Below are 230,686 nucleotides of genomic sequence, written 5' to 3' on the forward strand. Positions count from 1 at the left end.
CAGCCATTGGGTCGGGCGCACGAACTCTTCCTTGCGCGCGGCCCAGCGCATGCGCTTGGGGATCGGCAAGTCATTGAGGGAATCTTCGACGATGGTCGGCAACAGGCTGGCGGTCGGCTTGCCCTTGATGCTCTGGCTGTAGCGCAGCTTCGGGCCGCTCTGGTCGATTTCGCTCAGGTCCACGCCGCACTTCTTGGCGAAGCCCAGGGCAGCCTGGGTCGGGTTGCCGTCGGCATCGAACGCGGCCTGGCGTGGCGGGCCGTCGAGATTGATGCTGCGGTCTGGCTGCTGGGTCGCCAGGGCGGTGATCAGCACGGCCAGGCGGCGCGGCGCGGCGTACACCTGTTTGGCTTCGTAGCCCAGGCCGGCGGCTTGCAGGCCTTTGTCGATACCGGCCAGGAACGCATCGGCCAGGGTGTTCAGGGCTTTGGGTGGCAGTTCTTCGGTGCCCAGTTCAACCAGAAAATCTTGAGCACTCATTGTGCAGCCTCCAGCTTAGCCAACACTTCATCACGCAGGTCCGGGGTCGCCATCGGGAAGCCCAGCTTGGCACGGGCCAGCAGGTAGGCTTGCGCAACGGAACGCGCCAGGGTGCGCACACGCAGGATGTATTGCTGGCGCGCGGTCACGGAAATCGCCCGGCGTGCGTCCAGCAGGTTGAAGGTATGGGACGCCTTCAACACCATTTCATAGCTCGGCAACGGCAGCGGCTGGTCCAGCTCGATCAGGCGCTTGGCTTCGCTTTCATAGAAATCGAACAGTTCGAACAGCTTCTCGACGTTGGCGTGTTCGAAGTTGTAGGTCGACTGCTCCACTTCGTTCTGGTGGAACACATCGCCGTAGGTCACTTTGCCGAACGGGCCGTCGGCCCACACCAGGTCGTAGACCGAATCCACGCCCTGCAGATACATGGCCAGGCGTTCCAGGCCGTAGGTGATTTCGCCGGTGACCGGGTAGCACTCGATGCCGCCCGCTTGCTGGAAGTAGGTGAACTGGGTCACTTCCATGCCGTTGAGCCAGACTTCCCAGCCCAGGCCCCAGGCGCCCAGGGTTGGCGATTCCCAGTTGTCTTCGACGAAACGAATGTCGTGCACCAGCGGGTCGAGGCCCACGTGCTTGAGCGAGCCCAGGTACAGCTCCTGGAAGTTTTCCGGGTTCGGCTTCAGGACGACCTGGAACTGGTAGTAGTGCTGCAGACGGTTCGGGTTTTCGCCGTAGCGGCCGTCAGTCGGGCGGCGGCTGGGCTGCACATAAGCGGCGTTCCAGGTTTCCGGGCCGATGGCACGCAGAAACGTGGCAGTGTGGAAAGTGCCGGCGCCTACTTCCATATCGTAGGGCTGAAGTACCACGCAACCTTGCTCGGCCCAGTATTGCTGGAGGGCGAGGATCAAGTCTTGGAAGGTACGCACGGCTGGCGTAGGCTGGCTCACGAAATTCACCTGTTTCTTGGGCTGCGATTTAAAGAGCGGGAGTATACCCGATTCGTTCGTGCGCACGCCCCCTGGAGCCTTATGCCACGCTGCTTTTGGTGTTCTGACGATCCGTTGTACATGGCTTATCACGATCAGGAGTGGGGCACGCCGCTGCGCGATGCGCAGGGTTTGTTCGAGTTGCTTTTGCTCGAAGGGTTCCAGGCCGGGTTGTCCTGGATCACCGTTTTGCGCAAACGCGAGCGCTACCGGGAGGTGCTGTACGGCTTCGATGTGCAGCGGGTGGCACAGATGAGCGACGCCGAAATCGATGAGCTGATGCTCGACCCCGGCATCATCCGCAACCGTCTCAAGCTCAAGGCCGCCCGCCGTAACGCCCAGGCCTGGCTGGCGCTGGAAGACCCGGTGGCGTTTCTCTGGTCGTTCGTGGGCGACAAACCCATCATCAACCATTTCAAGGACCGCACCGAAGTGCCGGCCATCACGCCCGAGGCACTGGCGATGAGCAAAGGCTTGAAAAAAGCCGGGTTCACCTTCGTCGGGCCGACCATTTGCTATGCCTTGATGCAAGCCTCGGGCATGGTCATGGACCACACTCAGGATTGCGACCGCTACGCCGAGTTGGTAAACGGCGGTTAGAATAGCCGGCTCGCAACACGGCCCATACATTCAGGAGTGACCTGTGGATAAGTTGAAAGGCGCCTTGCTGGTTGGCGCTCTGCGGTTGTTTGCGCTGCTGCCCTGGGGCGCGGTGCAGGCGGTGGGCTCGGCCATTGGCTGGCTCATGTGGAAATTTCCCAACCGTTCCCGCGACGTGGTGCGGATCAACCTCGCCAAATGTTTTCCCGAGATGGACCCGGCCGAGCGCGAACGCCTGGTGGGCCAGAGCCTCAAGGACATCGGCAAATCCCTGACCGAAAGCGCCTGCGCCTGGATCTGGCCGGCCCAACGTTCCATCGAGCTGGTGCGCGAAGTCGAAGGCCTGGAGGTGCTGAAAGAAGCACTGGCCTCCGGCAAAGGCGTCGTCGGCATCACCAGCCACCTGGGCAACTGGGAAGTGCTCAACCACTTCTATTGCAGCCAGTGCAAACCGATCATTTTCTACCGTCCGCCCAAGCTCAAGGCGGTGGATGAATTGCTGCAAAAGCAACGCGTGCAGTTGGGCAACAAGGTCGCGGCGTCGACCAAGGAAGGCATCCTCAGCGTCATCAAGGAAGTGCGCAAGGGCGGCCAGGTGGGCATCCCCGCCGACCCGGAGCCGTCTGAATCCGCTGGCATCTTCGTGCCCTTCTTCGCCACCCAGGCCCTGACCAGCAAGTTCGTACCGAACATGCTCGCCGGCGGCAAAGCGGTCGGCGTCTTCCTCCACGCCCTGCGCCTGCCGGACGGCTCCGGCTACAAAGTCATCCTCGAAGCCGCCCCGGAGGCCATGTACAGCACCGACACCGAAACGGCCTGCGCCGCCATGAGCCAAGTGGTGGAGCGCTACGTGCGGGCCTACCCGAGCCAGTACATGTGGAGCATGAAACGCTTCAAGAAACGCCCGCCGGGTGAGGCGCGGTGGTACTGAAGGCCTGTTGCTTGGGTGTGATGAATGCTTGATCTTGAACACCCAAGAACCCCTGTGGGAGCAGAGCAAGCTCAGCTCCCACAGTTTTCGGGTTTGTTCACAGACATCGCATCCATCCCCAATCCCTGTGGGAGCGAGCTTGAACGCGATAGCGCCCTGACAGCCACAGCCGAACTAACTGACCCGATCCTCCAGTGGCGAGGGAGCTTGCTCCCGCTGGGCTGCGCAGCAGCCCCAACCGAGCTAACGTATTCCCCCCAGGCAAACCCAACGGAGACCGAATGGATAACGCTCCCGGCAAACGCGTCATCGTCATCGGTGCCGGCATCGTAGGCGCATCCCTGGCCTACCATCTTGCGACCAAAGGCGCGAATGTCACGGTGGTCGAGGCCGAAGGCATCGCGTCAGGCGTGACCGGCAGCTCATTCGCCTGGATCAACACCTCCCATGGCGAACCCGACCCCATTGCGCCATTGCGCGGTGCTGCCATCCAGGAATACCGCCGACTCGAAACACAGCTGCCCGGCCTGAAGATCCAATGGACTGGTGCCCTCTCTTACGGCCCGAGTTCAACAGCGTCGGCAAGCCGGATATCCCAATCACAGATCCGTGAACTTGAGCCAAACCTCAAGAATCCTCCTCAACACGCTTCGTATGCGGCGGAAGAAGGAGCGCTGGACGCCGTAGCAGCAACCCATGCGTTGATTGCCGGTGCTCAAGCGAATGGCGTGAAAGTGCTCATTCAAACGCCGGTTCTCGGCTTTAAAACCCAGGGTTCCACCGTGCGGGGCGTTGAAACCGCCGGGGGCGTCATTGAAGCCGATATCGTCGTATTGGCAGCCGGTACAGGCATCACGAAGCTGACCAACCTGCTTGACGTCCGCCTGCCCATAGAAGCCTCCCCGGCAATTTTCATCCGCTACAACTCGCCACCCAACCTGGTGCGCACCCTCATCTCCAGCCCTGAAATGGAAGTGAGGCAAACCCCGGAGGGTGCGTTGCTGGCGGCCGAAGACTACCTGGACGACGCCTTGGAAAACCAACCATCGGAGATCGCGCAGCGCACCGCCAACGCCATCAAAAGCGAACTCCACGGCGTTGTCTCCCTGGATCTGCAATCGGCTCGTGTCGGATACAGACCCATGCCTGCCGATGACCTCCCCATCATTGGTTATCTTCCGCAGGTTGGTGGCGTATACGTGTGCGTCATGCACCCCGGCGTAACCCTGGCGGCGATTGTGGGTCGTCTTGCCAGTGAGGAAATCCTCGGCGACAAGGCTTGCTCTGCCTTCAACCCCTGCCGTCCGGATCGATTTTTCCAAGCTCGGTGAGGGGTAAATGGCCTAAGCTCGCTTACTCCCAAATCAGCCAAGGAAGCGTCAATGGGCATTCAAGGTAAAGACCGTCAGATCGATAACATCGAGTTCAATGTCAGCGACATCGACCGCAGCAAAGCCTTCTATGCGAGCGTATTTGGCTGGAGTTTCGTCGACTACGGCCCGACCTATACCGAATTTAGCGACGGTCGCCTGACCGGTGGCTTCACGACCGGCGAACCGGTGCGCCCGGGCGGCCCGTTGATCATCCTGTACGCGGATGACCTTGAAGGCACCCAACTCAGGCTCGAAGCCGCCGGGGCGACCATCAGCCGTGAAGTGTTCGCGTTCCCGGGTGGAAGGCGTTTCCACTTCATCGACCCGGATGGCTATGAGCTGGCGGTGTGGTCGGCTTCCTGATGGTTGATTGATCACGAGGAGGCGCAAAGCCTCAATCGTGTCCATGATTAAGGGCCTGCGATATCGGCGACGTTGGGATGGCAAAGCCATCCCTAGATCCGTCGGATTACCGTCCAGTCAGAAATATCGCACTTCCTCTGGCTCATTAATCAAGGAGTCCCCCTCATGAACATCGACTTCACCGGACGCCACGTCTTAGTCACCGGCTCCACCAGCGGTATCGGTTTTGCAACCGCCAAAGGCTTCCTGGAAGCCGGCGCCCACGTGGTTATCAACGGTCGCAGCGGGAGCAGCGTGGAGGACGCGTTGCAGCGCTTGGGCGCCCTCGCTTCAAGGGCCGATGGCTTTGTTGGCGATCTGAGCAACGCGCCGGGCTGCCAGGCACTGATCGCCAAATACCCACGCTTCGATATCGTCATCAACAACCTGGGCATTTTCAAACTGGAAGACTTTTTCGAGACGCCGGACAGCGAATGGCAGCGCTTCTTCGAAACCAATGTGATGTCCGGCGTGCGTGTTTCCAGGGCCTACGCGCCGGGCATGGTCGAGCGCGGTTGGGGGCGGATTGTGTTTGTCTCGTCGGAATCGGGTGTGAACATTCCCGCCGACATGATCCACTACGGCTTCACCAAAACCGCCCAACTCTCGATCGCTCGCGGCCTGGCCAAGCGCCTCGCCGGCACCGGCGTGACGGTGAACTCGGTGCTGCCTGGGCCGACGCTTTCCGAAGGCGTTGCCCAGATGCTCCAGGCAGACGTCGAGCGCACCGGGGACAGCCTGGAAAAGGTCGCGGCAGATTTCGTCAACCAGCACCGCAGCACCTCGATCATCCAGCGCGCGGCACGCGTCGAGGAAGTCGCCAACATGATCATCTACGCCAGCTCGGAACAGGCCTCGGCCACCACCGGAGCGGCGCTTCGTGTTGATGGTGGGGTGGTGGATAGCATCGTTTAGGATCCTGGGACACGTTGCAAAAAAACGCCGCTTCCTCATGAGAGATAAGCGGCGTTTTTTCTTTTGGAAGCAACATGGGTTGATTCGACCGGTTTTCGGAGCGGTGAAGGGATTGTTCAGCCCACTCTGTTTTCCATCAGGCGATCCGAGCCGCCTTCAGCTACGCGGTTTTCGATGAGTCGATCGGAGCCGCCTTCGGCCACGCGGTTTTCGATGAGTCGATCGGAGCCGCCTTCAGCCACACGGCTTTCGATCAGGCGATCCGAACCACCCTCGGCGAACGTAGGTTGAACAGAAGAAGTCGCGAACGCATTGCCGAGGGACAGTGCCAGAAGCGAGCCAATGAGAGTTTTGTTGAGCGTTTTCATGTCCTGATCCTTTTTATTCGTAGATGAAGTGAGTTAGACGGTGACGTGCAAACGGACATCGACGTTGCCGCGTGTCGCGTTGGAGTACGGGCAAACCTGGTGAGCGGCGTCGACCAGCGCTTGAGCATCGGCTTGATCCAGACCTGGCAGGTTGATGTGCAGGTCGATGTCCAGACCGAAACCGCCAGGGATCTGGCCGATACCGACATGTGCCGTGATCGAGGCGTCAGCAGGAATGCTGCGTTTGCTTTGGCTGGCGACAAACTTCAATGCGCCAATGAAGCAGGCGGAGTAGCCGGCAGCGAACAACTGCTCAGGGTTGGTGGCTTCACCACCGGCACCGCCCAAGGCTTTTGGAGTGGCCAGTTTCACGTCGAGAATCTTGTCGCTGGAAACAGCACGGCCATCACGGCCACCGGTGGAGGTTGCGACTGCGGTGTAGAGAACGTTCATGGTGTTTCCTCTATTGCTGATTGGTCTGATCAAAGTCCTTTGGCTTGCGCTAAATGTTTGCGCGCTAACCAGTTGCGATAAAATTAACGGATGAATAATTAGCGCGCAAGACAAATTTTGAGAAATTTACCAATTCATAATTAACTAATTGATATAAAAGGAAATTTATTTTTAGCCTCTGCACTGTCGCCAGCCCGGGTGAGCTGCGAGGTGAGCCAAGGGGAAGGAGGTGCTAGGGGGGATCAGCAGGACCAGCGCAATTGCAGGCCTTCAAAGAGAGGGAAATTCATAAGCAGAATGATAGGTTTCGATCGTCCCCACGCAGAGCGTGGGCACGATCAAACGCGGGATCAGGGAAAAGTACAAAAAAACCGCCGAATTGGCGGTTTTTTGGTTTCGCGCTGGGCAAAGCCAACCCGGCTAAGCAACAGCCACTCGATTACGCCCCAACGCCTTCGCCCGATACAGGGCTTTATCCGCATCGTTCATCAAGCTGTGAAGATCCTTATTGCAGGCTTCTGTCGACGCGACGCCGAGGCTGGCTGATATATGGTGAACAGGCTCGATCATCAAACCCGCGATCGTATCGATGAGCCGTTCTGCAATCTGGGTGGCAACCTCAATGGAAGTGTCCGGGAGCAGAATGGCGAACTCTTCGCCCCCGAGCCGACCGTGGATATCGGTTGCCCGAAACGACGAACTGATGACCGTCCCCATCTGGCGCAAAACCTGATCGCCGACCTGATGGCCGTAGGTGTCGTTGATGTGCTTGAAGTGATCCATGTCCAACATGACCGCGCACAACCCTTGCCGCTTGGCCTTGCATTCGTTGTAAAGCTGCTGGGCATGCTCGAAAAATGCCCGTCGACTCTTCAGGCCGGTCAGTTCATCGGTTTGTGCGGCGCGGGTGGAAATACTGTTGGCCTGTTCCATTTCACGGGTGAGTCGAAAGGCGATTTCCAGTGCCTGGGACATTTTGTGCGTGGCGCGGGCCGCAAATGCCGTGAATACCAGAATCGAAAGGGCCATGCCGACTTGAATCGGGGACGGCTGAAACAGCAGCCAGATCGTGCACGGCAACAACACCACGCCAATGGAGACCAGTGTCATGTCGCGGTAAGCTGAGTAGCAGGACACCGCGCTGACCGACATGCCGACCGTAAAGAGCATGACCAACGCCTGCGATAAAAGATCGTCCGCCGGCATGATCACAAACGCGCCGCCGCCCCAGATGCTGGCGGATAACACCAGCGTGACCCAGTATTTGCGCTCCCAACGTTCAGGCGTTCGCTGATTTTCGTCGCTGCGGAAATAGGCAACAAACATCGCGATACGCAACAGCGTCGATGCGGTCAGGATGCCCAGCCACCAAAGAATGACACCGTGCTCAAACCGACCCCAGCACAGCCAGCTCAGCATGATGGCAGCCAGGTAACTACCAAAAACCGCAGAAACGGATTGGCGAAACAGTTGCTGCAATCGGTCAGTTCGCACTTGCTCGGCTATTACAAAATCCTGGCCATTGCGCAATCTTGGGCCATACATTTGAACCACCTGGTTATGACGCAACAAAAAAACGATTGTGGCACCCTGCCATTACCGTAAACAACTGAATTACTGTGACGAGGGGATTTATTCCCAAACGCGATGCAGGAACACAAACCCTCCGTGGCGAGGGAGCTTGCTCCCGCTGGGCTGCGAAGCGTCGAGCCGCGGTAGCGGGTGAACCCGCCAAAGAAAAACCCGACGCTTTACGTCGGGTTTTTCAGCGAGAGCAAGCCCGACGTCGTTTACGGGTTACTCGACTTGCGACAGCTTGGCGTCGTCGCAACCGGCAGCACGGCACTCGCGCTCGACAGCTTTGAGTATGACGATACGCGCCTCGGTCTTCTCGTTGGCACAGTCCAGGTAGAGCAGGCCATCGTTGGAACAGGCGCTGTCACGATTTTTGATCCACTGGATTTGAGCGGCTTTCACTTTTTTCTTTTGCTCCGGGTTCAGCGCACTCATCGTCTTCTTGTATTGATCATTGATGTCCTGATCCGACTGAACCATTTTCAGCGACGCGCAATAGGTTCTGTCATAGGCGTTTCTAGGGTTATCGCAACTCATCGCAGATGCCGATGCGGATGCCATTGCCAACAATGTCCCAACCAACAAAGACTTGATCACTTACTTCTCTCCCTGAATACCCTCTATTGATTAGAGGTCGTGGCGGGGAATTTATCATGGGGGTTGTAGAACAATGAAGCAGATCCTAGGGTTCATTCGGCCCGAACAAGGGGCAAATGCTGATAGGGGTTCGGGAGCAAGTGATCGCTGAAAAAGGCTGGGTCGTTCCCGCCGCCCTCGCCGAATCCCCAAGCCGGTCAAACGTGGCGAGGGAGCCCCCCCGGTCTTCGACGCTGCGCTGTCGCGCAGCAAACAATTATTCGGCCTAAGATAGGAGGTGCGCGCAGGACAGAGGCCGCAGTTATCACTGGCGTGTTCGCACCCGAGAGGGAGAGCGGCCCACACGGTATCGGCGTGGAGTCGTTGTTGGCATAGCATGCTGTGACCACGTATAGGAGAGTGAACCCTTTCGCCACTGTGTAGCCTGCGCCTTGGAATCTATTTAGAAGATCAGATACCTGAGTTTTTGAATAGGAGCTTGCGCACGAAGTCAGTCTGACAGCTGGCCAGGATTATGGCCGAGTACATATCCATCGCTGCGGTAACGGCCACTTAGGGTTCCGCCCTGACGGCGGGTCACTTTTGGAAGAGCGCCAAAAGTAACCAAAAGCGCTTTGCCCCACCACTTGGTGCCTCGCTTAGGCTCGGCATGCCCTCACTCCGGCATTGCTCCGTGGGCCGCCGCGAAGGGCCATCCATGGCCCAGCGCGGCTACCTCGGCATCCATGCCGAGGTGCCCACTGCGCAATGCCTGCGTTCGGCCATCGTGGTTAACGGGGCGCCGAGATCAACGTCCACGCCGAGGCGGCCTAGTAGCCGACCTGGCTCTTCCGGTCGTACTTCGGTCCAATTGTGGGAGCGAGCCTGCTCGCGAAGGCGGTCTGATAGTTGGCCATAGATTCTGGGCAACCACATTTTCAGTGGAAATTGAACATTCTCGCTACCGTGCAGCCTTGACCTGGAATTTGTTATAGAAAATCAAGTGCTTGCGTTTTGTTTGATAGGAGCTTGCTCCCGCTGGGCTGCAAAGCAGCCCCATCGCATCATCTGCATTACAGCGCCTCCCGCCGAGTAAAAACAGGCCCTTTAGCTCCGAATTCCTAGGCAATACAAAGCTCTGTTTATTCCCTCTCCGCCAGGCTTCTACCAAGCTACGAATCCTTGCGCCTTTGCCTACAACTACGCCAGAATCCGCCCGCTTGTGCGCCTTGCCCCCGGGCTCTATCGTTCTCCTGCCACTGCTCATCAGTGGTCGGGTTTAGTAGCCCGAGGTATTTAGTAAGGTGCAAAGCTCTATCAGTCAGGTATCTCCATGCCTGTATTTGATGGCGGCTGTGCGCAGGGCGCCCTCGGGCGCGCCGGCTTTGCTGAGTCCCCGGTCTACTAACCTGCGTACAGCTGCCACCCCTTGTTTAGTAGCTAGAGGGTTGCGGCTTCACCTATAGGACTTAAGCACATGATTAAACCTACACCGAATCCGCCAGAGGCGGACCAAGCTTCCCCGCGAACCAAATCCAAAGCCAAAAAGCACGACGAAGCCACCAATCGCGCCTTGGATTACTACCTGCTACCAAAACCGGAAAAGTCCGAAGATACGTCCCAACCGGGCCAGCTCTTCACCGTCGCAAAAAACGCCGACAACGAATCCCTCCTCGCCAACCTCAGCGAAACCCTGGCGGCAGCCGACGCGATGGTCAGCAACCTGGCCTTCGACCTGGAAGGTCCTCGCCGTCACATCCTCCTCGGCATCCAGCAGTTGATTGAATTGAGTTCATTGCTGGCGAATCGGGTGTTGGATAACGTCGATCCGCGATAGCAGATAAACATCCTTCCCAAAAGCGAACCCGACATCTTGTGTCGGGTTCGCTTTATTAACGCTATAGAAACACGAAAGCCCGCAGAGATTTCTCTCAAGCGGGCCTCGGAAGGTAGGCACGAGAGTCACCCCTCATGCGTTGGGATAAGTATTGTTGCGGGACAATCACTAGGTCAATCAAATTTGATGAATGCCCGTGATCTGCGGGCCTTTGCGCGACGCGCACATTTCCGAGCATAAAAAAAACGGGCCTGCATTCCCACGCAGCCCCGTTTTTTTACCACCTGATCAGATCAAAACGCCGGCAAAACCGCGCCTTTGTACTTCTCAAGAATAAACGCCTTCACCTCCGGCGTATGCAGCGCCGCAACCAGCTTCTTCATTGCCTCACTGTCCTTATCATCCTCACGAGCCACCAAGATGTTCACATAAGGCGAGTCGTTACCTTCGATAACCAGCGCATCCTTGGAAGGATCAAGCTTGGCTTCCAACGCATAGTTGGTATTGATCAACGCCAGGTCCACCTGGGTCAGCACCCGCGGAATGGTCGCCGCTTCCAGCTCACGGAATTTCAGATCCTTTGGATTCTCGGTGATGTCCTTGGTCGTCGACAGGATGTTGTTCGAGTCCTTCAACTTGATCACCCCAGCCTTAGCCAGCAGCAACAGCGCACGGCCGCCGTTGGTGGCGTCGTTCGGGATCACCACGTTGCCACCACCTGGCAATTCGGCGAGTGTCTTGTACTTACTGGAATACGCGCCCAGTGGTTCCAGGTGCACACCGGCCACACTCACCAGGTTCGTGCCCTTGGCCTTGTTGAACTCATCCAGGTACGGCTGGTGCTGGAAGAAGTTGGCGTCCAGGCGCTTTTCGGCGACTTGTACGTTCGGCTGGATGTAGTCGGTGAAGACCTTGACCTTGAGGTCCACGCCTTCTTTGGCCAGGGCCGGTTTGACGAATTCGAGGATTTCCGCGTGCGGGACCGGGGTGGCCGCGACGGTCAGGGTGTCGGCGGCGTGGGCGGAAAACGCTGCGGCGGCAGCGAAGGCAACCAGTAGTTTCTTCATTCAGCTAACTCCTTTTGAGGCGCCTGCTCTCGGCGCCTGCCAGCGAATGGCCGGCTCATGGTTTATTGGCCGCGAGGCCTTATTTTCTAGAAAAATGCACAACCAGTTTGTCGCCCACGGTTTGCAGGACCTGCACCAGCACCAGCAGCAACACCACCGTGACCACCATCACATCGGTCTGGAAACGCTGGTAACCGAACCGGATTGCCAGGTCGCCCAAACCACCGGCGCCGACCACACCGGCCATGGCCGTGTAGGACACTAGCGTAATCGCTGTCACCGTAATCGCTGCAAAAATGCCTGGGCGGGCTTCCGGCAGCAAGGCGTTGACGATGATTTGCCGCGTCGTTGCGCCCATGGCCTGGGTCGCTTCGATGATGCCGCGGTCGACTTCGCGCAGGGCGGTTTCCACCAGGCGGGCGAAGAACGGTGTGGCGCCGACCACCAGCGGTGGGATCGCGCCGGCCACGCCCAGGGAGGTGCCGGTGATCAATACCGTGAACGGGATCATCACGATCAACAGGATGATGAACGGCAACGAACGCAGGATGTTCACGATCAGCGACAGCAGCGCATAAACGCCACGGGCTTCGAGCAGCTGGCGCGGGCTGCACAGGAACAGCAGCACGCCCAGCGGCAGGCCGAGCAGGACGGTGAACAGCAGCGAACCGAACAGCATCAGGAAGGTGTCGCCCGTCGCCAGCCAGATTTCCAGCCAGTCGATGTTGGAGAAGAACGAACTCAACAGTTCCATTAGCGCAGCACCTCCATGTGGACATCGGCCGCGGTGAAGCGGGCAAACGCCGCCTCCATGTCACCGCCGGTGATGGCGAGGGTCAGTTGCCCGTAGGGGGTGTCTTTGATGCGGTCGATACGACCGGCCAGGATGCTGTAGTCCACGCCGGTTTCCCGGGCGATGGTGCCGAGCAATGGCGCGTAGGTCGCTTCGCCCTGGAACGTCAGGCGCACGATGCGCCCTGGGACGTGAGCGAAATCGTCGCGCTGTTCGCTTTCGTCGATCTGCTCGTCTTCCTGGACGAAACGCTTGGTGGTCGGGTGCTTGGGGTGCAGGAACACCTGGGCCACCGGGCCTTGCTCGACGATCACGCCGGCGTCCATCACCGCCACTTGATCGCAAACGCGGCGGATCACGTCCATTTCATGGGTGATCAGCACGATGGTCAGCTTCAGCTCGCGGTTGATCTCCGCCAATAGTTGCAGCACCGAGGCGGTGGTCTGTGGGTCGAGGGCGCTGGTGGCCTCGTCGCACAGCAAAATCTTGGGTTTGGTCGCCAGGGCGCGGGCGATGCCGACGCGCTGCTTCTGGCCGCCGGACAGTTGCGCCGGGTATTTGCGGGCGTGGTCGGACAGGCCCACCCGCGCCAGCAACTCGGCGACGCGCTGGTCGATTTCGCTGCGGGACAACTCGCCCGCCAGCGTCAGTGGCAGCGCCACGTTGTCGGCCACGGTCTTGGACGCCAGCAGGTTGAAGTGCTGGAAGATCATCCCGACTTGCTGGCGGAAGCGGCGCAGGCCGCTGGCGTCCAGGGCGGTGACTTCCTCGCCGTCGACGATGATCTTGCCGCCAGTGGAATCTTCCAGGCGATTGATCAGGCGCAGCAGGGTACTTTTTCCCGCACCGGAATGGCCAATCAGGCCGAAGACCTGACCGTTCTCAATCGTCAGACTGGTCGGATGCAGGGCGGGGATATCCCTACCAGCGACTCGGTAGGTTTTATGGACGTCTTGAAACTCGATCACGTAGCGAACCTTGTGGGGCGCGTTGGAAAAGGATCAGCGGTTAGCCGGGCGCGCATTTTAGCCTGTCCGTATAGAGGTTCTTAGCATTTATTTGCGATCAGACCTGTCATTTGGCAATAACGCGATCAAAGGCCATAAAAAAGGAACACGGCCAAACGGCGTCGGTCACTCATTAAGCCACTTGAAATGCCGGGGTCATGCACCTGCGGCATTGAACTCAGATTCCTGGCCATGGCGAGGAACGCAAAGAGGAGTCATGCCTGATGAGTACCAAAAAGCCCACGGTCAACAAGAGCCAACTGGCCGGGACCGACACGCTGGATCGCGGCAACACCAACGCCAAGCTCGAGAGCCTGGAACAGTTTCGCTCCGACGCCACGGAACAGGCGTTGCGCACCAACCAGGGCGTGAAGATCGCCGATAACCAGAACACCCTGCGCGCCGGCCCCCGCGGCCCTTCGTTGCTGGAAGACTTCATCATGCGTGAAAAAATCACGCACTTTGACCATGAGCGTATCCCGGAGCGCATCGTCCACGCCCGTGGGACCGGCGCCCATGGTTATTTTCAGAGCTATGACGCGCATTCGGCATTGACCAAGGCCGGTTTCCTACAAGATCCGAGCAAGAAAACCCCGGTATTCGTGCGTTTTTCCACTGTGCAAGGCCCACGCGGCTCCGGCGATACCGTGCGGGACGTGCGTGGCTTTGCGGTGAAGTTCTTCACCGACGAAGGCAACTTCGATCTGGTGGGCAACAACATGCCGGTGTTTTTCATTCAGGACGCGGTGAAGTTTCCGGACTTTGTCCACGCGGTAAAACCCGAGCCCCATAACGAAATTCCTACAGGCGGCTCGGCCCACGACACGTTCTGGGATTTCGTCTCGCTGGTGCCGGAGTCGGCCCACATGGTGATCTGGGCGATGTCTGACCGTGCCATTCCAAAAAGCCTACGCATGATGCAGGGTTTTGGTGTGCACACCTTCCGCATGATCAATGCGGAAGGCAAAAGCAGCTTCGTCAAATTCCACTGGCGACCCAAGGCTGGGACCTGTTCATTGGTGTGGGACGAAGCCCAGAAGCTGGCGGGTAAAGATACGGACTACCACCGTCGCGATCTCTGGGAATCGATCGAGATGGGCGACTACCCGGAATGGGAGTTCGGCGTGCAGATTGTCGCCGAGGAAGACGAGCACAAATTCGACTTCGACCTGCTCGACCCGACCAAGATCATCCCTGAAGAGCTGGTGCCCATTACGCCCCTGGGCAAGATGGTGCTGAACCGCAACCCGGACAATTTCTTCGCCGAAGTCGAGCAAGTTGCGTTCTGCCCCGGGCACATCGTGCCGGGCATCGACTTTTCCAATGACCCGTTGCTGCAAGGGCGGCTGTTTTCCTACACCGATACGCAGATCAGCCGACTCGGTGGACCGAATTTTCATGAGCTGCCGATCAACCGGGCGATCACGCCGGTACACAACGGCCAGCGCGATGCGATGCACCGCACCACCATCGACAAGGGGCGTGCTTCCTACGAGCCGAACTCCATCGACGGCGGCTGGCCGAAGGAAACCCCGCCTGGACCGGAAGACGGCGGCTTTGAAAGTTATCCAGAGCGCATCGACGCCTACAAGATCCGCCAACGCAGCGATTCGTTCGGTGATCATTTCTCCCAGGCGCGGTTGTTCTACAAGAGCATGAGTCCTCATGAGCAGGAGCACATCATCGCTGCCTACAGCTTCGAGCTGGGCAAGGTGGAGCGTGAGTTCATCCGGGCGCGGCAGGTCAATGAGATCCTCGCCAATATCGACCTGGAACTGGCCGGGCGAGTGGCGAAAAACCTTGGGCTGCCGGTGCCTACCGCTGGCACCGTCGATGTGCCAACGCCATCGCTGGAGCAGTCTCCGGCCTTGAGCCAGGCGAACCTGCTGTCCGGCGACATCAAGACGCGAAAAGTGGCGGTGTTGGTGGCTAACGGTGTCGATGGCGCGATCATTGATGCGCTCAAGAAGGCCCTGAAGGCCGAGGGCGCCCACGCCAAAGTGCTGGGGCCGACCTCCGCGCCGGTGACCACGGCCGATGGGAAAACGCTGGCGGTGGATGCGTCCATGGAAGGGTTGCCGTCGATTGCCTTTGACGCGGTGTTCGTGCCCGGTGGGGCGGAGTCGATCAAGGCCTTGAGTCGCGACGGCGTGGCCTTGCATTACGTGCTGGAGGCCTACAAGCATCTGAAAGCCATTGGGCTTCATGGTGAGGCCCGGCAGTTGTTGGTGGAGTTGAAGCTGGAGGTGGATGCGGGGTTGATCGAAGATGCGGATGCGAGCGGTTTTTCGCGGTTTTTCGCGGCGATTGCTCAGCATCGGGTTTGGGCGCGGGAGCCGAAGGCTAAGGCGGTTCCAGCCTAGAGAGATTTGTTGTCTGGTAGGGCGCTATCGCGAGCAAGCTCGCTCCCACATGGGGTGTTGTAATCGACACAAAACCCCTGTGGGAGCGAGCTTGCTCGCGATGCTTTTAGGGTTTGCGAGGTGTCAGCACCATCTGCGCCGGCACGCTGCGCAAAATCTGCTTCTGCAGTTTCAAATCGAACCCCGGGTCCAGTTTCTTGACCCGCTTGCTCAGCAACGTCGCCAACCAAGGATAATCATCGGTGCGCGGCGCCTGGATGCTGACGTCACACTGATAATTCACCACGTCGGCGGCGATGGCATCCAGTTGCCGACGCATTTGCTGTATATCGGCGAGGTTGAGCGCAACCGTGGTGCTGGGGGCGCTCGGGTCGATCACTTTGGCGACCGGTTTGGCTTCGGCGGCCTTGAGGTCGGCCTCGGCTTTATCCAGGTCGGCCTTGCGGGCTTCGGCAATGGCGCTGTTGACCTCGCCGGTGAGGGCTGGGGCCTTGGGCATCAAGGCTCGGGCACGGCTCAGGGCGGTGGCAGCGGCGTTGACATCGCCTTTTTGCAGGTCGATCTGGCTGCGGCGCAAATACGCCTCGGCCAGTTGCCGCTGGTAGGGTTCCAGCGAGCGGTCTTCGGGCGACTGGGCTTGCAAGGCGGCCAACTGGTCTTCAGCGGTGGCCAGCTCATTGCTGGCCAGGCTTTGCTCGAGCTGCGCGATGGCCGGGCCCCGCGTATCGGGGGCCTGGGTGACCGGCGGCGTACTCTGGCAGGCGCCCAGCAGCAGGGAAAATGCGACAAGGAGCAGATAACGGGAGGCGAACGGCTTCATTCCTGCGACTCTCTATTTGCGCAAAAAGCGAGCAAGTCTACACCCCTCGACGAGGCAGGACAAAACTCAGCAGAAACAGCGCGGCGGCGCTGACCACGATCGACGGGCCGGCCGGGGTGTCCTTGAACCAGGAAAGTGCCAGGCCGCCACACACCGCGAGCATGCCCAGCAGGCTCGCGCCCAGGGCCATCTGCTCGGGTGAGCGAGCGTGACGCTGTGCCGCAGCCGCCGGGATGATCAGCAATGAAGTGATCAGCAACACCCCGACGATTTTCATCGCCACCGCGATGACCACCGCAATCAGCAGCATCAGCGCCAGGCGCAAACCCAGTACGGGCAGGCCTTCGACCCGGGCCAGTTCCTCGTGCACGGTGACGGCCAGCAACGGACGCCAGAGTGCCACCAGCAACAGCAGCACTGCGGCGCTACCGCCGAGGATCCACGACAGGTCCGTCGGACTGATCGCCAACAGGTCGCCGAACAGATAGGCCATCAGGTCAATCCGCACGTCATGCATGAAGCTTAGTACCACCAGCCCGAGGGACAGGGTGCTCGGCGCCAGAATACCCAGCAGTGTGTCGGACGCCAGCGGTTGGCGGTGTTGCAAGGTCACCAGCACCACCGCCAGCAACAGGCAGCCAACGGTCACCGCCACCGCGGGGCTGACGTCCAGCAGGAACCCCAAGGCCACGCCGAGCAACGCTGCGTGGGACAAGGTGTCGCCGAAATAGGCCATGCGCCGCCAGACCACGAACGAACCCAGGGGGCCGGCTACCAGGGCGAGTGCCAAGCCTGCGAGCAGGGCGTACAACAGAAAATCAGCCATGCTTGCAGCCATCTCCATGAACATGATTGGAAGCAGAAGGGGCGCTGACCACCGAACCATGCAGGTCATGGGCGTGGTCATGGTGATGGTGATAAATCGCCAGGCTTTGTGCGTTTTTTCCGAACAGCTCGACGAAGGCCGGATCGCCGCTGACTTGCTCGGGATGCCCGGAACAGCAGACATGGCGGTTGAGGCAGACCACCTGGTCGGTGGTGCTCATCACCAGGTGCAAATCGTGGGAGACCATCAGCACGCCGCAACCGTGGCGGTCGCGAAGGCGCGTGATCAGGCTGTACAGCTCGGCCTGCCCCGCCACATCGACCCCTTGCACCGGCTCGTCGAGCACCAGCAGCTCAGGCTCACGCAGCAGGGCGCGGGCCAGCAATACGCGCTGCATCTCGCCCCCGGACACGCTTTGCACCGGGCTGTCGATCACCTGTTCGGCGCCGACTTCGTTGAGCGCGGCCAAGGCGCGTGCGCGGTCCACGCCTGGCACCAGGCGCAGGAAGCGCAGCACCGACAGCGGCAGCGTCGGGTCGACGTGGAGTTTTTGCGGCATGTAGCCGACGCGCAACCTGGGCTTGCGCCAGACGCTGCCGCTGTCGGGCTTGAGCAAACCCAGCACAGCGCGCACCAGGGTGGTCTTGCCGGCGCCGTTGGGGCCGATCAAGGTCACGATCTGCCCCGGCTCGACGCTCAGGTGGATGTTGTCCAGCACGCTCTGCCCGGCGAACGTCACGGCCACCTGTTCGAGGCGGATCAACGCATTGCTCATCAGGCCCCCTGGCAGCCGGAGCAGAGACCGACCACTTCGACGGTCTGGCTCTCGACCACGAAGCCGACGTCCTTGGCGCTGGCGATGATGGCATCGCTGATGGACTTCTGTTCCAGCTCGATGGCGGCGTGGCATTCGCGGCAGATCAGGAACTGACCTTGGTGGGCGTGCTCCGGGTGGTTGCAGCCGACAAAGGCGTTCAGCGACGAAATGCGATGCACCAGGCCGTTTTCCAAGAGGAAATCCAGCGCCCGGTAGACCGTCGGCGGCGCGGCGCGGCGGCCGTCCTGCTCGCTGAGCACGGCGAGGATGTCGTAGGCGCCCAGTGGCTTGTGGCTTTGCCAGACCAATTCCAGCACGCGCCGACGCAGGGCGGTCAGGCGCAACCCTTGGCGCGCGCAGATGGCGTCGGCCTCGGACAGCGCGCTGTGCACGCAGTGGGAGTGATCGTGAGGACGACTGGCAAGGGGGGTAATAGGCATGGGCAGCGACGAGTTTAGTGAGAGACGTTATTATGTTACCCGTTCTCGCCTCTACGAGTGGTCATCGTGTCCCGATTTTTTTCGCTCTTTGTCGCTTTTGTCGCAAGTTTTCTACTGATCGCCCCGGCCCAGGCCGACGTCAAGGTGCTCACCAGCATCAAGCCGCTGCAATTGATTGCCGCCGCTGTGCAGGACGGCGTGGCCGTTCCAGAGGTGTTGCTGCCGCCAGGGGCTTCGCCGCATCACTATGCGTTGCGGCCATCGGATGTACGCAAGGTGCAGTCGGTGGACCTGCTTTATTGGATCGGCCCCGATATGGAAGGCTTTCTGCCGCGGGTGCTCAACGGTCGCACGCTGCCCTCCGTCGCTATCCAGGATTTGCCTGGGCTCAAGTTGCGTCACTTCGCCCAGGACAGCGCGTCCCACGAAGATGATGACCATGACGCCGATGAACACGATCACGACCATCGCCCCGGCACCGTGGATGCTCACCTGTGGCTCTCGCCGCTCAATGCGCGAGTGATCGCCGCGAAAATGGCGGCGGACCTGAGCGCGGCGGATCCGGCCAACGCGGCCCGCTATCAAAGCAACCTCAAGGGTTTCAACCAGCGTCTTGATGCCTTGGACACACGCCTCAAGGCACGTCTGGCCGGGGTCGCGGGCAAGCCGTATTTCGTCTTCCACGAGGCGTTCGACTATTTCGAAGACAACTACGGCCTCAAGCACGCCGGGGTGTTCGCCGTGGCCGCCGAAGTCCAGCCCGGTGCCCAGCATGTGGCGGCAATGCGCACGCGCTTGCAGGCGGTGGGCAAGACCTGCGTCTTCAGCGAACCGCCCCTGCGCCCGCGCCTGGCCGAAACCCTAGTGGCCGGATTGCCGGTGAAGCTGGCGGAGCTCGATGCGCTGGGCGGCTATACCCCGGCGACGGCGCAGGGCTATGAGCAGTTGTTGGAGAAGTTGGGGAATGATCTGGCGGGGTGCCTGGAGTCGCTATAGCCTGCCAACGCAGTACCTGTGGCGAGGGAGCTTGCTCCCGCTGGGCTGCGAAGCGGCCCTAAAAATCTTGCGGTCGCTGCGCAACCGAGCGGGAGCAAGCTCCCTCGCCACAAAAGCCTTGCGCTTGTCGGTTGTTACAGGGCAAAAGGCAACACCGTGTGAACCGTCTGCCGCTGTGCCAAGCGCTGCTGGAACTCCATCGGATCGTGAATCAACACATCCTGCCCGGCAAACGACTCGGCGGCGATCAACCGCGACAGCCAGAACCGCACGCACGCCACGCGCAGCATGGTCGGCCACAGTTGCGCCTCAGCGGCGGTAAACGGTCGCAGCGCCGCATAGGCGCCCAGCAACGCTCGCGCCCTGGGGCCATCGAGCACGCCGTCGTCGTCCGAGCACCAGTCGTTCAAGGCAATGGCGACGTCATACAGCATCGGCCCGGAGCAGGCGTTGTAGAAGTCGATCAGCCCGGTCAGGTGCGTGCCTTCGAACATCGCATTGTCGCGGAACAGATCGGCATGGATGTTGGCGCGCGGCAGCGCCAGGATGCCGACTTTCTGCAACGAGATTTCATCCAGCGCCGCCTCAAGCAGCCGACGTGGCTCGGCGTCGAGGTGCGAAAGCAGCTTGGCGCCCTCCTCCTGCATCCAGTCCAGGCCGCGATCGGTCTTGCGTTTGATCATGTTGTCGCGGGTTGCGAGGTGTAGATGCGCCAGCAACTCGCCTACCTGGGCGCAGTGCTGGGCATTGGCCTGCTTGATGTGCTTGCCGGCCAGGCGCGGTTGCAGCAGCGCCGGCTTGCCCGCCAGTTCCCGCAGCGCGACGCCGTCGGTGGTGCGCAAGGCGTAAGGCACCGGCAAGTCGGCGTCATGCAGCACGTCCAGCAGTTCGATGAAGAACGGCATTTCCTGCACCGGACCGCGCTCGACCAGGGTCAGGACGAATTCGCCCTGCTCCAGGCTGATAAAGAAATTGGTGTTTTCGCTGCCGGCGGCAATCCCCTGAAAATCAAGCAGGCGGCCAAGCCCATAAGGGGCGAGAAAGGTTTCCAGCTCGGGCCGAGCCAGGGGCGTGAACACAGACATGGTTAAAACTGCCAGTACGGGCGCCCTTCAGCGGGCGCCGGTTGAAGTGCAGAGCGGTATTACCACTCAAAGATTTTCCACGATGGAATCAGCATATCCGGCTGGTCCGAGCGGATGAAGTTTGCATCAGTGCCGTCGGCACGCACCAGGAAATAAGGCTTGCCGTTCTTGGGCGTGACCTTGATCGCGTACAGAAAGCCGTTTTGCCGATACTCCTGAATGGTTCTGTCACCTTCGGTGCGGATAGTGACGTCCGGGTCTGCCGAAGGTGCGTCGTCCGCCGCCATGACGGCCAGCGGGGTGATTGCAAACAAGCCAGCCAGTAACAGGCGATTGAGTGTACGCATGATAACCTTGTCCCTTTGTCGTCAACGGTCCCGCTATTCTAGCCCCGGACCCGCCGAAAAGGTTGATCCTGCTCATGAGCCAAGCTCCCCTCGTCCTGGTGGACGGTTCTTCTTATCTGTACCGCGCCTTTCATGCGCTGCCACCGCTGACCACGTCCAAGGGCCTGCCGACCGGTGCGGTCAAGGGCGTGCTGAACATGCTCAAGAGCCTGCGCAAGCAGTATCCGGACAGTCCGTTCGCCGTGGTCTTCGACGCCAAGGGTGGGACGTTTCGCGATGAGCTGTACGCCGAATACAAGGCCAACCGCCCGAGCATGCCCGACGACATGCGCGTGCAGATCGAGCCGCTGCATGCCAGCGTCAAGGCCCTGGGGTTCCCGCTGCTGTGCGTGGACAACGTCGAGGCCGATGACGTGATCGGCACCCTGGCCCGCAGCAGCGCGGCAGCCGACCGTCCGGTGGTGATCTCCACTGGCGACAAGGACATGGCGCAGTTGGTCGACGGGCACATTACCTTGGTCAATACCATGACCGGTAGCGCCCTGGACGTGGCTGGCGTGAAGGAGAAGTTTGGCGTCGCTCCCGAGCAGATCATCGATTACCTGGCGTTGATGGGCGATTCTTCCGACAACATCCCGGGCGTCCCAGGGATCGGACCGAAGACCGCTTCCGGCCTGCTGGTGGGCGTCAATGGCGGCCTGACCGAGCTGTATGCGCAACTGGACATCGTCGCCACCTTGCCGATCCGTGGCGCCAAGACCCTGGCCGCCAAGCTCGAAGAGCACAAGGAAATGGCGTTGCTTTCCTACGAGCTGGCGACCATCAAGACCGACGTACCGCTGGATGTCGGCCTCGACGACCTGCAAATGGGCACGCCCGATCACGAGAAACTCGCCGAGCTGTACACGCTGCTGGAATTCAAGAGCTGGTTCGAAGAGAACCAGCGGGACGCCAAGCGTGCCGGCCAGGAGATCGTCGAAGTTGCCGAAGAACAGCCCGGCGCTGCCGAGGCCAAGTACGAGGTCATCCTCGATCAGGCGCGCTTCGACGCGTGGCTGGCCAAACTGGACAAAGCGCCGCTGTTTGCCTTCGTCACCGAAACCAACGGCGGTGATGCCCAGCATTCGCAACTCGTCGGCTTGTCGTTCGCCGTGGCCCCTTTCGAGGCGGCCTACATTCCGCTGACCCATTCCTACATGGGCGTGCCGGAGCAACTGGACCGCGACACGGTGCTCAAGGCCCTCAAGCCGCTGCTGGAAAACCCGAACAAGCTCAAGGTCGGCCAGCACGCCAAGTTCGAAACCAACATCCTGGCCAACTGCGCCATCGGTGGTGATCAGAACAACGGCATCCTGGTCCAGGGCATCGCCTTCGACACCATGCTTGAATCCTACGTGCTGGACTCCACCGCGACCCGCCACGACATGGACAGCCTGGCGCTCAAGTACCTGGGCCAGAGCAAGACCGATTTCCAGGACATCGCGGGCAAAGGGGTCAAGCAACTGACCTTCGACCAGATCTCCCTGGAACTGGCCGGCCCTTACGCCGCCGAAGACGCCGACGTGACCTTCCGCCTGCATCAGGCTTTGCAGGAAAAACTGGCCGCCACGCCAAGCCTGGGCACCGTGCTCAACGACATCGAAATGCCGCTGATGCCGGTCCTGGCGCGCATCGAGCGCCAGGGTGCGCTGGTCGATGCCAACCTGCTGGGTGTGCAGAGTGTCGAGTTGGGCGAGAAACTGGTGGCGCTGGAGCGTGAGGCGTTCGCCATCGCCGGCGAGGAATTCAACCTGGGCTCGCCGAAGCAATTAGGCGTGATCCTGTACGAAAAACTCGGCTTGCCGGTGCTCAGCAAAACCGCCAAGGGCCAGGCGTCCACCGCCGAAGCGGTGCTCGCCGAGCTGGCGGAGCAGGATTACCCGCTGCCCAAGGTGCTGATGCAGTACCGCTCGCTGAGCAAGCTCAAGAGCACCTACACCGATCGCCTGCCGGAACAGATCAACAGCCGCACGGGTCGCGTCCATACCAATTATCAACAGGCCGTCGCCGCGACGGGGCGCCTGTCGTCCATCGACCCGAACCTGCAGAACATTCCGATCCGCACGGCCGAAGGCCGACGCATCCGCCAGGCGTTCGTTGCGCCGAAAGGCTACAAGCTGCTGGCGGCGGACTACTCGCAGATCGAACTGCGGATCATGGCGCACCTGGCCAAGGACGAAGGCCTGCTCTATGCGTTTCGCCATAACCTGGATGTGCACCGGGCCACTGCTGCCGAGGTGTTCGGCATTGAGCTGGAAGCCGTCACCCAGGACCAGCGCCGCAGCGCCAAGGCGATCAACTTCGGCTTGATCTACGGCATGAGTGCGTTCGGCCTGGCCAAGCAGATCGGCGTCGATCGCAAACAATCCCAGGCTTATATCGACCGCTACTTTGCCCGCTACCCGGGTGTGTTGGCGTACATGGAGCGCACCCGCGCCCAGGCGGCCGAGCAAGGTTTTGTCGAAACCATTTTCGGTCGCCGGCTGTACCTGCCGGACATCAACGCGAAAAACCCGGCCCTGCGCAAAGGCGCCGAGCGCACCGCCATCAACGCGCCGATGCAGGGCACGGCGGCCGACATCATCAAGAAAGCCATGGTGGCTGTGGACCGCTGGCTGACGGCGTCCGGGCTGGATGCGAAGGTCATCCTGCAGGTACACGACGAACTGGTGCTGGAAGTGCGTGAAGACCTGGTCGACCAGGTACGCGAGGAAATCCGCCAGCACATGAGCGCCGCCGCCACCCTGGACGTGCCGCTGCTGGTGGAAGTGGGCGTGGGCAACAACTGGGACGAGGCGCACTGATCCTTTCGCCCTGAGGCTTCGGGCTTTTGTGGCGAGGGAGCAAGCTCCCTCGCCACAGGGGGTGGTGTTGGCTGGTAGAGCTGCGGGGAATGGAGGATTGTCATCGCGAGCTTGCTCGCGATGGCGTCAGCCCAGCCAACCCATGCCACATCGACTCACAGAAAAACCCAGGCGCGGCTGCATTAGCTCTGAAGATTCCTACAGTTATTTCCAAAAATAATCTGAACTAAACCCGTGAATTGCCACTCAGAGATTTTGAATGGCTGGTGAAGCCCTTCAATGCTCCTATGTTGTGTTAAGTGTTGGCAGATATCTGGACCCCGCCCTAGCGGTCCGGAACTTGGACCCCGAACTTCCCCCTCCCCATAAGAAGTCCGGGGTTTTTTTTGCCTGCGATTTGGCTTACTCGGCCTCTTCGCTGCCCTTGTCCGCCAATTCCATCCAGTCGGCCAGCACCGTGTAGGCTTCTTCCAGGCCCATGCGCTTGGGCGCGGAGAACAGCTGGATGGTGATCGCGTCGCCCCAGCCTTTGCGAATTTCCGACTGCACTTTGAGCAGGGTATTTTTGGCCGCGCCGTAGGTGAGCTTGTCGGCCTTGGTCAACAGGATGTGCATCGGCATGCCGCTGGCGACCGCCCAATCGAGCATCAACAGGTCGAAGTCGGTCATCGGATGGCGGATGTCCATCATCAGGATCAGGCCTTTCAAACTCTCGCGGCTGCCCAGGTAGGCTTCCAAGTGGCGTTGCCAGTGTTGCTTGAGCGGGATCGGTACCTTGGCGTAGCCGTAGCCGGGCAGGTCGACCAAACGCCGTTCATCGTCTAGCTTGAAGAAGTTCAAGAGCTGTGTGCGACCCGGGGTTTTCGAGGTGCGTGCCAGGCTTGCATGGGTCAAGGTGTTCAGCGCGCTGGATTTGCCGGCATTGGAACGCCCGGCAAAAGCCACTTCGAAGCCTTCGTCGTCGGGGCATTGATCGACTTTGGCGGCGCTGAGCATGAAGGTGGACTGTTGGCACAGGCCAAGGATGGGGTTCTTCAGTTGCATGGGATTTCCGATGTGGGCGGCGTCGGGAATGGACGCGGCAAGCTGTGTCGTTTCCGTTTCAGTGACGCCAGTATATAATGCCGCAGATTTTGTGTGCGCTTTGTCCCAGCGTAGGATGAAGCTCACGGGAGCGACCGACCGAAATTGCGCATTAGAACGCAGCTCGTTCCCAACCCTGAAAAGGTCGTTTTATGACGAAATGGCTGCTAGCTGCCGGTGTCTTGATGCCGCTTTACAGCGCTCAGGCTACACAGGATCCGGAAGCTGTGTACAACCGTGTTTGTGGTGCCTGTCATTCCGGCCAACTCCCCATGGCGCCCCGCAAGGGTGATCAGGAAGCTTGGACGCCGAGGTTGGCGAAAGGTATGGAGACGCTGGTGCAACACGTGACCCAGGGTTTCAAGGCGATGCCGCCGCGTGGTTTGTGCATGGACTGCAGTGCCGAGGATTACCGAGCCATCATCCAGTGGATGAGCGAGTGAACCCGGTCCATAACTCTTTAACCCTTAGCCGTAGTTGGATTAGCTGATGAACAAACTGATCGTGAGTCTGCTGTTGACCTTGGGGATATCCGGCGTAGCCCACGCCGCTGGCGATGCCGCTGCCGGTCAGGCGAAAGCGGCCGTATGCGGGGCCTGCCACGGCCCGGATGGCAATAGCATGGCGCCCAACTTTCCGAAACTGGCGGGCCAGGGCGAGCGTTACCTGAACAAGCAACTGCAAGACATCAAGTCCGGCAAGCGCACGGTGCTGGAAATGACCGGCCTGCTGACCAACCTGAGCGATCAGGACCTGGCGGACATCTCGGCGTATTTCGCCAGCCAGAAAGGCAGTGTCGGCGCCGCCGATCCGAAACTCGTGGCCCGCGGTGAAGCGCTGTTCCGTGGGGGTGACCTGGCCAAGGGCCTGCCATCCTGCACCGGTTGCCATTCGCCTGACGGCAAGGGCAACGCCGCTGCCGGTTTCCCTCACCTGGGCGGCCAGCATGCCCAGTACGTCGGCAAGCAACTGACCGACTTCCGCAAGGAAGAAGGCGGCCGGACCAATGATGGCGACACCAAGCCGATGCAGAGCATCGCCAAAAAGCTGAGCGACGAAGATATTGCGGCAGTCTCGAGCTACATCCAGGGCCTGCACTAAGGCCGTTGGGCGGGCGTTGCAAGGGGATACACCGCTTGCAACGTTAACGCTCGATTAATCTGTCGATGCGAGCATCAAAAGGGTGGCTTTGGCCGCCCTTTTTTGTGGCCGCTGCCGTTACACTAGAGAACTTGAACCCGCCACGGCCTGTCTTAGAAACAGGTCTCGCGAGGCCCCCTCATTGTCCAGGAGTAAAGCATGCGTAATCTGATCATCAGCGCCGCGCTCGTCGCCGCCAGCCTGTTCGGCGTAACTGCCCAAGCCGCTGAAAAGCCCGCCGCACCCTATGTCGAATTGACCAACCCCGTTCCGGTGGCGGCGCCTGGCAAGATCGAAGTCGTGGAGCTGTTCTGGTACGGCTGCCCGCATTGCTACGCTTTCGAGCCGGTCATCAACCCATGGGTCGAGAAACTGCCTTCGGACGTTAACTTCGTGCGCATCCCCGCCATGTTCGGCGGCCCATGGGACGCCCACGGCCAGATGTTCCTGACCCTCGAAGCCATGGGCGTCGAGCACAAGGTTCACGCGGCGGTATTCAACGCGATCCAGAAAGAAGGCAAGAAGCTGGTCAAGAAAGATGAGATGGCGGACTTCCTCGCCACCCAGGGCGTCGATAAGGACAAGTTCCTCGCTACCTTCGATTCCTTCGCCATCCAGGGCCAGATCAAGAAGGCCCGCGAGCTGGCGAAAAAATACGAAATCACTGGCGTACCGACCATGATCGTCAACGGCAAATATCGCTTTGATATCGGTTCTGCCGGTGGCGCAAATGAAGCGCTGCAACTGGCCGACCAGCTGATCGCCAAAGAGCGAGCGGCCACCAAGGCTGCTGCCAACTAAGCGCGGCCTCCGCCCATGGCCCGCTGGAGCACCGAACGCATCGTTGGCCTGCATGAACCGCGGGTCAACGAGCATCATGTCACGTCCACGGGCCTGCCTGGCGACAGCCGCTTGCGGCTGCTCAGCTTCAATATCCAGGTGGGCATCAGCACCGAGCGCTACCGGCATTACCTGACCCGCGGCTGGCAACATTTGCTGCCGCACACCGGGCGTGCCGGTAACCTGCAGAAAATCGGCGACCTGCTCAAGGACTTCGACCTGGTGGCCCTGCAAGAGGCCGACGGCGGGAGCTTGCGCTCAGGCTACGTCAATCAGGTGGAACACCTGGCCCAACTGGGCGCCTTTCCCTACTGGTACCAGCAACTCAATCGCAACCTAGGACGCCTCGGCCAGCACAGCAATGGTGTGTTGAGTCGCCTGCGACCCTGGGCGATCGAAGACCATCCGCTGCCCGGACCGAAGGGGCGCGGGGCGATCCTCGCGCGTTTCGGCGAAGGTCCCGAGGCGCTGGTCGTGGTCATGATGCACCTGGCGCTCGGGGCGCGTACCCGGACGATGCAGCTGGCGTACATTCGCGAGTTGATCGGCGGCTACAAGCACCAGGTGCTGATGGGCGACATGAACACCCACGCCACCGATTTGCTGCAGACTTCGCCCCTGCGCGATCTCGGCCTGCTCGCTCCACAACTGGAAGCGACATTCCCCAGCTGGCGCCCCCAGCGCTGCCTGGACCATATTTTGTTGAGCCCGACCCTGACCCTCGAACGCGTCGAGGTGCTGGCCCAACCCATTTCCGATCACCTGCCGGTCGCGGTAGAAATTCGTTTGCCTGGTTCGCTCACGGCCGATGCATTCCCCGCGCTGAGTACTGCCCTTCGCGGATCCGATGAATGAGCGACGACGCCGAACGCTGGAGAGAGAAGTACCTCAAGAGTATCGAACAGCAGGAAAAGCTTGAGCGCCGTTGGGCGGCTCGGCTCGACTTGCTGCGGCGTGGCCTGGTGCGCAGCACCCTGGCCGCCGAGGGCACTGACCGGGCTGTCGATCAATGCATGAAAGAGATGCGCGAGGTGGTGCGCACCGATGACATGGATGCTGGCCTCGCCGCCCTGCTGCCGCGCCTGGAGAAAGCCGTACTCGATTCCGAGCAGCGTCGCGAAACCCGGGTGGAGCAGACGAGCGCCGCGTTGACGGCCCTGGTTGCCCAGTTGCAGAGCCTGCCGCTGCCCAAAGAAGTCAGCCGGTCGCTGAAGAAGTTCGCCAAGCAACTGGAGGATCGGGCCAATCAGTCCCGGGAGATTCCGCTGTTGCTCAGCGAATTGAGCGGTTTGCAAGGCAAGGCACTGAGTGCCCTGGACGCCCCTGTCGAACCGAATCGCCCCAGCCTGCTGCAACGGCTGTTCGGCGGCCAAGGCCATGAGGAAGCGACGCCCCAGCTCCCCGAACCTGCCCAGGCCGGCGTGGCGCCTGCCTCAGAAACGGCCCTGCCCCTAGCCGTGGAGCCGGCAACGGACGCAGAATCTGTCGCACCAGCACCAGCACCAGCACCAGCACCAGCACCAGCACCAGCACCAGCACCAGCACCAGCACCGCAGCCATCGGTCGCGGAGCAAGCACCAACGTTGGAGATGACGCCCGAACCGGTTGCCATGACTGCGCCGAAGATCGAGCCAGACCCGACGCCCGCTCCAACACCTGTAGCCGAAGTGGTTCAACCGATCAGCGAACCGGACGAAGCCACTGATCCCGCGCCGCTGCAAGTCTTGGTCGCGGACGAACTCCCGGTAGCGGCACCCCCGCTCGAGAATCCCGACGAACTGATGCCCGAGGAGCCTGCACAGGCCCTGCCCGATCCCTCGCTGCCCCCAGCGGAGCCCGCCGAGCCTCTGGAAGCCATTGATGTGGCTGACGCCCAGTACGCCCTGCCCGACTCGCCGGAGCCGTCGTACAGCTCGGTCGCCAAGCATATCGAAGACACGTTGTTGGGCCTGTTGGGCGATCTGACCTTGCCCGAGCGCCATCGGCCACAAGCCGAAGCCATGCGTGAGCGGTTGCGAAATGGCTTGAACTGGTACGAATTGCTGCCGATCCTCGATGATCTGGCGGTACTGATGCTGGCCATCACCGACACCGGCCAGCATGAGTTCGAAGCGTACCTGCAGCGCCTCAACGATCGGCTTGAGTCATTCCAGAGCAGCCTGCAGGCCGCCAGTGAAGACCACGCCGATAACCTGTCGGCCTCCCGGGAAATGGACACCCAGATTCGCGAACAGGTGGACGGCCTGCAAAGCAGCGTGCAACAAGCCGATGACCTGGAAGGCCTCAAACAGGTGCTCGAGAATCATCTCGAAGGCTTGCTCGGCACGATGGACCAACACCGCCAGCAACGTGATCAACGCGAGCAGGAAGTCTCGGCTCGCCTGAAAAGCCTGGCCGATCGCGTCGCGTTGATGGAACAGGACGCCCAGGTCGTGCGGGAGAACCTTGAGGAGCAGCGGCAAAAGGCATTGGTCGATCCGCTCACCGGGCTGCCCAACCGCGCCGCCTGGTCTGAACGTCTCGAGCATGAAGTCGTCCAGTGGCAACGGCACGGCAACAGCTTGCTGCTGGCCATGCTCGATCTTGATCATTTCAAGCGCATCAATGACAACTACGGCCATCTGGCCGGTGACCGGGTGTTGAAACTGATCGCCTCGGTCCTGCGTAAACGCCTGCGTGGCGGCGATTTCATTGCGCGTTTTGGCGGCGAGGAATTTATCCTGCTGGTGCCCGATACACCCCTGGCTGCCGGCGCCAAGCTGGCCGAAGCGCTGCGCCTGGCCATTGAAGCCTGTCCCTTCCATTTCAAGGGCGAACCGGTGACGGTGACGGTATCCATTGGCCTGACGGCCTTCAAACCGGGCGAACACAGCGATTCGGTGCTTAAAAGGGCCGATCAGGCGCTTTACCGCGCGAAAAATGCCGGGCGCAACCGCATAGAATTGGGCTGAGGGCTAATTGTTCCAATTTGTTTAATATCGTCGCGCGCACCGGATCATCGCGAGGCGATACGTTACACTGTTGCATTACTTCCTGCGTGTAATGCCTTCCGCCATGAAATTTTTTTCGCTCATTGTTGCTTTATTTATCCTGGCCGGCTGCACCAGCGGCCCGCGGCTCGACACCAGCCACCCTTCCGTCAACCATGACAACCGCATCCAATTCGTGGTGGTGCATTACACCTCGGCTTCCCTGGAGCACTCACTGGCGCTGCTGACCCATGGCGAAGTCAGTGCCCATTACCTGATCGGCGATGATAAAGACGCGACCATCTATAAGCTGGTGGATGAAGGTCGACGCGCCTGGCACGCCGGGGAAAGTGAATGGGAAGGCCGGACCTGGCTCAATTCCAGTTCCATCGGCATCGAAATCGTCAATCCGGGATTTGTCGACACGCCCACCGGACGCCTCTGGTATCCCTACAGCGAAGCCCAGGTCCAGGCTCTGACCGTCTTGCTCAAGGACATCATCCAGCGCAACGGGATCAACCCGCGCAGCATCATTGGCCACAGCGATATCGCGCCCCTGCGCAAGCTCGATCCGGGCCCGCTGTTCCCCTGGAAGCGCCTGGCGCAAGCCGGCTTGGGGGTGTGGCCGGATGAACAGGCCGTCGCCCGCCAACAGGCCGTCTTCGCGCCACAGTTGCCACCTGCCAGTTGGTTCCAGGCCGAGCTGGCCCGCCTCGGTTACCCGACGCCCCAGACTGGCGAATGGGACGTGGCCACCCACCATGTGCTGGCCGCCTTCCAGATGCACTACCGGCCGACCCGCTTCGATGGCACGCCGGACGCGCAAAGCGCGGCGATCCTGCAGGTGCTCAACCAGACAAAATAATGACGCCCGTCCGACTAATCGGGCCAAATCCAAATCAGAAGCTATAACTCATTGGTAACTTTCGGATTACCCATGATGACGGCTGCCCGCGAAACCCTGCAGAGCTGGCTCCATCGCCCCCTGTTCCTGGCGATGATGGCGGCTGCCCTGAGTACCGTCCTGCTGCTGGCGGGGAGTCTGTTCGTGGTCGTGCAGCAGATCCAGCAGCGTGAAAGCGACCAGATGAATGCCCAGGGCGAGCGCTTCCTGCAACGGCTGGAACAACTTTTCGGGCAATTGCGTGAAAGCCTCGACGACCTGCAAAACCAGCCGCTGCGCGGGTGCGACGATGATATGATCGCGACCTTGCGCGAGGTCAGCTTCAATTACCGTTTCGTTTATGAAGCGGTGTATATCGATGGCAGTGGTGTCTGTTCCAATCGCCCGCGCCAGACTGGCTTGTCGGTGACCCGCCCGCCCGACCTCCGAGGGCCGACCTACAGTTACTGGCTCAATACCACCACCGAACCCAACGAAGACCGCGCGGCGTTAATGCTGGGGCGCGGCAACTTTCGAGTCGCCACCTCCCGCGGGCATTTGGCCGACGTGGTCGATCTGCCCCCGGGCAGCAGCCTGCTGGTGGTCCTGGACCACGGTGAACGAGCCATTCCCGTGTTGGGCACGGATCAACATTGGCCGCCCGCGGAGCCTTGGCCACCGAAAAGCCAGAATGCCCTGCAAGTGACGCCGACCCGGCTGATCTATCGGATGCCCACCGACAGCCCGGAATATCAACTGGTGCTGATCGCTCGGCGCAACGTTTTTGATATTCCGGCCAATGCCTGGTGGATGCTGCCCGTCAGCCTGGTGCTGGGCCTGGGAATTGGTTTCCAGGTGTTTTTGCTGGCACGCCACCGCCAGTCCATGGATGCCGAACTGCACGGGGCCATCCGGCGCGGTGAGTTGCAGGTGCTGTACCAGCCGATTTTCGACCTGAGCAGCCGCAACTGCGTCGGTGCCGAGGCCTTGCTGCGCTGGCGACGACCGGACGGCACCCTGACCAGCCCGGACTTGTTTATCCCGATGGCCGAGAACACCGGGCAGATCCGCCAGATCACCGATTTCGTGCTGCAGCGGCTGTTCGATCAATTGGGCCAGCTGTTGCGGGCCAATCCGCAGCTGTATATCTCGGTGAATCTGGCGGCCTGCGACGTGATGGTGCCGCGCATTGGCGAAGTGATCGCCCGCCTGCTGGCGCTGCATCGCGTGTCGGCGCACCAGATTGCCTTCGAAGTGACCGAGCGTGGGCTGGTCGATGTATTGGTCGCCCGGGACAACCTGCAATCGCTGCGCGACGTCGGGCATCAGGTGTTGATCGACGACTTCGGCACCGGTTATTGCAGCCTGGCCTACCTGCAAACCCTGCCGGTGGACTGCCTGAAAATCGACAAGGCCTTCATCGACGCCTTGGGCCACGATGCCGCCAGCAGCGGCGTGGCCCCGCACATCATTCGCATGGCCCACGCCCTGCAACTCAAGGTGATCGCCGAAGGCATCGAGCATGAAGCCCAGGCTTCCTATTTGAGCAGCGAAGGGGTGAAGTTCGGCCAGGGCTGGCTGTTCGCCCATGCCCTCAGCGCGGTGCAGCTCATTGAATTGATTACCCGTGGTCGGCGCCTGCGTGGACGCCGCCTCGATGACGAAGCCTGAGTCCGCTAAGGCCGTGAGCTCAGACCGCCAGCGCCATGTAGAACTGCGTGCCCTGCCCCGGCCTTGAATAAACGCCCATGCGCCCGCCGTGGAGCTGGACGATCTCCTTGCACAGCGCCAGGCCGAGGCCGGCGCCCCCTTTCTTGCGTCCGACCTGGACGAAAGGTTCGAAGATCCGTCCCTGCTGGCCGTAGGCAATGCCTTCACCGTTGTCTTCGACGCTGATGATCACCCGCTCGCCATGGCGCCGGGCCTGCAGGCGAATCTGGCCGTTCTCGCCGGTGTGACGCATGGCGTTGTCGATCAGGTTATCGAGCACGCGATCCAGTTGCGCCGCGTCGGCATGCAGTCGCGGGAGCGGGCCCTGGATCGCCACGAGCAGCTCGATATCCTTGGCTTGGGCCTGTTCGGCGAACCGCAGCCGGGCCGCTTCCAATAGCTCGTCGATGGAGCAAGGTGCCAGGGTCAGCTTCTGCAGGCCGTTCTGGTAGCGAGAGAAGTTCAGCAGGTCATTGATGAGCTGCATCAGCCGCTGCATTTCTTCCGTGACGGTGTTGAGCAGGTCAGCCTCGCGCGACTCCTCTGGAAAATGCAGGCGCTCCTGCAACAGGCCGAACGCCATGTGCATGCCCGTCACGGGCGTGCGCAGTTCATGGGAGGCACGCAAGACGAACTCGCTGCGCACCCGTTCGAAGGCGCGTTGTTCGGTGACGTCATGCAGCACCATGACCGCGCCGAGAATGTGGCCCTGGGTATGGCTGACGGGGGTGAGGCTGTAGGTGAGCACCCGCGACTCGCCATCCACTTCGATGCTCAGGTCTTCCGGCGCACGCTCCAGGGTTCCGCCGCGCAGCACCAGGTGCAGCTCTTCATCCAGCTCAAGGCGTCCCAGCGCCTCGCCGAGCCCTTGGCCCAGGCGTTCCTCATCCCAGCCTAATTGACGCTGGGCCACCGGGTTGAGGTGCTCCAGCCGGCCTTGGCGGTCGATCATCAGCAAGCCGTCGTCGATGCTGTCGAGCACGGCTTGCAAACGTTGCTGGCCGGCGAGCAGTTCATCGATGTTGGTGGCCTGATGTTCGCGCAAGGCCTCGGCCATGACCCCGAAGCGACGGGTCAGGAGATTCAACTCGGCGGCCGAGGAAACGGGTAGCGTGACCTCGAAATTGCCTTGGCCGATGTCGTCCGCCGCTGCGGCCAGTGCCTCGATCGGCGCGCCGAAACGCCGGGCAAGGCCATGGGCCGTGATGAAACCGATGATCAGCACCGCCAACCCCACCAGCCCCAGCAGCCCGGAAATCAACATCGCCCGTTCACGGGCGCGGTCCTGGGTTTCACTGATGTTGGTCAGGGCCTGGCGATAGCCCTCGATCAGCCCATTGCGCAGCACGTTGAATTTTTCGGTGAGGTCCTTGATGCCCGTGAGCTGGCTCGGCTGCTGGCGAGACGCGCTGAAGGCCTCAAGAAACTCCATGTAGTCGGCCTTGGCCCGGCTGAAGCTGACCGCTGAATCGTCCAATTGCCGTTCGTGGGCGATGCCCTCGTCGATCAACGCCAGGTATTGCTGCTTGGACGCCTCCAGCGCAGCCAGGTCGGGCTTGTCATCGAGCATGATGATCAACTGATCGCCGAGGGTCTGGCGCAGCTTGAGGCCCAGGTCCAGCAGGATGAAGTTGTCGCGTACCGATTGTTCCTGGGTATTGGCCATCTGCATCACGCTGACCAGGCCAAGCACCAGTCCCAGCAAGGCCACGGTGATCAGGGCTGAGATGCTGAGAAACAGTCTTGTACGCAGCTTCATCGCCAGTTTCATAAGGTGTCGCTCACAGGTTGTACTGCTTGCGTTTGCGATACAGCGTGGAAGCATCGATACCCAGGGTCTTGGCCGCCTGGTCGAGGGTGTCGGCCGTGGCCAGCACCGCGCCGATGTGGGCTTTTTCCAATTCGTCGAGGCTCAGTGCGGCGCCGATGCGCGGCGCATTGTTGACCGGTTGCTCGGCCATGCCCAAGTGACTGATTTCGACTTTTTCCTGAGGGCAGATGATGCTGGCGCGCTCGACCACGTTGCGCAGTTCCCGGATGTTGCCTGGCCAGCGATAGCCTAGCAGCGCTTCGCGCGCTTCGTCGCTGAAGCCCCGGGCCGGGCGCGCGTATTCCTTGACGAAGCGGGCCAGGAAGCGGTCGGCCAGGGTCAGGATGTCTTCGGCGCGCTCACGCAGTGGCGGCAGGTGCAGGGTGATGACGTTCAGGCGATACAGCAGGTCTTCGCGAAAGCGTCCGTCGCGCACCATGTCTTCGAGGTTGAGGTTGGTCGCGGCGAGAATCCGCACATCGGCGCGGCGCGTGACCGGGTCCCCTACCCGCTCGTATTCCTTGTCCTGGATGAAACGCAATAACTTTGGTTGCAACGTCAGGGGAAAATCGCCGATCTCGTCGAGAAAAAGCGTTCCGCCGTCAGCCTGGTTGACGCGCCCCAACGTACTCTCGCTGGCGCCGGTGAAGGCCCCCCGGCTATGGCCGAACAATTCGCTTTCCATCAGTTCAGCGGTCAGTGACGGGCAATTGATGGTGACGCAGGACTTTTTCGCCCGCTTGCTCCAGGCATGGATCGCACGGGCCAACTCGCCTTTACCGGTGCCGGACTCGCCGAGGATCAGGATGTTGGCATCGGTGCTGGCGACCTGGCGCGCGGTTTCCAGGACGACTTTCATCGCCGGGCTGTGGGAGTCCAGGCCATCCTTGGGCTTGCGCACCTCCCCTTCAAGGGCTTCAAGCCTTGCCGACAGTTGGCGTACTTCCAATTGCTTGGCGGTCGCCAGGCGCAATTGATCGGGGCTGCACGGCTTGACCAGGTAGTCGGCGGCCCCGGCCTGGATCGCATCGACCGCGGTATCGACCGCCGAGTGGGCGGTGACGATGACCACCCGCATCCAGGGGGCCTGGATACGCATTTGCGCCAGGACATCCAGGCCGTTGTCTTCGCCCAGGCGCAGGTCGAGAAAACACAGGTCGAACACCTGGCGTTGCAGCAGTGCGTCGGCCTGCGCGGCGCTGTTGGCGGTGGCAACGCTATAGCCTTCGTCTTCCAGGCAGTATCGGAACGTACGCAGGATGGCGGACTCGTCGTCTACCAGCAGAATGCGGCCTTGATGCTCAGTGGCGGATTCCATTTTTCCTACGCTCCTTTAATGAATGATGTTGGTTAGTGTCAGAAAAATCGGGCAAGTTGCATGGTCGATTCTGAGGGGATATTACCCACCGAGAATGGCCCTGTGGACGTCTGACTCCTAAAAGCCTGATTTGAGTTCCTTTTTTTATGATTCGTCTGGTTCGGACGGTTCGCATCGCTCATTCCGACAGCTGTGTCTGACAGGCAATTCAAAAACAATCTAACGCCTTTTCTCCTTCATTCGTGCAATACGCACGACCCGCATGTGAGCCATCGTGCAGGATGCGCTCCCAGTGTTGTGCGGTTATTTATTAACCTACTGATTTTAAAGGTATTTTTCTGACAAAAAATCCTGGCACGCAGGCTGCAATGCTCTGGACAACGTGGCGTTCGCGCGCCTCAACCAGATCACCGCACCCGGGTGGGGAGGAATTCCAGGATGAATCGTCAAAGTGCCGCTCAATTTGGCGCCGCCCACTTTAAAAGTGCCGCCCAATTGCGCCTCTCTTCCCTGCACATCCAGCAGGGCCTATGGGCTGCCTTGGCGCTGCTGGTCACCCTCGTAACGGGCCAGCAATGGTTGCTCTGGCACGAGCGTCAACAACCGGAAGCGCCACAGGTGTCGATTCAGCGTGCTCCGCAAACTCATTTCAGCGCTGTCAGCAGCCTCAAAGAAGCATCCGCTTCAATGCGCATGATGGATGTCGATCAGGCTCAGCCCGTGACCGACATGCCGCGTGAAGAGCGCTGGGTGTTTTAACCCGATGAACCGGTCGTCCATCGTGCCGGAACCATCACCGCCACACCCTCACTAAGTAGAAAAGCGTAAGGAGAATCACCATGTTGAGCTGGGCAATTACCTTCCTGATCATTGCCATCATCGCCGCCGTACTGGGCTTCGGTGGTATCGCAGGCACCGCCACGGGCATCGCCAAGATTCTCTTTGTCGTGTTTCTGGTGATGTTCATTGCTTCCTTCTTCTTTGGCCGTCGTGGCCGAGGCTGACCATGAGCGTTTCATTTAAAGGACTGGCCGCCGCCCTATTGCTGGGCGGCAGTGCCATGGCAATGGCTGCCAATGATGGACAGATGCGCGTCAACCAGTTGCTGGAATCCGACCCGCAATATCGCGAGACCTGGCAGCACGTCGTTAAAAAAGAAGAGCGCCTGCCCGAATGGGTGATGAACCTGTCAGGCGATTCGCAGCAGATGAATGCTGTGGAGGAAGATGGCGACAAGTACCTGGTGGGACCGTTGTGCGAAACCCAGGCGACGTGTCGCAGCGCACGCCTGTTCGTCGCCTTCAGTTTCGACAAGGACGAGGCCTATGCCCTGTTGGTGGAAGTCCCTGCGGGGCTGCCGGCCGACAAGTCCCCGACCCGTCATGCCAACTACCGGTTCCTCGGCAAGCCCGATGAAGGTATGCAGAAACTGTTAATGGAACAACTCAAGAAAGATCCGAACTGGTACTGATTCTGAAAAAGGGGAAAAGCAGCCCTGCTTTTCCTTCTGCACAGCCCGAGGAGGGCCGGTGCATGACCAGGGGGCCGGGACGTTCTGACGGATGAGCGTCGGAGTGACCTACGGGCACAAGGGGTGCCTGCGAAAGGGCCGGGTCAGGTAAAAGCTGCGACGCAGGTTCGCAAAGCCACCATGGCTTGGCGAACTTGCGTAGAGCTTTATGTCGGCAGATGTCTGCGCCAGAGCGGTTGGCTGATTGGGCGCCGCGAGCCACCCGGCGATGCGGCATATTGTCTCCTCCCGCCTATTTATCCCCCTTTTCCTGACCGTATATCGGAGAATGCCGGCGCAATTTCTCCCATGGGCCGCGTCTCGATTCGCGGTCGTTTCATCGGTCCCCCACCGTTGCGAGAGAAAGCCCAGCTACGCTGAAATGGCCGGTTCACGGCACTTATGCCTGCATAAATGTCGTGTTCGAACTGCTTGGGAGGCGGGTTTCGTTTGCAAATTCTCATGCCGATTCGGCATAGGGTAGGCGTTTACGGCATTAGACGAGCCCCCCCTGCATCGCAATAGTTGCGCCTTTTTTCGCCTGCCAGTAAGCCGCTAACGCGCTCGGGGTGACCTTATACGGGGGCAGGGGCGCGAATGTTTTTCGTCATCGACGATCTGTTCGCGCCACTGCCCGAGTCCAACTGAAGTAAGGGTAACGATATGAAGAAGGCACGACTAAGCCTCGCCTGGCAGATCCTCATCGGTCTGGTGCTCGGGATTGCATTGGGCGCGCTGCTCAACCATTTCAGTGCCGAGAAGGCCTGGTGGATCAGCAACGTGCTGCAACCGGCGGGCGATATCTTTATCCGTCTGATCAAGATGATCGTGATCCCGATCGTGATTTCCTCGCTGATCGTCGGCATTGCCGGGGTCGGTGATGCCAAGAAGCTCGGGCGCATCGGTCTCAAGACCATCCTTTACTTCGAAATCGTCACCACCATCGCCATCGTCGTCGGCCTGCTGCTGGCCAACTTCTTCCAGCCGGGCAGCGGCATCGACATGAGCACCCTGGGCACGGTGGATATTTCCAAGTACCAGGCCACAGCGGCGGAAGTCCAGCATGAGCATGCGTTCATCCAGACCATCCTCAACCTGATCCCGTCGAACATCTTCGCAGCCGTTGCGCGTGGCGAGATGCTGCCGATCATTTTCTTCTCCGTATTGTTCGGCCTGGGTCTGTCCAGCCTGCAATCGGACCTGCGCGAGCCGCTGGTGAAAATGTTCCAGGGCGTGTCGGAAAGCATGTTCAAGGTCACCCACATGATCATGCAATACGCCCCGATCGGCGTGTTCGCCCTGATCGCGGTGACAGTCGCCAACTTCGGCTTCGCATCCCTGCTGCCCCTGGCAAAACTGGTGATCCTGGTTTACGTCGCCATCGCCTTCTTCGCCTTTGTGGTGCTGGGCCTGATCGCCCGCCTGTTCGGCTTCTCGGTGCTCAAGCTGATGCGCATCTTCAAGGATGAGCTGGTGCTGGCCTACTCCACCGCCAGTTCCGAAACCGTGCTGCCGCGCGTGATCGAGAAGATGGAAGCCTACGGCGCGCCGAAAGCCATCTGCAGCTTCGTGGTGCCCACCGGCTATTCGTTCAACCTCGACGGTTCGACCCTGTACCAGAGCATCGCGGCGATTTTCATCGCCCAGCTGTACGGCATCGACCTGTCCATCAGCCAGCAATTGCTGCTGGTGCTGACCTTGATGGTCACCTCCAAAGGCATCGCCGGTGTGCCGGGCGTGTCGTTCGTGGTGCTGCTGGCCACTTTGGGCAGCGTGGGCATTCCGCTGGAAGGCCTGGCCTTCATCGCCGGCGTCGACCGCATCATGGACATGGCCCGTACCGCGCTGAACGTCATCGGCAACGCTCTGGCCGTGCTGGTCATCGCTCGCTGGGAAGGCATGTACGACGATGCCAAGGGCCAGCGCTACTGGAACTCCCTGCCGCACTGGCGCAGCAAGGAGCCGCTGCCGGCGGGGGAAACTTCCAGTAATTGAGATCCATTGTGGGAGCTGAGCTTGCTCGCGATGGCGTCGGATCAGTTGGCATTGATGTTGGCTGATCCACCGCCATCGCGAGCAAGCTTAGCTCCCACAGGGTCTTCCACAGGGGGTTCGTTAATCACCTGCGCAATGCCAAGCAAACCCCGGAGAAATCCGGGGTTTGTCGTTTCTGCCAGCCCCGCTATCATTCGCGGCATCTTCCGGGGGATTTAACTGATGCTCAATGGCCTGTGGCTTGGCTTCTTTATCGTGGCTGCCGTGTCGGCGCTGGCGCAGTGGTTGATCGGCGGCAACGCCGGGATCTTCGCGGCCATGGTGGAAAGCATTTTTGCCATGGCCAAGCTGTCGGTGGAGGTGATGATCCTGCTGTTCGGCACCTTGACCCTGTGGCTGGGCTTCCTGCGCATCGCCGAAAAGGCCGGCATCGTCGACTGGCTGGCCAAGGCCCTCGGCCCGCTGTTCTTGCGCTTGATGCCGGAAGTGCCCGCCGGCCACCCGGCGGTCGGCCTGATCACCCTCAACTTCGCCGCCAATGGCCTGGGCCTGGACAACGCCGCCACGCCCATCGGCCTCAAGGCCATGCGCGCGCTGCAGGATCTGAACCCCAGCCCGACCATCGCCAGCAATGCGCAGATTCTATTCCTGGTGCTCAACGCCTCGTCGCTGACGCTGTTGCCGGTGACGATCTTCATGTACCGCGCCCAGCAAGGCGCGCCGGACCCGACCCTGGTGTTCCTGCCGATCCTGCTCGCCACCAGCGCCTCGACCTTGATGGGGCTGCTGTCGGTGGCGTTCATGCAGCGCCTGCGCTTGTGGGACCCGGTGGTGCTGGCTTATCTGATTCCGGGTGCGTTGGTGCTGGGCGGTTTCATGGCGCTCCTGGCAACGCTCTCGGCCACGGCGCTGGCGGGGCTGTCGTCGATTCTCGGCAACCTGACGCTGTTTGGCCTGATCATCCTGTTCCTGGTGGTGGGCGCGCTGCGTAAGGTCAAGGTGTATGAAGCCTTCATCGAGGGCGCCAAGGAAGGCTTCGACGTCGCCAAGACGTTGCTGCCGTACTTGGTGGCGATGCTTTGCGCGGTAGGCGTGCTGCGGGCTTCGGGGGCACTGGATTTTGGCCTCGACGGTATCCGGCACCTGGTGCAGTGGGCCGGCTGGGACACACGCTTCGTCGATGCCTTGCCGACTGCGATGGTCAAGCCGTTCTCCGGCAGCGCCGCCCGGGCCATGTTGATCGAGACCATGAAGACCTCCGGCGTGGACAGCTTCCCGGCCCTGGTGGCGGCGACCATCCAGGGCAGCACCGAGACCACGTTCTACGTGCTGGCGGTCTATTTCGGCGCCGTGGGCATCCAGCGGGCGCGCCACGCCGTGGGGTGTGCGCTGCTGGCCGAATTCTCCGGGGTGGTGGCGGCCATCGGCGTTTGCTACTGGTTCTTCGGTTGACCTGAGTCGCCCGGCGACCCCTAGGGTTGGGTCGGCGTTGCTAAACGCTGGCCTTGCTCCAATGTCCAGGCCACCACTTCGGCCGTCAACCGGTCGCCGGCCCGGCCAAAGCCGTCCACCACCGCCGGCACTTTCACATCGCTCAACGGCTGGCGCACTTCAAACCGGTGACTGGCCAGGATGCGCTGGTCGAACCCGCGCACCAGCAGCGCGTCCAGGCGAATCACCACGCTGGCCGCTGTGCCCTGGTATTCGGTCTGGAACGCCTGCAATTGCCCGCCCAGCTCCAGGTCCGCTTGCAGGTTGCTGTCGGCGACGCTCAATAGCCTGACGCGTCCATCCTGGGCGAAGCCATCGAGCAGGCGATTGCGCAACAGCACCGGGGCCGGGTCGCTCCAGCGCGAGGCGGCGTAGCTGCTGAACAGATTGCCTTGAGGAATGACCGCGATTTTCGGGCTGTTGAGCACTTCGCTGGCTTGCGGGCTGGCCAGGCGCAACGACCAGTTCACCGCTGTGCCCGCAGATGCCGGGGCCTGGGTGGCGGGCAAGCGATACACATCCGCAGGATCGGCCTTGGGCAAAATCGAGCAACCGCCCACCAGGACAAATCCTGCCAGCAGGAGAAGAGGGCGGATAAACCGATTGGACGGCTTCATGGCGTGAACTCCTTGTCCTTGTCGTTGCCCAGCAAATAGCCGCTGGGGTTGGCATCCAGGCGCCGGGAGATCCCCCGCAGGGCGCTCAGGGTCTCGCGCAGCTCACGCACGGCGGGCGCCAGGGCATTGAGGCCCTGCATGCCGTTATTCAGCGAGTCGCGGTTGTCGTTCAGCAGCTTGTCGAACGTTGCCGTGCTGTGGGCCAGCGATTGCATGGCTTGTCCGGCGCTGCCGAACGCCTGTTTGCCCTGGTCGTTGAGCAAACCATTGGCGTTGCGCATCAACGCCGTGGTCTGTTCCAGCGTGGCGCTGGCCTGTTTGCCGATGGAAGCCAGTTGCTGCATGGCCTGGCGAATATCGCCGCGTTGCTCGGCAATGACCCCGGTGGTTTGTTCCAGATGCTCGAGGGTCTTGCCCAGGCTTTGGACGTTCTCCGAGGAAAACACCTCATTGGCGTTGTGCAGCAGCAGGTTGATGCTGGTCATCAAGTCATCGCTGTTGTTGAGCAGGCGGGCGATAGGCGAGGGCGCGGCGATGATCACTGGCGGTTCGCCGTCGTGCCCCGTCAGCGCCGGGCTCTGGGGCGTGCCGCCACTGAGCTGGATAATCGAGGTGCCGGTGATGCCGGTCAGGGCCAGCTTGGCCTGGGTGTCTTGCTTGATCGGTGTTTCTGCGCTCAAGCGCACCCGCGCCAGCACCCGGCGTGGGTCGTTCGGGTCCAGGCGCAGGTTGACGACGTCGCCGACCTTGATCCCGCTGTACTCCACCGAGCTGCCCCGGGACAACCCGCTGACCGCCTCGTTGAACACCACTTCGTAATCCTTGAACTCGCTGTCCACGCTGGACTTGGCCAGCCATAGGCCAAACAGCAGGGCGCCGGCCACCACAATGACGGTGAACAGGCCGATCAGCACATGATGGGCTCGGGTTTCCATGTCAAACCTCGTTGGATTGTGTAGCGGCCGATAACGCCGCGCGGCCGCGAGGGCCATGGAAGTATTCGTGAATCCAGGCGTCGTCGGTTTCCGACACCTTGTCGATGACATCGGCCACCAGCACTTTTTTCTGCGCCAGCACCGCCACCCGGTCGGTGATGGTGTAGAGGGTGTCCAGGTCGTGGGTGACCAGGAACACGCTCAGGCCCAGGGCATCGCGCAGCGTCAGGATCAACTGGTCGAACGCCGCCGCCCCGATGGGGTCGAGGCCGGCGGTGGGTTCGTCGAGAAACAGGATGTCCGGGTCCAGGGCCAGCGCACGGGCCAGGGCGGCGCGCTTGATCATGCCGCCGGACAGCGAGGCGGGGTACTTGTCTGCGGCCGAGAGTGGCAGCCCGGCCAAGGCCAGCTTCACCGCTGCCAGGTGCTCGGCGTCGGCCCGGCTGAGCCCGGCGTGCTCGATCAGCGGCAGGGCGACGTTTTCTGTCACGGTCAGTGACGAAAACAGCGCGCCTTTCTGGAACAGCACGCCAAAGCGCCGTTCCACCCGCGAACGTTGCTCCGCAGGCAGGCTCGGCAAGTCCTGGCCGAACACCCGCACGGAACCCTCGCTGGGCCGGTTCAGGCCGACAATGCTGCGCAGCAGCACCGATTTGCCGCTGCCGGAGCCGCCGACCACGGCGAGAATCTCGCCCTTGTACACGTCCAGGTCGAGGTTCTCATGCACGCTCTGGCGGCCGAAGCGATTGCACAGGCCGCGCACTTGAATCACCGCCTCGGTGGGCGGCCGCAGGGGTTGGCTCACCAGCTCATCTCCATGAAAAACAGCGCGGCCACGGCATCGAGCACAATCACCACGAAAATCGACTGCACCACGCTGGACGTGGTGTGGGCCCCGACCGACTCGGCGCTGCCACTGACCTTGAAACCTTCCAGGCAGCCCACGGCGGCGATCAGGAAGGCAAAGATCGGCGCCTTGACCATCCCCACCAGGAAATGCTGCACGCCAATGTCCGACTGCAACAGCGACAGGAACATGGCCGGGGAAATACCCAGCGACAGGGCACACACGACACCGCCACCGATAATGCCCGAGAGCATGGCCAGGAAGGTCAGCATCGGCAGCGCCACCAATAGCGCCAGTACCCGTGGCACCACCAGCAACTCGACCGGATCAAGGCCCAGGGTGCGGATCGCGTCGATTTCTTCGTTGGCCTTCATCGAGCCGATCTGCGCGGTGAACGCGCTGGCGGTGCGGCCCGCCATGAGGATCGCCGTGAGCAACACGCCGAATTCACGCAGGAACGAGAATGCCACCAGGTCCACGGTAAAGATGCTGGCGCCAAAGTCGGCCAGCACCGTCGCGCCGAGGAACGCCACCACCGCGCCGACCAGGAACGTCAGCAGGGCGACGATGGGAGCGGCGTCCAGGCCCGTCTGTTCGATGTGAACGACCATCGCTGTCATGCGCCAGCGCTTGGGGCGAAACAGGTTGCGGGCCAGGGTTTCCAGAATCAGGCCAACGAAACCCAGCAGTTGCAGGGTGTCTTGCCAGACTTTTTCCACCGCGCGGCCGATACGCGTCAGCAGCTGGGTCAGCACGCTGACCTGCGGCTCTTTCACCGGCACACAGAAGTCCGTCAGCGAGCAATAGACTGTCTGCAACAGCGCCCGCTCGGCGGCCGGCAAGCTGCAATCGGGGTGCTCGGCGGTCTTGCCCAGCCGTTCGGAGCCCAGCAGTTCCACCAGCAACGAAGCCCCGGCGGTGTCGAGGGCGCCGAGGCCGTTGAGGTCGATCAGGGTGTTCTCGTCGTATTGGCCGCGCAAGGATTCGCTCAAGCGCTTGAGCTGCGCGTAGTGGGCCAGCGTCCAGTCGCCGCTGACCCATAGCTGCGCCGGGGCGCGAGACGTGTCCAGCCGGGCAGTGCCAGTGGGGGATCCGGGGGTCATAAGCTCCATGCTCGTTCGACTTGAACAGCGCTACCTAATAGCACGACCACCGTTATTTTGCTTCGGGTGTGGCGGCGTTCACAGTGAAACGCAGCACACCGATCATCTGGCCATTTTCCGTCAGCACCCGCACTTGCCATTTGCCCGTCGGGTCTTGCGGGAAGTTCTGCTTGTGGGTCCAGGCGCGATAGCCTTCCTTGCGTCCGCCATGGATGTCCAGGGCGATGCGGTCGACTTCTTTGCCGTTGAACTGCCAGACGTGATAAATCCGCTCATCGAGCCCTCGCGGCGCGTTGATGGCGGTGTAGGCGTACAGGCCGCTGCCGCGGATCTGGGCCGCGCTGACCTCCTTGAGGCTGGCGCCCGGCGTGCGGTCCTCCAGTTGGGTGCTGATCGCCACTTCGGTCATCCACAGCGTGGCCGGCGGCACCCAGGAGCGCAGCACCCAGCCGGTGGCGCCAATCCCCACCGTGATGCAGAGGATCGCCAAGGCATTGCGCACGGTGCGGATCGGGAAGATCGAGGCCAGGCTGGGGAACGACAGCAGCATGGCAATGCCCAGCGCCAGCTTGAAGCTCTGGTCGGTGGTCAGGTGCAGGATGACCGGCAAAGAGGTGAGCAGGGCGGCGAACAGCGTCAGCGTGTGCAACGCCAGGAACGCCCAGCGCCGGGGCGCCAGCCATTTGTAGTACAGCGGGTCGGTGATCGAGATCAGCGCCGCGATCGCCAGCAGGCCGGTGAAAATCAGCTGGCTGCTGTTCCAGGTGGTGGTGATGAAGAAAAACGGCAGGACGAAAAACAGGCTCTCCTGGTGAATCATCTGCGTGGCGTAGCGCAGCAGCGGCTGGGGGATTTCCCGTTTGAAAATCCGCGTGAACAGCCGGGTCATGCTGTTTTCGACCATCAGCCAGAGCCAGCTCACCAGCATCATGATGGCGATCCAGGTCGCCAGGCCCTGCTGGCGGTCCACCAGCATGAAACTGCCGACCCCGGAAATGAAACCACCGAGTGCAATGACCCCTGGATAGCGCTTCATCAGTTCAAGGAGGCGCTGGATGTAGAGAGTCAGGTTTTGCATTCGGTCTTTTCACAGTAAGTCGTAGGAAATATCCCTGACAGAGTATCGTCAGGACATCGATGTGACGAGTGCTCTATGTGGTGAGGGATCTTCTGTGGGAGCAAGGCAGATGCCCTCGCCACAACAGTGTGTGCCGCCACAAAATCATTCTTCGTTCGGTCGGGCCCGCCGGCGCACCTGCCACACCACCAACCCGAGCAACAACAACCCCAGCAAACCAGCCATCCCCCAAACCAGCTCATCGTCACTGAGCAACGGCTTCTCGATGCGCAGGTAACCCGGGTCCTTGAGCAGTTCGCGCAGGGCCACGTTGGCTTGTTCCAGGCTCACCCCCTGCAGGCGCAGGGCCGGGTTGGCGAAGCGGCCGTCTTCATAGTCACCCAGGGCCCCCCAGTAATAATCGGCCAGTGCGCTGTTGCCTTGAACCGCCCAGGACTGATGGGCAATGGCCGCGCGCTTGATGCGCACGAAATCGGCGGGGTCCAGGCCATCCTTGAGCAATCTCTTGCGCAGTTCTTCCAGCGCCTGTTCGGCTTCGGGCAAGTCTTCGCGGGACAGGTCGGCGTTCAGGCTGAAGAAGCCGACGCCGCCGAGCACCTCGCGTTCGGTCCACGGCCCGTAGGACAGGCCATGGGCCAGGCGCAATTGGCGATAGAGCGCCCAGTCCAGGTAGTCCTTGAGCAGGTCGAAGGTTTCGTCATGCTGCTCGTCCAGCACCGGTTCCGGGAACAGCCAATGAAGCTTGGCGCTGTCGCCGGCCAGGCCACGGATCAGGTTGCGCTTGGTGACCGCCTTGTAGCGGATCTGCGGCAACGCCTCGTGCGCGCTGGGCTCCACCGGCTCGAGCTCGCCAAAGGCGCGTTCCAGATAGGCCGGCAGCAGTCGGTCGAGATCGCCGACCACGATCAGCGTCATGTTGTTCGGCGCATACCAGGCCTTGCGCACTTGTTCGAGACGGGCGAGGGTATGGCGCTCGACCTCGGCCCGTTCCGCGCAGCGCAGGCCCAACTCAACCGCCAACTGGTTGCTGGCCTTGTGGCCCAGGTCCTGGTGATCGAGCCAGCGTTGCAGGTGGGTGTAGTGGCCACCGTCCTCGCGTTCCACCACCCGCTTGGCCGCCTCCAGGGCTTTTTCATCGATGCGGGTGCGGGTCAACAGCGCCAGCAGCAGATCCAGGACCTTGCGTTGATTGCGTGCCGGCGCCTCGATGACGAACGTGGTGTCGGCATTGCTCGTGAAGGCATTCCACTCGCCACCCAAGGCCTGCATGCGCTCCTCCAGGCCGCCTTCACCGCTCTCATCGACGCCGCTGAACAGCAGGTGTTCGAGCAAGTGCGGCAGTTCCTTGTCGGCGCAACTGAAGTCGTCCAGGCCCACGCCGACCACCAAGCGGATCGCCACATGCCCGCGCTCGGAGCCGGGCTTGAGCAGCAGTTGCATGCCGTTGGGCAACATATAGCCTTCGACCTGGAACCGGTCCAGGGCGGCCACGGGCAGTGAGCCGAGCAAAAGAAAGGCGAGCAACAGACAACGCATATGGGCTTCCTGGCGACTGAGTGGGGTCCATGGTGCCGGGCAGGCCGTCATCGGCGGATCGCCGCCCGGAGTCGGCTCGCTCCCCTATCGAATCTATGCGTTTTTCATGACAACGGGAGCAGGCGGGCCGGCGAACGCTTTCAGGCCCGAGCCATTGTTACTGACTGACCAATGCGCCAGTCGTTCACGGCGAATGGGTAATGTCGCTAATTTCATCCGCCGCCAGCGCGCCGATCTCGGCCGTCTCCAGGACCACATAGGCGCTGCCGCAAAACAGTGAATTGAGACGCCTCATGTCGGCGATCAGCTCCAGGTGCAGGGAGCTGGTCTCCAGGCTTTGCACGACCTTGCGCTGCAAGCGGCTGACATGGGCATGGGCCATGCGCCGTTCCTGCGCCCGAAAGCGACGTTTCTCACGCAGCAACTGACGGGCGCTTTCCCGGTCGGCACTGAGGAATACCGACAGCCCCAGCCGCAGGTTGGCGATCAGGTGGCTGTGCAGCCCCGCCAACTCTTCCAGGCCTACTTCGGAAAAGGAGCGACGTTGCGAGGTCTTCTGCTGCTGGACCTTGCGCAACATGCGCTCGATCAGGTCGCTGGCCAGTTTCAGGTTGATCGCCAGTTCGATGATCTCCGCCCAGCGGCGGCTGTCCTGCTCACTGAGGTCCTCACGGGGCATTTGCGCCATGTACAACTTGATTGCACTGCACAACGCTTCGACGTCGTCATTCATGCGCCGTACGTCCTGGGTCACCGCCGTTTGCGCACCGCGCAGCACGTCCAGCATGGCTTCGAGCATGTTTTCGATCAGGTCGCCAATGCGCAAGGTTTCCCGGGCTGCGTTCGCCAGCGCCAGGCTCGGGGTGGCGAGGGCCGCGGGGTCCAGGTGGCGGGGCTTGGCCGTGCCGTTGGTATCGGGCCGCTCCGGCAGCAGCCAGGCACAGAGCCTGGCCATCGGGCCGACGCTGGGCAGCAGCACCAGGCACCGCACGGTGTTATAGAGCAGATGAAAACCGATCACCGTTTCCTGGGGGCTGAAATCCAGGCTGTCCAGCCAGCCCACCAGCGGGTCGAGCACTGGAATGATCAACAACAGCCCGATCAGCTTGTACAGCAGGCTGCCCAGCGCCACCTGGCGCCCGGCGGTGTTCTGCATGCTGGTGCTGAGGAACGCCAGCACGCCGCTGCCAATGTTGGCGCCGATCACCAGGCCGATGGCTACTGGCAGGCTGATCACCGCGGCACCGGCCAGGGTCGCGGTCAGCAGCACGGCGGCCAGGCTGGAATAGGAGATCATCGCGAACAGCGCGCCGACCAACGCATCGAGCAGGATGTCGCCGGTCAGCGAGGCGAAGATCACTTTCACGCCCTGGGCATGGGTGATGGGCGCCGCAGCTTCGACGATCAATTGCAGGGCCAGGATGATCAGGCCCAGGCCGATGCCGACCCGGCCCATTTGCCCGGCGCGCGTCTGTTTGCGCGAGAGGAAGAAAATCACCCCGAGGAAAATCAGCAGCGGCGACAGCCACGACAGGTCGAGGGTCAGCACCCGTGCCATCAGCGCGGTGCCGACATCGGCGCCGAGCATGGTCGCCAGGGCCGGGGTCAGCGCCATCAGGCCCTGGCCGACGAACGAGGTGACGAGCATGGCCGTGGCATTGCTGCTCTGGACCATGGCCGTGACCATGATGCCCGCGATAAACGCCAGCCAGCGCTTGGACATGTTCTGGCCGATGACATGGCGCAGGTTCGAGCCATAGACCCGCAAGATGCCGGTACGCACGATATGCGTGCCCCAGATCAGCAGGGCGACGGCGGAGAGCAAATTCAGCAGGGTCAGCATGAGAAGCCCCCTGTTAGCGTCCCAAAGGAACAAATTGACGATGCCACATTCTTCGTTCTTGTACTTAAGCTGTAGTTGGCGAACGGTTCGGGCGCCAGCATTGCACAGCTAAAGAATCGTTTGAAACAAAACCGTCATAAAAATACATTCCTCGAAAACGCCCAAACCCCCTGTGGGAGCGAGCTTGCTCGCGATAGCGGCCTGACAGCCAAAGAAGATGTTGGATGTCATGGCCTCATCGCGAGCAAGCTCGCTCCCACAGGTATTGCATGCGACCGCTTTCCTACGGGCATGAAAAAGGGGCTCCAAGAGCCCCTTCATTCATCGCCCTATACCGTTACTGCCCCGGCATATCCTTGCGCAGTTTCACCGGATCCTGCTGCTTGCGCTTGCGCGCCATGGCAGTACGCATCTTGATGTTGAACGCTTCGACCGCCAGGGAGAACGCCATGGCGAAGTAGACGTAGCCTTTTGGCACATGCACGTCCAGCGACTCGGCGATCAGTACCGTACCGACCACCAGCAGGAACGACAGCGCCAGCATCTTCAGCGACGGGTGCTTGTCGATGAACGTGCTGATAGTGCCCGCTGCCAGCATCATCACCAGCACCGCCACGATAATCGCCGCCACCATGACCGGTACATGGGAGACCATGCCCACGGCGGTGATGACCGAGTCCAGGGAGAACACGATGTCGATGATCGCGATCTGGACGATGGTGTAGATGAAGCTGCCGCCCTTGCCCGTAGGCGTCTCGCCGGTTTCGTCTTCGCCTTCCAGCGCGTGGTACATCTCCTGGGAGCTTTTCCACAGCAGGAACAGGCCACCGAAGAACAGGATCAGGTCACGACCGGAGATGCCCTGGCCGAACACTTCGAACAAGTCGGCCGTCAGGCGCATGACCCAGGTGATGGACAGCAGCAACAGGATCCGCGTGACCATGGCCAGCGCCAGGCCGAAGATCCGGGTGCGCGCCTGCATGTGCTTGGGCATGCGGCTGACCAGGATCGAGATCATGATGATGTTGTCGATGCCCAGGACAATTTCCAGGGCGGTCAGGGTAAAGAAGGCAACCCAGATTTCCGGGTTGGTCAGCCATTCCATGTGAGTTCCTTTGAGCGAGTGTTAGGCCGCGCCGCCGAGGCGACGCAGCGGGCGTTGCTTTTATAGAGTGCTGAACAGCGGAAAAATCCCCATCAGCAAGGCGGCGAACATTATGCACAGGCAAACCAGTACTGCCCACTTCAAGGTGAAGCGCTGGTGATCGCCGAACTCGATCCCGGCCAAGGCTACCAGCAGGTAGGTCGACGGAACCAGTGGGCTCAACAGGTGGACGGGCTGGCCGACGATGGAGGCACGGGCCATTTCAACGGCGGTGATGCCGTAATGGCTGGCTGCCTCGGCGAGGACCGGTAACACCCCGTAATAAAATGCATCGTTAGACATGAAGAACGTGAACGGCATGCTCACCAGCGCGGTGATGACCGCCAGGTAAGGACCGAGGAACTCCGGGATGACCGCCAGCAGGCTCTTGGACATGGCGTCGACCATGCCGGTGCCGGACAGGATGCCGGTAAAGATACCAGCCGCGAAAATCAGCCCGACCACCGCCAACACGCTGCCGGCGTGGGCCGCAACGCGGTCCTTCTGCTGTTGCAGGCACGGGTAGTTGACGATCATCGCAATACTGAACGCCACCATGAACAGCACCGGCAGCGGCAACAGGCCGGCGATCAGGGTGCACATCAGGCCCAGGGTCAATGCGCCGTTGAACCAGATCAGCTTTGGACGACGGGCGTCCGGGAACTGGGAAACGCTGATTTCGCTGTGGTCGATTTCATCTCCGACCAGGTGCAGTTCACCCAGGCGCGCACGCTCGCGCTTACCGTACATGTAGGAAATCGCCAGGATCGCCACCACACCGGCCAGCATCGCGGGAATCATCGGCACGAAAATGTCGGACGGGTCCACATGCAGCGCACTGGCCGCACGGGCCGTCGGACCGCCCCATGGGGTCATGTTCATCACGCCGCCAGCGAGGATGATCAGGCCGGCCATGATGCGCGGGCTCATGCCGATGCGGCTGTAGAGCGGCAGCATCGCGGCCACGCAGATCATGTAAGTGGTCGCGCCGTCACCATCAAGGGAAACGACGAGCGCCAGAACGGCGGTACCGACCGAAACTTTCAACGGGTCGCCCTTGACCAGCTTGAGGATCTTGCGCACGGCCGGGTCGAACAGGCCGGAGTCGATCATCAGGGCAAAATACAGAATCGCGAACATCAGCATCACCCCGGTCGGGGCGAGCTTGGTGATGCCTTCGAGCATCATCGGGCCGATTTTCGGTGCAAAGCCACCGAACAGGGCGAACAGGATAGGGATGATGATCAAGGCGATCAGCGCGGACAGGCGCTTGGTCATGATCAGGAACATGAACGTGATGACCATGGCGAAGCCAAGGAAAGTCAGCATGGGAAATACTCCAGGCGTGGCGCGGCTATGAAATGCGGACCGGACAGGTCAGCGCAGGATGCAGAGCACGAGGGGAACGGATGGAGTGGGTGCAGCGGGACGGGTAGCAGCGGACATCAGAATCACCATTGTTGTTGTTAAAAGGGCCGAACGAGCCTTGAAAACTCGCTTTTGGCCGACCGGTCTTTTGCCGGAAGTGAGGTGATCCTAATCGCGCAAGCTTTCAGTCAGCTTTCGTTGCAGACAATGGAGTTTTTCTGTGAGGCAAGGCTCGCCTGTGGGAGCAAAATTTATCTGTGGGGTAAAGCTCGCCTGTGGGAGCAAAGCTTGCTCGCGATGAAGTTGACACATTCCTGCTTGAGAGCCGCGGCGTCTTTATCGCGAGCAAGCTTTGCTCCCACAGAAAATCGGTGCGCCACCGGTCAATCAAAACGCCGAAAGATTCAACGGCCGCACCGCCCCCATCCAGATCGCATGCTCGGTGTGGTCGATCAGGTCATCGCCGGTCTCCGGGTGCAGGAAAATCACCAGGCCTTTGCGATTGAGCGCCAGCCACGGCAAGACCACGCCGATGTACTGCGGGTCGAAGGCCAGCTGACAGCTCCAGTCCGGGTGCGGGCCGACCGGGCGTTGATGAACGCGGCCCATTTTCAGCGGGAACAGTTGCGCCGCTTCCTCGCACAAGGCCCGCGCCTGGTCCAGGGTGCTGGCGTCGAAATACACGTGGGCGTGGTAGCCCTTGATCCGCTGCATCTGTCACTCCTTGAAAAGAGGCGAACCCTCGCCGTTTTCCGCGGGTCAGAGCCTTTACACGCGGGATAAAGAGGAAAGCAGCCATGAAAAACGCCGAAACCCCGGTCACCAAAGTGGTGCTCTATGGTGCCATGAGCAGCCTCGGCAGTGCGTTGATGGCTGAAATGCTGCGGCGCCAGCACGAAGTCATCGCCATTCTCGACGATCTTACCGCCCTGGCTCCACGCCCGGGCCTGCGGACCAAGACTGGTGATCTTTTCGATCCCGAGCGGGTCAAGCAAAGTGTTGCCGGTGCCAGCGCCGTGGTGTGTCTGCTCAACGCCCCGGGGTTGCCGATGAACAGCGAACAAGTGGAGCGGACACTGATTCCCGGCCCTGTAGAGCAAGTATTGGCCGTGGACGCACTGATCGCCGGCATGCAGGCAGTGAATGTGCCCCGGCTGTTTCTGGTGGGCGACTTTGCGATGCTCGACGAAGAGCAGGCCGACGACGACTTGCAGCGCCATGCCGCCGAAGAAGTCCTCGATGCCCTGAAGAACAGCACCTTGCAGTGGACCTTGATCAACGCCCCCTATGCCGCGCCTGGCCTGGGCATCGAACATTTCATCCAGGTCAGTACCAGCCTCGAACCCGGCATGGCCGAATCCCTGGAGCGGCTCATCCGGGTGGCGGTCGGCATCGCCGATGAGCTGCGCCTGAACCTGCACGTGGGTGAGCACGTCAGTTTTGTCGCCGCCAACTAGCTGTGGACACACATTCCCGTGGCGAGGGAGCTTGCTCCCGCTGGGCTGCGAAGCAGCCCCAAAAAAACGGCCACATACTCAAACAGCAATCGACGGCAACGGCAGCCCCGTGAGCGATTCGCCGCTGTTGGCCTGTTCTTCCATCAGCCAGTCGACGAATTGCCGGATCAACACACCACGCCGTTTACGCTGGGGCAAGACCACGTAATACCCCAGCCGCGACAGCACCGTTTCCGCGATCGGACGACACAGCAGGCCCTGGGCCAATAAGTTATCCACAAGGTGACGCCAGCCGATGGCAACGCCCTGGCCGCCAATCGCCGCTTGGATGAGCAAGGTGTAGTTGTCGAAGCGCAACTGTCCGGGCGCCGGTGGTGACGTGATGCCCAGCTCGCGAAATACGCCGCTCCAGTCGAACCAGCTGTTGCTGTTGCCCGCGCGCAGGTGCAGCAATGGAAACTCCGCCAAGGCCTGGGCGGACAAGGGCAGGGGACGTTCCTTGAGCAGCAGCGGGCTGCACACCGGAAAGACTTCTTCGCTGAACAGCCAGCGACTTTCGCCTTGTTTGAAGCGACCGTCGCCGAACAGCACGGCAACGTCGATATCGGTGCGCAGCATGTTGTGGTTGCGTTCGCTGGTCACCAGGCTCACGTCCACCTGCGGGTTGGCCGCGTGGAAACGATGCAGGCGCGGCATCAGCCAGTAGGCGGCGAAGGCGAAGTCCGTGGCCACTTGCAGCACCTCATGCTGATGCTGGGCGGTGATCGCGCTCAGCCCGGCGTCGATGCTCTGCAAGCCAGCCTGCACCTGCTCGAACAGGATCGTCCCGGCCTCGGTCAGTTCGATGCCGCGATAGATGCGGTCGAACAACCGCGTACCCAGTTGCTCTTCCAGGCGCTTGATCTGCTGGCTGATGGCCGGTTGCGTGGTGCCCAGCTCAATCGCCGCCGCCGTAAAGCTTTGTTGGCGGGCCGCGGCTTCAAAGGCACGGAACAGTTCCAGGGACAGGTTACCCAGGGCGTCATACATAAGCTGTGCTTATCCTAGTCATTATCCTGCATGGGCTTTACCCCAAAACCCGGGGGCTACATGCTCAATCGCAGCAATATCGCATAACTGCCTACTATGGAATGCCGCGAATACATGAAGCGCAAGAACATTCTTTTCATCATGGCCGATCAAATGGCCGCGCCAATGTTGCCGATCTACGGTCCTTCGCCGATCAAGCTGCCGAACCTGTCGCGCCTGGCCGCCGAGGGCGTGGTGTTCGATGCCGCCTATTGCAACAGCCCGCTGTGCGCGCCGTCGCGTTTCACTTTGGTGAGCGGCCAGTTGCCGAGCAAGATCGGCGCCTACGACAACGCGGCGGATTTTCCCGCGGACGTGCCGACCTACGCCCATTACCTGCGCCGCCTCGGCTACCGCACGGCGTTGTCCGGCAAGATGCACTTTTGCGGGCCGGACCAACTGCACGGCTACGAAGAGCGCCTGACCAGTGACATTTACCCGGCCGACTACGGCTGGTCGGTGAACTGGGACGAGCCGGACGTGCGGCCGAGTTGGTACCACAACATGTCGTCGGTGTTGCAGGCCGGGCCGTGCGTGCGCACCAACCAGCTGGATTTCGATGAAGAAGTGGTGTTCAAGGCCCAGCAGTACCTGTTCGACCACATTCGCGAGGACGGTGACCAGCCGTTTTGCCTCACCGTATCGATGACCCACCCACACGATCCGTACACGATTCCCAAGGCGTTCTGGGATTTGTATGACGACAACGACATCCCTTTGCCGCAGACCCCGGCGCAAACGGCGCTCGATCCACATTCCCAGCGGCTGCTGAAGGTCTATGACCTGTGGGACAAGCCACTGCCTGTGGATAAGATTCGGGATGCCCGCCGCGCCTATTTCGGCGCGTGCAGCTACATCGACAGCAACGTCGGCAAGCTGCTGCAGACCCTGGAAGACACTGGGCTACTGGACGACACGATCATCGTGTTCTCCGGCGATCATGGGGACATGCTCGGCGAAAAAGGTCTCTGGTACAAAATGCACTGGTACGAAATGGCCGCCCGCGTCCCATTGCTCATCAGCGCACCGGGGCAGTTCGCCAGCGGCCGGGTGGGCGCGGCCGTATCCACCGCCGACTTGCTGCCGACCCTGGTCGAGCTGGCCGGTGGCACGCTGGAACCGGGCCTGCCGCTGGATGGCCGTTCGCTGGTGCCGCATCTGCAAGGGCAGGGCGGGCATGACGAAGTCTTCGGTGAATACATGGCCGAAGGCACCATCAGCCCCTTGATGATGATCCGTCGCGGCCCGTGGAAATTCATCTACAGCGAAGATGACCCGTGCCTGCTGTTCGACGTACCCAACGATCCCAAGGAACTGGAAAATCTCAGCCAATCCCCTGAGCATCAATCCCTGTTCGCCGATTTTCTCGCCGAGGCGCGTGCCAAGTGGGACATCCCGACGATTCATCAACAGGTGCTCGCCAGCCAGCGGCGCCGCCGTTTCGTCGCCCAGGCGCTGACCCTGGGCAAACTCAAGAGCTGGGATCACCAGCCGCTGGTGGACGCCAGCCAGCAGTACATGCGTAACCACATCGACCTCGACGATCTGGAGCGCAAGGCCCGTTATCCACAACCCTGCCAAAACCAATAACGTAAGGGGCAAGCCATGCAAAAGTTATCCACAGTACTGACCGCTGGGCTGTTGGCGTTGAGCAGTGTTTCGGCCTGGGCCGAGCAAAGCTGCGAAACGGTGAAGATGGCCGATCCGGGCTGGAGCGATATCGCCGCCACCAATGCCATCACCGGTTTCCTGCTGGACGGGATGGGCTACAAGGCCAAGGTCGACACCCTCGCGGTGCCGATCACCTTCGGTGGCCTCAAGGATGGCCAGGTGGATGTGTTTTTGGGTAACTGGATGCCGGCGCAGCAGGGCTTTTATGACAAGTTCGTGGCCAATGGCGACGTCACGCAACTGGCCAAGAACCTCGACGGTACCGAATTCACCCTGGCGGTCCCGGACTACGTCTGGGACGCCGGTGTGCATAACTTTGCCGACCTGAACAAATTCGCCGACAAGTTCGACAAGAAGATCTACGGCATTGGCTCCGGCGCTCCGGCCAACCTCTCCCTGAAAGAAATCATCAAGACCAATGATTTCGGCATGGGCGAGTGGAAACTGGTGGAATCCAGCGAGCAGGCGATGCTGGCAGAAGTCTCCCGGGCGGTGAAGAAACAGAAATTCGTGACCTTCCTCGGCTGGACCCCGCACCCGATGAACGTGCAGTTGAAAATGCACTACCTCAAGGGCGGCGAGAAGTACTTCGGCGACACCGGCAGTGTCTATACCCTGACCCGCAAGGGTTATGCACAGGCCTGTCCGAACGTAGGCAAGCTGCTGACCAACCTGAGCTTCACCCAGGAAATGGAAAACAGCATCATGTCTGAGGTGGTGAACAACAAGGTCAGCAACGCCGATGCGGCCAAGGCCTGGATCAAGGCCAACCCGGCGGTCCTGGATAAATGGCTGGACGGTGTGAAGACCCTGGATGGCAAGGATGCGCTGGCGGCGGTGAAGGCCAAGCTCTAGGCATAATGGCGAGCCGCTTTTGTGGCGAGGGAGCTTGCTCCCGCTGGACTGCGCAGCGGTCCCAATTTTTGCGGCCGCTGCGCGACCGAGCGGGAGCAAGCTCCCTCGCCACATGGGTTCACCTGATACTCTTGCGCCAAACCCCATTCCTTGAGGCCCCATGGCAATCCCCACGCGCCGTTCACTCTTGCCTTTCCTGAACTGGCTGCCCCGGCAGACCCGCGCCAGTGTCGGCCGTGACCTGATCGTCGGCCTGAGCGGCGCGATTCTCGCGTTGCCGCAGTCCATTGCCTACGCCCTGATTGCCGGTTTGCCGCCGGAATACGGCTTGTACGCGGCGATCGTACCGGTGCTGATCGCCTGCCTGTGGGGTTCGTCGTGGCACTTGATCTGCGGTCCTACAGCGGCGATTTCCATCGTCTTGTACGCCACCGTCAGTCCGCTGGCCTTTCCCGCCAGCCAGGACTACATCACCTTGATCCTGCTGCTGACGGTGTTGGCAGGCATTTTCCAATGGTTGCTGGGGTTGTTGCGTTTCGGTGCGCTGGTGAATTTCGTCTCGCATTCGGTGGTGCTGGGTTTCACCCTGGGCGCGGCGGTGGTCATCGCCCTGGGGCAGTTGCCGAACCTGCTGGGCCTCGACCTGCCGAACGAAGCCACGGCGTTGAGGGGGCTGCTGATGCTGGTCGAGCACATCGGGGCTGTGGATAAGCCGTCGCTGCTGCTGGGGTTGGGGACCCTGGTCCTGGGCGTGGTGCTCAAGCGCTTGCTGCCGCGCTGGCCGAGCCTGTTGATAACTTTAGTCATCAGCAGCCTGGTGGTCTGGTTGTGGCCGGCGATGTTCGGGCATGTGGCGCTGGTCAGTGCCTTTGCCGGGCGCCTGCCGCCGCTGACGCTGTTGCCGTTGGACCTGGAGCTGATCCTGCGCCTGCTGCCCGGGGCTGTTGCGGTGGGCATGCTCGGGCTGGTCACCAGCCTGTCCATCGCCCGCTCGTTGTCGGTACGTTCCGGGCAATTGCTCGATGCGAACCAGGAGGTGAGGGCGCAGGGGCTTTCCAACATCGTTGGCGGATTTTTCTCCGGATCATTGTCGGCCGGTTCCTTTACCCGCTCCGGCCTCAGCTATGAAGCCGGGGCCTGCTCGCCCCTGGCCGGTGTGTTCTCGGCCTTGTGGGTGGCGTTGTTTGCGGTCGCCGGGGCGAACCTGATCGCGCACATCCCGATTCCAGCCATGGCCGGCAGCATTTTGCTGATCGCCTGGGGGCTGGTGGACCACCGTGGTCTCCGGGCGTTGTACCGCGTGAGCCGCGCCGAATTCGTGGTGATGAGCCTGACCTGCCTGGCCACGTTGCTGCTGGAACTGCAAACCGCCATCTACGCCGGTGTACTGGCTTCGCTGTTCTTTTACCTCAAGCGCACCTCACAGCCGCGGGTGCAGCATTTTCGCGAAGGGGAGGCGGAGATCCTGCGGGTCGGCGGTTCGATCTTTTTCGGCGCCAGCCATTACCTGCAAGCGCGCCTGCAACGGCTGCAGGCGCAGCGGGTGGTCATCGATGCCCAGCAGATCAACTTCATCGATTATTCCGGGGTGGAAATGCTCCACCAGGAAGCCCGGCGCCTGCGCAGCCAGGGACGTAGCCTGACCTTGCGCATGGCCCGGCCGCAGGTGGTGGAGGAGTTGTTGAAGCTGGAGGGGGCGCAGAAGTGTCCGATTCACTTCGAAGACTAGGGATCGAGGCAGGCATACCCTGTGGCGAGGGAGCTTGCTCCCGCTGGGCTGCGCAGCAGCCCTAGAGGGCCTGCCAACCTTTAGTGCCGTGTGGTCAGATAGGCGGGCGCTTCGCACCCGAGCGGGAGCAAGCTCCCTCGCCACAGTTCACAGTTCACAGTTCACAGCGCCAACTGGCGGCGCAGCTCGGCCAGCACTGGCGCGGTGTCCGGGCGTACCCCGCGCCACAGGTAGAACGCTTCGCCCGCCTGTTCGGCGAGCATGCCCAGGCCATCCATGGCCACCGCCGCGCCGCGTTCCTTGGCCCAACGGCAGAATGAGGTCGGTTCCTTGCCATACATCATGTCGTAGCAAACCGTCTTGCCGTGCTCGATCAGGCTGGCGGCAATCGGCGGTACATCCCCCGACAGGCTCGCGGAAGTGGCGTTGATGATCAGGTCCACCGGCTCTTGCAACCAGTCGAACCCGCTGGCGGAAACCGGGCCCAGGTCGGCGAACAACTCGGCCAGCAATTCGGCCTTTTCCACCGTGCGATTGGCGATGATCACCGAGGCCGGCGCTTCGGCCAGCAGCGGTTCCAGGGCACCGCGCACCGCGCCGCCGGCCCCGAGCAACAGGATGCGCTTGCCCTTGAGGCTGAAGCCGGCATTGACGGTCAGGTCCCGGACCAGCCCGGCGCCGTCGGTGTTGTCACCCAGCAGTCGACCGTCGGCCAGTTTGCTCAACGTATTGACCGCCCCGGCCCGCTGGGCCCGCTCGGTCAGGCTGTCGGCCAGGCGGAAGGCGTCTTCCTTGAACGGCACCGTGACGTTTGCCCCACGTCCCTCGCGGAAAAATTCTCGGGCGCAACCGGCGAAATCCTCCAGGGGCGCCAGCAGCGTGCTGTAGTCCAGGGTTTGCCCGGTCTGCTCGGCAAACAGGCGATGGATCAACGGCGACTTGCTGTGGCCGATCGGGTTACCCATTACAACGTAGCGGTCCATGGACAATCCTCGTTCAGGCCGTCGCCAGCCAATCGCGATCCTGCAGGAAGTACTCGGTCAGCCGCGCTTCTTCGCTGCCCGGTTCGGCTTTCCAGTCGTAGCCCCAGCGCACTTGCGGTGGCAGGGACATCAGGATCGATTCGGTACGTCCACCCGATTGCAGCCCGAACAGGGTGCCGCGGTCGTAGACCAGGTTGAATTCCACGTAGCGCCCACGACGGTATTCCTGGAATTCCCGCTGTTTGGCGGTGAACGCGTCGTGCTTGCGGCGGCGCACGATCGGCAGGTAGGCATCGATATAGGCGTCGCCGATGGCGCGGATGAAGGCGAAGCAGGTGTCGAAATCCCACGCGTTCAGGTCGTCGAAAAACAGGCCGCCAATGCCCCGGGGCTCGTTGCGATGCTTGAGGTGGAAATAGCTGTCGCACCAGGCCTTGTAGCGCGGATACACCTCGGGGCCGAACGGCGCGCAGGCCTGCTCGGCGACACGGTGCCAATGGACGCAGTCTTCCTCGACGCCGTAGTAAGGCGTCAGGTCGAAGCCGCCGCCAAACCACCAGACCGGCTCTTCGCCTTCCTTTTCGGCGATGAAGAAGCGCACGTTGGCGTGGGAGGTCGGCACGTGCGGGTTGTGCGGATGGATCACCAGCGACACGCCCAAGGCTTCGAAGCCGCGCCCGGCCAGTTCTGGCCGATGGGCACTGGCTGAGGGTGGGAGACCGCTGCCGAAGACGTGGGAAAAGTTGACGCCGCCCTTTTCGATCACTGTGCCGTTCTCGATCACCCGCGTGCGACCGCCACCACCGGCCGGCCGGGTCCAGGCATCTTCGACGAAGCGAGTGCCGCCGTCTTCGGTTTCCAGGGCGGTGCAGATACGGTCTTGCAGGTCGAGCAGGTAGGCTTTCACGGCCTCGGTGCGAGTGGACATGACATCACCTTGATCAGGGCTACGCTACGCGGCGTATGGCGGGCCGGTGGCAAATGGGCGCACAGGATACCACCGCACTTGCCCACACCACAGTTGACGACGGTCAAGCTTAGGAGTCCGATAGCAGGCTTGGTAAAAGTCCTGCGACAAGGAGAAAGTGAAGATGGCCAAACGTATCCAGTTCAGTTCCCACGGCGGTCCCGAAGTGCTCGAGTACGTCGATTACTCGCCTGCCGAGCCCGGCCCGCAGCAGGTGCGCGTCAGCAACAAGGCGATCGGCCTGAACTTCATCGACACCTACTACCGCAGCGGCCTTTATCCGCCACCGGCGTTGCCATCGGGCCTGGGTGCCGAAGGTGCAGGCGTGGTCGAGGCGATCGGCTCGGACGTCACGCGGTTCAAGGTCGGCGACCGGGTGGCGTATGGCAGCGGCCCGCTGGGGGCCTACAGCGATGTGCATGTGTTGCCTGAGGCCAACCTGGTGCATCTGCCCGAATCCATCAGTTTCGAACAGGCGGCCGGCGTGATGCTCAAGGGCCTGACCGTGCAGTATCTGCTGCGTCAGACCTATGAACTCAAGGGCGGCGAAACCATCCTGTTCCACGCCGCTGCTGGTGGCGTGGGTTCCCTGGCCTGCCAGTGGGCCAAGGCCTTGGGCGTGAAGCTGATCGGCACCGTGAGCTTGCCGGAAAAGGCCGCCATCGCCAAGTCCCACGGCGCGTGGGAAACCATCGACTACAGCAAGGAAAACGTCGCACAGCGGGTGCTGGAATTGACTGACGGCAAGAAGGTGCCCGTGGTGTACGACGGGGTTGGCAAGGACACTTGGTTGACGTCGCTGGACAGCGTCGCTCCCCGTGGCCTGGTGGTGAGCTTCGGCAATGCCTCGGGTGCGGTGGAAGGGGTGAACCTGGGAATTCTTGCGGCCAAGGGCTCGCTCTACGTCACCCGCCCGACCCTGGCGACGTACGCCAACAATGCCGAAAACCTGCAGCGCATGGCCGATGAACTGTTCGGGATGATCGCCAGCGGCAAGCTCAAGGTGGACATCAACCAGCGTTATCCACTGGCGGAAGCGGCCAAGGCCCAGGCCGAGCTGTCGGCGCGGCGCACGACGGGGTCGACCGTTCTCCTGCCGTGACTAAAAGGTCGCTGAAGAACCTGTGGGAGCGAGCTTGCTCGCGATAGCGGTGTATCAGTCAGCATCAAAGCCAACTGACCCGACGCCATCGCGAGCAAGCTCGCTCCCACATTCGGTCCATGATGTTCATAAACACTGTGTGCAACACAAAACCTTGTGGGAGCGAGCTTGCTCGCGATAGCGGTGTGTCAGTCAACATCAAAGTTAACTGACCCGACGCCATCGCGAGCAAGCTCGCTCCCACAGTGAGTTGTGCACGGGCAAAAAGTCAGTCCGGGCGCACGACCTTGCCAGTAGCCAGGTCGCGAATCACGCTGGGGTTTCTGCGCCCGCCCAGGTTGCCGCCCAGCACCAGGTCGATCTGCCCGCGGAAATACTGCTCGACGCGAATCCGCGTGCGCGCCGCCGGGCGTCCTTGGGGGTTGGCCGAGGTGGACACCAGCGGCCCGACCAGCGAGCACAAGTCGCGCACGGTGGGGTGGTCGCTGACCCGCAGCGCGACGGTGTCGTGTACCCCGGTGATCCATTCCGGCAGCAGGTTCTGGTGCGGCACCAGCCAGGTGTTGGGCCCCGGCCAGGTGCTGGCCATGCGGTCCATCCAGGTTTCGGGGAAGTCTTCGAACAGGAAGTCGAACTGGTGGATGTTGTCAGCCACCAGGATCAGGCCTTTGTCGGGCAGCCGCGACTTGATCGCCAGCAGGCGTTCCACCGCCTCCTCATTCCACGGGTCACAACCCAGGCCCCAGACCGCTTCGGTTGGATAGGCAATCACCGCCCCGGCGCGAATTTCTCGCGCGGCTTGTTGCACACGCCAACTGTTGACCATGAAAGATTCTCCCGCAACGCAAATAAGGCTGTGGGCAGTTTACCGATCTTCCCCATAAAACCTAGCGCGCAAACCAGCGTCCGTTGTTGCAGGTGGCGCGTCCTTCCATCTCCAGTTCGGTCAACGCCGCCAGCACTTTGGGCAAGCCCCAGCCACTGGCGTCGGCCAACGCCTCGCTGCTCAGCGGTGCGGCATGCAGCAGGCGCAGCAGCGGATGGGTCACGGGCACGGGCTCCGAGGCCGGCGACAACCGCTGCCAGCCGCGCAGCGCTTCGAGGATGTGCTCGACGGTTTCCACCAACGCCGCACCGTCGCGGATCAACTGATGGCAGCCCCGGGCCCCGGGGTGATGGATCGATCCAGGAATGGCATACACCTCGCGGCCCTGTTCCGCCGCCAGTCGCGCGGTGATCAGCGAACCGCTGGCGACACTGGCCTCCACCACCAGCACGCCCAGGGACAAACCGCTGATGATCCGGTTGCGGCGTGGAAAGTTGCTGGCATGGGGCGGTGCGTCCAACGGGAACTCCGACAGCACCGAGCTGCCCTGGGCAATCATCGCGTCCGCCAGCCGACGATTGCGCTGTGGATAAAAATTTTCCAGACCGGTGCCCAATACGCCGACGGTGCGCCCGCCAACATCCAACGCCGCCTGATGGGCCGCCGCATCGATGCCCAGGGCCAAGCCGCTGGTGATGACAAAACCGGCCCCGGCCAGGCTGCGGGAAAACGCCGCCGCCGTGTCCATGCCCGGCCGCGATGCCCGCCGACTGCCGACCATCGCCAGCTGGGGTTTTTCCAGGATCGAGGGGTCGCCAGCGACGAACAGCAGCGGCGGCGCGTCGCTGATCTGCGCCAGCAGCGCGGGGTAGTCGGGTTGGTCCCACATCAGTAAATGCTGGGCCGGGCCCTTTAGCCAGGCCAATGCATGGGCGGCGCCGTCACGCACATCCGGGTTGCGCCGCGCCTCGGCACAGGCCAGCGGCAAGCCCAGCGCGCGCCAGGCGCTGGCCGGTGCACTGATGGCCTTGGAGGCCGAGCCGAAGGCCTCCATCAGGGTCATGAAACGTTTGGGTCCCAGCTCCGGCAAGCAGTGAAGGCGTAGCCGGGCCTCCAGTTCCGCAGGGGACACCGGCGTAGATTCAGGTAATGGCATGCGATCAATCCTTGATCGTTATGAGCCCCGTTCAAACGGGAACAAGCTGTGGATAACTCTGTTGGTAACTTGTGAAACCCGTTATGGATTACGGACCTTGTCGAGCACCGCCAACGAGCGCGATGCGTATAGCACCAGGCCATAGCTGAGCTTGTCGTAGGTGCGGAAAACCATCAGCAGGCCGGCGCGCTCATCGGGGATCTTCACCCGCTCGCCCGTGATGCGGTCGCGTACGGTTTCACCGGTCTTCATCACCGCCAGCACATTGCCTTCGGCCAGCCCATCGCGGCGGCCCTTGTTCAGGGTGACCACGTCCAGCGCGCCGATCTGGGTCACGCCCCGGGGCACGTCCAGGATCAACCCGTGGATGTCTGATTTTGGCGCGCTTGGCATGAAGGTCGAGTTGATCGAGCGTTCTTCGCCACTGAACAGGCGATCACCCAGGCGCACTTCCTGGGTGGTGCGTTGCAGGGCCAGGGTGGTGACATCGCCTTCGGTGGCGACCACCTCGCCGCCGCCGATGTCGTCGGCGTTGATGCCCAGGAATTCCTTGGTCTCCGGGTCGGTGTAGACCTTGCCCTGGCGGAAGATGCCGTACGCCGACTGGCTGGCATCGAACGAGCCACGGGCAAAGACCCGATCCCCCATGCCGCTGAGCACCCGTTCGGCATTGCCGGCGACGACGTAGGGGGCCTTGTTGAAATCTTCAGGCGTGTCGACGATGCGGTTGCTCAGCAGGAAGCTGTTGATGGCTTGCAGCGGAATGCTCGGGATGGCGTCGGCCACTGGCGAACTGCGAATGCGCGGCGACAGCTTGATGGTGCCGCGCGAGGTGCCGCGGTTGAGGGTCAGGCGCGGCTGGCCGTTGACGTAGACCAGCGACAGGGTGTCGCCCGGATAGATCAGGTTGGGGTTTTCGATCTGCGGGTTGGCCTGCCACAGCTCCGGCCATTTCCACGGCTCGCGCAGGTATTTGCCGGAAATGTCCCACAGTGTGTCTCCCGTCACCACCGTGTATTGCTGGGGAAAACCTTCCCGAAGTTGCACTTGCCCGTGCGCGATACCTGCCGAGGCCAGGAGCAGCAGGGCGAGTAGTGATTTCCTCATGCGGTGAATCCCTTTATTATGTGCGTTCGCGTAAAACGCCAGAGCCCCCGTGGCTCGCTGCTTAAGGAGCTATTCTCCACAAGCGCATCGTTTTACAACGGTAGCCTGCATCCCAAGACACGCCAGGCCAGCCACCCGACTTTACCTCACACGTGCATTTATCAAGCTTATGGCCATTTTGAACATTCTCGAATTTCCGGACCCGCGCCTGCGCACTATCGCCAAACCAGTGGCCGTAGTGGACGACGAAGTGCGTCAGTTGGTCGATGACATGTTTGAAACAATGTATGAAGCGCCAGGCATCGGCCTCGCCGCGACCCAGGTCAACGTGCACAAGCGTATCGTCGTCATGGACCTCTCCGAAGACCGCAGCGAGCCGCGGGTGTTCATCAACCCCGAGTTCGAAACCCTGACCGACGAGATGGACCAATACCAGGAAGGCTGCCTCTCGGTGCCGGGCTTCTACGAAAACGTCGACCGCCCACAGAAGGTCAAGATCAAGGCCCTGGACCGTGACGGCCAGCCTTATGAACTGATCGCCGAAGGTTTGCTGGCGGTGTGCATCCAGCACGAGTGTGACCACCTCAACGGCAAGTTGTTCGTGGATTACCTGTCTACCCTCAAGCGTGACCGCATCAAGAAAAAACTGGAAAAACTTCATCGCCAGAATGCTTGATGCCCCCCTTCAAAGGCTTGCCGCGGCAAGCCTTTTTCTTTTTGCGACTGCTTTGTAATTGAGAGCTACCCATGACTGAGCCACTGCGCATCGTCTTTGCCGGCACTCCCGAATTTGCCGCCGAACACCTCAAGGCCCTGCTGGCCAGCCCCCACGAAATCGTCGCGGTCTACACCCAGCCTGACCGGCCAGCCGGTCGCGGGCAAAAACTGATGCCCAGCCCGGTCAAGCAACTGGCCCTGGAGCACGGCATCGAAGTGTTGCAGCCGCCGACCTTGCGCGATGCGCAAGCCCAGGCCGAACTGGCGGCGCTCAAGCCGGACTTGATGGTGGTGGTCGCCTACGGCCTGATCCTGCCCCAAGTGGTGCTGGATATCCCGCGCCTGGGTTGCATCAACAGCCACGCCTCGCTGCTGCCGCGCTGGCGCGGTGCCGCGCCGATCCAGCGCGCCGTGGAAGCGGGCGATGCCGAGAGCGGCGTGACCGTGATGCGCATGGAAGCCGGCCTGGACACCGGGCCGATGCTGCTCAAGGTCAGCACCCCCATCAGCGCCGAAGATACCGGTGGCAGCCTGCACGACCGCCTCGCGCTCATCGGCCCACCAGCCGTGGTCCAGGCGATCGCCGGCCTGGCCGCTGGCACCTTGCAAGGCGAAGTACAGGATGACAGCCTCGCCACCTACGCGCACAAACTGAACAAGGACGAAGCCCGCATTGACTGGAGCCGCCCAGCCGTTGAGCTGGAGCGCCTGGTGCGGGCCTTCAATCCTTGGCCGATCTGCCACAGCACCTTGAACGGCGAAGCGCTGAAAGTGCTGGCGGCCAGTTACGCCGAAGGGAAGGGCGCACCGGGTGAAATCCTCAGCGCCAGCAAGGATGGCCTGGTCGTGGCCTGCGGTGAACAGGCGTTGTGCCTGACACGCCTGCAACTGCCCGGTGGCAAGGCGCTGAACTTCAGCGATCTGTTCAACAGTCGCCGTGAGAAATTTGCCGTTGGCACTGTGCTCGGCCAAGCGACGGACGCCTCATGAACCCGCGTCTGGCCGCCGCCAAGGCACTTGCCGCCGTCCTCAGCGGAAAAGCCTCCCTCAACAGCTCCCTGCCGACCCAACTGGACAAGGTGGAAGACCGTGATCGCGGTTTCACCCAGGACCTGGCGTTCGGCACCGCCCGTTGGCAGCCGCGGCTGTCGGCCCTCGCGGCGAAGTTGTTGCAGAAGCCGTTCAAGGCCGCCGATGCCGACGTCGAGGCGCTGCTGCTGGTGGGGCTCTATCAATTGCTCTACACCCGCGTCCCGGCCCACGCCGCCATCGGCGAAACCGTGGGCTGCGCCGACAAGCTGAAGAAGCCCTGGGCCAAGGCCCTGATCAATGCCGTGTTGCGCCGCGCCCAGCGGGAAAGCGAAACCTTGTTGGCCGAACTGGAGCACGACCCGGTGGTCCGCACGGCGCACCCGCGCTGGTTGCAGAAATCCCTGAAGGCGTTCTGGCCCGAACAATGGGAAGCCATCTGCGCGGCCAACAATGCCCACCCGCCGATGATCCTGCGGGTCAACCGTCGCCACCATAGCCGCGACGCCTACCTGGCGTTGCTGGGCGAGGCGGGTATCCCGGCCATCCCGTGCCAGTACAGCCGCGACGGCATCGTCCTGGAAACCCCCGGCGATGTGCGTGCCTTGCCGGGCTTTGCCGAGGGCTGGATCAGCGTCCAGGACGAAGCCGCCCAACTGGCCGCCGACTTGCTGGACCTGGCGCCCGGCCAACGGGTGCTGGACGCCTGCTGCGCGCCGGGTGGCAAGACCTGTCACATCCTTGAGGTCGAGCCGAAGCTGGCTGGCGTGGTGGCGGTGGACCTGGAAGCCAAGCGCCTGGTGCGGGTGAAGGAAAACCTCGAGCGTCTGGGCCTGGAGGCCGAGCTGATCGCCGCCGACGGCCGCGACACCGCGACCTGGTGGGACGGCAAGCCGTTCCAGCGCATTCTCCTGGACGCGCCATGCTCGGCCACCGGCGTGATCCGCCGCCATCCGGACATCAAGCTCACCCGCCAGCCGGACGACATTGCGGCGCTGGCCGTGTTGCAGGGCGAACTGCTCGATGCCCTGTGGCCAACCCTGGAAGTGGGCGGCATGCTGCTCTACGCCACCTGCTCGACCTTGCCGACCGAGAACACCGACGTGATCGAAGCCTTCCTCGCCCGCACCCCAGGCGCCCGGGAGCTGGACATTGCCAGCCAGGCCGGCCTCAAGCAGCCCCATGGCCGCCAGTTGCTGGCCCAAGAGGGCGGACATGATGGGTTCTATTACGCCAAGCTGATCAAGATCGCCGCCGCACGCGGTTAAGACCGATTCGATAGGAGTGACTGGATGAAAATCATCATCCTCGGCGCAGGACAAGTCGGCGGTTCGCTGGCGGAACACCTGGCCAGCGAGGCCAACGACATCACCGTGGTCGACACCGACGGCGAACGCCTGCGTGACTTGGGTGACCGTCTCGATATCCGCACCGTACAAGGTCGCGGATCGTTGCCCACGGTGCTGCGCCAGGCCGGCGCCGACGACGCCGACATGCTCGTGGCCGTGACCAACAGCGACGAAACCAACATGGTCGCCTGCCAGGTCGCCCACACGTTGTTCCACACCCCGACCAAGATCGCCCGGGTGCGCGAAGCGTCCTACCTGACCCGCGCCGACCTGTTCGACAACGAAGCGATCCCGGTGGACGTGCTGATCAGCCCCGAGCAGGTGGTGACCAACTACATCAAGCGCCTGATCGAGCACCCCGGCGCCTTGCAGGTGATCGACTTTGCCGAAGGCAAGGCACAACTGGTGGCGGTCAAGGCCTACTACGGCGGGCCGCTGGTGGGCCAGCAACTGCGCCAGTTGCGCGAGCACATGCCGAATGTGGATACCCGCGTTGCGGCGATTTTCCGCCGTGACCGGCCGATCCTGCCCCAGGGCGACACGGTGATCGAAGCCGACGACGAAGTCTTCTTCATCGCCGCCAAAGCGAATATTCGCGCGGTCATGAGCGAAATGCGCCGCCTGGACGAGAACTACAAGCGCATCGTCATTGCTGGCGGCGGGCAGATCGGCGAACGCCTGGCCGAAGCCATCGAAAGCCGCTACCAGGTCAAGATCATCGAGATGAACCCGGCACGCTGCCGCTACCTCTCCGACACCCTCGACAGCACCGTGGTGCTGCAAGGCAGTGCCTCGGACCGCGACCTGCTGCTGGAAGAAAACATCGCCGATGCTGACATCTTCCTGGCCCTGACCAACGACGACGAAGCCAACATCATGTCGTCGCTATTGGCCAAGCGCCTGGGGGCGAAGAAGGTCATGACCATCATCAACAACCCGGCCTACGTCGACCTGATCCAGGGCGGCGACATCGACATCGCCATCAGCCCGCAACTGGCAACCATCGGCACCTTGCTGGCCCACGTGCGCCGCGGCGACATCGTCAGCGTCCACTCCCTGCGCCGCGGCGCGGCCGAAGCCATCGAGGCGATTGCCCACGGCGATGCCAAGTCCAGCAAAGTGATCGGCAAGGCTATCCGCGACATCGGCCTGCCACCGGGCACCACCATCGGCGCGATCATCCGCGACGAAGAAGTCCTGATCGCCCACGACGACACCACCATCCAGACCGGCGACCATGTAATCCTGTTCCTGGTGGACAAGAAGCACATTCGCGATGTCGAGAAGCTGTTCCATGTGGGGTTGAGTTTCTTCTGACCAGAAACAACCCTGTGGCGAGGGGATTTATCCCCGCTGGGTTGCACAGCAGCCCCCAAAACCAGGCAACTCGGTGTGCCAAGAAGATTGAGTTAACTGCTTTAGGGCCGCTGCGCAGCCCAACGGGGATAAATCCCCTCGCCACAGGAACAGAACGCAGGAGACTTAAAGATGCTCGACTCCCTGGAAAAAATGCTCGCCAAGGGTGTGGACAACGCCCTGCTGCGCTTCGGCCTGGGCAAGGGCTACCTGGACCTCGGCGAATTCCCCCGCGCCGCCGAACACTTCCAACGCTGCGTCGAACTCGACCCCAAGTACTCGGCAGCCTGGAAACTCCTAGGCAAGGCCCACCAAGGCCAAGGCGACCTACCGGCAGCCCGCCAAGCCTGGGAGCAAGGCCTGGAAGCCGCCCGCGCCCATGGCGACAAACAGGCCGAAAAAGAAATGACCGTGTTCCTCAAAAAACTGGATCGCCACCCCTGAACTCACACAAAACAAGACTATCAGGCACCCGCTGTTACCGGGCTCGTGTGCCCCTGGGCAAAGCGAGTCGCCGATGTCTGCAGCAATAGGACAATGGACAAGGTAATCATCAGAAACGGTATCAACCACGCGCTCTCGATCAATGCCAGCTGCAGGCTGAGGATTAACAGCAGGACCGGCGTTGCGAGGGCATTCGCCCGGCTAACACACGCACCAACGGCAGCCTCGCTGTAGCGGTAGGCAATGGCTGCTCGGATATGCACCCGCGCACCGCCAAAGGCCATGCCAAGGATAAGCAGGCTCAGCGCCTTGAGCACCAGGGTATCTGGCACCATAAACCATACCGCTGCGGAAATGACGGCCAGCCCGATCAGCCCCGAGAGAAATACCGATAGATTGCGACCGGTATTACTCAGAATGATCAGCACTCCCACCAACGCCATCCCCATGCCAAACACTGCATCCAGCACACCAAGCTCAAATAGCGCCCAGCCATGGCTCGACACATACACGGGAAGCATGAAGTTGAAGGCACCGAGGATTGGCCAGATCAGTACCATCGGCACAAACAGGGTGAGTGGAAGCTTGGCTGGCGCAACTGTCTCGCTAGCCTCTTGTGCCACCACCGAGAGACCATGGCGGATGTAACAAATCGCTGATACCAGCAGGAATCCTGCGCCCAGAAAAATGAAGAACCCCATACCCGGCAGGATCGGCATCAAGCCGGCTGCCAACAACGGCCCAATCATCAGGGCCGCTTGACCGGTTGCAGTGGTTGCACCACTGATTCGCCTGACAGAGGCTTGATCCATACCGCGCTGAACCTGGGTGAACCACATATCCAAACTGGCTTCGAGCAGCATGAAAACCAGCCAGACAAAGAGGTTGGCGGCTAGTAGAGCGATGGTGATGTCTCGGCTTGCCCCTACCACCAGGCTGAGACCGGCCAGACAAAACGTAAACCAGCTGCTCATTTTTCGCCCGTTCATTCGCGCCGACAGCCGCTTGATAATCACCGGCGTGATGAAGGCCGGAATGAAGGAGCAAAAAATCGCCAAGGCCAAAGGCAAATAACCACCTTCGTTCTGGTTGAGGATGGTCCACGTCAGGGAGACCACCAATGCCCCGGAACATAGGCGGTAAGCCGTTGAGCAGACTAAAAAAATGACCAATTCTTTTGAAAAGTTCTTCATGAAGATTTCCCTATCGTGAGCGTTTCGGCATGACGGAAGCGAACGGCATCCTTGAGCGTTGTGAACGACCGCTTGGACCATGATCAATACTGGCCATAGCGTTTTTGTGCACGCTAAAACCCCGTTTTTAAGACACTTTGAAAGTTAAACTAACGAGCAAAAAATGCATTCCAGAATGACCAGTGGAACGCACTTTTTTTTTGGGCGGTTTGGCCGAAGCGGCATTGAAGTGGTGCATGCGTTCCTGCGGCCAATTTTAAACCTGAGCAAGGTCGTGTCATCTTTGTATGGCGGTCTTGTTAGACAACTGCTCAATGCTGTGTCTTAGGTTGAACAAGATCACGCCGCAGAAAACCAAGCCTATCGATAGAATGACTGTTCCGTTTATCGGGTAGCTGAAAAACAGGTAGGAAATGATGATGGCGAAAAACGGAACCAGCAAACCAATGGGGGCCACGGTGGAGCCGGAATATTTTCTGATGTTGTAGTTCCATATCCAGTACCCCAGCAGAGTCGTCACGTAAGACTGTGAGATCAGCGACACTATGACTTTGTAGTTTATCGCATCCTTCAGACTATAGAATGACTCGGCACCTTCAAAGTACAAGGCAAGAACAAATAGAACTGGAAGGCTAAATAAGAAGCTCCAAACCATAAAGGGTAGCAGGTCTTTAGGCTTGTATTTTTGAATAATGAAAGTACACAGGCTAAAGCAAAAAGCTGCGAGCAAGCAGATAGCAATACCCAGCGGATCTGAACCCTCATTGTTATTAATTAGCATCAAGAAAAGACCAGAGAGTGATATCGCGAGGGCGATAATGCTGATGTTGGAAGCTCTTTCCTTAAAGGCAATCAGGCCAATGATAAATGTAATGAATGCGCTGAGCTGAATGATCAGGGATACAGTGCCGGGAGAGGTGCCAGTATAGATGGCAATGTTGGCGCACCCCCATATTCCGCCACCAAACAATATTCCATAGGCGGCGAGCACATAAGCTGGAATCTTAGGTCTTGGCATGAAAAATACAAACGGGAAGACGCAAAGCGAAAACCTGATGAAGGTCATCACGAAGGGTTTGATTTGTTCAAGCCCTACTTTAATCAAGGCGAAGTTTCCCCCCCAGATCAGCGCCACTAGCAATAAGAATGCGTAATCATGTGGGGCGATTTTTTTAAAACTGTTCATTGCTCAGAATCCACTTTTCAGCATGTCATCATAGACATTACGAAAAGGTGATATTTTGGTCATTTCCTGCAAGCACTCATCGAAAATCTGTTGTCCCATGGGCGTCAACACACCGTCCCGCTTGATCTGCGCTGCGGTCGCGAAAAATCTCTTCTCAGCCACCCGCCCTTTCTCAAGCGCCTCCTCTGCGAGTTTTCCAGGCGCTATTTTCCCCAAGCCAGCCATCGCCAGTGCAATTCTAGCCAGTACGAAAAGTGCGTGAAATATACCGAGCATGGGACGTGCATCAGGCCTGAATGGCGCTGTGTATAATTCACTCTCTGGATTCAAAACAAACTTATCATCTGTGCTTTTTAAAAACAGTCTTAAATGGGCGGCCTCATGGACTACCTGTTGTGCGTAATAGATGGGGCTATGGACTTCATCGGCCCATATCAAAACCAGCCCTAATAAATTGTAACTGCTGGCCGATCTGACATGGTATTCATCACCAGGGCCGGTCAAGACTATTTCATCTATTAGGATCTCAGCTTCATTGTAGAGGTCTATCGATTGGGCCTTGAGAAGTTCTATGCCTGCGATTAATTTGGCTTTCTCTATCTCAGCAACATCAGCGCCGATGAAACCAATGCTGATTTTGCCAGACGCCTCTTCTCGTACTTCATCGGCAACCAAGTCGATTTCTTCTTTTCGGTTGTTTTCAGAGAAGCCAGAAACCCTGAATCCTTCTGATCCATGCCTTTCGTTTTGCTTGGCTTCTTGAAAAAACTGTAAGCCTGAATCTGCATCGTTGGCTTGCAAGCTTTTGATGCACTTATTGTAGAATGCGAAAGACTTCCAAGACAGCTTGGTCACAGAGTCGGATTTTTGATAGTCATCATTAAACACGCTTGCCAAGTAGCTCATCGACTCTTTGTATTGATTGAGCAATGCGTAGGAATCTTGGCGATACTCTTCATTTGTGATTAAGATGCTCACTTGATTTCTCCTTGAAAGCGGACTCTCCATAAAAAGAAGGACCGCCATAGCGATATGGCAGTCCTTCTAATAAATCACCGTCGAAATTTATTCGCCGATAGATTTGTTTACGCTCGACAGCGCAACCATTGCAGTCAGGCTCAGTGCGGATTGAGATACGATCAGTTTGGACATATCGAGTTTCATAAAAAGCTCCATTTTTTTGAAAGATTATGCCGTTCGCATTTCATTGCAAGGCAGAGCGAAACTAACATAACCATTTTGATAAACGACACTATTATTTCTTTGCGTCATATACCCATTTGCTATATTGGATCCAATTTTCAAGAATATAGGTTGTCGCTTGGTCGTTGAAGGCAAAATGGCAACCTGACTGAGCCGTGTCTATAGTTTTTGGCGCCAAATCTATCGGAGGCTTGGACATGAGCCAGAGCATTTCGCCCGCCGCTTCAACTGCGCAAAAAACAGGCATGGTCGCCACGACCTTATGGGGCTCGGACAAAATCGCAGGTATCGCGGTCGATCCGGACGGTGCTATCTGGCTTGGCGCTTATAGTCGCCTGGGGCTGGGAGGCGAAGAGGATTCAAGCTTCACCGGCAGCCTGGTCCGGTTCAATGCCAACGGTAGCCTGGACCGCAACTTCAGTGGCGACGGTAGATCCCTGCTCCCTGTGTCGCTCGATATCGAGGACGGCGGTAATGCCGCCGTGCAGCCGGAAGGGGGCTACCTGGTGGCGCGCTACGTGAACGTAGACAATGTCTGGGTGTCGGGCATCAGTCGTAACTTGGCCGACGGCAGCCTCGATACGAGTTTCGGGAACGGCGGCACCGTGACAGTGCCTTTCTATTGGAATGAAGATCTAGGCCAGCAAGCGTCGTTCTCCGTGCAACGCGACGGCAGCTTCTTCGCAAGCGCTGGGTATCCGTCCGGGGAGATCTATATCGCCCGCTTCGACGCAACGGGGACCTTGGTCTCGTCTTTTGGAGAGGCTGGGGTCCTGCACCTACCCGCGTCCGTCGGCATTCACCCCAGTGGCACGTTCGACGTTTCGCTGCAGGGAGACGGGAAGGTATTGGTCACCGGGCAAGATACCCTGACCCGCCTCAACCCCGACGGTACTCTGGATAGCAGCTTTGCGAACGGGGGCAGCCTGGCCCTGGATGTTCAAGCAGACGCCCTCGTCATCCAGGATGACGGCAAAATCCTGCTGGCGGGCGCCTCGGGCGCCTCGGGCGCCTCGGGCGGCGTGGCGACCGTCGTCCGACTCAATGCCGACGGCTCGCTCGACACCGGTTTCGGCGATCAGGGGCGGGTCAGTTGGGGCTCGGAAAGCGCTCCTTTCGCAGTCGCCGACATGATCGTACTGGCCGACGGCAAGCTATTGATTGGTGGAAGCCAAGGTACAAGCGCGGACGGCTATCTGGCCGCCTTGGTTCAGTTGACCCCCGACGGTCGCCTGGACCACAGCTTTGGCAATCCCGACGACGGCTATTACCACCTTGACGGTGGCGGCGATGCTGACTTCTTGCTCGGTACCGACTCGTTCGACGATGCGATCCTTGGCGGGGCCGGTAACGATCTGCTCGACGGCCAGCAAGGTCGTGACCTGCTGACGGGCGGTGCCGGGGCCGATACCTTCCGTTACCAGTCAGTCACAGACAGTTATCGAACCGCCACCGCGGCCCATAGCGACCGAATCACCGACTTCGACCCCAGCACCGATACGCTCGACCTTTCCTCCCTGGGCTTCCTCGGGCTGGGCAACGGACAGGACGGAACGCTGGCGATACGCGTCAATGAAAGCGGGACGCGGACTTACCTCAAAAGCTTCGAGGCCAACGCCGATGGGGAACGCTTCGAAGTGGTCTTCGACGGTAACTTGGGCCAAGCGCTGAATGAAGCCAACCTCGTGTTTCAGCAAGCCAGGTTGACGGGCACCCAGGGGGCCGATCGTTTACAAGGCAACGCTCGCGGCGAAATCATCGAAGGGTTGGCGGGCGATGATCGCCTTTATGGAGCGCTAGGCAATGATGTATTGGTTGGCGCAGAGGGCCGGGACCTATTAGCGGGTGGTGGTAACAACGATGTGTTCCGCTTCGACGCACTGAGCGACAGCTACCGTACCGCCACCGAAAACCACACTGATCGCCTGATTGACTACACCGTGGGTGAAGACACGATCGACTTGTCCGCCTTGGGCTTTACCCGGCTGGGGAATGGTTACAACGGCACGTTGGACGTGATTTTCAATGAAGCTAAGGACCTGACTTACTTGAAGAGCTATGAAGCTGATGCCTCTGGGGCTCGATTCGAGTTGAGCTTGGTGGGGGACCACTCTGGTTACGGTAACTTGAACATCACCTTCGCCGAGCCTTCGGAAGAGGAGGCTATTCGGTTGGTCGGAGTGGCTGACGACGTCTGGGTGTAGAACGCAAACTTGACCAGTTGAGATCGCCACTCCTGACTTCGCATAGGACCGCTTTTGTGGCGAGGGAGCTTGCTCCCGCTTGAGTGCGCAGCACTCACAAAAAAGCCCACCCCCAATCCACTGCCAATCCGCTAAAAGCTCAGCCGACGCAAAATCTGTGGGAGCAAAGCTTGCTCGCGATGGCGGTAGACCAGCCAAACCCGTTGTCGACAGACTTGCCCCAATCGCGAGCAAGCTTTGCTCCCACAGGTTTGTGGCTTAACGGATCTGCATTTCCTGCTCCCCGGTCCAGTAAAAATGAAATGATTTGAACCCAATCCGCTCGTTGTAGAGAATCGCCACCTTTACCCCAAAAGGACCCCAGGTATTCGGCAGCATGGAAACTACTGGGCAGGCCCACCAAGGCCAAGGCGACCTACCGGCAGCCCGCCAAGCCTGGGAGCAAGGCCTTGAAGCCGCCCGGGCCCACGGCGACAAACAAGCCGCAAAAGAAATGACCGTGTTCCTCAAAAAACTGGATCGCCACCCCTGAACGCCACGCACCTGTGGCGAGGGAGCTTGCTCCCGCTTGAGTGCGCAGCACTCACAAAAAAGCCCACCCCCAATCCACTGCCAATCCGCTAAAAGCTCAGCCGACGCAAAATCTGTGGGAGCAAAGCTTGCCCGCGATTGCTATCGAACTCCCAACCAATCAATCACTGACACAACGGATAAGGATGCCCGCCATGCTCGACTCTCTGGGGAAAATGCTCGCCAAGGGTGTGGATAACTCCCTGCTGCGCTTCGGCCTGGGCAAGGGCTACCTCGACCTCGGCGAATTCGCCCGCGCCGCCGAACACTTCCAACGCTGCGTAGAATTCGACCCCAGGTATTCGGCAGCATGGAAACTACTGGGCAAGACCCACCAAGGCCAAGGCGACCTACCGGCAGCCCGCCAAGCCTGGGGACTAGGCCTTGAAGCCGCCCGGGCCCACGGCGACAAACAAGCCGAAAAAGAAATGACCGTGCTCCTCAAAAAACTGGATCGCCACCCCTGAACGCCACGCACCTGTGGCGAGGGAGCTTGCTCCCGCTTGACCGGGCTGGCGCTCCAGTGCGCAGCACTCACAAAAAAGCCCACCCCCAATCCACTGCCAATTCGCTAAAAGCTCAGCCGACGCAAAATCTGTGGGAGCAAAGCTTGCTCGCGATAGCGGTAGACCAGCCAAACCAGATGTCGACAGACCTGCCCCAATCGCGAGCAAGCTTTGCTCCCACAGGTTTGTGGCTTAACTGACCGGCATTCCCCGCCCCCCGGTCCAGCAAGATGAAATGATTTGAATCCAATCCGCTCGTTGTAGAGAATCGCCACCTTTTACCTCGAAAGGAAACGAGCGATGAAGTTCGAAGGGACTTTCCAATACATGGGCAATCACGGGGTCGTCTTCAACGTCTCGCAGATCACCCTCACCGACAGCGAACGCGGACGCTTGCGCGAGCTGCATTTTGGCGAAGCGAAAAGTGCCCACTATGAAGTCAACAGCAAGGTCGTCGAGGTGTACGACAAGATGCTGGCCAAAAACCTGCCGTGCGTGATGATGATCGGCATCTCCAAACCGCTCACCCGGCAACAGGGCGATGCCCTCAACGCCCAGCGCACCACGATCGCCAACCTTGCAACCACGGCCTTCACTGCCGCCGCCAAGGCCGTGGCCCCCTATTACGTGGCGGCATCTGTAGGGGCCGGTGTGCGCACGTATGCCAATGAAATCCTGCCCACCTACCATGCGGGTGACGTACTGGTCAGCATCGAGGCGCAGGTCAACGGCGGCATCGGCCCGCAACGCACTCTCTCGACATTGATCATCAAGACCTGACTGGAGACGTACATGTCCGTAATTACTCAATTGGTCATTGCCTTGGTGGTGTCCTTTCTGCTCGATCGATTCCTCAAACCCTATCTGCTACGCAAGTGGCTAGGCGTGGTGTTGGTGGCGACGGGTGCGGTTGGCTGCGTTTTGGCCGGTGAGACCCGCGTGTTGGGGTTTGATCTGGGGTTGCTGTCGGCTTTTGCCGTGGCGATAGGGATGGGGTTGTTCATGAAGCGGCGGCGGTTTGAGGAGGTTGGCTGAGCGGGAAAGGCGGATGGATTAATATCAGAAAATAAATCCGTCCTCTTAAGTGGTCCCCTTAAGTGAGCGAGCCCTTGTATATGCGCATTGTAATGCTAGCCCTGGTCCTCACGCTGTTCGGCTGCGCTACCGCGTCGGACCCGCCGAGGGGCGAGGGTGGCGATTGGCGGTCCTTCTATGTAGTGAATCATGGCCTGCATGCTGGGTTGGCAATTGCGCGCCCCGATCTGCTTCAGGTGCTTCCCGCACTGGCCGAAGAATTCAGCGACGGCGACTTCGTCGAGTTCGGCTGGGGTGACGAGGATTTTTACCGAGCCCCAGAGGCCACCTTGAGCCTGGCCCTGCGAGCCTTGTTCGGGTCGACGGCAACCGTGCTGCATGCGGTCAAGATCGACGGGGACCCCAGGCGGCGCTTCGCCGCAAGCGAGGTCATCGAGGTGCGGGTGACGGAGGATGGCTACCGACGACTGCTCGCGTTCGTGGCCGGGACCGTCACCCACTCAGCGACGGGCGCTTTGGTGGTGCTCGGGCCCGGCCTGTATGGAGAGAGCCGGTTCTACCAGGCCGAGGGTAGCTATTCGCTGTTCTATACCTGCAATACCTGGGTCGCAGAGGCGCTGGCCGCGAGCAACTGCCCAATGTCGCCTACAGCGGTGATTACGGCGGGGAACGTCATGTCGCAGTTACGCCGGGCGACAGCGGTCGGTGCATCCTGCCTGGCTACCCGCTAACCCGTGCCTTGACTGAAAAAGGGACAGAATTATTTGGCTGGAAATAAATCTGTCCCCTTTTTGTTTAGAGATACCTTTGATGTTAACAATACCTCCAAAAACTTAAGCGTCCGTCTCCGCTATATATGCCTCGATATCATTATAAAGTTGTGCCGTATCTGGCTCATTAGAGATTTTTTGCAGCAACTGAGGTCTTTTGACATGGTAAAAATACGATGGACGCCCTGACGCGACACGTTCTTCCTTTCGAAGGAAATCATGTTTTAAGAGTAACTCTGACAAAACTGGCCATAGCGCGTCGTCAGTGATTTTTTTTGCCAAGACATCATCACCATCTTCTCGAAACCAATAACCACGATATCGTATAGCTCTATCGAGAAGCTTAAAAATCGAATGATCTAATGTTTTTGGAGGCTCGTTATCTTCTTGTGTTTCCCCTCCTACATTGGCCGAGAAGCTTTTCAAAAGTTTAACTATTTCTTCAGGGTCAGAAATTAACGATACGCCGTTGCCGCTCTCGTTCTCCATCTGAACATACGATGGCTGCAATGACATGTTAATCTGCGATCTATCGTCAAGAACTACCCCTCCAATCATACACTCATCGAAAATTACATTGGTAACATCCGCCTCCCTCACATCTAATTGATTTATGCTACAGTTTTTCAGGGTAAAGCCACTTGCTATACCACGAATAAGAGCATCGTCAATTTGCTGCCCCTTCAATCCGAAATTCGGTATCAAATCACCAAAGGGCGCACAGCACAGCAAGAGAGCCGATAGATTCCTCGCCCCACGATCTGTGCCTAAATAGGTATTCAGGAGAATGAAAGCAGACTCCATGAAATCAACAAGCTCTATTTTATCTTTTGTGGCGAGCTCATCCAGCACATTAGAAAAAGTAACAAGAAAGTCAGCGCTCAATAAATTCCTGCGGAGGAATTTAGGGACTTCTTTGTTTTTAATTAATGATATCGTTTCAAGCCCAAGGAAATAATTTTGCAGTTGCGAATGGGAGAAACGTCTGTAGCGAGGCCGTTCATCGGAGGTTAAAAACGCCATAACTAAAGCGCGATTTTGGAGAAGCCGGTTTATATCTTCAGGAACACTATCATTCAACGCAGCTTCGGCAGCCCATTTAATGGTTGTTTCATCTGCCGACTCCGTTTGATTGTCTGCCATATCCCTCGCTATTTCACCAAGAAAACTCAAGACGAATTTTTGTCGTTGCGCTTCCGTCAATACAGCCTCTACTGGCTGACCAAATTTACTGGTTTCTCGCATAATCATTAAATTGATCAGATTTGAGAGTGAACCTTCCGTCTCGGATAGCCCACCAACGAGCCCATTTTCCCCCAGATGCCTTAGGAATATTGGCCTTAAAGCAAACGAACCAGGCTGGAGCAACTCATCCAAATCATTTAATCTGTCATCCGTCCACCCTTGGTGTTTTAACCAAGCAAATGCAGCCTCTGTGCTAGGAGATTGTAATGTCACGGAGTCAATAATATCGGTTGTTTTGAGAGCCTTGATATCACGTACAAGCCTATCGCGACCGATGAATGTTTCACGTCCTGCGAGAATTAAACTCCCTTCTCCTCTTATTTGATTGATAAGATCTCCCACCTGTGCCCAGGCAGTCTCATAACCCGAAGGATCACCCAACTCATCAAAGCCATCGATCGCTATAGTTACTAAACCATTCCTCACGAGTATAGGCACTTGGTCGTAAGTCACACGAAGCCGTAAAGTTTGCAAGCTGAAAGCAATTAGATCCTGAAGGAATGTCAGTACTCTGCCACGACTTTGAACATGTAAAACCAATGGCTTTTGGGTTCGTTTAAAGCTGGCTGCTCTTTTTAATGAAAGTTGCTTTATGAATTCAGTTTTACCTATCCCCGCAGGCCCATCAATTAGAAGTATTCGAGCTGTATCATTAGAGTGACTTTTATCAAGCTCATCCTCTACTCCAGAGAAGTCCATTACCGTATTTGCTGAGTGTAAAAAGCCAAGCACAGGAATTGATCGTGGCTGAGAAGCTGATTCTTCGGTTAGAACGCTTAGTTGAACTGATGCCCAATCTCTAAGGTTGCCAAATCTATCCGAAGCAAGTAGAGCTTTATAATTTATGTGCTTGGTTTCAGGCTCATCATTGATCCGCTCACATATATTTCCGTTAGCGAGAAACCGGAGATTTATGTTGTCACCATATCGTATGAGGCGGGCTACAATTTCTTCGCCTTCGACCGCCAATTTGGGGGGGGGAACTCCCAAGTCAGAAAAGGACGCTAGGTCATCCAGCAGCAGCTCTTGATCAATCATTCCAACCTCCTTCCAACATTAACCCGTCCAAAAGCACTTTGCTTTTTACTACGCTTCTCTTTCGCAGTAGATATACCTTTCCACCATGACGGTCTTTCCAAGCTTCCGCAGTAAAAATTGGTGGAACTAAGTCATCATCTTCCGCTAAAACGATTGACCAATCCTTCGGCTCGCTGAAAGCCAGACTTAGTAGATCAGCAGCCAATGCCGTATCGACCATTTTTTCTCCAACGTTATCTCCACCTCTATCTCTTAACGTCCCTGGCAGATGGATATTGTGTGATCTTAGAACCCTGTGTGAAAGGCCCGCTACTAATAAATCCCCATAAGCAACGTCCGGGCTTATAACTACGTTCGGATACCTAGAGATAGTGGAAAAGTCCGCTTTGGCTATGGCCGTCACAACGGCACTTTTGTTGGGAGTCCATTGATACCCCTTACTCCAGCCATGATACAGCCTTAATGTAACCTTGTATCTCAACTTGCTATCAAGTTTGTTTAGAGCCTTGCTTAACGCAGCCACTGTTTTTTGAAGCGTCCGAGTTGCTTGCTCCATCTTGTCGCTTAATTTATCCGCGCCACAGTTATGCATCTGTGACTTCCAATCAATCAGTGCTGTAACCGATATACCACTGGGCATCATCTAATTCCATTTGGCCATAAATGATTTTTATATTGATACCTTACGTATAAAATATAAAAACTTCATATCCTTCCAGCTCAACCACCTAGGTCCGATACGCTAAAAACCCGTTGGTAGTAACTACTCAGCATAGGGAGCTTGGCGTCTAGCAGCAAGCGTAGGTTTGCCTGCGTACCAAAGGATATATTTCAGTGTTTTCCAGATGAGACTCGCGCTGGTTGTAATCTGCTCGTTGCCTGAGCCAGCTGCCCGCGTACTGACTGCCAAAACGCCTTTCTTGCGCGCTGCTACGTGAAATCTGAGCCCGAAACTCTCTGCTCAAAATAAAGACTTCAATCTCTGGCGCGTACTTTTCTGCCGTGGAAACGGTGGTCATTTTTCAACAGAATCGGCCGTTTGCAGCCTATCGCTAGGAAGGACAATGGCGGGATATACGGGAAAAGAATTTGAGAATATTTAGAGCTTATTCGTCCGCGTCTACGGATGGAAAAACCAAAACCCGACGCAAAACGTCGGGTTTTTTCATTGGCGAAAAAGTGCTACTGCCGCGGCTCCACGTTATCCAACACCCGATTCGCCAGCAACGAACTCAGCTCAATCAATTGCTGGATACCCTGCGCCACATGACGCCTCGATCCATCCAGATCAAACGCCAGGTCACTCACCATGGCATCAGCCGAAGCCAGGGTTTCGCTGAGGTTGGCGAGCAGGCATTCGTTATCGAGGCCTTTCACGACGGTGTATAGCTGCCCTGGTTTGGGGGCGTCTTGGGATTTGTCCGGTTTCGGTAGCAGGTAGTGATCGAGCACCCGTTTGGTGGTTTCGTCTTGCTGCTTGGCTTTGGATTTTGCGGATTGTGGGGTGGGGTCTGCATCTGGGGGATTTGGAGTTGCTTTGAACATTTGAATATTTCCATTTAGTAGGGCCGCAACCGCCTCGCTACTAAACGAAATGGTGGCAGCTGTGCGCAAGTTAGTAGACCGGTGAAATACACAAAGCCCGGCGCGCCCGAGGGCGCCATGCGCACAGCTACCATCGAGTGCAGGCAAATGCCCGACTGATGAGACCTGTGCAACCGCCGTGTATTTCCTGGGCTACTAAACCCGACCACTGATGGGCAGTGGCAGGAAGACAATAGAACCCGGGGACAAGGCGCACAAGCGGGCGGATTCTGGCGTAGTTGTAGGCAAAGGCGCAAGGATGCGTAGCTTGATAGAGGTGTGTAGGTCGGGGCTGTAGGAGGGAGACTTTTTGGTGATGCGGGCGGGTTGTTTGGCTCTGGGACCGTGTCGTTTTCATCGCGAGCAGGCTCGCTCCCACAGGGGGATTGGGGCTGTTGCAGATACTGTGTTCACCGCCGCCCAGTGTGTGCGAGCTTGCTCGCGAAGAGGGTGGCACATTCAATATTGATGCAAGCTGACCCGCCGCTTTCGCGAGCAAGCCCGCTCCCACAGGGGAGTTGGGTTGAATGCAGTATTTGTGAACACCCCAGGTTGGATGTGGGGGGCTTGCCCGCGGGGATACATTCAGTACTGATGCAAGCTGACCCGCCGCTTTCGCGAGCAAGCTCGCTCCCACAGTGGGTGGCGTTGGGCTGGATATTCGGCTCGACACTAACCCCTGTGGTGAGGGGGGCTTACTCCCGCTGGTCTGAGTAGCAGGCCTCTGCATTTTTCCAGGCCAACTGCATTGTCTGGTTTTGCGGCTGCTGCGCAGCCGAGCGGGAGCAAGCTCCCTCGCCACGGGGGTGTCTGGGCGGGTGTCATCGCGAGCAGGCTCGCTCCCACAGGGGGATTGGGGGTGTTGTAGATATTGTGTTCACCACCGTCCGGGGTGGGAGGGGGCTTGCTCGCGATAGCTATCTAGAGCGGAAATGACGGTGTTCCTGAAACAACTGGATTGGTAGGAGTTGGTAGGGGCTGGTAGGAGCTGTCGAGTGAAACGAGGCTGCGATCTTGCCCCAGACAATTGAGTCATGAGTGAAAGATCAAAATCAAAAGATCGCAGCCTCGTTTCACTCGACAGCTCCTACACAGCTCCTACAGGTGGGGCGAGTCCCCGCGCTATAAAGGTTGCGCCGTTATTTACGCTTGAGCATCTCCGGCAACTGCGCCACCAACTTCTGGTTATTCAACGGCGCGCGAATGAACCCACGCTGGGTGCCGTCCGGGCCAATCACGGCGAGGTTGCCGCTGTGATCAACCGTGTAGTTGGGTTTGCTGGTGTCCGCCGGGATGAACGGAATGCTCACTGCATTGGCGAGTTTCTGCAGGTCTTCCACTGAGGCGGCGGTCAGCCCGATGAACTGCGGATCGAAGTACCCCAGGTACTGCTTGAGTTGCTTGGGCGTGTCGCGGTTGGGGTCGACGCTGACCAGTACGATCTGCAACTTATCCACAGCCTCGGGCGGCAGTTCGCTTTTGATCTGGCGCAGTTGGGCGAGGGTGGTCGGGCAGATGTCCGGGCAGAAGGTGTAGCCGAAGAACAGCAGGCTCCATTTGCCTTTCAACCCGTCCATCGCCACCGGTTGGCCGTCCTGGTCGGTCATTTTCACGTCCGGCAGGTTGCGGCTCTGGGGCAGCAGGATGATGCCGGCGTCGATCAGCGCGGTCGGGTCGCCCTGGCCTTTGCCGGACAGCACCTTGTTGATGGTCAGGCCGAGGATCACTGCGATCACGGCCGCGAGGATGAAGACGGTTTTCTGGGTTCGAGTCATAGGCTCAACAGTAAGTAGTGATCTACAAGCAGGGCGATGAACAGCAGGAACAAGTACCAGATAGAGTACTTGAAGGTGTTGATCGCCGCGTGCGGCCGACTGCCACGGTACAACACCACGGCCCATTGCAGGAACCTGCCGCCCAGCACCAGGGCACAAATCAGGTACAGCATCCCGCTCATCTGGATCACGAACGGCATCAGGCTCACCGCCAGCAGCACCAGGGTGTACAGCAGGATATGGATCTTGGTGTAGTGCTCGCCGTGGGTCACCGGCAGCATCGGGATGTCAGCCTTGGCGTATTCCTCCTTGCGGTGAATCGCCAGGGCCCAGAAATGCGGCGGGGTCCAGGCGAAGATGATCAGCACCAGCAGCAGTGGTTCGGCGCTGACATGACCGGTGGCCGCGACCCAGCCCAGCAGCGGTGGTGCCGCGCCAGCCAGGCCGCCGATGACGATGTTCTGCGGCGTCGCCCGTTTCAGGAAACCGGTATAGATCACCGCATAGCCCAGCAACGAGGCCAGGGTCAGCCAGGCGGTCAGCGGGTTGGTGAAGGCCAGCAGCATGGCCTGGCCGGCCACGGCCAGTGCCACGGCGAAGGTCAGTGCGGCGGTGGGTGAGATTCGCCCTTCGGCCAGTGGTCGTTTGTGGGTGCGGGCCATCACCGCGTCGATGCGCCGGTCCACCACATGGTTGACCGCCGCCGCGCCACCGGCACACAGGGCGATGCCCAGGTTGCCGAACACCAGGACCGTCCACGGCACCCCGGCGCGGGTGGCGAGGAACATGCCGACCAGCGAGGTGATCAGCATCAGCACCACCACTTTGGGCTTGGTCAGCTCCAGGTAATCGCGCCAGATCGCTTGGCTGTGGCGTTCACCGGTCAAGGTTGCCATGGCATCTCTCCTTTTATTGTTATGGGGCTGGCGCCGTGTTTAGGCGGGTTGAACCGCCAGCGCAGCGGGACTTGATGCTTGACCCGGACCAGGCTGGTACGGGCGTGATAGTTGACCAGCACCAAGGTCAGCAGCAGTGCGGCGCCCCCGGCGTTGTGGGCGACGGCCACCGGCAACGGCAGATGGAACAGCACGTTGCTGATGCCCAGGGTGATCTGCGCCGCCAGCGCGGCCAGCACCAGCCCGGCCAAGCGGGTCATGCCGACGGTTTTCAATTGCCAGGCCAGCCCCAGCAGCACCACGGTCACCAGCAAGGCGCCGATGCGGTGGGTCAGGTGGATGGCGGTGCGGGCGTCGCTGTCCAGTTGCCCGCCCAGGTAGTTCGGGCCGATGTGCTGGGTCAGGTGGAAGCCGTTGGCAAAATCGGCCGGTGGCAGCCATTGGCCGTGGCAAGTGGGGAAATCGATGCAGGCCACCGCCGCGTAATTGGAGCTGACCCAACCGCCCAGGGCGATCTGGCCGATCACCAGCAGCAGCCCGGCGGTGGCCCAATGTTGCAGGCGCTTGGGCACGGTCAGCGCCGGCAACACGCCGGACAAGCGCAAGGTGAGCAGGAACAGCAGGCTCAACGTCGCGAAGCCGCCGAGCAAATGCCCGGTGACCACCTGTGGCCATAGCTTCAGCGTGACGGTCCACATGCCGAACGCCGCTTGCGCGAAGACCACGGCCAGTAGGAACAGCGGCAACTTCACAGGCTGGCCGGGGCGGCTACGGTTCATCCAGGCCCGGGCGGCTAGCACGGTAATCATCAACCCCAGGGCACCGGCGAAATAACGATGGACCATCTCGTTCCAGCCTTTATGGGCCTCCACCGGAGTGTCGGGGAAATGCAACTCGGCATGGGCCAGTTGGGCTTCGCTCTTGGGCACGCTGATGAACCCGTAGCAACCGGGCCAGTCCGGGCAGCCGAGGCCGGCGTGGGTCAGCCGGGTGTAGGCGCCCAACAATACGACGATCAGTGCCAGCAACGTGGCAAACAGCGCGAGGCGAAATCCAGGTTTGGCCATGTCGATGCCCTCATCCGATGTTCGACAGTTTCAGCAAGTGGCGCAGGTCGTTGAGCAGGTCCTTGCCCTTGACCCGGGCGTCGTAGCGCAGCACCAGGTTGCTGTGGGGATCGATGATCCACAGTTGCGCGCCGCCGGAACCTTGGGCGCCTTTCTGATAGGCCGGCAGGTCCAGTGGGTAGCGTTGCAGTTGTGGGTATTCACGCTGCAGTTGGGCGTCGTACTCGGCATCGAGCGGTTGTGCGATCGCCAGGGCATGACTGGCGCGGCCGGCTTCACGGCCGAGGCCGATCTGCACCTGCCGGGCCAGGTACACCAGTTGCCGGCAATCCACCGAACATTCCTGCGGCGCCGTGACGAGGATCTGCCAGCGCTGTTCATCGGCCTGCACGCCAATCTCGGCGCGGGTCTGGCCGGTGCCGATCAGTTCGCCGTGGTAGCTGCGGCTGTCGGGCACCCAGAACTGGAATTTGTACATGCCGGTGGCGAGGATCATCGGCCCGATCACGCCGAGCACGATCAGCAGCAATTGCACGCGGCCCTTGCGACGGTTGGGCGCCACGGGCGCCTCAGACGTGTTGGTTGGATTCATGGTGCTTCCCATGGTGTCTCCCTGCGTTGTGCCATCCGAGATAAAGGAACAGGCCGAACAGTGCCGCCGCCATGGCGAACCACTGCACGGCATAGCCGAGGTGTTTTTCCGGGCCCATGGCGACCACCGGCCAATCGGTCCGGTAGGCGCCGGGGCCGCTTTGTTGGCGCAATTGATAGGCGAAGCCGTTGCGGCCTAGATCAGTCCACAGCTTGTCCGGCTCAATGGTGGTGACCAGTCGCGGCCAGGGCGCATCGGCCGGGTCGGCGTGGAGCTGGAAGGTGGCGCCGGGTGCGACGTAGACCCAGGCCTGGAGGCTCACCGGTTGCTCCGGCGTGTTGAAGGCCGGCGGGGTGCGCCGGTCCGGCCAGGGTAGCCAGCCGCGATTGACCAGCAGCCACAGCCCGGTGCGGTGGTCGAGGAACGGTTGCAGCAACTCGACGCCTACCTTGCCGTCGTGTTGGCGGTTATCCAGCAGGATGCTGTGCTCGGCGTCGAACTGGCCCTGCAGCGTGACCGGGCGAAAGGCCGGGTCGGCGGTGTGCGTAAGCTCAGTGCTGTCCATCGGCGGTGCCACGCGGCGCTCGGCGTAAGTGTCCATGAGCACGCGCTTCTGTTCGCCCCGGCTCAATTGCCAGAACCCCAGGCACACCATCACCGGCACCAGCACGGCCACCACCAATGACGGCACTAGGCCTGGCCGGAAGCCTTTCATGGCGCCGTCCGAAAGCCGTCGAACGGGATAGCTATACTCACGTGCATCGCGTCCCCCCGGAGTGTCCCTAATGCTCAAAGCAGCCATCGTCCTGATGCTGATTGCCACGATTGCCAGCCTGTTCAGCGGCCTGTTTTTTCTGGTCAAGGACGACAGCAGTTCCAATCGCCTGGTCATCGCCCTGGCGATCCGAGTCAGCCTGGCCGCCGCCACCGTCGGCTTGATTGCCTGGGGTTTCTTCAGCGGCCAGTTGGTGTCGCATGCTCCTTGGTAAAGAGCCGCCCTGATAACGGTTGCGTCAGAGGATGTAGACGAAGACGAACAAGCCGATCCACACCACATCGACGAAGTGCCAGTACCAGCTCGCCGCCTCGAAGCCGAACTGATGCTCGTTGTCGAAGTGCCCACGCATGATGCGCATCAGCATCACGAACAGGATGATCGTGCCCATGGTGACGTGGGCGCCGTGGAACCCGGTGAGCATGAAGAAGGTTGCCCCATAGATCCCCGAGCCCAACGTCAGGCCCAGCTCTTTATAGGCGTGGATGTATTCCTCGGCCTGGAAGCCCAGGAAGGCGCAACCCAGCAGCACGGTGATCGCCAGCCAGATTTTCAGCGCGCCGCGATGGCCTTTTTTCAGGGCATGGTGGGCGATGGTCACGGTGACGCTGGAACTGACCAGCAGGATGGTATTGAGCAGCGGTAAGCCCCAGGGGCTGATGACGTCTTTGGGCGGCGGGAAGAGTTTAGGATCGGGGTTGTTCAGCAACGGCCAGACATATTCGAAGTTCGGCCACAGCATCTCCGACAGGCCCTTGGTGCCTTCCCCCGCCAGGCCTGGCGCCGAAATCACGCGCACATAGAACAGGGCCCCGAAGAAGGCGATGAAGAACATCACTTCGGAAAAGATGAACCAGCTCATGCCCCAGCGGAACGAGCGGTCGAGCTGCGCGCTGTACAACCCGGCGCGGCTTTCCTTGATCACCGCGCCGAACCAGCCGAACAGCATGTAGGCCAGCAGAAGCCCGCCGACGAAAAAGATCAGCGGGCCGTGGGAATCCGGGCGCGCCGCCTTCATGTCGTTGAACCAGGTTGCCAGGCCATACACCGTGACGAACATGCCAACCGTGGCGATGATCGGCCATTTGCTCTGGGCCGGAACGTAATAGTGTTCGTGAGTTGCCATTTATTGTTCTCCTTATCGGGCACGCTATCGGTCAGTGTTTAGAGCCACCGGTGGATGACGAGCGGTGATGTCGAACAGCGTGTAGGACAGCGTCAGGTGCTTCACTTCCTTGGGCATGTCCCGGTCGACGATGAAGCGCATGGGCATTTCGATGCGTTCGCCGGGTTGCAGCACTTGCTGGGTAAAACAAAAACATTCGGTCTTGTGGAAATACGCCGCCGCGTTGCTCGGCGAGATACTCGGCACCGCCTGGGCGCTCATCGGCCGGTCGGTGGGGTTGTGGGCGACGAACACCATCTCGTTGACCGCCCCGGGCTTGACCACCAGCTCATCGCCCTTGGGGTAGAAGTCCCAGACCATGTCCACCGAATTGGTCGACAGGAACTGCACGCGCACCTGCCGTGATTCATCGACGACCTGCTCGCCTTCGTACTGCCCGCCGGTCTTGCCGTTGATGCCGAACGCCTTGCACATCACGTCGTAGATCGGCACCAGGGCAAACCCGAAGATGAACATGGCCACCACCACCAGCAGCAGGCGGGTGACCAGTTTCTTCATCGAAATCGAATCAGCCATGGTTCCTGCTCCGTGCACCGAGCCCTGTGGGAGCGAGCCTGCTCGCGATGCAGGCGACGCGGTGTGCCTGGTCTACCGCTATCGCGAGCAGGCTCGCTCCCACAGAAGCTTGCGTGTTCATTTCACTTCCGGCGGCGTAGTGAAGGTGTGATACGGCGCCGGCGAAGGCACGCTCCACTCCAGCCCTTCGGCCCCATCCCACGGCTTGGCCGGTGCCGGCTCGCCGCCACGGATGGTCTTGATCACGATGAACAGGAAGAAGATCTGCGTGGTGCCGAACATGAATGCGCCGATGGACGAGACCATGTTGAAGTCGGCGAACTGCAGGTTGTAGTCGGGAATCCGCCGGGGCATGCCCGCCAGGCCGACGAAGTGCATGGGGAAGAACGCCAGGTTCATCCCCACGAACGACAGCCAGAAGTGCAGTTTGCCGAGGGTTTCGTCGTACATGTGGCCGGTCCACTTCGGCAGCCAGTAGTAGGCCGAGGCGAATATCCCGAAGATCGCGCCGGGCACCAGCACGTAGTGGAAGTGCGCGACCACGAAGTAGGTGTCCTGGTACTGGAAGTCCGCCGGGGCGATGGCCAGCATCAGCCCGGAGAAACCGCCGATGGAAAACAGGATCACGAACGCCACGGCAAACAGCATCGGTGTCTCGAAGGTCAGCGAGCCTTGCCACATGGTGCTGGCCCAGTTGAACACCTTCACCCCGGTGGGCACGGCGATCAGCAGGGTGGCGTACATGAAGAACAGTTCGCCCACCAGCGGAATGCCAACCACGAACATGTGGTGCGCCCAGACGATGAACGACAGGAACGCAATGGCGGCGGTGGCGTAGACCATCGAGGTGTAGCCAAACAACGGCTTGCGCGAGAACGCCGGGATGATCGAGCTGACGGCACCGAAGGCCGGCAGGATCATGATGTACACCTCGGGGTGGCCGAAGAACCAGAACACGTGCTGGAACAGCACCGGGTCACCGCCGCCGGCGGCACTGAAGAAGCTGGTGCCGAAGTGGATGTCCATCAGCATCATCGTCACGCAGCCGGCCAGCACCGGCATCACTGCGATCAGCAGGAACGCGGTGATCAGCCAGGTCCAGACGAACAGCGGCATTTTCATCAGGGTCATGCCGGGGGCGCGCAGGTTGAGGATGGTGGCGATCACGTTGATCGCGCCCATGATCGAGCTGATGCCCATCAGGTGGATGGCAAAGATGAAGAACGTCACGCTTTCTGGCGCATAGGTGGTGGACAGCGGCGCATAGAAGGTCCAACCGAAGTTCGGCCCGCCTCCAGGGGTGAACAGCGTCGAGACCAGCAGCAGGAACGCCGCCGGCAACAGCCAGAAGCTGAAGTTGTTCATGCGCGGCAGGGCCATGTCCGGCGCGCCGATCATCAACGGGATCATCCAGTTGGCAAGGCCGACGAACGCCGGCATGACTGCGCCGAAGACCATCACCAGGCCATGCATGGTGGTCATCTGGTTGAAGAATTCCGGTTGCACGATCTGCAGGCCGGGCTGGAACAGCTCGGCGCGGATCACCATGGCGAACGAGCCGCCCAACAGGAACATGGAGAAGGCGAACCACAGGTACAGCGTGCCGATATCCTTGTGGTTGGTGGTCAGTACCCAGCGCATCAGGCCCTTGGCGGGGCCGTGGGCGTGGTCGGCATGACCGTGGTCATCGATCACAGCACTCATGTCCTGTCTCCTTCGAACGAGTGGGCTGGGCGGCCCGGGGCGGTGAGCCCGGAACGGTTGCGGGAACGATCGTCAGGCCGGCTCATTGGCTTTCCGCCTGTTTGAGTTCCAGCACTTCTTTAGGCGTCACCATGTCGCCCTTGTTGTTGCCCCAGGCGTTGCGTTCATAGGTCACGACCGCGGCGATATCGACTTCCGACAACTGTTTGCCGAACGCGGCCATGGAGGTGCCGGGTTTGCCGTGGAAGACAATGCCCAGGTGATCCTTGATCGGCCCGGTGGCGATTTTCGAGCCCTTGAGTGCCGGGAACATCGGTGGCAAACCCTGGCCTTCGGCCTGGTGACAGGCCACGCATGTGGTGTGGTAGACCTTGTCGCCACGCTCGATGAGTTCTTCGCGCGTCCATTCCTTGCTGGTCAGCTCCTTGAGCTGCGCGGCTTCGGCCTTGCGTTCGCCCAGCCATTTTTCGTAGTCGGGCTTGCTCTTGACCTCCACCACGATCGGCATGAAGCCGTGGTCCTTGCCGCACAGCTCGGCGCACTGGCCACGGTACAGGCCGGGCTTGTCGACACGGGTCCAGGCTTCGTTGACGAAGCCTGGGATCGCATCGCGCTTGACCGCGAAGGCCGGCACCCACCAGGAGTGGATCACGTCGGCGGAGGTCACCAGGAAGCGCACCTTGGCATCGACCGGCAGCACCAGCGGCTTGTCGACCTCCAGCAGGTAATGCTCGCCCTTGGCGCTCTGGTTATGGATTTGTTCGGCGGGGGTCGCCAGGTTGCTGAAGAACTCGACGTCCTGGCCCAGGTACTTGTAGTGCCACTTCCATTGATAGCCGGTGACCTGGATATCGATGTCCGACTCGCTGGAGTCGTACATCTTGATCAGGGTGGCGGTGGCAGGAATCGCCATCAGCACCAGGATCAGCAAGGGCACGATGGTCCAGAGGATTTCGACGCGGGTGTTTTCGTGGAAATGCGCGGCATTCTGGCCGGTTGAGCGGCGGTGCATGATCATCGACCAGAACATGGCGCCGAAGACGATGATGCCGATGACCACACAGATCCAGAAGATGGTCATGTGCAGGTCGAACACTGCGTTGCTGATCTGTGTCGCTCCCGGCGCCATATTCACAGTCCAGGCCGCTTGCGCCTGGCTGAAAATCGACCACAACAGGAGGCCCATCCATACGTGTGGATGTCGCGTCATTGCGGGTTCCCCTTATCGTTCTTGTTATCCCGTAGGCGTAAAGCCTGCGGCAAGGGATCGGCTATTCAGACTGCTTAATTGACTCGCCGCGCCTTGCTGCACATGCAATCGGGTGTCATCAGCTAACTCCATTCCAACCCGAGTATAGACAGCACCTGCAACCTCGCAACGCGATGGCGTAAATCGTTTGAAACAGCCGGGGCTTGCGCTAGAGCCCACGAATGGAGAAGGATGCGAACCTGAGTGATGGCAAACCGATATAACTGTGCTGTAGCAAGGAAGGGACGGTTATGAAAAATAGGTCTTAGGAGTGTTTTTGCGCCAGCTAAGTTATGTCTTCCCTATTTCTTTGCCTTGTTTCCTGGAGTTTTCATGAACACCGCCGCATTGCGCGAGCAGATCCAAAAAGCCCAACAACACGAAGCCGAGACCGGCCAATTGACCCGCCAGCTGGAGGCCCAGTTACCGCATCTGCATGCCGCGATCCAGTTGCCAGACATCGACGCAAAGGGCGTCATGACCCGTTTTGTCACCGCCTACATCGAGCAAGTGCCGGACCTGCTGGACGCCGCCAACGAGGTGGCCCGCGAAGCCGGTATCGAATCGCAGATCAAGCCGGTACTGAAAATCGCCGAACAGTTTTTCCTCCAGCCACCGAAGTTGATGGAAGGCCACGTTGGCCTGGACAGCCTGTTGGACGAAGCCTATCTGGCCCATCGGTTGGTGGAGGAGGTCAACGATTTGTACATCAAGCACTTCAGCCAGCCGCTGATCCCGCTGGACATGACGGTTGCCAACCTGATCGCTCACCATCTGATCGGCGAACCGTTCGCCAACCAGTTGGATGAAGCCGTGCACCACGCCGTGGACGAAATGCTCGACGAAGACAGCTTTGCGCTGGAGTCGGTGGAGTCTTACCGGGAGAAACTCGGCAGCCCGGACACAGGCGCTGCCTGGAAGCGCTGGCCGTGCCTGTCGCGCCAGCTGGGCGTTGGGCTGGAGCTGGATCAGCCAGCGGCTTGATCCAGCTGAAACACACAACCCCTGTGGGTGTTCACAATCATTGTGCTCACCGCAAAATCCTGTGGGAGCGAGCCTGCTCGCGATAGCGGTTGGACATTCAACATTTATGTCGACTGATCCACCGCAATCGCGAGCAGGCTCGCTCCCACAGGGGCAGGGTTAACCGGTCGCTGCGCCAACCCCTACGGTGGTACGCAACCGCCCTTCCAACCGGCGCTTGAGCCCGCGGGATTCGATCAGCAGCTTCGAACCCTTGCTGGCATTCGCCCGGCCCCATTCTTCCAGTAGCTCCAGGCACGAGTGATCGATGTAGCTCAGGTTATTGAGCGGCACATGCACGGTCGCGCCTGTCGGTATGCTGCCCAGCACCTGGGTCAGCGCCGGCACCTTGAGGAAGGTGGCTGCCCCGACCAGTCGCAGTTCCATCTCGCCTTCCTGGGGCAGGTCGATCAGGCTGATTTTCAGTCGCGAGGCTTTCCAGGCCAGTTTCGCCAGGGTCAGGCCGAAGCCGATCAGCACACCGGTCAGCAGGTCGGTAAAGATGATCGCCAGCGCCGTGGCGGCGTAGGTGAACATCGGCATACGGCCGTAGCGGCCCAGGCTGCGAAACGCCTTGAGGTCCACCAGCTTGAAGCCGGTGTACACCAACACCCCCGCCAGGCTCGCCACCGGGATGCTTTGCAGCACGCTGGACAGCAACAGCACGAAGAGCAACAACCACAGGCCGTGGAAAATCGTCGACATCCGCGTGGTGGCCCCGGCCTGGACGTTGGCCGAGCTGCGCACGATCACCCCAGTCATCGGCAGGGCGCCGAGCAGGCCGCAGAGCATGTTGCCGATCCCTTGCGCCGACAGTTCGCGGTCGAAGTCCGCACGCTCGCCGCTGTGCATGCGGTCCACGGCGGCCGCCGACAGCAGGGTTTCGGCGCTGGCAATGAAGGCCACGGCGAATGCGGCGATCAGCAGCGTCGGGTCGGCCAGGTTCAGCAGGTCCGCCGGGCGCAGCCAATCAATGGCTTCGGCGAGGTTCTCCGGGACTTCCACGCGTTTGACCTGCAAGGCCAGCAGCAGGCTGGCGACGGTCGCCAGGCCTACACCGAGCAAGGCGCCGGGAACGAAGCGCAGGCTGTGGGGGCGAAACTTTTCCCACAGCCACATCACCGCAATCGTCGATAAACCAAGCAGGCCGGCCTGCCAGCCGAAGGACGGCAAGGCCTGGGCCACGGCCGCCGGGAATGCCGCCAGGTTATCCAGCCCTGACGGCTTGGGCGTCGCGTCGAGCATCACATGGACCTGGGACAGCACGATCAGCACGCCGATACCCGCCAGCATCCCGTACACCACCGCAGGTGCGGTGACCCGGAACCAGCAGCCGAGGCGAAAGCGCCCGGCCAACAATTGCAGCAGACCGGCCAGCAGCAGGATCGGCCCGAGCATGGCCACGCCATGCTGGCGCACCAATTCGAAGACCAACACCGCCAACCCGGCGGCCGGGCCACTGACTTGCAGCTTGGAACCGGCCAGGAAACCCACCACCAGGCCACCAATGATGCCGGTGATCAGGCCTTTGGCCGGTGGCAGGCCGGAGGCGATGGCAATGCCCATGCACAAGGGCAGCGCCACCAGGAACACCACCACCGAAGCCAATAGCTCCCGTGGCAGAACAGCTTTTAATTGAGCACGCATGGCGACTCTCCCGAAGTTTTCTTCAGGCATGGCGAGGCCCTACCGCGCAAATGGCGGCAAGGCTTGAACCACACAAGTTTAGGAGTGGTTAGAAGCGCGCTTTGGGCGTCGCCACCGGTATCGGATGGCTGCCATCGAGCGGCAGGAAACGTCCCTGGTCCGCGTCATAGGCTTTGATCTCGCTGGTCTCGATGTTGTACACCCAGCCATGGATGAACAACTGACCATTGGCCATGCGCGATGCGACCGAGGGATGCGTTCGCAAATGCTGCAACTGCGCGATCACGTTCTCTTCGGTGAGGATCGACATGGTCTGTTTTTCGTCGCCACACGGACAGTTGTCGTGGACCATGGTCTTGGCCACTTCGGCGTGGCGCAGCCAGGCTTTTACCGTGGGCATTTTTTCCAGGGTGTCGGGGTTGAGCACCGCACGCATGGCGCCGCAATCGGAATGGCCGCAGACAATGATGTGTTGCACACCGAGGGCCAGCACGGCGTATTCGATGGCGGTGGAGACGCCGCCGTTCATCTGCCCATAAGGTGGCACGACGTTGCCGACGTTACGGGTCACGAACAGGTCGCCGGGGGAGCTATGGGTGATCAACTCGGGCACGATGCGCGAATCGGCGCAGGTGATGAACATCGCCCGGGGCGCCTGGGCGGTGGCGAGTTTCTTGAAGAGCTCTTCCTGTTGCGGAAAGATCTCGTGATGGAAATGCAAAAAGCCGTCAACAATATGCTGCAGCGCTGCATCGGCGGTTTCCGCCTGGGGTTGGGCTGAAGCCGACGCAGCCAACGGCTGTTTATCCTTGTCACTCATGATTCATCCTCTTTGACGTTGACGCCAGTGGCTGGTTAAAAAACATCCAGATCGAGGTGTTCGACCCGTCAGTCACTCGCTGAACAAGGTAGCGGCCGAAACTTAACTCAAACTGAAATCCAAGGCTCTAGAACAACGATTCCAGGGGTGGCAAAACGCTGGCGCAGCTCATGCCCGGCGCTGTTTCAAGGTCAACTTTAATCAAATCAAAGACATCTGTCGGCCCGGCGGACAGAAGGCATCGCAATCAAGATTGTATCCGTCGCGACGCTCAAGCCCCAAGCGCTTGAGGGCCTTGGCGAAACGCTGGGCCAGCAGGTCGGCGAACGGGCCTTCGCCGCGCATCCGCGCACCGAAACGGCTGTCATACAGTTCGCCACCGCGACTCTGGCGCACCAGGCTCAGCACGTGGGCGGCGCGTTGCGGGTAGTGCGCCTGCAACCACTCCTCGAACAGCGGCGCAACCTCCAGCGGCAGGCGCAGCATGACGTAGGCGGCATTCTGCGCGCCGGCGGCGTGGGCTTCGGCCAGCAGGCTTTCGATCTCGCTGTCATTGATCATCGGGATCATCGGCGCACACAGCACCCCCACGGCGATGCCTGCCTCGCGCATGACCTTGATCGCCCGCAACCGCGCCTTGGGCGCCGCAGCGCGGGGTTCGAGAATGCGCTTGAGCTCATCGTCCAGGGTGGTGAGGCTGATCATCACGTGCACCAGGCGTTGTTGCGCCAGCTCGGTCAGCAGGTCCAGGTCGCGCAGGATCAGCGAACCCTTGGTGACGATGGTCACCGGATGCCGATAGCGCAGCAGCACCTCGAGAATCCGGCGGGTTATCCGTTGCTCGCGTTCGATAGGCTGGTAGGGATCGGTGTTGGACCCCAGCGCGATTGGCGCGCATTGATAGCCGCGCCGGGACAATTGCTCTTCCAGCACATCGGCGGCATTGGTCTTGGCGATCAGCTTCGTTTCGAAATCCAGCCCCGGCGACAGGTCCCAGTAGGCATGGCTGGGCCGCGCATAGCAGTAGATGCAGCCGTGTTCGCAGCCTCGGTACGGGTTGATCGAGCGGTCGAAGGGAATATCGGACGAGGTGTTGCGGGTAATGATGGTCTTGGCCATTTCGATGCGCACTTCGGTGCCCTGGGTCGGCGGGACTTCCTGGCACCAGCCGTCATCTTCGGCCACCGAACGACTCGGGGCGAAGCGGTTGTGCGGGTTGGTCGCGGTGCCGCGGCCGCGAGGCGGAAGAGAAGCTGACATGGGAGCACTCCGAAAAGCTGTATGTGCATACAGTATTCGTTGCATTCGATTTAGACCAGTGCCATTCAGCAGCCCGAACCCCCGATCATCGTTCACAACGCTTTGACGTTCTCCTCACGGGCTTTTAACCGCAGCGAGCCGAAACTGCTGATCTCGCATTCCTTCGTTTTCGGTCATCTGTGCATGCTCAAGCTCTGTTCCCGTTCACTGCTGTGCCTGGCCTTGCTCATCGGGCTGGCCGAGATCCCCGCCCAAGCGGCCGACTCCACGCAGGTGAGGCCCGTTGAATGGGCGCAGCCGGTGGAAAAGGCCTACAACCTCTACCAGATGTCTCCGACGCTCTACCGCAGCTCCCTGCCGGACGGCGCAGCGCAGCCCTTGCTGAGCAAGCTGAGGATCGGCACGGTCATCAACTTCCTGCCGGAGTCGGACAATCGCTGGCTGTCCACCCCCGGCATCGAGCAAGTGCAGTTGCCCTATCGCACCAATCATGTCGATGACAGCGACATACTCATGGTTTTGCGCGCTGTCCAGGCGGCCGAAGCCAAGGGGCCGGTGCTGATGCACTGCAAGCACGGCTCGGACCGCACCGGGCTGGTCGCCGCCATGTACCGAGTGGTGGTGCAGGGTTGGAGCAAAGAGGACGCCTTGAACGAAATGACCGAAGGGGGCTTCGGTGACAGTCATCACTTCAAGGACGGCGTGCGCTACATGATGCAGGCCGATGTCGACAAACTCCGCGTGGCGCTGGCGAATGGCGATTGCAGCACCAGCGTCTTTGCCCTTTGCTCCCTGGCAAGCTGGGTCAACTCAACCACGACGACGCGTCACCTTGACACTCAGGTTGTGCTTCCCGAGCGATGATCGCTACGTGCCCAGAAACGCCGTGACCGACTCAGACAGCGGACGCGAATCGCCCGACCCGAAAATCGTCTCGCGCAACGCCTGCCCGGTTTCCCGGTTGAACAGCCCGTCGCGCTTGAACCTCTGGAACACGGTTTTTGCCAATTCCTTCGACCAGGCATAGGCATAGATGCCGGCCCCATAGCCGGTCACCATATAGTCCAGGCCATTGGGCCAGCGTTCGGTGGCAGACACCGGCAGATGCCCGACCTGTGCGCTGACTTGATCGAATACTTGTTGGGCGGTGCGTCCGTCGCCGTGGCTGCGGTGCAACTCCATGTCGAACAGCGCATCGCGCAAGAACGCGGCGCTGTCCCAACTGGTCTGGGTATGGAGGTAGACCAGCCATTGATCGGCGAGGGTGTCCGGCAAGGGCGCTCCGGTTTGGTGATGTTTCGAGACACGCATCAGGCAGGGCTTGGCGAAGCACCATTGCTCGAACAACACCCCGGCGAATTCGGCCGTTCCCCTGGACAGTTCCGTGATGCCCGAAATTTCGCGGTATTCAGCCCGGGTCAAGACGTGATGCAAGCAATGGCCGAACTCATGAAAGAGGATGCGTAACTGCCGATGATCCAGCAACGCCGGGTTCGTGCCTGAGCCACGCGGCAACCAGCCATGCAAGACCGCGATGGGGAGCCGAGGGCGGCCTTCGGCAGTGATGCGGCGATTGCGCAGGGTGGTGGTATTGGGAAAACCGTCCTGGTTCGCCTCTGCAAACGGGTCGAAATAGAGGTAGCCCACGGTCTCGTCCGCCTCGCGGACTTCAAAAAGGCGCACGTCCGGATGCCAGGTCGCCACGTCCTGGCGTTCAACGATGTTCACGCCGAACAGGTCCCTGGCGATCAGCAACAGCTGTGCAAAAGTCGACTCCAGTTCAAACCAGGCACTGGCGGCTTGCTCCGAAACCCCAGCCGTTTGCCGCCGAAGCTTTTCGGCCAGGTAGTGGTAATCCCAAGGCTGGAGGCTGCTGAAATCTTGCGTTGCGGCAAATTTTTCCAGTTGTTCAGTGTCCCGGGCAAATACGCTGCGCTGCTGTGCGAGCCGTTCCTGCAAGAACGCCAGGACCTGTTCAGGCGACTCGGCCTGCTCTGGTTCGAGCGCCATTTGAGCGTAATTCGAATAGCCCAGTAACGTGGCGTGCTCGTGGCGATCCCTGAGCAACTGCGCGAGGACTTCGCCGTTGTCGAACACGCCGGCATGGGGCCCCTGATCCGATGCGCGCGTGCTGAAGGCGACGTACATTTGCTGGCGCAAACCGTGATTGTCAGCGTAACGGGTGACGATACGAAACGACTCCTCATTGAGCGTCAGCAACCAGCCCTTGCGTCCAGCCACCCGCGCCTGGTCGGCCATGCGTTGTTTGAAGGACGACGGCAGGCCGCTCAACTGGGCCTCGTCGTCAAACGTTCGGCTCCAGGCTTTATGGGCCTCGTGCAAGTGTTCCAGGAACAAGTCCCGGGCGCCTTGGATACGCAGTTGCAGGTCTTTCAAGTCTGCCTGTGCGGTGTTCGCCAAGCCGTTCTGGCGAAACTGCCGGAGGATCTTTGCCAGGGTTCTTTTTCTCGCCGGCGTGAAATGTCGGGCTATCGGGCTGTTCGCCAAGCGCTGATACAGCTGGAACAGGTCGGGATGGTGTTGGAGCGACCGCTGGAAATCCTGCAGCCGTTCGCTGCAGTCCGACCAAGCCTGGACCCAGGCGCCACCGATCCTGTTCCAGCTCAGTCGCTCCAGCACATAGCCGAAGCTCTTCAAGCGGGCGTGGATCTCGTCCATCGCCAGCACGAGGTCGTCCCAGGTGGGGAACGGTGTCTGGGTCTTGATGATGTCGGCGACTTGAGCGCGGCTCTCGGCAAGAATCCGGTCAAGGGCCGGTGAGAAATGTTCGGCTTGGATCAGCGAAAAAGGCGGCAGGTCATGGGCCTGCAACAGCGGATTGGCATCGTCGGGCATGGAAACCTTCCTCTCAGTCTGGACGTGATGAACAGTCTGCAAAGGACGGTGTGGGGGCGGGCGGTATATATGTATCGCTTCCGGGCCCTGGGGCCCGGAAGATGATACCGGATCATTCCGTCGGTTTTTTCTTCAACTTGGGGTTGGGGAAAAACTGCACTGCCTGGACCTTGGCGTCCGGCACCTTGACCGCCGAGGTATTGACCCGGGTGCCCAATTCCTTGGGCACTGACAGGCCTTGCTCGTTGAGTGTGTCGGAATAACCGCAGGCCACACATTCACGGTGCGGCACGCCGTCTTCGTTCCACATCATCAACTTGTCCGGCTCGCTGCAGGCCGGGCAGACCGCCCCGGCGATAAAGCGTCGCTTGGTAATCACAGGTCCCTCGCTCATGCTGCCGCGTCCTCGGTCAGGCCGCTGTGGCGCAAGAGTGCGTCAATCGACGGCTCACGGCCACGGAAGTCGACGAACAGCACCATCGGCTCCTGCGAGCCGCCACGGGCCAGGATCGCCTCACGGAAGGCTCGCCCGGTGTCGGCGTTGAGCACGCCGTCCTCTTCGAACTTGGAGAACGCGTCGGCCGACAACACTTCCGCCCATTTGTAGCTGTAGTAGCCCGCCGCATAACCGCCGGCGAAGATGTGGGCGAAGCTGTTGGGGAAGCGGTTGTAGGCCGGTGGACGCATCACCGAGACTTCGTCGCGCACGCCTTCGAGCACTTGCAGCACGCTGCGGCCATCGCCGTGGGTGGCGTGCAGCTCGAAGTCGAACAGCGAGAACTCCAACTGGCGGACCATCATCAGGCCGGACTGGAAGTTTTTCGCCGCGAGCATTTTCTCCAGCAGGTCCTGGGGCAGTGGTTCGCCGGTTTCGTAGTGGCCGGAAATCAGCGCCAGGCCTTCAGGCTCCCAGCACCAGTTTTCCATGAACTGGCTCGGCAGCTCCACGGCATCCCAGGCCACGCCGTTGATGCCGGACACGCCAGCGTGTTCGACGCGGGTCAGCAGGTGGTGCAGGCCATGGCCGAATTCGTGGAACAGGGTGGTGACTTCATCGTGGGTCAGCAGCGCCGGTTTGCCGCTGTCGGCCGGGGTGAAGTTGCACACCAGGTTGGCGACCGGGCTCTGCAGGACGCCTTCGAAGGTGCGACGACGGTCGCGGGCGCCGTCCATCCAGGCACCGCCACGCTTGTTGGCGCGGGCGTAGAGGTCGAAGAAGAAGCGGCCGACGTGCTGGCCGTTCTCCTTGATTTCGAACAGGCGCACGTCCGGGTGCCAGGTATCGAAGCCTTTCAGTTCGGCGATCTCGATGCCGTAGAGGCGTTGCACGATGGCGAACAGGCCGCCCAGTACCTTGTCGATCGGGAAGTACGCACGCAGGGCTTCCTGGGCCACGCTGTAACGCTGCTGGCGCAGTTTTTCACCGTAGAAACCGCTGTCCCAGCTTTGCAGGTCGGGGCAGCCCTGTTCGGCGGCGAAGGCTTTGAGCTGTTCCAGGTCCAGGGCGGCGAATGGTTTGCTGCGCTTGGCAAGGTCCCGCAGGAAACTGAGGACCTGATCGCTGGATTCGGCCATCTTGGTCGCCAGGCTCAACTCGGCGAAGTTGGCGAAACCGAGCAATTGGGCCAGTTCCTGACGCAGGTCGAGGATCTGTTCCATCACCGGGCCGTTATCGTTCTGGCCGGCATTCGGGCCTTGGTCCGAGGCGCGGGTGCAGTACGCAGCGTAGACTTCTTCACGCAGGGCGCGGTCTTCGGCGTAGGTCATCACCGCGTAATAGCTGGGGAATTCCAGGTTGATCAGCCAGCCGTCCAGCTCCTTGGCTTGGGCGGCCGCGGCCATTTGCGCCTTGGCCGAGTCGGTCAGGCCGGCGAGGGCGGCTTCGTCTGTGACGTGCTTGGTCCAGGCCTGGGTCGCGTCCAGCAGTTGATTGGAGAAGCGGCTGCCCAGCTCGGACAGTTTGCTCTGCACTTCGGCGTAGCGCTTCTGCTGCTCCGGCGGCAGGTCGATGCCCGACAGGCGGAAGTCACGCAGGGAATGTTCCAGGATGGTTTTCTGCGCCACGTCGAAACCCGCGGCTTCAGGGCTGCTCGCCAGGGCTTCGAACGCCTGGAACAGCTCGCGGTTCTGGCCCAGCTCGGTGGAGTAGGCACTCAGCGCCGGCAGGCAGGCCTCGTAGGCTTCGCGCAGTTCAGGGCTGTTGCGCACGGCATTCAGATGACTGACCGGGCTCCAGGCCGCGCCCAGGCGATCATTGAGCTCGTCCATCGCCAACACCAGGCCGGCCCAGGTAGGCTGCTGGACTTGGGTCTTGAGGAGCTCGGCGATGGCGGCACGGTTGTCAGCCAGGATCTGCTCGATGGCCGGTTGCACGTGCTCGGCACGGATCGCCGAGAATGGCGGCAGGTCATAGGGCTGCAAAAGAGGGTTGTTCACGCTCACGGTCGACACCTTGGCTGGAAGAAACATGGGCCCATCTTAATTACAATCGACGCTCACCGCAGCTAGCAGCGCCTATCACCGGATAAGAGAGAGCCTATCGTGACCCTTCGCACGTACCAGAACCACAGCCCGCGGCTAGCCCGTGGCGCTTTTGTCGACAGCACTGCGGTGGTGATCGGCGACGTCGAAATCGGCGAAGACAGCTCCGTCTGGCCGCTGACGGTCATTCGCGGCGACATGCACCGCATCCGAATCGGTGCGCGTACCAGCGTCCAGGATGGTTGCGTGCTGCACATCACCCACGCCGGTCCGTTCAATCCCGAGGGTTTCCCGTTGCTGATCGGCGACGACGTGACCATCGCCCACAAGGTCATGCTCCATGGTTGCTCCGTGGGCAGCCGGATCCTGATCGGCATGGGCAGCATCGTCATGGACGGCGCGGTGGTCGAAGATGATGTGATCATCGGTGCCGGCAGCTTGGTACCGCCGGGCAAGCACCTGGAAAGCGGCTTTTTATATGTGGGCAGCCCGGTGAAGCAGGCCCGGCCGCTGACGGACAAGGAGCGCGCATTTTTCACCTACAGCGCGGCGAACTACGTGAAGCTCAAGGACCTGCACCTGGCCGAAGGCTACGACCAGGCCTGATGAGGTTCATCGTGGCGAGGGAGCTTGCTCCCGCTGGGCCGGTCCGACGCTTCGGGCGCAGCAGCCCCATTACTCCCAGGAACTGCAATGCATTACCAGACTGTACTCTTCGACCTCGACGGCACCCTCACCGACCCCCGCGAGGGCATCACCCGTTCGATCCAGTTCGCCTTGAGCAAACTGGGCATCGACGAACCCGACCTGACCCGCCTCGAGCCTTTCATCGGCCCACCGCTGTTGCAGGCGTTCATGCAGTTTTACGACTTCGAGGAAGCGAAGGCCTGGGAGGCGGTGAATTTCTATCGCGAGCGGTTCAAGGTCACCGGCCTTTATGAGAACCGTGTATTCGACGGCGTGATGCCGTTGCTGGAGACCTTGGGTGGCCAAGGGCGCCAGTTGTACATCGCCACCTCCAAACCCTGGGTGTTCGCCCGGGAAATCGCCCGCCACTTCGACTTCGCCCGGCATTTCAAAGTGATCTACGGCAGCGAACTGGACGGCACCCGCACCAACAAAGTCGAGCTGATCGCCCACCTGCTGGCCGAAGAAGGCCTCGACCCGGCTAGCACCCTGATGATCGGCGACCGCAAACACGACCTGATCGGCGCCCGCAGCAACGGCCTGGATGCGGCGGCGGTGGGGTATGGATTTGGTAGCCACGAAGAACTCAGCGCCGAGGGCCCGGCGTATCACTTCGAGACGGTGGATGCGTTGCATCAGGCGTTTTTGCGGGGTTAGTCATATTGCCATCGCGGGCAAGCCTTGCTCCCACAGGGGTCAAGCCCTGAACTGGCTTGGCGCCACGCCGCTCCAGCGCACGAAGGCATGGCGGAAGCTGGCGGTTTCGCTGAAGCCCAGTCGTTCGGCGATTCGGTAGATCGGCAATTGGTCCTCGCAGAGCATCTGCTTGGCCCGTTCGAAGCGCAGTTCGTCCAGCAGTTCCTGATAGCTGCAGCCCAGGTCCTTGAGGTGCCGGCGCAAGGTGCGCGCCGAGCAGTTCATCTGTTCGGCCAGGCCTTCCAGTCCGGGGGCGGCGTCCAGTTGGGCGTCGAGCAACTGGCGGATCCGTCCCAGCCAGGCCTGGCGTCCGGTGAACTCGGTGTTCTGCCGGCGGCAACGTTCGGCCATGGCGTGATGGGTGATAGGGTCGGCCAGGGGCAAGGGCTGTTCGAGCCAGTGGCGGTCGAAGGCGAACGCATTATCGACGCTGTCGAAGCGCACCGGGCAGTCGAAGGGCGCGGTGTAGCGTACCTGGTAGTCGGGCGCCGGATGTTCGAAGCGTGCTGCACGCAACGGCAGTGCGTGGCCGAGGAGGTCGTTGCAGATGACCTTCAGCGAAACCATGCAGAACTCGGCATTGAACACCGCCAGGGCCGGGTTCTCCCGATAATCGCTGGCGCTGAACCAGATGTACTGGCCGTCATCGTCCAGGTTCAGTTCGAAGAGTGTTCCCAATAGCGCCGGATAGCGCAGCGCCAGGCGCAAGGCGTCACCTAAGGTGGCACTGGTGAGCAGGGCATAACCGAGCATGCCGTAGGACGAAACGTGCATGCGCCGGCCCAGTTCCAGGCCGATGTCGCGCTTGAGGGCCACGGCGTTGGCGCAGACTTGCATCTCCTGGTTGGTGGTGATGCGCGTATCGGCCCGGCTCAGGTCCGCCGCGCTGATGCCGCTGCCGGCCAGCAATGCCTCACTGGACAGCCCTTCATTCTTGAAGGTGCTCAGAACCAGGGAGACGGCGTTGAGGGTGGTGAGGTGGGAATGAAGCATGTCCGTTTCCAGCCTGGGGAAGCTTGGAAACGGAGCAAGTTATATGCCGGGTGAAAATCGAAGGTTCAACACAACCTCTAATGTGGGAGTAAACCTGTGGGAGCAAAGCTTGCTCGCGAAGAACGATGACGCGACCTTACAGTTGATCTGTGTCGCCTGCATCGCGAGCAAGCTTTGCTCCCACAAGTGCCCCCTCCCACAGGGTTTGCCGGGTGTCAGCTCAGCTCGCCACACAGGTCCAGCTCTACCAGCCGCCGAACCTCGTCCACCGGCAGCCCGGCGCCAATCAAGGCCTGCAACTTGCCGAACGCGGCCTCGCGGGTCATGCCGCCGCCGGACAGCACGCCGACGCCGCGCAAGCGGCTGCCAGCCTCATACACGTCCAGCTCGACGCCACCTTCATGGCATTGGGTCACCGCCACGACCACCACGCCGCTGTCCCGCGCCCGCTCGAGGCTGGCGAGGAAGGCCGGGTTGTCGCTCGGCCCGGTGCCGCTGCCGTAGCATTCCAGCACCAGGCCCTGGATGCCGCTGCCCAGCAGGCCATCGAGGACCTGCGCGCTGATGCCGGGAAACAGCGGCAACACCGCGATGTTCGCCAATTGCTTGGGCTGGTTGTAATTCAACTGCGCTGGCAGCGAGGAGGCTTTGACGCCGCCACCCTGGCGTTCCAGGCGCTTGAACGGGTGGCGACCGAAGCTGCGCACTTTCGCGCAACGGGTTGGCGCCAGCAGCTCACCGTGGAAGTACAGGTGCACGCCCGGCGCCAGACCCTGGCCAAGGGCGACCAGTGCGCCGCTGAGGTTTTCCCAGGCGTCGCTGTCGGTCACGCCGGCGGGCAGCATCGAGCCGGTGAAGCAGACCCGCGCATGCAGGCCCAGCAGTTGGAAGCTCATCGCCGCGGCGCTGTAGGCCAGGGTGTCGGTGCCGTGCAGGATCAGTACGCTGTCGCAGCCCTGCACATCCACGGCATCGACCACCGCTTCGCGCAGTTGCTGCCAGTAGGTGGGGGTCATGTTGGCGCTGTCGATCAGCGGCGACATTTCCCGGAAGCGCCATTGCGGCACGACGAGTTCGGGTTGGCTGTGCAGGTAATCACGCATACGCGCTTCGAAACCGGATGCCGGGGCCAGGCCGTGGGCGCTGGCCTGCATGCCGATGGTGCCGCCGGTGTAGAGCACCATGACGTGCTGGGCGGCAGGGTAGGTCGAGCCATTCATGGGGTTGTTCTCCGAGGACGAAAACGGCAGCTTGGGTCAGCTGCCACAACATAAGGTCGAGCATGACGCCGACCTTACGCTGTGTCACGCCGGGCGCAGGGGATGCGCCCGGTTTTTTACCATCAGCCTGCCGATCAGCGTTGCGCTGCGGTCACGCCCGCCGGGGCGTTTTCAGGCTTGGCAGCCGGTACCGACGGGGTGGCTGGCCATGCATTGCGGTCCAGGTCCAGGTCCGGGAACTTGCTGGAGTCGAAAACTGGCACCTTGATGCCGGCCGCACGCTGGTCATCGTAGTCACGCAGGATGCGCATGCCGACCTTGAACAGCAGGAACAGCGCGATCAGGTTCACGAACGCCAGCAGGGTCATGGTGATGTCGGCGAAAGCGAACACGGTGCCGAGGTTTTCGATGGCACCCCAGAAAATCAGGACCAGGACCAGCGCGCGGTAGCCGATCAGGACCTTGCGATTGTCACCGATCATGAAGCGCAGGTTGTTCTCGCCCAGATAGTAGTTGTAGAGGATCGAGGTGAACACGAACAAGGACAGGGCCACGGAGATGAATATCCGGCCCCAGTCACCCACGACGGCCGCCAGGGAGTTCTGGGTCAGGGCAATGCCGTCGCCTTCGAAACCCGGGGTGTAGAAGCCCGACAGCAGGATCAACAGCGCGGTGCAAGTGCAGATCAGGAACGTGTCGAGGAACACGCTGAACGCTTGAACAACACCCTGAGCTACTGGGTGCTCGACCGACGCGACGGCGGCGACGTTAGGCGCACTGCCCAGGCCGGCTTCGTTGGCGAATACGCCACGCTTGACGCCCATGACGATGGCGCTGCCGATCAGGCCGCCAAAGGCCTGATCCAGGCCGAACGCACTTCTGACGATAGTCGCCAGCATGTCCGGTACGTGTTCGAACTGCAGCACGATGACGTAGAGGGTCACGCCGATGTACGCCAGGGTCTTGACCGGTACCAGCAGGTCGGCCACCTTGGCGATACGCTTGATCCCGCCGATGAATACCAGGCCCAGCAGCACCGCCAGGCCCAGGCCGGTGTAGGTGGTGTCGAAGCCGAAGGCGTTGTTCAGGGAATGGGTGACCGCGTGGGCTTGCAGGCCGTTGAAGGCGAAGCCGAAGGTAACCAGCAGCAGGAACGCCATGATCATGCCCAACCAGCGCTTCTGCAGGCCGTGCTGGATGTAATAGGACGGGCCGCCACGGTACTGGCCTTCGGAATCGCAGCGCTTGTAGAGCTGGCCGAGGGAGCATTCGAAGAAGCTGCTGGACATGCCGACCAGCGCGGTCACCCACATCCAGAACACCGCACCAGGACCACCCAGGGTCACGGCGATGCCGACACCGGCGATGTTGCCCGCGCCGACACGGCCGGCCAGGCTGAGCATCAGGGCCTGGAACGAGCTGAGCTGTTCAGTGCTGCTTTTCAGGCTTTCACGGAATACCGTGAACATATGAAAGAAATGACGGAACTGGACGAAACGCGAGCGGATCGTGAAGTAGCTCCCGAGCCCGACAATGAGCACGATCAGCACTTTCCCTGAGAGGAAGTCGTTGATGACTTCAAGCATGAGTATTCCTCGCTGTTTTTTGTTTAAGCAAATGCTGGCCATTTGGAAATATCGCGTTACATCGGTCGGCGCGCGGCCCAACAGGTGAGGCGATGTTTCGTCCCGGTCCATTTTCGCGGGTTTGTTATTAGTTCGGTTTTCGCATGTTTAAGGATCTCGCTGCAGACGACCGCTCATGCGAAGAGGGGCGGCACTATACCTATCAGCGCGGTGCCCGTCTGCACAGTTGTGGTGCGTCCGACGAAACGAATCCTTTGAAACACCTGGCCTTTCGGTCAGGTTATTGTGGGGGCGAGCCTGCTCGCGTTGGCTGGCGACGCGGTTTACAACGGGCAGCGCGTCGTCGTTTATCACGAGCAGGTTCCTTCCCACAGGTTCAGTCATCCTTGGCTGCTATCAATTAAAAAAAGGGCTTGGGGAAGATCCCCAAGCCCTCAAAAGGTGAGAGGTGTCTAGTCCCTCGACCTGGTGAGCGGTGGTCGTGTCGATCACGCTTTGAGCGGGACCAGACGCGGAGCAATCATGTTTTCCGGGCGCAGGATGTCGTCGAGCATGGCGTCGTCGAGCAAGCCTTCTTCGCGCACCAGTTCCAGCACGCCGCGGCCACTTTCCAGGGCTACACGGGCGATGCGGGTGGCGTTTTCATAGCCGATGTACGGGTTCAGGGCGGTGACCAGGCCGATCGAGTGCTCGACCAGTTCACGGCACCGCGCTTCGTTGGCGGTGATGCCGACGATGCAGTGCTCGCGCAGCATGTCCATGGCCCGTTGCAGCAGGCGGATCGAGTCGAAGATCTTGAAGGCGATCAGCGGTTCCATCACGTTCAGCTGCAGTTGGCCGCCTTCGGCCGCGATGGTCAGGGCCAGGTCGTTGCCGATGATCTGGAACGCCACCTGGTTGACCGCTTCCGGGATTACCGGGTTGACCTTGCCGGGCATGATCGAGCTGCCTGGCTGGCGGGCCGGCAGGTTGATTTCGTTGATGCCGGTGCGTGGGCCGCTGGACAGCAGGCGCAGGTCGTTGCAGATCTTCGACAGCTTGACCGCGGTGCGCTTGAGCATGCCGGAGAACAGCACGAAGGCGCCCATGTCGGAGGTGGCTTCGATCAGGTCGGCGGCCGGAACCAGCGGCTGGCCGCTGATGGTTGCCAGGCGCTGTACGGCCAGGGCCTGGTAGCGCGGGTCGGCGTTGATGCCGGTGCCGATGGCGGTGCCGCCCAGGTTCACTTCAGTGAGCAGTTCAGGCGCCAGGGTTTTCAGGCGCGCCAGGTCTTCGCTCAGGGTGGTGGCGAAGGCGCGGAATTCCTGGCCGAGGGTCATCGGCACGGCGTCTTGCAGCTGGGTGCGACCCATTTTCAGGACGTGGCTGAATTCTTCACCTTTGGCCGCGAACGCCTGGATCAGGCTGTCGAGGCTGGCCAGCAACGCATCGTGGCCCAGCAGCAGACCCAGGCGGATCGCGGTTGGGTAGGCGTCGTTGGTGGACTGCGCCATGTTCACGTCGTTGTTGGGGTGCAGGTACTGGTACTCGCCTTTCTGGTGGCCCATGGCCTCCAGCGCGATGTTGGCGATGACTTCGTTGGCATTCATGTTGGTCGACGTGCCGGCGCCGCCCTGGATCATGTCCACCACGAATTCTTCGTGGAAATCGCCGCGGATCAATCGTGCACAGGCTTCACTGATGGCGGCGTGCTTGGCTTCGCTGAGCTGGCCCAGTTCGCGGTTGGCGTCAGCGGCGGCCTGTTTGACCATTGCCAGACCGACCACCAGTTTAGGGTAATGCGAGATCGGGACGCCCGAGAGACGGAAGTTGTTTACCGCTCGTAGGGTCTGGATGCCGTAATACGCTTGCGCCGGTACTTCGAGTACGCCAAGCAGGTCTTTTTCTGTGCGGAATGATGCAGCGGAGGACATGATAGAAATCATCTCGATAAGGACCCGGTCTGAGCCGGAACGCTGCGAATCCTAGGCTCTGGAAAAAAATAGGGCCAATGCTGTTAAGCACTGGCCTATGCATATTCGGCATAATGTCGGTGTGACGTCGGCGGTGCGACGGACGTGTGACCTGTTTTGGTGCGTGTAAGGGAGGACGTGATGAATCTTGAAAGCAAATGGCTTGAGGACTTCAGTGCCCTGGCCGCTACCCGCAGTTTCTCCCAGGCGGCCGAGCGGCGTTTCGTGACGCAACCGGCATTCAGCCGGCGAATCCGCAGCCTCGAGGCGGCGCTGGGGCTGACCCTGGTCAACCGTTCGCGCACGCCCGTCGAGCTGACGGCGGCGGGGCAGTTGTTCCTGGTGACGGCGCGCACGGTGGTCGAGCAACTGGGTGAAGTGTTGCGTCATTTGCATCACCTGGAAGGCGGGCAGGGCGAAGTCATCCAAGTGGCCGCTGCCCACTCCCTGGCGCTGGGCTTTTTCCCGCGCTGGATTGCGCAATTGCGCAACGAAGGGATGAACATCGCCACGCGGCTGGTGGCGACCAACGTCGGCGATGCCGTCCACGCCTTGCGTGAAGGGGGCTGCGACCTGATGTTGGCCTTCTACGACCCGGATTCGGCCATGCAGATGGACCCGGAGATCTTCCCGTCGCTGCACCTGGGCCAGACCGAGATGCTCCCGGTGTGCGCCGCCGATGCCGATGGCAAGCCGCTGTTCGACCTTGAAGGCGAGGCCAGCGTGCCGCTGCTGGCCTACAGCGCCGGGGCGTTCCTCGGGCGTTCGGTCAACCAGTTGTTGCGCCAGCGGGCACTGCGGTTCACCACGATCTACGAGACGGCCATGGCCGACAGCCTGAAAAGCATGGCCCTGGAAGGCCTGGGCATCGCCTGGGTGCCGCACCTGAGCGTACGCGCCGAACTGGCCCGGGGTGAGCTGGTGATCTGCGGCGGGACGCAATGGCACGTGCCGTTGGAGATTCGCCTGTACCGCTGCGCCTTGGTGCGCAAGGCCAATGTGCGGTTGTTGTGGCGCAAGCTTGAAGGTGGCGTGGCGCAGGGTGCTATTGGATCTTGAATCCAACGCAGTCCCCTTTGTGGGATGTCACTGATATCAGGGGCATTACCGAGCCCTTGTGGGAGCGAGCTTGCTCGCGATGACGGACTGATATTCACAGTTGCATTGACTGACCTATCGCTATCGCGAGCAAGCTCGCTCCCACAAGGGATTTGTGTCGTTGTTCTGCTGACCTGCGAGTCAATAAAACCGCCACTTCACCGCAAATGACAGATGGTCGGCGAAAGTGCGTTTAACGCACCATTTTCGGTATACTGCCCGGCCTTCGGTCGGCTTGCCCGGCCATAATTCGTACAACAAGCCACGCCGGTTTCCTGCGTGGCTTGTTGTTTTTTGACGCGCCTGCGGGCGCCCAGAGAGAAGAGGCACGACGATGAGTGCACTGGTTGGCGTGATCATGGGCTCCAAGTCCGATTGGTCCACCCTTAGCCACACCGCCGATATGCTGGAAAAGCTCGGCATCCCTTACGAGGTGAAAGTGGTCTCCGCCCACCGTACCCCGGACCTGCTGTTCCAGTACGCCGAAGAGGCCGAGGCGCGTGGCATCGAGGTGATCATCGCCGGTGCCGGTGGCGCCGCCCATTTGCCAGGCATGTGTGCGGCCAAGACCCACCTGCCGGTGCTGGGCGTGCCGGTCCAGTCTGCGATGCTCTCGGGTGTCGATTCGCTGCTGTCGATCGTGCAGATGCCGGCCGGTATCCCGGTCGCGACCCTGGCCATCGGCAAGGCCGGCGCGATCAACGCGGCCCTGCTGTCGGCGAGCATCCTGGGCGCCAAGCACCCACAATTTCATACCGTGCTGAAAAAATTCCGCGCTGAGCAGACAGACAGCGTCCTGGACAATCCAGACCCACGCATTGCCTGAGGTTGTTGACGAATGAAGATCGGTGTAATCGGTGGCGGCCAGTTGGGTCGCATGTTGGCCCTGGCAGGTACACCGCTGGGGATGAACTTCGCTTTCCTGGATCCGGCGCCGGACGCCTGCGCCGCGGCACTGGGTGAACACCTGCGGGCCGACTACGGCGACCAGGATCACCTGCGCCAATTGGCCGATGAAGTTGACCTGGTGACCTTCGAGTTCGAAAGCGTCCCGGCCGAAACCGTGGCCTTCCTGTCCCAGTTCGTCCCGGTCTACCCGAGCGCCGAAGCCTTGCGGATCGCCCGTGACCGCTGGTTCGAAAAGAACATGTTCAAGGACCTGGGCATCCCCACGCCAGCCTTCGCCGACATTCAGTCCCAGGCCGACCTGGACGCTGCCGTCGCTGCCATCGGCCTGCCCGCCGTGCTCAAGACCCGCACCCTGGGTTACGACGGCAAGGGCCAGAAAGTCTTGCGCAAGCCTGAAGACGTGGTCGGCACGTTCGCCGAGCTCGGCAGCGTGGCCTGCTTGCTGGAAGGCTTCGTGCCGTTCACCGGGGAAGTTTCGCTGATCGCCGTGCGTGCCCGCGACGGTGAGATCCGCTTCTACCCGCTGGTGCACAACACTCACAAGGACGGCATCCTCAAGCTGTCCGTGGCCAGCACCGATCATCCGTTGCAGGCCCTGGCCGAGGACTATTCCAGCCGGGTGCTCAAGCAGCTCGACTATGTCGGCGTGATGGCGTTCGAGTTCTTTGAAGTGGACGGTGGCCTCAAGGCCAACGAAATCGCCCCTCGGGTCCACAACTCCGGGCACTGGACCACCGAAGGCGCCGAGTGCAGCCAGTTCGAAAACCACCTGCGGGCGGTGGCGGGGCTGCCGCTGGGGTCGACCGCCAAGGTCGGCGAGAGCGCGATGCTCAACTTCATCGGCAAGGTGCCGGACAGCGAGAAAGTCCTGTCGATCGCTGACTGCCATTTGCATCACTATGGCAAGGCGTTCAAGGTCGGGCGCAAGGTCGGTCATGCCAACCTGCGCTGTGCTGACCGGGCGACGCTGGCCCAGCAGATCATCAAGGTCGAGACACTGATCGCCGAGCAATAATCTGCAGCATTGGTGGAACCATTCGTCGGCTAATCTCTCTCATGGCTAAGTGCCAAATCCTGTCCAGGCTTTGGCTTAGCGTTTTAACCAGAGGGTAATGCCATGGGAATCATCGGAACCATTTTTATCGGCTTGATCGTTGGCCTGCTGGCACGCTTCCTGAAGCCGGGCGATGACAGCATGGGCTGGATCATGACCATCCTGCTCGGTATCGGCGGTTCGTTGGCGGCCACGTACGGCGGCCAGGCCCTGGGCATCTACCAGGCCGGCCAAGGTGCTGGTTTCATCGGTGCCCTGGTGGGCGCAGTGGTATTGCTGGTGATCTACGGCCTGATCAAAAGAAACTGATTCAAATGCGATAAAGCCCTCTCTGCCTGGCGCGCAGAGGGGGCTAGAATGCTCGGCGGTTCACTTTCCACTCATTGCCGAGCCCTTTCATGCGCCGTCTAGTGTTGACCCTTCTTCTGCTGGGCAGTGGCCTGGCCCATGCTGCCGAACTGCCGGAAACCGACTGGCTCGAACTGATGCCCAAGTCGGACCAGAAAGCCCTCGAGGCCATGCCCGATATCGACCACAACTCCCCGGAAGCCAATGGCACCTTCACCGAAAAAGGTGGCCTGAAGCAAAGCAAAGGCTTGCCGGCGGTGATGTATTCGACCAAGACCGTGGCGGCGATGAATGACAAACACATCCGCATCGGCGGTTACCCGGTACCGCTGGAAACCGACGCCAAGGGCCGCAGCACGCTGTTTTTCCTGGTGCCCTACCCCGGCGCCTGCATCCACGTCCCGCCACCGCCGCCTAACCAGTTGGTGCTGGTGCGCTTTCCCAAGGGCCTGAAGCTGGACGACATCTATACACCGCTGTGGGTGACCGGCACGTTGAAGATCGAAAAGGTCGACAATGATCTGGCGAGTGCGGCGTATGCACTGGAGGCGCAGAAGGTGCGGGTGGTGCAGGAGGCGGATTTGTAGGTCTGGTACGAGTCCACTGTGGGAGCGAGCCTGCTCGCGATAGCGGACTGACAGTCAATATTTGCATTGACTGATACACCGCTATCGCGAGCAGGCTCGCTCCCACATGGGGATTTTCAGTGTGGCTTAGAGCGGCTTGCTGCCGATGCTCACGCCCAGGGTATGGCTGGCCTGTGGCAACAACGTCACCACATCGTCCATCACATTGGCTGTCTCGATGCACAGCATGCGCTGCCAGCCGTCGTCGGCCATGTCGCTGAAGGCCTTGGCGCGTTCGGTCCAGGGGTTCCAGATCACCGCCGAGCGCGAACCGTTGCTGGTCAGCTCGATCCGGCGTTCCCACTGCGGGTCAATGATGCTCAGCTTTGGCGGGGTATCGAGGTAGATGCGGTCGGTCTCGCCAGTAAAGTGCAGGTTGCCGGCCTGGGTAACGGTTTTCCAGTCGTCCAGGGTCTCGATATAGCTCAAGCCATCCACCCCTTCGACCTGCACGTTGCACACGTCGCTCACGGCAAAGTAGCTGTGCAGCGCCTGGCTGAGGCTGACGGTGTCGCTGCCACGGTTATGGCTGGTGAGGCGGATGTGCAGTTGCTCGTCCATCACGATGGTCAGCGTCAGGTCGACCTGATGAGGCCAGCCAGGGAGGCCGTTCTCGGGGTAGGGCAGCACGAATTCCACCTTGAGGCTTTCGCCTTCGGCTTCGATGCCCTTCAACGACCAATCCATCGCCCGCACCAGGCCGTGGGCGGTGGCCGGGTCGTTGCTCACGCGCATGGCCTGTACGCTGTCGGGGTTGCGCGTCAGGTTGCCGAACCACGGCCAGCACACCGGCACGCCGGCGCGGATGCTTTTGCCGGCCTTGAACGTGGCCTGGTCGTTGAGCCAGATCAGCGGCGGCTGGCCGTCCACTTGATAGCTGAGGATATGCGCGCCTTGTTGGGCCACCAGCAACTCGGCCTGACCGTGGCGGATACGCCAGGCGTTCAGTTCATCCAGTTTGACGGCTTCGACGTTGGGCGTAGGCATGTTGCAAATCTCGCTCGGGAACAGGGACTGCAATGGACCGCAAAACGGTCGCCGTGTTTAACGGGCGCGCGGCGGAACCGAGCGGGTGCGACCGCTGCCGTCGATGGCGACGAAGACAAATACCGCCTCGGTCACCTTGCGCCATTCACTGGACAGCGGGTCGTCGCTCCAGACCTCGACCATCATCTGGATCGAGCTGCGGCCGATTTCCAGCGCCTGGGTATAAAAGGAAAGCTGCGCCCCCACCGCCACCGGCACGAGGAACGCCATGCGATCGATCGCCACGGTAGCCACGCGTCCGCCCGCCACTTTGCTGGCCATGGCCGTGCCGGCCAGGTCCATCTGGGACACCAGCCAGCCGCCGAAAATATCGCCGAAACCGTTGGTCTCGCGAGGGAGCGCGGTGATTTGCAGGGCCAGGTCGCCTTGCGGGATTGGATCTTCTTGTTCGAGCTCTATCATGCCGGGGGTGCCTCTGACCCGTAACGCTGTCTTGTACTTCAGGTGAATAGCCGTCTTTGTAAAAAACGATTCAGCCCGAACATACTGCGTTCGTCACGTTTTTCGTAAAGGCGTGCCAAAGGGAAACTCTGCGAAACCGGCTGGTTCTGGTACTACGCCACCAACGACGTTTTCGCACAGCAACCCCTTACAGAGTACTGCAAGGTTGCGAGTATATCGGGCGATAGACGTCGAGACGACCACTCGGTTCTGATTTTGACTATCAAATACGCACCTCTATGTGCTTTTTCGAACAATTTGCTATCGTGCCGGACCTGCCCAGGCCCCCAACCCGTGTTAACAGGGTTGCAGAACCAACTATAAGAGAAGTCCTTGCCATGACCACTGCGCCTTCGAGCACGGCGACGCCCGCACAACCGGCACGTCCACTGACCCGCAACGATTACAAGACCCTGTCGCTTTCTGCTTTGGGCGGTGCGCTGGAGTTCTACGATTTCATCATTTTCGTGTTCTTTGCCACCGTGGTCGGCAAATTGTTCTTCCCTGCCGAAATGCCCGAGTGGCTGCGCTTGATGCAGACGTTCGGCATTTTTGCCGCCGGTTACCTGGCCCGGCCGCTGGGCGGGATCGTCATGGCCCATTTCGGCGACCTGCTGGGGCGCAAGAAGATGTTCACCCTGAGCATTTTCATGATGGCCGTGCCGACCCTGATCATGGGGCTGCTGCCCACTTATGCGCAGATCGGCATGTGGGCGCCTATCCTGCTGTTGCTGATGCGGGTGATCCAGGGCGCGGCCATCGGCGGGGAAGTGCCGGGTGCCTGGGTATTCGTTTCCGAACACGTTCCGGCGCGCCACATCGGCTATGCCTGCGGCACGCTGACCTGCGGCCTGACGGCGGGAATTTTGTTGGGTTCGCTGGTCGCCACGGCGATCAACAGCATTTATACACCCGTGGAAGTGGCCGATTACGCCTGGCGGATCCCGTTCCTGCTGGGTGGCGTGTTCGGGCTGTTTTCGGTGTATCTGCGCCGCTGGTTGCACGAAACCCCGGTGTTCGCCGAGCTGCAACTGCGCAAGGCCCTGGCCGAGGAAGTGCCGCTGCGGGCCGTGCTGCGTGATCATCGCGGCGCCATCGCCATTTCCATGCTGTTGACCTGGCTGCTGTCGGCCGGCGTCATTGTGGTCATCCTGATGACACCGACCGTGCTGCAGACGGTGTACCACTTCAGTCCGACCATCGCGTTGCAGGCCAACAGCCTGGCGATCGTGTTCCTGAGTTTCGGTTGCATCGGTGCGGGTGTGCTGGCCGACCGTTTTGGCGCCGGCCGGGTGTTTGTCTTCGGCAGCGGTTTGCTGTTGATCACCTTCTGGACCTTCTACCACTGCCTGTTCGATCACCCCGAGTGGCTGTTCCCGCTGTATGCCTTGAGTGGCCTGCTGGTGGGCACCATCGGCGCGGTGCCCTATGTGATGGTCAATGCCTTCCCGGCCGTGGTGCGCTTCAGCGGCTTGTCGTTCTCCTACAACCTGGCCTATGCAATTTTCGGCGGGTTGACGCCGATGATCGTGACTCTGCTGTTGAAAGAGAGCTCGATGGGGCCGGCGTATTACGTGGCGGCCATTTGCGGGATCGGGATTGTGGTGGGCGGGTATCTCTGGAAGAAGGGGCGCTAGGACCGAATCTTTCACTGACTGCACTGGCCTCATCGCGAGCAAGCTCGCTCCCACAAGGGTTCTGCGTTCACCGCAAAGCCCCTGTGGGAGCGAGCTTGCTCGCGATTGGGGCTGCATGAATCATCTTGTAAAACTCGATACTGGCCTTTCATCCAATTGTCATATTTCAGCCATAGAGTGTTCACACGGCTTACCGATACTTGGCCGACTTAACACACCCTATCTGCTAGGAGTAAGGCATGAAACTGAAGCGTTTGATGGCGGCAATGACGTTTGTCGCTGCTGGCGTTGCGACTGCCAGCGCGGTTGCCGCTGGTGTTGACCCGGCAATTCCGTCTTACACCAAGACCACTGGTGTATCGGGCAACCTGTCCAGCGTCGGCTCCGATACCCTGGCTAACCTGATGACCTTGTGGGCCGAGAACTACAAGAAAGAATACCCGAACGTAAACATCCAGATTCAGGCTGCCGGTTCTTCCACCGCGCCACCCGCGCTCACCGAAGGCACCTCCAACCTGGGCCCGATGAGCCGCAAGATGAAGGACAACGAGCTGCAGGCTTTCGAAACCAAATACGGTTACAAGCCTACCGCCATCCCGGTTGCCGTGGACGCCCTGGCGGTATTCGTACACAAGGACAACCCGATCAAAGGCCTGACCATGGCTCAGGTTGATGCGATTTTCTCCTCCACTCGTCTGTGCGGCGCCAAGGCTGACGTCAAGACCTGGGGCGACCTGGGCGTGACCGGTGACCTGGCCAACAAGCCAGTCCAGTTGTTCGGTCGTAACTCGGTATCCGGCACCTACGGCTACTTCAAAGAAGAAGCCCTGTGCAAAGGCGACTACAAGTCCAACGTCAATGAACAGCCTGGCTCGGCCTCGGTTGTACAGTCGATCAGCAGCTCGCTCAACGGCGTTGGCTACTCGGGTATCGGCTACAAGACCGCCAGCGTGAAAACCGTTGCCCTGGCCAAGAAAGAAGGCGGCGAGTTCATCGAAGACACCGAAGAAAACGCCCTGAACGGCAAGTACCCGCTGTCGCGCTTCCTCTACGTTTACGTCAACAAGGCACCGAACAAGCCTCTGGCCCCGCTGGAAGCCGAGTTCGTGAAGCTGATCCTGTCCAAGCAAGGCCAGGAAGTTGTAGTCAAGGACGGCTACATCCCGCTGCCAGCCAAAGTAGCCGCCAAGGCACTGGCTGACCTGGGTCTGCAAGAAGGCGGCAGCGTCGCCAAGAAGTAATACCTGAGCCCGGGCCTACGCCCGGACTCCTGTGGGAGTGAAGGTTGCTCCCACAACCCAAATTCCTGTCCGCTGCCGCTTTCTGTCGGCGGCGGATTTGTTGCGTCACTGCATTGTCATCTTTCTGTCATACAGGATCGCTAGGGTGTGCGCATGAATGATCTGGCCAATTCCACAATGACTACGACTTCCCCTCCCAAGCGCATTGACTTCAATACGCCTGAGCTGCAACGCAAGCGCCGCATTCGCGCGCTCAAGGATCGCCTGACCCGCTGGTACGTGCTGGTCGGCGGCCTCGCCGTCCTCGCCGCCATTACGTTGATCTTCTTCTTCCTGGCCTACGTCGTGCTGCCCCTGTTCCAGGGCGCGGACCTGACGGCCAAGGACTCGATCACCCCGGCCTGGATGCAAGACGCCGGCAAACCGCTGATGATCGCCATCGAAGAACAGAACCAAGTGGCCATGCGGGTTTCCGACAAGGGCCAGGCGCTGTTCTACGACCTCGACAGCGGTGCCGAACTGCGCCGCGTCGACCTGCCGATTCCGGCTGGCGCCAGCGTGACTGCCATTGGCGAAGACCAGCCCGGCAGCCCATTGGTGGCGATCGGTCTGTCCAACGGCCAGGCCTTGGTATTCCGTCACACCTATAAGGTCAGCTACCCGGACGGCAAGAAAACCATCTCGCCCGCCGTCGAATATCCTTACGGCGAGACGCCGATCGCGTTGAACGAACAGGGCATGGCCCTGGAACATGTCAGCCTCAACGCCACCGATTCGACCCTGCTGCTGGCCGGTTCCAGCGGTGCCCAGCTGCAAGTGCTGTCGCTCACCAGCGAAGAAAACATGATGACCGGTGAGGTTACCAGCGAGCAGACGCGCATCGACCTGCCACAAATGACTGAGCCGGTGAAGAACATTTTCGTCGACCCGCGCCAGCAATGGCTGTATGTGATCAACGGACGTGCCCAGGCCGATGTGTTCAGCCTGCGGGACAAGAGCCTCAATGGCCGCTACAAACTGCTCGAGAACGCCGACGCCCAAGTCACCGCCGCCACCCAGCTGGTGGGCGGGATCTCGCTGATCGTCGGCGACTCCAAGGGCGGCCTGGCCCAGTGGTTCATGGCCCGCGATCCGGACGGCGAGTTGCGCTTCAAACAGATTCGCACCTTCCAGATGGGCAGCACGCCCATCGTCGAGATCAGCGCCGAAGAACGTCGCAAAGGCTTTGTTGCGCTCGACGCCGCCGGCAAGCTGGGCGTGTTCCACAGCACCGCCCACCGTACTCTGCTGGTGGACCAGGTGGTCGACGGCCAGGGCCTGTTCGGCATGTCGCCACGGGCCAACCGCCTGATCGTTGAACAGGGCGGCAAGCTGCAACCCTTGACGCTGGACAATCCGCACCCGGAAGTGTCGTGGAGCGCGTTGTGGAGCAAGGTCTGGTACGAAAACTACGACGAACCCAAGTACGTCTGGCAATCGACCGCCGCCAACACCGACTTCGAACCCAAGATGAGCCTTTCGCCGCTGACCTTCGGCACCTTGAAAGCGGCGTTCTACGCGATGTTGCTGGCTGCGCCGCTGGCCATTGCCGCCGCGATCTACACCGCCTACTTCATGGCCCCGGGCATGCGCCGCAAGGTCAAGCCGGTGATCGAACTGATGGAAGCGATGCCGACGGTGATCCTCGGGTTCTTCGCCGGCCTGTTCCTGGCGCCGTACGTCGAAGGGCACCTGCCGGGTATTTTCAGCCTGCTGATGTTGCTGCCAATTGGCATCCTGGTCGCCGGTTTCGTCTTCAGCCGGCTGCCGGAATCCATTCGCCTGAGAGTGCCGGACGGCTGGGAAAGCGCCCTGCTGATCCCGGTGATCCTGTTCGTGGGCTGGCTCTCGCTGTACATGAGCCCGTACATGGAAGCGTGGTTCTTTGGCGGCGACATGCGCATGTGGATCTCCCATGACCTGGGCATCACCTACGACCAGCGCAACGCCCTGGTGGTCGGTCTGGCGATGGGCTTCGCGGTGATCCCGAACATCTATTCCATCGCCGAAGACGCCGTGTTCAGCGTGCCGCGCGGCTTGACCCTGGGCTCCCTGGCCCTCGGTGCCACGCCATGGCAGACCATGACCCGCGTGGTGATCCTCACCGCCAGCCCCGGCATCTTCTCGGCGCTGATGATCGGCATGGGCCGTGCGGTGGGCGAGACCATGATCGTGCTGATGGCCACCGGTAACACGCCGGTCATGGAAATGAACCTGTTCGAGGGCCTGCGCACCCTGGCGGCCAACGTGGCGGTGGAGATGCCTGAGTCGGAAGTCGGCGGCAGCCATTATCGCGTGCTGTTCCTGTCGGCCCTGGTGCTGCTGTTGTTCACCTTCGTCATGAACACCCTCGCCGAGCTGATCCGTCAGCGTCTGCGCAAGAAATATTCGTCGCTTTAAGAAAGGTAGAAGTCTGTGAAACAGAACTCCCTGAAAGGATGGTTCAAGAGCGGCGCCCCCGGCGTCTGGATCAGCGGCGGCGCGGTGTCCATCGCGGTCATCATGACCATTGGCCTGCTGGCGGTGATCGCCGTACGCGGCCTGGGTCACTTCTGGCCGGCGGACCTGATCCACGCCAGCTACAACGTGCCGGGCATGCCTGCGCACCTGGTGGTCGGCGAAGTCGTGCAGAAGGAACAAGTGCCTCGTGAGCGCCTGAAAAGCGCTGGTCTGCCGGTGCCCGACGAAGGCCCCGAGTTCATGACCCGCGAACTGATCAAGGTTGGCAACCGGGACCTGAATGGCACCGACTTCACCTGGATCGTCGGCGACTGGCTGACCAACCAGACCACGCCGCCGGAGCTGATGGCCATCGAGCGTCGTGAGTGGGGCAACTTCTACGGCTACCTGGTCAACGTCAAGGAAGACGGCAAGGTCATCGCCGAAGGCGAGGCCGCCTGGCCGCAACTGCAGGCTCGCGTAGAGCGCGTCAACCAGTTGGCCTCCGAGCTCAAGACCCTGGAAAAAGTCGACATCGGTGCAATCAACGCCGGCCTGGAACGCATCCGTCTGCACGGCCGCAAACTGGAACTGGACGGCAAGCTCGATGCCGCCGCCCAAGCCGACCTGGAAAGCGAGCGCGCCGAGCTCAATGCCCGCTACAAGGACATCGAAGCGCGCCTGGCCGACCTGCATGCGCAGTTCAATCGCGACAGCCTGACCGCCCGCGATGCCAACGGCAAGGAAGTGGAAATCGAAATCGGCAAAGTGGTGCACGCCTACCAGCCAAACGGCATGGGGACGTTCACCAAGATGGGTTTCTACGTCAGCAAGGTCTGGGAATTCCTCAGCGACGACCCGCGTGAAGCCAACACTGAAGGTGGCATCTTCCCGGCGATTTTCGGCACGGTGATGATGACCCTGATCATGGCGATGATCGTGACGCCGTTCGGCGTGCTGGCGGCGGTCTACCTGCGTGAATACGCCCGCCAAGGCCCGATGACCCGCCTGATCCGCATCGCGGTGAACAACCTGGCGGGTGTTCCGGCCATCGTCTACGGTGTGTTTGGCTTGGGCTTCTTCGTCTACGTGCTGGGTGGTTCGGTCGACCGCCTGTTCTTCCCCGAGGCCTTGCCGGCGCCGACCTTCGGCACCCCGGGCCTGCTCTGGGCATCCCTGACCCTGGCACTGCTGGCGGTGCCGGTGGTGATCGTGGCCACCGAGGAAGGCCTGGCGCGGATCCCGCGGACGGTGCGCGAAGGCTCCCTGGCCCTCGGCGCGACCAAGGCCGAGACCCTGTGGAAAATCGTCCTGCCCATGGCGAGCCCGGCGATGATGACCGGCATGATCCTCGCCGTGGCCCGTGCTGCCGGTGAAGTGGCGCCGTTGATGCTGGTGGGCGTGGTGAAACTGGCGCCGTCGCTACCGCTGGATGGCAACTACCCGTACCTGCACTTGGACCAGAAGATCATGCACCTGGGCTTCCATATCTATGACGTGGGCTTCCAAAGCCCGAACGTCGAAGCGGCGCGACCGCTGGTGTACGCCACGGCACTGCTGCTGGTGCTGGTGATCGCCACGCTCAACCTGTCGGCGGTGTGGATCCGTAACCACCTGCGCGAGAAGTACAAGGCACTGGATAGTTGATTGTCTGTGGGAGCGGGCTTGCTCGCGAAGCTTCTGGCGGCCTCGAGGGCCCCTTCGCGAGCAAGCTCGCTCCCACACTGATCGGCGTTCACCGAAATTTTATGGGGCCGCCACAAAGGCGTTCCGAACCGAATTTGTTAGCACAGGGAGCCTCCCATGCAACACGAAGCACATACACACGGCATCAACATGTCGGCCCTGGGCCGCGACAAGCAGAGCCTGGACCTGGCTCAGGAAACCGTCGCCATCGAAGTGCCCGGCCTGAACCTGTTCTACGGCGACAAGCAGGCGCTGTATGACGTCAGCCTGAATATCCCGAAACAGCGCGTCACCGCGTTCATCGGCCCGTCGGGCTGCGGCAAATCAACCTTGCTGCGTACCTTCAACCGCATGAACGACCTGGTGGACGGCTGCCGTGTCGAAGGGGAAATCAACCTCTACGGCAACAACATCTACCGCAAGGGCGAAGACGTGGCCGAGTTGCGTCGTCGCGTGGGCATGGTGTTCCAGAAGCCCAACCCGTTCCCGAAAACCATCTACGAGAACGTGGTCTACGGCTTGCGCATCCAAGGCATCAACAAGAAGCGCATCCTCGACGAAGCCGTGGAATGGGCCCTCAAGGGCGCGGCGCTGTGGGATGAGGTCAAGGACCGTCTGCATGAGTCGGCCCTGGGCCTGTCCGGCGGTCAACAGCAGCGTCTGGTGATCGCCCGCACCATCGCCGTGGAGCCGGAAGTGCTGCTGCTCGACGAACCTTGCTCGGCCCTGGATCCGATCTCGACGCTGAAAGTCGAAGAACTGATCTACGAGCTCAAGTCCAAGTTCACCATCGTCATCGTGACCCACAACATGCAACAGGCGGCGCGGGTTTCCGACTACACGGCGTTCATGTACATGGGCAAACTGGTGGAATTCGGCGATACCGATACCCTGTTCACCAATCCGGCCAAGAAACAGACCGAGGACTACATCACCGGTCGTTACGGCTAGTCGGGGCTGCTGCATAGCCGCACTGCGCTATCAGGATCAACATTTAACTGCTTGAAGCTTGCAGCTTGAAGCTTGCAACTTTCGCGGAGCGAACAAGATGATTTCGAAGGAAGGCCTTACTCACCACATTTCCGCACAGTTCAACGCTGAGCTTGAGGAAGTGCGCAGTCACTTGCTGGCCATGGGCGGGCTGGTGGAAAAGCAGGTCAACGATGCGGTGACCGCGCTGATCGAGGCCGACTCCGGCCTGGCCCAGCAGGTGCGCGAAATCGATGACCAGATCAACCAGATGGAGCGCAACATCGACGAGGAGTGCCTGCGTATCCTGGCCCGTCGACAGCCGGCGGCTTCTGACCTGCGCCTGATCATCAGCATCTCCAAGTCGGTGATCGATCTCGAGCGAATCGGCGACGAAGCTACCAAGATCGCCCGTCGTGCCATTCAGTTGTGCGAAGAAGGCGAGGCGCCGCGCGGTTACGTCGAGGTTCGCCACATTGGCGACCAGGTGCGCAACATGGTCCGCGATGCACTGGACGCCTTTGCCCGCTTCGACGCCGACCTGGCACTGTCGGTGGCCCAGTACGACAAGATCATCGACCGCGAATACAAGACCGCCCTGCGCGAGCTGGCGACTTACATGATGGAAGACCCGCGCTCCATCTCCCGGGTGTTGAGCATCATCTGGGTGCTGCGTTCTCTGGAGCGTATCGGCGATCATGCGCGCAACATCTCGGAACTTGTCATCTATCTGGTGCGCGGCACCGATGTGCGGCATCTGGGGCTCAAGCGCATGAAGGAAGAAGTTGAGGGCACCCCGTCCGAAACTGCTAATGTTCCGGGCGAAACTGACGATAAGTAAGATTGCCAAGAAAAGCGCCCGGCCTTCTGGTCGGGCTTTTTTTTGGGTTTTTTTTAATCGAAAGCAGCACCCCGCGAACGAAAAGTCCCGGCGTGACTGAAGGTTTTTGGCAATGTGCCATCAGTAAAAGCGGTATGCTTGCCGGGATTTTTTAGAGGTGTATCTGGATGAGTAAGGTCAGTGTGTTGGTCGTGGACGATGCTTCGTTCATTCGTGACCTGGTGAAGAAGTGCCTGCGCAACTACTTCCCGGGCGTGCGCATCGAAGACGCGGTGAACGGCAAAAAAGCCCAGGCCCTGCTGGCTCGCGAAGCGTTCGACCTGGTGCTGTGCGATTGGGAAATGCCGGAAATGTCCGGCCTGGAACTGCTGACCTGGTGCCGCCAGCAGGACAACCTCAAGGGCATGCCGTTCGTGATGGTCACCAGCCGCGGCGACAAGGAAAACGTGGTCCAGGCGATCCAGGCCGGCGTCTCCGGTTATGTCAGCAAGCCGTTCACCAACGAGCAGCTACTGACCAAGGTCAAGCAAGCCCTGCATAAGGTCGGCAAGCTTGACACGCTGATGAACAGTGCCCCGACCAAGATGAACTCGGCGTTCGGCAATGACTCCCTAAGCGCCCTGACGGGCGGCAAGGCTGCGGTGGCGGCGGTCGCTTCGGCGCCTGTGGCGAATCCTTTTGCCAAGCCGGCTGCCGCCCCCGCCCCCGCCGCTGCTGCCCCGGCCCGTGGCCTGCTCAACAGTCCACCCGTCAAGGCACCGGTAGCCGCCGCTTCGACGACCAACCGTGGCCAAGGCCAGTTGCGCCTGTCCAGCGGCACCCAGCAATGTGTGATCAAGGCCCTGAGCCTCAAGGAAGCGCTGCTGGTGGTCAAGCGCAGCGAGACCCTGCCGCAAGTGCTCGAAAGCGCAGTGCTGGACATGGAGCAGGGCGACAACGCCGAAACCGCTCGTCTCAACGGCTACCTGCACGCCATCGTCGCCCATGAGCAGACGCCTGACAGCGAGTGGCTGCAATTGACGTTCCGCTTCGTCGACAAAGACCCGCAGAAACTCGACTACATCTCCCGCCTGATCGCCCGCGGCACTGCCCAGAAGCACTTCGTACCAGGCGCTTGATGCGGCGGCGCCCTTGAGTCCGCTATCGCGAGCAAGCTCGCTCCCACAGGGGATCTTCAGTGTTCACTGGATCGAGTGTGGGAGCGAGCTTGCTCGCGATGGGGCCATAAGATCCAACACCGATCGCTGATCCAATTTTGAAACATCCGTCGACTACGCTGGTCCATCCCAGCTGCTAGGCTGCTGTGCAGGCCTTCATTTTTTCGACAGAACCCTTACCCATGCTCGCACCCCTGCTGTTTGCCTGTGGTCTTGTCCTGGCCTCCACCTCGGCCGTGGCCATGACGATCTACAAATCCACCGATGCCAATGGCGTGGTGTCCTATAGCGACCGCCCCAGCAAGGGCGCCCAGGTGTTCGTGTTCCGCGACCGCATGGTCGAGCGCCTGGAGCGGCAGGTATTCCTCGATATCAAGAAACAGAACGGCGCGGATGCGGTGTTCGTGCGCAACGATTTGTATGCGCCGGTGGAGATCGAGTTGAGTTTTGCCGGGCTGCGCAACGTCAGCGGGGCGCCGAGCCGGCCGATTCGTCGGGTACTGCCGGCACGCAGCAACCTGCGCCTGGCGCTGCTCACGGCCACTCGGCCCGGCAGGCCGCTGGTGTATACCCCAAGGTTCGAATACTCCCTGGGCGACCCCACCGGCGCGGCACAGGCCTATCAGTACCCGTTGCCGTGGCGTGGCGGGCCGTTCCGGCTGAGCCAGGGCGCCAACGGCCAGTACAGCCATTACGGCCCGAAGAACCGCTACGCCATGGACATTGCCATGCCCGTGGGCACGCCGATCATCGCGGCGCGGGGCGGCGTGGTCATCAAGACTGAAAACGAGCAGACCGGCCGTGGGGACGACCCTTCGGGCAACTTCGTGCGGGTGCTGCACGATGACGGGACCATGGGCGTCTACCTGCACTTGCAGAAAGGTTCGGTGAGCGTACGGGAAGGGCAGCGGGTCGGGGTGGGCGCGCCGTTGGCGTTGTCGGGCAATACCGGCAACAGCTCAGGCCCGCACCTGCATTTCGTGGTGCAGCGCAATACCGGCCTGGGGCTGGTGTCGATTCCCTACCAGTTCAATCAACCGGTGGGCGACTTGCCCAACTTTGCGGTGGGCAAGCAATAGCTTCTGCAGATGCGAAGGCGCTTTTTGTGGTGGAGGGATTCATCTGTGGGAGCAAGGCTTGCCCGCGATGAGGGCGACGCGGTCTTCCAGAAACTGAGTTGCCTGTATCGCGAGCAAGCTTTGCTCCCACCGTTTTGCCACCGGCTTGCCAGAGCAGGTTGACACTCAATCGAGCATCAACACCTTCGCCAGAATGATCTTCGGCCCTTTCATCTTCTTGATGATGATCCGCAGGCCTTCGACCTCCAGTACTTCTTCCTCTTCCGGTACGCGCTTGAGGGTTTCATAGACCAGCCCGGCCAGGGTTTCGGCTTCGATGTGGTCCAGGTCGATCCCCAGCAGGCGCTCGACCTTGAACAATGGTGTGTCGCCGCGCACCAGCAGCTTGCCCGGCTGGTAGGCCAGGATGCCGCGTTCGGCCTTGCGGTGTTCGTCCTGGATGTCGCCCACCAGCACTTCCAGCACGTCTTCCATGGTCAGGTAGCCGATGATGTTGCCGTCGGCTTCCTCGACCAGGGCGAAGTGCGAGCCGCCCTTGCGGAACTGCTCCAGCAATTGCGACAGCGGCATGTGCCGCGACACGCGCTCCAGCGGCCGGGTCAGTTCGGCCAGGTTGAACGACTCGGGAATGTGATCCAGGGCCGCCAGCTCCAGCAGCAGGTCCTTGATGTGCAGCAGGCCGACGAACTCCTGGCGTTCGCTGTCATACACCGGATAACGGCTGAACTTGTGGCGACGGAACATCGCCAGGATTTCCTTGAGCGGCGCGTTGAACTCCAGCGTCACCAGGTCTTCCCGGGAGTTGGCCCAGTCCACCACTTCCAGCTCGCCCATTTCCACGGCCGAGGCCAGCACACGCATGCCTTGGTCGCTCGGGTCCTGGCCTCGGCTGGAGTGCAGGATCAGCTTCAGTTCTTCGCGGCTGTAATGGTGTTCGTGATGCGGGCCGGGCTCGCCTTGGCCGGCGATGCGCAAAATGGCGTTGGCGCTGGCGTTGAGCAGGTAGATCGCCGGGTACATGGCCCAGTAGAACAGGTACAGCGGCACGGCGGTCCACAGCGACAGCAGCTCGGGTTTGCGAATGGCCCAGGATTTGGGCGCCAGTTCACCGACCACGATGTGCAGGTACGAAATGATGAAGAACGCGGTGAAGAACGACACGCCCTTGATCACTTCCGGCGACTGTACGCCGACCGCGCCCAGCAGCGGCTCGAGGATGTGGGCGAACGCCGGCTCACCGACCCAGCCCAGTCCCAGGGACGCCAGGGTGATACCCAACTGGCACGCCGACAGGTAAGCGTCGAGCTGGCTGTGGACGGTGCGCAGGATGTGCCCGCGCCAGCCGTTCTGCTCGGCAATGGCCTCGACCCGGGTCGAACGCAGCTTGACCATGGCGAATTCGGCCGCAACGAAAAAACCGTTGAGCAAAACCAGGATCAGCGCAAAAAGAATCATGCCGAATTCGGCGAAGAGTGTGACGAGGGACAAGCCAGGGGAAGGGTCCATGATGGGGTTTTGCGGGTTCCGTAAAGTCGTAGGAATTAAAAATGAGCGCCTGAAAAGGCAGGCGCAAGTCAGCCAATGTAGCGGCTGACTCGGCGATTGCCTAGGGGGGGCGTTTAATCAGCGGGGCGGGCGAGGCGTGCGCGAACCACCTGGGCCGGGGCGAAATGGCAGGTAAAGGTGCTGCCATGGCCGGGTACGCTGCTGATTTCCATGCGGGCGCGGTGGCGCAGCAGGACGTGTTTGACGATGGCCAGGCCCAGCCCGGTACCCCCGGTGTTGGAGTTGCGGCTGGAGTCGACACGGTAGAAACGTTCGGTCAGGCGCGGCAGGTGCTTGCTGTCGATGCCAATGCCCGAATCGCGCACGCTCAGGTGCGCGCCTTGCTCATCGCCCCACCAGCGCACATGGATCCGGCCTTGCTCCGGCGTGTACTTGACCGCGTTGAACACCAGGTTGGAAAACGCACTGCGCAGTTCCGCCTCGCTGCCTTTGAGCTGCACGGCCGGGTCGGCCTCCAGGGTGATGGTCTGCTGCTTGGGGCCGGACAGTTCCTGCGCATCTTCGACAATGATTTGCAGCAGGTCGTCGATGGGCACTGGCTGGTTGTCCGACGGGTAGTCGGTGGCTTCCAGCTTCGCCAGCAGCAACAAGTCGTTGAGCAGGGTCTGCATGCGCCCGCTTTGCTGGTGCATCTGTTGCAAGGCCCGGCTCCAGCGTGGGTTCACCTCCTCGACGTTGTCGAGCAGGGTTTCCAGATAACCGCAGATCACCGTCAACGGCGTGCGCAGTTCGTGGGAGACGTTGGCGATGAAGTCCTTGCGCATCTGTTCCAGCTGATGGATACGCGTGACGTCGCGCACCAGCATCAAGTGCTCATTGTTGCCATAGCGGGTGATGTACAGCTGGATGCGTAGCCGATCATTGGTGGGCGAAGGGATCTCCAGCGGCTCGGCGTAATTGGCCTGCTCGAAATATTCCTTGAAGCGCGGATGACGCACCAGGTTGGTCACCGGCTGGCCGCTGTCCTGTGGCGTCTTGAGGCCCAGCAGGGTCTCGGCGGCGCGGTTCCACCACTCCAGGTTGCCGTCGCTGTCGAGCATGATCACCGCGTCTTTCAGCGCGGCAGTGGACTCCTGGACCCGGTCGATCACCGCCTGCAGGCGCCCGCGAACGCGCTGGTCGCGCCGTTGCAGGTGGTAGATGCTGTCGAACACCTCACCCCACAGGCCATAGCCGTCGGGCGGCGCTTCGTCGGGTTGGTGCAGGCGCAGCCATTCATGCAGGCGCAGCAATTGCTTGAGTGTCCAGGCCAGGTAAAGCCCCAGGCCCGCGGCCAGGCTCCAACCGTAATAACCACTGATCAGGCCGATCAGCAAACAGCCGGTCACCAGCAACAACATGTGGCGAATCAGGGTGCCATGCCAGTTTTGGTTCACGTGACGCGCGTCCTTGTCAGCTTTGTCGGGCGGTAAGGGCTCGGATCAGGCCTTGGTCGAAAAACGATAACCGGTGCCGCGCACGGTTTGTACCAGATTTTCATAGGCATCGCCGAGGGCCTTGCGCAGGCGCCGGATGTGTACGTCCACGGTGCGCTCCTCGACATAGACGTTGCCACCCCAGACCTGGTCCAGCAGTTGGCCGCGGGTGTAGGCACGTTCCTGGTGAGTCATGAAAAACTGCAACAGGCGGTATTCGGTCGGACCCATTTCGGCGGGTTTGCCGTCGATGGTCACGCGATGGCTGATCGGGTCGAGCAGCAGGCCACCGACTTCGATGGGGGCTTCGCCATCCGTCGGTCCGGCGCGGCGCAGCACGGCCTTCAGGCGCGCCACCAGCTCCCGTGGCGAAAACGGCTTGGTGATGTAGTCGTCGGCGCCGACTTCCAGGCCCTGGATCTTGTTGTCCTCTTCGCCCTTGGCCGTGAGCATGATGATCGGAATATCGCCGGTCAGCTCGTCACGCTTGAGCCGCCGCGCCAGTTCGATACCTGACGTGCCGGGCAGCATCCAGTCCAGCAGGATCAGGTCGGGCTTGCGGTCGACGATGATGGCGTGGGCCTGTTGAGAGTTTTCTGCTTCCATGCAGTCATAGCCGGCCATCTCCAACGCAACGGCGATCATCTCGCGGATGGGCGCCTCGTCGTCGACGATCAGAATGCTCCTGCCAACCATGGGGTAATCCTCTTGTCATTTAACTGTCTTGCGCCGCATTAGATAACGGAATTATTGCAGTCGTGTGACAGTTATTTCGTCGTGCGGCGGTGAAAGGGATCCTGGACTACGCTTTTCAGTCCGAATCCTGACAACTACAAAGGAAGGTTTCCATGAAACAAATGACTGTTTCTTTCAAAGCCCTGCTGATGGCTGCTGCCCTGATGCTGCCTGGATTGGCGATGGCAGCCGATCCTGCGATGGAGAAGGACGGTATGTTCACCGACCATAAGGGCATGACGCTTTACACCTTCGCCAAGGACTCGGCCGGCAAGTCGGCGTGCAATGACAAGTGTGCCGCCAATTGGCCACCGCTGATGGCTGAGGCGGGTGATAAATCCATGGGTGACTGGACCGTGATCAAGCGTGATGATGGCTCAATGCAGTGGGCCTATCAGGGTATGCCGCTGTACACCTTCGTGAGGGACACAAAAGCCGGAGACATGACGGGTGATGGCTTGATGGACGGTGCCTGGAAAGTTGCCAAGCCCGATTGACGAGCCCAGCCAAGATGCTTTTTGTGGCGAGGGAGCTTGCTCCCGCTGGGCTGCGAAGCGGCCCCAAGATTTAGCGGTCGCTGCGCAACCGAGCGGGAGCAAGCTCCCTCGCCACAGAGGTTTTCATGACCCAAGGTGTACTGCAGCAGGGACAGCGGATCAACGCAACGCGTAATCCAGCACAATCCCCACGAAAATCGCCAACCCGGCCCAATGGTTGTGCAGGAATGCCTGGAAACAGCGCATCCGATCCCGGCCACGTGTGTACCAGAACTCCCAGGCGAAGCATGCGGCAGCGGCCACCAGCCCCAGGTGGAACCAGCCGCCGAGTTGGAATTTCGACCCGGCCAGCAGCAGGCAGCCCAAGGCCAGGCCTTGCAGCGTCAGGATGATCACCCGGTCGGCATCGCCAAACAGGATCGCCGTGGACTTCACGCCAATGCGCAGGTCATCGTCCCGGTCGGTCATCGCGTAATAGGTGTCGTAGCCCACCGTCCACAGCAGGTTGGCGATGTACAGCAACCAGGCGGCGGCCGGCAGATGACCGGTTTCGGCGGTGAACGCCATCGGCATGCCCCAGGAGAACGCCGCGCCCAGGACCACTTGAGGGTAGTAGGTATAGCGCTTCATGAACGGGTAACTGAACGCCAGCGCCAGGCCGCCGAGGGAGAGCAGGATGGTCGGGGCGTTGGTGCACAGCACCAGCACGAAGCTCACGCTCATCAGCACGGCGAAGAACACCAGTGCCTCTTTCGAACTGATCTTGCCGCTCACCAGCGGGCGCTGCTCGGTGCGCTTGACGTGGCCGTCCACCTTGCGGTCGGCCCAGTCATTGATCACACAGCCGCCAGCGCGGGTCAGCACCACGCCGAGGACGAAGATCACCACGTTGGCGATGGACGGCGAGCCTTCACCGGCAATCCACAACGCCCACAACGTCGGCCACAGCAGCAGGTAGATGCCAATGGGCTTGTCCATGCGGGTCAGTTGCACGAAGTCCCAGGCCCGCGGGTTCAGGCGGTTCAAGGATTTGAGCAGTTGCACGTACATCAGCAATTCTCCGAATAGGCGCGGGCGACGGTCCACAAGCGCGGCAGAAAGATTTCCGCCACCAGCACGCTCAACGCACCGCGATCGAAACGTGAACGGCGACCCCACAGCCCACTGGCGCGCACTTCTTCCGGCAACCCGGCGTCGGGGTAATGGCAGACTTCGATGGCCCGGCGCTGGAACGCCTGGTCGCAAAACAGCAACTCCCCCAGGGAGCGGCTGCCCAGTTCGTCCATCTGCAAGCCGTCACCCTGCAAGGCGCTGCGCGCCGCCACACTGCGGGCGAACACCCAAGGCTGGTCGCGGCCGCGCAGATACACCTCGCGTACCCAGCCCTCGCTGCCCTCGGCCAGGTCCAGGGCGGCGCATTCGTCGGCGCGCAATGGCTGCCAGCCTTCGAACAACGGCGTTACGCTGAAATGGCCGTCCGACAGGCGCGTGAGACGCCGGGTCAGGGAGCCTTCGTCGAACAGCCAATCGAGGACACCCGCATCGGGGCGGGGCGACAGCAGGGGCTGGGGCAGCCATTGGAGTGTAGGAAATATCGAATTTGTATGCGGCACAGAGGTCTTGAATGGCAGCAAATGAGGGCGCGAGCTTACCATGTCGGTCGATGGTTTTGACTGGCTCGGCCTGCCGCCGCGCCGATCATGCTTGCATCTGTCGCAACCGATCAGTACAAAACGCCCTGAGCCGGAAGGGGCTGCTTCATCGGCCCGAGCATACCGGCAAACGCCTGACACCTGAGGAAGTACCTGAATGAAGAAGTGGCAATGTATCGTCTGCGGTCTGATCTACAACGAAGCTGACGGCTGGCCTGACGATGGTATCGCGCCTGGCACTCGCTGGGAGGACGTACCGGCGGACTGGCTCTGCCCGGACTGCGGCGTCGGCAAAATGGATTTCGAGATGATCGAAATCAACTGATCGTTTCCCCTCTGATCGTTTCCCCGCTGGAGAGCAACATGAGTGCACCTGTCGTTATCGTCGGTACTGGGCTGGCCGGTTACAACCTGGCCCGGGAATTTCGCAAGCTCGACAGCGAAACCCCGTTGCTGCTGATCACCGCGGACGACGGTCGCTCGTATTCCAAGCCGATGCTCTCCACAGGCTTTGGTAAAAACAAGGATGCCGACGGCCTGAGCATGGCCGAACCGGGGGCCATGGCCGAGCAACTCAAGGCTGAAGTACGCACCCACACCCGTATCAGCGGCATCGATCCGGGCCACAAACGGCTGTGGATCGGCGAAGAGGCGGTGAACTACCGCGATCTGATCCTGGCCTGGGGCGCCGAAACCGTGCGCGTGCCGGTGCAGGGCGACGCGGCAGAGCTGATTTTTCCCATCAACGACCTGGAAGACTACGCACGTTTCAGGGCTGCGGCCGCCGGCAAGCGCCGGGTGTTGTTGCTTGGCGCTGGCCTGATTGGTTGCGAGTTTGCCAATGACTTGAGCTTGGGCGGCTACGAAGTGCAACTGGTGGCGCCGTGCGAGCAAGTCATGCCGACGCTGTTGCACCCGGCCGCTGCCGCAGCGGTCCAGGCTGGGCTGGAAAGCCTTGGCGCGCGTTTCCACCTGGGCCCGGTACTCAACCGCTTGCAGAAGGTCGCCGACGGGCTGGAGGCGCACCTGTCCGACGGCCAGGTGCTCGCCTGCGACCTGGTGGTCTCGGCCATCGGCCTGCGCCCACGCATCGACCTGGCAGCTGCGGCGGGCCTGGTGGTCAACCGCGGCGTCGTGGTCGACCGCCACCTGAAAACCTCCCACGCCAACATCTACGCCCTGGGCGACTGCGCCGAGGTCGACGGCTTGAACCTGCTGTATGTCATGCCCCTGATGAGCTGTGCCCGCGCCCTGGCCCAGACCCTGGCCGGCAACCCGACTGCCGTCAGCTACGGCGCCATGCCGATTACCGTCAAGACCCCGGTGTGCCCATTGGTGGTGTCGCCACCACCGCGAGGCAGCGAGGGCGTGTGGAGCGTCGAAGGGCAGGGCGCGGACATCAAGGCGCTATGCCGCGATGCTCAAGGTAATCTGCTGGGTTACGCCCTGACAGGCACGGCGGTGATGGAGAAACTGGCACTGAACAAGGAACTTCCACCCCTGCTGGCGTAAATACTGGTCGTTCTGTCGCAAAAACCCTACTTTTGGTCCCACAAAGGTCGCCCGGACACTGGCGCCGTTATCGGCACCGTGCCATCCTCACTCCCGTCTGCCGCAGAGTAGAGCCTGCGGCGCCTTAGGGGCTGTTCCAAAGAGAACGGCACGGACATAACAACAAAAAAACCGTCAAAGGGGCTTCATTCATGCGTAAACCAGAACTCGCCGCCGCCATCGCGGAAAAAGCAGACCTCACCAAAGAACAAGCCAACCGCGTCCTCAACGCCGTCCTCGAAGAAATCACCGGTGCCCTGCACCGCAAGGACAGCGTCACCCTGGTGGGCTTCGGCACTTTCCTGCAACGCCACCGCGGCGCCCGCACTGGCAAGAACCCACAGACCGGTGAGCCGGTGAAGATCAAGGCCAGCAATACCGTTGCCTTCAAACCGGGCAAGTTCTTGAAAGACAGCGTCAACCCGTAATTGCTGCGGAGTACCTCGGCTAGGGGGAAGAAAGCGGCAATCAAAAGGGCATACCGATGAATCGGTATGCCCTTTTTTGTGCTGGGTGTCCCGTGGCGAGGGAGATGCTCCTGTGGGAGCGAGCCTGCTCGCGATGACGTCCGCCTAATCCGCAGAAATCTTCGGCGCTGCCAACGCCTTCAAAGCCGTCTTGCGTTCCTCGATCGGCAATTTGCCGAGCTTTTCCACCGCTGCATAAAACGCAACCCAACTACCGCCCTCCCGCTTGAACAGCGCCGCAAACGCCGGCACCCACTGGTCATACAGCCCGAAAGGCAGCAACCGCGCGTTGTTCAGGGGGGCATAGACCCAGGCGTCGTAGCGTTTGTCACCGGCCCATTGAGTGTCGCGCAACTGCTCATAGTCGGTGCGCAGGCGTTCGAATGCCTGTGCTTTGCGTTGGCGCATCTGGTCGGTCGGCAGGGGTTGGGAGTAGAGCTTTTCCAGGCGCTGGCGGGTGTCGAGGATCAATTGGATGAATTGGTCGCGCTGGCGCACCTGCTTGCCGTTATCCGGCGCCAGCCCACGACTGGCGCGCCATTGCCGGCTGCCCTCCTGCTCGACGAAGGTGGCGAAGGACTCATTGAATTCGGTGTCGTCCTTTACATAAAAGCGCTGGTGCGCCAGTTCATGAAAAATCAGCGTCGCCAGGCGTTCGTCGCCCCAATGCATCATCGAACTCAGGATCGGATCATTGAACCAGCCCAGCGTCGAGTAGGCCTCTACACCACCGATCGACACGTCCATGCCCTGCAAACGCTGCAATGCGGCCTCGCCACGGGCGGCACCCTGGCTGTAATAACCGCGATAAGCCACGCAACCGGCAATCGGGAAACAATGATTTAGCGGCGCCAGGGAAAACTCCGGCGTGGCGAAGACATTCCAGACAACGAATGGCCGGCCAATGTCCGCATACAGGCGATAGCTTTGATTGTCCGGCAAGTGCAGGTGAGCGCTGGCGAACGCCCGTGCCTCGCGCGCCTGGGTCAGGTGCGCCTTCAGTTGGGCATCGCGAGCAGGGTCGGCAATGACCTGGTCGATAGGCTCCCGGGCCTGCAACAACCGCAGTTGCCCACCGACGAGCTGGCTGTAGTAACTGGCGCTTGTGCAACCGTTCAGTAACAAAAGCAGGAGGCCTGGAAACAAAATCTGGAAAACGCGGTCGAGTAACCGATGGCTTGAACGCGGCCTGATCAATTGGAATCACCCTGGGAAGTCTGTCCACAAGACTATCTCGCTTGCCTGGAGCTTCGCTATGCGCGTGTTGATGCTGACGAGCGGCCTGTTGCTGCTGACCGGTTGCGCCGGTTTGCCTGATCCTGATCCATCCCAAGCCTGGATCGACCTGGGAAACCAGCAGGACACTGCGCTGCAAGCGCTAAAAGTCGATGACAGGACGTCCATCGACCGACGCTATTTCGAAGTGCAACCCGGCAGCCATGAACTGACGGTGCGTTATCAATTTGCCGTCGAACCGGGCAACATCGGCCCGGATGCCGAGCCGCTGTGGCGCGATTGCCGGTTGAACGTGAAATTCAAGGACTTCAACGCCGGCCAACGGTACCAGCTGCAGGCCGGCAGCATTGGTTTCCGGCCATGGGCCAAGCTTTACGATCAGCAACGCAAAGTGGTGGGGCAAGGTACGCCGGCGGGCTGCCAACAAACGTGATTGGCGCTATGCTCAGGGTCTGATTTCAGGAAATTCACCATGCGCTTACCTCTGCTGTTACTGGTCCTGGTCTCCATGAGTGGTTGTGCAACGAGCCCACTGCCCCAGGTCGATCCGAACATGGCGTGGATCGATTTCGCTACCCCCATGCCGGGCGGCAAAATGCTGATGGCTGAAAGCCTGGATGGCCAGCGATTGCGAGACGGCCGGTTCTTTCAGGTTTCGCCGGGCAGCCACGAACTGAAAGTGCGCTTCGACTTCGAAGTGTTTAGCGGTGGTGGGCTGGGCATGCAAGCCGAACCGCAAGAGCGGCTGTGCTACATGCTCGTGCGTTATGACCATTTCGAGGCCGGCCAGCGCTATCGGCTGGAGGCTCGCAACCTGGCGTTCACGCCCAGCGCCCGGCTCTATGATGCCAAGCGTCAAATCGTGGCCGAAGAGCGACAAATCAATTGCGTTCCGTAGAGCGTCCTAGCGGTCGTTCTTCTGGTAGATGATTTTCTTCGTGCCGCCTTCGCAACTGCCCACCACCATGTTCTGGTCATGAACTTCGTCGTTGGTGACGATTTCCAGCGTGTAGGACGACACGTTATTGGCCTGGATCTTCGCTTCGATTTCCGCTTTCAGCTCTTCACAGGATTTGGGGGCTGCAAGGGCTGATGCAGTGAATGCGCAACCGATGACCACCAGGGCTGCTCGTTTCATGTTCGAATTCCTCATGGCAGCGCGCACTGCCTGTGCGCTGAAACTGCAGGCTTCATTCGATCATAATTGCGCCAGGGTAAACAGCTCGACCGTATTCAAGTGATCGCAGCCTTCGGCAGTGTCTGCAAAGGCTGCGACCCTTTCATGCGTCAGTTCACCAGCGTCGCATCCAGGGTGATCTGGGCGTTCAGCACCTTGGAAACCGGGCACCCTTCCTTGGCCTTCTTGCTCAGTTCGTCGAATTGCGCCTGGCTGGCGCCGGGAATTTTCGCCTTGAGCACCAGCTTGACCGCCGTGATCGCGAAACCGCCATCGACCTGGTCCAGGGTCACTTCAGCACTGGTGTCGATGCTGTCGGCCTTGAGCCCGGCATCGCCGAGGATCATCGAAAAGGCCATGGAAAAGCAGCCGGCGTGGGCCGCGCCGATCAATTCCTCTGGGTTGGTGCCCTTGCCGCCTTCGAAGCGCGCCTTGAAGCCATAGGGCGCTTCGCGCAGCACACCGGTTTCCGTGGAAATGGAGCCGATACCGGTTTTCAGGTCACCTTCCCAATGAGCCGATGCTTTCTTGATGATAGCCATGTCTGCCTCCTGAAGATCCGGCGCGAGAGACGCGCCTGGGTGTTTTTTTAACTGTCTGGGTTGTGAGGATAGACCGCCCGGAAAAGTTCACCTTGTCGATTAGCCGACGAATTCAGTAGGAAAATTCTTCGCAGCTATTGAAACTCGGGTATATGCCCACATTGCATGGAACACACCTTTAGAAACGGCAGGCTTTTGCCCTGGAAAAGCCCGGAACGCCGTTGGAGATCCCGGCCCATGAAACAGCTGTCCGACGTGAAATTCTCAACCCTCGACCTGGTGCCTGTCCGCGCCGATGGCAATGCCGCCCAGTCCTTGCGCAACTCGCTGGACCTGGCGCAGCACGTGGAAAAATACGGCTACACCCGTTTCTGGGTGGCCGAACACCACAACATGGACGGTATCGCCAGCTCCGCGACGGCGGTGCTGCTGGGTTATCTGGCGGGGGGCACTTCGACCATTCGTGTCGGCTCCGGCGGCGTCATGTTGCCCAATCACGCGCCGTTGATCATCGCCGAACAGTTCGGCACGCTGGAAAGCCTCTACCCGGGTCGAATCGACCTGGGGTTGGGCCGCGCACCAGGTTCCGACCAGATCACCGCCCGGGCGCTGCGTCGCGAGCGCTCCGGCAGCGCGGACGATTTCCCCGAAGACGTGGCCGAGCTGATGCGTTATCTGGGCCCGCGCACCCCGGACCAACGCATCATCGCCATGCCCGGCACCGGCACCAATGTGCCGGTGTGGCTGCTGGGTTCGAGCCTGTTCAGTGCGCAATTGGCCGGTGAGTGCGGTTTGCCCTACGCGTTCGCCTCCCATTTCGCACCGCGCTACATGCACGAGGCGATTCGTATCTACCGCAACCATTTCAAGCCGTCGGCAGTGCTCGACAAGCCTTATGTGATGCTCGGCGTGCCGCTGGTGGCGGCGGACACGGATGAACAGGCCGATTACCTGGCGACGTCGGTGTACCAGCGGATCCTGGCATTGATGCGCGGCCAGAGCCTGGTCCAGCGTCCGCCGGTCGAAACCATGAACGGCCTCTGGTTGCCCCATGAAAAAGAAGCGGTTGGTGATTTCCTTGGCCTGGCCATGGTCGGCAGTCCGCAGAAGATTCGCGCCAAGCTGGAGGTGCTGATTGAGCAAACCCAGGCCGATGAGCTGATTTTCACCAGCGACCTGTACGAGCATGCCGATCGTTTGCACTCATACGAGTTGTTGGCGCAGGTCATGAAAGGCTGAATGACGCGCATAAAAAAGCCGACGCATTGCGTCGGCTTTGACGTTCGAAAAGAATCACTTTTTATAGACGATTTCTTTCGTACCGCCCTCACAGGTGCCTACGACTTCTCCGTCAGCCGCTGCGCCCTTATCGACGATTTCCAGCGAATAACCTGACACCCCCTTGGCGTCCAGCTTCGCTGCGATTTCGCTTTTCAGCTCTTCGCAGGGCTTGCCCGCCGCAAACGCACCACCGGCAAGGCTCAGCAAACCCAGGGCTACCATCAACTTTTTCATCGCTCGCACTCCTTGGTCGGATCAAATAGGGCAGGTATTGGAAAAACAGGATGCGCACACCATAGCGCATCGCCATTCCCTATGGCACTCCGCCAGCGTGCAAGTTCACCGCCCCTCAGCTATTGGCAATCCGGAAGCCGACCTTGATGGTCACTTGGAAGTGCGCTGCCCGGCCGTTTGCGATGTGGCCGCGGGTTTCCGTGACTTCGAACCACTCCAGGTGCTTGAGGCTTTTGCTGGCCTCGGCCAGGGCGTTGTTGATGGCGTCTTCAATGCTGGTGGGAGACGAGCCGACCAGCTCGACTTTTTTGTAAGTGTGATGATCACTCATGAGGTTCTCCTTGGTTGTTTTTAACAGCCTAGCAGCGATTTTTCGTCTTACGTGTGTCGCCGTTTGCGCGCTGAAGTTCAGATTTACTGCACTTTCAGAAACGCCCGCAGTCCCAATTCACACACGCCACTCAACCACTGCAGGAGAGAGCCACCATGGCCAGCAATTCGTTACGCAAAGCCTCGTTGCAAAGCATGGAAGCGGAGATCGAGAGTCTGCTCAAGTCGTTGGAAAGCCTGAAAGACGACGCTTCGGACGAGTCGCGTAAGACCCTCAAGTCGCTCAAGGCCAATGCCGAGAACGCCCTGAAACATTCTCGCCATCTGCTCAGCGACGCGTATGAAGAGGTCAAGGTGAAAACCCGTGAAACCGGGATCGCCACACGCGACTACGCGCAAGAACACCCTTGGACCACGGCGGGTGTCGCAGTGGGTGCGCTGGGTCTACTGGCTGCTTACTTGCTGTGCAAGCGCGGCGACTGAGTCGGTTGGCTCAGCTCATGCCTGAGCCACTGGGCCAATTGCCGAGCACGCCCGTCTGCGGCGCGCTTGGGTAGCCACAACGCCAGGCGCGCCGCCGTTTCATCGAAACCCCACGGCGCGACCAGGCGACCGGCGCGCACGTCCTCAGTCACCAGCGGCTCGGGCGCGATCGCCACGCCGAGCCCCGCTACAGCGGCCTCCAGCAAATAATATAAATGCTCGAATCCTTGCCCGAATTTCAATGCCCGGGGATCAAGGTTGTTTTGCTGTGCCCAGGTCGGCCAGGCCTGTGGGCGGGAGGTGGTGTGCAGCAACGATTCGTCCAGCAGCGCGCTGGCCGGTGCGGCCTGCAGGCGGGCGAACCCGGCGTAGTGCGGGCTCATCACCGGGCCGATCCGCTCGCTCACCAGTTCATACACCTGCATGTCGGCCGGCCAGGGTGGTTCGGCGAATACCAGCAAAGCGTCCAGTCCCGGTCGCCTGGGGTCCAGGTCGCCCTCGCCAGCGGACAGGTGCAGGCGCAAATCCGGCAGGTCGGCATTGAGCCTGCCCAGGCGGGGAATAAACCAGCGTGCCAGCAAACTTCCCGAGCAGCCCAGGACAAACGGGGCATCGGCCGTACTTTGCGTCAGCTCCGCACAAACACCACGCAGTCGCTCGAACGCATCGGCGCTGACATCCCGCAGGCGCATGCCGGCATCTGTGAGTTTCAAGCCGCGTCCATCCTTGGCGAACAGGCTGACACCTAAATGCTCTTCCAGCACCTTCAGCTGTCGACTTACGGCACCATGGGTGACGTGCAGCTGTTCGGCCGCCTGGCTTACGCTGTTCAGGCGGGCGGTGGCCTCGAAGGCGCGCAAGGCGTTGAGGGGGGGAAGGTCGTGGCTCATGTTATCTGTGAGTTTTTCTGACAGGTTGTGGCGATCTTATCGGTTTTCAGTGGCGGATGTCAGGGGTAGAGTGAACCTCATTGTCTTTCAACGCATTTGCTTGGAGCGCCCGATGACCCAGTCCACGACCCCTTTCAACCTGCGCAGCGGTCCCGATGCCAACGGCCTGTTCGGTGCGTTCGGTGGCCGCTATGTGGCCGAAACCCTGATGCCGCTGATCCTCGATCTGGCCCGCGAATACGAAGTGGCGAAGGAAGATCCGGCGTTCCTCGAAGAATTGGCCTACTTCCAGCGCGATTACGTCGGTCGTCCGAGCCCGCTCTACTTCGCCGAGCGCCTGACCGAATACTGCGGCGGCGCCAAGATCTATCTCAAGCGTGAAGAGCTGAACCACACCGGCGCGCATAAGATCAACAACTGCATCGGCCAGATCCTGCTGGCGCGGCGCATGGGCAAGAAACGCATCATCGCCGAGACCGGCGCCGGCATGCACGGTGTGGCCACCGCCACCGTAGCCGCGCGTTTTGGCCTCGATTGCGTGATCTACATGGGCACCACCGACATCGAGCGCCAGCAGGCCAATGTGTTCCGCATGAAGCTGCTGGGCGCTGAAGTGATCCCGGTGGTCGCTGGCACCGGTACCCTGAAAGATGCAATGAACGAGGCCCTGCGTGACTGGGTCACCAACGTTGATAGCACGTTCTACCTGATCGGCACCGTGGCTGGCCCGCATCCGTATCCGGCGATGGTGCGTGATTTCCAGGCCGTGATCGGCAAGGAAACCCGCGAGCAGTTGCAAGCCCAGGAAGGTCGCCTGCCGGACAGCCTGGTGGCGTGCATCGGCGGTGGCTCCAACGCCATGGGCCTGTTCCATCCGTTCCTGGACGACAAGAGTGTCGAGATCATCGGCGTCGAAGCCGCCGGTTATGGCATCGAGACCGGTAAGCATGCGGCGAGCCTGAACGGCGGCGTCCCCGGTGTACTGCACGGCAATCGCACCTTCCTGTTGCAGGACGACGACGGTCAGATCATCGACGCTCATTCGATTTCCGCCGGTCTCGACTACCCCGGCATCGGTCCGGAACATGCCTGGTTGCACGACATTGGTCGCGTCCAGTACACCTCGGTGACCGACGCTGAAGCCTTGGAAGCCTTTCACAAATGCTGCCGACTGGAAGGGATCATTCCTGCACTGGAAAGCGCCCATGCCCTGGCGGAAGTGTTCAAACGCGCACCGAACCTGCCGAAGGATCACCTGATGGTGGTCAACCTGTCCGGCCGTGGCGACAAAGACATGCAAACCGTGATGCACCACATGGAACAGTCCCAGCAGGAGAAACACTGATGAGCCGCCTGCAAACCCGTTTTGCCGAACTCAAGGAACAGAACCGCGCCGCCCTGGTGACTTTCGTCACGGCTGGCGACCCGGACTACGACACCTCGCTGGCAATCCTCAAGGGCCTGCCAGCGGCCGGTGCCGATGTCATCGAGCTGGGCATGCCGTTCACCGACCCGATGGCCGACGGCCCGGCGATCCAGTTGGCGAATATTCGTGCCTTGGGTGCCCAGCAGAACCTGGCGAAAACCCTGCAGATGGTTCGTGAGTTCCGCAAAGACAACAGCCAGACACCGCTGGTGCTGATGGGGTACTTCAACCCGATCCACCGTTATGGCGTGCAGCGTTTCATTGGCGAGGCGCTGGAATCTGGCGTCGATGGCCTGATCGTTGTGGACATGCCGCCCGAACACAACAGCGAACTGTGCGAACCGGCCCAGGCAGCTGGCCTGGACTTCATCCGCCTGACCACGCCAACCACGGACGATGTACGTTTGCCAACGGTGCTCAACGGCAGTTCGGGCTTTGTATATTACGTGTCGGTGGCGGGAGTGACCGGTGCCGGTGCCGCGACGCTGGAACATGTGGAAGAAGCCGTGGCGCGGCTGCGTCGTCACACCGATTTGCCGATCAGCATTGGTTTCGGTATTCGTACGCCGGAGCAGGCGGCGGCCATCGCTCGATTGGCTGATGGGGTGGTGGTTGGCTCGGCGCTGATCGACCATATCGCCAATGCCGATACGTCGGAACAGGCGATTGATGGCGTGTTGAGCTTGTGTGCCGCCCTGGCTGAGGGTGTGCGCAAGGCGCGCCTAGGCTGATTCCTGGTTCGGCTCGCAGCCAAAAAAAGGGTTCAGAACTTAGTTCTGAACCCTTTTTTATTGCGCATGAAATGCTTGGCGGTTGATGTCTGAGGCCTGGCTTTTGTGGCGAGGGGATTTATCCCCGCTGGGGCGCGAAGCGGCCCCAATTCGGCTCCATGCAGTATCGACTTCTCGGGACTGCTTCGCAGTCCAGCGGGGATAAATCCCCTCGCCACAGGTTCATCATGTCGCCTGTCTTAACATGTGGCAGGGAGATCAGGGCAACTCCAACCCGCCCCCGGCCTTGTGCAGTTTGCGCAAATGCTCGCCGATCGCTTTCACATTGGCTTCGCTCGCAGCAATTTCGGCGGCGCGGCTTGGCTCAAGCAATGCCCGGACTTCCTTGTCCAGGTCGCCTGTCAGCGTTTGAAGCTGTTTCTGACGCAAGCTGCTTTCCGATTCCAAGCGTTGCCACTCGCTGGGTTGCGGCAAGCCGTAGCCGCTGCTGCCCAACAACTCAGCGGGACGGCTGAGGAAGCCGCTGTTGGCGAGGATCTGCTGCAACGTCGCGTTAGCCCTTTCCATACCGCCATTCTCCAATTCACGGGCGCCGAGGTAACGCTGTTTGACTTCATCCTGCGCCAACAACAGTTGCCGACGATAACTGGCCTGTTCCAGCAGCAATAACGCCGCGCTGGTGCGCAGGTCGGCCTGTTCGAACCAGACGCGGCGTTCGGCGGCGTCCAGGGCCAGCCAGTCTTCCACCGTTTGCTGCTTGATCGGCAGATACTTCTTCAACACATCGAACATCGCCTGATACCGCTCACGGAATGAGTCGAAGCGGTAGCCCAGGCGCAAGGCTTCCTTGGGATCATCCAGCACGCTGGTGTCCGCCAGGCCTCGGCCCTTGAGGACTTCCAACAAGCCGTTGGGCAGGATGCTGTCCAGGCCGTTGAGCTGCGCGTTATTGCTGCCGCTGCGCAGCAGCTTCAAGCTTTCCACGGCGCAGTTATTGGACAGGAAGTAATAGTTGCCGTCGTAGCTCCAGTGCATTTCGGCAGCGTGCTCGACCGTCTCCTCGATCTCGGTGCGCGACAGGTTCAGTGGCACCGATGCCAGGCTGCGCAGTTCGGTCTTGGTGTATTCATCGATCACCTGGGCCAGCGGCAATACGAACAGGCGCGACGGGTATTTGCCGACCAGCCCGTCCCAACTCGATAGCTGCACATCGCCGACGAAGGCGCGGTATGACAGCACCAGGTGTTGGTCCAGATCCAGTCGGCAGTCCGGGCCACGTGGGCGACCCGGTGCGCAGATCACCAGCCGGAGCATGCTGTGGCCCCAGCGGCTCACCCAGTTCTGGTTGGCTTCGGCCAGCAGGTAATCAATGGCATAGACCCGCTCGGGATCAACCTTGCCCAGTGGTGTCTTGGCGAAGTCGTTGCCGGCGTTGAGGAAGGCGAACGATTTGGCGCAGGTGTCCTTGGCGGGGGGTGCCCAACCGAAGTGTTCCTGATAATAGCGATACAGGGCGGGGCGTCGGCAGGCGTAGCTCGGGTCGAGGAGAAAGTACTCCATGTTGACCGCGACGAACTCCTTTGGGCTGCTCGTTTCATAGAGATCCGGGCTGCGGGCGACCTGGCGGTTGTGCTGTTCCCGCTCACCGCGCCGGCCGACGTATTGTGGCCAGCCGGCGAGGTCCAGCAACCGAGGGTCATCGCTGAGAGTGAAGCGGCGGTCGTTCTGGCCCCGGCATTCATCGGGAAGGCCGATCAACCCGGCGCTGCTGTTGCGTCGAGTGCAACGCTGGATCAGCGTACGCTCGGCATCGGGCCATAGACGCGAGCGGTCATAAATGTGGGTCAGTTCGTGCAAAACGGTGGCGAGCATTTCCCGTCGCACGGTGCCGTGGGGGCGATGGGTCTTTTGCGTCGCGGCGCTGCCGTCGACAAGGCTGTCGAGCAGGTTGCTATTGAGGTCCAGTTGCGACACCAGCGAGGCCTGGCCGTAGGCGTTGGCCGGCATCTGGTCGGTCCAGCCGACATCGATGCGTCGGTCCAGCCGCTCGATGAAGCGCGGCGGCAGCGCCTGCATGGCTTCATCGAGCAGCGCCTGGCTGGCCTGCTGTTGCGCCGGGCTCAGTCCTTCGACGTTGAGGTGCAGTTGCAAGCCGGCCTGGGCCATGCTGCCCGTGAGCAGCAAGACCCCGGCCGCCAGCCAGGCGGCGAATCGCCTCACAATGCGAGGATGGCTTCGGCGAGAACCTGGTCACTGGCGTCGCGGGCTTCCGGCACGCGAGTGCGCAAGGTGTCGAAGGCGGCCTCGAGATGAGCGCCACGAATCTCACCATTGCTGGCGACAAAACTGGCCGCATCGTCATGGGCTTCGCGGACGATTTTTGAGTCACGGATGGAGGTGGTAGTGTCGGACGTGAAATCAATCGTGCGCTGGGAAGCGCGAACTATGATGTTACTGGTGGCTACCAGGGTATGTGCCTGGGCCACATCGGCCAACACCAGCAGGCCTAGGGCGGCAGCAATCAGCGGGCTACGCATGGAACGACTCCGGAGAAATAAGGATAACTATTGGACGAGAATTGCCTGTGCCAGTTCAAGGTCGCTGACGTGAAGTTTTGGCTGGGTCCGGCGCAGGTAATCCAGGGCCGATTCCAGTTGTGCACCTCGCAGCTGCCCGTCACTGGCAATGAAGGCCGCAGCGTCATCGTGAGCGGCGACGATCAGTTTATGGTCGAAGGGCGCGGAGGTCACCATGCTCGTGGCGTAGCCGCTGACCACCACTTGCTGGGTGGACACATCGAAGGCATGGGCCGGAACAGACCAGCAGAAAACGACGAAGAAAGACGCGATGAACAGATCTGAGTAAAAACGCATGGGACTCGACGGTTGATGGCGAGCCTGAAGGCTAGCGCAAACCTGCGGGCCAGAGCCAGCGCTGAAACATCGGAACACCATTTGGTGCCCGATGTTTCATGTTGCATCAGATCACCAGGATGGCCTGGGCCAGCTGTGCATCGGTGGCGTTGAGCTGTGGTGCCTGCTGGCGGATGTAATCCAGGGCACTTTCCAGTTTCACACCACGGATGGCGCCTTCGCTGGCCACGAAGCTGGCGGCGTCATCACGGGCGGCTTGAACGATCTTGTTGTCCCGCAGTGATGAGGTCGCATCGGAGGTCACGTCGGACGTGGCCTTGAGTGCGCCAACGATGGAGTCAGTGGTAACGATAAAGCTGCTGGCGTTGGAGTGGGCGGCTACGGCCAGCAGGGCAGCTGCGCTGAGCAGGCGAAGACGGATCATGAGGAAGCTCCTTGAAGGATGAGGTGATGCCGGTGCGTGTAGCTGGAAGAAGAGACGCATGCTCGACTCGCTTCGCCACGTTGGTATCGATATTAGGACAGAACGCGTTGACTGACAGCCCTTTGCGACAGTCATCGGCAGCATGATGCCCGTATTGGGCCATACGGCTCAAGATGAACTGTGCTGGTATGCTTTTCATTATCAGAAAACTGTTATGTCTCTCCGGTCTTCAAAAAAACAGGCCCGGAAACGACAAGACCCGTCGCGGTTTCCCGCGACGGGTCTTGTTTGTTCAATTCGGTGCTGGCGGTGGACCCGGTGGGTCAGGGCCAGCGACGCTGAGTTAGCGCCAGAACGGCTTGCTCAGCTCTTCGTAACGTTGTGCTTCGCTGATACCGGCGTCAGCCAGCAGGCGCGAATCCAGACGAGCCAGTTGGTGGCGGCTGGCGATGCGGCGCTGCCACAACATCAGGTTAGCGATAACGCGAAGAGGCAGGGAAGCCTGGTTTTTTTCAGCTTTGTCTTCGAAAAACAGCTCGGAACTGAGTGTACGTTCCATGGTTGACATCCTTCCGCTTGTGGCGGGATTAGGTAGTGGTTTAACTGGTGCCCATGATCCTCTCGTTTGGCCAGTCTCTCTAGATACAGTTCACCTGTATTGTGAGAGACCAGTTAACTGTTAAAGAGCGGTGTACTGGTCAATATTGAGGCAACTGTACCTGTCTGCACGATGTTGGTGCGTTTTTGGCGGTTGACTGATGTTTTGTGGGAAAAGACTGTAAGAAAACACCGGTACAGCAGTACAGTTTTTGTCTCTCAAGGCTTGGATGCCAGCCTCCAATCAAAACTGTATTTGCGATAGCGGTGATCCAGCTGTATCAGACGGCCAACATGCGCCCGGTTTCTTCGAGGTTGACGTGCCAACTCAGTGCATCGCGCAGGATATGCGGTGTATGCCCACCCAGAGCGCACGCTGCTTCGAAATAATCATTCAACGCCTGGCGGTAGGACGGGTGCACGCAGTTGTCGATGACCACTCGTGCCCGCTCCCTTGGTGCCAGGCCACGTAGGTCGGCCAGGCCGATCTCGGTCACCAGGATGTCGACATCGTGTTCGGTATGGTCCACATGGCTGACCATCGGCACGACACTGGAAATGGCGCCGCCCTTGGCAATCGACTTGGTGACGAAAATCGCCAAGTGGGCGTTGCGGGCGAAATCCCCCGAACCGCCAATGCCATTCATCATCCGAGTACCGCATATGTGGGTGGAGTTGACGTTGCCGTAGAGGTCGAACTCCAGCGCGGTGTTGATACCAATGATGCCGAGGCGGCGTACGACTTCGGGATGGTTGGAGATTTCCTGCGGGCGCAGGACCAGTTTGTCCTTATACCTTTCCAGATTTCCGAATACATCGGCGTTGCGTCGACTCGACAGCGTGATAGAGCTGCCGGAGGCGAAGCCCAGCTTGCCAGCGTCGATCAAGTCAAATGTCGAGTCCTGCAGGACCTCGGAATACATGGTCAGGTCTTCGAACGGGGAATCGATCAGCCCGCACATCACAGCGTTGGCGATGTTGCCGATCCCGGCCTGCAACGGCCCGAGCTTGTTGGTCATGCGCCCGGCAGCAACTTCCTGCTTGAAGAAGTCGATCAGGTGATCGGCGATGGCCTGGGTGTCGCTGTCCGGAGGTGCGACGGTCGAAGGCGAGTCCCCTTGGTTGGTGATGACAATGGCGGCAATTTTTTCCGGCGGGATCGGGATGGCGGGGCTGCCAATACGGTCGTCGACTTTCACCAGGGGGATTGGGGTGCGGGTCGGGCGATAAGTCGGGATATAGATGTCGTGCAGCCCTTCCAGGTTCGGGTTGTGGGCCATGTTGATCTCGATGATCACTTGCCGGGCGAAGATGGCGAAACTGGCCGAGTTACCTACCGATGTGGTCGGTACGATATGCCCTTGCTCGGTGATGGCCACCGCTTCGATCACGGCAATGTCGGGCAGCTTGAGCTGGCCGTTGCGCAGTTGCTCAACAGTTTCCGAGAGATGCTGGTCGATGAACATTACCTCGCCTGCGTTGATCGCCTTGCGCAACGTGCTGTCGACCTGGAATGGCATACGTCGCGCCAGCACGCCGGCCTCGGTGAGTTCCTTGTCGAGGTCGTTACCCAGGCTCGCACCGGTCATCAGGCTGATTTTCAGCGGAGTGACCTTGGCGCGCTCGGCCAGGGCGTGGGGCACTGCTTTCGCTTCTCCGGCGCGGGTGAAGCCGCTCATGCCGACGGTCATGCCGTCCTGAATCAACAAGGCTGCTTCGGCAGCGCTCATCACTTTATTCAATAACGAAGGCAAGCGGATGCGATCACGGTACATAGGTTGTTATCTCGGGCTGGAAAGCAAGATGCGCAGTCTAGTGAATTCGCGCGGTGCCCGACCCGCTACAAAGGTCGCATTTAAGGCCTCTATTACGGGGGTTTCAGGCAAAACATTATTACCGGATCGGTAACGTTCGGCCTTGATACAAATCAAAACGCCCCGACGAGTCGGGGCGTTGATGGCGAAGCCGTTAGCGTTATTCCACCGCTTTGACCATGTCTTCGATGACCTTCTTGGCGTCACCGAACACCATCATGGTCTTGTCGAGATAGAACAGTTCGTTGTCCAGGCCCGCGTAGCCGCTGGCCATCGAGCGCTTGTTGACGATGATGGTCTTGGCCTTGAAGGCCTCGAGGATCGGCATGCCGGCAATTGGCGACTTTGGATCGTTCTTCGCCGCCGGGTTGACCACGTCGTTGGCGCCGAGCACCAGCACCACATCGGCCTGGCCGAACTCGGAGTTGATGTCTTCCATCTCGAACACCTGGTCGTAAGGCACTTCGGCCTCGGCCAGTAGCACGTTCATGTGCCCGGGCATGCGACCGGCCACCGGGTGGATCGCGTATTTAACGGTCACACCGTGGTGGGTCAGCTTCTCGGTCAGCTCTTTCAGCGCGTGCTGCGCCCGTGCCACCGCCAAGCCATAGCCCGGCACGATGATCACAGTGTCGGCGTTGGTCAGCAGGAAGGTCGCGTCGTCAGCCGAACCGGATTTCACCGGGCGGGCTTCTTTGGAGCCTGCCGGGCCAGCAGCCTCTGCTGTGTTGCCGAAACCGCCGAGCAACACGTTGAAGAACGAACGGTTCATCGCCTTGCACATGATGTACGACAGGATCGCACCGCTCGAACCCACCAACGAACCGGCAATGATCAGCATCGAGTTGTTCAGCGAGAAGCCGATACCCGCCGCGGCCCAACCCGAATAGCTGTTGAGCATCGAAACCACCACCGGCATGTCCGCGCCGCCGATCGGGATGATGATCAGCACGCCCAGAACAAAGGCCAGGGCCAGCATCAAGGCGAACGCGCCGAGGTTGCCGGTGAACATGAAGGTCAGGCCCAGGCCCAGTGTTGCCAGGCCCAGGATCAGGTTGAGCTTATGCTGGCCACCAAACTGTACCGGTGCGCCCTGGAACAGACGGAACTTGTACTTGCCCGAGAGCTTGCCGAAGGCGATCACCGAACCGGAGAAGGTGATTGCACCAATGGCTGCGCCGAGGAACAGCTCCAGGCGGTTACCGGCCGGAATCGAATCACCCAGTTGCTTGACGATGCCCAGCGATTGCGGCTCGACGACCGCCGCGATGGCAATGAACACCGCCGCCAGGCCGATCATGCTGTGCATGAATGCCACCAGCTCCGGCATCTTGGTCATCTCGACGCGCTTGGCCATGATCGAGCCGGCGGTACCGCCGGCCAGCAGGCCGACGATGACGTAGCCGATGCCAGCAGTGGCCAGCTCAGCACCCAGCTTATAGATGAGGCCCACAGTGGTGAGCACCGCCAGCGCCATGCCGAGCATGCCGAACAGGTTGCCGCGGCGGGAGGTGGTGGGGTGCGACAGGCCTTTGAGGGCCTGGATGAAGCAGATCGACGCGATCAGGTAGAGCGTCGTTACCAGGTTCATGCTCATTACTTGGGCGCCTCTTCTTTTACGGCTTTCGGGGCTTTTTTCTTGAACATTTCAAGCATGCGGCGCGTCACCAGGAAGCCACCGAATACGTTGACCGCGGCCAGGGCCACGGCGAGGGTGCCCATGGTCTTGCCCAGCGGCGTTACGGTCAGCGCGGCGGCGAGCATGGCGCCGACGATCACGATCGCCGAAATGGCGTTGGTCACCGCCATCAATGGCGTGTGCAGCGCAGGTGTTACGTTCCAGACCACGTGGTAACCGACATAAATCGCCAGCACAAAGATGATCAGGTTGTAGATACCGGGGGAGATAAGCTCTTCCATTGTCTGAGTCCCTGCTTAGGCGTTTTTGCGGATGACTTGGCCGTCGCGGCACATCAGGCACGCGGCGACGATGTCGTCTTCCAGGTTCACGTCGAACTGACCTTCCTTGGTGAAGACCAGCTTCAGGAAGTCCAGCAGGTTGCGGGCGTACAGCGCCGAAGCGTCTGCCGCGACTTCACCGGCCAGGTTGGTCGGACCGCAAATGGTCACGCCATTCTCGACAACCACCTGATCGGCCACGGTCAGCGGGCAGTTACCGCCCTGGGCTGCCGCGAGGTCGATGACCACCGAGCCCGGTTTCATCTGCGCGACGGTTTCGGCACTCAGCAGCGTCGGTGCCTTGCGGCCCGGAATCAGTGCGGTGGTGATGACGATGTCCGCCTGCTTCGCGCGCTCGTGCACGGCTTGGGCCTGGCGCTGCATCCAGCTAGCCGGCATTGGCCGGGCGTAACCACCGACGCCGACGGCGCATTCACGCTCTTCGTCGGTTTCGTAAGGCACGTCGACGAACTTGGCGCCGAGGGATTCGATTTGCTCCTTCACCGCCGGGCGCACATCCGAAGCCTCGATTACCGCACCCAGGCGTTTCGCCGTGGCAATCGCCTGCAACCCCGCCACGCCCGCGCCGAGAATCAGCACACGCGCCGCTTTCACAGTGCCAGCGGCGGTCATCAGCATCGGCATGAAGCGCGGATAGTGATGGGCGGCCAGCAGCACGGCTTTATAGCCGGCAATGTTCGCTTGAGACGACAGCACATCCAGGCTTTGGGCGCGGGAGGTACGTGGCGCGGCCTCAAGGGCAAAAGCGGTAATGCCGCGTTCGGCCAGCTTGGCGATGGTTTCGTTGTTGAACGGATTGAGCATGCCCACCAGAACGGTGCCGCTCTTGATCAGCGCCAGTTCGCTGTCGCTGGGGGCAACCACCTTGAGGATCAGCTCGGCCCCGAATGCATCACTGGCACTGCCAATGGTTGCGCCCGCCGCCTCATAGGCACTGTCGATAACGCTGGCCTTGATGCCGGCGCCGCTTTGAACAGTGACTTTATGGCCTTGGCCGATCAGCTTCTTGATGGTTTCCGGGGTAGCAGCAACCCGTGTTTCACCCGTTTGGGTTTCGAGGGGAACACCAATGTGCACGTCAAATCTCCTGCGTGATCTTATTGAGTAAACCCAGGCACTTCGGATGGTGCGGCTGGGGCGGCCGATCAGCACGATCCCGCCAAACCAGGCGGGGCGCGGCATTTTGCAGGCGAAAATTCAGCCCTTCAAGGGATTATGACGGGTGACGGAAAATTAACTACAAGTCACCCTGTGACCGAATGTCGCAATTATCGATCGGCATCCCGTGTAGGCCGTGCTTTCCAAGGGTTAAGGTTCAAATTGACAATTTTTCCCATCGGCCAGATGAATAGGCCCTGATGCGCTGCGCAATATGGCTCAAAGCCATGTATTTGAACGCTTTGGAGACTACTGCACGGGCTTCATAACAGATTGACTGAATGCGACATAAACTTATATCTGTAGCGTCTTCTGTTAGTTGACTACCTAAGTCTGTTTAAAGTTTTTCTTTATTAATCAAGGCTATAGTTGCTTGCTTGCTTCACGAGCCAATCGCGAAAAGCTCGAAGAGAGGCGGATTCGACCTTTCGCTCTGGAATCATCAGGTAGTAGGCCTTGATGCTCGATAGCGCGCTACGGTTGGCCACGACCAGTCGTTTCTCTGCCAGCTCGCGCTGAATCAAGAAGGGCGGAATCAGCGCAATGCCCATGTCGTGCATGGCCGCTTGGGCAAGCATGGAGAATAGTTCATAACGCGGGCCTGTCAGGTCTCGTGCAATGTTCAGGTTCTGGGCGTTGAACCACTGGCGCCACGCATAGGGGCGAGTGGTCTGCTGGAGCAAGGGCAATTCGGCGATGGCCTCTGGTGTCAGGCTCGTCCGGTCTCCCAGTAAGGTAGGGCTGCATACCGGCATCGGATTTTCCCCCATCAGTTTGTGGGATTCGGTACCGGACCAGTCCGCATCACCAAAATAGATGGCGGCATCAAACTCTGTGTCCGCGAAGAGAAAGGGCCGTGTGCGGTTGGTCAGGTTGACGGTGACTTCCGGATGCTGCTGCTGGAAATCCTTGAGGCGTGGTAGCAGCCATTGAGTGCCGAAGGTTGGAACCACGGCCAGTTCGATCACGTTCGCACCGGTGTGTCCCATCACTGAAAGAGCGTCGCGCTCGACGGCATCCAGTTGGGTGGCAACTCGACGGCTGTAGGAAAGGCCGGCTTCGGTCAGTTTGACGCCTCGACGTGAGCGTCGGAAAAGCTCCACGCTGAGGAAGTCTTCCAGGCTGGCGATCTGTCGGCAGATCGCGCCTTGCGTAAGAGAAAGCTCGTGCGCCGCCTTGGTGAAGCTCTCATGACGTGCGGCAGCCTCGAAACTGATCAGGGCGGTGGTGCTGGGGATTTTACGGCGCATGTACGCAAGCCTCACTCAATATCGACATAAACGGGGTTTATGGCGTTTACGGAGTGAGAAATTAGCACAAGATAGTGCGCAATCCTCGTTTGCCCTTGTAGGAAAGCGCGCCTAGGATCAATCCACGATTTTCATTTAATTGGCGAGGACTCTTTCATGGCCGGTAAAGCGAGCTTCAACTGGATCGATCCATTGTTGCTGGATCAGCAGCTCACCGAAGAAGAACGCATGATCCGCGACACTGCCGAGCAGTTCGCCCAGCAGAAGCTCGCGCCGCGGGTGCTGGAAGCGTTCCGCCATGAGAAGACCGACCCGGCGATTTTCCGCGAGATGGGTGAAGTTGGCCTGTTGGGGGCAACCATTCCTGAGCAGTACGGCGGCAGTGGGCTGAACTACGTCAGCTATGGCCTGATCGCTCGCGAAGTCGAGCGCGTCGATTCCGGTTATCGCTCAATGATGAGCGTGCAGTCCTCGCTGGTCATGGTACCGATCAATGAATTCGGTACCGAGGCGCAAAAACAGAAGTATCTGCCAAAGCTGGCGTCTGGTGAATGGATCGGTTGCTTTGGTCTGACCGAGCCGAACCATGGTTCCGACCCGGGCGCGATGATTACTCGTGCGCGCAAAGTGGAAGGCGGTTACAGCCTGACGGGTAGCAAAATGTGGATCACCAACAGTCCGATCGCCGACGTCTTTGTCGTCTGGGGTAAGGATGACGCTGGCGATATCCGCGGCTTCGTGCTCGAGAAGGGCTGGAAGGGCCTGAGTGCGCCGGCTATTCATGGCAAGGTCGGCCTGCGCGCCTCCATCACTGGCGAAATCGTGATGGACAATGTATTCGTTCCGGAAGAGAACATTTTTCCCGATGTCCGCGGCCTGAAGGGCCCGTTTACCTGCCTGAACTCGGCGCGTTATGGCATCTCCTGGGGCGCCTTGGGTGCAGCTGAGTTCTGCTGGCACACCGCTCGCCAGTACACGCTGGACCGACAGCAGTTTGGGCGTCCGCTGGCTGCCAATCAGTTGATCCAGAAGAAGCTGGCCGACATGCAGACCGAAATCACGCTGGCCTTGCAGGGATGCCTGCGTCTGGGGCGTATGAAAGATGAAGGCACGGCGGCGGTCGAGATCACCTCGATCATGAAGCGCAATTCCTGCGGTAAATCTCTGGATATCGCTCGCATGGCGAGGGACATGCTGGGCGGCAACGGTATTTCCGATGAGTTCGGCATCGCCCGTCATCTCGTGAACCTGGAAGTCGTAAACACCTACGAAGGTACTCACGACGTTCATGCGCTGATCCTGGGGCGTGCTCAAACCGGTATCCAGGCGTTCTATTAATAGGAGAACGTTCATGGGCGCGCTTTCGCATCTGCGGGTACTGGATTTATCGAGGGTCCTGGCCGGGCCGTGGGCCGGACAGATCCTGGCGGACCTGGGGGCTGATGTCATCAAGGTCGAGCGTCCCGGCAATGGTGACGACACGCGCGCCTGGGGGCCGCCGTTCCTGAAGGATGCCCGAGGCGAGAACACGACCGAGGCGGCTTATTATCTGTCGGCCAATCGCAATAAGCAGTCGGTGACCATCGATTTCACGCGTCCAGAGGGGCAGCGGCTGGTGCGAGAGCTGGCGGCCAAGTCCGATATCCTGATCGAAAACTTCAAGGTTGGCGGGCTGGCGGCTTATGGTCTGGACTACGAGTCGCTAAAGGCGATCAATCCGCAATTGATCTATTGCTCGATCACTGGGTTTGGCCAAACCGGCCCTTATGCCAAGCGTGCCGGGTATGACTTCATGATTCAGGGGCTGGGGGGCTTGATGAGCCTGACTGGCCGCCCTGAGGGCGATGACGGGGCGGGACCGGTGAAGGTGGGGGTCGCGCTGACGGATATCCTCACGGGGCTGTATTCGACGGCTGCTATTTTGGCGGCGCTGGCTCATCGGGATCATGCCGGTGGCGGGCAGCACATCGATATGGCCTTGCTGGATGTTCAAGTGGCTTGCCTGGCCAACCAGGCGATGAATTACCTGACCACAGGTAATGCGCCGAAGCGGTTGGGCAATGCCCATCCGAACATCGTGCCCTATCAGGATTTTCCTACCGCCGATGGCGATTTCATCCTTACGGTGGGTAATGACGGCCAGTTCCGAAAGTTCGCTGAGGTTGCCGGTCAGCCGCAGTGGGCTGACGACCCGCGTTTTGCCACAAACAAGCTGCGGGTGGCGAATCGGGCGGTGTTGATTCCGTTGATTCGCCAGGCGACGGTGTTCAAGACCACCGCCGAGTGGGTGGCTCAATTGGAGCGGGCGGGTGTGCCGTGTGGGCCAATCAACGACCTTGCCCAGGTGTTTGCCGACCCTCAGGTGCAGGCGCGTGGATTGGCGATGGAATTGCCTCACGTACTGGCCGGTAGCGTACCGCAGGTGGCCAGTCCGATTCGACTGTCCGAGACACCGGTGGAATATCGCAATGCGCCCCCTTTATTAGGGGAGCATACGCTGGAGGTGCTGCAGCGAGTGCTGGGCTTGGATGAAGCCGCGGTGAAGGCGTTCAGAGAGGCGGGGGTTCTTTGAGTGTTCTCTTCTATATAGAGGAGCGTTTTAAAGGACGATCTCCAGTGCTGCCCAACTTATTGATAGAAAAGCGAAATTAAGGGTTGACGGCAGATTCTGGAAGTCTATAATTCGCCCCACTTCCGGCGCAGTCGAAACGGAAAACTCCTTGAGATTCAATGAGTTAAGTAAGTTTCGAAGGTGTTGGGCTTCAGGTCATCGAAGCCCGAAAGGAGCAGGTAGAGCGGTGTTGTTTGGCTCTATCGGCGGTTCGATCTTCTCGGTCGAAAGCGGTGAAAAAGAGGTGTTGACAGCAGCGAGTAACGCTGTAGAATTCGCCTCCCGCTAACGAGAGATCGGAAGCGCAAGTGGTTGAAGTTGTTGATGTTTCCGAAGCGAAACTTTGAAAATTTCTGAAAATAACCGCTTGACAGATACACGGGGCGCTGTAGAATGCGCGCCTCGGTTGAGACGAAAGACTCAGCCAACCGCTCTTTAACAACTGAATCAAGCAATTCGTGTGGGTGCTTGTGGAGTCAGACTGCTAGTCAACAGATTATCAGCATCACAAGTTACTCCGCGAGAAATCAAAGATGTAACCAACGATTGCTGAGCCAAGTTTAGGGTTTTCTCAAAACCCAAAGATGTTTGAACTGAAGAGTTTGATCATGGCTCAGATTGAACGCTGGCGGCAGGCCTAACACATGCAAGTCGAGCGGTAGAGAGGTGCTTGCACCTCTTGAGAGCGGCGGACGGGTGAGTAATGCCTAGGAATCTGCCTGGTAGTGGGGGATAACGCTCGGAAACGGACGCTAATACCGCATACGTCCTACGGGAGAAAGCAGGGGACCTTCGGGCCTTGCGCTATCAGATGAGCCTAGGTCGGATTAGCTAGTTGGTGGGGTAATGGCTCACCAAGGCGACGATCCGTAACTGGTCTGAGAGGATGATCAGTCACACTGGAACTGAGACACGGTCCAGACTCCTACGGGAGGCAGCAGTGGGGAATATTGGACAATGGGCGAAAGCCTGATCCAGCCATGCCGCGTGTGTGAAGAAGGTCTTCGGATTGTAAAGCACTTTAAGTTGGGAGGAAGGGCATTAACCTAATACGTTAGTGTTTTGACGTTACCGACAGAATAAGCACCGGCTAACTCTGTGCCAGCAGCCGCGGTAATACAGAGGGTGCAAGCGTTAATCGGAATTACTGGGCGTAAAGCGCGCGTAGGTGGTTTGTTAAGTTGGATGTGAAAGCCCCGGGCTCAACCTGGGAACTGCATTCAAAACTGACAAGCTAGAGTATGGTAGAGGGTGGTGGAATTTCCTGTGTAGCGGTGAAATGCGTAGATATAGGAAGGAACACCAGTGGCGAAGGCGACCACCTGGACTGATACTGACACTGAGGTGCGAAAGCGTGGGGAGCAAACAGGATTAGATACCCTGGTAGTCCACGCCGTAAACGATGTCAACTAGCCGTTGGGAGCCTTGAGCTCTTAGTGGCGCAGCTAACGCATTAAGTTGACCGCCTGGGGAGTACGGCCGCAAGGTTAAAACTCAAATGAATTGACGGGGGCCCGCACAAGCGGTGGAGCATGTGGTTTAATTCGAAGCAACGCGAAGAACCTTACCAGGCCTTGACATCCAATGAACTTTCCAGAGATGGATTGGTGCCTTCGGGAACATTGAGACAGGTGCTGCATGGCTGTCGTCAGCTCGTGTCGTGAGATGTTGGGTTAAGTCCCGTAACGAGCGCAACCCTTGTCCTTAGTTACCAGCACGTCATGGTGGGCACTCTAAGGAGACTGCCGGTGACAAACCGGAGGAAGGTGGGGATGACGTCAAGTCATCATGGCCCTTACGGCCTGGGCTACACACGTGCTACAATGGTCGGTACAGAGGGTTGCCAAGCCGCGAGGTGGAGCTAATCCCACAAAACCGATCGTAGTCCGGATCGCAGTCTGCAACTCGACTGCGTGAAGTCGGAATCGCTAGTAATCGCGAATCAGAATGTCGCGGTGAATACGTTCCCGGGCCTTGTACACACCGCCCGTCACACCATGGGAGTGGGTTGCACCAGAAGTAGCTAGTCTAACCTTCGGGGGGACGGTTACCACGGTGTGATTCATGACTGGGGTGAAGTCGTAACAAGGTAGCCGTAGGGGAACCTGCGGCTGGATCACCTCCTTAATCGACGACCGCAGCTGCTCCATGAGCTCCCACACGAATTGCTTGATTCATTGAAGAAGACGATAGAAGCAGCTTTAAGCTCCAAGCTGATAGCTCATGGCTAACAGTTACAAGCTCGAAATTGGGTCTGTAGCTCAGTTGGTTAGAGCGCACCCCTGATAAGGGTGAGGTCGGCAGTTCGAATCTGCCCAGACCCACCAATTTTGTAATGGGGCCATAGCTCAGCTGGGAGAGCGCCTGCCTTGCACGCAGGAGGTCAGCGGTTCGATCCCGCTTGGCTCCACCATAAACTGCTTCTGAAAGCTTAGAAATGAGCATTCCATCAAGGTGATGGTGAATGTTGATTTCTAGTCTTTTGATTAGATCGTTCTTTAAAAATTTGGGTATGTGATAGAAAGATAGACTGGACGTTACTTTCACTGGTAACGGATCAGGCTAAGGTAAAATTTGTGAGTTCTCTTAGTTGAGAAATTCGAATTTTCGGCGAATGTCGTCTTCACAGTATAACCAGATTGCTTGGGGTTATATGGTCAAGTGAAGAAGCGCATACGGTGGATGCCTTGGCAGTCAGAGGCGATGAAAGACGTGGTAGCCTGCGAAAAGCTTCGGGGAGTCGGCAAACAGACTTTGATCCGGAGATGTCTGAATGGGGGAACCCAGCCATCATAAGATGGTTATCTTGTACTGAATACATAGGTGCAAGAGGCGAACCAGGGGAACTGAAACATCTAAGTACCCTGAGGAAAAGAAATCAACCGAGATTCCCTTAGTAGTGGCGAGCGAACGGGGACTAGCCCTTAAGCTTCTTTGATTTTAGCGGAACGCTCTGGAAAGTGCGGCCATAGTGGGTGATAGCCCTGTACGCGAAAGGATCTTAGAAGTGAAATCGAGTAGGACGGAGCACGAGAAACTTTGTCTGAATATGGGGGGACCATCCTCCAAGGCTAAATACTACTGACTGACCGATAGTGAACTAGTACCGTGAGGGAAAGGCGAAAAGAACCCCGGAGAGGGGAGTGAAATAGATCCTGAAACCGTATGCGTACAAGCAGTGGGAGCCCACTTTGTTGGGTGACTGCGTACCTTTTGTATAATGGGTCAGCGACTTATTTTCAGTGGCGAGCTTAACCGAATAGGGGAGGCGTAGCGAAAGCGAGTCTTAATAGGGCGTCTAGTCGCTGGGAATAGACCCGAAACCGGGCGATCTATCCATGGGCAGGTTGAAGGTTGGGTAACACTAACTGGAGGACCGAACCGACTACCGTTGAAAAGTTAGCGGATGACCTGTGGATCGGAGTGAAAGGCTAATCAAGCTCGGAGATAGCTGGTTCTCCTCGAAAGCTATTTAGGTAGCGCCTCATGTATCACTGTAGGGGGTAGAGCACTGTTTCGGCTAGGGGGTCATCCCGACTTACCAAACCGATGCAAACTCCGAATACCTACAAGTGCCGAGCATGGGAGACACACGGCGGGTGCTAACGTCCGTCGTGAAAAGGGAAACAACCCAGACCGTCAGCTAAGGTCCCAAAGTTATGGTTAAGTGGGAAACGATGTGGGAAGGCTTAGACAGCTAGGAGGTTGGCTTAGAAGCAGCCACCCTTTAAAGAAAGCGTAATAGCTCACTAGTCGAGTCGGCCTGCGCGGAAGATGTAACGGGGCTCAAACCATACACCGAAGCTACGGGTATCACGCAAGTGATGCGGTAGAGGAGCGTTCTGTAAGCCTGTGAAGGTGAGTTGAGAAGCTTGCTGGAGGTATCAGAAGTGCGAATGCTGACATGAGTAACGACAATGGGTGTGAAAAACACCCACGCCGAAAGACCAAGGTTTCCTGCGCAACGTTAATCGACGCAGGGTTAGTCGGTCCCTAAGGCGAGGCTGAAAAGCGTAGTCGATGGAAAACAGGTTAATATTCCTGTACTTCTGGTTATTGCGATGGAGGGACGGAGAAGGCTAGGCCAGCTTGGCGTTGGTTGTCCAAGTTTAAGGTGGTAGGCTGGAATCTTAGGTAAATCCGGGATTCTAAGGCCGAGAGCTGATGACGAGTTACCCTTTGGGTGACGAAGTGGTTGATGCCATGCTTCCAAGAAAAGCTTCTAAGCTTCAGGTAACCAGGAACCGTACCCCAAACCGACACAGGTGGTTGGGTAGAGAATACCAAGGCGCTTGAGAGAACTCGGGTGAAGGAACTAGGCAAAATGGCACCGTAACTTCGGGAGAAGGTGCGCCGGTGAGGGTGAAGCACTTGCTGCGTAAGCCCACGCCGGTCGAAGATACCAGGCCGCTGCGACTGTTTATTAAAAACACAGCACTCTGCAAACACGAAAGTGGACGTATAGGGTGTGACGCCTGCCCGGTGCCGGAAGGTTAATTGATGGGGTTAGCTAACGCGAAGCTCTTGATCGAAGCCCCGGTAAACGGCGGCCGTAACTATAACGGTCCTAAGGTAGCGAAATTCCTTGTCGGGTAAGTTCCGACCTGCACGAATGGCGTAACGATGGCGGCGCTGTCTCCACCCGAGACTCAGTGAAATTGAAATCGCTGTGAAGATGCAGTGTATCCGCGGCTAGACGGAAAGACCCCGTGAACCTTTACTATAGCTTTGCACTGGACTTTGAATTTGCTTGTGTAGGATAGGTGGGAGGCTTTGAAGCGTGGACGCCAGTTCGCGTGGAGCCATCCTTGAAATACCACCCTGGCAACTTTGAGGTTCTAACTCAGGTCCGTTATCCGGATCGAGGACAGTGTATGGTGGGTAGTTTGACTGGGGCGGTCTCCTCCTAAAGAGTAACGGAGGAGTACGAAGGTGCGCTCAGACCGGTCGGAAATCGGTCGTAGAGTATAAAGGCAAAAGCGCGCTTGACTGCGAGACAGACACGTCGAGCAGGTACGAAAGTAGGTCTTAGTGATCCGGTGGTTCTGTATGGAAGGGCCATCGCTCAACGGATAAAAGGTACTCCGGGGATAACAGGCTGATACCGCCCAAGAGTTCATATCGACGGCGGTGTTTGGCACCTCGATGTCGGCTCATCACATCCTGGGGCTGAAGCCGGTCCCAAGGGTATGGCTGTTCGCCATTTAAAGTGGTACGCGAGCTGGGTTTAGAACGTCGTGAGACAGTTCGGTCCCTATCTGCCGTGGACGTTTGAGATTTGAGAGGGGCTGCTCCTAGTACGAGAGGACCGGAGTGGACGAACCTCTGGTGTTCCGGTTGTCACGCCAGTGGCATTGCCGGGTAGCTATGTTCGGGAAAGATAACCGCTGAAAGCATCTAAGCGGGAAACTTGCCTCAAGATGAGATCTCACTGGGACCTTGAGTCCCCTGAAGGGCCGTCGAAGACTACGACGTTGATAGGCAGGGTGTGTAAGCGCTGTGAGGCGTTGAGCTAACCTGTACTAATTGCCCGTGAGGCTTGACCATATAACACCCAAGCAATTTGTGAACTCCAAGCCCAAAAGCGAAAGAGACCAGATTGCGGTGTGTGAAGACGAAACGAACCGAAAGTTCGAATCTCACAAAACACCGAAGCTATCACATACCCAATTTGCTGAAGCGAGGCCGACTGGCCACGACTCAGTACCCGAATTTCTTGACGACCATAGAGCATTGGAACCACCTGATCCCATCCCGAACTCAGCAGTGAAACGATGCATCGCCGATGGTAGTGTGGGGTTTCCCCATGTGAGAGTAGGTCATCGTCAAGATTAAATTCCAAAACCCCTATCTGCTGATGCAGGTAGGGGTTTTGTTTTTAGTAGAAGTCATCGATTTTACCGACACGTTGCTGTTGAACGGGTCGGTCACAGAATTTCTTGACGACCATAGAGCATTGGAACCACCTGATCCCATCCCGAACTCAGCAGTGAAACGATGCATCGCCGATGGTAGTGTGGGGTTTCCCCATGTGAGAGTAGGTCATCGTCAAGATTAAATTCCAAAACCCCTATCTGCTGATGCAGGTAGGGGTTTTGTTTTTAGTAGAAGTCATCGATTTTACCGACACGTTGCTGTTGAACGGGTCGGTCACAGAATTTCTTGACGACCATAGAGCATTGGAACCACCTGATCCCATCCCGAACTCAGCAGTGAAACGATGCATCGCCGATGGTAGTGTGGGGTTTCCCCATGTGAGAGTAGGTCATCGTCAAGATTGAATTCCCAGAACCCCTGTCTGCATCAGCAGCCAGGGGTTTTGTCGTTTTGGGCCGGTAATCGGATCAAGCCCTTCATGCCCCGGCAAACCCCCAATGCCGTTGCTATGCTGTGAGAGTCGGGCCTTGGCGACCAAGGGCCCGCGACGTCACTGGTCATGGGGATTCCAATAATGAAAAACCCTTATGCTCCCGGCTTTTGGTGCGCCACCGCGGCATTGCTGCTGCTTTCGGCCACTTATTTCTATGGCGTCATGCTCACTCACCAGATCGACAAAGCGCTGTTGTTCCTCGATAGCGCGGCGGCGTTGATCGGCGTGATATCCATTGCAATCGTGGCCTGGGCATCGCTTCAGGGCCAGCGCATCAAGAAAAAACACCTCGAGCAAGGCAAGACCCTGGTGCTGATTTGGGATACCAAGGTAGCGTTGCGTCGCGTCGAAACGGTGTTCGACCGTTATTTCTGGGGCAGTTACTGGCAGCCTGGCCGCACATTCCAGGAAGTTATGGGGGAGCTCACCGGTACCCCGCTGGAAAAAAGCCTGGAAGCCCTGAAAACCCAATGCGCTGCCTTGGACAAGCAAATCACCCAGGACGGCTGGCATTGGCTCAACAACGCCCGAGAGCTGTGCGACGTGGCTAACGCCATGGCCCGTGAGCGCTATCAACTGGATTTCTGCGATTCACACTCAGACTCCTCGGGTGCGGCGGTGATCAATCGCGATTTCGAAGTGCTGGTGTACACCTGGACGGCCCGCCTCAAGACTTTCGACCATCAGCTCGACGAGATCGAAGTCCAATATTCGTAGACCACCTCGCAAGAAAACGTTTTTACCCCTTTAAACATTGGGCCCACAGGGGTGCCTGATGGTAATCTCCCCTCCTCTTTGCGGCGTCGAGCCACACCCTTCGCGGGTCACGGAAGACGACGGCTTTCTTCAACCATGGATATCGATCGGGTCACTCATGAATAAATCAGCAAGCGTACTTCTGGGAATCGTTGTGGCTGTCGGTGCTATCAGCGCGGGCGGCGCCTGGTACACCGGGACCAAACTTGAAGGCGTGTTGAAAAACGCTATTGCCGACAGCAATAAGCAAATGCAGACAGCCTTGGCCGGGTCCAACAGCACTGCCGCCCTGGAGCTGGTTTCCATGGACCGTGGCACCTTTAGCAGCACCGCCCACTACCGTCTCAAAGGCGAAGGCGAGATATTCGGCGGCGAGCCGGTTGAGCTGCTCTTCGTCGACCAGATCGAGCACGGCCCTCTGCCATTCTCGCGCTTGATTACGCTCAAGTGGCTGCCGGTGATGGCCACCAGTCACACCGCTCTTGAGCGCAATCCACTGACTGACAAGTGGTTCGCTGCCACCAAGGACCAGTCCCCGCTCAAGGGTGTGGTCAACCTGGGTTACGACGAGTCCATCAATGGCACCTACGAGCTGCTGCCGTTGGACACCAAGCTGGATGAGCAGTCCCAGCTCACCTTCTCCGGCCTGAAAATCGACCTGGCCGCCAGCGCCCAAGGCCAGAAGGTCAAGGCCGATGGCTACATGGACAGTCTCAAGTTGACCACCGTCGCCGAAGATCAGACGCCAGTACAGGTTGAGCTGAACGGCCTGACATTGGCCAGCAACCTGAGCAAAAGCTCCTACGGTTACTACATGGGTGACAACACCCTGCTGATGAGCAGCACCAAGGCCACTTTTGGCGAGCCGAAGTCGGTGCTGGGCCTGAAGAACTTCGAAATGAAGAACAGCAGCAGCGAGAACGGCACCAGCGCTTCGGGGCGTGCCGATTACAAGATCGGTGAGCTGTCGTTCAACGACAAGACCATCGGTTCGGCGCAGATGGCTGTCAGTCTGAAGAATCTGGACATCCCGGCCACCATGTCGCTGATGCAGATTTACCAGACCAAGCTGCAACCCTACGAAAAAGCGGCTGCCGAGGCCGCAGCAGCCGGTGAGCCGGCGCCAGAGCTGAGCCTGACCGAAGCTGAAGAAGCGCAGGTCAAGGCTGATCTGGAAAAACTGCTGGCCGGCGCTCCGCAAGTGGCGCTGGAAAACCTGTCGTTCAACACCGCCAACGGTGAAAGCCGGGCCAGCCTGATCGTTGATCTGGCCAAGCCGCAGTCCATGGATTTGCCACCGGATGAATTGGGACGTCAGTTGCTCGCCCTGCTGGACTTCAATCTCAAGGTCTCCAAGCCGATGCTGGTGGATCTGATGACCGTACAGGCACAGATGGAAGGCCAGACCGATGCCAAGCTGATCGCCGACCAGGCCACTGCCACCAGCGATATGTTCAGCGCCATGGCGGTCGGTTCGGAACTGGCAACGCTTGAAGGCAACGATGTTGTCACCAAGCTGCACTACGCCAACAATCAGGTCGATTTCAACGGCCAGAAGATGACCGTTGAGCAATTCACGGCATTCGTGATGAGCAAGCTGGGTGGTGGCGTCGCCATCCAGTAAGCCGTTCAAGCGACATCCAGAACCCGGCCCGTGCATGATGCATGGGCCGGGTTTTTTTACGCCCATCGATCAGCCCAGCGCCGAAATCTGTACCGATTCTGAAGAATTGTGGCGTTCCTGAAGATGATCCGCCTGAGAGTGCAAGACTAGGCCCATTAGAGCTTGGCTGGATTCCTTTGATCCGGCTTCCTGTTTGATGGGCAAGGGGGCACTGCGACCCGGCTGGCCATGTAAGGATGCTGACGAATGCCGCGTACTGTGGGTCCTTTTATTCAACGTGGTTTGCGCCCGTTGTTTCGCGTCGCGCTGTGCAGCCAATTGTGCTGGCCGATGCTGGCGTTTGCCGATACCGCCTATGACCAAATGGTGCTCGACGCCCGTGCAGGCCATTACACGCCTGCGCTGACCGCGTTGCGCCAGGTGCCGGCTGGCCAGGCCAGCACTGCGCAGATCAGCGACCACCTGCAGATCGCCAGTTGGGCTGGCCTCGACGCCGAGGTGGTGACGGTCTATGAGAGCCAGGGCCGCCATCGAGCGCTGCCTGTCCAGGCGCTGACTGCTACGGCTCGCGCCTATCGAAACCTCAAGCGTTGGGATTCGGCGCAAGAGCTGTACCGCCAGGCCTTGGTGATCGATCCCCTGAACCCCGACCTGCAACTCGGCCTGGCCTTGACCCAGGCCGATGGCGGTCAGCCCGACGAAGCCGTCACCCGCGCCAAGGCCATGGTCGCCGCTAAACCGGCAGATCCGATGCGTCGACTGGCGCTGGGTTATGCCCTGACCCGCGCCAACAACCCCCACGAAGCGCTGTTCGAATACGACCAGGCCTTCACCCGCGCGGGCAACAGCCCAGAGATTGCACGCGAATACATCTACGCTCTGCAACGCGCGCGGCTGCCCGAACCGGCGCTGCGCCTGGCGCGTCTGCAGCCGGGGCTGATCGATCGTGGTGTGCAGCGCCGCCTGGAAGGTGACGTAGCAGCCGAACGGGTGCGCCTGGCGGACATGACCAGTCGCAGTGAACAGGAGCGCTTCGTCATTGCCGACCGCGCCCTGGCCGACTACGACAAGCTGCTCGCCACCTGGACCCCGGTGGCCGAGGCCCATGACGACGTACTCCGTTGGCGCATCGATCGCATGGGCGCGCTCAATGCCCGCGCCCGTCGGGCTGAAGTGATTGCCGAATACCAGAAGCTGATCGCCGAGGGCGTGAGCATTCCCACGTATGCCCTGCGTTGGGTGGCTTCTTCCTATCTGGAGCAGCGTGAGCCGGAAATCGCCGTCGAACTGTACCGCCGGATTCTGATCGCGCCGGATGCCGATCCTGCGGAGCGCTTTGAAGACAGCACCGCGCTCTACTACGCGTTGCTGGAAAGTGAAAAGTCCGCAGAGGCCCGCGCACTGGCCGAAGACATGGCAAAAAACCAGCGCCCACGCATCGAGCTCAAGGGCCTGCCGATCGGCAACCCCAACGATGAATGGATGGACGCCCAGCAACTCGCCGCCCAGGCAGGCACTTACGGCGCCGACCTGCCTTCTGCCGAAGCGCGCCTGGACACCTTGGTCAACCAAGGCCCCGGCAACACCGGCATGCGCCTGGCCCAGGCCGATCTGTACCAGGCCCGCGACTGGCCGCGCCGTTCGGAAAACCTGCTCAAGGAAGTCGAGGCCACGATCCCGCGCAACCGTGACCTGGAAATCGCCCAGGCCCGCGCCGCCATGGATTTGCAGGAATGGCGGCAGATGGATGCACTGACCGACGACGTGGTCGCCCGCTATCCGGAAAATGCCCATGTCAAACGCCTGCAACGCCAGCGCGACGTACACGACATGGCCGAACTGCGCATTGAGGCCTACACCGGCAAGAGCTATGGCGGTGGCAGCGGTGACGCCGGTGCCGTCACTGGCAGTCGGGATTTTGGCATTGAAACGCTGCTCTACAGCCCGCCCATCGATGAAGACTGGCGGCTGTTCGGCGGCGCCGGCTACGCCACTGGTGATTTCGAGGAAGGCACCGGCCACCACCGTTGGCAGCGCCTGGGTGTGGAGCGTCGCACCCGGGACATGACGCTGGAAGCGGAGGTCTCCAATCACTCCTATGGCTCCGGCGACAAGCAGGGTGCGCGCCTGGCCGTGGCCCGGGACATCGACGACCACTGGCAGTACGGCGGCAGCCTGGATTATCTCTCGGCCAATACCCCGCTGCGGGCGCTCAACAGTGGCATCCGCGCCAACGGCGGTAGCGGTTTCGTCCGCTGGCGGGCCAATGAAAGCCGCGAGTGGCGACTGGCGCTCAGCCCGTCCCATTTCAGCGATGGCAACAACCGCCTCGAAACCCAGCTGACTGGCCGCGAGGGCATCTACAGCACACCGCGCCTGCAAGTGGAGCTGGGGCTGGAAGTGGGTGCCAGTCGCAACAGCGGTTCTAACGAAGTGCCTTATTTCAATCCGAAATCGGACTTCAGCGTCATGCCGACCGTGAGCGCCAACCACGTGTTGTACCGCCGCTACGAGACCACGTGGAGCCAGCAGTTCCAGGTCGGTGCCGGTACCTACAGCCAGCGCGACTACAACACCGCAGCCATGGGATTGCTCAGCTACGGCCAGCGTTTCATCTGGAACGACGTGCTGGAGGCCGGTGCCGCGCTGAGCTGGCTCAACCGCCCCTACGACGGCGATCGCGAAAGCGATCTGCGCCTGCTTGTCGACCTCACCTATCGCTTCTAGAAGAGTTTGAAGATGCCTGTCATTTCGCGATTCATCCTTCTGCTGGGGGCCTTGCTGATCAGCGCTTGTGCCCAGCAAGCCCCGGCGTTCACGCCGCCCTCGCAACGCCCGCTGGCGGCCAATGACGCCCCGTGGCCAAAGAACCATGTGCTCGGCATCGCCTACCACGATGTCGACGACCGCGACCCGGACCAGGCGCTGGTGGCCGTGCGTACCGAACGGCTGATCGAACAATTGGCGTGGTTGCGGGAAAACAACTACCAGCCGGTCACGGTGGATCAGATCATCACCGCCCGCAATGGCGGTCCGGAACTGCCGCCGCGTGCGGTGCTGCTGAGTTTCGACGACGGCTACTCAAGCTTCTACACCCGCGTCATGCCCATCCTGCGCGCCTATAACTGGCCGGCGATCCTCGCCCCGGTCGGCAGTTGGGTGGACACGCCGCTGAATCAAACGGTGGATTTCGCCGGGGTACCGCGCAAGCGTTCCGAGTTCCTGACCTGGGAGCAGATTCGCGAGGTTTCCAAATCGGGCCTGGTGGAAATCGCCGCCCACACCGATGCCAACCACAAAGGCATCCTCGCCAACCCGCAAGGCAACCAGCAACCCGCCGCGACCACCCGGCGCTACGACCCCGTCACCGGTCGTTATGAGACCGAGGCCGATTTCCAGGCTCGCTTGCGCAAGGACGTGGCGGCCATCTCCGAGAAAATTCGCAAGGTCACCGGCTACAGCCCGCGCGTCTGGGTCTGGCCTTACGGTGAAGCCGACGGCACGGCGTTGCAGGTGATTGGCAGCGAAGGCTATCAAATGGCCCTGACCCTGGAGGACGGTCTCGACAGCCTGGGTAACTTGATGAGTGGTCCACGCTTCCTGGTGGCGTCCGATCCGGATGGCGCCCGTTTCGCCGAAAGCATCGTCTCCGTACAGACGATGGACCCGATGCGTGTGGTGCATGTCGACCTGGATTACGTCTACGACCCGGACCCGGTGCAGCAGGAAGCCAACGTCGGCAAGTTGGTCCAGCGCATCTCCGACCTGGGCGCCAATACGGTGTTCCTGCAAGCCTTCGCCGACCCGAAAGGCGACGGCCTCGTGCATTCGTTGTACTTCCCCAACCGTCACCTGCCGGTACGCGCCGACCTGTTCGACCGGGTTGCATGGCAGTTGCGCACCCGGGCCAATGCCAAGGTCTATGCCTGGATGCCGGTGCTCAGTTTCGCCCTGGACGCGAAGCTTTCGCGGGTACAGCGCTGGGATCCGGAAACCGGAAAGACAGGCGTTGCCCCGGACCAGTACGTGCGTTTGTCGCCGTTCGACCCGAACGTGCGCAAGGTCATCGGCGAGATCTACCAGGACCTGGCGCGGATGAGCTCGTTGGATGGCGTTCTGTACCATGACGATGCGGTGTTCTCCGACTTCGAGGACGCCAGCCCCGCGGCCCTGAAAGTCTATGCCGCCCACGGTTTGCCGACGTCCATCGGCGCCCTGCGGGATGATCCGGCAGCGATGCAGCGCTGGACGCGTTTCAAGAGCCGCTACCTGATCGACTTCACCCATGAGCTGACCGCCAAGGTCCGGGCGATTCGCGGTCCGCAGATCCTGACGGCGCGCAACATCTTTGCCGAACCGATGCTCAATCCGGAAAGCGAAGCCTGGTTCGCCCAGAACCTCGATGACTTCCTCGGTGCCTACGACTGGACGGCACCGATGGCCATGCCGCTGATGGAAAAGCAGACCCGCGAACAGTCCGGCCCCTGGCTCGAACGCCTGGTGGACACCGTCAAGGCTCGCCCCGGCGCGCTCAAGCGCACGGTGTTCGAATTGCAGGCCCGGGACTGGCACAGCAAGCCGGTCAGCGACATTGATGGCGCACAACTGGCCGACTGGATGGGGCGCCTCAAGCGCAAAGGCGTGACCAGCTTCGGCTACTACCCGGACAACTTCATCGAAGACCAGCCCGCTGTGAAAACCGTGCGGCCTGCGCTCTCCAACAAGTGGAATCCTTGACATGCTCGACAGACTGCTCGCCCTGCTGGTGCTGGCGATCGTCCTTGGGGTACCCCTGGGCCTGATCTTCCTGGTCACCGGGCAATTCCTGATGGACTTCGTGTTCTTTTACCCGCTGTTCATGTCCGGGCTGTGGATCGCCGGCGGCTTGTATTTTTGGCTGCACTGGGAGCGCCACTGGCCGTGGAAGGATGACACCTTGCCACCGCCCCTGGCCGGCGAGCCGTTGATCAGCATCCTGATCCCGTGCTTCAACGAAGGCGATAACGTCGCCGACACCATTCACGCGGCGCTGGGCCAGCATTATCCGAACATCGAAGTCATCGCCATCAACGACGGCTCCAAGGACAACACTGCCCAGATGCTCGATCAGCTGGCGGCTGAAGACCCGCGCCTGCGCGTCTTGCACCTGGCAGAAAACCAGGGCAAGGCCGTGGCCCTGCGCATGGGCGCCATCGCGGCGCGCAGCGAATACCTGGTGTGCATCGACGGTGACGCGCTGCTGGCGCCGAACACCTGTGCTTACCTGGTGGCGCCGATGCTGGACAACGCCCGCCTCGGCGCGGTGACCGGCAACCCACGCATCCGCACCCGCTCGACCCTGGTGGGCCGAGTCCAGGTTGGCGAGTTCTCCTCGATCATCGGCCTGATCAAGCGCACTCAACGGGTGTTCGGGCGGATCTTCACCGTGTCCGGCGTCATCGTCGCGTTCCGGCGTACCGCCCTGCACCGGGTTGGCTACTGGAGCCCGGACATGATCACCGAAGACATCGACATCAGCTGGAAGCTGCAACTGGATCACTGGAGCATCTTCTACGAGCCGCGCGCGCTGTGCTGGATCCTCATGCCCGAAACCCTGCGTGGCCTGTGGCGGCAACGGTTGCGCTGGGCCCAGGGTGGCGCGGAAGTGCTGTTCAAGAACATCCGTGGCATCTGGCAATACCGCCACCGCTACCTGTGGCCGCTGTTGTTCGAATATTGCCTGTCCACCGGTTGGGCGTTCACGTTCTTGCTGTCGGTGATTTTCTGGGGCGCCGGCAAATTCGTCGAGATGCCTGCGGCCATCGCCGTGGATCACCTGATGCCGCCGGCCTTCACCGGGTTGCTGCTGGCGGTGGTGTGCCTGCTGCAGTTCGCGGTGAGCATCCTGATCGATCGGCGCTACGAAAAAGGCCTGTGGCACATCATGTTCTGGGTGGTCTGGTATCCGTTGGTGTTCTGGCTGATCAGCCTCTTCACCACCCTGGTGAGTTTTCCAAAAGTGCTGTTCGGGCAGCATCAGAAGCGTGCGCGCTGGGTCAGTCCGGATCGCGGTATCAAACCGTTCGATGATCAGGAAGAGGAAGTGATCCGATGAAAATTATCAGGACCCGGCAACGGCCTTTTCTGGTGCTCATCGATGCGTTTTTTACCGTGCTGGCGTGGGTGGGGCTGTTGTATTTGCTGGCCAATGGGCTGTGGCCGCTGTTCGCGAGCCAGGCCGGTTCGCGCCCGGGAGGGTCCCTGTTCGATACCCTGGGGACCTTGCAGATCTATGGCTGGATCGCGTTGGTCAACGCGGTGCTATTGATTACCTGGGCGCGTTACCAACAGCGCAAAAGCCGCAGCTTCGCCCAGCGTCGGTTGCCGGCCCCGGTAGTGAATGACCAGGGCTTGAGCGCCAGTTTCAAGTTGACCGACGAGCGTCTGGACACGCTGCGCCAGCCTGGCTCGAAGATCATCCATAACAACCAGGACGGCGACATCAGCCACGTCGTGGCGCATTTCCACTTGCTCAGCCCCGACTTGCAACCACCGCCCTTGGCACCGCTGGAGCGGCCCCGCGTGATTCACCTGCCGGCCGATCAGTCCGTGCATTGACGCCATCGCGAGCAAGCTCGCTCCCACAGGGGATTTGGGGGATGTGAGACAGATCTACGACGAGAAGTCCCGGATCAGCCGCCATGCCTCGTCCACCGGCAACGGTTGTTTCATGCGCTGGGCCAACGCCGCCATGGCCCGGCCTTCATCACAGGCCACGGCGGCGGCAACGAGGCCGTCCTTGCCCAGCAGGGCAATAAAGGGCGGATGCTCGGGCGTGCCCTTGAATTCCACTTCGTCCCAGTGCTCGGCGTGGCCAAGATAGTCGTAGCGTTTGCCAAAGTGATAGGTCCAGAAAAACGGCACGTCCAGATAGTGCTCGTCGCCGCCGAGCATGTTCGCAGCGGCAATGCGCGCCTGTTGCTGGGCCAGGCGCCAATGTTCGATGCGTTGGGGCTGGCCGTTCAGGGGGAAGGTGGCGATATCACCGACAGCCCATAAGCCATCAGTCACTCGCATGCCCGCGTCGACGGACAGTGACTGGTCCTGTTCCCGTGGCAAGCCGGCAAAGGCCTCGGTAGCCGGGCGCACCCCGACGCCAATGATCACCAGGTCCGCGGCAACGCGCTGACCGTTAGCCAGCACTACGGCTTCGACCTTGCCCGCGCCCTCGATCCGCGCCGCTTCGCCGCCGGTGTGGTACACCACACCATTGGCCCGGTGTCGGGCCAGGATGGCCTGGCCAACGCTCTCGCTCAATTGTGCGGCGAACGGCACCGGACGCCGGGCCAGGACGGTGACGTCCAGCTCGCGCTTGCGCAGGGACGAGGCCACCTCCATGGCGATGAAACTGTCGCCGATGATCACCGCCTGTTGCCCGGGCCGGGCCGTGTCGAGAATCTGCCGGGCGTGGGCGATCGAACGCAGCACGAAGACTTGCGGCAAATCGATGCCCGGCAGCGCCGGCGTCTTGGGTACCCCGCCAGTGGCAATGAGCGCGGCGTCGTAGTCCAGATACCGGCCATCGACGAGCTGGATTTGCCGAGCGTCGGGGTCCAAATGGGTGACCTCGCCATGGAGCCTTTCGATGCGTTGCTGGGTGAAATAAGTTTCATCGCGCAGCTGCGCCGTCTCGTTGACCGCCATGTCGCCGGCCAATACATACTTGCTCAGCACCGTACGGTCGTAGCCGGCTTCGGCCTCGCGGTCGATCATCAGGATTCGTCCGCCAAAACCTTTCTCGCGCAACGCCGCCGCACAAGCCGTGCCGGCAGCACCGGCGCCGATGATGACAAACGTACGCGGGTCATCGGCCGGCGGGACTTTATCGGTTGGCAGTGGTTGGTCTTCGACCCAGACGTCACCGTCCCGGACCTCGACGTGATAGCGCGCCAGGCTGTCGAGGGCTGGCGGTTCACACAGGGCGCCGTCTTCCGCCCGGAACGCCGCCTTGTGCCATGGGCAAATCAGCCTTCCGTGGCAAACCGCGCCCTTGGCCAGTGGTGCGCCGGCATGCGGGCATTTGCCCTGGAAGGCGCGCACCTGATCGCCGGAGCGCAACAGCAGGATGGATGTGTCGTCGATTTTGACTTCGAGGCCGCGGTCTTCACGAACATCGGCGAAACGGGCGACTTGATGCAGAGACATGGTCGTTTTCCGGCAGGCGTTTCTCTTTGGAGTCCCAGGGCCGGAACGAGTTTCAGCATAATTGTCACTGCAACCTTGGCGAAGCTGCGGCTATAGTTTGCAAGCCGTCCATGGCCTGACACGCACAAGGTGCCCCGGTATGACCCGATTGAACCCTCTCACCCCTTGGCTGGCGGCTGTCGCCCTGGTGCTGTGCACACAAGGGGCTGCCCAGGCCGAGGAGCGTTTTACCCTCAGCATCCCCGGTGTGTCGGACGACCGCCTCTTCACGGCGGCGGCAGCCAGTGATGCCAACACCTGTGGTGGCAAGAACATTTCTCCGGCCTTGAGCTGGAACGCCGGCCCGCCCGGCACCCTCAGCTACGCCATCGTCATGTTGGACCCGGACGGTCAAAGGGGCCAAGGTGTCGACCACTGGATCCACTACGGTATCAAGGCCACCACGCGGCAGATTCCGACGGGTGCCGGTACCAAGTCCTCGTTGGAAGGCATGAGCGGTATCAACAGCAAGAACACCCACGGCTACATCGGCCCTTGCCCGCCTGTCGGCGACAGCGCTCACCACTACCTGATCCAGCTTTTCGCCCTGGACCTGCCGCCGGAAGCCCTGCCAGCCGACCTCACACGCGCCCAACTGATGGAAAAAATCAAAGGCCACGTCCTGCGCAACAGCAGCGTAGTGCGCCGCTACCACCGCTGACTCGAACAGCACAAACCCCCTGTGGCCAGGGAGCTTGCTCCCGCTGGGCGTGAAGCAGCCCCCCACAGTGGCGCTGACGCCCCGACGCAACATTGGCATCACACGCCAAAAGCGAGCACTATCGAGCCCCTGTTCACTCATGCCGGAGGATGGCGATGACGCAGAAACCCGACGGCATCGCCCGCCTCCTGAACTGCCCCACCAAGGGCGACGAGATACGCCGGGCCATCGCCCAGAGCCGCAAGGATTTCCTGCCTGTCGACGAGGCCGAAGACGCCGAGCCAGGCCAGCCACCGGTTCAACCGGTGGACCATGATCGCGACGACTGAGCCGTCGCCCTCTATCAAACTTATTGTTCAACTCTGCCTATGACTGCCACCCCTGTTCTACCCGGTGACCGATTCAGCCGATCCGATTACAAGACCCTGGGCCTGGCCGCCTTGGGAGGCGCGCTGGAGATCTACGATTTCATCATCTTCGTCTTCTTCGCCCTGACCCTCAGCCAGTTGTTCTTCCCGCCGGAAATGCCCGATTGGCTGCGCTTGCTGCAAAGCTTCGGGATTTTCGCCACCGGCTACCTGGCCCGGCCCCTGGGCGGCATTCTCATGGCGCACTTCGCCGATCGCCTGGGACGCAAGCGCGTGTTCAGCCTGAGCATCCTGATGATGGCCTTGCCGTGCCTGCTCATCGGCGTGATGCCGACCTACGCGCAAATCGGTTATTTCGCGCCGTTGTTGCTGCTGGCACTGCGCATCCTGCAGGGCGCGGCGGTGGGTGGTGAGGTGCCCAGCGCCTGGGTGTTCGTGGCCGAACATGCACCGCTGCACCATCGCGGCTATGCCCTGGGTTTCCTCCAGGCCGGCCTGACCTTCGGCTACTTGCTGGGCGCCTTGACCGCAACGGCGCTGGCGCGGATCTACACGCCGGCAGAGATTCTCGATTATGCCTGGCGCCTGCCGTTCCTGTTGGGTGGGGTCTTCGGCGTGATCGGCGTCTGGCTGCGTCGCTGGCTGAGCGAAACGCCGATCTTCATGGCCCTGCAAGCCAACCGCGACGGCGCTGCGGAACTGCCGTTGCGCACGGTCCTGCGCGACCATCGCCAGGCCTTATTGCCTGCCGCGATCCTGACCTGTGTGCTGACCTCGGCCGTGGTGGTGTTCGTGGTCATCACCCCGACCGTGATGCAAAAAAGCTTCGGCATGACCCCCAGCCATACGTTTGCCCTGAGCAGCCTGGGCATCGTCTTCCTGAACATCGGCTGTGTCCTGGCCGGCCTCATCGTCGACCGCATCGGCGCCTGGCGCACCGTCATGCTCTACAGCCTGCTGCTGCCTGTGGGCATTGCCGTGCTCTACGCCAGCCTGATCAGCGGCAGCGCCTGGCTGGGCCTGGCCTACGCCGTGGCGGGCCTGGGTTGCGGCGTGGTTGGTGCGGTGCCTTCGGTCATGGTCAGCTTGTTCCCGCCGAAGATCCGCGTGTCCGGCATCTCGCTCACCTACAACATCGCCTATGCCCTGTGGGCCAGCATGACGCCGTTGATGCTGATTGCGCTGGTGCCGTGGAGCCCGTGGGTGTGCGTGGGATATTGCGTGGTGATGGGGGCGGTGGGCGTGGCCGCGGCTGCGTATTTTCCCGGGCGGCATGGGAAGGCTGCGCAGCCGTCATTGGCCTGTGAATCCTGATCCGGCTGTTTAAAGATGCTCGCGCAAAAAATCCACAAAGGCCCGAGTTCGTGCCGAGCGTCGTCGATCTTGACTGAACACGGCGCTGATGGGCAGCGCCAGTGGCTGGTAATCGGCAAGCACGGTGCAGACGGTTCCCTGGCGAACATCGGCCGCGAACAACCACTGCGGTGACAGCGAAACGCCCAGCCCCGACAGCACCATTTCCCGGATTGCCTCGCTGCTGTTGCAGGTGACGTTGCCCTTGATCGTGACGCTGTGCTGTCGGCCATCCAGGTCGAACCGCCAGACGTCGTAATGCTCCAGCAGCGTGAACGCCAAACAGTTATGGCCGGCCAGATCAGCCGGTGCGAGGGGCGTGCCATGCTGTTGCAGATAGGCGGGGGAGGCGTACACCCGGCGCGGGCTGTCGCCGAGGGAGATCGCTACCAGCCCTTCGCTTTTCACCACGCCAATGCGAATGGCCAGGTCGATGTTCTCCTTCAATACATCCTCGTTCTGATCGCTTAGCCTCAAGTCGATCCGAAGCTGTGGGTGACGCGCGAGGAACTCGCCCACCAAGGGTGCAATGCACAAGCGGCCGAAACTGACGGGCGCCGCCACGCGCAGAAGGCCGGCGATCTGTTCCTGCACACTGGCGAAACTGAGCCGTGCCGCGTCCAGGCTGGCGAGTATGTCCTTGCTTTCGGCGTAGAAGCGCTGCCCCTGGTCGGTCAGCGCGAGATGGCGGGTGCTGCGGGCGAACAGCGCGCCGCCCAGATGTTGCTCCAACGCACGGATCTGCTTGCTCACCGCCGGTTGGCCCAGGTTCAGTTCCCTGGCGACGGCCGAGAACGAGCCGCGCTCCACCACCCGCACGAACACCTGCATTGCGTCGAACAGATCCATCAGGATTTGACCTCTGTCTGGAATAAATCCTATCCATTGTTGCTCACTTATCGGAATGCGTCTTCCCTCGCACTATGAACCTGCCCACTCATTGGAGGTTTACCGTCATGAACAACACCATGTCCGCCGCCGTTGCCGAAACCGCTCAGGCTGCGCTGATTGTCCGTTCCATCTCCCGGCCCATTCCCGGCAAAGGTCAGGTATTGATCAAGGTGCATGCCGCCGGAATCAACCCGCTGGACACCAAGATCGCGGCGGGAGGCGGGGCCCACGCACGCCAGCCGCTGCCCGCCGTGTTGGGGATTGACCTGGCCGGAACGGTGGTTGAACGGGGAGAGGGCGTGAATGACTTCGCGCCTGGCGACGAGGTGTTCGGCATGGCCGGCGGGATCGGCGGGGCCCAAGGCGCGCTGGCCGAATACATCGCGGTCGATGCCCGCCTGATTGCGCCCAAGCCTCGCTCACTGAGCATGCGCGAAGCGGCCGCCTTGCCGCTGGCATTCATTACGGCCTGGGAAGGCTTGGTCGATCGGGCCAACGTTCGGGCCGGGCAACAGGTGCTGATTCATGGCGGGGCGGGCGGCGTCGGTCAAATGGCCGTGCAAATCGCCAAGGCCCGGGGCGCCGAGGTCTACGCCACGGGCTCGGCCGACAGCCAGGCTTTCATCCGCGAACTGGGCGCGTCAGCCATCGACTATCGAACCCAGGACACTGACAGCTACGTGCGCCAGTACACCGATGGCGAAGGCTTCGACATCGTCTACGACACCGTTGGCGGCCCGACCCTGGATGCGTCCTTCAACGCGGTAAAGACCTACACCGGCCATGTGCTCAGTTGCCTCGGCTGGGGCCAGCACAGCCTCGCGCCGTTGTCGTTCCGAGGGGCGAGCTATTCCGGGGTGTTTACGTTGATGCCGCTGCTGACTGGCAAGGGGCGAGAGCATCATGGTCAGATCTTGCGGGAGGCCGCCGCTCTGGTGGAGTCAGGGCAACTGCGGATCAAGCTGGATCAGCGCCGGTTTGGCCTGGAGCAAGTCAATGAGGCCTTTGCCCAGGTAGCCGAGGGGCGTGGGGCGGGGAAAACGGTAGTGGACATTGGGATTGAGTGAGACGGGACCGCACTCCGTCAGGGCCAAACAACTTGAGCGCTCGTCCAAACCCCGTAGAATGCAGCCGCCATTATGCCGCTACCTCTCAAGGACGAATTCAAACATGCGAGTTTTTACCCTGTTGCTGGCCCTCTGCCTTATGGCAGGTTGCGCTTCCAAGCCCGACTACTACATTTCCCCTGCGCCGGTGGCGATCCCCGAGACCGCCACCTATTGGATCGACACATTCAACGTTGAAGTCGTCGGCAAAAACGAACGTTTTCTGCCCGACGAAAAAGTCCGTGACCAGTTGCACACCGACCTGATCGTCCGTCTGCTCGACGGCAATCGCTATGCCTCCAGCAAGGAAACCGCTGACTATCTGCTGGACGTCAACGCCGTCTATGCGCGCCGTATTCAAGACACCCAAGGTGGTTTCATGAACAAGATCGTTGCCGACGGTACGTATCTGGCCAGCGTCGATTTCAATTATCAGGTCAAGGTGAAGAAGGCCGATGTCGAGGTGCTGCACTTTGCCCAGGCCCGCCAGGGGCTGATGCCGGGAGGGGCAATCGGGCAACTTGAGGTCCTGAAAGGCATGACGGGGGCGCTGACGAACAGAGGCAACTCCAATGTCGAAGACTATTACACCGGCCATTTGAGCGGATTCATCGCCGATGATCTGCGGGGCATTCCGTCCCGCTGACAATGCCTGCTGCAACGGGCTGGCCACTTTGGGGGTGGCCAGCCCGGTTTTTTTCAGCGCGCCAAAAAAATTTCCTGGTCGTTAACCCGAACCTCGTGTGCCTTGCGTCTGACCCTGTGTAGGAATCATTCATTCACGAGGTTCAGCCCATGTTCCGTCCACTTCCCTTTATGCGTCCTGCTGCCCAGGGCTTCGCCGTGACTTTGCTGGTGGCGTTGGCCGGTTGTGGGTTGTCTTCCCGGGAGGCTGCCAAGCCCTCCGAGCCGGTAGCCGTGGCGCCCAGTGTTGTGCCGCAAGGCGAGATCGCCGAAGTGCGCCAGTCGACGGTCAAGCGCATGCTCATGAAGCCGGCAGCGATGCCCGCTCCTAGCGTGGCGAACGATGCCATCGCCGGGGGGTACCGTGCCGAGCCGCGTGAACAGTACGAAAAACTGCCGGACAACCCGATTCACAGCGTGGCCGAAACGCCGGTCTCGACCTTCAGCGTGGATGTCGACACCGGCAGCTATGCCAATGTGCGACGTTTGCTCAATCAAGGCAGCCTGCCCCCCGAAGGTGCCGTGCGGCTGGAGGAAATGGTCAATTATTTTCCGTATAGCTATGCCCTGCCCACTGACGGTTCACCCTTTGGCGTGACCACCGAGGTGGCCCCATCGCCGTGGAACCCCCACACCCGCTTGCTGCGCATCGGCATCAAGGCCAGCGACCGCTCCGTGGCGGATCTGGCGCCGGCCAACCTGGTCTTCCTGGTGGACGTTTCCGGATCCATGGACCGTCGCGAAGGGCTGCCGCTGGTCAAGAGCACGCTGAAGCTGCTGGTGGACCAATTGCGTGATCAGGACCGGGTGTCCCTGGTGGTCTATGCCGGTGAATCCCGGGTGGTGCTCAAGCCCACCTCGGGGCGCGACAAGGTGACCATCCGCAACGCCATCGATCAACTCGACGCCGGTGGTTCCACCGCGGGCGCCTCGGGTATCGAACTGGCCTACCAGATGGCTCGGGAAAGCTTTATCGACAAAGGCATCAACCGGATCCTGCTGGCCACCGATGGCGACTTCAACGTCGGTGTCAGTGATTTCGACAGCCTCAAGCAGATGGCGGTGGACCAGCGTAAAAGCGGCGTCTCCCTGACGACGCTGGGCTTCGGTGTGGATAACTACAATGAACACCTGATGGAGCAATTGGCCGATGCTGGTGACGGTAACTACGCCTACATCGATAACCTGCTCGAGGCGCGCAAGGTCTTGGTGGACCAGCTCAGTTCCACCCTGGCGGTGGTGGCGCGGGATGTGAAGTTGCAGGTGGAGTTCAACCCCGCCCAGGTCAGTGAGTATCGCCTGCTCGGTTATGAGAACCGCGCGTTGAAACGTGAGGACTTCAACAACGACAAGGTCGATGCGGGCGAGATCGGTGCCGGGCATACGGTGACGGCCTTGTATGAAATTGTCCCGAAGGGCCAGCCGGGCTGGTTGGAGCCGCTGCGCTATGCCAGCACGCCCCAGTCGGAGGGTAAATCAGGCGAATTGGCGATGTTGCGCGTACGCTACAAACCCGCTGAGGGCGGTAGCAGTCGATTGATCGAGCATCCGATTGCGGCCGCGCAGGACGAACACAAGGCCAGCGATGACCTGCGCTTCTCGGCCGCCGTGGCGGCCTTCGCCCAACAGCTCAAGGGGGACGGGCGCTACACTGGGACGATGAGCTTGAAGGACACCGCGCAATTGGCTCGCTCGGCGCGTGGTGATGATCCGTTTGGGCTGCGTGCCGAGTTTGTGCAGTTGGTGGAGCTTGCCCAGAGCCTCGAGCCTGCGGCCAAGCGCTGATCCCGAGCGCAACGAGGACCAAAATGTGGGAGCTGGCTTGCCTGCGAAGGCGGCGTGTCAGGCACAGCAGTTTCGCCTGACACGCCGCCTTCGCAGGCAAGCCCGGCTCCCACAGAGTCCTCTGCAATCTGCAAGACCGTGTTCTACATCGAAAGGAGTTCGTCACCGACATGCCCGCTGCGCTTGATTCTCCCAGCGACGAATCGCTGCTGGCCCGCTACCGCAATGGCGATGGGGCTTCTTTCGAAGTCCTCTACGCCCGCCATCGGCAAGGGCTTTACCGTTTCCTGGTGTCCTTGAGCAACAAGGCCGAACTGGCCGAAGAAGTGTTCCAGGACACTTGGCTCAGCCTGATTCGCAGCACCACCCAGCCACAAGGCCGGGCGAGTTTTCGTACCTGGTTGTTCCAGATTGCCCGCAACCGCTTGATCGACCACTGGCGCAAGCATGGTGTCCACAACCCGTTGCACGACAGCTACGACGAGCAGCTTCACGTCCAACCCGACGACACCAGCAGCCCTGAGCAACAGCTGAGCCTGAGTCGCGATCAGGCGCGTCTCGACGCCGCGTTGCAGGCCTTGCCCGAAGATCAGCGGGAAGTCTTCCTGCTGCGCCTGCACGGCGACCTGGAGCTGCCACAGATTGCCGCCTTGACCGGCGCCCCGCTGGAAACGGTCAAGAGCCGCTTGCGTTACGCCCAGCAGAAATTGCATCGACTGCTGGCCGAGGAGGTACCCGCATGATCGACCCTAAACACACCCCGGCCCCCGATGATGAAATGCTGATCGAGCATTTCCGCCAGCACGCCAGCGCCGAGCCGCCGGCCTCCCTGGACGCCTTCATCCTGGCCGCCGCCCGCCGTGAAGCCCCGACGCCCGCGCCAAGCCTGTGGCAGCGCTGGCTACAGGCCTGCCAACGGCCGCGCTGGCAAATGGCATTCGCCACGGTCGCCGGCGTGGCGCTGATGATCGGCCTGGTGCTGCGTTCGCCCGTGCCTCACGAGGAACTGTCCGCACCCGCTTCGATGGAGTTTTCCGCCGATCGGCAAGCGCCCGCCGTTGCCGCTGCACCACCGCCGGCCATGCCCGCCCCCGCACCGATCACCCGCATGGCGCCCCAGGGCGAACTGGCCCGCGCCCCGGCAAGCCCGATGCAATCGTTGGCGGAAAAGCCTGCGGCGAAAATGAGCAAATCGGCGCCCGCTGCACTGCCATCGCTGGAGCAGGGCCTGATGGAAATCCTGCGTTTGCGCGAGGTGGGTGAGAGCAAGGCGGCTGATGAGAAACTGCTGGCGCTGCATAAGCGCTTTCCCGAGGAGGACTTGCCTGCGCGGTTGGAGGCGTTGCGCAAGCGTTGAGTAAGATCAGCGCCCACAAAAAAGCCCCAGGTCTTGCGACCTGAGGCTTTTGATTCTGAAGATGGTGCACCAGGCGGGATTCGAACCCACGACCCCTGCCTTCGGAGGGCAGTACTCTATCCAGCTGAGCTACTGGTGCGACGCGGGCGCCATGATACTCATATGCATCGCGGGCGTCCATGCTGCTGATTTGCCGGTGTTTTCATAAGCCTGGGCGGGCATCGGCTACGCTGATCAGAAAAAGCGGGCAAATTCGGTTTTTTCGTTCTTTTTTTCGAACAGCCTATTGTCCTTCACCCCTATCGGCCCTAGGATTCGTTTGAGATTTCAAACGCTCTTGTCTGGGTGCTGAACCGCACGTCTGTGCTTTTGTGCGTTATTTCTGTGCTTCAGCCCGGTGAATGATTTCCCTGACGGCAGCCCCTGAGGCGCCTTTCTACAAATCTAATACGCTCCGCGTGCGCGCGGTGCTGTTAAGGAAAGCCGACATGCAGCTTAAAGACACCCAGTTGTTCCGCCAGCAAGCCTTCATCGATGGCGCTTGGGTCGATGCGGACAATGGTCAGACAATCAAGGTCACCAACCCGGCGACGGGCGAAGTGTTGGGCACTGTGCCGAAGATGGGCGCCGCCGAAACCCGTCGGGCGATTGAAGCCGCCGACAAGGCGCTGCCTGCCTGGCGTGCACTGACCGCCAAGGAGCGCGCCAACAAGCTGCGCCGCTGGTACGAATTGCTGATCGAAAACCAGGACGACCTCGGTCGCCTGATGACCCTGGAACAAGGCAAGCCACTGGCCGAAGCCAAGGGCGAAATCGTCTACGCCGCCTCGTTCATCGAATGGTTCGCCGAGGAAGCCAAGCGCATCTACGGTGACGTGATTCCCGGCCACCAACCCGACAAGCGCCTGATCGTGATCAAGCAGCCGATCGGCGTGACCGCGGCCATTACCCCGTGGAACTTCCCGGCCGCGATGATCACCCGCAAGGCCGGCCCAGCCCTGGCTGCCGGTTGCACCATGGTCATCAAGCCAGCGTCGCAAACCCCGTTCTCGGCCCTGGCCCTGGTGGAACTGGCGCACCGTGCCGGCATTCCGCAAGGCGTGTTGAGCGTCGTTACCGGCAGCGCCGGCGACATCGGTGGCGAGCTGACCAGCAACCCGATCGTGCGTAAGCTGTCCTTCACCGGCTCGACCGAGATCGGTCGCCAGTTGATGGCCGAATGTGCCAAGGACATCAAGAAAGTCTCCCTGGAACTGGGCGGCAACGCGCCGTTCATCGTGTTCGACGACGCAGACCTGGATAAGGCCGTCGAAGGCGCGATCATTTCCAAATACCGCAACAACGGCCAGACCTGCGTCTGCGCCAACCGTCTGTACATCCAGGATTCGGTGTACGACGCGTTTGCCGAGAAACTGAAAGTGGCGGTCGCCAAGCTCAAGATCGGCAACGGTCTGGACGATGGCACCACCACAGGTCCCTTGATCGACGGCAAAGCGGTCGCCAAGGTGCAGGAACACATCGCTGATGCCGTCAGCAAAGGCGCGACCGTGTTGTCGGGCGGCAAGGCGATGGAAGGCAACTTCTTCGAGCCGACCATCCTGACCAACGTGCCGAAGAACGCCGCCGTGGCGAAGGAAGAAACCTTCGGTCCGCTGGCGCCGCTGTTCCGTTTCAAAGACGAAGCCGAAGTGATCGCGATGTCCAACGACACCGAGTTCGGCCTGGCCTCGTACTTCTATGCCCGCGACCTGGGCCGTGTGTTCCGTGTGGCCGAAGCCCTGGAGTACGGCATGGTCGGCGTCAACACCGGGTTGATTTCCAACGAAGTCGCGCCATTCGGCGGCATCAAGGCTTCGGGCCTGGGCCGTGAAGGCTCCAAGTACGGCATCGAGGATTACCTGGAAATCAAATACCTCTGCCTGGGTATCTGATCTGCTTCAAGCGCAAAGGGCACGAGAGCGCTGTCCCTTTGCGCGTTTCACCCGTTCTGTTTCTTGTGGCCGGAACGCTGCGGCAGTCGATCATCGCATGCTGTCGCAGTTGCCTCCCCGCCATGTATTCCTTGAGCCACGCCGACCGATGAGCGGCGAATGAGGACTGTAATGAGCAAGACTAACGCTGACTTGATGGCCCGCCGTACCGCCGCTGTTCCACGCGGTGTTGGCCAGATTCACCCGATCTTTGCCGAATCGGCGAAGAACGCCACGGTAACCGACGTTGAAGGTCGTGAATTCATCGACTTCGCCGGCGGCATCGCCGTGCTGAACACCGGTCACGTGCACCCGAAAATCATCGCCGCCGTGACCGCACAGTTGAACAAGCTGACCCACACCTGCTTCCAGGTCCTGGCCTACGAGCCGTACGTGGAACTGTGCGAAAAAATCAACGCCAAGGTGCCGGGTGATTTCGCCAAGAAAACCCTGCTGGTGACCACCGGTTCGGAAGCGGTGGAAAACGCCGTGAAAATCGCCCGCGCCGCCACGGGCCGTGCCGGTGTGATCGCGTTCACCGGCGCCTATCACGGTCGTACCATGATGACCTTGGGCCTGACCGGTAAAGTCGTGCCGTACTCGGCCGGCATGGGCTTGATGCCCGGCGGCATCTTCCGCGCGCTGTACCCGAACGAACTGCACGGCGTGAGCATCGACGACTCCATCGCCAGCATCGAGCGTATCTTCAAGAACGACGCCGAGCCGCGTGACATCGCGGCAATCATCATCGAGCCGGTGCAGGGCGAGGGTGGTTTCTACGTAGCGCCGAAGGAATTCATGAAGCGCCTGCGCGCTTTGTGCGACCAGCACGGCATCCTGCTGATCGCTGACGAAGTGCAGACCGGCGCCGGCCGTACCGGCACTTTCTTCGCCATGGAACAGATGGGCGTTGCCGCCGACCTGACCACCTTCGCCAAGTCCATCGCTGGCGGCTTCCCGTTGGCCGGTGTGTGCGGCAAGGCCGAGTACATGGATGCCATCGCGCCGGGTGGCCTGGGTGGCACCTACGCCGGTAGCCCGATCGCCTGTGCGGCGGCGCTGGCGGTGATGGAAGTGTTCGAAGAAGAACACCTGCTGGACCGCTGCAAGGCTGTGGGCGAGCGTCTGGTGACCGGCCTGAAGGCGATCCAGAAGAAGTACCCGGTCATCGGTGAAGTGCGTGCCTTGGGCGCGATGATCGCCGTGGAGCTGTTCGAAAACGGCGACACCCACAAGCCGAATGCGGCAGCGGTAGCCCAAGTCGTGGCCAAGGCGCGCGACAAGGGTCTGATCCTGCTGTCCTGCGGCACCTATGGCAACGTTCTGCGGGTGCTGGTGCCGCTGACCGCGCCGGACGAGCAACTGGACAAAGGCCTGGCGATCCTCGAAGAGTGCTTCTCCGAACTCTGAGTGACGGTTGTGCGCTGATCCACAAAAACCCGCCTTCTGGCGGGTTTTTTCATAATCGGCGAAGCTGCCTGGTGGATTTTGAGCTGTCTGGAACGGCCACCAACGTCTAAGGTGCAAGTATGGCAAGGGAGCATGCTGCATGACTGCTGTGGATTTACCCGCTGTACCCCGTGTGTTGATCGCCGAGGCCGATCCGGCGTCCCGCGAGCTGCTTGAGCAGGTGTTGGCGGGTGTGCGCTGCGATGCTCGGGTGGACACCTGTGGCGACGGCAAGCAGGCTTTGGATTTGCTGGCGAAACATCCCTACGACCTGGTAATCGCCGATTGGGAGCTGCCGGGGGTTGATGGCCTGGCGATCCTGCGTGGCCTTCGCCAGCAGCATCGCACGCCGCCGTTGCCGTTCATCCTGATGAGCCGGCGCAACGACAGCGCCAGCGTGCGTGAGGTCTTGCCGCTGGCACCGACCGCGTATCTGACCAAGCCCTTGAACCGGGAAAACCTGACCCAGCGTTTGCAGGGGTTGTTGGTGGGCGGTGAAGAAACCTCCAACGATGCGCCGGTTCCGGGGCCGGGGTTGACCCTGATAACTTTTCTGGAGCGTCGGCGTGATCTGTCCGAAGGCGCGCCGCTGATGATCGATGTGCAGGTGGCGGTCAAGCGCTGTCTCAACCCCACAGGCCTGGATCTGAAACTGCTGGAAGAAGAGATCCGCACCGACCCGCAAATCGCTGGGGTACTGATTGCGGCGGCCAACAGTGCTGCCCAGCATCAGGGCGGCGGCCCGGTGCAGACCGTGGCCCAGGCGCTGCACCAGCTCGGCACAGGGCAAAGCATGAACCTGATCCTCGGCCTGACCCTCAAGCGCTACGCCCGGCTCACCGTTCCCTGTCTGGCGGACTATGCCAAGCGCTACTGGGAATTATCGCTGCACACCGCCGAGTACGCCCGGATCCTGGCGCGGCTGCTGGATCTGGAACCGGAGCGTTGTTACTGCGCGGGGCTGTTGCATCGCCTGGGCGACCTGGCGCTGCTGCGTTGCCTGGAAGAATGGACGCAGGCGGGTGGCGAATTGGATGAGTTGGAGGAAGTCGGGAACGCCCTCGATCAATACGGCGCCGGCTTCGGCTCGGCGCTGCGCACTCGCTGGCGCCTGCCGCTGGAGTTGCGTGAGTTGATCGCGGCGGCCTATAGCCTGGGTGGTGGGGTGTATTCCCGCGAGGCGCTGGTGATGAACATGGCGGCGCAGATGGCCCATCTGACCGAGCATGAAGGGCTTGAAGAACTTGCCCAGGGGCGCACGGCGCGCTTATTGAAGATCGGATTGCCGGAGCTGATGCGGTTGCGCCGCAAGTAGCACCAGCACCTAACCCCTGTGGGAGCAAAGCTTGCTCGCGATGCAGGCAACTCGGGTTCAAGTGGACACCGAGGCGCTGCTATCGCGGGCAAGCCTTGCTCCCACAGTTGATCAGTGGCGGGACAACTCACTCAAGCCGCGATGATACGGTTCTTACCCTTGCGCTTGGCTTCGTACATGGCTGCGTCGGCGCGGGCGAACAGGCTGTCGAGGGACTGGTCTTCGGGGGTAATGCCGGTCAGGCCCTGGCTGACGGTAATGCCGAAATTCTGTTCACCGCAGCGGAACATCAGGCGCTGGATTTCCCGTTGCAACCGCTCGGCCACTTGCAGCGCCATGTCCGGGGGGCAGCCGGGGAACACCGCGGCGAACTCTTCGCCGCCGATCCGCCCGAACAGGTCACCGCGCCGGAGCACGGACCGCCCGCTTTCGGCGATTCTCTGCAACACGGTATCGCCTTCCTGATGGCCGTAGGTGTCGTTGATCACCTTGAAGTCATCGATGTCCAGCAACAGGAACGCCATGGGCATGCCTTGTAGCCGTGCCTGCTCGAACTCACGGTGGGCACACTCGAAAAAATGCCGGCGATTGCTGCTTTGGGTCAGCACGTCGGTGGTCGCCAGGCGCTGCAGTTCGCTTTCCAGCAGCTTCTTTTCGGTGATGTCTTCGGCAATGCCCACCACAATCACCGGTTGTCCTGGCTCGGCCTTGCGGTTGATGAAGCATTTGTCGCTCAGCCAGCGGATCTGGCCGTTGCCTGCGATGATGCGGTATTCACGGTCTTCGACGGCGCCTTTGACCAATACCTCGGCCAGGCTGCGCTCGGCGTACTCCAGGTCGTCGGGGTAGATTGCGTCGCGCCATTCGTTGAAGTCAGCCAGGACCAGGCCGGCGGGGCGGCCGAAGATCCGCTCGTAGGCGGGGCTGACATACAGCACCTGCCGGGTTTCCCAGTTGAACGCCCACAGCACGGCATTGACGCTGACCAGCAACGAGCTGAACAGCTGCTCACGCTCGCTCAGGCGCGCCACTTCGCCCTGGGCATGCATCAGCGCCATGAGCGTCTGGGCTGCCTCGGGCCAATGAGGTAGGGAGTAATCCTGTAGGTTCTTGTCGACCATCGGCACAAATCTCAAAGAGCATGCACTGCTGTTGGTTCGCACGCGCTTTCTCCAAAACCCGCCTGGATGGCGAAGTGCTCTTTGAGATAGGGGATTTGGGGCGAAGTTCCTTTTCAGGCGACGAAGGGCGGGGGATTTAGCGAGTTGAATTATGGGGGGCTGAACCTGTGGCGAGGGGATTTATCCCCGCTGGGCTGCGAAGCAGCCCTGAAACCTGATGGCGCGGTGTGTCAGGATCACTTGAATCGACTGTATTGGGGCTGCTGCGCAGCCCAGCGGGGATAAATCCCCTCGCCACAGGAGCCCTTCACCACAGTGATCTTGTCAGGCCGTGGCAGGCCGTAGCGAGTAGGTCTTGAGCTGGTCGGCAAACTCGCGCAAGGACTGGATGCCGCTGGCCTCGGCTTCGCTGACCCATTCCTTGATGGCGGCGAGCATGTCGTGGCCGTTGCTGCTGGTCTTGACCCAGATCTGCTGCAAGGCCAGGCGTTTCTCGTAGATCACCTTCAGCGCCTGGCTGTGTTCGAGCATGTTCTGGATGCGCACATGGTGACGGTCGTCCAGCAGGCTGGTTTCCCGCGACAGCAGGCGTTTGGCCCGGTGGAACTGGTGACGCACCGAGTGATCGACCTTTTCCAGTTCCTGCTTGACCAGTGGCGCGATGACCAGCCGGCGGTACTGCGCCATAATCTGGAAACGGTTGTTGAGAATCGCCATGGCCGTGTCCATGTCCAGGTGGCCCTTGCCTTCGACCCGGTGGGCGATCGGCGCAACCCGCTGGACCTTGGCCAGGCGCAGGAAACTGAACACCCGGATCCAGGCCCAGCCCAGGTCGAACTCCCATTTGCGGACCGACAGCTTGGCCGAGTTGGGGTAGGTGTGGTGGTTGTTGTGCAGTTCTTCACCGCCGATCAGGATGCCCCAGGGCACCAGGTTGGTCGCCGCGTCGCGGCATTCGAAGTTGCGGTAGCCCACGGCATGGCCCAGGCCATTGACCACGCCGGCGGCCCACACGGGAATCCACATCATCTGGATGGCCCAGATAGTGATGCCGATGGTGCCGAACAACAGCAGGTCGATGATGCCCATGATCGCCACACCCAGCAGCGGGAAGCGGCTGTAGAGGTTGCGCTCGATCCAATCGTCGGGGCAGTTCTTGCCGTAGATGCGCAGGGTTTCCGGGTTTTCCGCTTCGGCGCGATACAGTTCGGCGCCTTTGCGCAGCACGGTGGACAAGCCTTTTATGACCGGGCTGTGAGGGTCGTCGACGGTTTCGCATTTTGCGTGGTGCTTGCGGTGGATGGCGGTCCACTCGCGGGTGTTCTGTGCCGTGGTCAGCCACAGCCAGAAACGGAAGAAATGTTTGAGGCCGGCGTTGAGCTCCAGGGAGCGATGCGCCGAATAACGGTGCAGGTAGACCGTGACGGCAATGATCGTGACGTGGGTCATCAGCAGGGTGACTGCCACCAGTGACCAGGCCGACAAGCCAAGAAAACCTTCGTACCACATAGGCTGTAGGGCCCTCGATAAAGATAGAAACTGCCGTTGCATTATCACCAGCCCTACAGATAAAACCAGTCGGCCTTTCAGATAAGAGTGGCTGGATGTTTCTTCCTCTATAATCCCCACCTCTCTGTAGGGACATGGATGGCCGAATGCCTGCCTATCAACGCAGTGCCATGCGCGTAGCGCTGCTCTACCTCGTGTTGTCAGTCGTCTGGCTGCAGCTGATTGGTTATTTATTGAGCAGTTTCTTCGATCAATTCGCTGACAGGCAACGCTGGCTGCTGATCAATGGCTATGCCTGGGTCCTGCTCAGCGCCGGGTTGATCTTCCTGGCGCGGGCGCGGATCTCGCGATTTTTCGCCAAGGGCGAGCACGGCGCCGATCGAGACCGACTGCGCCAGGCGGCCGCCGTCTTCGATTGCACCCGCGAAGGGGTGTTGGTGACCGACCGCAAAGGCCTGATCGTGCACGTGAACCGGGCCTTCATGGCGATCACCGGTTATGTCCGGGACGAAGTGCTGGGCCAGCGCCCCAACCTGTTCAAGTCCGGTCGCCATGGGCCGGATTTCTATCGCAACATGTTTACTTCCCTGGACAGCCAGGGCGAGTGGAGCGGCGAGATCTGGAATCGGCGTAAAAGCGGTGAGATCTACCCGCAATGGCAGACGATCCGTGTCATTCGCGACGACAACGGCCAGATCAGCCATTACGTCGCGGTGTTTTCCGACATCAGCGCCATCAAGGATTCCGAGCACGAACTGGCCTACCTGGCTCATCACGACCCGCTGACAGGCTTGCCCAACCGCCTGCTGTTTTCCGATCGCACCGAGCAGGCCCTGGCGTCGGCGCAGTTGCACAAGCGTGGCTGTGCCCTGTTGCTGCTGGACCTGGATCACTTCAAGAACATCAATGACAGCCTGGGTCACAACGTGGGCGATGAATTGCTCAAAGGCGTGGCCGAGCGGTTTCGCGGGCTTTTTGCGCCGGGCGTGACCCTGGCCCGGCTCGGGGGCGACGAATTTGCGGTGCTGGTGGAAAACTGCTCGCAGCCAGGCCAGGCTGCGGCGTTGGCCCGGCGCATCCTCGACGCCTTGAAAGAGCCCCTGCGGTTCGATGACCACGCATTGTTCATCAATGCCAGCATCGGCATCAGCCTGTTTCCCGGCGATGCCCTGAGCGCCGGGCAACTGCTGCGCAATGCCGATTCGGCGTTGTTCAAGGCCAAGAGCGCCGGACGCGACGGCTACGCCTTGTACACCGAAGAACTCACCGCCCACGCCCAGCAGCGGGTCGAGATTGCCTTCGAACTGCGGCGCGCGCTGCAGCAACAGGAGTTACGCGTTCACTACCAGCCGGTCCACGAGCTGGCGACCAGTCGTTTGATCGGTGTCGAGGCGCTGGTGCGATGGGAGCATCCCACGCGGGGGCTGGTGTCGCCGGCCGAGTTCATTCCCATCGCTGAGCGTACCGGCCTGATTGCCCAGGTCGATGCCTGGGTCATGGACCAGGCCTGCCGGCAGATGTGCCAGTGGCAGCAGGCCGGCGTGGCGCTGTCGTTTGTCGCTGTCAACGTATCGAGTCGGTTGTTTGCTCGTCGTGAGTTGTATGACCAGGTTGCCCAGGTGTTACACGACACGGGCTTGGATCCGGGTTGCCTGGAACTGGAAGTGACGGAAAGCGCGGTGATGGAAGACCCGGAGGTGGCGCTGGAGCAGATGCATCGCCTGCGGGAGCTGGGCGTGCGCCTGGCCATCGACGATTTCGGCACGGGCTATTCGTCGCTGCTGCGGCTCAAGCGTTTGCCGGTGCAGAAGCTCAAGATCGATCAGGGTTTTGTCGCGGGGTTGCCGTGGGATGAGGATGACGTGGCGATCGTCCGGGTGATCATCGCGCTGGCCCACAGCATGGGCATGCAGGTGCACGCCGAGGGCATCGAGCAGCGTGAGCAGGCGGCATTTTTGCTTGGACAGGCGTGTGAGTTGGGGCAGGGTTACTGGTTTGGCCGGCCCGTGGCGGCGGCGCAGTTGGATTGGGGGCGGGCGCCGGTTATTGCTTGATCGTCAGGGTATTGATGTTGGTCGAGTACATATCCGTTGCTGCGGTAACGGCGGCTTAGGGTTCCGCCCTTACGGCGGGTCACTTTCGAAAAGCGCGAAAGTAACCAAAGCGCTTCTGCCCCACCACTCGGCACCTCGCTTAGGCTCGGTGTGCCCTCACTCCGGCATTGCTCCGTGAGCCCGCCGCGAAGGGCCATCCATGGCCCAGCGCGGCTATCCCGGCATCCATGCCGGGATGCCCACTCCACAATGCCTGCGTTCGGCCAGCGTGGTTAACGGGGCGCCCGAGATCAACGTCCGTCGCGAGGCGGCCTAACAGCCGACCTGGCTCTTGCGGTCGTACACCTCTCAGATCTGTTTGAGCAGGACCTGTGGGAGCAAAGCTTGCTCGCGAGGGCGCCGGTTCAGCTTGCATCAAAGCACTCCGAAGTTTTCAGGAGCCAACACCGCTTCGCTTGCACAGTCGAGAGAGGTGGCAGCTATGCATAGGTGTGCAAGACCGGTCGGAGTCCCCGGCAGACCCGAAGGTCTCCCATACACAGCTGCCATAACGGTTCGCGAGCATAAAAAAATGCTCGATGAATAGCCATCGACAATTGTGTCCTCCGCCGGACTTGCACGTCCGTGTCACCGTTTTTTGCGATGACGAACCCAGGTTAGCGGTGCAAAACCAGGGTGCCTAGTTCACGAACAGCCCTACGTCTTGAAGGAAATATCCGAGGGGGTGGCAGGGAAAAGCCCCCAGTCACCCCTGCCGTAGGACGTCGGCTACTTTCTGAAATTTTGGTTATATAAAAATTCTTAAATAGTCTTTTTAAGAATATCTGCACTTATCTAGTATTGCTCCCACGCCGCAAGCAGTGCCGCCCACTGCCAGGCATTCATTCAAGGAGCAGCAGCATGAGCGCATCTCTACGTAGCGTTGACGGCCAGGACGAAGCAACCATCTTGCGCGAGATCCAGAGCGCATTGCGCGATCTGCGTTTTGGGGCGGTGGAAATCACCGTGCACAACGCGCAGGTGGTCCAGATCGAACGCAAGGAAAAATTCCGGCTGCAGCAGCCGAGTCATAAGCCGTCTTGAAAAGCAAAGATCGCAGCCTTCGGCAGCTCCTACAGGGGGCTTGGCGTAGGAGCTGCCGAAGGCTGCGATCTTTTTACAAGCCACTCGATTTCCAGAAGCCATAAAAACCAGAATTCCAGGAGCTTTCACCATGTCGTCCATTCGTCGTTATGCCCTGGCCGCGCTGGCCAGTGCTGTTTTTGCAGGTTCCGCCGTCGCCAAGGATTACGAGTTGCTCAACGTGTCCTACGACCCGACGCGTGAGCTTTACCAGGATTACAACGCCGAATTCGTCAATTTCTGGAAGAAAGCGCACCCGGACGACAGCGTGAAGATCCAGCAGTCCCACGGTGGTTCGGGCAAGCAAGGCCGGGCGGTGATCGATGGTCTGCGGGCCGACGTGGTGACCCTGGCCTTGGCCGGTGACATTGATGAAATCGCCAAGCTGGGCAAGTCCCTGCCGGCGGACTGGCAAACACGCCTGCCGGAAGCCAGCACGCCCTACACGTCCACCATCGTGTTCCTGGTGCGCAAGGGCAACCCCAAGGGCATCAAGGATTGGGGCGACCTGATCAAGAACGACGTGTCGGTCATCACCCCGAACCCGAAGACTTCCGGCGGTGCGCGCTGGAACTTCCTCGCCGCCTGGGCCTATGGCCTGAAGGCCAATGGGGGTGACGAAGCCAAGGCCAAGGAATACGTGCAGGCGCTGTTCAAGCATGTGCCGATTCTCGACACTGGCGCCCGTGGCTCGACCATTACCTTCGTCAACAACGGTCAGGGCGACGTGTTGCTGGCCTGGGAAAACGAAGCCTTCCTGGCGTTGAAAGAGGACGGTGGTGCGGACAAGTTCGACATCGTCGTGCCGTCGCTGTCGATCCTCGCCGAACCACCCGTGGCGGTGGTGGACAAGAACGCCGAGAAAAAGGGCAATGCCGAGATCGCCGAGGCGTACCTCAAGCACCTGTACAGCCCGGCCGGCCAGGAGATCGCCGCGAAAAACTACTATCGCCCGCGTGACAAGGACGTGGCCGCCAAGTACGCCCGGCAATTTCCGAAGGTGGAGCTGGTGACCATCGACAAGGACTTCGGCGGCTGGAAAAGCGCCCAGCCGAAATTTTTCAACGATGGCGGCGTGTTCGACCAGATCTATCAGGCGCAGTAAGCTGGGCAGGCCATAAATGGGCCCTGACTACTGTTGCAATGGTGTTTACTCAAGGCTTGAAGAATTCTGTGTGGCGAGGGAGCTTGCTCCCGCTTGAGTGCGAAGCGCTCACAAAAATGGGGCTGCTGCACAGCCCAGCGGGAGCAAGCTCCCTCGCCACGGATTCATTCTCCAGTGAACCGCATTGCAATGACCGTCGGGGCTTTGCTGTTCTCAACCAAGGACCTTTATGTCGCGTCGCATATCCCCCGTCATACCCGGCTTCGGGCTGACGCTGGGCTACACCCTGGTGTACCTCAGCCTGATTGTGCTCATACCCCTGGCGGCGATGTTCGTGCATGCCGCCCAACTCACCTGGGAACAGTTCTGGGCGATCATTTCGGCGCCGCGTGTGCTGGCGGCCTTGAAACTCAGTTTCGGCACCGCGCTGTACGCCGCGATCATCAACGGCGTGATCGGCACGCTGCTGGCCTGGGTGCTGGTGCGCTACACCTTCCCCGGCCGCAAGATCATCGACGCGATGATCGACCTGCCGTTCGCGTTGCCCACCGCTGTGGCCGGTATTGCCCTGACGGCGTTGTATGCGCCGACCGGCCTGGTCGGCCAGTTCGCCACTGACCTGGGCTTCAAGATCGCCTACACCCCGCTGGGCATCACCCTGGCGCTGACCTTCGTGACGCTGCCGTTCGTGGTGCGTACGGTGCAGCCGGTGCTCGCCGATATTCCCCGTGAAGTCGAAGAGGCCGCCGCCTGCCTCGGCGCCAAACCATGGCAGGTGTTCCGCCACATCCTCGTGCCGGCGTTGTTGCCGGCCTGGTTGACCGGCTTCGCCCTGGCGTTTGCCCGTGGCGTGGGCGAGTACGGTTCGGTGATTTTCATCGCCGGCAACATGCCGATGAAAACCGAGATCCTGCCGCTGCTGATCATGGTCAAGCTCGACCAATACGACTACACCGGCGCCACCTCCATCGGCGTGCTGATGCTGGTGGTTTCCTTCGTCCTGTTGCTGCTGATCAACCTGTTGCAGCGGCGCATCGAAACCCCATAAGGAGGCGCGAACATGTCCCAGTCGTCTATTTCCGCAGCCTCCACCAACGCCGCACGTCGCGGCAGTGCGACGTCGCGGCGCGTGCTGATCGGCCTCGGCTGGCTGATTTTTGCGCTGTTTCTGCTGTTGCCGCTGTTCATCGTGGTGTCCCAGGGCCTGAAGCTCGGGCTGGGGGCGTTCTTCACGGCGATCTTCGAACCCGACGCGCTGTCGGCGTTGAAACTCACGGTGGTTGCGGTACTGATCTCGGTGCCGCTGAACCTGGTGTTCGGCGTCAGTGCCGCGTGGTGCGTGAGCAAATATTCATTCCGCGGCAAGAGCATGCTGGTGACGCTGATCGACCTGCCGTTCTCGGTGTCGCCGGTGATCGCGGGCCTGGTCTACGTGCTGATGTTCGGCGCCCAGGGCCTGTTCGGGCCGTGGCTGTCGGATCACGACATCCAGATCGTGTTCGCGCTGCCGGGCATTGTCCTGGCGACCATCTTCGTCACCGTACCGTTCGTGGCCCGTGAACTGATCCCGCTGATGCAGGAACAAGGCACCCAGGAAGAAGAGGCCGCGCGCCTGCTGGGCGCCAATGGCTGGCAGATGTTCTGGCATGTCACTGTGCCGAACATCAAGTGGGGCCTGATCTATGGCGTAGTGCTGTGTACCGCCCGGGCCATGGGCGAGTTCGGCGCGGTGTCGGTGGTGTCCGGGCACATTCGCGGGGTGACCAACACCCTGCCGCTGCACGTCGAGATCCTCTACAACGAATACAACCACGTGGCCGCGTTCGCTGTGGCGAGCCTGTTGCTGATCCTGGCGCTCTTCATCCTGCTGCTCAAGCAGTGGAGCGAAAACCGAATCAACCGCCTGCGCGCCAGCGCCGCGGAGGAATAAGTCATGTCGATCGAAGTCCGTAACGTCAGCAAGAATTTCCACGCCTTCAAGGCCCTGGACGAGATCAGCCTGGATATCCAGAGCGGCGAGCTGGTGGCGCTGCTGGGCCCGTCCGGCTGCGGCAAGACCACTCTGCTGCGGATCATCGCCGGCCTCGAGACCCCGGACCAAGGCAGCATCGTGTTCCACGGCGAGGACGTGTCCGGCCACGACGTGCGTGATCGCAACGTCGGTTTCGTGTTCCAGCACTACGCCTTGTTCCGCCACATGACGGTGTTCGACAACGTGGCCTTCGGCTTGCGCATGAAGCCCAAGCCCCAGCGTCCGAACGAAAGCCAGATCGCGACCAAGGTCCATGAGCTGTTGAACATGGTGCAACTGGACTGGCTCGCCGACCGCTACCCGGAGCAGTTGTCCGGCGGCCAGCGCCAGCGTATCGCCCTGGCCCGCGCCTTGGCGGTGGAGCCCAAGGTGCTGCTGCTGGATGAGCCGTTCGGTGCCCTCGACGCCAAGGTTCGCAAGGAACTGCGCCGCTGGCTGGCGCGACTACACGAGGACATCAACCTGACCTCGGTGTTCGTGACCCACGATCAGGAAGAGGCCATGGAAGTCGCCGACCGGATCGTGGTGATGAACAAAGGCGTGATCGAGCAGATCGGCTCACCCGGCGACGTCTACGAAAACCCCGCCAGCGACTTTGTGTATCACTTCCTCGGCGACTCGAACCGCCTGCACTTGGGTGAGGACCGGCATGTGCTGTTCCGTCCGCACGAAGTGTCACTGTCGCGCTCGGAGCTGGAAGACCACCACGCCGCCGAAGTGCGTGACATCCGTCCGCTCGGCGCCACCACTCGGGTGACCCTGAAGGTAGAAGGCCAGAGCGAACTGATCGAAGCGGAAGTGGTGAAGGACCATGACAGCCTGGTGGGGCTGGCGAAGGGCGAGACGCTGTTCTTCAAGCCGAAGGTCTGGCAGAAAGTCGCCAACCTCTAAAAGCAAAAGCATCGTCGGAACGCCGCCCGGAGCAAGCTCGCTCCCACAGGAGATTTGTGTGTGACGCAGATCTATTGTGGGAGCGAGCCTGCTCGCGATGGCGTCCCCACTGACACCCCGATCCGAATCTGAATAACCCCGTCCACCCTTGTTTCGATTGGTTCTACGCCAACGCCTTTTCCCCGCCAAAACCCTACCTAGACTCTGACTTGCCAGGAGGCAGTGAGAGTCCAATGACGGACCGGTGTTATCTCCTGGCGCCTGATGCCAAGGAGATGAGTATGAGAACGGAAGTCAGTCGGCATGGCCCGCTTGGCTGTGCATTGTTAGGCGTCTTGCTGGCTCCGGCCGCCAGCGCCGCCCCTTCGTTGTCCCCCCAGATACCCTTCGATGTCACGGTGACCAACCCCGTTTCGCTGGTCAGCCTGCAAGCCAATTTCGATGAGCTGTCGTGGCAGACCTTCATTGCCCTGAACTGGCCAGCGCTGGATAACGGCGATCCCAATACCGGCAGCCCCATCGGCAAAGAGGATGGCGCCACGGTGTGGGAAAGCTGGAAAGAGAGCTACCAGATTTTCCGCGCCAAGGGCCAGACGCCGCTGCCCTGGAATGCCCCGGCGACCCTGCCCGAAGCGTGCAAGTCGCTTAAACCCGGTCGCCTGTTGCAGCAAATGGGCAAGGTGCCCGATGTGCTGGATGAATTTATCCAGCCCTTCGAGAGCGGCCCGCTGGTGGACCAGAACGGCACCTACACGCGCAACGAAATCGTGGTCAACCAATCGATGTTCAACGGCATCGTTGACAACGGCCTGTACAGCATCGAAGGCCAGCAGAAGTTCTTCGCCGCCAATGCGAACAACACCGTGGCCTTCAGCTGCGGTTCCACCGAGACCAAACAGGTCGGCGCGGTGATGGTGAAGGCGTCGTGGAAAGTGCTGGGCCCCAATGACAATCGCCAGGACTTTCACACCGTCGATGCGCTGGTCTACACCCCGGGGAACGACGACCCGAGCCATGGGCCGATTGTCGCGGAGTCGTGCGTGTCCGAGCCAGTCGGGTTGGTGGGATTGCACATGGTCCATAAGACAACCAGCGCCGCGCAATGGGTCTGGTCAACCTTTGAGCATGTGAAAAACGTGCCGGAAAAAACCACGCCCGTTGCCCAGCGGACGGGGCCTTATCTGTTCTACAACGCAGCCAGCACAAGCGACATCAACCAACCGCCGCCACGGCCATGGAACCCGGCGGTCAAGGCGACGCCCTCGCAGATCGTGCGCGACGTGCCGCTCACCGAGGCCACCAAAAAACTGAACGCCACGTATCAAGGCCTGTTGCGTACGGTGAACCCGCAGAGCGTCTGGGCGAACTATCAACTGATCAGTACCCAGTGGCCATCCGACCCGCCCAAGAACTGCCAGATATCGGCCGCCAACCCCCTGGGCAGTCCTGCGCCCTCGTTCCTGGCCAACGCCACGCTGGAGACCTACATCCAGGGCACCGTGCCCCAGGCGTCTTCCAGTTGCATGGCTTGCCACGGCAATGCGGCCACCCATGTCACCGAGTCGCCGCGTACCAGCTTCGCGGATTTCACCTATTTGCTCGAACGCGCACAGTCCACCAGTGGACAAGGAGCCAAGCAATGAGCAGCAATCTGGATAATTTCGTAGGCCTGTCATCAGCTCTTATTGGTATCTCGACGGATCGTTTGGCACCGCAGATCGACCCGGTCGGTTTGCCGCCGATCTTTCTCGATTACGTCACTGCGCGAGTTCCTTCCGACGTGTTCAACGCGCTCTTGACTCAATACGCCACCCTGGTGGCTGAGCACTTCCCGCCCGACCAGATCGCCCAGCAGATACTGAAGTTCAACATGCAACCGACGATTCCACGCACGGTACTCACTGCGCGCTCGATCATGAAGCTGTGGTTGTTGGGCGTCTGGTATCAACCGTTCGATATGGCGCCTTTCAAGAAAGATGATTCGGCGGTGGTGTCCGATCAGGCCTACATCCACAGCTGGGCCTGGAAAATCGCCCAGGCTCACCCGATGGGCTACAGCGAATCGTTTTTTGGGTATTGGAACAGCGCGCCCTCCAGCCTTGAAGATTTGACCGGCGTATCCGCCAACGGACAGCAAGGAGCGTTGTCATGAGTACCGAACAAGCCGAAGTGGTGATCGTTGGCGCAGGCCTGGCCGGTAGCATCATTGCCTATCAGTTGGGTATGGCCGGTATTGATGTACTGGTACTCGAATCGGGGCCGGAGATACCGGTCAATCGTGCCCAGTATCTGGAGCGTTTTTATACCGCGACGCTGAAAACCCCTGAGTCCCCTTATCCCCCGAGCACGACGCTGGACCCACATCTAAAGGGGCCGGCCGAACTGAACGCTCCACGGGCGACCATTGCCGATCTGCTCAATGGAAATTGGAACAACCCGGCGGTCAGCTACTTGGTACAAAAAGGCCCGCTGCCCTTTACGAGCACGTACGAACGGGTGGGTGGCGGCACGACATGGCATTGGGTCGGAACCTGCCTGCGCATGGTGCCGAACGATTTTCGCCTGCGGTCCAAGTATGGCGTCGGGGTGGATTGGCCGATAGGTTATGACGATCTGCAAAGCGCCTACTGCCGGGCGGAAGCGGAAATCGGTGTGTCGGCCAACGTCGCCGACCAAGCCTATCTGGGCATGACCTTCCCCGAGGGTTATGCATTCCCGATGCGCAGCATTCCGTTGTCGCTGGTCGATGGCAGCTTTGTCACGGCTGTCACGGGGAAGACGTTCGATAGCCTGCCGCTGGTGGTCAGCCCGACGCCGGCTGGGCGCAACTCCCAACCTTATGCCGGTCGCCGGGTATGCGCCGGCAATACCAACTGCACGCCGATCTGCCCGATCCAGGCCAAGTACGACGCCACCGTGACCATGAACAAGGCGTTGAACACTGGCAAGGTCCGAGTGCTTTATCGAACCGTGGCCAGCAAAGTAACCGTTGGCACTGACAGCAATATCAATGGCATCGAGTTCAAGCAGTATCAATTGGAAGATGGCCCCGTCACTGGGACCGGTGTGGCAATAGGACAACGTTATGTGATCGCCGCCCATGCGATCGAAACACCGAAGCTGCTACTGCACTCCGGCGTGGCCAACAGCAGCGGGCAAGTGGGGCGCGGCCTGGCTGACCATCCCATTTATCTGGCGTGGGGGTTGATGCCCGAGGGCAAGGCGATTTTCCCCTACCGGGGACCGCTATCAACGGCCGGCATCGAAAGCCTGCGCGACGGTGCCTTTCGCAGCGATCGTGCGGCGTGGCGTATCGAGATTGGCAACGAAGGTTGGAACTGGCCGGCCGGTGATCCCTATACCACGGTCGCCGACTTTATCGATGGGAAGAACAATGGCGGCGCCAACCCGAGCAATAAATTGCTATCCGGAACGGCGTTGGTACAAAAGCTCAACGACGTCTTCACCCGCCAGTTCCGGATCGGTTTCCTGGTCGAGCAGGTCGAGGACGATCCCGACCACGCGCAATGCTACATCGTGCCCTCGACCCAATACACGGACCGGCTCGGCATCCCTCGGCCGGAAATCCACTACAACCTGTCCGAGTACACCATGAAGGGTTTCCAGCAGGCGAAAGTACTGGCGACGCGCATCATCGAGGAGCTGCTCGGTGCCCAGGAGTTGACGGGCATCATCGGACCTGGATGTTTTACGTACGACAAGGTGCCCTACAGCTTCCAGGGCGCCGGCCACCTGATGGGGACTTACCGCATGGGCGATGACCCCAAAAAGTCGGTCGTGGATAAGTACCAGCGCAGTTGGGACCACAAGAACCTGTTTCTGGTGGGCGATGGCGTGTTCCCCAGCACCGGCACCTCAAACCCGAGCCTGACGATTGCGGCGCTGTCGTTCCAGGCCGGGGATACGCTGGCCAATGACCTGCGGGCGGTGACGATGCAGGTCCAATCCACCATCGCCTGGCAGGGCACTGGCGTGCAGGTCAACGGGTTGGTACCGCGCCTGGTGCGCTATGTCAGTGGGCGATGGTGCGCCAGTCCGCAGGGCGGCAATGTCGATGGAAATGGCGGTTCGAGGCACATCGACTACAGCAGCTATGCCTTGCCCGGTGCCGCCGAAGGTGCCTTGATCGGTCGCGTGGGCAATGATGGCAAGCCGTTCCTGGTGGGTGATCTGGGGCAGGTTCCGGGCGACCAGCAAGGGGAACTGCAACTGTGCATCAACGATGACCTGACCGGGCAGCACGGGTCTGGCTTGAAAGATAACACCGGCGCGCTGACGATACGGGTCGAGTTTGGTGCGCTGTAAGGCTTGAGCGGTAACGGTCCAACTCCTGCGGGAGCGAGCTTGCTCGCGATGGCGGTGGGTCAGTCGATGTGGATGTGTCTGGCCGAGCGCAATCGCGAGCAAGCTCGCTCCCACAGAGGGGTGTTTTCAAACCGTCGAATGCTGGTTGCGCAACGCTACCGGCCCGACGCGCTCTTCGATGGCCCGTTTCAGTTCGCCGCGAAGCCCCAGCAGGAAGCCCGCTTCCACCACCACGAACAGCGGCCCGACGATCAGCCCGGTGAGGTCGTCGACGAACGCCGGCTTGCGGCCTTCGTAGTAGTGGCCGACAAACTGGATCACCCAACCCACCACGAACATCCCCAGGCCACTGCCCAGCCACACCAGGGTACTTTGCGCGGCGAGCACCTGGCCCAGCCATAGCGCCAGGCCCAGCAGCACCGTCATCAGCGCCCCCAGGCGCAACTCCAGGCGCAGGTAGAAGCAGGCACTGGCCACCGCTACCAGCAGCGCTGGCGACACGAGGACCGCGCCCACTGGCCAACCTGGGCGTGACAGCAGCACGGCGACGGCAACGAAGATCAGCGGGATACCGATGAAATGGCTGGCGATGTTGCGCGGGTCGCGGTGATAGGCAGCGTATTGACTGAGATGGTCGACGAGGCTTTTCATTGTTGTTCCTCCTGAGGTGATGCCTGCATGATGCCCAGGTACCACAAGGCGTTCTGTCAGTTAGCCGACACTTGTCCCGGAGTTTCCATGAATTCGCATCCCTGGCACTCACACCTGATGGCCAGCCACTGGTACAGCCATCTGCCTGCTGAGTTACAGAATAGTCTGCTGGGCATGGCGCGGGTGCGCCGCCTGCCGCCGGGCCATCGGCTGTTCCAGCGCGGCGACCCACCGTGCGGGCTGTATGCCGTGCTGGAAGGCGCGGTGCGCGTCGGTGCAGTGAACGAACAGGGCAAGGAGGCATTGCTGAGCGTGGTGGAGGCGCCCCACTGGTTCGGTGAAATCTGCCTGTTCGATGGCCAGCCGCGCACTCATGATGCGGTGGTTTTCGGTCAATGTACGCTGCTGCACGTGCCCCAGGCGTCGTTGCTGACATTGCTGCAAGAGCAGCCGATCTACTGGCGGCATCTGGCATTGTTGATGAGCCACAAACTGCGCCTGACCTTCATCAACCTCGAACACCTGAGCCTGATGCCCGCCCCGTCCCGCCTGGCCCACCGCCTGTTGATGATCGCCGAAGGCTACGGCGAAATCGAACCGCCGCGGCGGGTCCTGCAACTGCCCCAGGAACAACTGGCGCTGATGCTTGCGCTGTCACGCCAGACCACCAACCAGATCCTCAAGGACCTGCAGGCCCAAGGCATCCTGCACCTGGGTTACGGCGAGATCGAAATCCTCGACATCGAGCGGTTGCGGGCCCTGACCACCATCTGAGTCCGGCCTGAATCCTGTGGGAGCGAGCCTGCTCGCGATAGGGCCAGCCCAGGCACCGCAAGCCCCTAGCGCAACCCATCCCGAAACTGCCCCGGCGTCATCCCGGTCCAGCGCTTGAATGCGCGACTGAAGCTGCTGGCGTCGGCAAAGCCCAGTAGATAACTGACTTCGCTCAGCGAGCAGTTCGGATCCCGCAGGTGCAGCAGTGCCAGATTCTCCCGGCACTCGTTGAGCAGTGTGTCGAACCGGCAGCCTTCGTCGGCCAGGTGCCGTTGCAGGCTGCGCAGGCTCAGGTGCATGGTCTGGGCGATGCGTTCGGCGCTGGGCTCGCCTTCGGGCAGTTGAGCTTCGATGGCCGCGCGTACCTTGCGTTCCCAAGTCAGTGGCTTGAGCTGGGCGAGGGTGCGTTCGAGCACCGTTTCGTTGTGTTCGGCCAGTTCCGGGTTGGCGTCGTCCAGGTGACTGTCGAAGTCGCTGAGGTTGAACTCCAGGCAATCTTGCGCGGCGCCGAAATGTACCGGCGAGCGGAATACCTTGTGCCAGGGGCTGGGGTCCGCCGGCTCCGGGCGCCGCAGGTACACCGCCAGTGGTGCGTAATCACGGCCGAGACGGTTACGACAGGTGCGCACGTAAATCGCTGTGAACGCGTCGATGGCTTCAAAGGCCGGTGCCGGTCGGCCCGGCGGCACCTCGAGGCTAAAGCGATAACGGTCCTCTGCGCGGATCAGTTGGAGGGTCAGGGCATCGCTGACTACCGGGTGATAGCGCACGATCCGCTCGAACACTTCCCGCAGGCTGCCGCTGGCCACCAGCGCGTAACCCAGCGCGTGAAAGGTGGTGGGGCTGACGAAGCGCGACACCCGCAGGCCGATGGCCGGGTCGCCGCTGGCCTGCACGGCCAATGCCCACAAACGTGTGGTGGCCGAGAGCGGGTAACGGGCGTTCGGGTCGTCCATCCATTGCGGGTCGAGGCCGGCTTCTACGCACAGGGCATGGCTGTCCAGGCCCAGCGCATCGAGCTGTTTGCGCAGGGCGCGGGTCCAGCTGGCGAGGGAGGTCGGTTCAGTCATGACGATTGGCGCTTGCGGTCAACAGGTTGGCGTCTACGGCTACCATCCCGGGGGACAACGCCCGGCAGGATGAGCACATCTCTAACAGAGGATGTAAGCCATGCACGGCACTTGCGCAAGCCCCGAGCGATTGAATGCACAACAACGATCGGCCCAGATTCGCCAGGTGGTCCTGGCCCGGGGCGAAGAATTGCGCCAGCGCTATCCGATCCTGCGTCACCAGGACGCGTTGGGCGCGGGCATCCTGGCGGTTGCCCTGGTCGGGATGATCGGTTCGGCGCTGCTCTACATCAACGGTTACCTAGCCGGGTGGGCGTGCCTGTTGCTCAACGCGTTTTTCGCGTCCCTGACCCACGAGCTGGAACACGACCTGATCCACAGCATGTATTTTCGCAAGCAGCGCCTGCCCCACAACCTGATGATGGGTTTGGTCTGGCTGGCGCGGCCGAGCACGATCAACCCGTGGATCCGCCGCCACTTGCACCTCAACCATCACAAGGTGTCCGGCAGCGAAGCCGACATGGAGGAGCGGGCCATCACCAACGGCGAACCCTGGGGGCTGGCGCGGTTGCTGATGGTCGGCGATAACGTGATGTCGGCCTTCATCCGCCTGCTGCGGGCCAAGACCTGGACGCACAAGCGCAGCATTCTCAAGCGCACGCTGAAGGTGTATTTCCCGCTGGCGTTGCTGCATTGGGGCGCCTGGTATGTGTTTCTCGGTTTTCATGGGGCCAACGGCATCGCCAGTCTGCTGGGGACTTCAATTGACTGGTCGGCCACCACACTGGCGACGATGCAGGTGATCGACATCGCCGCAGTAGTGATCATCGGCCCGAACGTGTTGCGCACCTTTTGCCTGCATTTCGTCAGCTCGAACATGCACTACTACGGCGACATCGAGCCGGGCAATGTCATCCAGCAGACCCAGGTGCTCAACCCTTGGTGGTTGTGGCCGTTGCAGGCGTTCTGCTTCAACTTCGGCAGCAGCCATGGCATTCATCATTTCGTGGTGAAGGAGCCGTTCTACATTCGCCAACTGACGGTGCCGGTGGCGCATAAGGTGATGCGCGAGATGGGTGTGCGGTTCAATGACTTTGGCACATTCGGGCGGGCGAATCGGTTTGTGCGGGAAGAGGGGGTGGTGCGGGAGGAAGGGGATGCGGTGCGGGTCTGATCGATACCGGTTCGAGCGGTGAAACGCGAAACCTGTGGCGAGGGAGCTTGCTCCCGCTGGACGCGAAGCGGCCCAGGTTTTTGGGGCTGCTGCGCAGCCCAGCGGGAGCAAGCTCCCTCGCCACAATGGTATGCGTTAAGACTGGGAACAGGTCAGAACTGATAACTCACCGTCGCCGCCACATTGCGCTCTTCACCCATGTAGCAATAGCTCAGGCTGGCGCACGAAGCGACGTAGGTTTCGTTGGTCAGGTTGTTCGCGTTCAGGCGCACATCCACGCCCTTCAAGCCGACCTTGCCCAGGTCATACCCCACCGAGGCATCGAACAATGTGTAGGACGGCACCTTCATGGTGTTCTCCGCATCGGCCCAGCTGTAGCCGACATAGCGCACGCCGCCACCGAGGCGCAGGCCGTCGAGGGAACCGCTGTCGAACTTGTAGTCAGCCCAGACCGAAGCCATGTGACGCGGGGCCTGGGTCGGTGAGTTGCCCTTGTTTTCGATGATGTCGGTGGGCGTGCTGAGGGTGCTGACCATCGATTTCGAATATTCGATGTCGGTGAAGGTGTAGCTGCCCAGCACTTTGAATTGTTCGGTCAACTGCAGGTGCGCTTCCAGTTCCAGACCCTGGGAGCGCACGGCACCGACGGCGCGGTAGAAATTTTCCTGGGGCAACTTGGTTGCCAGGTTTTCCTGGTCGATGCGAAACAGCGAGGCGCTGTACAGGTCATCGGTGCCCGGCGGCTGATACTTCAGGCCCAGTTCCCATTGCTTGCCATCGGTGGGCGGCAGCGGGTTGCCGGCGCTGTCGGCGTAGGAGTTCGGGTTGAACGACTCGGAGTAGCTGATGTACGGCGCCAGGCCGTTGTCGAACAGGTACAGCGCCCCGGCGCGGCCCGTGAGTTTGGTGCGTTTGTCGTTGATCTCGGTACCTTCCGGGCGGCCGAGTTCGGCGATGCGGTTTTCATCCGAGGTCTCGACCCAGTCCTGACGCAGGCCGAGGGAGAACCGCCACTTGTCCATTTCGATCAGGTCCTGCAAGTAGACGCCGGTCTGCTCCAGGCGTCGCAGGTAGCTGGTGTCATAGCGACCAGTGATGGTCGAGTTGCCGTAGACCGGGTCAAAGGCGTTGATTGGCGCCAGGCTGCCGCTGGTCCAGTCGACCACGGTTTTGCGCCGCTGATAGTCAGCCCCCATCAGTACGGTGTGCTTGGTCGCTCCGGTAAAAAATTCGGCTTGCAGCATGTTGTCGACGATGAAGGAGTGGAGCTTCTCTTCGGCACCGGTGTAATAGCGGTTCAGCTCGTTGCTGGTGGGCGTGGTCCAGCCATAGGCGTAGACCTGATCGTTGGTGACCTGGGAGTCCAGGTAACGGAAGTTCTGCCGGGCGGTGAAGACATCGTTGAAACGGTGCTCGAACTGGTAACCGAACGACTGCTGGTCGCGCTCGTAACCGTCGACGCCAGGCTCGCCTTCGAAGAAGTTTTCGGAGATCCGCCGGCCGTTGCGCTGATGCAAGGTGCCGTCGGCCGGCATGCCACCGTGGTAGCCGCCGTCGGGGTCATGCTGCAGGTAGGCCTGGAGCGTCAGCGAGGTGTCCTCGCTGAAATCAATGTTCACCGTGGGCGCGAGGGCGAAGCGTTTTTCCTTGTTGTGGTCGAACTGGGTGTCGGAGGTGTCCGCCAGGCCGATCAGGCGATAGGTGATGCGTTTGTCGTCATCCACGGGGCCGGTGAAGTCGAAGCCCATGCCGCGTTGGCCCTGGGTGCCGACCGTGGCCTGGATTTGGTGATAGGCCTCGTACTGTGGCTTCTTGCTGGTGAGCGCCACCAGGCCGCCGGGCGAACTGCGACCGTAGAGCACCGAGGACGGGCCCTTGAGAATGTCGACCCGCTCCAGGAAGTACGGATCGACCTGCATGGAGCTGTAGGTGCCGCTGTCGCCCATGGACTTGAGGCCGTCGAGGTAGATGTTATCCACCGAGCCGTCGTTGAAGCCGCGCATCGCCACGTAGTCGTAGCGGTGCGTCGCGCCGTAGGGGTTGGTCAGCACGCCGGGGGTGTAGCGCATGGCCTGGGACACGGTTTGCGCGCCCTGGTCGTCCATTTGTTCGCGGGTGACCACGGACACGCTCTGGGAGGTTTCGCGCAGAGCGGTACTGGTTTTGGTGGCGACCTGGCTGTGGGTGGCGTTGTAGCCTTCCATGCTGCCCAGGGCGTTACCCAATGCGAAGCCCTTGATGTCGGTGGTCGGCAATTCCATCGTGCTGCCAGTGCTCTGGGTTTGCAGCACGTAGCTGCTGCCATCCTGGCTGACGGCAACCAGTCCCGAGCCGCTGAGCAGTTGGCTCAGGGCTTGGTCCGGCGAGTACTCACCCTTGAGCCCCGGGGACTGCACGCCACCGGTTTGCGTTGGCGTGCTTGCCAGGGTGATCCCGGCCTGGCGGGCGAACTGATTCAGTACGTCGCTCAGTGGGCCGGGGGCGATGTTGTAGCTCTGACGGCTGGCGATCACGCCGCTTTGTGCGGCGAGCGCGAACATCGGCACGACGCTGACCCCCAGCGCAGTGGAGAACAACGCTGCATGAATAGCCTGGCGCAACAGGCCCGGTTGCGAAGAGAAGCCGAAGGGGTTCTTGAGAAGCAAGCGCTCAGTCATTGTAGGTTCCGTTGCAGTCGCCGAAGGCAGATAAGGGGTGCTTACTGTCCTAGCCGGACGTCGGCCTGAAACCCGCCAAAAAAAATCAGGCCAGGTGTTGCACCGTGATCCACCAACGGGTTCGATAACGGATCTGCACGGGGAGCGTGCGTGGCAGGACGGCAAGCAATTTGTCGGTGTCCTCCAAACGGAAAACCCCCGACAAACGCAAGTCGGCAACCGACGCCTCGCAGTTCAAATAGCCTGGGCGGTAGCGCCCTACTTCGTTGAGAAAGTCTGCCAGGCGCATGTTGCGCGTGACGATCAAACCGTCGGCCCAGGCGCCTGCGTCCATGTCCAGCGCCGGCGCCAGGGTCGCTGTCGATGCGTTGACCAGATAGCTTTGCCCGGCCTCGACCTGGAGGGGGGTGCCATCGCTGTTTGGGTGCGAACGGATAACCACCCGGCCGCTGGTGACGCTCAAGCGTGTGCAGTCGCTGTCCTGGCGCACGACGAAGCGTCCTTCCAGGCCTTCGAACAGGCCATGCCGGCTTTGTACCCGCAGCGGGCGCCCCGGGTCGCGACCACAGGTGACCATGATTTCGCCGCGGGCCAGGGTAATCAGGCGTTGCCGGGCGCTGAAATCCAGGTTGGCGGCGCTGTGGGTATTGAGCTCTAGCCGCGTGCCGTCCGGCAGTTGGAAGCCTCGTCGTTCACCCGTGACGGTAGCGAAATCGGCATTCCACGGCTGCCAGCCCAGGTCCTTGCCCAGCCATGCCGCGCAGCCTGCCAGGGCGACGCCCGACAACAATTTCACGGCCTGGCGCCGGCTGAGGCGCTGGGCACTGTTTTCCAGGGTGTCCAGGGCGATATGGGCACCGGGCACTGCCCGCAGGTTGGAGGTCAATTCGCTGTGCAGCGATTGCACCCGTTGCCAGGCCAGTTCGTGTTCCGGGTGGGCGGCGCGCCAGGTGTCGCACTGTTGGCGCAGTGTCGGGTGGGTGGTGTGATTGCGCAGGCGCAGCAGCCAGTTGATCGCCTGCCTGACCACCTGTTGCGACGGGCCGTTGCGTCGGCTCTGCAAGGGCTTCGCCGGCTCAGCTTTCATAGCGCAGCACATAGCAGTGGTACAGCGCATCGGCGACGTAGCGCTCCACCGAGCGCAACGAGATGCCCATCTGTTCGGCAATCTGCTTGTACGTCAGGCCTTCGCACTGGGCCAACAGAAACGCCCTGCGTACTTTCGGCTTGAGGCCTTCGAGCATCCTGGCGATCGCTTCGAGCAGTTCCAGAATCAGAGCCTGGGCTTCGGCGCCAGGGGTTTCGGCTTCCGGCAAGTGAGCTATGGTTTGGAGGTAGGCGCGTTCGATTTCTTCTCGCCGCCAATGGTCGATCACCAGGCCTTGGGCGATGGTGCGCAGAAAGGCCCGTGGGGCGCGAAGCTCCAGGCGTTCGCTACGCTGCAACAGGCGCACGAAGGTGTCTTGGGCCAGGTCTGCCGCATCGGCGGCGTTGCCCAGGCGGGTGCGCAACCAAGTATTGAGCCAGCCGTGATGACGGCTGTAGAGCGCCTGTACTGCAAACTCGGGAGATGACATGGACGCAACGGCCTGGATGTTACAAATGATAATAGGTCGCATTGTCATCAGGCGTTGGCGAATTTGCAACCACCGTTCGCCCGCCGTGTCCTCCCGTCGGCTATTTCTTCGAATCCCTAATTATTTGTACAGGTTTGCCGACAGACTTGTACGTGTGCACCAAAGTGGAGCGGATTGATAACCGCTCGCACTGTTACATGGAACGTTGCAACCCTGGAATGCACCCCCACTCCTTGCATAAGAAGCCTCATCAATGAATCTAAAGTTCAGCCACAAAATCCTTCTTGCCGCCTCTGGTGTGGTGGTCCTGGCTTTTGCCCTGTTCACGCTCTACAACGATTATTTGCAGCGCAACACCATCGGCAGCAGCCTTGAGTCGTCCATCGAGCAATCCGGCGACCTGACGGCCAGCAGCATCCAGAACTGGATGAGTGGCCGGATACTGGTGCTGGAAAACCTGGCGCAAAACATCGCGCACCAGGGTGCTGCTGCCGATCTGCCAGGGCTGGTCGATCAGCCAGCGCTGACGTCGAACTTCCAGTTCACTTATGTGGGCCAGGCCAACGGTGTCTTCACCCAACGTCCGGACGCCAAAATGCCTGACGGCTACGACCCGCGTCAGCGCCCTTGGTACAAACAGGCGGTGACCGCCGATAAAACCATGCTGACCCCGCCTTATCTGGCGGCGGTGGGTGGCCTGGTGGTGACCGTTGCCCTGCCGGTGAAGCACAACGGCCAATTGCTCGGCGTGGTAGGCGGCGACTTGAGCCTGGAAACCCTGGTGAAAATCATCAACTCCGTGGATTTCGGTGGTATTGGCCATGCGTTCCTGGTCAGCGGTGACGGTCAGGTGATCGTCAGCCCGGATAAAGACCAGGTGATGAAGAACCTCAAGGACATCTACCCCGGTACCCCGGTGCGCATTGGCAAGGGTATCCAGGACGTTGAGCTGAACGGGCAGGACCGTATCCTTTCGTTCACGCCAGTGACTGGCTTGCCGAACGCCGAGTGGTACATCGGCCTGTCGATCGACAAGGCCAAGGCCTACGCGCCGTTGAGCCAGTTCCGTACGTCTGCGCTGATTGCGATGTTTGTCGCGGTGGCGGCCATTGCGTTGCTGCTGAGCCTGCTGATCCAGGTACTGATGCGTCCGTTGACCACCATGGGCCGCGCCATGCAGGACATCGCCCAGGGCGAAGGCGACCTGACCCGGCGCCTGGTGGTGCAGGGCAAGGATGAGTTCGCGGTGCTGGGTGGTTCGTTCAACCAGTTCGTGGAGCGGATTCACGCGTCGATCTCGGAAGTGTCTTCCGCCACCCGCCAGGTGCATGACCTGTCGCAGCGGGTAATGACCTCGTCCAATGCGTCGCTCGTCGGCTCGGATGAGCAGAGCGCCCGTACCAACAGCGTGGCTGCGGCCATCAACGAGTTGGGCGCCGCGACCCAGGAAATCGCCCGCAATGCCGCAGATGCCTCGCAACATGCCAGCGGTGCCAGCGAACAGGCCGATGATGGTCGCCAAGTGGTGGAAAAAACCATCCAGGCCATGACTGAGTTGTCGCAGAAGATCAGTCTTTCGTGCACCCAGATCGAAACCCTGAACGCCAGCACCGACAACATCGGCCACATCCTCGACGTGATCAAGGGCATCTCCCAGCAAACCAACCTGCTGGCCCTGAACGCGGCCATCGAAGCGGCCCGTGCCGGTGAAGCCGGCCGTGGTTTTGCGGTGGTGGCCGATGAAGTGCGCAACCTGGCGCACCGCACCCAGGAGTCGGCGGAAGAAATCCACAAGATGATCACCTCGCTGCAGGTCGGCTCCCGTGAAGCGGTGACCACGATGAACGCCAGCCAGACCTCCAGCGAAGAAAGCGTGGAAGTGGCCAACCAGGCCGGCCTGCGACTGGTCAGCGTGACGCAGCGCATCGGTGAGATCGACGGTATGAACCAGTCGGTGGCTGCCGCGACCGAAGAACAGACCGCGGTGGTTGAAACCCTCAACATGGACGTCAGCCACATCAACCTGCTGAACCAGCAAAGCGTGGCCAACCTCAATGAAACCCTGAAGGATTGCGATGCCTTGTCGCAACAGGCCAATCGACTGAAGCAACTGGTGGACAGCTTCAAGATCTGACCCAGTCGCAAGCCGACCCACCGCCATCGCGAGCAAGCTCGCTCCCACAAGGGACTGGCGGTGGGTCGGTATTTTGCATTCACCTCGGAACCAAAACTGTGGGAGCGAGCTTGCTCGCGATGGCGGCCATCCAGTCAACATCGCCGGCACAGACCCACCGCTTTCGCGAGCAAGCCCGCTTCCACAAGGGGGTGGCGCTTACTTGAACATCCCCTGCACATTCCCCATCGCCTCATCGGCGAAGCCCTGGAGGAAATCCCTGAAGCCCGACGGCGTGTGGGCGTCGGTGTGGTCGGCGATGATGGTCCAGGTGGCGCGGCAGCGGTTGTCCGCCAGGGGTTCGACGCGCATGGCCGCCCACAGGTTGTCGATGCCCAGGGTGTTGTAGATCAGCGTCCAGGTCATGTGCATGGCCTGGTCGTCACGGCTGTTGAGCTGTTCCACCACCAGGTTCTGCCCATCGCGGAAGAATTTCTTGCGCAGGGACCTCACACCCTCGCCGGTCATTTCGATGTGCTCCAGCGCCGGGATGAAACGGTTGAATCCGCCAAAATCACCCACCACGTCCCAGACGCGCGCCGCGTCGGCCGCGACCTCCACCGAGGTTTCGACCTGGCAGGCTTGGGGGTTTTTGATCAGGGTGTCGGGTTGAAATGCACTCATGGTCTTGCTCCTTGCTTTGGGTTGAGGGTGTTTCAGATGAAGTCGATGGCCTTGAGGTACTCGGCGCCGCGACGCAGCAGGGCCGGGGATTTTTCCGGGTAGCTGGCGCCCATCTGCCGCACGCCGGCGCGGGCGTTGTCATGGCTGATCAACGAGATATCGCCGATGTCTTCCTCGAAGCCGTTGAGGTAGAAACCCAGCACGCCAAACAACGCGTTGTCGGCGTCGACCCGAGCCAATTGCCGTTGCCACTCGGCGACGCTGACCAGCGAAAACTCCCGGCCGCTGTCGCGAAACGACGCGACATAAGCATCCCAGCTCAAAGGCTGTGGGTTGTGCAGGTTGAACACCGCTTGCGTCGGCTGGTAACGGCTGGCATGGAAGGCGATGAAGCGGGCCAGGAAATCCACCGGCATCAGGTCGAAATTGAGGGACAGCTCCGGCACCTGGCCGAGCTGGATCGAGCCTTTGAGCATCAGCATCAAGCGATTTTTGTGGGGCTGGCAGACCCCGGTCAGGCTGTTGAAACTGATGTTGCCGGGACGGAACAGATTGACCCACACCCCGCGATCCCGGGCGCGTTGCAGGATCCGTTCGCCGACCCATTTGGACAGGTTGTAGCCGTTCTTGATGTAGATCGGCGGCGTCTCGGCGGCAGGCTGTTCCAGCACCTGGCCGTCGGCGTCCAGGGCACTGGACGCGGAAAGCGTGGAGACGAAATTGAAGATCTTCTTGCTGCGCCCTTCACACAGGCGCAGGCATTCGAAGATCGGCTCCACGTTGTCCCGCGCCAGGGACTCGTAGTCGAGTACATGGTTGACGTGGGCGGCGTTGTGCACCAGCGCGCCGAAGGTGAGGTCGATGCGGGTGTAGACGTCGTCTGGCAGACCCAATTGCGGTTGGGTGATGTCGGCGGCGTACACACTGACGCGGTCCAGGTCCAGGTGGGTCAGGTGATTGTCCTGAAGGGCCTGGGAGAAGCGCTCGGCCGCGCTGTGTTCAGCGCTCGCACGCACCAGGCACGCGACTTCGGTGGCGCCCCAGGCCAGCAGTGCTTCGACAATGTGCACCCCGAGAAAGCTGTTGGCGCCGGTTACCACCACCTTGTGCACATCGCCGTATTGGCTGACGGGCAGCGGATCGAGGTTGAGTTCGGACTCGGCATCGATGAAGGCCTGGGGGCTGAGGATCGATGCACTGTTTTGATCAGGATCGTCCAGCAACTTCGCCAAGGTCATCAGCGTCGGCGCTTCGATAAAGCGGTTGATCGACAGGCTGCGGCCGAACGTCTGGCGGATGCTCAGCAGCAGTCGCGACAACAGGATCGAATGCCCACCCAGGTTGAAGAAGCTTTCGTCGGTGGCGATGTCCTCGACGGGTAGTTCAAGCAGCTCGGCCCACAGTTGCTGCAGTTGTGTCTCGAGGGCGTTCTGTGGCTGGCGGCGCTGGCCGTCGACCTGCACTTGCACCGCCATGGCGAGCAAGGCCCGGCGATCGACCTTGCCGTTGCTGGTGTACGGCAGGCTCGGCAACTCGACGTAGGCGGCCGGGTGCATGTAGCTGGGCAAGCTGTTCTGCACATGCTCGCGCAGCGCCTGGAGGGCGTCGCCGGAGTGCTCGGGATGAACCAGGAACGCCAGGATCCGTCGCCGCTCATCGACCCCCACTGCCACTTGGCGAAACAACTGGCTATCGCGCAGGCAGTGCTCGATTTCCTCGGGCTCGACCCGAAAACCGCGGATCTTCACCTGGTTATCGCGCCGGCCACACAGTTCGATGCCGTTGTCGGTCCACTGGCCGATATCACCCGTGCGATAGACCCGCAGCGTGTGCCCGGTGGGCAGTGTCAGGTCGAGGTAGCGCGTCGCGGTCAGCGTCGGGTCGTTCAGATAACCCAGGCCGACGCCGGGGCCGGCGATGTACAGCTCGCCGGGGACACCTTGGGGAACCGGTTGCAGCTGTTCATCCAGGATCAGCACCCGGCCATTGGCGATGGGCACGCCGAGGTTGCGGTTGTTGTCGCCGACGCTGAACTGTCGTGTGGTCGCCAGCACCGTGGTTTCGGTCGGGCCGTAGATGTTGTGGAACTGGCATTGTGGCGCGAGCTGTTCGATCACGAACGGCTCGCAGACATCGCCCCCGGTGATCAGGTGCGCCAGGCCCAGCGGTGCGTCAAGGGGCATGACGCTCAGCAGTGCAGGCGGCAGAAAGGCGTGGCTGATGTGCTGCTGGTGAATCAACGCGACCAGTTGCTGCGGATCGCGGCGCTGGTCTTCGCTGGGCACCACCAGCAGTGCACCGTGGATGAAGGTCGGGAGGATATCCAGCAGCGACGCATCAAAGTTGATGGTGGAAAACTGCAACGCCCGGCTGTCGCGCTGCAACCCGACGTAGTCGCCGTACCAGGCACAGAAGTGACTGAGGTTGCGGTGGCTGAGCAACACGCCCTTGGGCTGGCCGGTGGTGCCGGAGGTGTAGATCGCCACGGCCGGTTCGTTGCTGTCCACCGTGCGGCGGATCAACGAGGCCGGGATGCCTGGCGTGGGCGCTGGCAGTTGATGGACATTCAGCGTTGGCAATACCAGGTCGCCCAGGTCGCTGTCGCCGTCGTGCAGCAGCAGGTCCGCCTGGGCATTTTCCAGGATGAAGCGCCGACGTTGCGCCGGGTGCTGCGGGTCCAGCGGCAGGTACACCGCCCCGCAGCCCAGCACCGCCAGGATCGCCGCATACAGGTGCGCGGACTTGGGCAGGCAGACACCGATCACCTTGTGGGAGGAAGGCTTGCCCCCGATGAACGATGACGCGGTTTGCTTGAGAGCGTCGGTGTCTTCATCGCGGGCAAGCCTTGCTCCCACAGATTCTGCTCTCTTTGCCCCTGCAGGTTCGGAGCTCCGTAGCATTTGCAACATCGGCTCTTGCAACCTCAGCGCCAGGCGGCGCAAGGATTTGTAATCGATGAGTTGTCCATCGACCCACAGGGCCGGTTGTGTCGCGTCGTCGAGCATGCGCTGTTCGATGCTGTGCATCACCGGCACGTTGGCGGCGGCCAGCAGCCAGGGCACCGGCGACCGATTGAGGCCATGCTCGAACGCCAGCGGCTCCAGCGCATCGAGCCCGAGCAGGGGCTGCTCGACAGCGTCAGCGCGCACCGTCGGCCAGTGATCGAAGCAAGTGTCATCCCGGGATAACTGGCTGACCAGCCGTGCCCCGGTCTCGACCACCGTCGCCAGGGTACGCAACCGCAGGGACTGACCGTTGCCATCGCCTTGCGGCGCAATCACCTCCTGGCACAGCAGCCGCTGCGCGCCGTCGCGGAACATCACCACCGGTTGTGGCAATACTTCGCCGGGTAGCGTGCGCAGCACCACGCGCATTTGGAGGCATGAGCGGGCTTCAACGGCAGGCGGTGTCGTACCGTCGTCGATCAACAGATCGACCGCGCCGTGGCCGGCCGGCGATTGCCAATCCACCACACCGTGACCGTGCAGCTCCAGTTCCCGGGCCAGTTCGGCCATAGCCTGGCTGGTGCCAGGCACTGCAATTTCGAGGCGTTTCATCGAAAGGTCCTCATGGAGTCAGGTAATCAGCGAGGGCGTCGTGTACGCAGGGGGACGCGAGCATCGAGCTGCTGCGGAAAAAGCGCGTGATGTTGCCCACCAACGGGTGAAAACGATTGATGGGATAGGCCAACGCACTGGCGTCTTCACGCAGCGACTGGCGTACCGATTCGTCGACGGGCAGGTGCGCGATCAGCTCGAAATCGAACGCTTGCTGCAGGTCGCTCGCCAGGTACTGGACGATGAAACCAGGCATCAAGCGCGCAATCGCCGCGCGGTCCTCTTCGGGCGCGGTGCGCCAGTAAATCTGCACCAGTCGCGTCCAGAAACCGGAGTGCCGGCCCTCGTCGAGCAAGTGATCGGCCATCAGCCCCTTGATCGAGGCCTTGACCGAGTCGTCCCGGGCGAAGGCCGCCACTTCGTTGGTCACGGTGTTCTCGGCGATGGCGATGCAGATCAGCTCCACGGCGCTGAGCAAATGTTCCGGCGCCCGGGCCAGGGTCGCCGGTATCGCGCGGCTGAGTTCGATCTGCCCAGGCAACGGGATCGGTGCGATGCCGGTCATGTCGATGGTCTGCTGCATGAAGTCCATCGCCACCAGCGCGTGGTAATCCTCGTCCACCACCACGGTCATCGCGTCGTAGCGGCAGGCGAATGGGAATTCGATGCCGAAGCGGTTCTTGGCGATGCGCCGGGCGGTGTGGTCCACCAGTTCGGTCTCGAAAATCACCACGTCGTTGATGAACTTGTAGAGGCTCTGCACCAGCACAAAGTCGCGCAATTGCGGACAGTGGCTGAGGAAGGTCTGGCTGTGCACCAGCGGCTGGCGGCTCATGGGGAAGATCAGCTTGTCGTCGTCTTCGACCCGGCGCCGTGGCCGGGTGCGGATCGTCGCGCGGCTTTCCCAGGCGTCGGCGAAGGATTGGTATTCGACAGCGTTCATGGCGTCACCTGTGCAACCGGCTGGGCCATGCTCTGGCGCAAACCATCCCACAAGGCTGCGCGGCTGTGGACAGCGGCGAGCGCGGCGGCCAGTACCTCGGTTTCGCGTTGCGGGTCGCCATCGATCAGCCGGGCCAACAATTTTTCTGCCGCTGGGCCATGGTCTTCGGAATCGACTTCGATGTGCCGCTGCAGGTAGTAACGGAAGGTCGGCGCCTGATCCAGGCCAATGCCCCAAGCGTCGAGCATGCGCTGGAACATCTGCGGGATGACACTCTCGCGACCGTGCACGAAGGCGGCGGCCACGCTGTGGGCCGGGGCGTGCAGGGCGGTGTGCAAGGTCTGGCGGACGAACCGTGCCGCCGCCGGTTCGACCTCGACGCTGTCCAGCGCAGTCTCGGGGCTGACGCCTTCCTGTTGCAGGGTGATGAATTGCTCGATCGCGCGGGTATCGGCACCGATTTCCCGCATGGCGTCCAGGTACAGTTCGAAATGGCTGCAATAGCCTGCGCCGGGGCGGTCATCCGACTCTTCCCCCAGCACGATTTCATTGATCAAGCGTGCCGCGTGCGGGTCGGCCGGCGGCAGCCAGGGCAGGTGGACACAAGTGAGCTCGCGTTGCAGCCGCTTGGTCAGCGACATGAAGTCCCAAACGGCAAAGACATGGCTTTCCATAAAACGGCGTAACAGATCGATTGATGTAATCTCGGAAAAAACAGGGTGTTGGCCAAGTTCGTGCTTTTTCAAAGATAGTTGTTCTTTGGATGGCTGCATTGGAACGTCCTCATCAATGATGTTTTGTCCGGAAGGCTGCTCGTTATTTAATTAAGGCGAGCGGGTGCCTGAACCGGAATCCATGAATTGCTCTACGGGCTTAAGCATTCTCTTCTAAGCGTTTTGGTGGCTTGCATTGCCCGTGTTTAAAGGGATTTGTGCAAGCCTGAAGGGCCGTCAGTAACGCGGCGAATAAAAAACTAATACATGGAGTAAGTAAGCGGCAAGTATTTTTTTAATTATTTAAAGTTGTGGTTTTATTAGGTGCGAAGAAGGCTCTTAAAACTTTTTATCTAAGTTTTATTGGCGCGAAGAAGCTCCTTCCGATTTAGGAGTATCAGAATCGAATAGTTCGAGTGAATGCCTCACTCGGAGCACTTCAGGGATCGGGGAGTTAAGAAGTTTTATGTTATGGGCAGGACGTCGGTCGGACATCCGATCATCCCGCCGGTTGGACGACGCTCCTTGCGTATTGGCTTCGATTCGTCTGGCCTCAGCCAGGCGTTGACTTCTTCAGGTCTGTTTTGAATCGACAAGCGCAAGAGTGAGCCCAAATCGATGGCAGTGCCATTGAACTGATGGGGCGACAAGTCGCGGCCACGGCCAGGCCGCGCCGCGCAGGCGACAAGTGAGTCGAAAGGATATGTAAGAAGTTTTTACGCCGGCCGGACCGCCGGGGAGGGATCAAAGCTTCGACGACTGTTCCAGATACCGGCGCATGGTGACAGAGGCTTTTTCCAGGTGCCGCTCCAGCAATACGACGGCTTTATCGATGTCCTTGGTACGCGCGGCGTCGAGCAGCGCGCGATGATCGTCCTGGCTCAACTTGCCTAGCCCCATGGATGACAGATGAAAGCGCAGGAAGCGCTCTTCTTCATTGAGCTCGCGCTCGATCAGGTCCAGCAGCTTGCTGTTGGGTGCCTTGTGATAAAGCGACATGTGGAACAGCCGGTTGAGCTTGCCGATCTCGGCGTGTTCGGTTTGCGTTTCCAGCTGTTCGATGTACTGGGCGGCCAGTGCCAGGTCGTTGTCATCGAGCAGCGGGATGGACAGGCGCAAGGCGAACGATTCCAGGACCGAGCGCAGGGCGTAGGTTTCTACCGCGTTGTTGGTGATCAACGGTGCCACCACGGCGCCCTTGTGCTGAACCACATTGAGCAGTGACTGCGCTTCGAGCTGGCGCAATGCCTCGCGCACCGGCATGCGGCTCACGCCGAACAGGTCGGCCAGTTCCTGCTGGCGCAGGGCAGTGCCGCAAGGCAGGCGTCCATCGAGGATGGCCTCGCGCAGAGACTCTTCGATGATCGAGCGTGCCTGGTCAGCCGGGATGGGCCCGTTGACCTGGATAGTGCTAAGCGGTTTGGGCTTCTGTGTCACGACAACACCTGACTGGTAGTAACGAAAATTGGATCCAAGCCAACGTTAGTTACAGATTGCCAAGCCGTCAAAATCTCGCGGCCCCAGTTCCTGAACTAAAGTTTAGTCTGCTTGTGGTGATTGCAACCTGCCATTGTCTTTTACCGGGCCAGGCTTCACCATCCAACGAATTTCCAACGGCCCTTTTCGGACGTATTCCCTTGGCTGCACCTTTCCCTGTTCTCAGGTCCTTGCGCTGGCTGTGTTCGGCATTGTTGCTGGCCGGCCTGATGCTGGGTGGCTTGCAGGCTGACTGGGACTTTGCGCAGATCAGCCGACGGGCGCAAGCGTTATATGGTCCCTTGGGCGAAGGTCAGCAACGGATTGACGCATGGCAGCAACTGTTGGCGACCCAGAAACAGATCCCGGAACTGGAACAGCTCAAGGTGGTGAACCTGTTTTTCAACAAACAGGTGCGCTACGTGGAAGACATCGACCTGTGGCGCGAGGTCGACTACTGGGAGACCCCGATCCAGGCCCTGTGGAAGGGCGCTGGCGATTGTGAAGACTACGCCATCGCCAAGTATTTCAGCCTGCGTCATCTCGGGGTCTCTAGTGACAAGCTGCGCATCACCTACGTCAAGGCCTTGCGGCAGAACCGTGCGCACATGGTGCTCACCTATTACGCCACGCCCGAGGCGATGCCGCTGGTGCTCGACAGCCTGATCGACGGCATCCTGCCGGCCAGCCAGCGAACCGACTTGCTCCCGGTCTACTCTTTCAATGCCGAAGGGCTGTGGCTGCCGGGCGCCAAGGGCAACAAGAAAGTGGGTGACACCAAGCGCCTGTCCCGGTGGCAGGATGTGTTGAAGAAAATGCAGGCCGAAGGTTTTCCGGTCGAGACGACTAACTAGGAGCGCGCGCTCAGATGTCCTTGTTCAAACAGCTGTTGATCGCTATCTGTCTGTTCCTGGTGGTTGCCTTCAGCGGCAGCTTCATGGTCAGCCTGGAGAGCTCGCGGGCCCAGTACGTCAACCAGTTGCGCTCCCATGCCCAGGACGCGGCCACGGCGCTGGCGTTGTCGTTGACGCCGAACATCGACGACCCGGCGATGGTGGAGTTGATGGTCAGTTCGATCTTCGACAGCGGCTACTACGCGACCATCCGTGTGGTCGACGTGGCCACCGATAAGACCCTGGTCGAGCGCACCGGCACGCCGGACGCCGGCAGCGTGCCGCAATGGTTCGTCAAGCTGATCGGCCTGGAACCGGCCGGAGGCGATGCCATCGTCAGCCGCGGCTGGGAACAGGCGGCGCGGGTTGAAGTGGTCAGCCACCCGATGTTCGCCCTCGCCAAGCTGTGGCAGAGCGCGTTGGGCAGCCTGGGTTGGCTTTTGCTGTGTGGCGCCGTGAGCGCGGTGCTGGGGGCCTTGCTGCTGCGTCGCCAGCTCAAGCCGCTGGACTACATGGTGCATCAGTCCCATGCCATCGCCCGTCGCGAGTTCCTGAGCCTGCCGGAGCTGCCGCGCACGCCTGAACTGCGCCGCGTGGTGCAGGCGATGAACCAGATGGTCGAGAAGCTCAAGGCGCTGTTTCAGGAACAGGCCGAGCGCAGCGAGAAACTGCGGGTCGAATCCTACCAGGACAACCTCACGGGGCTGGCCAACCGGCGCTATTTCGAAATGCAGCTCAATGCCCGGGTGAGCAACCCGGAGCAGGCCAGCTCCGGTTATCTGTTGTTGCTGCGGGTCAAGGACCTGGCCGGTTTGAACCAGCGCTTGGGCGGGCAGCGCACCGACCAGTTGCTCCAGGCGGTGGGTGAGCAATTGCTGCGTGAATGCGCGCGATATCCGGAAACCCACAACCTGGTCACGCGTATTCGCGGCGGAGAATTCGCGGTGCTGGCGCCTGGGCTGGTGCGCGAGGAAGCGCTGCAACTGGCGCAGAGCCTTGAAACTGCGTTGGCGAGCCTGCATGCGACCGGCGCGACGGATGTGGCGTCGGTGGCCTCCATCGGGCTGGCGCCGTTCGTCCATGGCGACTCGCCGCAAGCGGTGCTCCAGCTGGGCGACCAGGCCCTGGCCCAGGCCGAAAGCCAGGGCGAACCGGGTTGGGCCTGCCTGGACCACAGCGCGTCGGCCAGTGTCGGTGATGATCACCATGCCTGGCACAATTTGCTCGACCAGGCCCTGAGTCATCAGCGCTTTGAGCTGTACTTCCAGCCGGTGGTGGCCGCCCAGGACACCCAGGTGGTGCTGCATTACAAAGTGCTGTCGCGGTTGCTCGACGAGCAGGGCCAGACCATCCCCGCCGGACGGTTCCTGCCCTGGCTGGAGCGCTTTGGCTGGACCGCACGCCTGGACCGCTTGATGCTCGAGCAAGTGCTCAAGCAAATGGCCGGTCACGAGCAATCCTTGGCGTTGAACCTGTCCTCGGCGACCTTGGCCGATCCGCAGGCGTTGAACAAGATCTTTGAAATCCTGCGGGCGCATTCCAACCTTGGGTCGCGCCTGACCCTGGAGATTGGTGAAGAGCAACTGCCGGAGCAAGCGGTGCTGGAGCAGTTGACTCGGCGTCTGCGTGAGCTTGGTTTCTCCCTGAGCCTGCAGCGTTTTGGTGGGCGGTTCAGCATGATCGGTAACTTGTCGCGGTTGGGGTTGGCTTACCTGAAGATCGATGGCAGCTATATCCGTGCGATTGACCAGGAGAGCGATAAGCGCTTGTTCATCGAGGCGATTCAGCGGGCGGCTCACAGTATTGACCTGCCGTTGATTGCTGAGCGGGTTGAGACGGAGGGGGAGTTGGCGGTGATTCGGGAGATGGGGTTGTTTGGGGTTCAGGGGCAGTTGGTGGGTGAGCCTAAGCGTTGGGATTGAGACTTCTGAGCGAGTACATATCCATTTCTGCGGTAACGGCGGCTTATGGTTCCGCTCTTACAGCGGGTCACTTTCGAAAAGCGCGAAAGTAACCAAAGCGCTCATGCCCCACCACTCGGCACCTCGCCTAGGCTCGGTGTGCCCTCACTCCGGCATTGCTCCGTGGGCCCGCCGCGAAGGGCCATCCATGGCCCAGCGCGGCTACCTCGGCATCCATGCCGAGGTGCCCACTCCACAATGCCTGCGTTCGGCCAGCGTGGTTAACGGGGCGCCGAGATCAACGTCCACCGCGAGGCGGCCTAGTAGCCGACCTGGCTCTCCCGGTCGTACACCCGTCAGATCTGTTTGAGCTGGACTTGTGGGAGCAAAGCTTGCTCGCGAAGCGACGGCACATCCAGCATTGATGCAAGCAGACCCACCGCCATCGCGAGCAAGCTTTGCTCCCACAGGGACCGGCGGTGGGCACTGATCTTATAAACGACCAAAAACCTGTGTGCGAGCTTGCTCGCGATAGCGGTGGTTCAGTCACATGGATGCTGGGCTTGCCGGCCTCTTCGCGAGCAAGCCCGCTCCCACAGGGAAAACGCAGTCCCTCCAAGAACCAGGTCGGCTACTAGGCCGCCTCGCGGTGGACGTTGATCTCGGGCGCCCCGTTAACCACGCTGGCCGAACGCAGGCATTGCGCAGTGGGGACCTCGGCATGGATGCCGAGGTAGCCGCGCTGGGCCATGGATGGCCCTTCGCGGCGGCCCACGGAGCAATGCCGGAGTGAGGGCACACCGAGCCTAGGCGAGGTGCCAAGTGGTGGGGCAGAAGCGTTTTGCTTACTTTTGCGCTTCTCAAAAGTGAGCCGCCGTCAGGGCGGAACCCTAAGTGGCCGTTACCGCAGAAACGGATATACACCCCCCTCTAAAAGTAAGGTCCTAGGAGATTTCCTTCGAGTTGTGGCGAACTTGGTGAACTTGTCCGGCGTCAGCCTCGTGGCTAGTCTGGGTTTGTCACCGAAAAAACGGTGACACGGACGTGCAAGTCCGAAGAAACTGTTTAGGATGCGACGCTACATCGCTCAGGGGCTTTCTTCTGCCCACTGGCTTTATGGCGGCTGCACGCAGGAGATCCTTGGATCTGCTGGGTGTCCTAAACAGGCCCGGTCTTGCACACCTGCGTACGGCCGCCACCCTAATTCGCGTGCAAGCGAACGGTGACGGTTCCCAACTAATTACTGTTTAGGGTATTTCTCATGTTCAAGGTCACACCAAATCCGCCAGGAAGCCCTGGCAACGCCTCTGACAAATCCTCGAAATCCAAAAAACTCGACGAAGCCGCCGAACGCGTCCTCGACTACTACCTCAACCCCAAACCCACCGATGAAGCCTCGGGAAAAACCCAAACCGCCCAACTCTTCATGGTCTCCCCGGACATCGACACCGAAACCCTCCTGGCCAATGCCTCCGAAGACTTGCTGTCCATCAGCGCCATCGCCGCCGACCTGGCTGACGACGTCGATGGCTCACGCCGCAGTGTGATCCTGGCGATCAGCCGAATGGCCGATGGGGTGCATTTGTTGGTAGAGCGGGCGATGGATCGGCTTGAAGCGCAAGCATCAGTCTGAAAGACCGGTGGTGAATTGAAGACCGCTTTCGCGAGCAGGCTCGCTCCCACACTGGATCTGTGTCGAACCGAAATATCGAGATCAACACCAATCAACTGTGGGAGCGAGCTTGCTCGCGATGAGGGCCGTCCCGACACCGATGAAACCAGGCCTAGATCAACCCCTTCTCATCATCATCGATCAACCGGCTCAACCCACCCAAGGCTTCCCGGGCCTGGTTGCGGTCCATCAGCTTGGCCTGGGCCGCCGGTGGCAGGTCGGTGACGCGGATGACGCCTTTGCTGGTCAGCACCTGGATCAAGTCATCGAGTACCCGGATCATCTCCAGGTCGCTTTGCTTGAGCTGCTTGAGGCTGTTTTCCACCGCCTGGTTGGCGAACCAGTCCTGGATCTCGTGGTTGTCGGCCGGCAAGGTTTCGGTGGCCTCGGCGTAAGCGGTGGCTTCTACGCGCACCAGCAGGCCTTGTGCATCGCGTTGCACATAAAACATCGGGCATCCCTCATGTATGAAGCGGCGTCATGCTGGGCAGCATAGGCCAACTGTGGGGGAGTATGAACACTTATCCCGTGGCGAGGGAGCTTGCTCCCGCCGGGGCGCGAAGCGGCCCTGTTTTTTAGGGCTGCTGCGCAGCCCAGCGGGAGCAAGCTCCCTCGCCACGGGTGTCAGGTTCAGCTGTTGTTGTGATCGACCTTGATGGTCGGGTCGCTGCCGGCGATCAACGAGTTCAGGTTCACGTTCGACCAGTTGTTGCCTTCGAGCTTGATCGTCACGTCCGGCGTCGCGGAGCCGCCGTTGGCCGCATTGAACTGGCCGGAAGTGCTGACCTGCAGTGACGACACGCCATCGACCGTGCTGATTTTCAGGAAGTGGTCGATGGTGCTGCCGGTTTCGCCCTGCAACAGATCCCGCAGGTCGATCCGGTCACCTTCGCTGGCCTTGAAGTCCTTGATCACGTCGGTGCCGGTGTCGCCGGACTTCCAGACAAAGGTATCGCCGCCCAGGCCACCGATCAGGGTGTCATTGCCCTGGCCGCCGATCAGTGTGTCGTTACCCGTGCCACCGAGCAGGATGTCATTGCCCTTGCCACCGTTGAGCGTGTCATTGCCGCCCTGGCCGAAAATGATGTCGTTGCCGGCACCGCCCAGCAGGGTGTCATTGCCATCGTGGGCACCGGACACATCGAACGCGGTGTAGTGCTCGGTGATGTACTGGTGCACGTTGCTGGTGGTGACCTTGCTGACGTCCACGCCGCTCTGTTGGGCGACGAAGGCCTGGATGGCCTGGTAGCCCTCGCCAGCAACGCCGTTGAAGCTCACCAGGTCGCCGAACAGGATGTCGTTGCCGTCGCCGCCGTTGACCGTATCGGAGCCCGGCAGGGTCGCTTCGGTGTGGCCGATGATCGAGTTGGCCAGGTTGTTCGGGTCGATGTTGGTCTGTGGTGTCGAGTCCGAATCGTAGGGCTTGAGGTCGTTCAGGGTCACATCGCTGTTCAGGCCGATGGCTTCGACGGTGCTCAAGCCTTTGAGCAGTGTGAAGCTGTCGGTCGAGCCCGTCGCCGAATCGACATAGTTCCAGTAATCGCCATAACCGGTGCCGCCCTGGTTCGACAATTCAAAGGTGCCATTGCCCTCGGCGTGAACCGTGCCGACATAACTGTCGTTCCAGTTCTTTCCGATTTTAGTCGACAGGTACATCTGGCCGTTTTCGTAGATGGTGTACTTGTGCGTGCCGTCGATCGTCTGGGTGTAGTACTTACCGACGGTGTAATTGGATGCGCTCAGTACGTCATCGAGTTTGACGCTGCCGTACAGCGTTGGGTTGGGCTGTTCGCCGGTCTGGTAGTAAGTCGGCTTACCGTCGGTAATGAAATACGTCAGGTTCTTCGCCCCGGTATTGTTCAGGGCGTCGGTACTCTTGAAGAAGTTCGCCGTGGTCTTGAACACGTCTTCGTAGTTGGTACCGCCACCGGACACCATCGAGTCGAGCACACCCTTGAGCAGGGTCAAGGCGTCCGGGTTGTTGAGGTTGACCGAGATCGACTTGTTCACCTGGCTATCGAAGTCTGCCAGGAAAATATTCACCGTCCCGGAGTTGCTGCCCAGGCTCTGCTTGAGGGTGTTGAACACCGAGGTCAGCGAGGCCTTGGCCGCGGCGATGGACGAGTCGCTCATGCTGCCAGAGCTGTCGACCATGAAGGCGATGTTGTAGTTGACCCCCGGCACCACGGTCAGCCCGCCGATGTCGGCGACCACGATGTCGTTGCCGTCGGTGCCGTTGACGTTGTCACTGCCCGACGTGGCGGTGATAGCGTTGTAGGTCGCCGGGTACACGGTGACCGGTATCTGCGCCGTACTCGTTGCCGAGCCGCCGAGGGCTTCGGTGGAGGTCGACGTCACGGTCAGGTTGAAGTGGCCGTTGTAGTAGGTCGGCGGGGTCAGGGTCAGGCTGCCCAGGTTCCAGCCGGTGACCGAGGCTTCGCCGTTGCTGCCCACGGTCGCGGTATGGCCCGCGCCGTCGCTCAGCACACTCCCTTCCGGCATGCCGCCAATCTTCACGCTCAGGCTTTCGGAGCCGTCGGTGTCGGTCAGGGCGGTGGTGATCTTCGACAGATGCACGCTGGTGCCTTCGGCGCCTTCGTTGAGCTTGAAGCCGTCGTAGTAGCCTTCGCCGTTGGTGCCGTGCAGGTCGGAGACGGTCACGCCAGAATTTGCCAGGTCGGTCACGCCGGTATAGAGCGGCACGCCGGCACTGCTCAGGTCGACCGGTGTGCTGCCGTTGACCGACAGGTTCACGTCATAGCTGCCCGGGCCGGTCTGGTTGTGGTGGTAGATGTCCAGGGTGTAGTAGCCGCTGGTGGTCGGAGTGAACGAACCGTTCAACTGGCCGCCCGCACCCCACGTGGTTGCCGCGGCGGTTTTACCGCCGATGGTGACCAGCAGGCTGTCATCGCCCGTGCCGCTGAAGGTGTAGGTCTTGCCGGCTTCGAGGAAAATCAGGCCCGAGGTTTTCGATGCAGTGCCCGGGTTGACGTTGCTGTCCGATTGCACGTTGGTCACGTTGGTGCTGCTGTTCGGCGTGCCAGCGGCGTCGATCACCGACTTGAGCGTGCCGGACGGCGCGCCGCTGCCATCGGTGCCCAGGCCCGACAGACCGGTCCAGACTTCCTTGATCAGACCGGTGGAGGTCACGTTGTTGCCGGCCACGTTGAGGTTTGGTGCGTCGGCGACTGGCGTGATGTCGATCTTCACGGTGCCGGTATTGCCCAGCGTCTGACCGTCGGTTGGCTGGAAGCTGATTTGCGCGTAATCGGCCTTTTGATCGCCCACGCCGGCCGGGTTGCCGTTGGCACCGGATTCGTTGGCATCGGGGGTAAAACGCAGCTTGCCGGCGTCGATGTCAGCCTTGGTGAAGGTCTGGTTATTGGCCACGTCCTTCCAGGTTGCGCCGTCCAGGTACTGCAACTTGCCGTCGCTCGGCAGCCCGGTGATTTTGACACCCTGGCTGGCGGCGGCGCTGTCCACGTCGCTGATGCCGAACGTCGACCAGCCGAGGACCAGTGAGGTGTCTTCGGTACCGGTCACCGCGCCACCGGTGGCCACTGGCGCATCGTTGACCCCGACCACGTTCACGGTGGTGGTGGCGGTGTTGGAGTAGCTCGCGCCGTCGGTTACCGTCACGGTGATGATGCGCGGTACGGTGCTCGGATCTTCGCTGTTGTTGATGAAGCTGATGTTCTTGATCTGCTGCATGTAGTCGGCCAGCGTCGCGTTGCCCGACAGCGTCAGGACGACTTTGCCGTCGGTGCTGTTGGCGTTGATGCTGATGCCGTTGACGCTGTTGCCCAGGTTCAGCGCATCGCCAGGCTGACGGTTGGTCAGCACGATGGTCGCGCCGGTCAGCATGGTGCTGTCCGGGTCAGTGATGCTCAGGTCGGTGTCGGCGATGGACACGCCCGGGCCGGTGGTGCCTTCGGTGAAGGTCACCTGGTAATCGGCGCCGGTCTTGCCGCTGGAGTTGTTGGCGTCCAGGTCGAGTGCCGGTGGCGCATCGTTGTCGATGATCGAGGTGCTGACGCTGCCGTTGGTGCCGCTGACCGCCAGGTGCTCGAAGTTGCCACCGGTGGCCGAGTCGATCTTGACCACGAAGTTTTCGGTGCCCTCGGTGATTTTGTCGTCCAGCGTTGCCACGTTGAAGGTGGCGCTGGTGGCGTTGGCCGGGATCTTCACGGTGTAGACACCGGTGAAGTCCGTGCCATCGGCGGCGGTGCCGCTGTAGACGATCTTGAGCGTCACTTCGGTTTGTGCCGGGTTCGTCAGGCTGACGGTATAGGTGGCCGCCTGGCCTTCGGTGACCGACGTGCTGCCGGTGATGCTGACGGTGGTGTTATCGACAGTGTCGCCCACGGCCGTCGACGCGCCGGTCTTATCGACAGCGATGGCTTCGAGGTTACCGCCGGAGGCCGATTTGATGGTCTCGGTGACGGACGGCGCGCCGGTGTAGACGTCGTTGCCGACGGCTACGTCCAACACGCCCGAGCTTGCACCGGCGGCGATGGTGATGGTTTTGCCGCTGTCCAGGGTCACGGTGACCGGACCGTTCTGCGCGGTGACGGGGTTGCCGTTGGCATCGGTCAGGGTCGCGGTGTAGGTGATGGTGCCGTTTTCATTCACGGTCGGTGTGGCGGTCAACGTCACGGTGGTGGTGTCGTTGACATCGCTGACGACGGTGCTGACCGGAGCGGTGTTCGGGGCGATGGCTTCGAGGTTGCCGCCGGATGCATCTTTGATCGATTCGGTGACGGTGGTTGGGCCTTGGTAGACGTCGTTGCCGACGGCTACGTCCAATACACCCGAGCTTGCACCGGCGGCGATGGTGATGGTTTTGCCGCTGTCGAGGGTTACGGTAACCGGACCGTTCTGCGCAGTGACCGGGTTGCCGTTGGCGTCGGTCAGCGTGGCGGTGTAAGTGATGGTGCCGTTTTCGTTCACGGTCGGTGTCGCGGTCAAGGTCACCGTGGTGGTGTCGTTGACGTCGCTGACGATGGTGCTGACCGGCGCGGTGTTCGGTGCGATGGCTTCAAGGTTGCCACCAGTGGCGGTACTGATGCTTTCGGTGACGGTGGTCGGACCTTGGTAGACGTCGTTGCCGACGGCCACGTCCAATACGCCCGAGCTCGCGCCCGCGGCGATGGTGATGGTTTTACCGCTGTCCAAGGTCACGGTAACCGGACCGTTCTGCGCAGTGACCGGGTTGCCGTTGGCATCGGTCAGGGTGGCGGTGTAGGTGATGGTGCCGTTTTCATTCACGGTCGGCGTAGCAGTCAGCGTTACGGTGGTGGTGTCGTTGACATCACTAACGACGGTGCTGACCGGAGCGGTGTTAGGCGCGATGGCTTCAAGGTTGCCACCAGTGGCGGTACTGATGCTTTCGGTGACGGTGGTCGGACCTTGGTAAACATCGTTACCCACAGCGACATCGAGCACGCCCGAGCTTGCGCCGGCCGCGATGGTGATGGTTTTGCCGCTGTCGAGGGTGACGGTGACCGGACCGTTCTGCGCGGTGACGGGTTTGCCGTCGGCACCGGTCAGGGTGGCGGTGTAGGTGATGGTGCCGTTTTCATTCACGGTCGGCGTGGCGGTCAGTGTCACCGTGGTGGTGTCATTGACGTCGCTAACGATGGTGCTGACCGGCGCGGTGTTTGGGGCGATGGCCTCGAGGTTGCCACCGGATGCCGAGGCAATCGACTCGGTCACGGTGGTTGGGCCTTGGTAGACGTCATTGCCAACCGCTACGTCCAACACGCCCGAGCTTGCGCCTGCCGCGATGGTGATGGTCTTGCCGCTGTCCAAAGTTACGGTGACCGGACCGCTCTGTGCCGTGACGGGTTTGCCGTCGGCGCCGGTCAGAGTCGCGGTGTAAGTGATGGTGCCGTTTTCGTTCACGGTCGGTGTAGCGGTCAAGGTCACGGTGGTGGTGTCGTTGACGTCGCTGACGACGGTGCTGACCGGAGCGGTGTTAGGCGCGATGGCTTCAAGGTTGCCACCAGTGGCGGTACTGATGCTTTCGGTGACGGTGGTCGGACCTTGGTAAACATCGTTGCCAACCGCGACATCCAATACACCCGAGCTTGCGCCCGCGGCGATGGTGATGGTCTTGCCGCTGTCGAGCGTGACAGTGACCGGACCATTCTGCGCGGTGACCGGGTTGCCGTTGGCATCAGTCAGCGTGGCGGTGTAGGTGATGGTGCCGTTTTCGTTCACGGTCGGTGTGGCGGTCAACGTTACGGTAGTGGTGTCGTTGACATCGCTGACGATGGTGCTGACTGGAGTCGTGTTTGGTGCGATGGCTTCCAGATTGCCGCCGGATGCCGAAGCAATCGACTCGGTGACAGTCGTAGGCCCCTGGTAAACGTCGTTGCCGACAGCCACGTCCAACACGCCCGAGCTTGCGCCCGCAGCGATGGTGATGGTTTTACCGCTGTCCAAGGTCACGGTCACCGGACCGTTCTGCGCGGTGACCGGGTTGCCGTTGGCATCGGTCAGCGTGGCGGTGTAGGTGATGGTGCCGTTTTCGTTCACAGTCGGTGTCGCGGTCAACGTCACGGTAGTGGTGTCGTTGACATCGCTGACGATGGTGCTGACCGGAGTCGTGTTCGGTGCGATGGCTTCCAGGTTGCCGCCGGATGCCGAAGCAATCGACTCAGTCACCGTGGTAGGGCCTTGGTACACGTCATTACCAACGGCCACGTCCAACACGCCCGAGCTTGCGCCCGCGGCGATAGTGATGGTTTTACCGCTATCGAGCGTGACGGTAACCGGACCATTCTGCGCGGTGACCGGTTTGCCGTCGGCACCGGTCAGGGTGGCGGTGTAGGTGATGGTGCCGTTTTCATTCACGGTCGGCGTGGCGGTCAGTGTCACCGTGGTGGTGTCATTGACGTCGCTAACGATGGTGCTGACCGGCGCGGTGTTTGGGGCGATGGCCTCGAGGTTGCCACCGGATGCCGAGGCAATCGACTCGGTCACGGTGGTTGGGCCTTGGTAGACGTCATTGCCAACCGCTACGTCCAACACGCCCGAGCTTGCGCCTGCCGCGATGGTGATGGTCTTGCCGCTGTCCAAAGTTACGGTGACCGGACCGCTCTGTGCCGTGACGGGTTTGCCGTCGGCGCCGGTCAGAGTCGCGGTGTAAGTGATGGTGCCGTTTTCGTTCACGGTCGGTGTAGCGGTCAAGGTCACGGTGGTGGTGTCGTTGACGTCGCTGACGACGGTGCTGACCGGAGCGGTGTTCGGGGCGATGGCTTCGAGGTTGCCGCCGGATGCATCTTTGATCGATTCGGTGACGGTGGTTGGGCCTTGGTAGACGTCGTTGCCGACGGCTACGTCCAATACACCCGAGCTTGCACCGGCGGCGATGGTGATGGTTTTGCCGCTGTCGAGGGTTACGGTAACCGGACCGTTCTGCGCAGTGACCGGGTTGCCGTTGGCGTCGGTCAGCGTGGCGGTGTAAGTGATGGTGCCGTTTTCGTTCACTGTCGGTGTGGCAGTGAGCGTCACGGTGGTGGTGTCGTTGACATCGCTGACGATGGTGCTGACTGGCGCCGTGTTTGGCGCGATGGCTTCCAGATTACCGCCAGTGGCCGTGCTGATGCTTTCGGTGACGGTGGTCGGGCCTTGGTACACATCGTTGCCCACAGCAACATCGAGCACGCCCGAGCTTGCGCCCGCAGCGATGGTGATGGTCTTGCCGCTGTCCAGGGTCACGGTGACCGGACCGTTCTGCGCGGTGACGGGGTTGCCGTTGGCATCGGTCAGCGTGGCGGTGTAAGTGATGGTGCCGTTTTCGTTCACAGTCGGTGTCGCGGTCAAGGTCACCGTGGTGGTGTCGTTGACGTCGCTGACGATGGTGCTGACCGGCGCGGTGTTCGGTGCGATGGCTTCCAGGTTGCCGCCGGAGGCAGTACTGATGCTTTCGGTGACGGTGGTCGGACCTTGGTAAACATCGTTGCCAACCGCGACATCCAATACACCCGAGCTTGCGCCCGCGGCGATGGTGATGGTCTTGCCGCTGTCGAGCGTGACAGTGACCGGACCATTTTGCGCGGTGACTGGGTTGCCATTGGCATCGGTCAGCGTCGCGGTGTAAGTGATGGTGCCGTTTTCGTTCACTGTCGGTGTGGCAGTGAGCGTCACGGTGGTGGTGTCGTTGACATCGCTGACGATGGTGCTGACTGGCGCCGTGTTCGGTGCGATGGCTTCCAGATTACCGCCGGTGGCAGTACTGATGCTTTCGGTGACGGTGGTTGGGCCTTGGTAGACGTCGTTGCCGACGGCTACGTCCAATACACCCGAGCTTGCGCCCGCGGCGATGGTGATGGTCTTGCCGCTGTCCAGGGTTACGGTGACCGGGCCGTTCTGCGCGGTGACCGGGTTGCCGTTGGCGTCGGTCAGCGTGGCGGTGTAGGTGATGGTGCCGTTTTCGTTCACGGTCGGAGTAGCAGTCAACGTCACGGTGGTGGTGTCGTTGACGTCGCTGATGATGGTGCTGACCGGAGCGGTGTTTGGCGCGATGGCTTCGAGGTTGCCGCCGGATGCCGAGGCAATCGACTCAGTCACCGTCGTCGGACCTTGATACACGTCGTTGCCGACGGCTACGTCCAATACACCCGAGCTTGCGCCCGCCGCGATGGTGATGGTTTTGCCGCTGTCCAGAGTCACGGTGACTGGACCGTTTTGCGCGGTGACCGGGTTGCCGTTGGCATCAGTCAGCGTGGCGGTGTAAGTGATGGTGCCGTTTTCATTCACGGTCGGAGTAGCAGTCAACGTCACGGTGGTGGTGTCGTTGACGTCGCTGACGATGGTGCTGACCGGAGTCGTGTTCGGTGCGATGGCTTCCAGGTTACCGCCGGATGCCGAAGCAATCGACTCAGTCACCGTGGTTGGGCCTTGGTACACGTCATTACCAACGGCCACGTCCAACACGCCCGAGCTCGCGCCCGCGGCGATGGTGATCGTTTTGCCGCTGTCCAGGGTCACAGTGACCGGACCATTTTGCGCGGTGACCGGGTTGCCATTGGCATCGGTCAGCGTCGCGGTGTAAGTGATGGTGCCGTTTTCGTTCACGGTCGGCGTGGCGGTCAAGGTCACCGAGGTGGTGTCGTTGACATCGCTGACGATGGTGCTGACCGGAGCGGTGTTTGGGGCGATGGCTTCCAGGTTGCCGCCGGATGCCGAGGCAATCGACTCGGTCACGGTGGTTGGGCCTTGATAGACGTCATTGCCGACAGCCACGTCCAATACGCCCGAGCTTGCGCCCGCGGCGATGGTGATGGTTTTACCGCTGTCGAGCGTGACGGTGACTGGACCGTTCTGCGCGGTGACCGGGTTGCCATTGGCGTCGGTCAGGGTCGCGGTGTAGGTGATGGTGCCGTTTTCGTTCACGGTCGGTGTGGCGGTCAAGGTCACGGTGGTGGTGTCGTTGACATCACTGACGATGGTGCTGACCGGAGTCGTGTTCGGCGCGATGGCTTCCAGGTTGCCACCCGTGGCGGTACTGATGCTTTCGGTGACGGTGGTCGGACCTTGGTAGACGTCGTTGCCGACGGCTACGTCCAATACACCCGAGCTTGCGCCCGCAGCGATGGTGATGGTTTTGCCGCTGTCCAGAGTCACGGTGACTGGACCGTTTTGCGCAGTGACCGGGTTGCCGTTGGCATCGGTCAGGGTGGCGGTGTAAGTGATCGTGCCGTTTTCGTTCACGGTTGGCGTGGCGGTCAACGTCACGGTAGTGGTGTCATTGACGTCGCTGACGATGGTGCTGGCCGGCGCGGTGTTTGGCGCGATGGCTTCCAGATTACCGCCAGTGGCCGTGCTGATGCTTTCGCTGATGGTCGTTGGACCTTGGTACACGTCATTGCCGACCGCGACATCCAATACGCCCGAGCTTGCGCCAGCGGCGATGGTGATGGTTTTGCCGCTGTCCAGGGTCACAGTGACCGGACCGTTCTGCGCGGTGACCGGATTGCCGTTGGCATCGGTCAGGGTCGCGGTGTAGGTGATGGTGCCGTTTTCGTTCACGGTTGGCGTGGCGGTCAACGTCACGGTAGTGGTGTCATTGACGTCGCTGACGATGGTGCTGGCCGGCGCGGTGTTTGGCGCGATGGCTTCCAGATTACCGCCAGTGGCCGTGCTGATGCTTTCGCTGATGGTCGTTGGGCCTTGGTACACGTCATTACCAACGGCCACGTCCAACACGCCCGAGCTCGCGCCCGCGGCAATGGTGATGGTCTTGCCGCTGTCCAAAGTCACGGTAACCGGACCATTTTGCGCGGCGACCGGGTTGCCATTGGCATCGGTCAGCGTGGCGGTGTAAGTGATGGTGCCGTTTTCGTTCACGGTCGGTGTGGCGGTCAACGTTACGGTAGTAGTGTCGTTGACGTCGCTGACGATGGTGCTGACTGGCGCCGTGTTCGGAGCGATGGCTTCCAGATTGCCGCCGGATGCCGAAGCAATCGACTCAGTCACCGTCGTCGGACCTTGATACACGTCGTTGCCGACAGCCACGTCCAATACACCCGAGCTTGCGCCCGCAGCGATGGTAATGGTTTTGCCGCTGTCGAGCGTAACGGTGACTGGACCATTTTGCGCGGTGACCGGGTTGCCATTGGCGTCGGTCAGGGTCGCGGTGTAGGTGATGGTGCCGTTTTCGTTCACGGTCGGCGTAGCGGTCAAGGTCACCGAGGTGGTGTCGTTGACGTCGCTGACCACGGTGCTGACTGGAGTCGTATTTGGAGCAATGGCTTCCAGGTTACCG

General features: G+C 60.7%; 196 protein-coding genes, 3 tRNA genes, 5 rRNA genes and 2 pseudogenes (2 of these 206 cut by a window edge). 106 read left to right on the top strand and 100 right to left on the bottom strand.

Annotated elements, in window-relative coordinates:
* Together glyS and glyQ are read right to left on the bottom strand one after the other, a co-directional pair.
* Window positions 1–480, bottom strand: the 5' portion of a protein-coding gene (gene glyS / locus HU749_RS00940; protein WP_046063383.1) for a glycine--tRNA ligase subunit beta. The gene continues 1,575 nt to the left of window position 1, outside the view; only the first 480 of its 2,055 coding nucleotides appear in the window; the start codon lies at window positions 478–480; its stop codon lies beyond the left edge, outside the window.
* On the bottom strand, window positions 477–1,430 hold the full coding sequence (gene glyQ / locus HU749_RS00945; RefSeq protein WP_003177094.1) for a glycine--tRNA ligase subunit alpha: 954 nt from the start codon (window positions 1,428–1,430) through the stop codon (window positions 477–479). Before glyQ ends, glyS begins: the two co-directional genes overlap by 4 nt.
* A gap of 81 nt (window positions 1,431–1,511) precedes the next feature.
* On the opposite strand from glyQ, the gene HU749_RS00950 reads away from it, so the two are divergent.
* From HU749_RS00950 to HU749_RS00970, 5 genes are all read left to right on the top strand, one after another.
* Window positions 1,512–2,069, top strand: a complete 558-nt coding sequence (locus HU749_RS00950) for a DNA-3-methyladenine glycosylase I (protein WP_030139014.1) — start codon at window positions 1,512–1,514, stop codon at window positions 2,067–2,069.
* A gap of 43 nt (window positions 2,070–2,112) precedes the next feature.
* On the top strand, window positions 2,113–3,000 hold the full coding sequence (locus tag HU749_RS00955) for a lysophospholipid acyltransferase (RefSeq protein WP_079302094.1): 888 nt from the start codon (window positions 2,113–2,115) through the stop codon (window positions 2,998–3,000).
* 281 nt (window positions 3,001–3,281) lie between these two features.
* On the top strand, window positions 3,282–4,331 hold the full coding sequence (locus tag HU749_RS00960) for an NAD(P)/FAD-dependent oxidoreductase (RefSeq protein WP_079302093.1): 1,050 nt from the start codon (window positions 3,282–3,284) through the stop codon (window positions 4,329–4,331).
* Between the two features lie 51 nt (window positions 4,332–4,382).
* Complete coding sequence (locus HU749_RS00965; RefSeq protein WP_079302092.1) at window positions 4,383–4,736, top strand: VOC family protein; 354 nt, start codon at window positions 4,383–4,385, stop codon at window positions 4,734–4,736.
* Window positions 4,737–4,901: 165 nt separating this feature from the next.
* On the top strand, window positions 4,902–5,690 hold the full coding sequence (locus HU749_RS00970) for an SDR family NAD(P)-dependent oxidoreductase (RefSeq protein WP_046063390.1): 789 nt from the start codon (window positions 4,902–4,904) through the stop codon (window positions 5,688–5,690).
* A 122-nt stretch (window positions 5,691–5,812) separates the two neighbouring features.
* On the opposite strand, the pseudogene HU749_RS00975 reads toward HU749_RS00970, so the two are convergent.
* The 4 genes and pseudogenes from HU749_RS00975 to HU749_RS00990 all read right to left on the bottom strand — a co-directional run.
* Window positions 5,813–6,058, bottom strand: a pseudogene (locus HU749_RS00975) (hypothetical protein); the annotation flags it as partial.
* 33 nt (window positions 6,059–6,091) lie between these two features.
* A complete protein-coding gene (locus tag HU749_RS00980) occupies window positions 6,092–6,511 on the bottom strand; it encodes an organic hydroperoxide resistance protein (RefSeq protein ID WP_003196182.1) in 420 nt (139 codons plus the stop codon).
* 420 nt (window positions 6,512–6,931) lie between these two features.
* Window positions 6,932–8,056, bottom strand: coding sequence for a GGDEF domain-containing protein (locus tag HU749_RS00985; protein WP_079302090.1), 1,125 nt, complete (start codon window positions 8,054–8,056; stop codon window positions 6,932–6,934).
* A 252-nt stretch (window positions 8,057–8,308) separates the two neighbouring features.
* The gene (locus tag HU749_RS00990; RefSeq protein ID WP_079302089.1) at window positions 8,309–8,683 is read right to left on the bottom strand and encodes a lysozyme inhibitor LprI family protein; all 375 of its coding nucleotides are present in this window, start codon (window positions 8,681–8,683) and stop codon (window positions 8,309–8,311) included.
* Window positions 8,684–10,139: 1,456 nt separating this feature from the next.
* Between HU749_RS00990 and HU749_RS00995 the strand changes: the two genes are divergently transcribed.
* The gene (locus HU749_RS00995; RefSeq protein WP_079301413.1) at window positions 10,140–10,499 is read left to right on the top strand and encodes a DUF6124 family protein; all 360 of its coding nucleotides are present in this window, start codon (window positions 10,140–10,142) and stop codon (window positions 10,497–10,499) included.
* Between the two features lie 293 nt (window positions 10,500–10,792).
* Here HU749_RS00995 and HU749_RS01000 read toward each other — a convergent pair whose 3' ends face one another.
* The 3 genes from HU749_RS01000 to HU749_RS01010 all read right to left on the bottom strand — a co-directional run bounded on the left by HU749_RS01000 (window position 10,793) and on the right by HU749_RS01010 (window position 13,327).
* Window positions 10,793–11,566, bottom strand: coding sequence for a MetQ/NlpA family ABC transporter substrate-binding protein (locus HU749_RS01000; RefSeq protein WP_003196203.1), 774 nt, complete (start codon window positions 11,564–11,566; stop codon window positions 10,793–10,795).
* A 79-nt stretch (window positions 11,567–11,645) separates the two neighbouring features.
* Window positions 11,646–12,320 (bottom strand): methionine ABC transporter permease, encoded by a 675-nt coding sequence (locus HU749_RS01005; RefSeq protein WP_003196204.1) that lies wholly within the window; start codon window positions 12,318–12,320, stop codon window positions 11,646–11,648.
* Window positions 12,320–13,327, bottom strand: coding sequence for a methionine ABC transporter ATP-binding protein (locus HU749_RS01010; RefSeq protein WP_014335810.1), 1,008 nt, complete (start codon window positions 13,325–13,327; stop codon window positions 12,320–12,322). Before HU749_RS01010 ends, HU749_RS01005 begins: the two co-directional genes overlap by 1 nt.
* A gap of 260 nt (window positions 13,328–13,587) precedes the next feature.
* Here HU749_RS01010 and katE point away from each other — a divergent pair, with 260 nt between their 5' ends.
* Window positions 13,588–15,729 (top strand): catalase HPII, encoded by a 2,142-nt coding sequence (katE, locus tag HU749_RS01015; protein WP_264084033.1) that lies wholly within the window; start codon window positions 13,588–13,590, stop codon window positions 15,727–15,729.
* Window positions 15,730–15,835: 106 nt separating this feature from the next.
* Here katE and HU749_RS01020 read toward each other — a convergent pair whose 3' ends face one another.
* The 4 genes from HU749_RS01020 to zur are packed head-to-tail and all read right to left on the bottom strand — an operon-like array spanning window position 15,836 to window position 18,632.
* Window positions 15,836–16,549, bottom strand: a complete 714-nt coding sequence (locus HU749_RS01020) for a PA5502 family lipoprotein (RefSeq protein WP_046063401.1) — start codon at window positions 16,547–16,549, stop codon at window positions 15,836–15,838.
* A gap of 37 nt (window positions 16,550–16,586) precedes the next feature.
* Window positions 16,587–17,375 carry a zinc ABC transporter permease subunit ZnuB gene (gene znuB, locus HU749_RS01025; protein WP_003196213.1) on the bottom strand — a complete coding sequence of 263 codons (789 nt, stop codon included), beginning with the start codon at window positions 17,373–17,375 and terminating at the stop codon, window positions 16,587–16,589.
* Entirely contained in the window at window positions 17,368–18,150 is a 783-nt protein-coding gene (znuC, locus tag HU749_RS01030) for a zinc ABC transporter ATP-binding protein ZnuC (RefSeq protein ID WP_063323624.1), read from the bottom strand. Before znuC ends, znuB begins: the two co-directional genes overlap by 8 nt.
* Window positions 18,150–18,632, bottom strand: a complete 483-nt coding sequence (gene zur / locus HU749_RS01035) for a zinc uptake transcriptional repressor Zur (RefSeq protein WP_046063403.1) — start codon at window positions 18,630–18,632, stop codon at window positions 18,150–18,152. The genes znuC and zur overlap by 1 nt, the downstream gene beginning before the upstream one ends.
* Before the next feature lie 66 nt (window positions 18,633–18,698).
* On the opposite strand from zur, the gene znuA reads away from it, so the two are divergent.
* A complete protein-coding gene (gene znuA, locus HU749_RS01040) occupies window positions 18,699–19,628 on the top strand; it encodes a zinc ABC transporter substrate-binding protein ZnuA (protein WP_079301411.1) in 930 nt (309 codons plus the stop codon).
* Window positions 19,629–19,762: 134 nt separating this feature from the next.
* Here znuA and HU749_RS01045 read toward each other — a convergent pair whose 3' ends face one another.
* Window positions 19,763–20,713, bottom strand: a complete 951-nt coding sequence (locus HU749_RS01045; protein WP_079301410.1) for a homoserine kinase — start codon at window positions 20,711–20,713, stop codon at window positions 19,763–19,765.
* Window positions 20,714–20,772: 59 nt separating this feature from the next.
* Entirely contained in the window at window positions 20,773–21,060 is a 288-nt protein-coding gene (locus HU749_RS01050) for a DUF2782 domain-containing protein (protein ID WP_014335817.1), read from the bottom strand.
* A 74-nt stretch (window positions 21,061–21,134) separates the two neighbouring features.
* Between HU749_RS01050 and polA the strand changes: the two genes are divergently transcribed.
* Window positions 21,135–23,903 carry a DNA polymerase I gene (polA, locus tag HU749_RS01055; RefSeq protein ID WP_186649497.1) on the top strand — a complete coding sequence of 923 codons (2,769 nt, stop codon included), beginning with the start codon at window positions 21,135–21,137 and terminating at the stop codon, window positions 23,901–23,903.
* A gap of 402 nt (window positions 23,904–24,305) precedes the next feature.
* On the opposite strand, the gene yihA is transcribed toward polA, so the two are convergent.
* A complete protein-coding gene (gene yihA / locus HU749_RS01060; RefSeq protein WP_003196227.1) occupies window positions 24,306–24,947 on the bottom strand; it encodes a ribosome biogenesis GTP-binding protein YihA/YsxC in 642 nt (213 codons plus the stop codon).
* A 191-nt stretch (window positions 24,948–25,138) separates the two neighbouring features.
* Here yihA and HU749_RS01065 point away from each other — a divergent pair, with 191 nt between their 5' ends.
* From HU749_RS01065 to HU749_RS01095, 7 genes are all read left to right on the top strand, one after another.
* On the top strand, window positions 25,139–25,429 hold the full coding sequence (locus tag HU749_RS01065) for a c-type cytochrome (protein WP_003196231.1): 291 nt from the start codon (window positions 25,139–25,141) through the stop codon (window positions 25,427–25,429).
* A gap of 46 nt (window positions 25,430–25,475) precedes the next feature.
* The gene (locus tag HU749_RS01070) at window positions 25,476–26,087 is read left to right on the top strand and encodes a c-type cytochrome (protein WP_014335820.1); all 612 of its coding nucleotides are present in this window, start codon (window positions 25,476–25,478) and stop codon (window positions 26,085–26,087) included.
* Between the two features lie 198 nt (window positions 26,088–26,285).
* Window positions 26,286–26,927 carry a thiol:disulfide interchange protein DsbA/DsbL gene (locus HU749_RS01075; RefSeq protein ID WP_018602751.1) on the top strand — a complete coding sequence of 214 codons (642 nt, stop codon included), beginning with the start codon at window positions 26,286–26,288 and terminating at the stop codon, window positions 26,925–26,927.
* A 15-nt stretch (window positions 26,928–26,942) separates the two neighbouring features.
* Entirely contained in the window at window positions 26,943–27,821 is an 879-nt protein-coding gene (locus tag HU749_RS01080) for an endonuclease/exonuclease/phosphatase family protein (protein WP_046063407.1), read from the top strand.
* On the top strand, window positions 27,818–29,917 hold the full coding sequence (locus HU749_RS01085) for a GGDEF domain-containing protein (protein WP_186649500.1): 2,100 nt from the start codon (window positions 27,818–27,820) through the stop codon (window positions 29,915–29,917). Before HU749_RS01080 ends, HU749_RS01085 begins: the two co-directional genes overlap by 4 nt.
* Window positions 29,918–30,020: 103 nt before the next feature.
* Complete coding sequence (locus HU749_RS01090; RefSeq protein ID WP_046063409.1) at window positions 30,021–30,800, top strand: N-acetylmuramoyl-L-alanine amidase; 780 nt, start codon at window positions 30,021–30,023, stop codon at window positions 30,798–30,800.
* Window positions 30,801–30,875: 75 nt separating this feature from the next.
* Window positions 30,876–32,489: an EAL domain-containing protein gene (locus tag HU749_RS01095; RefSeq protein WP_172436036.1), complete on the top strand. Its 1,614-nt coding sequence runs from the start codon at window positions 30,876–30,878 to the stop codon at window positions 32,487–32,489.
* A 19-nt stretch (window positions 32,490–32,508) separates the two neighbouring features.
* Here HU749_RS01095 and HU749_RS01100 read toward each other — a convergent pair whose 3' ends face one another.
* Entirely contained in the window at window positions 32,509–34,299 is a 1,791-nt protein-coding gene (locus HU749_RS01100) for an ATP-binding protein (protein WP_186649502.1), read from the bottom strand.
* Window positions 34,300–34,309: 10 nt separating this feature from the next.
* The gene (gene algB, locus HU749_RS01105) at window positions 34,310–35,656 is read right to left on the bottom strand and encodes a sigma-54-dependent response regulator transcription factor AlgB (protein ID WP_018602742.1); all 1,347 of its coding nucleotides are present in this window, start codon (window positions 35,654–35,656) and stop codon (window positions 34,310–34,312) included.
* A gap of 438 nt (window positions 35,657–36,094) precedes the next feature.
* Here algB and HU749_RS01110 point away from each other — a divergent pair, with 438 nt between their 5' ends.
* From HU749_RS01110 to HU749_RS01130, 5 genes are all read left to right on the top strand, one after another.
* Window positions 36,095–36,415, top strand: coding sequence for a hypothetical protein (locus HU749_RS01110; RefSeq protein WP_079301405.1), 321 nt, complete (start codon window positions 36,095–36,097; stop codon window positions 36,413–36,415).
* Between the two features lie 80 nt (window positions 36,416–36,495).
* Window positions 36,496–36,660, top strand: a complete 165-nt coding sequence (locus tag HU749_RS01115) for a DUF1328 domain-containing protein (RefSeq protein ID WP_003177151.1) — start codon at window positions 36,496–36,498, stop codon at window positions 36,658–36,660.
* A gap of 2 nt (window positions 36,661–36,662) precedes the next feature.
* Window positions 36,663–37,127, top strand: coding sequence for an inhibitor of vertebrate lysozyme family protein (locus HU749_RS01120; protein WP_014335828.1), 465 nt, complete (start codon window positions 36,663–36,665; stop codon window positions 37,125–37,127).
* 702 nt (window positions 37,128–37,829) lie between these two features.
* Window positions 37,830–39,161 carry a glutamate/aspartate:proton symporter GltP gene (gltP, locus tag HU749_RS01125; protein WP_079301404.1) on the top strand — a complete coding sequence of 444 codons (1,332 nt, stop codon included), beginning with the start codon at window positions 37,830–37,832 and terminating at the stop codon, window positions 39,159–39,161.
* Window positions 39,162–39,383: 222 nt separating this feature from the next.
* Complete coding sequence (locus tag HU749_RS01130) at window positions 39,384–40,613, top strand: nucleoside recognition domain-containing protein (RefSeq protein WP_079301403.1); 1,230 nt, start codon at window positions 39,384–39,386, stop codon at window positions 40,611–40,613.
* 20 nt (window positions 40,614–40,633) lie between these two features.
* Here the strand turns inward: HU749_RS01130 and HU749_RS01135 are convergent, their stop codons facing one another.
* From HU749_RS01135 to HU749_RS01180, 10 genes are all read right to left on the bottom strand, one after another.
* On the bottom strand, window positions 40,634–41,269 hold the full coding sequence (locus HU749_RS01135) for an ABC-type transport auxiliary lipoprotein family protein (RefSeq protein WP_095974448.1): 636 nt from the start codon (window positions 41,267–41,269) through the stop codon (window positions 40,634–40,636).
* Window positions 41,266–42,204 (bottom strand): MlaD family protein, encoded by a 939-nt coding sequence (locus HU749_RS01140; protein ID WP_046063415.1) that lies wholly within the window; start codon window positions 42,202–42,204, stop codon window positions 41,266–41,268. Before HU749_RS01140 ends, HU749_RS01135 begins: the two co-directional genes overlap by 4 nt.
* Window position 42,205: 1 nt before the next feature.
* Window positions 42,206–43,009: an ABC transporter ATP-binding protein gene (locus tag HU749_RS01145; RefSeq protein WP_046063416.1), complete on the bottom strand. Its 804-nt coding sequence runs from the start codon at window positions 43,007–43,009 to the stop codon at window positions 42,206–42,208.
* Complete coding sequence (locus HU749_RS01150; RefSeq protein WP_095974449.1) at window positions 43,006–44,154, bottom strand: ABC transporter permease; 1,149 nt, start codon at window positions 44,152–44,154, stop codon at window positions 43,006–43,008. Before HU749_RS01150 ends, HU749_RS01145 begins: the two co-directional genes overlap by 4 nt.
* A 52-nt stretch (window positions 44,155–44,206) precedes the next feature.
* On the bottom strand, window positions 44,207–45,232 hold the full coding sequence (locus tag HU749_RS01155; RefSeq protein ID WP_095962180.1) for a DUF5924 family protein: 1,026 nt from the start codon (window positions 45,230–45,232) through the stop codon (window positions 44,207–44,209).
* 144 nt (window positions 45,233–45,376) lie between these two features.
* Window positions 45,377–46,768, bottom strand: a complete 1,392-nt coding sequence (locus HU749_RS01160; RefSeq protein WP_186649507.1) for a M16 family metallopeptidase — start codon at window positions 46,766–46,768, stop codon at window positions 45,377–45,379.
* A gap of 184 nt (window positions 46,769–46,952) precedes the next feature.
* On the bottom strand, window positions 46,953–48,611 hold the full coding sequence (locus HU749_RS01165) for a Na/Pi cotransporter family protein (RefSeq protein WP_046063419.1): 1,659 nt from the start codon (window positions 48,609–48,611) through the stop codon (window positions 46,953–46,955).
* Between the two features lie 337 nt (window positions 48,612–48,948).
* Window positions 48,949–49,716, bottom strand: coding sequence for a TerC family protein (locus tag HU749_RS01170; RefSeq protein WP_046063421.1), 768 nt, complete (start codon window positions 49,714–49,716; stop codon window positions 48,949–48,951).
* A gap of 60 nt (window positions 49,717–49,776) precedes the next feature.
* A complete protein-coding gene (locus HU749_RS01175) occupies window positions 49,777–51,084 on the bottom strand; it encodes a CitMHS family transporter (protein ID WP_014335839.1) in 1,308 nt (435 codons plus the stop codon).
* Window positions 51,085–51,510: 426 nt separating this feature from the next.
* Complete coding sequence (locus HU749_RS01180; RefSeq protein ID WP_018602685.1) at window positions 51,511–51,837, bottom strand: DOPA 4,5-dioxygenase family protein; 327 nt, start codon at window positions 51,835–51,837, stop codon at window positions 51,511–51,513.
* Between the two features lie 83 nt (window positions 51,838–51,920).
* On the opposite strand from HU749_RS01180, the gene HU749_RS01185 reads away from it, so the two are divergent.
* Window positions 51,921–52,580, top strand: a complete 660-nt coding sequence (locus tag HU749_RS01185; protein WP_095962182.1) for an NAD(P)-dependent oxidoreductase — start codon at window positions 51,921–51,923, stop codon at window positions 52,578–52,580.
* A 78-nt stretch (window positions 52,581–52,658) separates the two neighbouring features.
* Here the strand turns inward: HU749_RS01185 and HU749_RS01190 are convergent, their stop codons facing one another.
* A complete protein-coding gene (locus HU749_RS01190; protein WP_046064660.1) occupies window positions 52,659–53,609 on the bottom strand; it encodes a choline sulfate utilization transcriptional regulator in 951 nt (316 codons plus the stop codon).
* Between the two features lie 114 nt (window positions 53,610–53,723).
* On the opposite strand from HU749_RS01190, the gene betC reads away from it, so the two are divergent.
* The 3 genes from betC to HU749_RS01205 all read left to right on the top strand — a co-directional run bounded on the left by betC (window position 53,724) and on the right by HU749_RS01205 (window position 57,903).
* On the top strand, window positions 53,724–55,238 hold the full coding sequence (gene betC, locus HU749_RS01195; protein ID WP_095974450.1) for a choline-sulfatase: 1,515 nt from the start codon (window positions 53,724–53,726) through the stop codon (window positions 55,236–55,238).
* A 15-nt stretch (window positions 55,239–55,253) separates the two neighbouring features.
* Window positions 55,254–56,174, top strand: coding sequence for a choline ABC transporter substrate-binding protein (gene choX / locus HU749_RS01200; protein ID WP_046064662.1), 921 nt, complete (start codon window positions 55,254–55,256; stop codon window positions 56,172–56,174).
* A 160-nt stretch (window positions 56,175–56,334) separates the two neighbouring features.
* Window positions 56,335–57,903, top strand: coding sequence for a SulP family inorganic anion transporter (locus HU749_RS01205; protein WP_095974451.1), 1,569 nt, complete (start codon window positions 56,335–56,337; stop codon window positions 57,901–57,903).
* 161 nt (window positions 57,904–58,064) lie between these two features.
* Here HU749_RS01205 and aroE read toward each other — a convergent pair whose 3' ends face one another.
* A complete protein-coding gene (aroE, locus tag HU749_RS01210; protein WP_095962186.1) occupies window positions 58,065–58,886 on the bottom strand; it encodes a shikimate dehydrogenase in 822 nt (273 codons plus the stop codon).
* 13 nt (window positions 58,887–58,899) lie between these two features.
* Entirely contained in the window at window positions 58,900–59,814 is a 915-nt protein-coding gene (gene hemF / locus HU749_RS01215) for an oxygen-dependent coproporphyrinogen oxidase (RefSeq protein ID WP_003196290.1), read from the bottom strand.
* A 163-nt stretch (window positions 59,815–59,977) separates the two neighbouring features.
* On the opposite strand from hemF, the gene HU749_RS01220 reads away from it, so the two are divergent.
* Complete coding sequence (locus HU749_RS01220) at window positions 59,978–60,955, top strand: NADPH:quinone reductase (RefSeq protein WP_186649509.1); 978 nt, start codon at window positions 59,978–59,980, stop codon at window positions 60,953–60,955.
* Window positions 60,956–61,223: 268 nt separating this feature from the next.
* Here the strand turns inward: HU749_RS01220 and tsaC are convergent, their stop codons facing one another.
* From tsaC to HU749_RS01235, 3 genes are all read right to left on the bottom strand, one after another.
* Entirely contained in the window at window positions 61,224–61,781 is a 558-nt protein-coding gene (gene tsaC / locus HU749_RS01225; protein ID WP_018603585.1) for an L-threonylcarbamoyladenylate synthase type 1 TsaC, read from the bottom strand.
* A gap of 61 nt (window positions 61,782–61,842) precedes the next feature.
* Complete coding sequence (gene dprA, locus HU749_RS01230) at window positions 61,843–62,937, bottom strand: DNA-processing protein DprA (RefSeq protein ID WP_186649512.1); 1,095 nt, start codon at window positions 62,935–62,937, stop codon at window positions 61,843–61,845.
* Window positions 62,938–63,018: 81 nt separating this feature from the next.
* Window positions 63,019–64,044 (bottom strand): LysM peptidoglycan-binding domain-containing protein, encoded by a 1,026-nt coding sequence (locus HU749_RS01235; protein ID WP_095974455.1) that lies wholly within the window; start codon window positions 64,042–64,044, stop codon window positions 63,019–63,021.
* A 169-nt stretch (window positions 64,045–64,213) separates the two neighbouring features.
* Between HU749_RS01235 and def the strand changes: the two genes are divergently transcribed.
* The 5 genes from def to HU749_RS01260 all read left to right on the top strand — a co-directional run bounded on the left by def (window position 64,214) and on the right by HU749_RS01260 (window position 68,939).
* Window positions 64,214–64,720 (top strand): peptide deformylase, encoded by a 507-nt coding sequence (def, locus tag HU749_RS01240; protein WP_003196300.1) that lies wholly within the window; start codon window positions 64,214–64,216, stop codon window positions 64,718–64,720.
* Between the two features lie 71 nt (window positions 64,721–64,791).
* Window positions 64,792–65,751: a methionyl-tRNA formyltransferase gene (fmt, locus tag HU749_RS01245; RefSeq protein WP_186649514.1), complete on the top strand. Its 960-nt coding sequence runs from the start codon at window positions 64,792–64,794 to the stop codon at window positions 65,749–65,751.
* Complete coding sequence (rsmB, locus tag HU749_RS01250) at window positions 65,748–67,058, top strand: 16S rRNA (cytosine(967)-C(5))-methyltransferase RsmB (protein WP_186649516.1); 1,311 nt, start codon at window positions 65,748–65,750, stop codon at window positions 67,056–67,058. Before fmt ends, rsmB begins: the two co-directional genes overlap by 4 nt.
* 24 nt (window positions 67,059–67,082) lie before the next feature.
* Window positions 67,083–68,456 (top strand): Trk system potassium transporter TrkA, encoded by a 1,374-nt coding sequence (gene trkA / locus HU749_RS01255; protein WP_046064669.1) that lies wholly within the window; start codon window positions 67,083–67,085, stop codon window positions 68,454–68,456.
* A gap of 171 nt (window positions 68,457–68,627) precedes the next feature.
* The gene (locus HU749_RS01260; RefSeq protein ID WP_095974457.1) at window positions 68,628–68,939 is read left to right on the top strand and encodes a tetratricopeptide repeat protein; all 312 of its coding nucleotides are present in this window, start codon (window positions 68,628–68,630) and stop codon (window positions 68,937–68,939) included.
* 20 nt (window positions 68,940–68,959) lie between these two features.
* Here the strand turns inward: HU749_RS01260 and HU749_RS01265 are convergent, their stop codons facing one another.
* From HU749_RS01265 to HU749_RS01275, 3 genes are all read right to left on the bottom strand, one after another.
* Window positions 68,960–70,132 (bottom strand): MFS transporter, encoded by a 1,173-nt coding sequence (locus HU749_RS01265; RefSeq protein ID WP_186649517.1) that lies wholly within the window; start codon window positions 70,130–70,132, stop codon window positions 68,960–68,962.
* Window positions 70,133–70,409: 277 nt separating this feature from the next.
* Window positions 70,410–71,318 carry a DMT family transporter gene (locus HU749_RS01270; RefSeq protein ID WP_186649519.1) on the bottom strand — a complete coding sequence of 303 codons (909 nt, stop codon included), beginning with the start codon at window positions 71,316–71,318 and terminating at the stop codon, window positions 70,410–70,412.
* 3 nt (window positions 71,319–71,321) lie between these two features.
* Window positions 71,322–72,296 (bottom strand): aKG-HExxH-type peptide beta-hydroxylase, encoded by a 975-nt coding sequence (locus tag HU749_RS01275; protein ID WP_186649521.1) that lies wholly within the window; start codon window positions 72,294–72,296, stop codon window positions 71,322–71,324.
* 422 nt (window positions 72,297–72,718) lie between these two features.
* Here HU749_RS01275 and HU749_RS01280 point away from each other — a divergent pair, with 422 nt between their 5' ends.
* From HU749_RS01280 to HU749_RS01305, 6 genes and pseudogenes are all read left to right on the top strand, one after another.
* Window positions 72,719–74,725 (top strand): M10 family metallopeptidase C-terminal domain-containing protein, encoded by a 2,007-nt coding sequence (locus HU749_RS01280; RefSeq protein WP_186649523.1) that lies wholly within the window; start codon window positions 72,719–72,721, stop codon window positions 74,723–74,725.
* Between the two features lie 356 nt (window positions 74,726–75,081).
* Window positions 75,082–75,257: pseudogene (locus tag HU749_RS01285) on the top strand (hypothetical protein); the annotation flags it as partial.
* A gap of 193 nt (window positions 75,258–75,450) precedes the next feature.
* Window positions 75,451–75,762 carry a tetratricopeptide repeat protein gene (locus HU749_RS01290; protein WP_186649525.1) on the top strand — a complete coding sequence of 104 codons (312 nt, stop codon included), beginning with the start codon at window positions 75,451–75,453 and terminating at the stop codon, window positions 75,760–75,762.
* Window positions 75,763–76,101: 339 nt separating this feature from the next.
* Entirely contained in the window at window positions 76,102–76,581 is a 480-nt protein-coding gene (locus tag HU749_RS01295; RefSeq protein ID WP_186649527.1) for a hypothetical protein, read from the top strand.
* Between the two features lie 12 nt (window positions 76,582–76,593).
* The gene (locus HU749_RS01300) at window positions 76,594–76,836 is read left to right on the top strand and encodes a hypothetical protein (RefSeq protein WP_186649530.1); all 243 of its coding nucleotides are present in this window, start codon (window positions 76,594–76,596) and stop codon (window positions 76,834–76,836) included.
* Between the two features lie 80 nt (window positions 76,837–76,916).
* Window positions 76,917–77,567 carry a DUF2459 domain-containing protein gene (locus HU749_RS01305; protein ID WP_225919191.1) on the top strand — a complete coding sequence of 217 codons (651 nt, stop codon included), beginning with the start codon at window positions 76,917–76,919 and terminating at the stop codon, window positions 77,565–77,567.
* 102 nt (window positions 77,568–77,669) lie between these two features.
* Here the strand turns inward: HU749_RS01305 and HU749_RS01310 are convergent, their stop codons facing one another.
* The 8 genes from HU749_RS01310 to HU749_RS01345 all read right to left on the bottom strand — a co-directional run bounded on the left by HU749_RS01310 (window position 77,670) and on the right by HU749_RS01345 (window position 86,518).
* Entirely contained in the window at window positions 77,670–79,889 is a 2,220-nt protein-coding gene (locus tag HU749_RS01310; protein ID WP_186649534.1) for an NACHT domain-containing protein, read from the bottom strand.
* Window positions 79,882–80,529: a hypothetical protein gene (locus tag HU749_RS01315; RefSeq protein ID WP_186649536.1), complete on the bottom strand. Its 648-nt coding sequence runs from the start codon at window positions 80,527–80,529 to the stop codon at window positions 79,882–79,884. Before HU749_RS01315 ends, HU749_RS01310 begins: the two co-directional genes overlap by 8 nt.
* A 542-nt stretch (window positions 80,530–81,071) precedes the next feature.
* Complete coding sequence (locus HU749_RS01320) at window positions 81,072–81,434, bottom strand: DUF6124 family protein (RefSeq protein WP_186649596.1); 363 nt, start codon at window positions 81,432–81,434, stop codon at window positions 81,072–81,074.
* Between the two features lie 1,178 nt (window positions 81,435–82,612).
* Entirely contained in the window at window positions 82,613–83,248 is a 636-nt protein-coding gene (locus HU749_RS01325) for an SCO family protein (protein WP_014335862.1), read from the bottom strand.
* Window positions 83,245–84,144: a heme o synthase gene (cyoE, locus tag HU749_RS01330; RefSeq protein WP_046064684.1), complete on the bottom strand. Its 900-nt coding sequence runs from the start codon at window positions 84,142–84,144 to the stop codon at window positions 83,245–83,247. The genes HU749_RS01325 and cyoE overlap by 4 nt, the downstream gene beginning before the upstream one ends.
* Window positions 84,132–85,211: a COX15/CtaA family protein gene (locus HU749_RS01335; RefSeq protein WP_186649538.1), complete on the bottom strand. Its 1,080-nt coding sequence runs from the start codon at window positions 85,209–85,211 to the stop codon at window positions 84,132–84,134. The genes cyoE and HU749_RS01335 overlap by 13 nt, the downstream gene beginning before the upstream one ends.
* Before the next feature lie 10 nt (window positions 85,212–85,221).
* Entirely contained in the window at window positions 85,222–85,815 is a 594-nt protein-coding gene (locus HU749_RS01340; RefSeq protein ID WP_033062353.1) for a PA_0111/PP_0108 family redox-active disulfide protein, read from the bottom strand.
* Window positions 85,781–86,518, bottom strand: a complete 738-nt coding sequence (locus HU749_RS01345; RefSeq protein ID WP_186649540.1) for an SURF1 family protein — start codon at window positions 86,516–86,518, stop codon at window positions 85,781–85,783. The genes HU749_RS01340 and HU749_RS01345 overlap by 35 nt, the downstream gene beginning before the upstream one ends.
* Window positions 86,519–86,588: 70 nt before the next feature.
* On the opposite strand from HU749_RS01345, the gene HU749_RS01350 reads away from it, so the two are divergent.
* Entirely contained in the window at window positions 86,589–86,792 is a 204-nt protein-coding gene (locus tag HU749_RS01350) for a twin transmembrane helix small protein (RefSeq protein WP_014335867.1), read from the top strand.
* A 24-nt stretch (window positions 86,793–86,816) separates the two neighbouring features.
* Here HU749_RS01350 and HU749_RS01355 read toward each other — a convergent pair whose 3' ends face one another.
* The 4 genes from HU749_RS01355 to coxB all read right to left on the bottom strand — a co-directional run bounded on the left by HU749_RS01355 (window position 86,817) and on the right by coxB (window position 91,194).
* Window positions 86,817–87,704, bottom strand: coding sequence for a cytochrome c oxidase subunit 3 (locus HU749_RS01355; RefSeq protein WP_014335868.1), 888 nt, complete (start codon window positions 87,702–87,704; stop codon window positions 86,817–86,819).
* A 24-nt stretch (window positions 87,705–87,728) separates the two neighbouring features.
* Window positions 87,729–88,280: a cytochrome c oxidase assembly protein gene (locus HU749_RS01360; protein ID WP_014335869.1), complete on the bottom strand. Its 552-nt coding sequence runs from the start codon at window positions 88,278–88,280 to the stop codon at window positions 87,729–87,731.
* A gap of 117 nt (window positions 88,281–88,397) precedes the next feature.
* On the bottom strand, window positions 88,398–89,984 hold the full coding sequence (gene ctaD / locus HU749_RS01365) for a cytochrome c oxidase subunit I (protein ID WP_014335870.1): 1,587 nt from the start codon (window positions 89,982–89,984) through the stop codon (window positions 88,398–88,400).
* Between the two features lie 82 nt (window positions 89,985–90,066).
* Entirely contained in the window at window positions 90,067–91,194 is a 1,128-nt protein-coding gene (coxB, locus tag HU749_RS01370) for a cytochrome c oxidase subunit II (RefSeq protein WP_018600866.1), read from the bottom strand.
* Between the two features lie 372 nt (window positions 91,195–91,566).
* Between coxB and HU749_RS01375 the strand changes: the two genes are divergently transcribed.
* Window positions 91,567–92,217, top strand: coding sequence for a hypothetical protein (locus HU749_RS01375; protein ID WP_014335872.1), 651 nt, complete (start codon window positions 91,567–91,569; stop codon window positions 92,215–92,217).
* Between the two features lie 159 nt (window positions 92,218–92,376).
* Here HU749_RS01375 and HU749_RS01380 read toward each other — a convergent pair whose 3' ends face one another.
* The 3 genes from HU749_RS01380 to HU749_RS01390 form a co-directional block, all read right to left on the bottom strand.
* Entirely contained in the window at window positions 92,377–93,903 is a 1,527-nt protein-coding gene (locus HU749_RS01380; protein ID WP_186649543.1) for a SulP family inorganic anion transporter, read from the bottom strand.
* A gap of 88 nt (window positions 93,904–93,991) precedes the next feature.
* Window positions 93,992–94,723, bottom strand: a complete 732-nt coding sequence (locus HU749_RS01385; protein WP_046064691.1) for a carbonic anhydrase — start codon at window positions 94,721–94,723, stop codon at window positions 93,992–93,994.
* 201 nt (window positions 94,724–94,924) lie between these two features.
* On the bottom strand, window positions 94,925–95,983 hold the full coding sequence (locus HU749_RS01390) for a PA0069 family radical SAM protein (RefSeq protein WP_186649546.1): 1,059 nt from the start codon (window positions 95,981–95,983) through the stop codon (window positions 94,925–94,927).
* 183 nt (window positions 95,984–96,166) lie between these two features.
* On the opposite strand from HU749_RS01390, the gene HU749_RS01395 reads away from it, so the two are divergent.
* The gene (locus HU749_RS01395) at window positions 96,167–96,847 is read left to right on the top strand and encodes a dual specificity protein phosphatase family protein (protein WP_079301889.1); all 681 of its coding nucleotides are present in this window, start codon (window positions 96,167–96,169) and stop codon (window positions 96,845–96,847) included.
* 3 nt (window positions 96,848–96,850) lie between these two features.
* Here HU749_RS01395 and HU749_RS01400 read toward each other — a convergent pair whose 3' ends face one another.
* The 3 genes from HU749_RS01400 to prlC form a co-directional block, all read right to left on the bottom strand.
* Window positions 96,851–98,839 (bottom strand): M3 family metallopeptidase, encoded by a 1,989-nt coding sequence (locus tag HU749_RS01400; RefSeq protein WP_186649549.1) that lies wholly within the window; start codon window positions 98,837–98,839, stop codon window positions 96,851–96,853.
* 112 nt (window positions 98,840–98,951) lie between these two features.
* Window positions 98,952–99,233 carry a YheV family putative zinc ribbon protein gene (locus HU749_RS01405; RefSeq protein ID WP_186649551.1) on the bottom strand — a complete coding sequence of 94 codons (282 nt, stop codon included), beginning with the start codon at window positions 99,231–99,233 and terminating at the stop codon, window positions 98,952–98,954.
* Entirely contained in the window at window positions 99,230–101,281 is a 2,052-nt protein-coding gene (gene prlC / locus HU749_RS01410) for an oligopeptidase A (RefSeq protein WP_003196350.1), read from the bottom strand. Before prlC ends, HU749_RS01405 begins: the two co-directional genes overlap by 4 nt.
* Before the next feature lie 99 nt (window positions 101,282–101,380).
* Between prlC and HU749_RS01415 the strand changes: the two genes are divergently transcribed.
* Both HU749_RS01415 and HU749_RS01420 read left to right on the top strand, forming a co-directional pair.
* A complete protein-coding gene (locus tag HU749_RS01415; protein WP_186649554.1) occupies window positions 101,381–101,926 on the top strand; it encodes a gamma carbonic anhydrase family protein in 546 nt (181 codons plus the stop codon).
* Between the two features lie 87 nt (window positions 101,927–102,013).
* Window positions 102,014–102,664: an HAD family hydrolase gene (locus HU749_RS01420; protein WP_186649556.1), complete on the top strand. Its 651-nt coding sequence runs from the start codon at window positions 102,014–102,016 to the stop codon at window positions 102,662–102,664.
* Window positions 102,665–102,703: 39 nt separating this feature from the next.
* Here the strand turns inward: HU749_RS01420 and HU749_RS01425 are convergent, their stop codons facing one another.
* The 4 genes from HU749_RS01425 to aspA form a co-directional block, all read right to left on the bottom strand.
* The gene (locus HU749_RS01425) at window positions 102,704–103,696 is read right to left on the bottom strand and encodes an AraC family transcriptional regulator (RefSeq protein ID WP_079301370.1); all 993 of its coding nucleotides are present in this window, start codon (window positions 103,694–103,696) and stop codon (window positions 102,704–102,706) included.
* Between the two features lie 215 nt (window positions 103,697–103,911).
* A complete protein-coding gene (locus HU749_RS01430; protein WP_186649559.1) occupies window positions 103,912–104,916 on the bottom strand; it encodes an asparaginase in 1,005 nt (334 codons plus the stop codon).
* 134 nt (window positions 104,917–105,050) lie between these two features.
* Complete coding sequence (locus HU749_RS01435; protein ID WP_186649562.1) at window positions 105,051–106,502, bottom strand: alanine/glycine:cation symporter family protein; 1,452 nt, start codon at window positions 106,500–106,502, stop codon at window positions 105,051–105,053.
* A gap of 488 nt (window positions 106,503–106,990) precedes the next feature.
* Window positions 106,991–108,415, bottom strand: coding sequence for an aspartate ammonia-lyase (aspA, locus tag HU749_RS01440; protein WP_003196363.1), 1,425 nt, complete (start codon window positions 108,413–108,415; stop codon window positions 106,991–106,993).
* A 180-nt stretch (window positions 108,416–108,595) separates the two neighbouring features.
* On the opposite strand from aspA, the gene HU749_RS01445 reads away from it, so the two are divergent.
* The 5 genes from HU749_RS01445 (at window position 108,596) to HU749_RS01465 (ending at window position 112,450) form a co-directional block, all read left to right on the top strand.
* Window positions 108,596–109,513 carry a LysR substrate-binding domain-containing protein gene (locus HU749_RS01445; protein ID WP_046064699.1) on the top strand — a complete coding sequence of 306 codons (918 nt, stop codon included), beginning with the start codon at window positions 108,596–108,598 and terminating at the stop codon, window positions 109,511–109,513.
* A 373-nt stretch (window positions 109,514–109,886) separates the two neighbouring features.
* A complete protein-coding gene (purE, locus tag HU749_RS01450; RefSeq protein ID WP_018604706.1) occupies window positions 109,887–110,378 on the top strand; it encodes a 5-(carboxyamino)imidazole ribonucleotide mutase in 492 nt (163 codons plus the stop codon).
* Between the two features lie 12 nt (window positions 110,379–110,390).
* The gene (locus HU749_RS01455) at window positions 110,391–111,476 is read left to right on the top strand and encodes a 5-(carboxyamino)imidazole ribonucleotide synthase (protein ID WP_018604709.1); all 1,086 of its coding nucleotides are present in this window, start codon (window positions 110,391–110,393) and stop codon (window positions 111,474–111,476) included.
* 102 nt (window positions 111,477–111,578) lie between these two features.
* Window positions 111,579–111,824, top strand: coding sequence for a GlsB/YeaQ/YmgE family stress response membrane protein (locus tag HU749_RS01460; protein WP_003196372.1), 246 nt, complete (start codon window positions 111,579–111,581; stop codon window positions 111,822–111,824).
* An 89-nt stretch (window positions 111,825–111,913) separates the two neighbouring features.
* A complete protein-coding gene (locus tag HU749_RS01465) occupies window positions 111,914–112,450 on the top strand; it encodes a DUF3299 domain-containing protein (protein WP_186649564.1) in 537 nt (178 codons plus the stop codon).
* A gap of 126 nt (window positions 112,451–112,576) precedes the next feature.
* On the opposite strand, the gene HU749_RS01470 is transcribed toward HU749_RS01465, so the two are convergent.
* Together HU749_RS01470 and HU749_RS01475 are read right to left on the bottom strand one after the other, a co-directional pair.
* Window positions 112,577–113,476: a D-hexose-6-phosphate mutarotase gene (locus tag HU749_RS01470; RefSeq protein ID WP_186649566.1), complete on the bottom strand. Its 900-nt coding sequence runs from the start codon at window positions 113,474–113,476 to the stop codon at window positions 112,577–112,579.
* Window positions 113,477–113,533: 57 nt separating this feature from the next.
* Window positions 113,534–113,938: an acyl-CoA thioesterase gene (locus HU749_RS01475; RefSeq protein WP_003177184.1), complete on the bottom strand. Its 405-nt coding sequence runs from the start codon at window positions 113,936–113,938 to the stop codon at window positions 113,534–113,536.
* A 377-nt stretch (window positions 113,939–114,315) separates the two neighbouring features.
* On the opposite strand from HU749_RS01475, the gene HU749_RS01480 reads away from it, so the two are divergent.
* From HU749_RS01480 to HU749_RS01515, 8 genes are all read left to right on the top strand, one after another.
* Entirely contained in the window at window positions 114,316–115,614 is a 1,299-nt protein-coding gene (locus tag HU749_RS01480) for an MFS transporter (RefSeq protein ID WP_014335887.1), read from the top strand.
* Between the two features lie 239 nt (window positions 115,615–115,853).
* Complete coding sequence (locus tag HU749_RS01485) at window positions 115,854–116,855, top strand: phosphate ABC transporter substrate-binding protein PstS (protein ID WP_046064702.1); 1,002 nt, start codon at window positions 115,854–115,856, stop codon at window positions 116,853–116,855.
* 405 nt (window positions 116,856–117,260) lie between these two features.
* Window positions 117,261–119,294, top strand: coding sequence for an ABC transporter permease subunit (locus HU749_RS01490; protein ID WP_186649599.1), 2,034 nt, complete (start codon window positions 117,261–117,263; stop codon window positions 119,292–119,294).
* Between the two features lie 15 nt (window positions 119,295–119,309).
* Window positions 119,310–120,980, top strand: coding sequence for a phosphate ABC transporter permease PstA (gene pstA, locus HU749_RS01495; RefSeq protein ID WP_046064704.1), 1,671 nt, complete (start codon window positions 119,310–119,312; stop codon window positions 120,978–120,980).
* Between the two features lie 156 nt (window positions 120,981–121,136).
* Complete coding sequence (gene pstB, locus HU749_RS01500; RefSeq protein WP_014335891.1) at window positions 121,137–121,970, top strand: phosphate ABC transporter ATP-binding protein PstB; 834 nt, start codon at window positions 121,137–121,139, stop codon at window positions 121,968–121,970.
* A gap of 97 nt (window positions 121,971–122,067) precedes the next feature.
* The gene (gene phoU / locus HU749_RS01505) at window positions 122,068–122,829 is read left to right on the top strand and encodes a phosphate signaling complex protein PhoU (protein ID WP_018609970.1); all 762 of its coding nucleotides are present in this window, start codon (window positions 122,068–122,070) and stop codon (window positions 122,827–122,829) included.
* A gap of 167 nt (window positions 122,830–122,996) precedes the next feature.
* Window positions 122,997–123,947 (top strand): response regulator, encoded by a 951-nt coding sequence (locus HU749_RS01510; RefSeq protein WP_095962710.1) that lies wholly within the window; start codon window positions 122,997–122,999, stop codon window positions 123,945–123,947.
* Window positions 123,948–124,168: 221 nt separating this feature from the next.
* Window positions 124,169–125,065 carry a peptidoglycan DD-metalloendopeptidase family protein gene (locus tag HU749_RS01515; RefSeq protein WP_186649569.1) on the top strand — a complete coding sequence of 299 codons (897 nt, stop codon included), beginning with the start codon at window positions 124,169–124,171 and terminating at the stop codon, window positions 125,063–125,065.
* A gap of 165 nt (window positions 125,066–125,230) precedes the next feature.
* Here HU749_RS01515 and HU749_RS01520 read toward each other — a convergent pair whose 3' ends face one another.
* The 3 genes from HU749_RS01520 to phoB all read right to left on the bottom strand — a co-directional run bounded on the left by HU749_RS01520 (window position 125,231) and on the right by phoB (window position 128,742).
* Window positions 125,231–126,571, bottom strand: a complete 1,341-nt coding sequence (locus HU749_RS01520; protein ID WP_014335895.1) for a hemolysin family protein — start codon at window positions 126,569–126,571, stop codon at window positions 125,231–125,233.
* A gap of 113 nt (window positions 126,572–126,684) precedes the next feature.
* Entirely contained in the window at window positions 126,685–127,971 is a 1,287-nt protein-coding gene (gene phoR, locus HU749_RS01525) for a phosphate regulon sensor histidine kinase PhoR (RefSeq protein WP_189664562.1), read from the bottom strand.
* Window positions 127,972–128,052: 81 nt separating this feature from the next.
* Window positions 128,053–128,742, bottom strand: a complete 690-nt coding sequence (gene phoB, locus HU749_RS01530) for a phosphate regulon transcriptional regulator PhoB (RefSeq protein ID WP_003177195.1) — start codon at window positions 128,740–128,742, stop codon at window positions 128,053–128,055.
* Between the two features lie 152 nt (window positions 128,743–128,894).
* Here phoB and HU749_RS01535 point away from each other — a divergent pair, with 152 nt between their 5' ends.
* Window positions 128,895–129,278, top strand: coding sequence for a COG4315 family predicted lipoprotein (locus tag HU749_RS01535; RefSeq protein ID WP_095974481.1), 384 nt, complete (start codon window positions 128,895–128,897; stop codon window positions 129,276–129,278).
* Window positions 129,279–129,437: 159 nt separating this feature from the next.
* On the opposite strand, the gene ubiA is transcribed toward HU749_RS01535, so the two are convergent.
* Window positions 129,438–130,328: a 4-hydroxybenzoate octaprenyltransferase gene (gene ubiA / locus HU749_RS01540; protein WP_186649571.1), complete on the bottom strand. Its 891-nt coding sequence runs from the start codon at window positions 130,326–130,328 to the stop codon at window positions 129,438–129,440.
* Window positions 130,328–130,891, bottom strand: coding sequence for a chorismate--pyruvate lyase family protein (locus tag HU749_RS01545; RefSeq protein WP_046064726.1), 564 nt, complete (start codon window positions 130,889–130,891; stop codon window positions 130,328–130,330). The genes ubiA and HU749_RS01545 overlap by 1 nt, the downstream gene beginning before the upstream one ends.
* 196 nt (window positions 130,892–131,087) lie before the next feature.
* On the opposite strand from HU749_RS01545, the gene HU749_RS01550 reads away from it, so the two are divergent.
* The 3 genes from HU749_RS01550 to HU749_RS01560 all read left to right on the top strand — a co-directional run bounded on the left by HU749_RS01550 (window position 131,088) and on the right by HU749_RS01560 (window position 132,909).
* Entirely contained in the window at window positions 131,088–131,255 is a 168-nt protein-coding gene (locus tag HU749_RS01550) for a rubredoxin (protein ID WP_003177199.1), read from the top strand.
* A gap of 38 nt (window positions 131,256–131,293) precedes the next feature.
* Entirely contained in the window at window positions 131,294–132,442 is a 1,149-nt protein-coding gene (locus HU749_RS01555; RefSeq protein WP_046064709.1) for an NAD(P)/FAD-dependent oxidoreductase, read from the top strand.
* Between the two features lie 191 nt (window positions 132,443–132,633).
* Window positions 132,634–132,909 carry an HU family DNA-binding protein gene (locus tag HU749_RS01560; RefSeq protein ID WP_003177201.1) on the top strand — a complete coding sequence of 92 codons (276 nt, stop codon included), beginning with the start codon at window positions 132,634–132,636 and terminating at the stop codon, window positions 132,907–132,909.
* A gap of 144 nt (window positions 132,910–133,053) precedes the next feature.
* On the opposite strand, the gene HU749_RS01565 is transcribed toward HU749_RS01560, so the two are convergent.
* The gene (locus HU749_RS01565; RefSeq protein WP_079301415.1) at window positions 133,054–134,145 is read right to left on the bottom strand and encodes an aminopeptidase; all 1,092 of its coding nucleotides are present in this window, start codon (window positions 134,143–134,145) and stop codon (window positions 133,054–133,056) included.
* Window positions 134,146–134,203: 58 nt separating this feature from the next.
* Here HU749_RS01565 and HU749_RS01570 point away from each other — a divergent pair, with 58 nt between their 5' ends.
* Window positions 134,204–134,617 (top strand): PA0061/PA0062 family lipoprotein, encoded by a 414-nt coding sequence (locus HU749_RS01570; RefSeq protein ID WP_053177467.1) that lies wholly within the window; start codon window positions 134,204–134,206, stop codon window positions 134,615–134,617.
* A 39-nt stretch (window positions 134,618–134,656) separates the two neighbouring features.
* Window positions 134,657–135,082, top strand: a complete 426-nt coding sequence (locus tag HU749_RS01575; RefSeq protein ID WP_079301416.1) for a PA0061/PA0062 family lipoprotein — start codon at window positions 134,657–134,659, stop codon at window positions 135,080–135,082.
* Window positions 135,083–135,088: 6 nt separating this feature from the next.
* Here the strand turns inward: HU749_RS01575 and HU749_RS01580 are convergent, their stop codons facing one another.
* A complete protein-coding gene (locus HU749_RS01580) occupies window positions 135,089–135,322 on the bottom strand; it encodes a DUF1161 domain-containing protein (protein WP_018609944.1) in 234 nt (77 codons plus the stop codon).
* Between the two features lie 149 nt (window positions 135,323–135,471).
* The gene (locus HU749_RS01585; RefSeq protein ID WP_079301417.1) at window positions 135,472–135,903 is read right to left on the bottom strand and encodes an OsmC family protein; all 432 of its coding nucleotides are present in this window, start codon (window positions 135,901–135,903) and stop codon (window positions 135,472–135,474) included.
* A gap of 237 nt (window positions 135,904–136,140) precedes the next feature.
* On the opposite strand from HU749_RS01585, the gene HU749_RS01590 reads away from it, so the two are divergent.
* A complete protein-coding gene (locus HU749_RS01590; protein ID WP_079301418.1) occupies window positions 136,141–137,142 on the top strand; it encodes an LLM class flavin-dependent oxidoreductase in 1,002 nt (333 codons plus the stop codon).
* A gap of 54 nt (window positions 137,143–137,196) precedes the next feature.
* Here HU749_RS01590 and HU749_RS01595 read toward each other — a convergent pair whose 3' ends face one another.
* Window positions 137,197–137,418 carry a DUF1161 domain-containing protein gene (locus tag HU749_RS01595; RefSeq protein ID WP_014335908.1) on the bottom strand — a complete coding sequence of 74 codons (222 nt, stop codon included), beginning with the start codon at window positions 137,416–137,418 and terminating at the stop codon, window positions 137,197–137,199.
* 115 nt (window positions 137,419–137,533) lie between these two features.
* Window positions 137,534–137,749, bottom strand: a complete 216-nt coding sequence (locus HU749_RS01600; RefSeq protein WP_014335909.1) for a dodecin — start codon at window positions 137,747–137,749, stop codon at window positions 137,534–137,536.
* 155 nt (window positions 137,750–137,904) lie between these two features.
* Here HU749_RS01600 and HU749_RS01605 point away from each other — a divergent pair, with 155 nt between their 5' ends.
* Window positions 137,905–138,231, top strand: a complete 327-nt coding sequence (locus HU749_RS01605; protein ID WP_003196426.1) for an ElaB/YgaM/YqjD family protein — start codon at window positions 137,905–137,907, stop codon at window positions 138,229–138,231.
* Here the strand turns inward: HU749_RS01605 and HU749_RS01610 are convergent.
* Entirely contained in the window at window positions 138,204–139,121 is a 918-nt protein-coding gene (locus HU749_RS01610) for a LysR family transcriptional regulator (RefSeq protein WP_095962716.1), read from the bottom strand. The genes HU749_RS01605 and HU749_RS01610 overlap by 28 nt on opposite strands.
* A gap of 112 nt (window positions 139,122–139,233) precedes the next feature.
* Between HU749_RS01610 and trpB the strand changes: the two genes are divergently transcribed.
* Both trpB and trpA read left to right on the top strand, forming a co-directional pair.
* Window positions 139,234–140,466: a tryptophan synthase subunit beta gene (trpB, locus tag HU749_RS01615; RefSeq protein ID WP_014335911.1), complete on the top strand. Its 1,233-nt coding sequence runs from the start codon at window positions 139,234–139,236 to the stop codon at window positions 140,464–140,466.
* Window positions 140,466–141,278: a tryptophan synthase subunit alpha gene (trpA, locus tag HU749_RS01620; RefSeq protein WP_079301420.1), complete on the top strand. Its 813-nt coding sequence runs from the start codon at window positions 140,466–140,468 to the stop codon at window positions 141,276–141,278. Before trpB ends, trpA begins: the two co-directional genes overlap by 1 nt.
* Window positions 141,279–141,536: 258 nt before the next feature.
* Here the strand turns inward: trpA and HU749_RS01625 are convergent, their stop codons facing one another.
* The 10 genes from HU749_RS01625 to HU749_RS01670 all read right to left on the bottom strand — a co-directional run bounded on the left by HU749_RS01625 (window position 141,537) and on the right by HU749_RS01670 (window position 151,374).
* Window positions 141,537–143,498 (bottom strand): DUF7844 domain-containing protein, encoded by a 1,962-nt coding sequence (locus HU749_RS01625; RefSeq protein ID WP_095962717.1) that lies wholly within the window; start codon window positions 143,496–143,498, stop codon window positions 141,537–141,539.
* A complete protein-coding gene (locus HU749_RS01630) occupies window positions 143,495–143,815 on the bottom strand; it encodes a DUF2388 domain-containing protein (protein WP_003187020.1) in 321 nt (106 codons plus the stop codon). The genes HU749_RS01625 and HU749_RS01630 overlap by 4 nt, the downstream gene beginning before the upstream one ends.
* 27 nt (window positions 143,816–143,842) lie before the next feature.
* Window positions 143,843–144,151 carry a DUF2388 domain-containing protein gene (locus tag HU749_RS01635; RefSeq protein WP_024616321.1) on the bottom strand — a complete coding sequence of 103 codons (309 nt, stop codon included), beginning with the start codon at window positions 144,149–144,151 and terminating at the stop codon, window positions 143,843–143,845.
* Between the two features lie 106 nt (window positions 144,152–144,257).
* Window positions 144,258–144,575, bottom strand: coding sequence for a DUF2388 domain-containing protein (locus tag HU749_RS01640; RefSeq protein ID WP_046064716.1), 318 nt, complete (start codon window positions 144,573–144,575; stop codon window positions 144,258–144,260).
* 343 nt (window positions 144,576–144,918) lie between these two features.
* Window positions 144,919–145,134: a DUF1127 domain-containing protein gene (locus HU749_RS01645; protein WP_003187014.1), complete on the bottom strand. Its 216-nt coding sequence runs from the start codon at window positions 145,132–145,134 to the stop codon at window positions 144,919–144,921.
* A gap of 319 nt (window positions 145,135–145,453) precedes the next feature.
* Window positions 145,454–146,947 (bottom strand): succinyl-CoA:acetate CoA-transferase ScpC, encoded by a 1,494-nt coding sequence (scpC, locus tag HU749_RS01650; RefSeq protein WP_014335915.1) that lies wholly within the window; start codon window positions 146,945–146,947, stop codon window positions 145,454–145,456.
* 199 nt (window positions 146,948–147,146) lie between these two features.
* Window positions 147,147–148,583 carry an NAD(P)(+) transhydrogenase (Re/Si-specific) subunit beta gene (locus HU749_RS01655; RefSeq protein WP_186649573.1) on the bottom strand — a complete coding sequence of 479 codons (1,437 nt, stop codon included), beginning with the start codon at window positions 148,581–148,583 and terminating at the stop codon, window positions 147,147–147,149.
* Complete coding sequence (locus tag HU749_RS01660) at window positions 148,583–148,906, bottom strand: NAD(P) transhydrogenase subunit alpha part 2 (protein WP_003187010.1); 324 nt, start codon at window positions 148,904–148,906, stop codon at window positions 148,583–148,585. The genes HU749_RS01655 and HU749_RS01660 overlap by 1 nt, the downstream gene beginning before the upstream one ends.
* Window positions 148,907–148,921: 15 nt before the next feature.
* On the bottom strand, window positions 148,922–150,043 hold the full coding sequence (locus HU749_RS01665; RefSeq protein WP_079301422.1) for a Re/Si-specific NAD(P)(+) transhydrogenase subunit alpha: 1,122 nt from the start codon (window positions 150,041–150,043) through the stop codon (window positions 148,922–148,924).
* A 434-nt stretch (window positions 150,044–150,477) separates the two neighbouring features.
* Window positions 150,478–151,374 carry a LysR family transcriptional regulator gene (locus HU749_RS01670; protein ID WP_095963625.1) on the bottom strand — a complete coding sequence of 299 codons (897 nt, stop codon included), beginning with the start codon at window positions 151,372–151,374 and terminating at the stop codon, window positions 150,478–150,480.
* A 156-nt stretch (window positions 151,375–151,530) separates the two neighbouring features.
* Between HU749_RS01670 and HU749_RS01675 the strand changes: the two genes are divergently transcribed.
* The 15 genes from HU749_RS01675 to pgaD all read left to right on the top strand — a co-directional run bounded on the left by HU749_RS01675 (window position 151,531) and on the right by pgaD (window position 169,332).
* Window positions 151,531–152,712 (top strand): acyl-CoA dehydrogenase, encoded by a 1,182-nt coding sequence (locus HU749_RS01675; RefSeq protein WP_014335919.1) that lies wholly within the window; start codon window positions 151,531–151,533, stop codon window positions 152,710–152,712.
* A gap of 13 nt (window positions 152,713–152,725) precedes the next feature.
* Complete coding sequence (locus HU749_RS01680; RefSeq protein WP_079301423.1) at window positions 152,726–153,946, top strand: CaiB/BaiF CoA transferase family protein; 1,221 nt, start codon at window positions 152,726–152,728, stop codon at window positions 153,944–153,946.
* Window positions 153,947–154,575: 629 nt separating this feature from the next.
* A 16S ribosomal RNA gene (locus HU749_RS01685) occupies window positions 154,576–156,112 on the top strand.
* 123 nt (window positions 156,113–156,235) lie between these two features.
* Window positions 156,236–156,312: transfer RNA gene (locus HU749_RS01690), tRNA-Ile, on the top strand.
* Window positions 156,313–156,322: 10 nt separating this feature from the next.
* Window positions 156,323–156,398: transfer RNA gene (locus tag HU749_RS01695), tRNA-Ala, on the top strand.
* A gap of 242 nt (window positions 156,399–156,640) precedes the next feature.
* Window positions 156,641–159,532: ribosomal RNA gene (locus HU749_RS01700) — 23S ribosomal RNA — on the top strand.
* 168 nt (window positions 159,533–159,700) lie between these two features.
* Window positions 159,701–159,816, top strand: a 5S ribosomal RNA gene (gene rrf, locus HU749_RS01705).
* A gap of 107 nt (window positions 159,817–159,923) precedes the next feature.
* A 5S ribosomal RNA gene (rrf, locus tag HU749_RS01710) occupies window positions 159,924–160,039 on the top strand.
* A 107-nt stretch (window positions 160,040–160,146) separates the two neighbouring features.
* Window positions 160,147–160,262, top strand: a 5S ribosomal RNA gene (rrf, locus tag HU749_RS01715).
* The 16S, 23S and 5S rRNA genes sit together here with 2 tRNA genes alongside, the layout of an rRNA operon.
* Window positions 160,263–160,436: 174 nt before the next feature.
* Window positions 160,437–161,072 (top strand): hypothetical protein, encoded by a 636-nt coding sequence (locus tag HU749_RS01720; protein ID WP_014335921.1) that lies wholly within the window; start codon window positions 160,437–160,439, stop codon window positions 161,070–161,072.
* A 157-nt stretch (window positions 161,073–161,229) separates the two neighbouring features.
* Complete coding sequence (locus tag HU749_RS01725) at window positions 161,230–162,735, top strand: YdgA family protein (RefSeq protein WP_079301434.1); 1,506 nt, start codon at window positions 161,230–161,232, stop codon at window positions 162,733–162,735.
* A 246-nt stretch (window positions 162,736–162,981) separates the two neighbouring features.
* Window positions 162,982–165,462, top strand: coding sequence for a poly-beta-1,6 N-acetyl-D-glucosamine export porin PgaA (gene pgaA / locus HU749_RS01730; protein ID WP_186652460.1), 2,481 nt, complete (start codon window positions 162,982–162,984; stop codon window positions 165,460–165,462).
* A 12-nt stretch (window positions 165,463–165,474) separates the two neighbouring features.
* Complete coding sequence (gene pgaB / locus HU749_RS01735; RefSeq protein ID WP_079301436.1) at window positions 165,475–167,472, top strand: poly-beta-1,6-N-acetyl-D-glucosamine N-deacetylase PgaB; 1,998 nt, start codon at window positions 165,475–165,477, stop codon at window positions 167,470–167,472.
* Window position 167,473: 1 nt separating this feature from the next.
* Window positions 167,474–168,829: a poly-beta-1,6-N-acetyl-D-glucosamine synthase gene (pgaC, locus tag HU749_RS01740; RefSeq protein ID WP_014335925.1), complete on the top strand. Its 1,356-nt coding sequence runs from the start codon at window positions 167,474–167,476 to the stop codon at window positions 168,827–168,829.
* Complete coding sequence (gene pgaD / locus HU749_RS01745) at window positions 168,826–169,332, top strand: poly-beta-1,6-N-acetyl-D-glucosamine biosynthesis protein PgaD (protein WP_095963409.1); 507 nt, start codon at window positions 168,826–168,828, stop codon at window positions 169,330–169,332. The genes pgaC and pgaD overlap by 4 nt, the downstream gene beginning before the upstream one ends.
* 54 nt (window positions 169,333–169,386) lie before the next feature.
* Here the strand turns inward: pgaD and HU749_RS01750 are convergent, their stop codons facing one another.
* Complete coding sequence (locus tag HU749_RS01750; RefSeq protein WP_095963408.1) at window positions 169,387–170,919, bottom strand: FAD-dependent oxidoreductase; 1,533 nt, start codon at window positions 170,917–170,919, stop codon at window positions 169,387–169,389.
* Window positions 170,920–171,058: 139 nt separating this feature from the next.
* Here HU749_RS01750 and HU749_RS01755 point away from each other — a divergent pair, with 139 nt between their 5' ends.
* The 3 genes from HU749_RS01755 to HU749_RS01765 all read left to right on the top strand — a co-directional run bounded on the left by HU749_RS01755 (window position 171,059) and on the right by HU749_RS01765 (window position 173,301).
* A complete protein-coding gene (locus HU749_RS01755; protein WP_186652458.1) occupies window positions 171,059–171,619 on the top strand; it encodes a YbhB/YbcL family Raf kinase inhibitor-like protein in 561 nt (186 codons plus the stop codon).
* A gap of 155 nt (window positions 171,620–171,774) precedes the next feature.
* The gene (locus HU749_RS01760; protein ID WP_018606597.1) at window positions 171,775–171,948 is read left to right on the top strand and encodes a hypothetical protein; all 174 of its coding nucleotides are present in this window, start codon (window positions 171,775–171,777) and stop codon (window positions 171,946–171,948) included.
* Between the two features lie 39 nt (window positions 171,949–171,987).
* Entirely contained in the window at window positions 171,988–173,301 is a 1,314-nt protein-coding gene (locus HU749_RS01765; protein ID WP_095963406.1) for an MFS transporter, read from the top strand.
* Window positions 173,302–173,310: 9 nt separating this feature from the next.
* Here HU749_RS01765 and HU749_RS01770 read toward each other — a convergent pair whose 3' ends face one another.
* Window positions 173,311–174,189: a LysR family transcriptional regulator gene (locus HU749_RS01770; RefSeq protein WP_095963405.1), complete on the bottom strand. Its 879-nt coding sequence runs from the start codon at window positions 174,187–174,189 to the stop codon at window positions 173,311–173,313.
* Between the two features lie 107 nt (window positions 174,190–174,296).
* Here HU749_RS01770 and HU749_RS01775 point away from each other — a divergent pair, with 107 nt between their 5' ends.
* The 5 genes from HU749_RS01775 (at window position 174,297) to HU749_RS01795 (ending at window position 179,163) form a co-directional block, all read left to right on the top strand.
* Window positions 174,297–175,298, top strand: coding sequence for a zinc-dependent alcohol dehydrogenase family protein (locus tag HU749_RS01775; RefSeq protein ID WP_046065585.1), 1,002 nt, complete (start codon window positions 174,297–174,299; stop codon window positions 175,296–175,298).
* Window positions 175,299–175,401: 103 nt separating this feature from the next.
* Complete coding sequence (locus tag HU749_RS01780; RefSeq protein ID WP_095963404.1) at window positions 175,402–175,983, top strand: hypothetical protein; 582 nt, start codon at window positions 175,402–175,404, stop codon at window positions 175,981–175,983.
* A 149-nt stretch (window positions 175,984–176,132) separates the two neighbouring features.
* Window positions 176,133–177,806: a vWA domain-containing protein gene (locus HU749_RS01785; RefSeq protein WP_095963403.1), complete on the top strand. Its 1,674-nt coding sequence runs from the start codon at window positions 176,133–176,135 to the stop codon at window positions 177,804–177,806.
* Between the two features lie 170 nt (window positions 177,807–177,976).
* Window positions 177,977–178,549 carry an RNA polymerase sigma factor gene (locus HU749_RS01790; RefSeq protein WP_046065612.1) on the top strand — a complete coding sequence of 191 codons (573 nt, stop codon included), beginning with the start codon at window positions 177,977–177,979 and terminating at the stop codon, window positions 178,547–178,549.
* Window positions 178,546–179,163: a hypothetical protein gene (locus HU749_RS01795; RefSeq protein ID WP_095963402.1), complete on the top strand. Its 618-nt coding sequence runs from the start codon at window positions 178,546–178,548 to the stop codon at window positions 179,161–179,163. Before HU749_RS01790 ends, HU749_RS01795 begins: the two co-directional genes overlap by 4 nt.
* A gap of 62 nt (window positions 179,164–179,225) precedes the next feature.
* Here the strand turns inward: HU749_RS01795 and HU749_RS01800 are convergent.
* Window positions 179,226–179,302, bottom strand: a tRNA-Arg gene (locus tag HU749_RS01800).
* A 349-nt stretch (window positions 179,303–179,651) separates the two neighbouring features.
* On the opposite strand from HU749_RS01800, the gene gabD reads away from it, so the two are divergent.
* The 3 genes from gabD (at window position 179,652) to HU749_RS01815 (ending at window position 183,897) form a co-directional block, all read left to right on the top strand.
* A complete protein-coding gene (gabD, locus tag HU749_RS01805) occupies window positions 179,652–181,094 on the top strand; it encodes an NADP-dependent succinate-semialdehyde dehydrogenase (RefSeq protein ID WP_003196484.1) in 1,443 nt (480 codons plus the stop codon).
* A gap of 171 nt (window positions 181,095–181,265) precedes the next feature.
* On the top strand, window positions 181,266–182,543 hold the full coding sequence (gabT, locus tag HU749_RS01810) for a 4-aminobutyrate--2-oxoglutarate transaminase (protein ID WP_046065590.1): 1,278 nt from the start codon (window positions 181,266–181,268) through the stop codon (window positions 182,541–182,543).
* Window positions 182,544–182,682: 139 nt separating this feature from the next.
* Window positions 182,683–183,897 (top strand): HDOD domain-containing protein, encoded by a 1,215-nt coding sequence (locus HU749_RS01815; RefSeq protein ID WP_095963401.1) that lies wholly within the window; start codon window positions 182,683–182,685, stop codon window positions 183,895–183,897.
* Between the two features lie 131 nt (window positions 183,898–184,028).
* On the opposite strand, the gene HU749_RS01820 is transcribed toward HU749_RS01815, so the two are convergent.
* Together HU749_RS01820 and desA are read right to left on the bottom strand one after the other, a co-directional pair.
* Window positions 184,029–185,018, bottom strand: a complete 990-nt coding sequence (locus tag HU749_RS01820) for a GGDEF domain-containing protein (protein ID WP_095963400.1) — start codon at window positions 185,016–185,018, stop codon at window positions 184,029–184,031.
* A 324-nt stretch (window positions 185,019–185,342) separates the two neighbouring features.
* Window positions 185,343–186,527 (bottom strand): delta-9 fatty acid desaturase DesA, encoded by a 1,185-nt coding sequence (gene desA / locus HU749_RS01825; protein WP_095963399.1) that lies wholly within the window; start codon window positions 186,525–186,527, stop codon window positions 185,343–185,345.
* 146 nt (window positions 186,528–186,673) lie between these two features.
* On the opposite strand from desA, the gene dibA reads away from it, so the two are divergent.
* The 9 genes from dibA to HU749_RS01870 all read left to right on the top strand — a co-directional run bounded on the left by dibA (window position 186,674) and on the right by HU749_RS01870 (window position 198,057).
* On the top strand, window positions 186,674–188,581 hold the full coding sequence (gene dibA / locus HU749_RS01830; RefSeq protein WP_186652457.1) for a phosphodiesterase DibA: 1,908 nt from the start codon (window positions 186,674–186,676) through the stop codon (window positions 188,579–188,581).
* Between the two features lie 900 nt (window positions 188,582–189,481).
* Window positions 189,482–189,664 (top strand): sulfur starvation response protein OscA, encoded by a 183-nt coding sequence (gene oscA, locus HU749_RS01835; RefSeq protein ID WP_003186967.1) that lies wholly within the window; start codon window positions 189,482–189,484, stop codon window positions 189,662–189,664.
* Window positions 189,665–189,794: 130 nt separating this feature from the next.
* Window positions 189,795–190,808: a sulfate ABC transporter substrate-binding protein gene (locus HU749_RS01840; RefSeq protein WP_079301446.1), complete on the top strand. Its 1,014-nt coding sequence runs from the start codon at window positions 189,795–189,797 to the stop codon at window positions 190,806–190,808.
* A 229-nt stretch (window positions 190,809–191,037) separates the two neighbouring features.
* Window positions 191,038–191,856 carry a sulfate ABC transporter permease subunit CysT gene (gene cysT, locus HU749_RS01845; RefSeq protein ID WP_013692011.1) on the top strand — a complete coding sequence of 273 codons (819 nt, stop codon included), beginning with the start codon at window positions 191,038–191,040 and terminating at the stop codon, window positions 191,854–191,856.
* Window positions 191,857–191,868: 12 nt separating this feature from the next.
* Complete coding sequence (gene cysW / locus HU749_RS01850) at window positions 191,869–192,738, top strand: sulfate ABC transporter permease subunit CysW (RefSeq protein WP_003196505.1); 870 nt, start codon at window positions 191,869–191,871, stop codon at window positions 192,736–192,738.
* A 3-nt stretch (window positions 192,739–192,741) separates the two neighbouring features.
* On the top strand, window positions 192,742–193,731 hold the full coding sequence (locus tag HU749_RS01855) for a sulfate/molybdate ABC transporter ATP-binding protein (RefSeq protein WP_046065596.1): 990 nt from the start codon (window positions 192,742–192,744) through the stop codon (window positions 193,729–193,731).
* 281 nt (window positions 193,732–194,012) lie between these two features.
* Window positions 194,013–195,374 (top strand): cytochrome C, encoded by a 1,362-nt coding sequence (locus HU749_RS01860; protein ID WP_095963360.1) that lies wholly within the window; start codon window positions 194,013–194,015, stop codon window positions 195,372–195,374.
* Window positions 195,371–195,883, top strand: a complete 513-nt coding sequence (locus HU749_RS01865; RefSeq protein WP_014335948.1) for a hypothetical protein — start codon at window positions 195,371–195,373, stop codon at window positions 195,881–195,883. Before HU749_RS01860 ends, HU749_RS01865 begins: the two co-directional genes overlap by 4 nt.
* A complete protein-coding gene (locus HU749_RS01870; protein ID WP_095963359.1) occupies window positions 195,880–198,057 on the top strand; it encodes a GMC family oxidoreductase in 2,178 nt (725 codons plus the stop codon). The genes HU749_RS01865 and HU749_RS01870 overlap by 4 nt, the downstream gene beginning before the upstream one ends.
* A gap of 126 nt (window positions 198,058–198,183) precedes the next feature.
* Here the strand turns inward: HU749_RS01870 and HU749_RS01875 are convergent, their stop codons facing one another.
* Entirely contained in the window at window positions 198,184–198,708 is a 525-nt protein-coding gene (locus tag HU749_RS01875) for an Mpo1 family 2-hydroxy fatty acid dioxygenase (RefSeq protein ID WP_095963358.1), read from the bottom strand.
* Window positions 198,709–198,795: 87 nt separating this feature from the next.
* On the opposite strand from HU749_RS01875, the gene HU749_RS01880 reads away from it, so the two are divergent.
* A complete protein-coding gene (locus HU749_RS01880) occupies window positions 198,796–199,482 on the top strand; it encodes a Crp/Fnr family transcriptional regulator (RefSeq protein ID WP_079301450.1) in 687 nt (228 codons plus the stop codon).
* A gap of 65 nt (window positions 199,483–199,547) precedes the next feature.
* Here the strand turns inward: HU749_RS01880 and HU749_RS01885 are convergent, their stop codons facing one another.
* Window positions 199,548–200,552, bottom strand: coding sequence for an AraC family transcriptional regulator (locus tag HU749_RS01885; protein ID WP_079301451.1), 1,005 nt, complete (start codon window positions 200,550–200,552; stop codon window positions 199,548–199,550).
* A gap of 100 nt (window positions 200,553–200,652) precedes the next feature.
* Here HU749_RS01885 and HU749_RS01890 point away from each other — a divergent pair, with 100 nt between their 5' ends.
* On the top strand, window positions 200,653–201,726 hold the full coding sequence (locus HU749_RS01890) for a fatty acid desaturase (RefSeq protein WP_079301452.1): 1,074 nt from the start codon (window positions 200,653–200,655) through the stop codon (window positions 201,724–201,726).
* Between the two features lie 152 nt (window positions 201,727–201,878).
* On the opposite strand, the gene HU749_RS01895 is transcribed toward HU749_RS01890, so the two are convergent.
* The 3 genes from HU749_RS01895 to HU749_RS01905 all read right to left on the bottom strand — a co-directional run bounded on the left by HU749_RS01895 (window position 201,879) and on the right by HU749_RS01905 (window position 205,960).
* Complete coding sequence (locus tag HU749_RS01895) at window positions 201,879–204,383, bottom strand: TonB-dependent siderophore receptor (protein WP_186652455.1); 2,505 nt, start codon at window positions 204,381–204,383, stop codon at window positions 201,879–201,881.
* Between the two features lie 85 nt (window positions 204,384–204,468).
* The gene (locus HU749_RS01900) at window positions 204,469–205,470 is read right to left on the bottom strand and encodes a FecR domain-containing protein (protein WP_079301454.1); all 1,002 of its coding nucleotides are present in this window, start codon (window positions 205,468–205,470) and stop codon (window positions 204,469–204,471) included.
* Window positions 205,460–205,960, bottom strand: a complete 501-nt coding sequence (locus HU749_RS01905) for a sigma-70 family RNA polymerase sigma factor (RefSeq protein WP_014335956.1) — start codon at window positions 205,958–205,960, stop codon at window positions 205,460–205,462. The genes HU749_RS01900 and HU749_RS01905 overlap by 11 nt, the downstream gene beginning before the upstream one ends.
* Before the next feature lie 253 nt (window positions 205,961–206,213).
* On the opposite strand from HU749_RS01905, the gene HU749_RS01910 reads away from it, so the two are divergent.
* Window positions 206,214–208,094, top strand: a complete 1,881-nt coding sequence (locus HU749_RS01910; RefSeq protein WP_079301455.1) for a methyl-accepting chemotaxis protein — start codon at window positions 206,214–206,216, stop codon at window positions 208,092–208,094.
* 198 nt (window positions 208,095–208,292) lie between these two features.
* On the opposite strand, the gene HU749_RS01915 is transcribed toward HU749_RS01910, so the two are convergent.
* From HU749_RS01915 to HU749_RS01935, 5 genes are all read right to left on the bottom strand, one after another.
* Window positions 208,293–208,757 (bottom strand): SRPBCC family protein, encoded by a 465-nt coding sequence (locus HU749_RS01915; protein ID WP_018613225.1) that lies wholly within the window; start codon window positions 208,755–208,757, stop codon window positions 208,293–208,295.
* Window positions 208,758–208,789: 32 nt separating this feature from the next.
* Window positions 208,790–212,314 carry a non-ribosomal peptide synthetase gene (locus HU749_RS01920; RefSeq protein WP_186652453.1) on the bottom strand — a complete coding sequence of 1,175 codons (3,525 nt, stop codon included), beginning with the start codon at window positions 212,312–212,314 and terminating at the stop codon, window positions 208,790–208,792.
* Window positions 212,315–212,324: 10 nt separating this feature from the next.
* Window positions 212,325–213,257: a diiron oxygenase gene (locus tag HU749_RS01925; RefSeq protein WP_095963354.1), complete on the bottom strand. Its 933-nt coding sequence runs from the start codon at window positions 213,255–213,257 to the stop codon at window positions 212,325–212,327.
* Window positions 213,254–214,030, bottom strand: a complete 777-nt coding sequence (locus HU749_RS01930; RefSeq protein ID WP_079301459.1) for a DUF3050 domain-containing protein — start codon at window positions 214,028–214,030, stop codon at window positions 213,254–213,256. Before HU749_RS01930 ends, HU749_RS01925 begins: the two co-directional genes overlap by 4 nt.
* Window positions 214,031–214,714: 684 nt before the next feature.
* On the bottom strand, window positions 214,715–215,407 hold the full coding sequence (locus HU749_RS01935; protein WP_095974905.1) for a GntR family transcriptional regulator: 693 nt from the start codon (window positions 215,405–215,407) through the stop codon (window positions 214,715–214,717).
* 269 nt (window positions 215,408–215,676) lie between these two features.
* Here HU749_RS01935 and lapG point away from each other — a divergent pair, with 269 nt between their 5' ends.
* The gene (lapG, locus tag HU749_RS01940; RefSeq protein WP_371856198.1) at window positions 215,677–216,300 is read left to right on the top strand and encodes a cysteine protease LapG; all 624 of its coding nucleotides are present in this window, start codon (window positions 215,677–215,679) and stop codon (window positions 216,298–216,300) included.
* Between the two features lie 14 nt (window positions 216,301–216,314).
* Window positions 216,315–218,261: a cyclic di-GMP receptor LapD gene (gene lapD / locus HU749_RS01945; RefSeq protein ID WP_079301461.1), complete on the top strand. Its 1,947-nt coding sequence runs from the start codon at window positions 216,315–216,317 to the stop codon at window positions 218,259–218,261.
* A gap of 613 nt (window positions 218,262–218,874) precedes the next feature.
* On the opposite strand, the gene HU749_RS01950 is transcribed toward lapD, so the two are convergent.
* Window positions 218,875–219,039: a hypothetical protein gene (locus HU749_RS01950; protein ID WP_153387482.1), complete on the bottom strand. Its 165-nt coding sequence runs from the start codon at window positions 219,037–219,039 to the stop codon at window positions 218,875–218,877.
* 462 nt (window positions 219,040–219,501) lie between these two features.
* On the opposite strand from HU749_RS01950, the gene HU749_RS01955 reads away from it, so the two are divergent.
* On the top strand, window positions 219,502–219,873 hold the full coding sequence (locus HU749_RS01955; protein WP_053177555.1) for a DUF6124 family protein: 372 nt from the start codon (window positions 219,502–219,504) through the stop codon (window positions 219,871–219,873).
* Between the two features lie 151 nt (window positions 219,874–220,024).
* On the opposite strand, the gene HU749_RS01960 is transcribed toward HU749_RS01955, so the two are convergent.
* Entirely contained in the window at window positions 220,025–220,363 is a 339-nt protein-coding gene (locus HU749_RS01960) for a hypothetical protein (protein ID WP_014335964.1), read from the bottom strand.
* A 179-nt stretch (window positions 220,364–220,542) separates the two neighbouring features.
* On the bottom strand, window positions 220,543–230,686 hold the 3' portion of the coding sequence (locus tag HU749_RS01965) for a retention module-containing protein (RefSeq protein ID WP_217870560.1). It continues 2,963 nt past the right edge of the window; the window shows 10,144 of its 13,107 coding nt (coding positions 2,964–13,107); the start codon falls outside the window, past its right edge; its stop codon occupies window positions 220,543–220,545.

Source organism: Pseudomonas ogarae (genome assembly GCF_014268695.2).
Classification (GTDB): domain Bacteria; phylum Pseudomonadota; class Gammaproteobacteria; order Pseudomonadales; family Pseudomonadaceae; genus Aquipseudomonas; species Aquipseudomonas kilonensis.

Bases quoted from the DNA above. Each gene is read 5' to 3' on its own strand.
- HU749_RS01645 (WP_003187014.1), bottom strand. From the start codon at position 145,134: ATGGAACGTACACTCAGTTCCGAGCTGTTTTTCGAAGACAAAGCTGAA.
- HU749_RS01300 (WP_186649530.1), top strand. From the start codon at position 76,594: ATGTCCGTAATTACTCAATTGGTCATTGCCTTGGTGGTGTCCTTTCTG.
- HU749_RS01420 (WP_186649556.1), top strand. From the start codon at position 102,014: ATGCATTACCAGACTGTACTCTTCGACCTCGACGGCACCCTCACCGAC.
- HU749_RS01925 (WP_095963354.1), bottom strand. From the start codon at position 213,257: ATGAACGCTGTCGAATACCAATCCTTCGCCGACGCCTGGGAAAGCCGC.
- gabD (WP_003196484.1), top strand. From the start codon at position 179,652: ATGCAGCTTAAAGACACCCAGTTGTTCCGCCAGCAAGCCTTCATCGAT.
- HU749_RS00995 (WP_079301413.1), top strand. From the start codon at position 10,140: ATGATTAAACCTACACCGAATCCGCCAGAGGCGGACCAAGCTTCCCCG.
- HU749_RS01345 (WP_186649540.1), bottom strand. From the start codon at position 86,518: ATGAAAGGCTTCCGGCCAGGCCTAGTGCCGTCATTGGTGGTGGCCGTG.
- HU749_RS01750 (WP_095963408.1), bottom strand. From the start codon at position 170,919: ATGTCTCTGCATCAAGTCGCCCGTTTCGCCGATGTTCGTGAAGACCGC.
- HU749_RS01190 (WP_046064660.1), bottom strand. From the start codon at position 53,609: ATGTATGACGCCCTGGGTAACCTGTCCCTGGAACTGTTCCGTGCCTTT.
- HU749_RS01875 (WP_095963358.1), bottom strand. From the start codon at position 198,708: ATGAAAAGCCTCGTCGACCATCTCAGTCAATACGCTGCCTATCACCGC.
- HU749_RS01130 (WP_079301403.1), top strand. From the start codon at position 39,384: ATGCTCAATGGCCTGTGGCTTGGCTTCTTTATCGTGGCTGCCGTGTCG.
- phoU (WP_018609970.1), top strand. From the start codon at position 122,068: ATGATTTCGAAGGAAGGCCTTACTCACCACATTTCCGCACAGTTCAAC.
- HU749_RS01085 (WP_186649500.1), top strand. From the start codon at position 27,818: ATGAGCGACGACGCCGAACGCTGGAGAGAGAAGTACCTCAAGAGTATC.
- HU749_RS01470 (WP_186649566.1), bottom strand. From the start codon at position 113,476: ATGCCTACGCCCAACGTCGAAGCCGTCAAACTGGATGAACTGAACGCC.
- HU749_RS01340 (WP_033062353.1), bottom strand. From the start codon at position 85,815: ATGGGAAGCACCATGAATCCAACCAACACGTCTGAGGCGCCCGTGGCG.
- HU749_RS01855 (WP_046065596.1), top strand. From the start codon at position 192,742: ATGTCGATCGAAGTCCGTAACGTCAGCAAGAATTTCCACGCCTTCAAG.
- HU749_RS01180 (WP_018602685.1), bottom strand. From the start codon at position 51,837: ATGCAGCGGATCAAGGGCTACCACGCCCACGTGTATTTCGACGCCAGC.
- HU749_RS00980 (WP_003196182.1), bottom strand. From the start codon at position 6,511: ATGAACGTTCTCTACACCGCAGTCGCAACCTCCACCGGTGGCCGTGAT.
- gabT (WP_046065590.1), top strand. From the start codon at position 181,266: ATGAGCAAGACTAACGCTGACTTGATGGCCCGCCGTACCGCCGCTGTT.
- HU749_RS01355 (WP_014335868.1), bottom strand. From the start codon at position 87,704: ATGGCAACTCACGAACACTATTACGTTCCGGCCCAGAGCAAATGGCCG.
- HU749_RS01065 (WP_003196231.1), top strand. From the start codon at position 25,139: ATGACGAAATGGCTGCTAGCTGCCGGTGTCTTGATGCCGCTTTACAGC.
- HU749_RS01790 (WP_046065612.1), top strand. From the start codon at position 177,977: ATGCCCGCTGCGCTTGATTCTCCCAGCGACGAATCGCTGCTGGCCCGC.
- HU749_RS01475 (WP_003177184.1), bottom strand. From the start codon at position 113,938: ATGATAGAGCTCGAACAAGAAGATCCAATCCCGCAAGGCGACCTGGCC.
- HU749_RS01460 (WP_003196372.1), top strand. From the start codon at position 111,579: ATGGGAATCATCGGAACCATTTTTATCGGCTTGATCGTTGGCCTGCTG.
- HU749_RS01590 (WP_079301418.1), top strand. From the start codon at position 136,141: ATGAAACAGCTGTCCGACGTGAAATTCTCAACCCTCGACCTGGTGCCT.
- HU749_RS01360 (WP_014335869.1), bottom strand. From the start codon at position 88,280: ATGGCTGATTCGATTTCGATGAAGAAACTGGTCACCCGCCTGCTGCTG.
- HU749_RS01865 (WP_014335948.1), top strand. From the start codon at position 195,371: ATGAGCAGCAATCTGGATAATTTCGTAGGCCTGTCATCAGCTCTTATT.
- HU749_RS01575 (WP_079301416.1), top strand. From the start codon at position 134,657: ATGCGCTTACCTCTGCTGTTACTGGTCCTGGTCTCCATGAGTGGTTGT.
- HU749_RS01430 (WP_186649559.1), bottom strand. From the start codon at position 104,916: ATGAATGGCTCGACCTACCCTGCCGCCCAGCACGTCATGGTGCTCTAC.
- HU749_RS00960 (WP_079302093.1), top strand. From the start codon at position 3,282: ATGGATAACGCTCCCGGCAAACGCGTCATCGTCATCGGTGCCGGCATC.
- fmt (WP_186649514.1), top strand. From the start codon at position 64,792: ATGACTGAGCCACTGCGCATCGTCTTTGCCGGCACTCCCGAATTTGCC.
- HU749_RS01110 (WP_079301405.1), top strand. From the start codon at position 36,095: ATGAATCGTCAAAGTGCCGCTCAATTTGGCGCCGCCCACTTTAAAAGT.
- HU749_RS01780 (WP_095963404.1), top strand. From the start codon at position 175,402: ATGCGAGTTTTTACCCTGTTGCTGGCCCTCTGCCTTATGGCAGGTTGC.
- HU749_RS01425 (WP_079301370.1), bottom strand. From the start codon at position 103,696: ATGCTTCATTCCCACCTCACCACCCTCAACGCCGTCTCCCTGGTTCTG.
- HU749_RS01585 (WP_079301417.1), bottom strand. From the start codon at position 135,903: ATGGCTATCATCAAGAAAGCATCGGCTCATTGGGAAGGTGACCTGAAA.
- HU749_RS01270 (WP_186649519.1), bottom strand. From the start codon at position 71,318: ATGAACAGTTTTAAAAAAATCGCCCCACATGATTACGCATTCTTATTG.
- HU749_RS01560 (WP_003177201.1), top strand. From the start codon at position 132,634: ATGCGTAAACCAGAACTCGCCGCCGCCATCGCGGAAAAAGCAGACCTC.
- HU749_RS01670 (WP_095963625.1), bottom strand. From the start codon at position 151,374: ATGCGCCGTAAAATCCCCAGCACCACCGCCCTGATCAGTTTCGAGGCT.
- HU749_RS01235 (WP_095974455.1), bottom strand. From the start codon at position 64,044: ATGAGGAAATCACTACTCGCCCTGCTGCTCCTGGCCTCGGCAGGTATC.
- HU749_RS01675 (WP_014335919.1), top strand. From the start codon at position 151,531: ATGGCCGGTAAAGCGAGCTTCAACTGGATCGATCCATTGTTGCTGGAT.
- HU749_RS01185 (WP_095962182.1), top strand. From the start codon at position 51,921: ATGAAAAACGCCGAAACCCCGGTCACCAAAGTGGTGCTCTATGGTGCC.
- pgaB (WP_079301436.1), top strand. From the start codon at position 165,475: ATGCCTGTCATTTCGCGATTCATCCTTCTGCTGGGGGCCTTGCTGATC.
- gltP (WP_079301404.1), top strand. From the start codon at position 37,830: ATGAAGAAGGCACGACTAAGCCTCGCCTGGCAGATCCTCATCGGTCTG.
- tsaC (WP_018603585.1), bottom strand. From the start codon at position 61,781: ATGGTCAACAGTTGGCGTGTGCAACAAGCCGCGCGAGAAATTCGCGCC.
- betC (WP_095974450.1), top strand. From the start codon at position 53,724: ATGAAGCGCAAGAACATTCTTTTCATCATGGCCGATCAAATGGCCGCG.
- HU749_RS01380 (WP_186649543.1), bottom strand. From the start codon at position 93,903: ATGCGTGCTCAATTAAAAGCTGTTCTGCCACGGGAGCTATTGGCTTCG.
- HU749_RS01120 (WP_014335828.1), top strand. From the start codon at position 36,663: ATGAGCGTTTCATTTAAAGGACTGGCCGCCGCCCTATTGCTGGGCGGC.
- HU749_RS01870 (WP_095963359.1), top strand. From the start codon at position 195,880: ATGAGTACCGAACAAGCCGAAGTGGTGATCGTTGGCGCAGGCCTGGCC.
- HU749_RS01020 (WP_046063401.1), bottom strand. From the start codon at position 16,549: ATGAAGCCGTTCGCCTCCCGTTATCTGCTCCTTGTCGCATTTTCCCTG.
- HU749_RS01445 (WP_046064699.1), top strand. From the start codon at position 108,596: ATGAATCTTGAAAGCAAATGGCTTGAGGACTTCAGTGCCCTGGCCGCT.
- HU749_RS01535 (WP_095974481.1), top strand. From the start codon at position 128,895: ATGAAACAAATGACTGTTTCTTTCAAAGCCCTGCTGATGGCTGCTGCC.
- HU749_RS01390 (WP_186649546.1), bottom strand. From the start codon at position 95,983: ATGTCAGCTTCTCTTCCGCCTCGCGGCCGCGGCACCGCGACCAACCCG.
- HU749_RS01820 (WP_095963400.1), bottom strand. From the start codon at position 185,018: ATGGTCGACAAGAACCTACAGGATTACTCCCTACCTCATTGGCCCGAG.
- lapG (WP_371856198.1), top strand. From the start codon at position 215,677: ATGCTGGGTGGCTTGCAGGCTGACTGGGACTTTGCGCAGATCAGCCGA.
- HU749_RS01595 (WP_014335908.1), bottom strand. From the start codon at position 137,418: ATGAAAAAGTTGATGGTAGCCCTGGGTTTGCTGAGCCTTGCCGGTGGT.
- HU749_RS01400 (WP_186649549.1), bottom strand. From the start codon at position 98,839: ATGCCCGACGATGCCAATCCGCTGTTGCAGGCCCATGACCTGCCGCCT.
- HU749_RS01895 (WP_186652455.1), bottom strand. From the start codon at position 204,383: ATGACTGAGCGCTTGCTTCTCAAGAACCCCTTCGGCTTCTCTTCGCAA.
- HU749_RS01325 (WP_014335862.1), bottom strand. From the start codon at position 83,248: ATGACTCGAACCCAGAAAACCGTCTTCATCCTCGCGGCCGTGATCGCA.
- HU749_RS01795 (WP_095963402.1), top strand. From the start codon at position 178,546: ATGATCGACCCTAAACACACCCCGGCCCCCGATGATGAAATGCTGATC.
- HU749_RS01485 (WP_046064702.1), top strand. From the start codon at position 115,854: ATGAAACTGAAGCGTTTGATGGCGGCAATGACGTTTGTCGCTGCTGGC.
- coxB (WP_018600866.1), bottom strand. From the start codon at position 91,194: ATGACGCGACATCCACACGTATGGATGGGCCTCCTGTTGTGGTCGATT.
- HU749_RS01305 (WP_225919191.1), top strand. From the start codon at position 76,917: ATGCGCATTGTAATGCTAGCCCTGGTCCTCACGCTGTTCGGCTGCGCT.
- HU749_RS01435 (WP_186649562.1), bottom strand. From the start codon at position 106,502: ATGCTTGAAGTCATCAACGACTTCCTCTCAGGGAAAGTGCTGATCGTG.
- HU749_RS01960 (WP_014335964.1), bottom strand. From the start codon at position 220,363: ATGTTTTATGTGCAACGCGATGCACAAGGCCTGCTGGTGCGCGTAGAA.
- HU749_RS01465 (WP_186649564.1), top strand. From the start codon at position 111,914: ATGCGCCGTCTAGTGTTGACCCTTCTTCTGCTGGGCAGTGGCCTGGCC.
- HU749_RS01005 (WP_003196204.1), bottom strand. From the start codon at position 12,320: ATGGAACTGTTGAGTTCGTTCTTCTCCAACATCGACTGGCTGGAAATC.
- HU749_RS01175 (WP_014335839.1), bottom strand. From the start codon at position 51,084: ATGCTGACTTTCCTTGGCTTCGCCATGGTCATCACGTTCATGTTCCTG.
- trkA (WP_046064669.1), top strand. From the start codon at position 67,083: ATGAAAATCATCATCCTCGGCGCAGGACAAGTCGGCGGTTCGCTGGCG.
- algB (WP_018602742.1), bottom strand. From the start codon at position 35,656: ATGGAATCCGCCACTGAGCATCAAGGCCGCATTCTGCTGGTAGACGAC.
- HU749_RS01755 (WP_186652458.1), top strand. From the start codon at position 171,059: ATGACCCGATTGAACCCTCTCACCCCTTGGCTGGCGGCTGTCGCCCTG.
- HU749_RS01905 (WP_014335956.1), bottom strand. From the start codon at position 205,960: ATGTCATCTCCCGAGTTTGCAGTACAGGCGCTCTACAGCCGTCATCAC.
- HU749_RS01840 (WP_079301446.1), top strand. From the start codon at position 189,795: ATGTCGTCCATTCGTCGTTATGCCCTGGCCGCGCTGGCCAGTGCTGTT.
- HU749_RS01580 (WP_018609944.1), bottom strand. From the start codon at position 135,322: ATGAAACGAGCAGCCCTGGTGGTCATCGGTTGCGCATTCACTGCATCA.
- HU749_RS01280 (WP_186649523.1), top strand. From the start codon at position 72,719: ATGAGCCAGAGCATTTCGCCCGCCGCTTCAACTGCGCAAAAAACAGGC.
- HU749_RS01890 (WP_079301452.1), top strand. From the start codon at position 200,653: ATGCACGGCACTTGCGCAAGCCCCGAGCGATTGAATGCACAACAACGA.
- HU749_RS01610 (WP_095962716.1), bottom strand. From the start codon at position 139,121: ATGAGCCACGACCTTCCCCCCCTCAACGCCTTGCGCGCCTTCGAGGCC.
- polA (WP_186649497.1), top strand. From the start codon at position 21,135: ATGAGCCAAGCTCCCCTCGTCCTGGTGGACGGTTCTTCTTATCTGTAC.
- HU749_RS01915 (WP_018613225.1), bottom strand. From the start codon at position 208,757: ATGAGTGCATTTCAACCCGACACCCTGATCAAAAACCCCCAAGCCTGC.
- phoR (WP_189664562.1), bottom strand. From the start codon at position 127,971: ATGTTGTTGCTGGTGACCGGCTGTTTGCTGATCGGCCTGATCAGTGGT.
- HU749_RS01880 (WP_079301450.1), top strand. From the start codon at position 198,796: ATGAATTCGCATCCCTGGCACTCACACCTGATGGCCAGCCACTGGTAC.
- HU749_RS01900 (WP_079301454.1), bottom strand. From the start codon at position 205,470: ATGAAAGCTGAGCCGGCGAAGCCCTTGCAGAGCCGACGCAACGGCCCG.
- aroE (WP_095962186.1), bottom strand. From the start codon at position 58,886: ATGGACCGCTACGTTGTAATGGGTAACCCGATCGGCCACAGCAAGTCG.
- HU749_RS01265 (WP_186649517.1), bottom strand. From the start codon at position 70,132: ATGAAGAACTTTTCAAAAGAATTGGTCATTTTTTTAGTCTGCTCAACG.
- yihA (WP_003196227.1), bottom strand. From the start codon at position 24,947: ATGCAACTGAAGAACCCCATCCTTGGCCTGTGCCAACAGTCCACCTTC.
- HU749_RS01220 (WP_186649509.1), top strand. From the start codon at position 59,978: ATGGCCAAACGTATCCAGTTCAGTTCCCACGGCGGTCCCGAAGTGCTC.
- HU749_RS01570 (WP_053177467.1), top strand. From the start codon at position 134,204: ATGCGCGTGTTGATGCTGACGAGCGGCCTGTTGCTGCTGACCGGTTGC.
- HU749_RS01335 (WP_186649538.1), bottom strand. From the start codon at position 85,211: ATGGCCAAACCTGGATTTCGCCTCGCGCTGTTTGCCACGTTGCTGGCA.
- phoB (WP_003177195.1), bottom strand. From the start codon at position 128,742: ATGGTTGGCAGGAGCATTCTGATCGTCGACGACGAGGCGCCCATCCGC.
- HU749_RS01160 (WP_186649507.1), bottom strand. From the start codon at position 46,768: ATGCGTTGTCTGTTGCTCGCCTTTCTTTTGCTCGGCTCACTGCCCGTG.
- HU749_RS01295 (WP_186649527.1), top strand. From the start codon at position 76,102: ATGAAGTTCGAAGGGACTTTCCAATACATGGGCAATCACGGGGTCGTC.
- rsmB (WP_186649516.1), top strand. From the start codon at position 65,748: ATGAACCCGCGTCTGGCCGCCGCCAAGGCACTTGCCGCCGTCCTCAGC.
- HU749_RS01350 (WP_014335867.1), top strand. From the start codon at position 86,589: ATGCTCAAAGCAGCCATCGTCCTGATGCTGATTGCCACGATTGCCAGC.
- HU749_RS00985 (WP_079302090.1), bottom strand. From the start codon at position 8,056: ATGTATGGCCCAAGATTGCGCAATGGCCAGGATTTTGTAATAGCCGAG.
- znuC (WP_063323624.1), bottom strand. From the start codon at position 18,150: ATGAGCAATGCGTTGATCCGCCTCGAACAGGTGGCCGTGACGTTCGCC.
- HU749_RS01090 (WP_046063409.1), top strand. From the start codon at position 30,021: ATGAAATTTTTTTCGCTCATTGTTGCTTTATTTATCCTGGCCGGCTGC.
- HU749_RS01315 (WP_186649536.1), bottom strand. From the start codon at position 80,529: ATGCCCAGTGGTATATCGGTTACAGCACTGATTGATTGGAAGTCACAG.
- aspA (WP_003196363.1), bottom strand. From the start codon at position 108,415: ATGTCCTCCGCTGCATCATTCCGCACAGAAAAAGACCTGCTTGGCGTA.
- desA (WP_095963399.1), bottom strand. From the start codon at position 186,527: ATGTGGTACGAAGGTTTTCTTGGCTTGTCGGCCTGGTCACTGGTGGCA.
- HU749_RS01930 (WP_079301459.1), bottom strand. From the start codon at position 214,030: ATGCAGCCATCCAAAGAACAACTATCTTTGAAAAAGCACGAACTTGGC.
- HU749_RS01155 (WP_095962180.1), bottom strand. From the start codon at position 45,232: ATGCAAAACCTGACTCTCTACATCCAGCGCCTCCTTGAACTGATGAAG.
- trpB (WP_014335911.1), top strand. From the start codon at position 139,234: ATGACCCAGTCCACGACCCCTTTCAACCTGCGCAGCGGTCCCGATGCC.
- HU749_RS01640 (WP_046064716.1), bottom strand. From the start codon at position 144,575: ATGATCCGTCTTCGCCTGCTCAGCGCAGCTGCCCTGCTGGCCGTAGCC.
- HU749_RS01320 (WP_186649596.1), bottom strand. From the start codon at position 81,434: ATGTTCAAAGCAACTCCAAATCCCCCAGATGCAGACCCCACCCCACAA.
- pstB (WP_014335891.1), top strand. From the start codon at position 121,137: ATGCAACACGAAGCACATACACACGGCATCAACATGTCGGCCCTGGGC.
- HU749_RS01070 (WP_014335820.1), top strand. From the start codon at position 25,476: ATGAACAAACTGATCGTGAGTCTGCTGTTGACCTTGGGGATATCCGGC.
- cysT (WP_013692011.1), top strand. From the start codon at position 191,038: ATGTCGCGTCGCATATCCCCCGTCATACCCGGCTTCGGGCTGACGCTG.
- HU749_RS01100 (WP_186649502.1), bottom strand. From the start codon at position 34,299: ATGAAACTGGCGATGAAGCTGCGTACAAGACTGTTTCTCAGCATCTCA.
- HU749_RS00970 (WP_046063390.1), top strand. From the start codon at position 4,902: ATGAACATCGACTTCACCGGACGCCACGTCTTAGTCACCGGCTCCACC.
- HU749_RS00965 (WP_079302092.1), top strand. From the start codon at position 4,383: ATGGGCATTCAAGGTAAAGACCGTCAGATCGATAACATCGAGTTCAAT.
- dprA (WP_186649512.1), bottom strand. From the start codon at position 62,937: ATGCCATTACCTGAATCTACGCCGGTGTCCCCTGCGGAACTGGAGGCC.
- HU749_RS01115 (WP_003177151.1), top strand. From the start codon at position 36,496: ATGTTGAGCTGGGCAATTACCTTCCTGATCATTGCCATCATCGCCGCC.
- HU749_RS01310 (WP_186649534.1), bottom strand. From the start codon at position 79,889: ATGATTGATCAAGAGCTGCTGCTGGATGACCTAGCGTCCTTTTCTGAC.
- HU749_RS01635 (WP_024616321.1), bottom strand. From the start codon at position 144,151: ATGCGTTTTTACTCAGATCTGTTCATCGCGTCTTTCTTCGTCGTTTTC.
- HU749_RS01910 (WP_079301455.1), top strand. From the start codon at position 206,214: ATGAATCTAAAGTTCAGCCACAAAATCCTTCTTGCCGCCTCTGGTGTG.
- HU749_RS01095 (WP_172436036.1), top strand. From the start codon at position 30,876: ATGACGGCTGCCCGCGAAACCCTGCAGAGCTGGCTCCATCGCCCCCTG.
- HU749_RS01660 (WP_003187010.1), bottom strand. From the start codon at position 148,906: ATGGAAGAGCTTATCTCCCCCGGTATCTACAACCTGATCATCTTTGTG.
- HU749_RS01490 (WP_186649599.1), top strand. From the start codon at position 117,261: ATGCAAGACGCCGGCAAACCGCTGATGATCGCCATCGAAGAACAGAAC.
- HU749_RS01515 (WP_186649569.1), top strand. From the start codon at position 124,169: ATGCTCGCACCCCTGCTGTTTGCCTGTGGTCTTGTCCTGGCCTCCACC.
- HU749_RS01075 (WP_018602751.1), top strand. From the start codon at position 26,286: ATGCGTAATCTGATCATCAGCGCCGCGCTCGTCGCCGCCAGCCTGTTC.
- HU749_RS01510 (WP_095962710.1), top strand. From the start codon at position 122,997: ATGAGTAAGGTCAGTGTGTTGGTCGTGGACGATGCTTCGTTCATTCGT.
- cysW (WP_003196505.1), top strand. From the start codon at position 191,869: ATGTCCCAGTCGTCTATTTCCGCAGCCTCCACCAACGCCGCACGTCGC.
- pgaC (WP_014335925.1), top strand. From the start codon at position 167,474: ATGCTCGACAGACTGCTCGCCCTGCTGGTGCTGGCGATCGTCCTTGGG.
- HU749_RS01260 (WP_095974457.1), top strand. From the start codon at position 68,628: ATGCTCGACTCCCTGGAAAAAATGCTCGCCAAGGGTGTGGACAACGCC.
- HU749_RS01135 (WP_095974448.1), bottom strand. From the start codon at position 41,269: ATGAAGCCGTCCAATCGGTTTATCCGCCCTCTTCTCCTGCTGGCAGGA.
- HU749_RS01555 (WP_046064709.1), top strand. From the start codon at position 131,294: ATGAGTGCACCTGTCGTTATCGTCGGTACTGGGCTGGCCGGTTACAAC.
- HU749_RS01680 (WP_079301423.1), top strand. From the start codon at position 152,726: ATGGGCGCGCTTTCGCATCTGCGGGTACTGGATTTATCGAGGGTCCTG.
- hemF (WP_003196290.1), bottom strand. From the start codon at position 59,814: ATGTCCACTCGCACCGAGGCCGTGAAAGCCTACCTGCTCGACCTGCAA.
- HU749_RS01455 (WP_018604709.1), top strand. From the start codon at position 110,391: ATGAAGATCGGTGTAATCGGTGGCGGCCAGTTGGGTCGCATGTTGGCC.
- HU749_RS01760 (WP_018606597.1), top strand. From the start codon at position 171,775: ATGACGCAGAAACCCGACGGCATCGCCCGCCTCCTGAACTGCCCCACC.
- HU749_RS01205 (WP_095974451.1), top strand. From the start codon at position 56,335: ATGGCAATCCCCACGCGCCGTTCACTCTTGCCTTTCCTGAACTGGCTG.
- pgaA (WP_186652460.1), top strand. From the start codon at position 162,982: ATGCCGCGTACTGTGGGTCCTTTTATTCAACGTGGTTTGCGCCCGTTG.
- HU749_RS01140 (WP_046063415.1), bottom strand. From the start codon at position 42,204: ATGGAAACCCGAGCCCATCATGTGCTGATCGGCCTGTTCACCGTCATT.
- HU749_RS01815 (WP_095963401.1), top strand. From the start codon at position 182,683: ATGACTGCTGTGGATTTACCCGCTGTACCCCGTGTGTTGATCGCCGAG.
- HU749_RS01290 (WP_186649525.1), top strand. From the start codon at position 75,451: ATGCTCGACTCTCTGGGGAAAATGCTCGCCAAGGGTGTGGATAACTCC.
- trpA (WP_079301420.1), top strand. From the start codon at position 140,466: ATGAGCCGCCTGCAAACCCGTTTTGCCGAACTCAAGGAACAGAACCGC.
- HU749_RS01630 (WP_003187020.1), bottom strand. From the start codon at position 143,815: ATGCGTAGCCCGCTGATTGCTGCCGCCCTAGGCCTGCTGGTGTTGGCC.
- zur (WP_046063403.1), bottom strand. From the start codon at position 18,632: ATGCCTATTACCCCCCTTGCCAGTCGTCCTCACGATCACTCCCACTGC.
- znuB (WP_003196213.1), bottom strand. From the start codon at position 17,375: ATGGCTGATTTTCTGTTGTACGCCCTGCTCGCAGGCTTGGCACTCGCC.
- scpC (WP_014335915.1), bottom strand. From the start codon at position 146,947: ATGTACCGTGATCGCATCCGCTTGCCTTCGTTATTGAATAAAGTGATG.
- HU749_RS01000 (WP_003196203.1), bottom strand. From the start codon at position 11,566: ATGAAGAAACTACTGGTTGCCTTCGCTGCCGCCGCAGCGTTTTCCGCC.
- HU749_RS01725 (WP_079301434.1), top strand. From the start codon at position 161,230: ATGAATAAATCAGCAAGCGTACTTCTGGGAATCGTTGTGGCTGTCGGT.
- HU749_RS01605 (WP_003196426.1), top strand. From the start codon at position 137,905: ATGGCCAGCAATTCGTTACGCAAAGCCTCGTTGCAAAGCATGGAAGCG.
- HU749_RS01170 (WP_046063421.1), bottom strand. From the start codon at position 49,716: ATGGAATGGCTGACCAACCCGGAAATCTGGGTTGCCTTCTTTACCCTG.
- def (WP_003196300.1), top strand. From the start codon at position 64,214: ATGGCCATTTTGAACATTCTCGAATTTCCGGACCCGCGCCTGCGCACT.
- HU749_RS01785 (WP_095963403.1), top strand. From the start codon at position 176,133: ATGTTCCGTCCACTTCCCTTTATGCGTCCTGCTGCCCAGGGCTTCGCC.
- HU749_RS01920 (WP_186652453.1), bottom strand. From the start codon at position 212,314: ATGAAACGCCTCGAAATTGCAGTGCCTGGCACCAGCCAGGCTATGGCC.
- HU749_RS01860 (WP_095963360.1), top strand. From the start codon at position 194,013: ATGAGAACGGAAGTCAGTCGGCATGGCCCGCTTGGCTGTGCATTGTTA.
- HU749_RS01375 (WP_014335872.1), top strand. From the start codon at position 91,567: ATGAACACCGCCGCATTGCGCGAGCAGATCCAAAAAGCCCAACAACAC.
- HU749_RS01150 (WP_095974449.1), bottom strand. From the start codon at position 44,154: ATGACCCCCGGATCCCCCACTGGCACTGCCCGGCTGGACACGTCTCGC.
- HU749_RS01165 (WP_046063419.1), bottom strand. From the start codon at position 48,611: ATGCTGACCCTGCTGAATTTGCTCTCCGCCGTCGCCCTGCTGATCTGG.
- HU749_RS01720 (WP_014335921.1), top strand. From the start codon at position 160,437: ATGAAAAACCCTTATGCTCCCGGCTTTTGGTGCGCCACCGCGGCATTG.
- HU749_RS01520 (WP_014335895.1), bottom strand. From the start codon at position 126,571: ATGGACCCTTCCCCTGGCTTGTCCCTCGTCACACTCTTCGCCGAATTC.
- HU749_RS01955 (WP_053177555.1), top strand. From the start codon at position 219,502: ATGTTCAAGGTCACACCAAATCCGCCAGGAAGCCCTGGCAACGCCTCT.
- HU749_RS01480 (WP_014335887.1), top strand. From the start codon at position 114,316: ATGACCACTGCGCCTTCGAGCACGGCGACGCCCGCACAACCGGCACGT.
- HU749_RS01050 (WP_014335817.1), bottom strand. From the start codon at position 21,060: ATGCGTACACTCAATCGCCTGTTACTGGCTGGCTTGTTTGCAATCACC.
- HU749_RS01775 (WP_046065585.1), top strand. From the start codon at position 174,297: ATGAACAACACCATGTCCGCCGCCGTTGCCGAAACCGCTCAGGCTGCG.
- purE (WP_018604706.1), top strand. From the start codon at position 109,887: ATGAGTGCACTGGTTGGCGTGATCATGGGCTCCAAGTCCGATTGGTCC.
- oscA (WP_003186967.1), top strand. From the start codon at position 189,482: ATGAGCGCATCTCTACGTAGCGTTGACGGCCAGGACGAAGCAACCATC.
- dibA (WP_186652457.1), top strand. From the start codon at position 186,674: ATGCCTGCCTATCAACGCAGTGCCATGCGCGTAGCGCTGCTCTACCTC.
- cyoE (WP_046064684.1), bottom strand. From the start codon at position 84,144: ATGGCAACCTTGACCGGTGAACGCCACAGCCAAGCGATCTGGCGCGAT.
- HU749_RS01045 (WP_079301410.1), bottom strand. From the start codon at position 20,713: ATGTCTGTGTTCACGCCCCTGGCTCGGCCCGAGCTGGAAACCTTTCTC.
- ctaD (WP_014335870.1), bottom strand. From the start codon at position 89,984: ATGAGTGCTGTGATCGATGACCACGGTCATGCCGACCACGCCCACGGC.
- HU749_RS01080 (WP_046063407.1), top strand. From the start codon at position 26,943: ATGGCCCGCTGGAGCACCGAACGCATCGTTGGCCTGCATGAACCGCGG.
- HU749_RS01765 (WP_095963406.1), top strand. From the start codon at position 171,988: ATGACTGCCACCCCTGTTCTACCCGGTGACCGATTCAGCCGATCCGAT.
- HU749_RS00950 (WP_030139014.1), top strand. From the start codon at position 1,512: ATGCCACGCTGCTTTTGGTGTTCTGACGATCCGTTGTACATGGCTTAT.
- HU749_RS01600 (WP_014335909.1), bottom strand. From the start codon at position 137,749: ATGAGTGATCATCACACTTACAAAAAAGTCGAGCTGGTCGGCTCGTCT.
- pgaD (WP_095963409.1), top strand. From the start codon at position 168,826: ATGAAAATTATCAGGACCCGGCAACGGCCTTTTCTGGTGCTCATCGAT.
- HU749_RS01885 (WP_079301451.1), bottom strand. From the start codon at position 200,552: ATGACTGAACCGACCTCCCTCGCCAGCTGGACCCGCGCCCTGCGCAAA.
- HU749_RS01385 (WP_046064691.1), bottom strand. From the start codon at position 94,723: ATGAGTGACAAGGATAAACAGCCGTTGGCTGCGTCGGCTTCAGCCCAA.
- HU749_RS01550 (WP_003177199.1), top strand. From the start codon at position 131,088: ATGAAGAAGTGGCAATGTATCGTCTGCGGTCTGATCTACAACGAAGCT.
- HU749_RS01405 (WP_186649551.1), bottom strand. From the start codon at position 99,233: ATGAGCGAGGGACCTGTGATTACCAAGCGACGCTTTATCGCCGGGGCG.
- HU749_RS01655 (WP_186649573.1), bottom strand. From the start codon at position 148,583: ATGAGCATGAACCTGGTAACGACGCTCTACCTGATCGCGTCGATCTGC.
- lapD (WP_079301461.1), top strand. From the start codon at position 216,315: ATGTCCTTGTTCAAACAGCTGTTGATCGCTATCTGTCTGTTCCTGGTG.
- HU749_RS01395 (WP_079301889.1), top strand. From the start codon at position 96,167: ATGCTCAAGCTCTGTTCCCGTTCACTGCTGTGCCTGGCCTTGCTCATC.
- choX (WP_046064662.1), top strand. From the start codon at position 55,254: ATGCAAAAGTTATCCACAGTACTGACCGCTGGGCTGTTGGCGTTGAGC.
- HU749_RS01770 (WP_095963405.1), bottom strand. From the start codon at position 174,189: ATGGATCTGTTCGACGCAATGCAGGTGTTCGTGCGGGTGGTGGAGCGC.
- ubiA (WP_186649571.1), bottom strand. From the start codon at position 130,328: ATGTACGTGCAACTGCTCAAATCCTTGAACCGCCTGAACCCGCGGGCC.